Origin of the sequence: Streptomyces gottesmaniae, assembly GCF_031845845.1 — a bacterium.
GTDB lineage: Bacteria > Actinomycetota > Actinomycetes > Streptomycetales > Streptomycetaceae > Streptomyces > Streptomyces akebiae.
Map to the genome: position 1 here is coordinate 57,672 of NZ_JAVRFJ010000010.1, position 174,493 is coordinate 232,164.

Genomic DNA, 174,493 nt, shown 5'->3' on the forward strand with positions numbered 1-174,493 from the left:
CCGCCGACCATGGCGCCCAGGGCCTGGCTGTCGGCGAGCTTGGGGCTGATGATGCGGCCCACGTCGAAGACGCCGAGCATGCGCCGTACCCGCACCAGGCCCAGTCGGGCGTCCACGCCGACCTCGGCGAACACCGCCCCGTAGGCGTACATGGAGGACCGGGACTGCCCCGGGGTCCAGGAGCCCATCGACTCCAGGTGAGCACGGTCGTTGCGGGTGAGCAGCTGCCGGTACGTCTCCCCGCGGGCGGGGTTGTCCCGCACATGCATCCGGCCGCCGCGCACCACCACGCCCTCCGCGTCGACGCCGTACAACGGTGATCGCGAGTCCTGGACGGCGAGTTCGACCGCCTGCCGGCGCAGCTTGTCGCAGCCGTCCTGGACGATGGTTCCCACGCTGGCCATGGTCTGCGAGCCGCCGTGGATCGGGGCCTCGGGCATGGTGGTGTCGCCGAGCCGGACGGTCACGTTGCGGACCGCGAGGCCGAGGGCGTCGGCGGCGACCTGGGTCATGGAGGTGTAGGTGCCGGGGCCCATGTCGCTGGTCGCGGACTCGATCAGGGCGGTGCCGTCGGCGTCCAGCCGCACCCGGGCCTGGCCGGGGGAGCGCAGGGTGTCGTAGAGGGCGGTCGCCATGCCGGTGCCGATCAGCCAGTCGCCGTCGCGGGTCGAGCGGGGCCTGGGGTTGCGACGGCTCCAGTCGAACTCGCGGGCGCCGATGGTGTAGCACTCGCGCAGCCGCCGGGTGGAGAACGGCCGCCCGTTGGACTGGTCGTTGTCGGGTTCGTTGCGCTGCCGCAGCTCGATGGGGTCGATGCCGAGTTCGTGGGCGAGCTCGTCCATGGCGCTCTCGACGGCGAAGGCGGCGGTGGTGTAGCCGGGGCCGCGCATCGGGGTCGGGGTGTTCACGTCCAGCGGCACCGTACGGTGTGTCTGGCTGACGTTGGGCGTGATGTACAGCATCTGGCCCGGAGCGATGACGCCGCGCTCGGCGAACGTCTCGTACCTCGACGTCTCGGCGCGCAGGTCGTGGGTCATGGCGGTGAGCCGGCCTCGGCGGTCGCTGCCGAGGCGCACCGTGTACTCGTACGACGGCCGGTAGCCCACTCCGAAGTAGAGCTGCTTGCGCGTCAGGACTAGCTTGACCGGGCGTCCCGTCTCGCGGGCGGCGAGGGCCGCGATGGTGATGTGCGGCCAGGCCCGCGCGGCGTTGCCGAACGCGCCGCCGACGAAGGGGGAGATGACACGGATGTTCTCCGCCGGAATGCCGAAGTTCGCGGCGAGTTCGTCACGGGGGCTCCGCACCCACTGGGTCTTGTCCCACAGCGTCAGCCGGTCGCCGTCCCAGCGGGCGACGGTGGCGTGGAGCTCCATCGCGTTGTGGTGGTTGCGGGCCGGCCGGTACGTCATCTCCAGCCGTACGGGAGCGGATCGCAGGGCCGCCTCCGCGTCGCCGCGCGCATAGGTCCTGGGCTCGCCTGCCGCCGGTGCTTCGGAGAGGTCGGTGGCGGGCCGCTCGCTGTCGTAGTCGATGCTCACCAGGCTCGCCGCGTGCTGGGCGGTTTCCAAGGTGGCGGCCACGACGACGGCGACCGGCTGGCCGTGGAAGCGGACCTGGTCGTCCTGAAAGACGCGCAGCCGCTCACCCGGAAGGTTCAGCGAGCCCGGATTGGGCCTGTAGGGCAGCTTGGGGGCGTTGCGGTGGTGGATCACCTTCAATACACCCGGCTGGGCCTCGGCGGCGCGGGTGTCGATGCCGGTGATCCGGCCCCGGCCCACGCTGCTGTCGACGACGACGGCGTGCACGACTCCCTCGGGCCCCTCGGGTTCCTGATCGGCGGCGTACTTCGCCTGGCCGGTCACCTTCAGCCGCCCGTCCACGCGGGAGAGCGGCGCGCCGACGGCTGCCTGCGGCTGGGGGCTCATGCGATGTCTCCTACGATGCGCAGCTGGCGTTCGACGGTGCGTTTGAGCAGCTCGACCTTGAAGCGGTTGTGCCGAAGCGGGTGGGCGCCGTCCGCCGCGTGGTCGGCGGCCTCGGCCCAGAGCCGGTCCGAGGGCCGTTCACCGATGACGGCTTGCTCGACGGCGGGCAGCTTCCAGGGCACGGTGCCCACGCCTCCGGCGGCGACCTTCGCCTGGCGGATCACCCCGCGGCGGATGTGCAGTGCGACGGCCGCCGAGGTCAGCGCGAACTCGTAGGACTGCCGGTCCCGGACCTTCAGGTAGCCGGACGCGAGCGGCCGCGCGTGGGCCGGGATCTCGACGGCGGTGATCAACTCGCCTTGTCGCAGCGCTTGTTCGCGGTTCGGGGTGCTGCCCGGCTTGAGCAGGAAGTCGGCGAAGGGGACGGTGCGCTCGCCGTCCGGGCCGAGGAGGTGCACCCGCGCCTCCAGTGCCGCGAAGGCCACGGCGACGTCGGAGGGGTGGGTGGCCACGCAGGAGTCGGACGTGCCGAGGATGGCGTGGGTGCGGTTGAAGCCCTCCAGCGCGGCGCAACCCGAGCCGGGCTCACGCTTGTTGCAGGCGGCCGTGACGTCGCGGAAGTACGTGCACCGGGTGCGCTGCATGATGTTGCCGCCGATCGTCGCCATGTTCCGCAGCTGGGCGGAGGCGCTCAGCTCCAGCGCCTGGCAGACGACGGGGTAGGCGATGCGGACCTTGGGGTGCGTGGCGGCTTCGGCCATCGTCACCAGCGCGCCGATGCGCAGGCCGCCGCGCTCGGTGACTCTCACCTCGTGCAACGGCAGTCCGCCGATGTCGACCAGTGTGCCGGGGTGCTCGACGGTCTCCCGCATGAGGTCGACCAGGGTGGTGCCGCCGGCGATGTAGCGTCCGCCGCGTTGCCCGGCGTCGAGTGCCTCGCGGGTGTCGGTGGCCTTCGTGTACGTGAAGGGATACATGGCGGGTGGCCCCTTACTTCCCATCGGCGGCGGCCTGCTCGACCGCGCGCACGATCTTCACGTAACAGCCGCAGCGGCAGATGTTGCCGCTCATCCACTCCCGGATCTCGTCCTCGGAGCCGGTGTGGCCCTCCTGGATGCAGCCGACGCCGGACATGATCTGGCCCGGGGTGCAGTAGCCGCACTGGAAGGCGTCCTGGTCGATGAACGCCTGCTGGAGCGGGTGCAGTTCGTCGCCGTCGGCCAGGCCCTCGATCGTGGTGACCACGGCACCGTTCAGGCGAATCGCGAGCGTCAGGCAGGAGTTGACCCGGCGTCCGTCGACCAGGACCGTGCAGGCACCGCAGGCACCGGCGTTGCAGCCCTTCTTGGAGCCGGTCAGCCCCAGGTGCTCGCGTAACAGGTCCAGCAGCGAGGTGCGGTTGTCCACCGTGACGGTGTGCCGACGGCCGTTGACGGTCAAGGTGACACGGCTGCCGGGTGGTGCCGAGGCGGCCGCGGCCGCCTCGGCACCGAGCAGCGACGTACCTGCGGCCAGACCGCCCGCCGCGAGGACACCGCCGGCCACGGAGGTCGTCGCGATGAAGGTCCGGCGAGTCGGTGCGGACGGGGGCTGGGTGGGGGGAAACACATCTGATGCGGAGGGCTCGGCAGTCATGCCCACTCTCTCGATGGGGGGAGATTGCGGTCTTGCTGCAGCATGCTGAGCCCGGTGGACATGTGACAGGCCGTGCCATGCCGGGGAGCGGTGAGCCGGGGTGTGACAGAGCCCCTCTCCCATCTGTCCCACGGGGCACGGCACTGTCAGACTGGGTCGTTTGACCCCTGTTCCGGGCGCACGCTCCGGCGCAGTTCCGCGTACCACCAGGTCTCGCAGGCGGCCACTGCGGCCAGCAGCACCACGACGCCGGACAGCCCGGCCAGCGGCGGCAGCACGACCGCCGCCGGGAGCCAGGCGAGCAGCAGGCACACAGCGGCCAGGCGGAACGGGCCCCACACCCCGGCGGAGATACGGCCGAAGAGCAGCAGACCGGCGAGATACGTGGCGGCTCCGCCGCACAGTACGCCGGCGTAGAAGCCGCCCAGTCCCTTGCCGCTGTCGGCGTACGCCACGACGCCCTCGACGCCGAGCGCGGTCAGCACGATGCCCGCCGCGATGGGGAAGTGCGCGTAGCCGTAGGCGTTGACCGCCAGGCTGAGACGGGCCCGCCCCCGTGTCTCGGCCAGCCGGTGCTCCACCAGCAGGCTCACCACGTCGAAGTACAGCCACCACAGGCCCGCTGCCGCCGCCACGCCCAGAACGCCGGCCGCCAGCAGAGGCACGCCGAGCGGACGGTCCGTGGCGCCGGCGGCCATGGCGATGAGTGACTCGCCGATCGCGATGATGACGAACAGCTGATGCCGCTCGGTGAAGTACGGCGCGCTGTGGATGCGCCAACTGCCCCGCCGCGACGTGAGGTAGACGCCGCCCCAGTCCACCACGATTGCCGCGGCATACAGCGCCGTCTGCCATCGGCCGCCGATCGCCGCGCCGACGATGAGAAGGGCGGAGCCGGACAGCACCGGCGGCCACGACACGGCGATCTGCCGCAGCAGCCCCCGGTCGCCGCGCGCCAGGTGCGCGTAGATGACGAGGTGCACGCTGCGCACGAGCAGGTAGGCACAGGGCAGCACCAGCGGCCCGTACAGCCCACCTGGGGAGTCGTCCCACGCCTCCGGGACGGTCAACGCGATCACGAAGACCCCGGCCATGGCGAGTGTCATCCCCAGCCGTACGACGCCGAGGTCGGCCCGGGCCTGGTTGCCCAGCCAGGCGTACGCGGACCACGAGAACCAGACCAGAGCCAGAAGCAGCACGCCGTGGAGCACACCGAGACCGCTGTGCTCCTGGGCCATGTACTGGGTGACGCGGGTGAGGGTGATGACGTACACGAGGTCGAAGAAGAGCTCGAACGTGGTCACCCGACTGCCGACCAGTACGGGGCGCGCCCCGGCCTGTGGAGCGTGCTCCGCAGTGCCTGTGTTCCTCACTGGCCGTGCCCTTTCTCCCATGCCCGTCGCGAGCACAGTCTGATGGATAGCGCAGATGAGCGGCGTGAGGCAGGCCCTGTCACACCCTGGAACGGCGTTCCCCGGCATCACACGGTCTCCCTCGCACCGGTCGCGCACGGCACCGTGGACGCCAAAGGCCCGAGCCCGGCCTTCGACGGGTGAGAGGTACGGACAGTGGCTGTGCATCGCGTCGCCTTCGACGCCATCGGCACCCGGTGGAGCATCGAGACGGACGAGCCCCTTGCCGAGGGCGTGCGCGCGGACGTCCTGGAGCGGATACGCCGGTTCGACGCCACGTACTCCCGATTCCGGCCGGACTCACTGGTCTCCCGGATCGCCGCCGCACCGCACGGCGGCCGGTTCGAGTTCCCGGACGATTCCCTGGCCCTGTTCGACCTGTACGACCGTCTTGCCGCGGCCACTTCGGGCGCCGTCGATCCCCTCGTGGGCCGCGATCTGGAGCTGCTCGGATACGACCCCGCTTACTCGCTCACGCCCGCTCCAGCGGCGATCCGGGCCCAGGAGAGCGCCCGGGGCCGGGTGACCTGGGTCGCCGATGTCGTCCGGGACGGCGCGCTCGTCGTCACCCGGCGTCCGCTCGTGATCGACGTCGGCGCGGCCGGGAAGGGCTACCTCGTCGATCTGGTCGCGGACGTCCTGCGAGGCGCCGGCATTGAGCGGTTCGTCGTGGACGGCGGCGGCGATCTACGGCACGAGGGCGGGCCGACCATCCGGGTCGGTCTTGAGCACCCATTCGATCCGCGGCTCGTCATCGGAGTGGCGGATCTGAAGGGCCGGGCGCTGTGCGCGTCGGCGGTCAACCGGCGCGCCTGGGGCGAAGGGCTGCATCACGTGGTCGATGCCCGCACGGGTCGGCCGGTCAGGGGCGTCGTCGCCACGTGGGCCGTCGCCGACGAGGCCGCGGTCGCCGACGGACTGGCGACCGCGCTGTTCTTCACCGAAGGACCCACGCTCGCCCACGACTTCCCCTTCGCGTACGTGCGGATGCACGCCGACGGGCATGTCGAGGTGTCGCGGGACTTCCCCGGTGAAGTGTTCACGGGCCGCCGGGCGCAGCAGCAGACAGCATGACCAGCGCAATCAAAGGAGCACGACGAGCCATGTCAGCCCTGCACAGGAAGATCGCGACCGCGACGCTGCTCGGAGCCTCCGTCTCCGCGGCCGTCGCCGGCTGCTCCGCCGCGGACGAGGAGCAGGGCGGGGCGGGCACGCGGCGGGCCACGGCCTCCTCGTCCCCGTCGGTGTCCGCCCGGAACTCCGGCTACGCCGACGGCACGTACCGTGCGACGGGGTGGTACGGGGGCCTGCCCTCCAGCATCGACGTGACGGTCACCCTCGACGACGATGTCATCGCCGATGCCGAGGTGACCCCGAACGCCACGATCCCCACCTCGCTCGACTACCAGGAACGTTTCGCCGAGGCCGTCCCGGACGTCGTCATCGGCCGGAACATCGACGAGGTGCGCGTCTCCCGGCTGGCGGGCTCCAGCGGCACGCCGGACGGGTTCAACGACGCCCTCGACCAGATCAGGGCCCAGGCGGCACGGTGACCGGGAGGGTCACTCGGCCGACTGCTGCCGGGACAGGCGTACCTCCTCGATGTCGAGGCGCCGCTGGACCTGGCGCAGCACGGTGTCGTCGATCTCGTGCTCGTCGCGCAGCCGCAGGACGGTGGCGCGTTTGTGGGCGAGGAGTTCGAGGCGCAGCGCGGTGTAGTGCCGGTCGTGGCGCAGCGCCTCCTCGTCGTCGGCCTCTCCGCCGCTCGCTCGCAGAACCTGCAGGTGGGTCTCGTACTCGTGGCGCATGCGCTCCGTGACGGCCGCGTCGGTGCCGAGTTCCTCGGCCACCTGGGGAAGCGACTTGAGGGCCTCCTCCGTAGCGGAGGTCTCCGCGAGGTACAGCTCCTCGTCGACCGAGGTGTCGCGGGGCAGGCGGGCCCAGCGGACCACCACGGGAAGCAGCAGGCCCTGCACCACCAGCGTGGTAACGATGACGCCCGAGGTGACGAAGACGATCGTGTCGCGGTCCGGGAACGGCGCGCCCGAGTCCAGCGCGGTCGGCACCGACAGTGCCACCGCCAGGGACACGGCACCACGGAAACCGGACAGGGAACTGACCACACGGGCGCGATAGTTCATCCGGCGCAGCCGCTGCTGCGGGCGGCGGTCGACCAGGCGGATCAGATGGACCGCCGTGAACAGGAAGGCGAACCGTGCTCCCACGAGTACGGCCGAGACGGCGCCGACCGCGATCAGCGCATGGGTGAGGTCGTTCCCGTGCAGACCGCGCACGGCTGACTGCGCCTCAAGACCGACCAGGACGAACAGGGCGCCGTTGAGGACGAAGGTCGACAGAGTCCAGAACTCCTCGCCCTGGCGACGCGTCGCAGCCCCGACCAGCCGGGGGGACGCCTGACTCATGATCAGCCCGGCCACGACGACGGCGAGGACCCCCGAGGCATGGATCAGCTCGGCCAGGAGGAACGCCGTGAACGGTGTGATGACGACCGCCACGTTGCCCATCAGCGGATCGTGGAAGCGGCGGCGCACCTGGATGCCGAGCCAGGCCGTGAGCGCGCCAGCGGCGGCACCGCCGATGTAGGAGACCAGGAACAGCCACGTGACGTGGGGGAACGTCAGATGTTCCTCGCCGACCGTGATGCCCACCGCGAGGCCGTAGACCACGAGCGCGGTGCCGTCGTTGATCAGGCTCTCGGCACGCAGCAGGGTGACGTTGCGGCGAGGCAGGGACTTGGCGAGGACACCGACGGCGGTGGCGTCAGTAGGGGCGACCGCGGCGCCCAGCACCCAGGCCGGGCCCCAGTCCAACCCCAGCGCATGGGCTACGACAGCGACGGCACCCGCAGTGACGATCACCAGGGTGGTGCCCATCAGGACGATGCCGCGCAGGTCGCTGCGGATCTGGCGGAGCGAGGTCGTCAGGCTCTCCCAGTACAGCAGCGCCGGCAGGAACAGCAGCAGCACGGCCTCAGGCGGCATGTGGACCTCACGCAGTGCCGGGACGAAGCCCAGCAGCGCGCCGATGACGAGCAGCAGCACGGGCGGTGCGATGCGCAGTCGGTGGCCGATGCCTTCCCCGAGCAGGAGGGCAAGGCCCAGGACCACGATGAGTTCGAGGCCAAGCACGGTGTCTCTCCCGTCGGTTCAGGGATGTTCAGGAATCGAGGTCGTCGGCGTAGCGACGGAAGCCGTGGCGGTCGACGTGCAGGGACCACAGCGTGTCCGCCAGCACGGCCGGGTCCTTCCGGTGGTGCCCGGGGATGACCGCACCGGGAATGATCAGCTGGCCGACATGGATGCCCTCGGCGGCGAGCGTGTCGTGCAACAGATGGCCGTAGGCGCTCTCGGCGGCGAACGCGATGGACGTGCCCGCCCGGCCGGGGTGCGGGATCGCCGCTGTGCCGCCGTTGACGAACAGGATCGTGCCGCGGCCGAGGGCGCACATGTCGGGCAGCACCTGCTGTACGGCGGTGACCGGCCCGTAGACGGAGAACTCGACGGGCCCGGTGAGGTCCGCCGCTGTGGTCCGAAGCACCGGGCGCATGAAGTCGGCCCGGGGAACGGGGCTGTACTGCAGGATCTCGATCGGTCCGAGCGTGGTGTGCGCCGCGTCCAGCGCGGCCTGGAGGGACTTGGTGTCGTGCACGTCGGCGGAGAAGCCGCGCGCCGTGACGCCTTCGTCGGCCATGTCGGCGGCGAGGGCGTCGAGCCGGGCCTGGTCGCGGGCGACGAGCGCGACCTCGTGGCCCTCGCGGCCGAAGCGGCGGGCGACGGCGGCGCCGAGGCCGGGTCCGGCTCCGACGATGGCGATGGTGGTCATGGAGTGTCCGTGTCCCTGTCCGTGTCCGGGAGGGGCCCCGTACGGGGCGTCGGGGGAACAGCCCCCGTACGGGGTGCTTTCAGCTGCTGGCCGTGGGTCAGCCCAGCGTCGTGGTGTCGATGACGAAGCGGTACCGCACATCCGAGGCGAGGACGCGGTCGTACGCCTCGTTGATCTGTTCGGCGCCGATGACCTCGACCTCGGCGCCGATGCCGTGCTCGCCGGCGAAGTCGAGCATCTCCTGGGTCTCCGGCAGCCCGCCGATGAGGGAGCCGGCGAAGGTGCGGCCCTTCATCAGCAGGGAGAAGACGTTGACCGACAGCGGCTCGGCCGGTGCGCCGACGTTGACCAGAGCACCGTCGACGGCCAGCAGACCGAGGAAGGCGTCCAGGTCCAGCTTGGCGCTGACCGTGTTGATGATGAGGTCGAACGTGCCGGCCAGCTTCTCGAAGGTCTCCGGGTCGCTCGTGGCGTAGTAGTGGTCGGCGCCGAGCTTCTTGCCGTCATCCTGCTTCTTGAGCGACTGCGAGAGCACGGTGACCTCGGCGCCCAGGGCGTTGGCGAACTTGACGGCCATATGGCCGAGCCCGCCGAAGCCGATGACGGCGACCTTCTTGCCGGGACCGGCGCCGAAGCGCTTGAGCGGCGAGTAGGTGGTGATGCCGGCGCACAGCAGCGGGGCCGCGTTGGCCAGGTCCACGCTGTCGGGCAGCTTCAGGACGAAGTCCTGGTCCACCGTCATGCGCGTGGAGTAGCCGCCCTGCGTGAACTGGCCGTACTTGTCGGTGTCGCCGAAGGTGAGGGTGCCGCCATCCTTGACGCAGAACTGCTCGCGCCCAGCCTGGCAGTAGTCACACTCGCGGCAGGAGTCGACCAGGCAGCCGACGCCGACCTTGTCGCCGACGGCGTACTTGGTGACCTCGGAGCCGATCTCGGCGACCACACCGGCGATCTCGTGGCCGGGCACGACCGGGTAGACCTGCTCGCCCCACTCACTGCGGGCGTGGTGGATGTCGGAGTGGCAGATGCCGCAGTACTTGATGTCGATAAGGACGTCACGCGGGCCGACCTCGCGCCGCTCGATCATCATCGGGGAGAGCGGTTCGGTCGCGGACGTGGCGGCGTACGCGTTTGCGGTAAGCACAGTTCTCCTGTGGGGGTTGGGTTTTCTTGATGACCGGCGGCGCGGCCGGAGCCGGTCGCCGGAGTCTGCGGGAGGCCGTTGATTCAGCGGGGGTCGAGCCGCATGGTCGTGGAGCTCGCCGTGTCGCTGGTGATGGCCTGGATGATGGACGGGGCGTAGTGCCCGTACTTGCGGCGGTAGGCGGCGTCGACGGCTTCGTTGATCTCGTCTGCGTCGGTCTCGTCGGCGAGGTCGAGGAGGGCGACGTCCTTGGTGACACCCCCGGCCGCGATGCAACCCTCGTGGCGGCCACGAGTGCCGCGGTACCAGTCGGAGCCGGGCCCGTAGACGGACCGGACGTAGATCTCGTCGTCGACGCGGACCACCCAGATGGTGCGCCAACTGCTCAGCGTGCCGCTGGAGCGCAGGGACGCGATGTCCAGTTCCTCGGCGTGCTCGATGCGGTCGAGTTCGTCGTCCGTCCAGGTCGTGGTGGTGGTCATGGGTGGTGCTCCTTGCGTGATGTTCAGCGGGTGGTCACCGCTGCGGGGCGGGCCTGAGCAGCAGGCTGGCCGCGGTGGTGAGGAGGACCAGGCCGGCGGCGGTCAGCAGGCTGGTGCGCAGGCCGTGGAAGAAGGTCGCGTGCTGGGCCACCAGGGCGCCGAACACGGCCACGGCCAGGGCGCCGCCGATCTGGCGGGCGGTGTTCAGGACGCCGCTGGCGGTGCCGGCGCGCTCGGCCGGGACGCGGTCGAGGAGAAGTGAGGTCACGGCCGGTACGGCGAGGCCGCCGCCCGTGCCGACCGGGATCATCAGCAGCACCATCAGCCAGGTGGGCGCCGACGCCTGCGGGACACAGAGCAGTACGAGGCCCGCCGTCATGGCGAGCTGCCCGGTGATGATGGGCATGCGCGGGCCGAACTTCCGGGCGCACCAGGCGGCCGTGGGGCTGACGAAGGCGGTCAGCAGGGTCATCGGCAGGAAGGCCAGCCCGGTGGCCAGCGGCGACAGGCCGTGCTCCTGCTGGAGGTACAGGCTGAGCAGGAAGATCATGCCGTAGAAGCCGACGTTGAGAGCGAAGCCGATCGACGCTGAGATCGCCATCGTGCGCTCGCGGAGCAGCGGCAGCGGCACCATCGGGTTCCGGCCACGGGCCTGCGCCATGAGGAAGGCCGCGCCCGCGACCACGGCGACCAGCAATGCCACCAGGACCCGGGGAGCGGTCAGCCCGACCGCGCCGGCCTCGATCGCGGCGTACGTCAGACCGCCCATGGCCGCCACCGCGGTGAGCTGGCCGGTCCAGTCGAACGGGGTGTCCGCGCGGCGCGGAGAGCGGAGAGTGTGGGCCAGCAGAAACAGGGCCAGCACGCCCACCGGCAGGTTGACGAAGAAGATCATCCGCCAGCTGATCTCACTGAGCACGCCGCCCAGTACCGGGCCCGCCGCGGCACCCACCGAGCCGCCCATCGCCCACACCGAGATCGCCCGCGCCCGCTGCGCGGAGTCGGGGAACGCCTCGCGGATCAGCGCCAGCGAGGCCGGCACGATCACCGCGGCGCCCGCACCCTGCACCAGCCGGGCCACGACCAGCACACCCAGGTTCGGTGCGAAGCCGCAGGCCGCCGAGGCGGCGGTGAACACCACGAGCCCCGCCCCGAACGCCTGTCGCGCACCGATCCGGTCGGTCACGGACCCCGCCGACAGGAGCAGTGCGGCGAACATCAGCGTGTAGCCGTCGACCACCCACTGCAGCCCGGTGATGCCGCTGTCGAAGTCTCGGCCGATCTCGGGCAGCGCGACGTTGACGATCAGGGCGTCGAGCGTCATCACGAAGAAGCCGAGCAGCGCGGCCGCCAGCGCCCAGCGGGCACCGGTACCGTCTGCACGGCTGTTCTCGGTGCTGGCCGATGACCGGGTGGACGCGACGGGACTGGACACGGATGTCTCTCCTGTGAGCGAGGTGGACAGATGGTTTTCCCTGGCGGGGTCCAGCCTGCTCGGCCCGCGCGAGCGGCGGCAGGCCGTGTTGTGCCGGGGAGCGGTGTTCCGGGGTGTGACAGGGCCCCCCACGTTCTGCTCGTCCTGGGCACAGACTTGCAACAGGTGGCCTGCCACACTGGGCGCATGGCACGTGAGCAGCAGGGCGGCAGCGACGGCAGTGAACTGGGACGCTTCCTGCGCGCCCACCGCACCCGGGTGACCCCGGAGGAAGCGGGGGTGCCGATCGGGCCCGGCCTGCGCCGCACCCCCGGCCTGCGCCGCGAGGAGCTGGCCACCCTGGCGGGAGTCAGCATCGACTACTACTCGCGCCTGGAACGCGGCAAGGAGACCAACCCCAGCCCTTCCGTCGTCGACGCCCTCGCCCGTGCCCTGCGACTGGACAAGGCCGAGCACGAGCACCTGCGCGACCTCGTCGCCTGCGCCGCGCGCAGCACCGTGGCGGAGCCCCCGGGCGAGGCGGGCCGGTCCGTACGCTCCGGTGTGCACTTGCTCCTGGACAACCTGCGGCCCTGCCCGGCGTACGTGGTCAGCCGGACGATGGACATCATCGCCTGCAACCCGAGCGGGCTGCGGCTGTTCGCGGGCATGGGCGACTGGCCCGAGAGCCAGCGGAATGTGGTGCGCTACGTCTTCCTCCATCCGCAGGCGCAGACACTCTTCAGTGACTGGGACGAGCAGATCCGCGCCTGTGTGGGCCGCCTGCGTGCCCTGGCCGGCGTCGAGCCGGACGCGCCGGACCTGGCCAAGCTGGTCGGTGAACTGCACTCCAAGAGCGAGGAGTTCACCGATCTGTGGGAGCGCTACGACGTGCGCTGGCACACCCACGGCAGCAAGACCTTCCACCACCCCGAAGTCGGTGACATCACGCCCGGCTACCAGTCGATGCAGCTCGAGGGAACGCCCGGCCAGCGGTTCATCGCCTACTTCGCCGAACCGGGCACCCCTGACCACGACAGGCTGGTCCTGCTCGACATGGCCGTGGCCGAGAAGTCGCCGACGTCCTCGTAGCGGGCCCGTGTTCAGCGAGTGCGGCGGCCGAAGGTGTCGAGCCGGATGTTCTCCGGGTCGGGGCCGCTGCGCAGTCCGGTGTCGAGGGCGTCGATCGCGGTGACCTCTTCCGGGGTGAGGGAGAAGTCGAAGACGTCGAAGTTCTCCGCGATGCGGTGGGCCTTGACCGACTTCGGGATCGCACACAGGCCGTGCTCGATGTGCCAGCGCAGCACCACCTGGGCCGCCGTCTTGCCGTACTTGGCGGCGAGATCGGTGACGACCGGCTCCTCCAGGGCGCTTCGGCCGCCGTTCGGGGCGTGTTGCCAGTAGCGGGTGATGCCGCCGATCGGCGACCACGCCTGGGTGGTGATGCCCAGCTTCTCGTGCACCTCGCGCAGTTCGCGCTGGATGAAGTACGGGTGCAGCTCGACCTGGTTGACGGCGGGCACCACCTCGGTGCTGTCCATGAGCGTGCGCAGCAGCCCGGGTGTGTGGTTGGAGACGCCGATCGCTCGCACCCGTCCGTCGGCCAGCAGCTTCTCGGCGGCCTTGTACGCGACCACCCACGGCTCCGGCTCCAGCGGGACCGGCTGGTGCAGAAGGTACAGGTCCAGGTACTCCAGGCCGAGGTTGGCGAGGCTGGTGTCGAAGGCGCGCAGGGCGGAGTCGTAGCCGTAGTCGTCCAGCCACAGCTTGGTGGTGACGAAGACGTCGTCGCGGTCGACGCCGGAGCGGCGGATGCCCTCGCCGACCTCCTTCTCGTTGCCGTAGGCGGCTGCGGTGTCGATCAGGCGGTAGCCGTCCTTGAGGGCGGCCTCGACGGCCGGGACGGTCTGCTCCGGCGGGCTCTGGTAGACGCCGAGGCCGAGGGCGGGCATCTCGACGCCGTTGTTGAGCTTCAGCAGGGGTGCGGGTGTGGTCATGATGTTCCTTCGGTGCGGGTGGTTCACGGCTGGACGAGGACCTTCAGCGCTGTCCGGTCGGCCATCGCGCGGTAGCCGTCGGGGATGCCATCGATGCTGACGGTGTGGTTGAAGACCCGGCCCGGCTCGACCGAGCCGTCGAGGATGTCGGGCAGCAGTTCCTCGATGTAGGCGCGGGCGGGGGCGGCGCCGCCGGTGACGGTGATGTTGCCCATCATGGCGTCGAAGCCCAGCGGGATGGAGGTGTACTGGGCGACGCCGAGGCGGCTGACGACGCCGCCGTGGCGGACGATGCCGAGCGCGTTGGCCATGGTTTGTTCCGTGCCGACAGCCTCGACGACCGCGTGGGTGCCGTCGCCGCCGGTCAGCTCCCTCACGCGCTCGACGCCTTCTTCGCCGCGCTCGGGGACGACATCGGTGGCGCCGAAGTCCCGGCCGAGGTCGGTGCGGTCCTTGTGGCGGCCCATGAGGATGATTTGCTCGGCCCCGAGCCGCTTGGCGGCCAGCACCGCGCACAGTCCGACCGCGCCGTCACCGATCACGGTGACGGACTTGCCGGGGCCGACCCGGGAGGTGACCACACCGTGGTGGCCGGTGCAGTACACGTCGGACAGGGTGAGCAGGGAGGGCAGGAGCGCGGAGTCCTCGCCGACGGGCAGCTTGACCAGCGTGCCGTCGGCCTGCGGGACGCGCATGGCTTCGCCCTGACCGCCGTCCACGCCGTTCATGGCGTAGAAGCCGCCGTTGCGGCAGGAGGTCGGCAGGCCCTCGCGGCAGAAGTCACAGGTGTTGTCCGACCAGACGAAGGGGGCGACCACCAGATCACCGCGCTTGAGGCCGGACACCTCCGAGCCGATGTCCTCGACCACGCCGAGGAACTCGTGGCCCATCCGCGTGCCCTCCTCGGAGGGTTCCATCTGGGCGTACGGCCACAGGTCGCTGCCGCAGACGCAGGAGCGGACGACGCGGACCACGGCGTCGGTCGGGTTCTGGATCTTGGGGTCGGGGACGTTCTCCACGCGGACGTCACCGGCGCCGTACATCACTGCTGCTCGCATGATCTTTCCTCTTTCGATGGCGAGTTGACGGCGTATCAGGTGGATGGGGTCAGAAGTAGCGGCCGCCCGTCGGCACGGGCAGGGCGTCCAGCTCGGCGAGGTCGGCCGCGGTCAGCTCGACGTCCGCCGCGCCGGCGTTGTCGAGCAGGTACTTCGGGGTCTTGGTGCCGGGGATGGGGATGACGTACTCGCCCTGGGCGATCACCCAGGCCAGCGCGACCTGCGCCGGAGTCGCACCGAGGCGCCCGGCGATCTGCTTGACCGTGTCGGCGATGGCGAGGTTCTGATCGAGGGCGTCCTGCTGGAAGCGGGCCAGGTCACGGCGGAAGTCGTCCTTGGGCAGGTCGTCGTACGAGGTGAACCGGCCGGTGAGGAAGCCTTTGCCGAGGGGTGAGTACGGCACGAAGGCGATGTCCTGTTCCTTGCAGTACGGCAGCACCTCCTCCATCCAGTCCCGCGTCCACAGCGACAGCTCGGACTGCACCGCCGTGACCGGGTGGACGGACTGGGCCCGCCTGATCTGCTCGACACTCACCTCGGACAGGCCGATCGCGCGGGCCTTGCCCGCCTCCACCGCCTGCGCCAGCGCGCCGACGCTCTCCTCGATCGGCACCTCGGGGTCGACGCGGTGCAGGTAGTACAGGTCGACGTGGTCGGTGCCCAGGCGGCGCAGGCTGTCGTCGATGGAACGGCGGATGTGGTCGGGGTCGCCGTTCGGCGTCGAACGCGGGGAACCCGCCGTGCCCTGGTGGACCATGCCGACCTTGGTGGCCAGCACCGCCCGCTCACGACGGCCGCCGACCAGGGCGCGGCCGACCAGCTCCTCGTTGGTGTACGGCCCGTACACGTCGGCCGTGTCGAGGAACGTCACCCCGAGATCGAGGGCCTGGTGGATCACCGCGACGGACGCGTCCTCGTCCCGTCCGCTGCTCATGTCGTAGCCGTACGACATGCCCATGCAGCCCAGGCCGACGACACCGACCTCGGGTCCCTTGCTGCCGAGCGTGGTGGTGCGCATGTGTCCTTTCCTCCTGGGGAGATCAGTGGGGAGTTCAGCGGGTGCTGCTGCGCGGCTGGGTGTATTCGGCGTCGCTGACCTTCTCCAGCCAGGTCGTCTCCGGTGTGCCGTCGCCGCGGCCCTCCCACAGCGCGAGGTGTTCCATGAAGGTGTCCGGTGCGGCGCCGTGCCAGTGCTCCTCGCCGGGCGGGGTGTAGACGGTGTCGCCGGGGCGGGCCTCGATGACGGTGCCGTCGCGGGCACCGATCAGGGCGATGCCGGAGACAATGTGCAGGGTCTGGCCGAGGGTGTGGGAGTGCCAGTCGGTACGGGCGCAGGGCGCGAACCGGACCAGGTTGAGCCGGGCCCGGGAGGGCTCCTGGCCGGCGTAGACGACGTCCCACCACACGTCGCCGGTGAACCAGTCGGCCGGGGCCTTGCTGGTGGGCTGTCGCTTGAGGATCTCCACGGTGCTGTTCCTTGCTGCCGTCCGTCAGTCGGTCATTCCGTCAGTCGGTGCCGGGGGTCCGCGTCTCGACGATCTCCTTGAGCTGGGTGATCGCGCTCATGGCGGTGGGCCAGCCGGCGTAGAAGGCGAGGTGGTTGATGGCCTCGACCAGTTCGTCCTTGGTCAGCCCGTTGTCGAGTGCGCGAAGCAGATGGGCGTCGAGCTGTTCCGTGCGGTAGAGCGCCGCGAGCGCGGCGACGGTGACCAGGCTGCGGTCGCGAGGGGAGAGGCCGGGGCGCTCCCAGACGTCCGCGAACAGGACGTCGTCGGTCAGTTCGACGAGCTTCGGCGCGAAGTCGCCGATCAGTTTCTGGGCGGGAGTCGGTTCCTCCGCCATGGGTGGTGCTCCTTTGATGACCGTGCTCTCGGCGGGCCCGGGTCAGTTGTGGTCGATCATGTCCATGTGGTCCTTGCCGAGGCGGTCACCGACGGCCGGGGTGAGCCGGTCGAGCCTGCTCAGCACGGCAGCGGGCAGCTCGATACCGTGGGCCGCGGTGTTCTCCTCGACGTGGGCCACACGCCGGGTGCCGGGGATCGGGACGATGTCGTCGCCCTGGGCGATCAGCCACGCCAGGCACAGCTGCCCCGGCGTGACGCCGACCTCGTCAGCGATCGCCTTGACCTCATCGGCGACGCGCAGGTTCTGCCGGAAGAGCTCGGGGTCGTTGAAGCGGGGCATCGTCGCGCGCAGGTCGATCTCGGGGTCGAACCAGTCGGTCGTACGGAAGCCGCCTGCGAGGAAGCCGTGGCCGAGCGGGGCCCACGGCACGAAGCCGATGCCCAGCTCGCGCGTGACGGGGAAGATCTCCTGCTCCGGCTCGCGGAACCACAGGGAGTACTCGGTCTGCACGGCGGCGAGGGGGTGGGTGGCGTGGGCGCGGCGGATGGTGCCGGGGCCGGCCTCGGACAGGCCGAGCGCACGGACCTTGCCCTCGGTGACCAGTTCGGCCATGGCACCGACGGTCTCCTCGATCGGCACGGTGGGGTCGACGCGGTGCTGGTAGAGCAGGTCGACGTAGTCGGTGCCCAGTCGCTTGAGGGAGCCCTCCACCGCGAGCTTCACGTTCTCCGGGCTGCTGTCGAGACCGGCGTCACGCCCCGTGTGCGAGACGAAACCGAACTTCGTCGCCAGAACGACCTGGTCACGGCGGTCCTTCAGAGCCTTGCCCACCAGCTCCTCGTTGAGGAACGGGCCGTACGCCTCGGCCGTGTCGATGAGGGTGACGCCCAGGTCGAGGGCTCGGTGGATGGCGCGGATGCCTTCCTCGTTGTCCGCGTTGGCGCCCGTGTAGAGGGCGTTGATCGGCATGGCTCCCATGCCGATCCGGGAGACGTCCAGGCTGCCCAGCTTGGTGTGCTTCATGGTGTGCTCCGTGTGGCGGGTGCCCGCCGGGTCGGTCTCGCCGGTACGGGAGATCACAGGAAATGGATCTTCAACTTCCTCCAGAGTGACGGTCACGGGCGCCCGGTGGCAGGCCGCGCTGTGCCGGGGAGTGGCGTTCCGGGGTGTGACAGGGCCCCCCACGCATATGCCATAGCGGCCATGGGGCCAGCAGACTGAACGGTATGAAGAGTGAGCAGCACAACGGCACCGAGCTGGGACGCTTCCTGCGTGCCCACCGGGCCCGGGTGACGCCCGAGGACGTCGGCCTGGCAGCGGGCTCCGGGGTGCGTCGTACGCCTGGGCTGCGCCGTGAGGAGCTGGCCACCCTGGCCGGTATCAGCATCGATTACTACAGCCGTCTGGAGCGCGGCAAGGAAACCCGGCCGAGCCCGTCCGTCGTGGACGCGCTGGCCCGTGCCCTGCAGCTGGGAGAGGAGGAGCACGAGCACCTGCGCAGTCTCGCGACCGTAGCCGCACTCCCCCACTCTCGGCTTCGCTCGAGCGAGGGGGCACCCCCAGCCGCGCCCAGCCGTACAGTGCGGCCCGGCTTGAAGCTCCTGCTGGAGAACCTGCGCCCCGGCCCGGCCTACGTGGTCAGCCGCAGCAACGACATCCTGGCAACCAACCCCGCGGGGCTTCGGCTGCTGGCGGGGATCGAGGAGTGGCCGGCGAAGCAACGCAACATCGCGCGCTACGTCTTCCTGCACCCCGCCGCGCGCGACCTGTTCGAGGACTGGCACCACCAGGTCCGCGGCTGCGTGGCGCGCCTGCGGGCACTGGCCGGCACCGACCCCGACGCCCCCGACCTGGCCCAGCTCGTGGGCGAACTCCTGCTCAAGAGCCCGGACTTCGCGCGCCTGTGGGAGCGCTACGACGTCAAGAGCCGCGCCCAGGGCCGCAAGACCTTCCACCACCCCGAGGTCGGCGACCTCACCCTCGGCTATCAGTCCCTCCTCCTGGAAGGCACACCCGGCCACCGTCTGATCGCCTATTACGCCGAACCCGCCACCCCGGAGCACGACGCCATGGCCCTGTTGGACCTGCTCGGCCAGGAGCCGGCCACCCGCACGGCACCACGCGACACCTCCTCGGACGCCGCCTCCTCTGCGTCCTGAGAGAAACGCTGTGAGGGAGGGCGCCGGCGATCACTGTGGGGGGCCCTGTCGCTCCCCCGAACGGCGCTCCACGGCACAGCGCGGCCTGCCATCTTGGTCCGCCCTTCCGCAGGCTGGACTCAGGTGCCGCAGGAGCGGTTGGCACGGCTCAGAGGTCCTGTCACCACCTGCGTGGCCTGCGGCTTCACCCGGAACGGCGCCAGGCAAGGGTTCCGGCGCCGGTCAGCCGCCATGAAGGCTCAAGGGAAACGTGGAGTCATGAGCAGGAATACGCAAGAAGTAGTCGTCGTCATCGGCTCCGGCAGCATCGGCCTCGCGATCGCACGCCGTGTCGGGCCCGGGCGGACCGTTCTGCTCGCCGACCACAGTGAGCAGGCGGCCACCGCCGCCGCCGAACGACTGAGCGGCGAGGGGTACGACGTGACGACCCGCGTCACCGATGTCTTCGAGCAGGGTGCGGTCGAGGCGCTCGCCGACGCGGCCGCCGCTCTCGGGCCGGTGACCCAGGTGGTGCACACCGCCGGTGTCTCACCCACTCAGGCCACCATCGAGCGGATCCTGCACGTCGACCTGCTGGGCACCGCGTTCGTCCTGGACGCGTTCGCCCGGGTCATCGCTCCCGGCGGCGCCGGCCTCGTGATCGCCAGCATGGCCGGGCACCGGGAGAGCCCCTACGCGCCGGAGATCGAGCACGCGCTGGCCACCACCGAGACCTCACAGCTGCTCGCGCTGCCTTTCCTCCAGCCCGACCAGGTGGGTACCACCGTCCACGCCTACGCGCTCTCCAAGCGGGCCAACTCGCTGCGGGTGCAGACCGCCGCCGTGGCTTGGGGCAAGCGCGGAGCTCGCGTCAACGCCGTCAGCCCCGGCGTCATCATCACGCCACTGGCGCTGGACGAACTGTCCGGACCCCGCGGCGAGTGGTTCGAACAGGTCCGCAAGGTGTCGGCGGCCGGACGCTTCGGCACCCCCGACGAGGTCGCCGACGCAGCCGCCTTCCTCCTCGGCCGCCAGGCCGGCTTCATCACCGGCGCGGACCTCCTCATGGACGGCGGCGTGACCGCCGCACTGCGCGCCGGGGAACTGACGATCCCCTGACCGGAGGACCAGGAGCCCGGAAAGGGCTCCTTCCTCTCACCCATCTCTCCGCGCAGGATGCGGAGGACCCCACACCACACACATCATCAGCTCAGCAGGCGGAGGAATCATGACGACCGCACCCATGACCGTACTGGTGGTCGGCGCGACGGGCAGCATCGGGCGGCTCGTCGTGGCCGAGTCGATCGCCCGCGGGTACACCACCCGCGCACTGGTACGTGACACCGCCAAAGCCGGCCGGCAGCTCCCCGGCGAGGCACAGATCGCCGTCGCCGACGTCACCCGGCCCGAGACTCTGTCCAAGGCCGTCGCCGACGTCGACGCCATCGTGCTGACCCTCGGATCCGACGGCACGGCCCACTCCTCGCCCGAGAGCGTCGACTACGCCGGAGTCCGCAACATCCTGGCGGCTCTGGACGGGCAGCGGCCCCGTATCGCGCTGATGACCTCCATCGGTCTCACCTCACGCAATCCCATCTACGGCCACCTGCTCGACTGGAAGCGCCGCTCCGAGCGCCTGGTCCGCGCCAGCGGCCTCCCGTACACGATCGTGCGGCCGGGCTGGTTCGACATGAACGGCCCCGACCAGCACCGCCCCGTATTCCTCCAGGGGGATGCGCGGCGCTCCAGCAGTCCCGCCGACGGCGTCATCTCCCGCGCGCAGATCGCCCAGGTCCTGGTGGCGGCCCTCACCGCCCCCGAGGCGGAGCGCCGCACCTTCGAACTGGTCGCGGAACAGGGCCCGGCCCCCAGCGACATGGGCCCGCTGTTCGCCGCACTGGACCAGGACGCGCCCGGCACTCTGGACGCCGCCCGGGACGAGGCCAACATGCCGCTGGAGAAGGAGCCGCAGCGAGTCCGCGACGACCTCGAAGCCATCAGGGCACTCGCCAGCGCCTGAGAGCCCGCTGCCGGGCACAGCGAGAACTTCAGCCCCTGGCACCGCCGGGATTCCTCGGTGAGAGAGGCTGTTCGGCGTGCCGGAACGGAGGGCTGACACCGATGTGCCCGCCCTGGTGGGCCGTCAGGACACCCGGAGCAGCAGGATCCGGTCGTCACTGTCCTCCAGCGAGCCCTTGCCGTCCGTGTTGCTGGTGACCAGCCACAGCCTGTCGCCGCCCGCCGCCACGACCGTGCGCAGCCTGCCGTACGAGCCCTCCAGCGCGGCTGACGGCTCGCCCGCGACCCTGGAGCCGTCCAGCGGGATGCGCCACAGGCGCTCGCCCCGCAGGCTCGCCATCCAGATGGCGCCCTCGGCGTAGGCGATGCCGCTGGGTGAGGCCTCGGCGGGAGTCCACTGCGCCACTGGATTGGTGAAGCCCGCCCGGTCGCTCGTGCCCTCGACCTCCGGCCAGCCGTAGTTGCGGCCGGGCCGGATCAGGTTCAGCTCGTCCCAGGTGTCCTGGCCGAACTCCGACGCCCACAGCTGCCCGTCGTCGTCGAAGGCCAGGCCCTGCGGGTTGCGGTGGCCGGAGGAGTACACGAGCGAGTCGGGCTCGGGGTTGCCGCGAGCGGGCCGGCCCTCGGGGGTCATGCGCAGGATCTTGCCCCCGAGCGAGTCCCGGTCCTGGGCGATCGGCTGGTCCCACGTCTCGCCGGTGCCGGCGTAGAGCATGCCGTCCGGGCCGAAGGCGATCCGGCCGCCGTTGTGGTACGTCCCGGTGGGGATTGACTCCAACACCGTCTCCGGACGGCCCAGTTGCTCGCCTTGTGGGCGCGAGGTGTCGTAGCGCATGCGGACGATGCGGTTGTCCGAGGCGGTCGTGAGGTAGGCGTACACCAGGCGGTCGGAGGCGAAGTCCGGGGAGACGGCGAGCCCGAGGAGGCCGCCCTCGCCCGGCAGGTCCTGCGCTCCCTGCACGGTGCCGGCCTCGGTCTTCCGGCCGTTGTCCGCGTCGACACGGGTGATCGTGCCGTCGTCTCGGGAGGAGACCAGCAGGTCGCCGTCCGGCAAGGGGGCCAGGCCCCACGGGGTGTTCAGTTCCTGCGTCACGGTCCGCAGGACTCGCACGCGCGAGGAGCCCGAGCCCGCGTTGTCCGTGCCGGCGGACGAAGCGGGCTCGTCCTCGCCGCCCGAACTCCCCGATGTGCAGCCCGCGAGCATCAGTACGGCGGCGGCGCAGGCCGCGGCCCAGGGCGTTTTCGGAGTGGGACGGGGCACGGCGGGGTTCCTCTCGATGGCGCGGATGGGGGGCGGGGTTCAGGGGTGGTGGGACAGCGGGCTGCCTCCCGACTACGGTTCGGTAGCGCCCAAAGGGGCGCGGGGAACTGCGCGACCGGCCACGACGGCGCCGCAGACGATCGACAGGCCCTCACGCGTTTCCGGCGGAGCCCTTGGCGTCAGCTCTGCGCCCGGCCAACCGGCCACGCCTGCGCGGCCCGCAGCGCCGCGATCACGCCGCCGTCGGCCAGGAGGTCGGACCCGGTGATGAAACCGGCCTGCTGCCCGAGCAGGAAGGCCGCCGCCTCGGCGACGTCGTCGGGGGTGCCGATGCGTCCGGCGGCCGACGTCTCGATCATCTGGCGGTATCCCTCGGCGCCGGGGCCGGACATCTCGTCCTGGGCCAGGGGGGTGGAGATGATGCCGGGGCTGATGCAGTTGATGCGGGCGCCGTGCTTGCCCCACTCGACGGCGGCGGCCTGCACACGCAATGCGTTGCCGCGCTTGGAGAGGGCGTAGGCGACACCGGAGTTGCCCACCTCCTCGGGGGCCAGGAAGGGCAGGGCGAGCAGCTCGGAGACGGGGGTGCTCGCCAGCGCGTGCTCGGTGTCGTACGGGTAGCCGCCCGCCATGTGGCCGGCCATGCTGGAGATGACGACACCGGCGCCGCCGGGCGCGATGACGCGGGCGAACTCGTCGAGGACCAGCGCGGTGCCGAGCAGGTCGACGTGCAGGACCTGCTCTGTGGTGCCCTGTACGGGCGAGACTCCGGCGCTGTGCACGACCTGAGTGACGGGGCCCAGCTCCGCGGCCGTGTCGGCGAGGGCAGCCACCGCGTCGGGCTGGGACACGTCGACGACGTGCGTGGACACGTCGTAGCCCGCGCCGCGAAGCTGCTCAGCGGCGACGCCCAGTGCCTTCTCGCTGTAGTCGGCGAGCAGCACGATGCGGCCGATGCCCACACGACGGGCGATCGCCAGGCCGATGCCGCCCGTACCGATGATGACCGCTACGTCCTTGTCCATCGTCTGTCTCCTGTGATCAAAAAGGGGGGGCAATAAGGGGGCTTTGCCAAGGAAGGGATCTCCTACGAGCATTCAGCCTGCTTCGCGGCGCCGCGATGTGGCAGACCGGGCTGTGCCCTGTAGCGGTGTTCAGTGACCTGCCAGGGCACCTCTCGCGGCAAGGGGCTCGTGGATGGGACCGGTGCCGTGGGAGAGAGGCAGACCGGTGCCGGTGTGGGCATGGGCGATGATCTCCGCGGTGATGGAGACGGCCGTCTCCTCGGGGGTGCGGGCACCGAGGTCCAGGCCGATCGGTGAGTGGAGACGGGCCAGATGCGTCTCCGGTACGCCCACCTCCCGCAGCAGGCCCAGGCGGTGGTCGTGGGTACGCCGCGAGCCCATCGCACCCACATACCCCACGGGCAGGCTCAGGGCCAGGCGCAGGAGCGGTACGTCGAACTTGGCGTCATGGGTGAGCACGCATACGGCGGTACGGGCGTCCACCTCGGTGCCGACCAGGTAGCGGTGCGGCCAGTCGACGACCACCTCGTCGGCGTACGGGAAGCGACCGGGGGTCGCGAAGACGGGACGGGCGTCGCAGACAGTGACCCGGTAGCCGAGGAAGCTCCCGGCCTGGCTGAGCGCGCCCGCGAAGTCGACGGCGCCGAAGATCAGCATGCGGGGGCGGGGCGCGTTGGTGTGAACGAGGAGGGACAGCCGTTCGGGGCAGGTGTCGGCGTCCCCTCCCACCTCGACCAGTCCGGTGCGGCCCGCCCGGAGCAGGGCGCGGGCCTGCGCCGCGACGGCCCTGTCTCGCGCGCCGCCGAGGGTTCCGTCGTACGCGCTGCCGTCGCCGAGAACGCACAGGTTGCGGCCGAGGAGTTCCTCCGGCCCGTCCACCACCTGCGCCACGGCGGCGGGTCGGCCTCGCCGTACCTCGTCGAGGGCGACGGCGAGGTGGGGCTGGTCGACCGGGTCCACCCGCTGCACCAGCACGTCGATCTCGCCACCGCAGGTCAGACCCACGGCGAAGGCGTCGTCGTCGGAGTAGCCGAAGCGGGCCCGTGCGGGGGCGCCGGAGTCGGCCAGGGCCTCGCGGCACAGTTCGTAGACGGCTCCCTCCACGCAGCCTCCGGAGACGCTGCCGACCGCATTGCCGTCCGCGTCCACGGCGAGCGCGGTGCCGGGCGGCAGGGGTGCGCTGCCGCTGACCTGGACGACGGTGGCGAGGGCGAAGGGACGCGTCTCGCGGCACCAGGCGTACAGCGTGTCCGCGATGTTCAGCATGGGGGTCTCCGTGAGGGACGACGGATGGGGGAGGGCCGCCGCCACGCGCCGTGGGGGACGATGATCGCGGCGGCGGCCCTGGTGTCCGGCGGCTGTGCGTGGCAGCCACCGGACGGATCGGGGAGCCCGACGGGGACCCGGCTCACCACTTGGCATTTCCGGCCGCCCGGGGCCTCGTGTCTGAGGTCTCGGCTCAGAGCAACGCCTCCGCGGTGATGGGCAGTTCGCGGATCCGTCGCCCGGTGGCGTGGAACACGGCGTTGGCCACGGCGGGTGCCACGCCGACCTGCACGATCTCACCGAGGCCCTTGACGCCGATGGGGTCGGCTTCGGGGTCCTCGCCGTCGAGGTAGATCGCGCGCAGGTCGGGAACGTCGGCGTTGACCGGGAGGAGGTAGTCGGCCAGGTTGGCGTTCACGATCCGGCCGTCGCGGTGGTCGGTGACCGTGTGCTCCAGGAGAGCCGCGCCGATACCGCCCACCATGGCGCCGAGTGCCTGGCTGTCGGCGAGCTTCGGACTGATGATGCGGCCCGCGTCGTACACGCCGAGCATCCGCCGCACGCGAACCAGCCCCAGCCGGGCGTCGACAGCGACCTCGGCGAACATCGCACCGTAGGCGTACATGGAGAACCGTGCCGGTCCCGATGGCGGGGTGAAGGTCCCGAGCGTCTCCAGGTGGCCGCGGTCATTGCGGGTGAGGAGTTGCTGGTAGGTCTCCCCCTGCGCCGGGTTGTCCTTCATGTGCAGCCGGCCGCCTCGTACGACGACATCGGCGGCGTCGGCACCGTACAGCGGAGAGTCCTCGTCCTCGACGGCGATGCGGATCGCCTGCTGCCGCAGTCTGTCGCAGCCGTCCTGGACGGCGGAGCCGACGCTGGCCATGGTCCGCGAGCCGCCCTGTGCCGGGGCAGGCGGCATGACGGAGTCGCCGAGCCGGAAGGTCACGTTGCGCATCGTCAGGCCGAGGGCGTCCGCGGCGACCTGGGTCATGGAGGTGTACGTGCCGGGGCCCATGTCGCTGGCCGAGCTCTCGATCAGTGCGGTGCCGTTCGCGTCGAGCCGGACCGAAGCCTGGGCGGCGCTGCGTACGACGTCGTAGACGCCGGTGGCCACACCGGTGCCGATCAGCCAGTCGCCGTCGCGGGTGGAGCGGGGCTCGGGGTTGCGGCGGTTCCAGCCGAACTCGCGGACGCCAACGCGGTAGCAGTCGCGCAGGCGTCGGGTGGAGAACGGCAGCCCGCTGGACGGGTCCTCCTCCGGTTCGTTGCGCAGCCTCAACTCAATGGGATCGACGCCCAGTTCGTAGGCGAGTTCGTCCAGCGCCGACTCCATGGGGAAGGCGGCGGTGGCGTAGCCGGGGCCGCGCATCCAGGTGGCCGCGTTCACGTCGAGCGGCACAGAGCGGTGCGTCTGACGGACGTTGGGCGTCGTGTAGAGCATCTGCCCGATGCCCAGGACGGGCTCCATGTGCGTTTCGTAGCGGGAGGTCTCCGACCGCAGTTCGTGGATCACGGCGGTCAGGTGTCCGCGGCGATCACTGCCCAGACGTACCGAGTACTCGTACGCGGGCCGGTAACCCGTGCCGAAGTACTGCTGCCTGCGGGTCAGGACGAGTTTGACCGGGCGGTCCGTCATTCGGGCGGCGAGAGCCGCGATGGTGACGTGCGGCCAGGTCCTCAGCGCGCTGCCGAACGCGCCGCCGACGAACGGCGAGATGACCCGCACCGACTCCCGCGGGATGCCGAAGGCGGCCGCGAGCTGGTTCTGGGTGCCGACCACGTACTGGGTCTTGTCCCACACCGTGAGCTTGTCGCCGTCCCAGCGGGCGACGGTGGCATGGGGCTCCATGGCGTTGTGGTGGTTGCGGGCCAACCGGTAGGTCGTCTCCAGCCGTACGGCGGCGGATCGCAACGCCTCGTCCGCGTCGCCGCGCGCGTAGGTCTCGGGGTCGTCGGCCGGAGGCGCCTCGGTCAGGTCGGTGGAGGGCTGTTCGGCGTCGTAGGTGACCTCGACCAGGCTCGCGGCGTGCTGCGCGGCCTCCAGCGTGGTGGCCACCACGACGGCGACCGGCTGACCGTGGAAGAGGATCCGGTCGTCCTGGAACGCGAGCAGACGCTCGAACGGCGTGTCGAGGTTCGGCAGCTCGGGTGCGTTGAGGTGGCTGATCACCGTCAGTACCGCGGGCTGGGCGAGGGCGGCGCGGGTGTCGATGCCGGTGATCCGCCCGAGGGCAACGGTGCTGTCGACGACGACCGCGTGGACGACGCCCACGGGGTCGTGGTCGGCGGCGTACTTCGCCTGCCCGGTCACCTTCAGCCGTCCGTCCACGCGGGAGAGCGGTGCGCCGACGGCTGCCTGCGGCTGAGGGCTCACTTGGTACCTCCTATGATGCGCAGCTGGTGTTCGACGGTCCGCTGGAGCAACTCGACCTTGGACCGGTTGTGTTGGAGGGGACGGGACCCGTCCGACGCTTCCTCGCCCGCCTCGGCCCACAACGCGTCGGGTCCAGGTGCGGGGAGCCCTCGGGCGGCCGTCCTCACCACGACGCAGGCCGCCCGGGGGCTCGTATCGGGGCTCGGCTCAGAGCAGGGCCTCGGCGGTGATGGGCAGTTCGCGGATCCGGCGCCCGGTGGCGTGGAACACCGCGTTGGCGACGGCCGGTGCCACGCCGACCTGCACGATCTCTCCGAGGCCCTTGACGCCGAGCGGGTCTGCCTCGGTGTCCTCCCCTTCGAGGTAGATCGCCCGCAGGTCGGGGACGTCGGCGTTGACGGGCACGAGATAGTCGGCGAGGTTGGCGTTCACGATCCGGCCGTCGCGGTGGTCGGTGACCGTGTGCTCCAGGAGAGCCGTGCCGATCCCGCCCACCATGGCTCCGAGTGCCTGGCTGTCGGCGAGCTTCGGACTGACGATGCGGCCCGCGTCGTACACGCCGAGCATCCGCCGCACGCGAACCAGACCCAGCCGGGCGTCCACGGCGACCTCGGCGAACGTCGCCGCGTACGCGTGGGTGGAGAACCGTTCCACTTCCTCGCCCGGCGTGTAGGACCCGTTCGCTTCGAGACGGGTGCGGTTGTTGCGGGCCAGGAGCTGACGGTAGGTCTCCCCGCGCGCCGGGTTGTCCTTCACGTGCAGCCGACCGCCGCGTACGACGACATCGTCCGGGTCGGCGCCGTACAGCGGCGATCCCTCGTCCTCGACGGCCAGCTTGATCGCCTGCTGCCGCAGCTTGTCGCAGCCGTCCTGAACGGCGGATCCGACACTGGCCATGGTCTTCGAACCGCCCTGCAGCGGAGCCGGCGGCATGAGGGAATCGCCAAGCCGGAAGGTCACGTTGCGCATGGTCAGGCCGAGGGCGTCGGCGGCAACCTGGGTCATCGAGGTGTACGTACCCGGACCCATGTCACTGGCCGCGGACTGCACCAGCGCGGTGCCGTCGGCGTCCAGCCGGACCGAGGCCTCGGCCGGGTCCCGTCGGGTGTGGTAGGCGCCGGCGGCCATGCCCATGCCGATCAGCAAGTCGCCGTCGCGCGTGGAGCGCGGCCGGGGGTTACGGCGGTTCCAGCCGAACTCGCGGGCGCCGGTGGCGAGGCACTCGCGCAGCCGTCGGGTGGAGAACGGCAGCCCGTCGGACGGGTCCTCCTCCGGTTCGTTGCGCAGGCGCAGCTCGATCGGGTCGACGCCCACCTCGTACGCGAGCTCGTCCATCGCGGACTCGACGGCGTAGGAGGCGGTGGCGTAGCCGGGGCCGCGCATCCACGTCGGGGTGTTCACGTCCAGGGGCACGGACCGGTGCGTCATGCGGACGTTGGGCGTGTTGTAGAGCATCTGCCCGAGCGTCAGGATGGGCTCTCCGTGCGTCTCGTAACGCGAGGTCTCCGACCTCAGGTCATGGATCATCGCGGTCACGCGCCCGCGCCCGTCGCTGCCCACCCGTACCTGGTACTCGTACGTCGGTCGGTAGCCCACGTGGAAGTAGAGCTGCTCACGGGTCAGCGCGAGCTTCACCGGGCGTCCCGTCTCGCGGGCGGCGACGGCCGCGATGGTGGTCTGCGGCCAGACCCGTGACGCGTTGCCGAACGCGCCGCCGACGAACGGCGAGATGACACGCACCGAGTTCTGCGGGATGCCGAACACGGCAGCGAGTTCGTTCCGGGCGCCCTGCACCCACTGGGTCTTGTCCCAGACGGTGAGCCGGTCGCCGTCCCAGCGGGCGACGGTGGCGTGCGGCTCCATCGCGTTGTGGTGATTGCGGGCGAGCCGGTACGTCGCCTCCATGCGTACGGCCGCGGAGTCCAGCGCCGCCTCCGCGTCGCCCCGGGCGTAGTTCAGGGGCTCGCCACCGGCCGGGCTGCCGCTCATGTCGGTCGTGGGCTGCCGCGAGTCGTACTCGACCTCCACCAGGTCCGCGGCGTGCTGCGCGACCTCCAGGGTGGTGGCCACCACCACGGCGACCGGCTGACCGTGGAAGAGGATCCGGTCGTCCTGGAAGGCGCGCAGCCGCCTGCCGGGCGGGTTGTATCCCCCGGGGTTGTCGCGGTACTCAAGCGTGGGTGCGTTGAGGTGGCTGATCACCGTCAGTACGCCGGGCTGGGCGAGGGCGGCACGGGTGTCGATGCCGGTGATCCGTCCCAGGGCGATGGTGCTGTCGACGACGACCGCGTGCACGACGCCCTCGGGGTCGAAGTCGGCGGCGTACTGTGCCTTGCCGGTGACCTTGAGTTGTCCGTCCACCCGGGAGAGCGGGGCGCCGACGGCTGCCTGCGGCTGCGGGCTCATTTGCTCTCTCCTACGATGCGCAGCTGGCGCTCGACTGTTCGCCGGAGCAACTCGACCTTGAACCGGTTGTGTTGGAGGGGCCGGGCCCCGCCCGGCGCCTCCCCGGCCGCCTCGGCCCACAGCGCGTTGGAGGGGCGCTCGCCGATGAGGCGGCGCTCGACGGCGGGCAGCTTCCAGGGCACGGTGCCCACACCACCGGCGGCCACCTTCGCCTCGCGGATCACGCCACCACGGATGTGCAGGGCGACGGCGGCCGAGGTGAGGGCGAACTCGTACGACTGCCGGTCCCGGACCTTCAGGTAACCGGACCTGAGCGGACGCGGAAGGGCCGGTATCTCGACGGCGGTGATCAACTCCCCCTGCCGCAGGGCCTGTTCGCGGTTCGGGGTACTGCCGGGCCGCAGGAGGAAGTCCGCGAAGAGGACAGTGCGCTCGCTTCCGTCCGGACCCAGCAGACGCACGCGCGCCTCCAGCGCGGCAAAGGCCACGGCGACGTCGGAGGGATGCGTTGCCACGCAGTCGTCTGAGGTGCCGAGGATTGCGTGGGTGCGGTTGAAGCCTTCGCGCGCGGCGCAACCAGAGCCAGGGTCGCGCTTGTTGCAGTCGGCGCTCACGTCCCGGAAGTACGTGCACCGGGTGCGCTGCATGATGTTGCCGCCGATGGTGGCCATGGTGCGTAGCTGGGCGGAGGCGCTCAGCTCCAGAGCCTGCGAGATGACCGGGAAGGTGGTGCGCACCTTGGGGTGGGCGGCGGCGTCCGTCATCCGTACGAGAGCGCCGATGCGCAGGCCGCCGCGCTCGGTGACGGTAATGTCCCGCAGCGGCAGGTCGCTGATGTCGACCAAGGTGTCGGGGCGCTCGACGGTCTCACGCATCAGGTCGACCAGGGTGGTGCCGCCGGCGATGTAACGCCCGCCGCGACGCCCGGCGTTGAGTGCCTCACGGGTGTCGGAGGCCTTGGTGTAGGAGAAGGGGTACATGGGGGCCGGGCCTCATTTCCCGTGGGCGACCTGGTCGACCGCCTTGACGATCTTGACGTAACAGCCGCATCGGCAGATGTTGCCGCTCATCCACTCCCGGATCTCCTCGGCGGAGTCCGTGTGGCCTTCTTCGATACAGCCGACGCCGGACATGATCTGGCCGGGGGTGCAGAACCCGCACTGGAAAGCGTCCTGTTCGACGAACGCCGCCTGCAGCGGGTGCAGCCGGTCACCGTTGGCGAGTCCCTCGATCGTGGTGACCTCGGCGCCCTCCAGACGCACCGCCAGCGTCAGACAGGAGTTGACCCGCTGTCCGTCGACCAGGACCGTGCAAGCCCCGCAGGCACCCGCGTTGCAGCCCTTCTTGGAACCGGTCAGCCCGAGGTGCTCACGCAGCAGGTCCAGCAGTGAGGTCCGGTTGTCGATCGTGAGCGTGCGCCGCTCGCCGTTGACGGTCAACGAGAGTCGGCCGCTGGGCGGGGCCTCGGCGGCCGGCGAGTCCTGGTCGGTCAGCGCCGATCCCGCGGCCAGGCCACCCGCCGCGACCACACCACCGACGGCGGCTGTCGTCGCGATGAAGGTGCGCCGGGTGGGCACCGGCGCGGGTCCTTCGGTCAGTTCGGGGGGTGTGTCCGGGAGTTCGGTGGTCATACGCACTCTCTCGCTTTGTGGGGATGCGGCGGAGGATCGGTTGTCTCGGGTTGATACGCCACGACCGTCCGGCGACGCTGTGCGGTATGGGCGCAGGACGCCCGTCCGTCGACACCCGGCGGGCATGGGTCGTCGCCGGAGGCCCTCCGCGAAGGCCCATTGTGGGGAGGGCCCTCGGCGTTCCGACAGTGAGCCGAGATGCGGGACAGGCCGCGGTTACGGCTGTGATCTCGGCGCAGGATCCAGCCTGTGCCGGGTGACGGAGAGCCGCCAGGGAGTACTTTGCGTACGACTCCCGTGCCTATGTCTGGCAGTAGCAGCCAGTTCAAGCCAATGCTTTAGGCGATGGCGTGCTTGATGTTCTGGGTTCGCCCGTTCGCCGGTTCGCTATTGCGCGGACGACGTCGACGGCTTTGAGGCCTTCTCCTGCGCGGCCTTGTCGAGGAGGACCATCGCGTCGTACTCAGGGGTGTCGGGCTCGGCGTAGAAGACGACCAGGTGCTGGCTGTTGGTGCCGTTCAGCGTCAAGCCCTGGTAGCCGAGGGTGAGTTCACCGACGTCGGGATGGTGGTACGTGTGGCGGCCGCTGGTGTTGCCCTTGACGTCGTAGCGGTCCCACATGCGGGCGAACTCCGGGCTCTTGCTCAGGAGTTCGTCGACGATGAGCGCGAGGTCGGGGGCGTCCGGCTCGATGCCGGCCAGCCCGCGCAGCCATGCGACGGCGCTGCGGACCGCGCCGTCCCAGTCGGCGAACAGGCTGCGGGCGGCGGGGTGGAGGAAGACGTAGCGCGCGAGGTTGCGCTGCTCCCCCAGCCAGTCCTCGATCCCGGCGAACAGGTGCAGTCCGCCGGGGTTGGCGGCGAGCAGTTCGAAGGTGCGGCCGACGACGTACGCGGGATTGGGCCGCAGGCTCTCCAGAATCAACCCGGTGCCCGGAGGTACGGACCGGCTCGGCACCGTCGTCGGCGCGGCCACGTTCCCGTCGGCGCTCGCCGCGAGCTCTCGCAGGTGCTTGTGCTCGGCCTCCCCCAGGCGCAGAGCGCGGGCGATGGCGTCGATCACGGACGGGCTGGGACGGGTCTCGGTCCCGCGCTCCAGACGGGCGTAGTAGTCGATGCTGATGCCGGCGAGAGTGGCCAGTTCCTCACGGCGCAGCCCCGGGGTGCGGCGCAATCCGGAGGAGGCCGGCAGGCCGACGTCGCCGGGCGTCACCCGGCTGCGGCGGGCCCGCAGAAAGCGTCCCAGCTCGGTGCCGCCGCTACCGCCACTGTGCTGCTCACGTGCCATGTCTTCCAGTGTGGCAGCCCCGTGACCCGTGTGCCGATGCACACGACGTCGAAGGGTGCCCTGTCACAGCACTGAACACCGCTGCCTGGCACAACCCGGCCTGCCATCTTGCGCGTGCAGGCGGCACGCTGAGGGCACGCGGATGGTCCCAGGTCCGCGGCGTGCGAGCGTGGCCAGTGGCCGACGGGGTGACGATCCCCGAGTACCTGCGCGCCCGCTTGCCGATCGTGACGGCGCTGCTCATCGTGACCTCGGCAGCCGCCCACCTGCGGCGAGGACCACATCCGTACCTACGAAGGAGACCCCGATGGCGACGGCATGGACGAACGACGAACTCGACAGGGTCGGGTCGGCGGAGGAACTGGTGATCGCGTCCGTGCGCCGAGACGGTGTGCTGAGCAAGCCGCGGACCATCTGGGTCGTCCGCGTGGGTGACGGGATCTACGTCCGTTCGGTGTACGGCCCCACCTCCGACTGGTTCCGCACCACGCGTTCGCGTCAGGAGGGTCACATCCGGGCAGGCGGCGTGGACAAGGACGTCTCTTTCCTCGACGCCGACCACGACATCAATGATCAGGTGGACGCCGCCTACCGCAGCAAGTACGGGCACTACGCCGCGGAGATCATCGAGGCCATCACGAGCCCCAAGGCGTCCACCACGACGATGCGGCTCGTGCCGCGCTGAGCCCGGCCTCCGGAACGAGCCGCACCCGACACCCCGACCCGAGAACCGTCCCGCGCACCGCGCCGGGGCTTCCTGCGGCCTCCCGCCGCGCACTCGCACCACCTGTCCAGGAGATGAAACGTGCTCGGTCTCGAACTCGTCGTGGTCCTGTGCGCGACCGTGCTCGTGTGCCAGGTCGCGGGAGACCGGCTCCGTATCGCGCCGCCGGTCCTGCTGCTGGCTGCGGGGGCACTGCTGGGATTCGTCCCGGCACTACGCGAAGTGCACCTGCCGCCGGAGGCGATGCTGCTGCTGTTCCTCCCGGCGCTCCTGTACTGGGAGAGCCTGACCACCTCCCTGCGCGGGATCCGGCAGGACCTGCGCGGCATCATGCTGATGAGTACCGCGCTGGTCATCCTCACCGCCTGGGCCGTAGCAGCGGTCGCGCACGCCCTGGGGCTTCCCTGGGGGCCGGCCTGGGTACTCGGTGCGGCCGTCGCACCCACCGACGCGACGACGGTCGGAGTCCTCGCCCGCATGCTGCCCCGCCGCAGCATCACCCTGCTGCGCGCCGAAAGTCTGATCAACGACGGCACGGCCCTGGTCGTCTACGGACTCGCCGTCGGCATCACCGTCGGCGAGGAGCACTTCAGCGTGCCGCACGTCGGCTGGCTCTTCCTCCTGGCCTACGTCGGCGGGGCCGCGGCCGGAGCCGTGACCGCCTGGCTCGGCATCCAGCTGCGCCGCCGCCTGGACGACCCCCTGCTGGGGAACGTGGTCACGATTGGTACGCCTTTCACCGCGTTCCTCCTCGCCGAGGAGATCGAGGCCTCCGGAGTCCTGGCCGTCGTGGTGGCCGGGCTGATCATGAGCCAGGTCGGCCCGCGCCTGCTCGGGGCGGCGACGCGGCGGCAGGGGCAGGCGTTCTGGTCTCTGTCCACGTTTCTGCTCAACGCCTCCCTGTTCGTGCTCGTCGGCCTGGAGGCACAGTCCGCCGTCCGCGACCTGACCAGCGACGACCTCACCCACGCCCTGATCACTGTCGGGGTCGTGTCGGTGGTGCTCGTCGCCGTCCGCTTCACCTTCCAGTTCGCCGCCGTGTACCTCATCCGCCTACTGGACCGCCGCCCACAACAGCGGCTGCGCCGTATGAGCCACCGGGCCCGGGTGGTCGGCGGAGTCACCGGCTTCCGGGGCGCGGTGTCACTGGCCGTGGCGCTGTCGGTACCGGAGACCCTCGACTCGGGCGCCCCCTTCCCCGACCGCGATGTGATCGTCTTCGTCACCTCCGGGGTCATCATGCTGACCCTGGTGGTGCAGGGCCTGCTCCTGCCGCGCGTCGTCCGCTGGGCCCGACTTCCCCACGACGCCTCGGCCGAGGAGGAGCGTTCCCTCGCCGAGACCACCGCCGCCGAGGAAGCCCTCAAGGCGCTGCCGGAGGTGGCCGCCGGTCTCGGCACCGCCCCTGAGGTCGCCGAATGGACGCGCCACGAGTACGAGACCCACCTGCGCGTCGTACGCGCCGACGACGATGCCGACGACGCCGTGGTCCTGCGCCACAAGGAGGACTACACCGCGCTGAGCCTCGCCCTCCTCGCCCGCAAACGCGCCACCGTCGTCAGACTCCGCGACGAGAACCACATCGACGACACCGTGCTGCGCCAAGTGCAGGCTTACCTCGACATCGAGGAAGTACGCCTGTCCGGGGCCGAGTTGAGCGACTGACGCGCCCCCGACCTTTCCTGTTCCACCCCATGCGCAACCACAGTTGCGCCCTTCAAGAAGAGTGCGATGCACCCCATGGAAACCTCCACAGCAGTCCCCACCGCAACGCTCCTGAACAAGCGGTTCAGACTCGCGGCGGCGATCGCCGCGACGGCGGCGGTTCTTGTCTCGACGCCGTCCGCGTCCGCATCCACGGCGACGGAGACATCCCCGAAGCCGGTCGTCACCGACGTGAAGACCCTCGCCACCTTCGACTTCACGGCCGGCGACTCCCCGGAGAACCTCACCGTCAACCCGGACAACTCACTGACCGTCTCCATGCTGGGCAGCGTGGCGGGCAAGCGTCCGGCGCTGGTGCGGATCGCCCCGTCCGGGCGCAGCCAGGTGATCGTCGCCGGGCAGCCGGGCGACACGTTCACCGGCAACACGCGCGACCGCGGCGGCAACATCTACTACAACGTGGCCTCCTCCGACGCCTCCCGGGCCGGCGTGTGGAAGCTGCCTCCCGGCGGCACCCCGCGCCGTATCGCGGCTCTGCCCACGGACGGGCTGCCCAACGGCCTGGCCCTCGACCCGACCGGACGCACCCTGTACGCGGCGGACAGCAACAAGGGCACCGTCTGGACCGTCCCGTCCTCCGGCGGAAAGGCGACCGCCTGGCTGACCGACCCCACCCTGGAAGGGGACCCGTCCGTACCCCTCGGCGCGAACGGACTCCGCTTCCACAAGGGCGCCGTCTGGGTCTCCAACCTCGCGAAGGGCACCCTGTCGCGCATCCCGGTCACCGCCACCGGCGCCCCCGGCCGGATCCACACCGTGACCAGCAGCCTGACCGGCGTTGACGACTTCACCTTCCTCAACGACCGCTCCGACGTGGTGTTCGCCGCGCAGAACGGCCTCAACCAGGTCGCGCTCGTCCACCCCGACGGGACCACCGAGACCGTCCTGACGTCCAAGGACGGCCTCGCTTCCCCCACCTCCACCGCTGTGCGCGGAAACCGGCTCTACGTCACCAACGCCGGTCTCGCCGAGCCCCACGACGCGAAGGTGCAGCGCGGAACGATCGACCCCACCGCGCTGAACTGCGGCCGGACCTCCTGAACTGGCGAAGCTGGCACCCGCGGCATTACCTGCTGCGGGTGCCGGCAGCCAGATGCGAGCGGCGACGCAGGTCTCCCGGCGCCGATTCAGACGAGGCTTGCGCCTCCGTCGACACTCAGGAACGCGCCAGGAACGAAGGCAGCGTCCTCGGAGGCGAGGTATGCGACGGCTTCGGCGATCTCGCGCGGCAGGCCGAAACGGCGAGCGGGAAGATGGGCAACGGCAGCAGCAAGACCTCGGGCGGCTCGGACTTCAGCGCATCAGCGGGAGCTGAGCGCGGCGAATGCCTGGTCCAGCAGGTCGACGAGGTCGAGACGGCCGTCGGAGGCGGTCCAGTGGTCGAGAGCGATGTTGAGACAGTCCAGCGCGGCGGCGGCCTTCACGGAGATGGCCGGCGTCAGGGGCTGCGGGGAATCGGTGCGCTCGACAAGGGCATTGGCCAGGGCAGGCCACCAGCCTCGCTGCTTCTCCAATTGCCGGGCGCACAGGGCGGGTGTGTCGAGGACGAGCCGGGTCATCGTCAGGGCCCGGGCCGGGTCCTGACGGTAGTGCTCGATGGCGACGTCCAACCCGTGACGCAGCGCCGTCCAGTCGTCTTCGTCGGCCGGGCGGGCGCGTACGGCGTCGGCGACCTGTTCGCCCTGGGCGTCGAAGACGCTGAGAACCGCTTCTTCCTTGCTGCCGAAGTACCGCAGGAAGGTACTGCGGGACACCCCTGCTGCGGCGGCCAGGTCATCCAGCGTGACCTTGTCGAATCCCTCGCGCAGGAACAGACCCAACGCCACCTGGGCCAGTTCGGCCCGTACCGCGGCCCTGGCGATGTCACGGGTCTTCGCGCGCCCGGCTGCCACGTCCACCCGCACCCCCATCCCGTACTCCGACCTCGGTCCCAGCATTGTCCTCGAGATGCCAGTATGACACCCAGTTTCACGAAGCGGATGTGCCTACCCTGGCGCGAATGCGGCGAAGGCCTCGTCGAGCAGGGCGTCGAGTTCGAGGCGGCCGTCGGAGGCGGTCCAGTGGTCGACGGCGACGTTCAAGCAGTCCACCGCGACGGCGGCGCGCACCGACGGAACCAGGAGGTTGGGCCACGAGGGATCGGCGCGCTCGGCGAGGGCCTGGGCGATGGCGGGGCGCCAGCCGTTCTGCTTCTCCAGCGTGCGGGCGCCCAGCGCGGGCGTGCGCATGATCAGCTGGGACATCGCGAGTGTGCCGTCCGGGTCCCGGCGATGGACTTCGGTGACGGTGTCCAGCGCGCGCCGCAGTGCCGTCCAGTCACCCTCGTCGGCAGGCCGGGCGCGTAGAGCATCGGCGACCTGTTCGCCCTGGGCGTCGACGGCGCCGAGGACGGCATCCTCCTTGCTGCCGAAATAGCGCAGGAAGGTACTGCGGGACACTCCCGCAGCCGCGGCCAGGTCGTTGACGGTGACGTTGTCGAAGCCCTCACGGCGGAACAGGTCGAAGGCCACCTGGGCCAGCTCGAACCGGATGGCGGCCCGCGCGATGTCTCTCGTGTTCGTACGTACTGCTCCACTCACTTCTCGATCCTACCTCTCCCTTGACCTCGGCTCGCAACGATGAGCTACAGTTTCCACTGTGAAACCCAGTGTCAGAGTGTAGCGATTGACGCAAGTGTGGCGCTTCAGCTCAGCAAGGGAGAGAGTCATGAGGGGTCTGCAGGGCAAGAGGATCGTCATTGCCGGGGGCGCGACCGGCATCGGCGCGACCACGGCCGAACGGCTCGCCGAGGAGGGGGCCTCGGTCGTCGTCGGCGACATCAATCTCGCTGGAGCCGAAGCCACTGCCAAGGGAATCACCGAGGCGGGTGGCACCGCGATCGCCGTTGAGTTCGACCTCGGTGACGAGGCCACGATTCAAGCGCTGGTCTACCGGTCCGTCGCCGAGTTCGGCGGGGTCGACGGGCTCTTCAACGTCGGCGCCGACCTCTCGCCGGCCACTCTGGGCCGTGACGTCGACCTGCTGGAGATGGACCCGGCCGTGTGGCGCCGCACCCACGACGTGAACCTGCTCGGCTACGCCCTGACCTGCCGGGCGGTCCTCCCGCACCTACTGGGCCAGGGCGGCGGCGTCATCGTCAACACCTCCTCCGGCGCGGCCTGGGGCGGCGAGCCCACGCGACCCTCGTACGCCGCCTCCAAAGCCGGGGTCAATGCGCTGACCCGCCACATCGCCTCCCGCTGGGGCAAGGAGGGCATCCGCTGCAATGTCGTCGCCCCTGGCCTGGTCATGGGCGAGACCCAGCAGGCGCAGGACGACCAGCAGTTGCAGGCCATGGCGTTGGAGTACGCCCGCAGCCCGCGCCTCGGTGAGCCCGCCGACCTGGCCGGCGCCGTCGCCTTCCTCTTCTCCGACGACGCGGCCTGGATCAGCGGCCAGGCCTGGTCGATCGACGGCGGCATGAGCCTGCGCGGCTGAGGACGGGCGCAACTCACAGCACCCGCTCCTCGATTCGAGACCCCTGCACCACCTCTATTTGTCCACTGAACTGGAGACGTGACCCATGACCAAGACCCTCGCACTCATCGGCAGCGGCAACATCGGCAGCGCACTGGCCCGTCTCGCCGTCGGCGCCGGCCTGAACGTCGTGCTGAGCAACTCCCGCGGCCCCGAGACCCTCGCCGACCTCGTCGCCGAACTCGGCGAGCAGGCGCGCGCGGCCACACCCGCTGAGGCAGCGCAGGCCGGTGACCTGGTAGTGGCGACGGTCCCGCTGAGCAAGTACGAGCAGCTTCCGGCCGCCGCCCTGGCGGGCAAGACCGTCATCGACACCATGAACTACTACCCCGAGCGTGACGACCGGATCGCCGAGCTGGACGCGGGCGAGCAGACCTCCAGCGCCCTGGTGCAGCGGCACCTGGCCGACTCCCGGGTGGTCAAGGCGTTCAACAGCATCGACTTCGTGCGCCTGTTCACCGCAGCCCGGCCCGCCGGCTCCGACGACCGCAGTGCCCTGCCCATCTCCGGCGACGATACGGCCGCCAAAGCGCAGGTCGCCGAACTGTTGGACGCGCTGGGCTACGAGGCCGTGGACATCGGCCCCCTCGCCGACAGCTGGCGCAGCGAGCCGGGCACCCCGGTCTACGTCCAGCCCTACCTACCGGCACAGCCCGAAGGACTGACCCAGGAGGAGATGGGGCGCTGGTTCTTCGAAGCCCCGAGCGTCCCGGTGCCTGCCGACAAGGTGAAGGAACTGACCGACACCGCCGTCCGGCGCTCCGCGGCCGACGCCCGCCAGACCCTCAGCCGGGACTGACCCAGGAAGCGCGGAGCAGCGACTGCGGCGGGAGGCCGACATGCGACTGGGCATCAACATCGTGGGATTCGACGAGGCCGCAGGTGACTTGAAGAGGCACGGTGGGCTGGGGCCTGAGTTGGCTGCGGTCGGAGCCGCCGCCGAGGCGGCGGGGGTGGGCCGGCTGTCGGTGATGGACCACTACTTCCAGATGGAGGTACTGGGCGGCGCCGAGAGCGCCATGCTGGAGTGCTACACCACGCTCGGCCACCTCGCCGCGCACACGTCCACCGTGCAACTCGGGGCGCTGGTGACCGGGGTGACGTATCGCCATCCCGGCCTGCTGGCCAAGATCGTCACCACGCTCGACCACCTCTCCGGCGGCCGCGCCACCCTCGGCATCGGCGCGGCCTGGTACGAGCGCGAACACCTCGGCCTCGGCGTGCCCTTCCCTCCGACGGCCGAGCGGTTCGAACGGCTGGAGGAGACCCTGCGGATCTGCCTGCAGATGTGGGACCCGCAGGACGACGGGCCGTTCGAGGGCAGGCACTACCAGCTGGCCGAGACCGTGTGCGTGCCACCGCCGGTGAGTGCTCCGCACCCGGAGATCATGATCGGCGGAGGCGGCGAGAAGAAGACCCTGAGGCTGGTGGCCCAGTACGCGGACGCCTGCAACCTCACCGCCTTCACCAACGCCGAGGTTGCGCACAAGCTGGAGGTGCTGCGCCGCCACTGCGACGATCTGGGCCGGGACTACGGGCGGATCCGCAAGACGGCCATGTACTCCGGGGACGCGCTCCGTGACGGCGACCTCGACGGCTTCGCCAAGGCGATGACCGGCTACGCCGAGCTCGGCATCGAGACCGTGATCGCCTCCGTTCCGCTCGCCGGAGCCGCCCGCTGGATCGAGGAGCGCGCCGCCCCGGCGGCACGACGGCTGGCCGAACTCGGCTGACAAGAGCCGTGTCCGACCGGTCGAGGCCCACCCATGGTCATGGCGAACAAAGCAGCCCGTACCCCATCAGCCTCGCCCGGTGGACAGCGCGCCTGGAAGCCTGCGGGTTCGGTGCCTACGCGCCACACGTCTCACAAGAGGGAGAGAAGTGTCTGATCACCAGCCCGGCTGGAAACCACCTGGGCGCTACCGAGTCGCTCAATGGGCGACCGGTCACACCGGGGCACACGCCCTGCGATGCATCATCGAGCACCCGCGGTACGACCTGGTCGGCGTGTACGTGTACGCCGACGCGAAGGTTGGCCGTGACGCCGGTGAACTGTGCGGCATGGAGCCGACCGGCGTTCGTGCCACCGGCAGCATCGAAGACATTCTCGCCGCCAGTCCCGACTGTGTGTTGTACATGCCGGTACTGAAGGCGGTCAGGATCGACGAGATCTGCCAACTCCTCGAGTCGGGCGCCAACGTCGTCACGAGCGTCACCGACTTCCATTACCCGGCCGGTCTCGACCGCGATGTACGGCAGCGGATCCAGGCCGCGTGCGAGCGCGGCGGTACATCGCTGCACGCCACGGGCTCGAGCCCGGGCTGGATCACCGAGATCTTCCCGCTCGCGGTAACCGCCCTCCAGCGCCGGCTCGATCGCCTGACGATCGAGGAGTTCGCCGACATGACGACGCGCAACTCACCGGAGCTGCTCTCCCAGATGTTCGGCCAAGACCCCGCGGCGATGGACCTCACGCGGGTGGCCGCCGGCCTGGGCGAAGATTTCGGCACCTCGCTGCGCCAACTCGCCGACGGTCTTTCAGTACCTCTCGACGAGGTCACCGCGACAGGAACGGTGGGCACGGCGGCGAAGCCGGTGAAGGTCGGCACGACGACCGTCGAGGCCGGCTCGGTCGCCGCTTGGCGGTTCGAGGTCACCGGCTGGCGAGACGGCAAGCCGTTCATGGTGGTCCGGCCCACCTGGTACCTCACCCAGGATCTCGAAGAGGACTGGAAAGGGCAGGTGCGCGACACCGGCTGGCACGTCGTCGTCGAGGGTGACGCGCCCCTCGACATCGACATCCGTGTCACGTCCGAGAACTACGCCGCCGTCTCACCCGGCTACAGCGCCCACATCGTCGTCAACGCCGTGCCTTTGGTCTGCGAGGCACCGCCCGGCATCAGGACCACCCTCGACCTGCCGCGGATGGTCGCGGACCTGGCCTGAATATCCTCGTGCCGATCAACCCCGCTACGTCGGCAACACAACTACGCCTGCACCGAGGCCAGTTCGACGACGGTGATGTCGGACGGAGCGCCCACGCGCACCGGTGGGCCCCAGGCGCCGGCACCGCGACTCACGTACAGCTGGGTGTCGCCGTAGCGCTCCAGTCCGGCGACCGTGGGGTTGGCCAGTTCGGCGAGGACGTTGCCCGGCCAGAGTTGACCGCCGTGGGTGTGGCCGGAGAGCTGGAGATCGACGCCGTGACGTACGGCGTCGTCGATGACGACGGGTTGGTGGGCGAGGAGGACGGCCGTGCGGGAACGGTCGCGGTCGCCAAGTGCTCTGTCGAAGTCGGGGCCTTGGCCCTCCTCTTCACCGCGGACGTCGTTGACGCCCGCCAGGTCGAAGCCGGGCAGCTCGGTGCGGGCGTTCTCCAGCGGGCGCAGTCCCAGTTCCCGTACCTTCTCCACCCATGGTTCCGCGCCGGAGATGTACTCGTGGTTGCCGGTGACGAAGTAGGCGCCGTGCCGTGCCCGGAGCCCGGCGAGTGGTTCGACGGCAGGAGTGAGGTTCTCGACGCTGCCGTCGACCAGGTCGCCGACGACCGCGATCAGGTCGGGCTGGGTCGCGTTGATGGTGTCGACGACCCGCTGGGCGAAGCCGCGGCCCAGGATGGGACCGACGTGGATGTCGCTGACGACGGCGATCCGGAACCCGTGCGCACTGCGCGGCAGTTTGGCCAGCGGAACCGTGAGGCGCTTCACCTTGGGCCCGCGGAGGACACCGTACGTGCCGTAGCCGACGGTGCCGACGGCTACGGCCGCGGCGGCCCCGCCCACGACGCGGGAGACGAAGAGGCGGCGCGACGGGCCGGTGGGGGCGGTGCTGCCGGCCGACAGCGTCGGCTCCGACACGTGCGGAGGGTCCAGCACGGTGACGGGCGCGGTGCCTCGTGAGGCAGAGGCATCGGAATCGCCACGATGCGCCGTCGCGGTCAACGGCTCGTCGGCCGAAGCCAGTTCCTCGGCATCGGAGTCGGTCGCTTGCACTTCCGCCACTTCCGGGGACTGCGCCGTCGGGCGAATCCGCTGTCGCGCGTCTCCCCCGGCGCCCCGATGCGCGAGCCACCGCCGCAGCACAGGCCGCACGGCCTCACCAAGCAGCAACGCGAGCAGCAGGTACAGGAACAGCGCCAGCCACAGATACCCGGGCCAGGCCAGGATCCGCTGCAGAAGGAAAGGGACACCGTCGCCCTCCGCTGTCATGGCCGCCATCGGCAGCAGGGGCCCGGCCACGAAGACGATGCTTCCGGCTCGTCGGAGGAACGACCCCTTGGGTGTGGTGTCCCGTATGAGGCGGCGCCATACGTACCAGTGGAGTGCGCCGAACAACGCCAGGACGAAGACGGATACGACGATGACCACGACTCTGCGCAGCCCTTCCCTTGTGGTGTCCGGGGAGCGGATGCGTCCCCGGCTGTCTGTGACCAGACCTGTCACATGACCAACGGCCGTCGGTCAGCTGGATGCTTCGGCCTTGATCTGCGCCAGAGCGTCGTTGAAACCCTTTGGGGTACCGCTGTTTCCGGCCACGCGGTCCAGGCGCACGCTGTCGATGTCCTTGCCGACGACGAGTCGTGGGACAGCGGCGGCGAAGCGCTTCTGCAGAGCGAGCGAGGTCTCGTCCGTTGCCCGGGGTGTGACCTTGACGGCGGTGATCCTGTCGTCTGCGAGGGTTACGGTCACTCCGATGCTCGAAGGCAGGTTCCCGTACCGGCCCTCGGCCTCGAACTCACCGTCCTCGTAGGTCGAGGAACTCGGTTCAGCCGCGTTGTCCGAAGCGGACGGTGACCTCGCGTTGTTCGAAGCGGCCGGTGGGCTCGCGTTGTCCGCCTCCGTCGAGGCACATCCCGTAATGGCCGCGGAGAGGGAGATCCCGATCGCGGCCGCCGTCTTCTTGCTCAGGGCTGTCATGTTCCTCCTTGTCGTGCTCTTCTCGTCGTGCTCTTCGGTACGAAGTCCGGTGGCGCCGCTCAGGTGAACAGCCCGCCGTCGAAGTTCCGCGAGATCTCCGCGTGGCCGCTGGCGTACATGCGCACGTGGGCGAAGTCGAAGGTCTGCGCGAGCCGGTGCGCCTCGGTGAAGAACAGCGCCGTCGCCAGTCCATCGGCGAGAGCGGCACTGTCGGCCACGACCCAGGTGGCGGCCACCTTCCTGGCCGGACGACCGGTGCGGGCGTCGAGCAGGTGGTGCAGCCCGTCACCCCAGGCGCGTGTGCGGACCCCGGACGCGCACAGCGCCCGTCCCCGCAGGTGCGCCACGCCGACCGCGAGCTGCGGGTCGAACGGATGCTCCAGGCCGACCCGGATGGCGCGGTCCCCCGCATGGCGCAGATCGCCGCTGGCGTCGATGACGAACCGTGTGATTCCGGCATCCCGAAGGATCGCCGAGACGATGTCCACCAGGTAGCCCTTTCCCACCGCTCCCACGTCGATCACAACCGGGTGATGGGTGACGAGCGTCCTGCCGTCCCGCACGATGTCCGCCGCCCAGGTTGCCCGACCGCGGGCGCGTTCCTGGGCCTGAACCGTCTGCGGAGCGGGCGTGAGGGAGTACGAGGCATCGTATCCGAGGAGTTCGAGCTCACGGCCGACGAGTGGGTCGACGGCACCGCCGGTCGCGGTGGCCAGGCGGTCGTAAAGGTCGAACAGGGCCAGTGAGTCCTCCGGGAACTCGAACCGGCCCCCGGCCGGGGCGGCCGCGATCCGGGACACGAGCGAGTCCGGGCGGAAGCGCGAGTAGTTGGCGTCGAATCGCCGGATGCGGTCCAGGACCCGGCGGCGCAGACTGCCGCTCAGCTGCTCGTCGGTGTCGATCTGCCAGCCGGTGCCGATGGCGTCGAAGGCGAAACGGCAGCCTCCGGCGTCCGGTCTGCCGGCTTCGACTTCCGGTCCGACGGCGGTTGTCGGCCTGGAGCCCTCGCCCGGGTGTCGCGTGATGTGGTGGTGCACGATTGCCGCTCCGTACGGTCGGTTCGGTGGGCGACTGCTGCCAGTGAGCAGGGCCTCGGCGGGCTGTCCGGGCGAGGTGAGCACCCGGACAACCCGCCGAGGCAGCCAGCTGCTGGGGGGCCGCGTCGGCCTGCCCCCGGGTGGGTGTCAGCCCAGCTGAGCGCCGCCGTTGACGGTCCGGTGGCTCTGGGCAAGGCCGAACGGGCCGTAGGGGTAGGGCGTCGGGCTCGGGTCACTGGCCTTGTCGAGGAGGGCCGTGGCGTCCGCGTCGAGGTGCAGGTCGGCGGCGCCGAGGTTGTCGGTCAGCTGCTTCATGTCACGGGCGCCGATGATGACCGAGGTGACACCTGTACGGTCGGCGACCCAGCTGAGCGCCACCTGGGCGGGCGAGGCACCGGTCTCCTTGGCCACCTGGACGACCGCGTCGACCGCGGCCCAGGTCCGGTCGGCGTTGGCGTAGTTGGCCGAGGTGTACTGGTACAGCGGATTGCCTCCCCCGGCCCGGGTGTCGGGCCCTGGCTGGACGCCGCGCGCGTACTTGCCCGTCAGGAATCCGCTCGCCAAGGGTGACCAGGGCAGCACGCCCAGTCCGTTGTGCGCCGCCGCCGGCAGAACCTCCCACTCCACCTCGCGGACGGCCAGGTTGTACTGCTCCTGCAGAGTCACCGGGACCGGCCAGCCACCCGCGCGGGCGGTGGAGACCGCGAGCTGGAGCTGCCAGCCTGTGAAGTTCGACAGGCCCGCGTAGCGGATCTTGCCTGCCCGGACGGCGGAGTCGAAGAACGCCAGAGTTTCCTCGATCGGCGTCAGCGGGTCCCAGGCATGCACCTGGTACAGGTCGACGCTGTCCACGCCCAGTCGGCGAAGCGAACCGTCCAGCGCCCGGGAGAGATGGCGCCGGGACAGACCGATGTCATTGACGTCGTCGGTGAACGGGAACCGGCCCTTGGTGGCGAGCACCACCCGGTCGGTGACGTCGCTCGGACGGCTCGCCAGCCACCGGCCGATGATCTCCTCGGTTACGCCGCGGTTGTAGAGGTCGGCGGTGTCCATGAGGTTTCCGCCCGCTTCCAGGAAGGCGTCCATCTGGACGAACGCCTCCTCCTGCGAGGTCTCGTCGCCGAAGGTCATCGTGCCGAGTGCAAGGTTCGACACGACCGTGCCGGTGTTGCCGAGTCGGCGGTATTCCATCGTGCGTTCTCCTTTGGGGGTCGGAGTGCGATTGAGCAAAGAGGAAAGTGACTCACGGGAGGGCTGGTTCAGGCCCCGGGCATGGGGCTGTCCCGGTGGGGCGGGACGACCCGTTGCGCCCGGGCCGTCAGTGCGCGACGACCGGGATCGCGACCTGCTGCGCGGACTCGCCGGAGGAGCCGGCCCCGCTGCGGCCGCCGCCATTGACGAGGACGAAGGCGATCAGCGCGGCCAGCGCCATGATGGCGGTGCCCCAGCCGAAGGCCACGGCGTAGCCGTGGACGGCGGCCTGCTGGGCGGCCGCCTCGGGGACGGAACCGGGAAACGCGCGTGCGGCGATCCAGCTGCTGGTGGCACTGGCGGCGACCGTGTTCAGCAGCGCGGTGCCGATGGAGCCGCCGACCTGCTGCGAGACGTTGACCATCGCGGAGGCGACACCCGCGTCCTGCGGCCGGACGCGGGAGGTGGCCAGGCTCATGCCGGGCATCGAGGCGGTACCCATGCCCAGGCCGAGCAGGATCTCGGAGGGCAGGACGTGGGTGGCGAAGGAGCTGTCCACCTCGAGCTGTGTCAGGAGCGCCATGCCGATGGCAGCCAGCAGGAAGCCGGGCCCCATCAGGAAGCGGGCCGGGACACGGTTGACCAGACGGGTGCCGATCTGGGTGGACCCGATGACCAGGCAGACGACCAGGGGCAGGAAGGCGATCCCGCACAGGACCGGCGAGTAGCCCTTGTTCAGCTGCAGGAAGTAGGTCAGGAACAGGAACTGGCCGAACATGCCGATCATGGCCAGACCGATGGAGAGGTAGGCGCCGCCACGGTTGCGATCCGTGATCACGCGAAGCGGCAGGAGGGGTGCCTTGACCAGGGTCTCGACCAGGGCGAACGCGGCGAGCAGCGCGACCGCGGCGACGAACATGCCGATGGTGAGGCCGGAGCCCCAGCCGTCCTGCTCCGCCCGGGCGAAGCCGTAGACCAGGGCGACGAGTCCGACGGTGGCCAGCAGAGTGCCCACGACGTCGAGCCGGTCGCGGTTGCGCTCGTCCCCGCGATCGCTGATGTAGACGGTGGCACCGGCCGCGGCCACGACGGCGAAGACGATGTTGACGTACATGCACCAGCGCCAGTTGATGTACTCGGTGAGCACACCGCCCAGGAGCAGGCCGACCGCACCGCCCGCCGCGGCGATGGCGCCGAAGATGCCGAACGCCTTGGCGCGCTCCTTGGCCTCGGTGAACGCAACGGTGAGCAGGGACAGCGCGGCGGGGGCGAGCAGGGCGCCGAACACGCCCTGGAGGGCGCGCGAGGCGAGGAGCATGCCGAGGTTGACGGCCGCGCCGCCGAGCGCGGAGGCCAGGGCAAAGCCGACCAGCCCGACGATAAAGGCCCGCTTGCGGCCCCACAGGTCACCGATCCGTCCGCCCAACAGCAGCAGACCGCCGAAGGCGAGACTGTAGGCGGTGATCACCCACTGCCGGTTGCCGTCGGAGATGTTCAGATCCGCCTGGGCGTGCGGCAGCGCGATGTTCACGACCGTCGCGTCCAGCACGACCATCAGCTGGGCGATCGCGATGACCGTCAGCGCCTTCCAGCGCCGGGGATCGACTGCCGGCGCACCGGCGGAAGTGTGACTTACGGACATGATGAATGGCTCGGTTTCTGTGACGGATGGAACGAAGGGAAGCGCTGGACACCTCAGTGCGGGGACCACACTGTCGGCCGCGCGGGCAAGGCCCTCTTCCACACGCGTCCAGCGTGCGGGCCGGCGGCGACATGTGGCAGGGCGGGTCGTGCCCTGGAGCCGCGTTCGGTGCTGTGGCAGGGCACCCCACACGCCTTCCGCCCAGGTCGTGGCATCCCCACACTTTGAACACATGGATCGTGAGCAGCACAGCGGCGACACCCGAGGTACGGAGCTGGGGCGCTTCCTGCGTGCCTGCCGTGCCCGGCTGACGCCCGAAGAGGTCGGCCTACCGGCCGGCGGCGGGCGGCGCCGTACTCCCGGACTGCGCCGGGAGGAGCTGGCCACCCTCGCCGGCATCAGCATCGACTACTACGCGCGCCTGGAGCGCGGCACGGAGACCCGGCCCAGCCCGTCCGTGATCGACTCCCTCGCCCGCGCACTCAAGCTGGAAGAGGGCGAACGCGATCACCTGCGCGCTCTCGCCGCCCTCGCCGCCCGGTCGGCACCCGAGCCGCCATCGGCGCCCAACCGCACCGTGCGGCCCGGCGTCAAGCTTCTGTTGGAGAGCCTGCGCCCCTACCCCGCGCACGTGTTCAGCCGCACCGGCGACGTACTGGCGTACAACCCGGGCGGGCTGCGGTTGCTCCCCGGCATGCACGACTGGCCGGCCAAGCAGCGCAACATCGCCCGCTACGTCTTCCTGCACCCCGACGCCAGAGGCCTGTTCGACGACTGGCACAACCAGGTCCGCACCTGCGTCAACGGACTGCGCGCCCTGGCCGGCATGGAGCCGGACGCACCCGACCTCACGCAACTGGTCGGCGAACTCCTGCTCAAGAGCCCCGAGTTCGCGCGCATGTGGGAGCGCTACGACGTCAAGGGCCACTCCTACGGGCGCAAGACCTTCCACCATCCCGAGGTCGGCGACCTGACCCTGGGCTACCAGACCATGCAACTGCAGGGCACCCCGGGCCAGTGCATGGTCGTGTACTACGCCGAGGCCGGCACATCCGAACACGACGCGCTGACCCTGCTCGACCTGGCAGCCACCGAGTCCAAGCACGCCCCGAGACTCTCGCCCGACAGCCAACCCATCGAGAACGCGTGACGGAGGGAGCCGCCCACATGCACCCCTGAGGCCGGCCACTGTTCTTCGACAGCGACGAAGCCGTCGTCGACGCGACCGAGGCCATCGCGACGAACAGCGGCGTCCGCCATCTCACCGACGCTGCCACAGCCGTCGGCATCGTCCTCATCGATGACGCGATCCTCTCCCTGGAAAAGCCGTACGTCACGCGCATGCCCACGAACTTCTGACAGCCCGGAACCCGGCCCCCACACGGACCCTCATGCCTTCTCACGTCACGCCCAGAAGCACGCAACCGCCGTCGCGTCCACCGGTAGGGAACAGTTCGGAGCACGGACTGGACCGGCGCGCCGAACTGCGGGAATTCCTCCGATCCCGGCGAGCCCGGCTCAGACCCGAGGACGTGGGGTTGCCGTCATCCGGGCGACGCCGGGTGCCGGGCCTGCGCCGCGAGGAACTCGCGCAGCTGGCAGGGGTGTCCTTCGCGTACTACACCCGCCTGGAACAGGGCCACGGGGCCACCATGTCAGCCGAGGTGCTGGACGCCGTCGCTCGCGCCCTGCGCCTGAGTGGAGACGAGCACGCCCATCTGTTCCGCCTTGCTCGGCCGGAACTTCATGGGAATCACCACACCATGCCCCAGAGGCAGAGGCTGCGGCCAGGCATCCAGCTACTGCTGGACGCGTTCGACGGGGCCCCCGCGTACGTCTACGGTCGGCGCCTGGACGTCCTGGGCTGGAACAGGCTCGCCGCCACCGTGTTCGGTGACTGGTCCCGGCTCCCGCCCCGGGAGCGCAACCTGGCCCGGCTGGTCTTCCTCTCCCCTGCGGCCCGCGACCGTTTCACCGACCTGGAAGCCAAGATGCTGGACATCGTCAGCATCCTGCGCGTGGACGCGGGCACACACCCGGAGGACACGGAACTAGCCGCTCTGATCGGCGAGTTGACGGAGAAGAGCCACGACTTCCGACGACTGTGGGCCCGGCACGACGTGCGCCGCAGGGGCCACGGCGTCCAGCGGCTACGGCACCCGGTGGTGGGCGAACTCACCCTCGCCTTCGAAGCCATGGGGTTGCACGGCGAGGCAGATCAGACCCTCGTCGTCTATCACGCCGAACCCGGCTCGTTGTCCCGGAAAGCCTTGTGGCTACTGACGGGTCTGTCGGCCCTACCCACCGAGTCGGCCTCCTGACAACGGGAGACACGAAGCAACAAGATCCGGCCGACGTGCCGTGGATCCCGACCGACCAGCCGAACAACAGGAGTCACCGTGCAACCGTCCCCCGCCCAGAGCGCCCGCGACGAAGTCACCACGGCCTTCCGCGCCTACCTGCAAGCAATGCTCGACGGCGACACCGACGCCCTGGACCATCTGCTCGCCGAGGGCTGCACCCTCACCCACATCACCGGCTACGTGCAGCCCAAGGACGAGTGGCTGTCGCAGATGCGTGCCGGACAGTTCCTCTACCACGGGATCGAGGAGAAGAGCGTGGCTGTCGAGGTCGAGGGCAGCACAGGCCGCGTCTCCGGCCGCTTCGTCACCGATGCAACGGTGTACGGCACCCGCGCGCACTGGCGGTTGCACATGGCCATGGACTACGCCCGCGAAGGCGACACGTGGTCCGTGATCCGCTCGGCCGCCACGACCTGGTGAGCCACGGAGGTCGAGGTACGTCTTGCCGGCGGCCACGATGCCGATACGGTCCCCGGACGAGCGGGTGACGAAACGGTCGAGCTGGTTGAGCCGGGCGTACTCGAACGCCCTCGACAGGCGCTCGGAGAACATGCTCCGCTCCAGCCGCAGCAGGTTCCTGCCGACCAGCTTGGCGTCGGGGTGAAAGGTTCTCTCGGGCGGGTCACTGTACGTGAGCAGGACGCGCTCGGGGTGAACGGTCGCGGTGCACGAGCCGTCGGCCACCGCGGTGTCAGAAGCTGGTCAACCCCTCCAACTTCTGACGCAGCGATTCCTGCAAGTGACGCTCCATCACGGCATGCGCCTGCGCCGTGTCCTGGCTCCGCATCGCCTCGACCAGCGCACGGTGGTCGGCGAACTCGGCCTGCTCGTGCAAGCGTCGGTCCAGTTGAGGTGCGAGCCGGTACATCCGCCGGGACTCCTCGACGAGCCCCTTCAGCGTCCGCGCCGCCCGCCGGTTGCCCGCGAGCTCGGCGATGCCCAGGTGGAAGGCGGCGGCTGCGTCCAGGGCGGCATCCGAGTCGGTGGCCGCCTCTTGCGCGTCCACCAGGCTGTCCAGGTGGTCGAGCTCCTCGGGCGTCGCCCGCTTCGCCGCCTCCACCACCAGGTACGGCTCGATGAGCTGGCGCATCACGAAGATCTCTCGGACATCTTCGAAGCGCAGCGGTTGGACCATGTAGCCCTTGCGGGGCAGGACCAGCACCCACTCCTCGTGCACGAGGAGGCGTAGCGCCTCCCGGACGGGGGTCTTGGACACCCCGTACTCCGTGGCCAGTTCGTGCTCAAGCAGCAGGCTCTCGGGGCGGCGGCGCGCGGTGAGGATGTCGCGCTTGAGGGCCTCGTAGACGCGCTCCGTCATGGATTGACGTACGCCACCTGCCTGCGGCGGGAGGGCGGACTCGCTCTTCGCCACTGCGCTGCCTTTCACTCACGACGAATTCGGAAGGGCCAGGTTATCGCTCTTGACGCCTGGTGTGACGCTCGGCATAGTTCACGCACATCACCAGAGTATTACAAATATATCTCTGAGTCGGTCCGTGCTCGGAGACGCAGCTCGTCGACAAGGATGCCGACATGCCGAAGACCGCAGCCGACAAGATCTGGGACGCACACGTCGTCAAGACCGACGACGCCGGCCGCGACCTGCTGTACATCGACCTGCATCTGCTCCACGAGGCGAACACTCCGGTCGCGTTCGACAACCTCCGCGCCAAGCAGCGCACCGTCCGCCGCCCCGAACTCACACTGGGGACCGAGGACCACGTCACCCCCACCATCGACACCGGGCAGGACCTGACGGGCACGGTCGCGGAGCCCTTCGTCGCCAACATGCGCCGAAACTGCGAGGAATTCGGGATCGAGTTGTTCAAGCTCGGCCACGCGTCACGGGGCATCGTGCACGTCATCGGTCCCGAACTCGGACTCTCCCAGCCGGGGTCGACGATCGTGTGCTGCGACTCGCACACCACGACGCACGGCGCCATGGGGGCGCTCGCCTTCGGGATCGGCACCAGCCAGGTCGAGCACGTCCTGGCGACGCAGACCCTGCCGATGACCCGGATGAAGAACATGCGCGTCACCGTCGAAGGCGCGCTGCCCGCCGGTGTCTCGGCCAAGGACGTCGCCCTGGCTCTGATCGAGAAGATCGGTACGGCCGGAGGCCAGGGGCACGTCATCGAGTACCAGGGCTCGACGGTCCGGGCCATGTCGATGGAACAGCGGATGACGCTGTGCAACATGAGCATCGAGGCGGGAGCGCGTGCCGGTCTCGTCGCCCCCGACGAGGTCACCTTCGCCTACCTCGCCGGACGCCGGCACGTCCCCACGGGCGAGGCCTTCGAGGCGGAGAAGGAGCACTGGGCGCAGTTCGTCTCCGACCCGGACGCCGTCTTCGACCGCGAGGTCCGTCTCGATGCCACCGCGCTGAGCCCGCGCGTCACCTGGGGCACCAACCCCGGACAGACCGTCCCGCTGAACAGCGTCGTCCCCGCCCCCGACTCCTTCACCGACCCGGTCGAACGGGCAGCGGCCGAGCGGGCCCTGGCCTACATGGATCTCGAACCCGGCACCGCGATGGGCTCGATCCCGGTCGACGCGGTCTTCATCGGGTCCTGTACCAACGGACGGATCGAGGACCTGCGCCAGGTCGCGGAGATCTGGCGCGGTCGCACCGTGTCCTCCGGCCTTCAGGTGCATCTCTCACCGGGGTCGGAAGCAGTACGCCGGCAGGCGATCGACGAAGGCCTCGACAAGGTCTTCGCCGCGGCCGGAGTCCCGCTGCGCGCCCCCGGCTGCTCGATGTGCGTCGCGATCAACGGCGAGGTGCTCGCCCCCGGCATGCGCACCGCCTCCACCAACAACCGCAACTTCGAGGGCCGGCAGGGACCGGGCGTACGCACACACGTCGTCTCCCCCGCCGTCGCGGCCGCCACCGCCGTCGCGGGCCACCTCGCCGCCCCCTGCGACCTGCAGCTTCAAGGATGACCATGACACCGCTGATCACCCACACCGGCATCGCCGTCCCCCTGCGACGAGACAACGTCGACACCGACCAGCTCTATCCCGCCCAGCGCATCCTCAACGCCCCGCAGACCCGGACCGGCCACGCCGACGCGCTGATGGCCGACTGGCGCGAGGACCCCGACTTCGTACTCAACAAGCCCGCGTACGACGGTGCTTCGGTCCTCGTCGCCGGCCGCGACTTCGGCACCGGGTCCTCGCGCGAGTGGGCGGTGTGGGCGCTGGCCGACTACGGCTTCCGGGTCGTCCTCGCGCCACGCTTCGGCGACATCTTCCGGGGCAACACTGCCGAGAACGGCCTCGTCGCCGGCGAGATGAGCGAGGCGGACATCGAGGAGCTGTGGGTCCGGCTCGAGGACGCGCCGGGTTCGCGCATCGAGGTGGACCTGGAACGTCGGACGGTCCGGTGCGGCCAGTCGCGTTACGACTTCGGCTACCCCGAACACTTCCGGCAGCGGGTCATGCGCGGCCTCGACGAGATCGCCCTCACCCTCGAACACGCCGCCGAGATCGAGGACTTCGAGGCGCAGCGGCGGGTCACGATGCCGCGTGTGACGGACAGGGCCGCCCGATGAGCGTCACGACAACCTCCGAATCCGAACGCATCCGGCGTCGGCTCATCGGCCAGGTCGATCCCGAGCGCATCCGTACGACCGAGGTGCCGCGCCACGACCCGGTCCCATTGGAGGCCTGGGCTGCGCTCCCGGGGCTGAGCTCGCTGGTGGCGGACGCGCTGGACGAGATGGGGGCAGGCGCCGTGCTCGGCACCGACGCCGTGGCGCCTCTGACGCTGGGGATGCGGGTGTGCGGACCGGCCGTGACCTTGCGCTATGTCGGCGTGCACGGCGAGCCAGGCACCCACCGTGCAGCGCGCGCCGCCATCCTCGCCGGTGACCGTGACCTGTACGCCGTCGCGCGGCGGGGCGATGTCGCCGTCATGGACTGCGGGGGCGTGACCTCCGCCGTCATGGGCGGGCTGTCCGCACAGTGGGCACTGACCGCAGGTGTCGCCGGATGCCTGGTCGACGGCGCTGTCCGGGACACCACAGCGATCGTCGACTCAGGGCTCCCGGTCTGGAGCCGGCACCGTAACCCCCTGGCGGCTCGGCACCGGGTGGAAGCGGTCGCCGTCAATGACGTCGTGAACATCGCCGGCCGGCCGGTCAGGCCGGGCGACTACATCGTGGGCGACGCGGACGGCATCTGCATCGTCCCCCACGCGCTCGTGCCCGCCGTGGCGGAGCGGTGTCTGGCGGCTCATGCCGCAGAGGAAGAGCTGACCGCGGCCATCGCCACCGCCACCGATCTCGAAGAGCTGGTCCGCGCCCTGCGCACGACCCGCGTCGCGGACTGAACCAGGGAGCACCCATGGACTTCTCACTCGACGACCGCTACACAATCCGCCAGGGCACGGCGTACCTCACCGGCATCCAAGCCCTGGTGCGCATGGTCCGCGACAACGCCCTGTCCGACCGGGAGCGCGGCCTGCGTACGGGCTCGCTCGTCTCCGGTTACGAGGGCTCCCCGCTGGCGGGTTACGACATGGAACTTGCCCGTCGTAAGGCCCTGTTCGAGGGCCTCGACCACGTCCACCTCCCCGGCGTGAACGAAGAGCTGGCGGCCACGTCGGTGATGGGCTCCCAGCTGGCCGACCAGGCCGGCAGCCTGAAGGTCGACGGCGTTACGGGCTACTGGTACGGCAAGTCTCCCGGGCTCGACCGGGCCTCCGACGCGCTGCGGCACGCCAACCTCGTCGGCACCCATCCGCGGGGCGGCGCCGTTGCCCTGGCCGGGGACGACCCGGCCGGCAAGTCCTCCTCGCTGCCGTGCGCCTCCGAGTACACCCTCGCCGACCTGCAGATGCCGACCCTGTACCCGGCCGACGCGCAAGACGTGCTCGAGATGGGCCGGCACGCAGTGGAGATGTCGCGCCACACCGGCCTGTGGTCGGCCATGAAGATCACCACGGCGGTGGCCGACGGCGCCTGCACCGCCACGGTCCACCCGGACCACGCACCCGCACCCGAGCTCCTCCCGGCCGGTGACCACCGCCCCGACGCGATGCTCGCAGGCCCGAACCTGATCAACCTCGAACGCAGCCAGATCTCACAACGGCTGCCGCGCGCACTCGCCTACGCCGCCGCCCACTGCCTCAACCGGGTCCTGACGCGCACGTCCGAGGACCGCATCGGCCTGGTCTGCGCCGGCAAGACCTACCTCGACGTCCGCGACGCGCTCGGCCGACTCGGACTCGGACAGGACGAGCTGGAACGCCGGGGAATCCGGCTGCTCCGCCTCGGCATGATCTGGCCGCTCGACCCCGCCGAGATCCGCGACTTCGCGCACGGGCTGCAAGAGATCATCGTAGTGGAGGAGAAGCGGCCATTCCTGGAAGACGCCCTCCGTAATCACCTCTACGGCCTCCCCAACGCCCCCGTGATCCTGGGCAAGACCGACGACCACGGACACGAACTCATCAGTCCGGTCGGTGAGTTGGATGCTGACCAGGTGGCCAAGGCGCTCGCCCGGCGACTCGGCGACGTCCACGGCATCGAGTCCGTACAGGCCTGGAAGGACCAGCTTCCCCGCACCCGCACCGCGCTGCCGCTGCTCACCCGGACGCCGTACTTCTGCTCCGGCTGTCCGCACAACAGCTCCACCAAGGTCCCCGAGGACTCCATCATCGGCGGCGGCATCGGCTGCCACGGCATGGTGCTTTTCACCGACGACAAGCAGACCGGCAAGGTGCTCGGGCTGACCCAGATGGGCGGCGAGGGCAGCCAGTGGCTGGGCATCGCCCCGTTCGTCGCCGAGAACCACTTCATCCAGAACATCGGCGACGGGACGTTCACCCACTCCGGCAGTCTCGCTCTGCGCGCGGCGGTCGCCTCGGGCGCCAACATCACCTACAAGCTCCTGTACAACTCCACCGTCGCGATGACCGGCGGCCAGGACCCGGTCGGCGCGCTCTCGCTGCCGCGCCTCATCCGGCTGCTCCTCGCCGAGGGCGTCAGCAAGGTCGTGGTCACGTCGGAGGACGTACGACGTACGCGAAGGCAGGGTTTGCCCTCGCAGGTCCAGATCCGCGACCGCGACGAACTCGTCGCCATCCAGAAGGAATTGTCGGCGGTGCCCGGGGTGACGGTGCTCGTCCACGACCAGGAGTGCGCGGCGGAGAAGCGGCGTAAACGTAAGCGCGGAAAGGCCGTGACGCCCCGTACCCGCGTGATGATCAACGAACGGGTCTGTGAAGGCTGCGGCGACTGCGGTGAGAAGTCCAACTGCATGTCGGTACACCCGGTGGAGACAGAGTTCGGCCGCAAGACCCGCATCCATCAGTCCTCGTGCAACCTCGACTACTCCTGTCTGAAGGGCGACTGCCCTTCCTTCGTCACCGTCACCGTGGGCGAGGAGAAACCGCGGCGGGTCCGGGCCGCCGACATCGCGGCCGAGGACATCCCCGTACCCGAACTGTCCGTCCCAGCCGCCGACTTCAGCCTGCGGATCACCGGGATCGGCGGCACCGGTGTCGTCACCGTCGCCCAGATCATCGCCACGGCCGCCGTCATCGACGGACGTTCCGTACGGAGCCTGGACCAGACCGGCCTCGCGCAGAAGGGCGGCGCGGTCGTGTCCGACATCCGGATCACGGACTGCGAGGTCTCCTCGAAAATCCCGGCGTCCGGCTGCGACCTGTACCTGGTCTGCGACGGCCTCGTCGGCACCGACCCGATCCACCTCAAGGTCGCGGACCCGGCGCGTACCACCGTGGTCGCCTCGACCGCCGAGGTGCCCACCGGAAAGATGGTCGTCGACACCGGCATCCGCTTCCCGTCCGCCGGCCAGGTCCGCGACTCCCTCGCGTCGGCCGCCCGCAGGCACCTCGGTGTGGACGCGGCGCAGATGGCCGAACGGCTCTTCGGCCACGAGCAGTACGCCAACATGCTGCTCGTCGGCGTCGCCTGGCAGCTCGGCCAACTCCCGGTCAGCGCAACAGCCCTGGAGCACGCCATCTCGCTCAACGGCGCCGCGGCGAAGACCAACATCCAGGCCTTCCGACGCGGCCGCCAGCTGGTCAGCGACCCCGCCGCGATCGAGAATCTCATCCGTCCCGAACAGCCCCAGGCACCCGCCCCCGTCCTGCCGGACGCAACAGGTGTACGCGAACTGGTCAAAGCCGCCCCCGGCACCGAACTCGCCCGCCTGCTCGACATCCGCGTACCGGACCTCATTGACTACGCCGACACCGAATACGCCCGCCGGTACGCCGAGTTCGTCGAGCAGGTCCGGGTCCGCGAGAGCGCAACCGTCCCGGGACCGACGACCGTGAGCGAGGCGGTGGCGCGCCACCTCTACAAGCTGATGGCCTACAAGGACGAGTACGAGGTCGCGCGCCTCGTACTCCAGGCCGGTCTCGATGAGACGGTCTCGCAGGAGTTCGGCACGGACGCCCGCTACCGCATACAACTCCACCCGCCGATCCTGCGCGCCATGGGCATGAAGAAGAAGATCGGCTTCGGCGCCGCATCCCGCCCGGTCTTCACCGCACTGCGGGCGGCCCGCCGATTGCGCGGCACGAAGCTCGACGTCTTCGGGTGGCATCCGGTACGGCGCATGGAACGCGACCTCATCGCCGAATACCGCACGGCGATCGAGCACGCCCTCCCCCACCTGCGCCCGGACACTCTGGACACGGTCCTCCAGCTGGCCGAACTGCCCGACCAGGTACGCGGTTACGAGCAGATCAAGGTCGCCAACGTCGCCACGTACCGCACCGATCTCACCCAGGCCCAGGCAGACCTCAACCGTCTCTCGAACCTCTCCTCGGTCCCCGCCGAGCCTCGTTGATCCACGCCCCGTCCCCCGTACAGTCTGGCTCCCACCCAGGAGAACCATCATGCTCATCCGCAAACGCGCCCTTGTCGATCAACCACGGCCTGAGAGCAGCGCCCCGGCCGCCGACGGCGACGACGGACCAGGGACTTCACGCACGAGCCGCCTCCGTATAGGCGGGATGCCGGTGTGGGTGTTCGCGGCGATCCTCGCCGCGGTGATCACCGCGATGTTCACGGACAGCCTGCCGCCCGGGATGTTCTCCGGATTCGTGGTGACCATGACGATGGGATGGCTGCTGACCTGGATCGGCGGTCGCGTGCCGGTGCTGCGGGACTTCGGACTGCCCATCCTGCTCTGCGTGTTCGGTCCTGCCCTCCTGGTCTACGCGGGTCTGCTGCCTACCGGAGTCATCGACCTGGTGACCACGTTCGTGGACGACCAGGGGTTCTCCGACTTCGTCCTCATCGCGGTCATCGCCGGCGCCATTCTGGGCATGCCGCGCGCATTGCTGATCAATGCGGGCGTGCGCTTCGCCGTACCGGTCGTCGGCACCATCGCTGTCGTGTTCGTCCTGATCGGCGTGCTCGGCGCGGCGCTGGGTTACGGCTTTGCCGACGCGATGCTGATGATCGCGGCGCCGATCATGGCCGGTGGGCTGCCGCTCGGAGCCCTCCCGATGAGCGAGATGTACGGCGAACGGCTCGGCGTCGAGGCGAGCAGCCTGCTCGGCAGCCTGGTCTCCACCGTCCTCCTCGCCAACATCGTCTGCATCCTCTGCGCCTCCCTCCTCAACGGCCTGGGCAAGCGCAAGGCCCGCCCCTTCGTCGGCTTCAACGGGGATGGCAAGCTCCTCCGTATTCAGAACGGCGCCGAGAAGTTCGCCCCCTCGAAGTCCGTCACCCAGGCGAACCTTCTCGCCCTGGGCCAGGGGCTGCTCATCGCGGGAACTCTACTCGTGGCCGGCACCATGCTCGAGCGCCTCTTCCCCGGCCTGCACGCCTACGCGTGGACGACCCTCCTCGCCATCGCCGTCAAGATCTTCCGCCTACTCCCGGCCGACCTGGAGGACGCGACGTCCGCCTGGGGAAGCCTGGTCACCACCGTGTTCGTTCCGCCCCTGCTGGTCGCGATCTCTATCGCGACCATCGACATCTCCGAGATCCTGACCTCCCTCGGCGACCCCCGGTTCGTCGTCCTCACGGTGGCCACCGTGCTGCTCGCCGGGCTGACGGCGGGTGTACTGGGATGGCTGGTCAAGTTCTACTTCATCGAAGCCGCCATCACTCCCGGCCTGGTCATGGCCGACACCGGCGGATCCGGTGACGTCGCCGTACTCTCCGCCAGCGAACGCATGCACCTGATGCCGTTCGCCACGGTGGCGAACCGCGTCGGAGGCACGCTGGTCCTCTTCGTCACCTCGCTCCTGACCCCGCTGCTCAAATGACGCGCTCCCACTGCAGACAGGCCACCGGCGAGACCGACGTCCATTCGGACCTCGTCGTCGCCCGGTATCCCAGCCGCGACTTGATGCTCGACCTGTATGTTCCGGCCGACACGGCAGGTCCGTGCCCGGTTGTCGTATGGGTCCACGGCGGCGCATTCATCCGCGGCGACCGCAAGAAGATGCCAGAGCAATACGGTGCACTCGCCTCCCAAGGAATTGCGGTGGCCGGCATCGAGTACCGGCTGAGCCACGAGGCGACGTTCCCCGCCCAGCTCTTCGACGTCCGCGCCGCCATCCGGTACCTGCGCTCCCACGCCGCCGCCCTGGGCATCGCCCCCGACGCGCTCGGCCTCTGGGGCGCGTCGGCGGGCGGCCATCTGGCAGCCCTGGCCGGCCTCTTGGGCAACAGGGAGCGACTCCCGGGCGAAGGCGACGTCCACGGCGACGTCTCCGTACGCGCGGTGGCCGAGGCGTACGGGCCCACGGACATGACGGCGTCGGCGCCTCCGCCGAAGTTGGCCACCCTCCCGGGCCTCAGCGGTCCATCTTGGTCGGACCGCTTCCTCGGAGGTGCGCCCGACGAGCTACCGGAGATCGCTGAAGCTGCAAGCCCGCTACATCATGTACGCCCAGACGCCCCACCGTTCCAGATCTGTCATGGCACAACCGATGACCTGGTCTCGTGGCGCCACAGCTGGAACCTGCACACGGCACTCGTCGCTGCGGGCGTGGAAAGCGAGTTGTACCTGCTCGACGGCTACCGCCACGGATTCATCAACGCCGCCCGGCGCGGCGACCTCGAGGCCGACAACCTCCTGGACGGCGGTCGCCTGGCTGCCGAGGGCGCCGCTGCCGCGCGGCGCTACGGGGACGCGACAGGCAATGGCCACGACGCCGATTTCGGATTCGGCGACGTGGCCTCCTTCTTCGCCCGGCACCTCCCCGTGCCCCATATGAAAGGGATCACTTTGGCGAAGGCAAGACCTCCGAGCCACCCGGGCGTTGCTGTCAGTACCTGCAGTCCTGCTGCGCGGGGACACGGCCAAGGACTTCCTTCTTGATCAGCTCACGGTGGGCCCGTTGAAGTCCTCCCAGACGGACCGCATCTGTCGAAGCATCCGTCACCGGTCCTCGCACCCACCACTCCCGGTGTTAAGCGGTGCTGGCTGAGGTGGCCAGGCGGCGAGTGCTGACCCGTCACTCCCGGGCGCGCCTGAACCTTGAGTTGCGATCACGGCGTGAGGTTCTGTGTGCAGACAAATGCCTGCCCGCACACCAGCCAATGTCAGGAGGCAATGGGCTCGGGGCATTGGCTGCCCACCCTCTGGCTGTCCCCTGCCGGCGGCCGGATGATGTTGGATTCCCGCGAGCACTCCGAGGTCAATCTGGCGGCCGTTGGCTTCGATCATGGCGCCGACGTTGGTACGGCTCCAGTCAGCAGGCTGTCTAGCACGGCATGTTCGAAGGCGTCGGCCAGCGCCTTCGGGACACTCCCGACACCGACAGACGGCCCCGGCGGGCTCATCGAGCCCACGGCCGCCCGGTGCCTGGCTCGAAGCCAACCACTATGCACCCCCGGAAGTGGGTCATCAGCCAGTACTCCTCCCGAAGGTCGTCGGCGGGCCGAGGCGGCATCCACCCCAGGAACGAGGGTTGCGTTCTCACTCAGAGACACAAAGCAGGGATGCCAGCCCGTCCGCCACCGCAAGCAGAACGCGGTCCGCATACGGCCGACCGATGATCTGAATGCCAATAGGCAGCCCCTGAGTGGTCGTAGTCACTGGTACGACCAGGCTAGGAAGCCCGATGTGGCTGGTGAGGTTGGCCCAGCCGGTCTGGTCGAAGAAGTTCTGTTCCTGGCCGCCGACCGCGAGGGTGCGACTGCCAGCCGGGATCGCGGCTGTGGGTGCGGCCGGTGTGACCAGGACGTCGTGTTCCGTGAAGAACCGCTGCCAGTCCGATCGGAGTTGGGTGCGTTCTTCGTTCGCGCGCAGCCAGCTGCGGTGGGTTTGGGTCCGGTGGCGGAGGAAGATGGCGCGAGGGCTGGAGTCGTCGTCCTGCAGCTGTCGTGCGGCGGCGAGCTCAGTGTCAGCGGTTTCGTCGCTGGTGGTGGCCGTCGCGGTGGCGTGCAGAAGCTGTTCGAACAGGCGCGTGGAGTCGGCGAAGCCAACAGGTCCGGGTGTGTGTCGGACCAGGGCTCCGGCTGCGATCAGAGCCTTCTCAAGGGTGATGAGGGCCTGTGCGGCCTCATGGTCGACGGGGCAGTTCGGGTCCTCGGCCCAGATCGCAATGCGCAGTTCGTCGATGCCCTTGTTGGCCGTCGGCAGGTCTACGCGCCAGGGTGTCTCCTCGGCCGGTGCCGGTGTGGTGAGCGCGGTGAGGAGCAGGTCGAGGTCTCGGGGGTGGCGGGCCAGGGGGCCCGGAGTGACCATGTCGCTGCTGGTGAGCCAGCCCGGCGGCCGGGGAACATGGCCGCGGGCCGGGACGAGTCCGTGTGTCGGCCGCAGTCCGTACACCCCGCAGTAGTGGGCCGGCAGGCGCAGCGAGCCGGCAAGGTCGCTGCCGAGGTCGGCGGGGGTGAGGTGGCCGGCGACCGCGGCGGCAGGTCCACCGGAGGAGCCGCCGACCGTCCGCGCTGGGTCGTGCGGGTTGAGCGTGGAGCCGAAGAGGACGTTGTCAGTGTGGAGGTCCTGGCAGTAGGCGGGGGTGTTGGTCTTGCCCATGATCACCGCGCCTTGGTGGCGGAGCCTCGCGACAGCGTCGGCGTCCCGGTCGGGAATGTGGTCCGCCAGCTCCTGGGCTCCGCTGGTTGTGCGAAGGCCGGCCGTTTCGAAGCTGTCCTTGATGGTGATCGGAAGGCCGTCGAGGACCCCGCTGGCCTCGCCGCGGGCTCGGCGCTCGTCGGAGGTGTGAGCGGCTTGCCGGGCCGCGTCGTCGTCGCGGGTGATGACGGCATTGAGGGTGCTGGCGTCGGTCCGATCGAGGTGGAGGTCAAGCAGCTCGCGGCTGGAGATCTCGCGGCGTTCCAGGGCGTGCAGTTGGACATGCGCGGGCTGGCGGGTCAGGTCGGTCATGCGAAGGCTCGCTCGGAGTGGGAGGTGCGGGCACGCTGGCGGGGAAGGTGGCGGGCGACGGCGAGGAGGGCATCGATGTCGTCCATCGGCTGGCTGGTCTCGGGGGCGGAATCGGCGAAGTCGGTGAGCCGGTCGGGATGGGGGCGCTCGCCCGTCTTGCGGGCGGTGATGGCGGCGAGTATCTGGTCGGCAGAGACAGCGGCGTTCAGTTCCTCGCCCGAGAGCCCTCGCGCCCTGTGGTGGGCTTCGCTGCTGTCACGGACGCCCGCTTCGAGGTACTGACGGATCACGAAGCGGCCGTCGCGGATCTCGACCGCCCGTCGGTAGAGCTTGAACCCGATACTGCGGAAGCGGCGGCTCTGGGCAGGGTCGCCCCGGTCGACCGGCAGGCGGATCTCGGGCGCTTCGCTGTAGAAAGCCAGCCACAGGCGGCGCAGGCGGTAGTAGCTGAGGTACTGCATGAACCGGTACTGGACGTTCTTGGCCTGGTCGGTGATCGTGGGCACCAGCCACCCGATCAGGGTGAGCATGGCGCCGACGTCGCCGCACGTCCAGGCGAAGTTCTCCCAGCTGGCGAGGGAGATGCCGAAGGCGCCCGCGATGACGTTGCCGGTCCGCACGCCGCTGTATCCGAAGGTGACGATGGCGCCCAGGGCGACGACCCGCAGACCGACGCGGACGGAGGCGCGCTTGCTGCGCCGGGCCAGGCGCCAGCAGCCGCGGGCGAGGAGTACCTCGCCGATCGTGTACGCGGTGACGTAGAGGGTGAGATACGCGGCGTACGTGTTGTCGTGCGCGTAGTACAACGTGAAGTCGATCGGCCTTGGTGCGCTCGGCGTCAGCAGGGCGAAGAGCACCAGCAGCGCCGCGAACACCGCGAGGCTGGCACCGAGCCAGGCCCGCGCTCTCCTGCGGGCGATGTCCGGGGGCGATCCCCAGTAGGTGAGGACCACCTGCTGGCAGGCGATCAGCGCGATCACGCAGCCCTGGGCCAGGGGAACGGCGAGGTTCACGGTGCCCAGGACGCGGTCGAGGTAGTTCCACATCGGGGTGATGGAGAACAGGAACGACAGGCCCGACAGCAGGAAGACGGAGGCCAGGGCCGCGGTGGCGGGATCGCGGCGACGGGCGGGGATATCCCTCAGGAGGCAGAGGAATCCGAGGATGGCGACCACGAGGCTGATCGGGTGGAGCAGGTCCTTCACGGCCGGGCCTCCCGCCTGCGCAGCAGGGTGTGCGCGACGCGGTCCTGGACCTCGTCGCCGGAAGACTCGTCGCTGCGCAGCCACCGGTCGATGATCCGGCGCTGGAGAAGCGAGGCGAGGAGCTCGGTCTCGTGCTCCTCTGCGTCGTCGTACTTGGTCCGCCCCAGCATCATCTGCACGATGGTCGGGTCCATGGTGGTGATGAGCGCCGGCGCCAGGGCGGACAGCGGGCGGGCCTCGTGGTGCCCGAGGAACAGGTGCATGAACTCGTGAGCGATGATCTGATCTTGATGCAGGCAGCTGGTCCGTGGGTCGTAGAACACGTAGATGACGACCTCCAGGACCGCACATGCCCCGCAGACCGACGGCGCCTGCTCCTGGGGTTGCAGGATCACCTCGCGCCCCGTACGACGGGAGACCTCGTCGCGGAGGTCGCGGATGTTCGTGACGTCGGGGAGCTCCAGCGCGGCCAGGGGGTCATCCTGGCGCCACCTACCCGTGGACCACATTGTCATTCCTTGATCATTTTCTGAACCATAGCCAAAACGCGGCTAGTTGGAGGGCGGCAGCCCTTCCATCTTTCGTACGCCGTCCACGAGACCGAGTACCGCTTCCTTTCCGTCCGCCGAGACGTCGGACAGACGAAGGAGCACGTTTTTGACCTTCGAATCGCGGAGCAGTTCCAGCAACTTCAGTTCCTCCGCGGTCTTTTCGGCAACCTCATCGTCGAACCAATAGGCGGCGGGCACGCCGAAAAAGCTTGCCAGGGCTTCAAGATGACGCTTCGTCGGATTGTCCCGACGGCCGGTGCGCAGCATCCAGAGGTAGGTGGACGTCACGGTTTCGAGCCCTCGCTCGGCCATCAGCTCGGCCACTTCAGAGTTGCTGTACGGGCCGCGGCCAGGCGGGTGCACCACTTCAAACAGGCGGTTGAGCCGGTCACTGAGCTTCTTCGCGTGAAGACTCGTCGGCTCCTCTGCTGGCTCTTTCATGATCCTTTCCAAGGCGCGTGACTTAACAGCGGTTCAGCCACTGTACTCCGCGATTAACGTCAGTTGACGCACCGATCTTGCATATGAAAAGTTCTACCTCGCAAACGTCCCCTGCGTTTGCGCGTCCACCCTTCGGGATGGTCTGTCCGTTTCTACCGATAGGTGCGTATGGCATGCGTGACACGCGTCACCCGTACCTAGCGATATTAGTTGCGCCTGTAATTACAGGACGAATTTGATCTTCGAATGGAAGGCGCAGAGGCAACAGTGGGAAGCCTCGATCCCCTTCGCGATGCCCGCGCGAGCATTTCCGTCGGGTCATTCGGGCACTGCCGTGCGCGGCCAGTCCTCGCCATGCTCGTGGACGGATGGCTGACTCTGCGCGGCCGCGCCGGCACCGGAACGGCACAGCCGTCTGCGCCAGCGGTGCGGGTCGCTGCCCTCGCCCACCTCCCCGACACCAGTCGGCGGTACGCCGCCGACTTCCTCGGCATGGCGAGTAGCGTCGAGCGCTCCGTCATGGTCGGCGCCACGGAACCAGCACGGTCCGCCGCTGCCCCGCGTTGTGGCACAAGACACGAGGGGGTGCTGTGAGGGGCATCTCCGAGTGTGTCGGGGCGATCCGCCTGCTGCCCGTATCGCGGCCCGCTGCCTCCACGCGTAGGCACAGGTGCCGCCGCCCTCCGTTGCGTCTTGTAGAGAGTCCTTTAGCAAGGTCTGGATCTTGCTGCAGGTCCTGCATATGTTCGTCGTCCCTCGCCGGGCTCCCTGCCCGGCGGTAGACGACGCTAGGAGCCAGATGCGGAACGCGCGATCCAGCCGGGTGAGATAGCCCCGAACACAGCGACGGCGTCCAAGGAGCGGTAACTCCCGGACGCCGAACGCCAAATGGTACTCCTGCCCCGGCAAGGGCGGAGATTTACCCACCTTCACCGCACCGGCCCTTTCCTACGAGGCACACCGGCACGGGTTTCACTACGGAGGAGAGTCTTACATGCCGCCTGCCCTGCGCAAAGGGCCGGTGCCCCCGGCTCGCGCGGCAGCCGTCCTCGCTTCGCCGCCTGGCTCCCTGGACGCGCACCAGTTGCCCGGCGCCCTCGCGCCGGAGCCGGCCCCCAGCGCCCGGCCCGTTTGGGCGGTGACCCGATGAGCCGGGACACCCGCGAATGGGCGTGGGAGTACAGCGCCAGCCGCGGAAACGCGCGCCTGGTTCTACTGTCGATCGCCGACCGGATCCCCGACGAACAGTGCGTCGCCTGGGCGTCCCTCACCTCGCTGATGAAGCGTACGAACGCGAGCCGCAACGCCGTGCGCGGCGCCCTGGCCGCACTGGCCGAGATCGGCGAGCTGGAGGTGCTCGACGACCTCGACGGCCCGCAGCACAGCACGGTCTATCGGCTCCCGCGCGCCGCTGCATGGCTGGCCAAGGTCGCGGCGGCCCGGGAGGACGACCCCGGCGCGTACGTCGAGCCCCTGACGGACGCCGACCTGGTACCCGAGCTGGACGACGAGCGGCTGCGCAAGCACGGCATCTGGCCGAAGACGGGGTCCGAATCCGACCCCCGTCGTCAGGATCTGACCGGGTCAGAATCTGCGCCCCCTCGTCAGAACCTGACCCCTCCCCGGGTCAGAATCCAACCCCCCTCCGGGTCTGAACCTGACCCCCAGAACCGTAGTGAACCGAAGGTGAACCGTAGGTACAGCAGCAGTGGTGCTGCTGACCTCACCTCCGCCGCGGACTGGCAAGTCGACGACGCGAGCCTGTCCTGGGCTCAGCAGCAGGGGCATCTCGCCCGCCTCGGCGAGCACGGCGTCCAGGCCGCTGACGCAAAGTGGCGCCACCACCGCAGCACCTGGAGCGCTCGCTCCGCCGCCGCCTGGGCTGCCGACTGGCGAGCCTGGCTCGCCCGCGAGCACAGCCCCGCCCCCCAGCGCCCGAGCCTCTACGCACTGCCCGGCGGCACTCCCGCGCCGCAGGCCGGCATGACCCGCGCCGACGCGCACATGGCCGCCCTGCTCGCTGCCGTCGATGAACCGACTGGAACGGAGTAACTACCTTGGACCGCCGCGAAGTTGCTGCCGTGCTCACCTATGTCGGCCGCCTGGACCCGCGCACCATCCGCACCGATGCGGGCGAGGCCCGCGACCAGCTCGCCATGTGGCACGAGTTGCTCGGCGACGTCCCGATGGCCACCGGCCAGGGCTGGGACGTCCGCGAGATCGTCCGCAAGCGCATCGTGAGTTCGCCGTACCCGATCCTGCCGGCCGATGTGGCCCGCGAATGGCAGGCGCACCGCCGCGACCGTCTGGCCCGGCACACCGACCCGACCCCGATGGCCGACCCGGACAATCCGGAAGCCTGGCGGGCGGAGCTGCTGGCGGCGCGAGATGCCGTGGCTGCGGGAGTGGCCGCACCCTCGGCTCACCGCGGGATCACCGCGGGACGACACCGGCCGGGGCTCAAGGACCAGCTGGCCGCTGTCGGCTCCTACATCCCGCTGGCCGTGCGCGCCGAGCTGGCCCCCTACCGCCCGGCCCGCGCCGCCCGCGAAGCCGCCATCGCCGCCGGAGGACCCGACGTCCTGAACGTGCCATGCGGCTGGTGTCACGCCGACAAGGGCGAGCCCTGCCGCCGCCGTCGCATCAGCCTCGACGGAAGTGCCCGGGGCAACGCACCGCGCGTCACGGCCCACCCCGGCCGCGTCGACCGTGCCCTGGCTGCGCAGGCCCAGCAGGCATCCGCCGCCTGACCTCAGCCCTCTTCTCCACCAAAACGTTCCGACTCCGGTACGGCCCCACGCCGTACCCCGAGCCCGCCTCGCAGCGCCCGCCGCACCCCGTCCCGCCACCGGTGCCGAGCGACCCGCACCCACCGAGGCGACTTCCGGAGACCGTCATGCGCCACATCACCACCAACGACACCCCGCCCCCGACGATCCGGGGCATCGCCGACCACAGCTGGCAGGAACGAGGCTTGTGCCACGGCCTGCCGGTCAAGGAGATCGACGAGCTGTTCTTCCACGCGGCCCGCGACCGCGCGGCCATCGACGCGGCCAAGGCGATCTGCGGCAACTGCCCCGTGAAGAAGGCGTGCTTCGACTACGCCCTCGACAACGAGATCCGCCAGGGCATGTGGGGTGGGCTCACCGAGGACGAGCGGCGCCCCTGGCACGCCCGAGTCAACAAGCGCCTGGACTACAGCCGCGTCAAGGCCGCGTTCGAAGGCCGCGACGTCCACCTCAGCGACGCCGAGCGCGACGCCGTCACCCGCCACGCCTACGTACGCGGCTGGAGCCCCGAGCGCCTCGCCTACGCACTGCGGCTCGACCTCGACTGGGCGCGCGACCTGATGCGCAACGCCGCACACGCCGTCGCCGACCGCGACCGCTACTGGGGGCAGGTCGACCAGGCCGAGGCAGCCGCCGACGAGTACGTCGAGGACGAAGCCGCCGAGGACGCCGCCTCAACCGTGCAGGTGCCCCGCCAGGCGCAGACCCACGCCCTGATCGCCGCTCTCCGAAAGGCCGCATGACTCACCTCCTCGCCATGCCCTCCCTCCTCTCTGGCATCGAGCCCGTCCACCTCGTCGCAGCCGTCGGAGTGCTCGCCCTGGTGCTCGGCGGATGGTCGATCCGGCGTAACCGGACCCGGGCGAGCGGCCCGCGCGCCGGCACCCCCGCGGTCTGGGTCGCGGCCCTCGCCGCCCTCAACTGCACCGCCTACAGCGCCGACACCAGCTGGCGGTTCGCCGCCGACTACCTCGACATGGCCGGCGCCGTGGAGCGGGCCATGATGTTCAGCGCGGCCGAGCTGGCGCTGTTCGCGACGGCGCTGATGGCCAGGCAGAACCTGAAGACCCAAGGAGCACCTGGCCTGCCGGGTGGCCTGGTCTGGGTGATCACCGGGGTGCAGGTCATCCCGGCGTACGCCGAGTCAGGCACGGTGGGCGGCACCGTGCGGGCCTTCGTCGGCCCGGTCATGGCGGCCGTGCTCTGGCACCTGGCCATGGGCATCGAGCTGCGACTTCACAAGCCGGACGCCGCCTCCCAAGGGCTGCTGGCCACGCTCGGACGTGAAGTGCGGGAGCGTCTCCTCTCGCGCCTGGGCGTCGCCACCCGCAACCGTGATGCCGCGCAGATCACCAAGGACCGGGCGACTCAACGGGCCGTGGCCCTGGCCTCCCGGCTGGCCGGGATACCAGAGAAGGAACGTGAGAACGGCCGTGGCAGTCGGATCACGCGTCGGCTCCAGTCGGCTCTCGCACGATCCGGTGTCGGCACCGACCCGCAGCAGCGTCGCGCGCTTCTGGAGCAGCTGGCCGCCCGTCGGCACGCCACGGCGCTCGCCACCGTGGTCCTGCCGTCGCCCTGGATTCAGCCCGCGCGGGACCAGGACGCCGATCACGGGGACCGGTCCCTTTTCCCTACGTCGATCGCGACTCCGTCGGCGAATGGGACGCAGGCGAGTGCGTGGGTGAGCTCGGTCCCCGGCGACGGTCCCCGAAGCACCGCATCGAACGGGGACCGTACAGAGGGGGACCGTGCGGAGCCGGGGACGGACCGTGAGCCCGACGGGGACCGTCCCGACACCGTCCCCAACGGCGACGGGGACCGAGCCGCCGAGTCCGGCTCAAGCCTGCTGCGCGCGGGCCAAGAGGCGGCAGTCGGGGACCAAGACACCGTGCCCGTCGGGACCGAGGAGCCCGACGACGGTGCGAGCGGCAGTGCCGAAAATGTGCACGAAGCTGCTGCTCAGGAGGGCACAGGCCCGACCCCGGCGGCAATCGCCATCGGGGACGAGGGCCGGGAGCACCCGGACGCCGAAACGGGGACCGAGCCCAACGGGGACCGTCCCGACACCGTCCCCAACGGCGACGGGGACCGCGAACACCCCGACACCGAAACGGGGACCGAGCCCAACGGGGACCGTCCCCACACCGTCCCCGTACGGCGGACGCCGAAGGCTAGGGCGTCCCGGAACCGGCCGCGCGGCGGTCAATCCCAACGGTCCCGGAAGCAGCCGAAGCTGAGCGTGGAGGAGATGGTCGAGCGGGTCCGTCCCCATGTGCCCGCGCTGCTGGAGCGGGACGGCAACGAGTCGCTGACCCGCGTTCAGCTGCGGGAGATCCTCCGTGCCCAGCAGATCCGGGGAGGGCGGAACGAGCGTCTGACGCCGGTTCTGCAGCGGCTCCGCGACGAGGCGGGCACCACCACGGCACGGAGTACGGCCCGATGAAGACCTGCCAGCGTTTCGCACACATCAAGTCCGGCTTCGAGCAGGACATCCGCTTCCTGCACGCTCACGCCGAGCGTCACCGGGGATCCGCGCCGGCGAAGACCAGCGCGAAGAACGCCATCTCGGTGAAGCGGAACATGGCGCGGGCCTTGAACCGGCACCTCGACCGCTGCCCCGAGTGCGGCTGACGGTCACAGACAAGCAGGTCAGGCGCCTGCTTCCGCCTTTCCGTCCGGTGGCCCGGCCTCGGCCGGGCCACCGCCCCCGCACTGAAGGGATCCGCTATTCCTGCCCGTCACCACCCGCGTATGCACCCACCGTCCACCGCCGAGGCCGCCGCCTGGGCGGAGGTGCTCGTACGCCACCAGCTCCTGTACGCAGCCGTGCTGACCCCGGCCGGCCAGTGGCTCGTCCAGCACCACGCCGAATCCCTTGTCCACGTCCTCCACAGCCCGAGAGCCATGGTCGATCTGGCCGCCGAAATCCAGCACCGCATCCGCACCACGAGGAACCACACCCGATGACGAACCCGACGACAACCCCCACTCCCGCGCCAGGTGAGCCGGAAACCAACTCGACCTCGTCGCGAGCAAGTTGGTGCAAGAGCATTGCTCCCGGTGGGAGCAATGCTCTTGCGTCTCCCGCCCCGGGGGTGGCGGGAGCGGATCGGCACCAGGGGGCACCGATCCGTCAGGATGCGACCGAGGGCGGTTCGCATCCTGACGAAGGGGAGAACCACTCCTGCCACAGCACCGACTGCGCCCACACCATGCCGCCGAAGCCCCACGTTCAGCAGCGTGAGCGCCTGCGCGACGAGAAGAAGCGCATGCACCAGCCGAGCTGCCGCATGAACGACGACGAGTACCAGCTCCTCGTGCGTGCTGCTGCCGCCTGCAATATGAGCATCGCCAGCTACCTTGCCCGCGCCGCGCTCAAAGCCGCCCGCAACCTCGACCTCTCCGCCGCTGAAATCGCCGGCGAGCGCGAGATGCTGAAGGAGCTGTTCGACCTGCGAATCGCACTGAACCGGATCGGCAACAACCTCAACCAGGTTGCGGCAGCACTGAATTCGGACGAGCCCGCGCCGCAGGCCACGGCGGTCCTCTCTGCCGTCGACCGGATCTCCCTGCGTGTGGACGCCTTCCTCCGGCGCTACCTGGACGGCGAGCGTCCGGCTGCATGATCCCCAAAGTCCACGACATGGGCACGGACACCCGCGGCCTGGTGGCCTACCTGTACGGCCCCGGCAAGGCCGAAGAGCACATCGACCCCCACCTCGTCGCGGCGTGGGATCGCCTGGCCCCCGACCCCGGCCGCGACCCCGAGGCGACGTACGGCGACCTGCAGCGTCTGCTCGATCAGCCCGTCATAGCACTGCCCGAAAGCGCCAGGCCCGCCGAGCATGTGTGGCACCTGTCCGTACGCGCCGCCCCCGAAGACCCGATCCTCACGGACGAGCAGTGGGCGGACATCGCCCGCCGCATGGTCGCCGCCACCGGCATCGCCCCTGAAGGCGACGATGCCGCCTGCCGCTGGGCTGCTGTCCGCCACGCCGACGACCACATCCACATCATCGCCACCGTCGTCCGCCATGACGGCCGCCAAGCCCGCATCCGCCAGGATGGCGCCCGCTCCCAGGCGGAAGCACGGAAGATCGAAGTCGACTACGGGCTACGCCGGTTGAACACCGGCGACGGAACCGCCGCCAAACGCCCCACCAGCGCCGAACGCCACAAGGCGAACCGCCAGGGCAAGGAACGAACGCCACGCGAGGAACTGCGAGAGACGGTGCGCCGCGCCGCCGCCGGCGTCGCCAGCGAGCAGGAGTTCTTCGACCGCCTGGCCGCCGCCGGCCTCCTGGTCCGCCAGCGCGTCGCACCCTCCGGCGATCTACTCGGCTACAAGGTCGCGCTGCCCGACGACCGCAACGAGGACCAGGAGCCGATCTACTATTCGGGCTCCACCCTCGCACCCGACCTCTCCCTACCGCGCATCCGCGAGCGGTGGGCCGGCAACGGCTCCGGACCCAGCCCCGAAGCCGCCGCGGACCGCTCCTCCGGCTTGGCGCGTGTCAACCCGTCGACCGCGCGGCGCCAGGCGACGACGGCGGTCTGGCAGGCCGTACTCGTCGTCGACCAGAGCGACGACGGGCAGATCGCCGCGCAGCTCGCCGCGGCCGGCGAGGTCCTCGACGCGCTCGCCAAGACCTCGGCCGCGCACACCCGGCGCGAACTGCGAGACGCCGCCTGGGCGTTCGAGCGGGCCTCCCGCTCCCACATCCGGGCCGAACGGGGCCACGACCGTGGTCTGCGGCAGGCTGCCCGTGACCTCGTCTACGGCGGGCCGGCGCTCGGTCGTGGGGAAGACGGCGCCACCACCGCCATGTTGATCGACATGGTGTTCTTCCTGGTCACCGCCGCCGCCCACTGGCACGGGAAGAAGGAGCACGCCCAGCAGGCCGCTGCTGCCCGCCAGGCCGCCGAGCACCTACGCGCCGCTTACCAGGCCGCCGCGCCGATGTACCTGTCCGTCATGCACCAGCGCGGTCGGCGTCTGTCCCAGCCCCTGCAGCGCAAGCAGGCCGCCTACCTGCGCCAGGCCGTCCCGGAGCTGGCCGAGCAGGTCCTCACCGAGCAGGGCTGGTACGCCCTGGCCGCCACGCTCGCCGATGTCGAGCACGCTGGGCACGACCCGGCCGCGCTTCTAGCCGAGGCCGCCGAGCGACGGGAGTTGGACACCGCCGACTCGATCAGCGACGTGCTCGTGTGGCGGCTGCGGCGCATGGCCGATCTGCCCGCCGACCCTTCCGCCATGCCCGAGCACACGGCCACCGCGCCCGCCGCCGCCCGCGGCGCTGCGCAGGATCCGACGCACCGCACCGACCGTCCCGCCAAGTCCCGCTGAATTCAACAATCTTAGAGTTGCAGCAGGTCAGGGACTTGCGGCACTCTCCTCGTGCAGGCGAGACGACAGAGATGGAGACGGCATGTTCCGACGCAATCGTGCGGACCGAGAGTTCCGTGAAGCCCAGCGTGCCGGCCAATCGGTGCTGGCGATGCACACCGAACTGCCGCTGCCGAACGCACCCGGCCCTGTCGCTGCCTCGGCTGCGCCAGCGGCCACGGTGGTGCCCGACTTCCTGCCGCCGGACTTCCGGGCGCCGTCCCGCCAGGACGTCTCAGGGTTCATGATGCGCTGGGACCTGCCGCTCGTCATCGACGACGAGGTCCACGCGTGCCACTGCGGTGCGTACCGAAACTGGATCGTCTTCAACATGCGCGACGACTCGGTGTGGCTCCGCTGCCCGGCCGGCCACGAGACGGAGGAGACCCGACTGGACACCGCCTGGTACAACCGCAACTCCGGTCCGGTCGACCACTTCCACCCCACCCTCGAAGACGGACTGCACCACCTCGGCCACTGAAGCCCCGAAACCCCTTCCCTCACCCCTGCGTTCGTCGGCACCCGGAGGGCCGACCCGGTCAGACCATCCGTCTCGCATCACCAAGGGGTTTCCGCATGCGCCGTTCCACTACGACCGCCCTCGGCCTCGGCACCGTCTTCACCGTCCTTGCCCTGACCGGCTGCTCCAGCCACACCGAGCCCGCCGACGCCTCGGCCGCATCCGCACCCGCGCACCAGGGCGGCAGCTCGGCATCCGCGCCGCTGTCCTCAATCCAGCTGAACCAGCGGCTGCTGAACGAGAGCGACCTGGGCGAGGGCTACACCCGCAAGCCCGAGCCCGCTCGCAGCAACGACGACGTCACCGTCATCGGCTGCCCGGCGCTCGAGAAGCTCGGCAGCGACGCGGCCACCGGCTCCGGTCTCGACTTCAGCCGCAAGGCGAAGGCGTCCTTCACTTACTCCAGCAGCAGCAGCTCCGAGGTCAGCGAGGAGCTGTACAGCGACAGCGCCGCGAAGCTGTCCAAGGGCATCAGGAAGATCTTCGACGCGATGCTCTCCTGCCCCTCCTACCTGGTGACGTCAGGCAGCACCGTCGTCGACATGGGCACCGAGAAGACGTCCGCGCCAGACCTCGGCGACGAGCAGTGGAGCCAGCTGCTCACCTACTCCGCCAGCGGGCAGCGCAGCGTCGTCAAGCAGACGACGATCCGCACCGGCAACATCCTGGTCGTCGTCTCCGGCTCGCCGGGCCTCGTGGACGCCCACCTGGACAAGGCGCTCGCCAAGGCCCGCACCGCACACTGACCCGCTCCTCCACCTGCCCCGGTGTCCGGGCCTGTCCTCCCGACAGCCCCGGACACCGGGGTGTCGTCGTATCGGGCGATCAGCCGTCGAGGCGGAGTTCGCCTGGCTCGTAGCGGAGTTGGAAGGTCTGCGCGTGCTCCCCGTCCATCCAGTACAGGGTCATGGTCGACAGCATGCCGCGCTTGATATAGCGGGTACGCGAGGGCATTCCTTCATCCTGCTCGACGATCCAGGCTTCCACCCGCTCCGGCAGCCCGAACCTCAACGCGTATGCCTCTGGGTGCTCCGCGGAGCGCAGTTCCCAAACCGGATGTGACGCTGCCTGATTAATGCGGCGCAGGCGCACCGAATGTGTGAGGTGCGCTCTCGCATAGTCCACGAAGCCGTACAGATCATCCGAGGCCAGTCCCAGGACGAACGGTGCTGCAGGAAAGGCCAGGACAAGTCCCAGTTGCGACCGGCTGTGCAGGGCCTGCGCCAGATAATCGAGCGGGCCGCGAATCGCATCGGGTAGGTCCACATCGCCCGCGTCCATGTCCAACAACGGGCCACGAAGATACGTCCGTATCTCGTGTACCTTCGGCCGCTCGGCCGCGGGGGTCACTTCGAGGACTGCGTGAATGGTGTCGGCCGTGGTCTTGACGAGATTCCGCAGTACATAGAAGTCCTGTGCGGAGAGGTCGATCAGGGATATCTGGTGGGCCAGCGCGTAATCCTGCGCCTCCGGGCTGAAGCCGGACGTGGAGAAGATCGCGTAATTGTAGCGGTATCGCGTCCGCGGCCGGCCGGCCCCCGGAGCAGTGAGCGTGGTGGTCTCGCCCTCGTTCACGTCGTGGATCACACCGTGGCCGTTACGGATGGTGGGCAGACCAACGGGAGCTGTAGTCAGGTACTTTGCCTCGACGAACAAGCGGACCGGCAATGAGAACGGCGGGACGTACCGGAACTGTCCGAGCGCGTCGACCTGGTGCCATGCTCCGCGTCCACGGACCAACAGACCGTTCTTGTCCTTCTTCAGCACCTTCCACGGCTCTTTGTCCTTGTCGTCGTCGGCCGTGAGGACTTCGAAGCCACTGGACCGCAACAACCAGGCAAGCACCTCCTCCAGGAGGTAGCCGCGCAAGGGTCCTTTGCCGATCACTTTGCCTGCCACAACGGGAATCCTATGCACGGCCTTGATCTTGGTTCCAGGGTCCCCTCATGCGCGCGGGTACCGGGGTACGGCGAAGGCCCGGCGTTTCCCCTCCCGTGAAGAGAGTGGAACCGCCGGGCCTGGAAAAGGGGCATCACCCTGCCGATCCCCCGCCTCGGTCACCGGCTCTGAGTAGCCCGTCAACCGCGGCGTACGACGGTGAGACGGTTCTTTGCGCCTTCAGGGAGCGTGCGGCGCGGTACCGGGCCGGGTGCGGCAAGCGAGAAGGCGAAGGCCGCGACCAGTTCGTGCGGGGCGCTCGCGCTGAAGCTCGCACACCACAGATACGGGGCCCCCAGCACAGGCTCCGCCCACGCCTGCCAGCCCAACAGGTCATCGCGGGGGTCAGCGTCGTGGATGAGCGGCGGCAGCATCTCCAGCGAGACGTTCGTGGAGAAGCCCGGATCGGTGGCGGTCGTACGCGGGCGGTCCATGTCGCGCAGCCAGCCCCGGGTGCCGAGTGCGGTGAGGACCGACTCGGCGTTCTCGAGCCCGGCGTCGGGGGTCTCGCTGGCGTCGAGCGCGAGCAAGAAATCGGTGAGCGCCTCGTGCGGTACGCCGGCGGTGAAGTACGCGTTCCACTCGGTCAGGACCGAGGCAGGATACGGACGGGCCGACAGCTGCCAGGCCACCGGGAGGCCGCCCAGTTCGAACGGGTAGGCGGCGAGGATCCACTCGGCGCCGCGCAGGCCGTCGGGGCTCACATAGAGCAGGGTGCCGCGGGAGGTCGGCCACATGCGCCAGCCGAGCTCGGTCAGAGTGTCGCCGATTCGCTCGGCGAGGACGCCGTCATCACCGGCCAGGTGGCGCGGGGTGACCCAGTACACCGGGTCCGGAGAGGTGGGGTGGGAGGGATCGATGGGGTGGTGCGGGTGCAGGGGCGCCTCCATGGGTTCGGGGGTGAATCACTGGCCGGCGTTCGGCCCAGTCGCGCCGCGTCGGCGGCGCGGGGGCGCCTCGACTGGGTCCTGCCAGGTCAGAGCGACGGCCACGGCGGGCGGCAGCGGGCCGATCTGCTCGGCCTCCGGGGACTCGGCGATGTAGACCATCGGCCGACCGTGCTCGTCCACGGCCATCTCCACGCAGCCCAGACGGTGGGCCATGGGGAAGAAGGGGTTGATGGCAAGACGGACGGGTGTGTCGCGGTCGCAGGTGGACAGCAGGTCGAGGATGTCGCCGACGGTCATCTCGGGCGAGTGCGGGTCCAAGGCGTTCTCCTAGCAGTAGCGGGCGAAGCCGCGAGAGCAGGGGCAGGGTACGCGTCGCGTATATAGGGAAGAGGATGCGCCCGTCACAGGGGCCGGGATGTTGACAGGATCCGGGCCACGACGCCGGCGATGATCTCCGCCGGCGTGTCCGTACCGAAGGCCATCCGGTAGCCGGGGACCTTGGCGGTACCGGTGACGAAGATGACCCAGCCCTCGCCTGTCACCCAGTCTTCGTCATTGCCGCCGGGCCGGCCGTTCGGGAAGTAGCCGAGGTAGAACCGGCCGTCGCGCGAGCTGACGTGCACGTCGGCCCGGTCGTCGACGATGTGCGTGAAGTCGGCCTCCGAGAACTGGTCGATCACCTCCATCGCCTGGCCGGCACCGAGCTTCCAGGAGCGCAGCCGCAGAGCCGCGACCGTCGTGGCGAATCCAGATTGCGCCGCATCCAATGCCACAGCATCACCTCTCTGACCTGGGACTTTCCGGAAGGTCGTTCAGGTTGACATGCCGTTGCAGCGTCCACCAGTCCTCTGGGCGATCTTCCTTGTCTGCCCCCGGCGAACTGTCCCTTGTCATCCAGGCGAGTCGTTTGACAGCGAACCCAGCCGTTTCAAGCTTCTTTGACAGCGAACCTATGAAGGGTGTTGCACAAGGCTGCGTTTGGGCAGGTCAGGGCCTGCATCCACAGTTTTCTGGTCATGATGTGAGTGCGAGGTTGCGCATGTGGGCGACGGCTTAGACGGCGTGGTGGAGGCCCTCGCCATGCTGTCGGCAGTCGCGGAGGATCTTGTAGTTCTTCATGCGGCCGATCACATGCTCTACCCGGGCACGCACCTTGCGGTGGGCAGCATTGTCCGCTCCGTCGCCCGGCCAGCAGGGGGAGGTTGATCGCGCACAGCAGGCGTTGTCGCGCCAAGAGGAGCATGCTGGCCGAGCTGTCCAGCCAGCGGAACTCCTTTGCCCCGCAGCTCAAGAGTCTCCACTGCTCCGGGCTGTCCGCCGTCGGCGTACCTGGAGCAGGACGCCGCTGGTGTTGAGGCGGAAGCGGGCCATGGGCACGCTGACCCCAGCAGCGGCTGCCAACGCCTGAGCATCGGCTCCCGCGTACGCGTGGCGGAGCAGAAGCTGACGGGGCAGCAACAGGCAGCCGGCCAGCCAGTTGGCTTCTTCCTCCTGCTCGGGGTCGCATGTGAAGAACGCGTGCCCGCCGATCTGCTGCAGCTCGCGCACCTCATGGCCGAGCAGGACGTGAGCCAGCTCATGGGCGATGTCGCTCTTGGTGCGCGCCGGCTCGTTGCAGGGGTTGTAGACAGCGACCGTGCGGCCGTCCGGCAGATGGAAGGTAGCAGCGGAAAACGCGCCGGGCTGCAGGCTCTCCAGCTCTCGCAGGCTGTCCATCCCGACGAGTTCCTGAGCGTCGATCACCTCAACGCGCAGATGCGCAGCAAGCTGGCGGATGTCCGGCGGAACGTCCGAGCGGAGACCGATCTGTGCGCGTACGCGGTCCGCGAGCCGTTCTGCTTCCGACTTGAACCCTCGGCGCACTCCTAGCCCCTTTCCCGGGCAGAGCTGCCCTCGTCGGAGGCCGTCAGCCTGCTCTGCATGGTGGCGAGAAGGTCGGCGAGCGTGCGACTGGCCTGCGGGGTGAAAGTGGATGCCGCGCGCAGGTGTACCTTCACCTCGCTCTCGCGAGCGGCCAGACTCCCGTAGAGCTCCTTGACCAGCCCGGCGATCTTCTCGGCTGCGGCATCCGTGAGGTTGGGGTCGCGTGACAGATGGTAGGCGATGACGTCCGGGGTGCTCTCCGTGCGGAGTCGCGCGGGCTGGAAGAAACGCTCGGGAGGGAGCCCTAGCCAGTCGACGAGCCGGGTGAAGTTGGCGAGGTCCGGCAAATGGCCCTTCTCCACCCGGGCGAGGGTGTTGAAGGGCACGTCGGCCTGCTCCGCCGCCGCCCGCAGGCTCAGTCCCAACTGTGCGCGATGCTGCTGCACAAGCGTCTGCAGCGCCTCGATGTCGATGGGCTCGTCCACTCTCGCCACCTCCTTCCGCCGGGCGTCTTCAACGCACCGTAGCGTGGCGACTCTAGGACGATCACCTGTGGCTGATCATCCCACCCCTCCGTTACGTGTCCCCGAACACGGTTGTACCTCCATCGGTACACGTCGTACAGTGTGAGTCAACGCTGGTCTCTCTGGCTGCATTCCGGACCCCCAGCATCGCTGTGCACTTCTGTTCGCCATGCCTTGTGGATCCGGAAAGGACCGCCTGATGAGCGAAACCGCACGACTGCACACCTTCCCCCGCTCCCTGCCCGATGAGGGGACACAGGGGATCGCGGATGCCCGACTGCTGCCGGACGAGGAGTTCCGGGAAGCCTGGTCGAGCATCGCACTGCCCACTGACATGAGGGAGCGGATGCTCCGCGCCGCGGTGGCCAGCATCCGCCTGCGTCAGGCCGTTCCCTTCGACGCTGTGCCACTGCACGGCATCACCCTGCTCACGGGTGCTCCGGGGGTCGGCAAGACCACCGTGGCCCGGGGACTCGCAGACAAGATCGCCCGTACCCTCGGCTCACCCACCCCCTGGTTGTTCCTCGAGGTCGACCCCCACGCTCTGGCCAGCGCCTCCCTCGGCCGTAGCCAGCGCAGCGTGGAGACCCTGTTCGGCACCGTCATCGAGGAGATGGCGATGGCCGGGCCCCTGGTGGTGCTGGTCGACGAGGTCGAGACCCTCCTGACCGACCGCGCGGCCCTGTCCATGGACGCCAACCCCGTCGACGTACATCGTGCCGTGGACGCGGCCCTCGTCGGACTCGACCGGCTCGCCCGCCGCCACACGGAGGTCTTCGTCCTCGCCACCAGCAACTTTCCCGATGCGATCGACCCGGCTCTCGCCTCCCGCGCGGACAACGTCATCCGGGTGCCGCTCCCCGACCACACGGCCCGGCGCTGGATCCTGGAGCACACCGTCACAGCGATCGCCCGTGCATTCCCCGGAGCCCACGCGCTGACTGCGGCCGAGGCCCTCGATGCAGCCGCCGAGCGAGGCGAGGGCCTGGACGGCCGGCGTCTGCGCAAGGCGGTCGCCGCCGCGTGCGCCTACCGGCCGGAGACTAAGGGCGATCCCAACGGTGTGACCGTTCAGGACCTCCTGGGTGCCCTCGACCACGCTCGGGAGACGGCATGAGTGTCATCGCACGCCGCATCGCCTCGGTGCCCTATCGCACCTCGTCCCAGACCTGGCAGGCGATCGTCGACCTTCTCGCCCCGGATACAGGCCCCGCCCGTACCGCCCTGCTCGCGGTTGCCGGGCCGGGCTCCATGATCATCGCCGAGGAGTACACGAGCAGCGCTGCCATCGTGGTCCTGCCCGCCACGGGCCCGCGCATCAGGATCCGAACGGTGCATGGTAGCGATGCCCTCGACGCCGTGCAGAGCGAGACTCCGCTGACGTCTCGCCCCCTGGACGAGCCAGGCTGGCACCTGTCACTGCCGTGCGCCGAGGACGACCTCGACGAACTGCGCACAGCCCTTGCCGGACACCCGCAGTTCAGCGTCCGCGCCCTCGACGACGACGTACCTGACGACACCCGGGCTCACGCGCGCGCGTCCCGAATCGTCATCAACACCGACGAGTTGGAGCTGTCGTGAGCACTGCCGTCCACGTCAACACCCATGCGCACGCCGTCACCCACGTGTCGACCGGTCTCATCAGGGGCCTCCGGCGGATCGTCAAGGAGAGCGGGCTCGACCCGGCCAAGATGACCAACCAGTGGCCGATCCTGGAGAGCGGGGTCGGGACCTGGCTCACCTCCCGGCACCTGCGTTCCCTGGTGCTGGAGATCTACGACCCGAGCCGCCGCTCCGGTGACGATCTCGTCGGGCGCTTCGATTTCACCATCGACTATGGCTACTACCCGGACGCCGACGGTGAGTTGTGGCTCGACCCGGACACCGTCTACTACGCCGTCCGCAAGGCCGGTGCCGTTCCGTCCCGGTGCGACTACCGCATCGTCGCCGACAACAAGCCCGGTCGTCCGGACGTCGCCGGATGGTCCACGACCAGTCTGCGGTCCACGGCCGGATTCACCCGCCACGAGGTCGGCACCGCCATCGGCGGCGGCAGCCTCGGCACAGGACTCTCCTACTACGCCCGGACGGGATCATGATGAACGTCAGTGAGGCCTTCGAGAAGTTCCGCGGCAACCTGGAGATCACACCGACGGAATCCGCCCAGGCAAGCAACCGTCAGCAGCGCATGCGCGAGCAACTCGACCACAGCACCCTCGACGTCGCCGACACCTTTCTCACAGGCGCCTACCGGCGGGCGACCAAGACCAAGCCGCTGGCAGACGTCGACATCATGGTCGTGCTCAACGACAGGGCCTACCTCGACAAGCACCCGCACGAAATCCTCGAAGCCGTACGCGCGATCCTGGCACCGATCTACGGCGAGGACCGGGTGTGCTGCGACCGGCGGGCCGTACGCGTCGACTTCGGCGTGAAACTGGTCGACGACCTCACCGGCGGCGTGGTTTCCTTCGACGTCGTGCCCGCCTTCATCGAGGACGACCACTACCTGATCCCCGACGACGTACTCGCCGAGTGGATCCCCACCAACCCCAAGATCCATGCGGACCTCGCGACGCAGGCGAACAAGGACTTCGCCGAGCAGTGGAAGCCCCTCGTCAAGATGGTCAAGACCTGGAACCGCGAGCACGGCCACCCCATCGAGGCATCGTTCCTCATCGAGGTCATGGCCCTGGAGCTGATCAAGGGCGACTGGATCGGGCCCTACCCCAGGGAACTGCGCCAGTTCTTCGCCACGGCCGTCAACGCCGTCACGGAGCGCTGGCCGGACCCGGCCCACCTGGGCCCGGACGTCTCCGACATGTTCGTCGGCCAGCCCGAGAAGCTCCAGGCCGCCCAGACAGCCCTGCGAGCTGCGGAAGCCGCGTGCACGGAGGCGCTCCTACTCGAACGCGCGGGCCGTACTGGCGATGCGCTGGCGAAGTGGCAGCTCCTCTTCGGCCCCCTCTTCACCAAGTCATGACCACGAGCCGGCAGCCTCCCGTGCCCCCCGGCACCCCCAGCCGGATCAAGGAACGCCAGGACCAGCCGGAGCACCTCAACAGGCTGCTGGCCTACTCCCACCTGTACAAGACAGCGACACGGTGGCGCCGCATCAGAACCTGGGGCAACGTCCTCCTGGCCATGACCGCGCCCCTCTTTGCGGTCTTCCTCCCGGCGGGCGCGGGCACCCGCGGAGCGATCGCCGCCCTTTGGCTGGTGCTGGGCCGGACCGTGCTCTCAGGCCTGGAGCACAGTGCCTCCCTGCGCGCCGTGACCATCCAGGAGCTGTACGACACGAAGCTCTTCCACCTTCCCTGGAACCAGGCCCTGGTCGGTCGGCAGCCTGTGCCGGACGACGTCTCCTCGGCCGCCCGCCGTATCTCCGACCACGGCCCCTACCTTGACTGGTACAGCGTCGATCTGGGGGACACCCCGTGGCCCGGCGACGTCTTGCTGTGCCAGCGGCAAAGCGCGGTCTGGAGCCGCCGAGACCACCACGCCTACGGCACGTTCCTGGCAGTCAGCGGCAGCATGTGGGCTTTCGCGATCATCGTGTTCGCCCTCGTGCGCGACATGACACTGCTCGACTTCCTCGTGGCGCTGTTCCTGCCCAGCGCAGCAGCGCTCCTCGACACCATCGAACTCGCCCGCAGTCACTGGCAGCAGTCCGTCAAACGGCGACAAGTCGAAGACGACATCCACGATGTATGGAACAAACAGCAGGCCAACGCCGGTGACATCCCAGCCGAGGAATGTCGGCGCCTCCAGGACGCCACCTACCTCCTGCGCCGGGACGGTCCGCCCGTGCCCAACTGGTTCTACAACCGACGCCGCCCCGAAACCACCGCTGTCACAAACGACGGCACCACGACCTTGCGTGACTCATCAGAACCTCACTGAGCGGTGTGTGCGTTAACGCTAATGATCAGCGGTCAGGTGTGAGAGTCCAGCGAACCACTCGCGCTGGTCGTCGGCCGACGACCATGGCGGAGATCAGGTGAAATTTCGTTCAAGGACCTCCTCAGGTTCTGCTCTACCTGCCACGATCCGTTACCGCATGGACGACCGTTCAAGCACCTGCACTGCTGTTTCGCTCCGGGTTCCTGATGAGGGAACAAGCCGGAGCGGCACCCTGCGCCTGCGTGGCCAGTCGAGCAGTAGGGACGGCGGTGCCCACCTCAACAGGCTCAGAACAACGGTTCTTGAGGGAATGCGGATGCCAGACCGTCCGCGATGAACCTCTCCAGCCGCGAACGCGGCAGGCAGCCAGAGAGTTCTCTGTGCTGGATCTCTCTCCACCGCCGCTCATGGCTAATGAGGCTGGCATGGCCGGCGAGGTCCGGAGACAGCGCGGGGAACAGCGCCTCCTTCAGCTGGCCTTACGTAAGCGCCCACGACAAAGCCCCCGGAATCGAGCGATCCGATTTCGGGGGCTTTGTGGAAGAAAGCGGGTGGGGTCAGCTCTCGGTGGAGCCGTCGTCGGTGGAGTTGTCTGTGCGTCGGCGGCGAGCCGCGAAGAGGGCGCCTCCGCCGACAGCGATCAGGACTCCGGCGCCGCCGATCAGCCAGGGGGTGGCCTCGGCGCCAGTGTGCGCGAGCGAGCCCGCGGGGGCGGGGGCCACGGTGTTCGACGCGGTCTCGTCGGAGGTCGATGTGCCCGAGGCGGACGGCGTCGAGGTGTCCTCTTCCTGGCCGGGCTTGTCCGGGGTGGGCCGGTCGCTCGGTTTGTCGGTGGGCTTGTCGGTCGGCTTCTCCGTGGGCAGCGGGGTGGTGGCGCTCTTGGCGTTGGTGACAGTCACGGTCACGGGGGCGCCCGGCTTGGCCTTGAACGCCTTCGAGGGCTTGTAGATCTCGTAACCTTCGGGCGCCTTCACCTGCTTGACCCAGAACTTGCTGCCGGTGCCGGAGTTGACGGGCAGCTTGCCGCTGGCCGTGCCGTCGGAGCCGGTGGTCAGCGTCAGGATGGTCTTGTCGCCGCTGCCGATGTTGACCGTGGATCCGGCCAGCAGCTTGCCGGTCTTGTCGTCCTTGGCCTTCAGCCGAACTGAGGCGGGCTTGAACGGGTCGATGATGGTCAGCGGGGTGTCGGCACCCGGGGTGACGATGACGTCCTGGTCGTCGACGACCTCGTGCAGCGGGCTGCCGCTGGCGACTTCTTTGAGCCGGTAGACACCGGGCGCGATGTCCTGGAAGGCCAGCTGGCCCTCCGCGTTGGTGGTGCCGCTGGCGGCCTGCTTGCCGGTGGAGTCGAGCAGGGTGAACGTGGCTCCGGCGAGAACCTCTCCTCCCGGGTCCTTCTAATGCAGTGCGGAGCGGATGCCTCGGGTCCTTCTGACCGATGAGGTCCGCCTTGAAGACAGGCACCGACTCCGCGGCGGCCTTCGTGGCGGACGGTGGGCGTCGGGATGACTCCGAACCCTCTTCGGCACATAGATGCCTATTGAAAGACTGGCAGCGCCCGACGCTCTCCGGCCGCCACGAACCCGCGCCACACAACTACGCGCAACTCGTTGTTCCTCGTGACGCGAGCCCGCCGCACGGTGACCTCCCCTTCGTCTCCGCGAGCCACGAGCTCTGGGCGAGACCGAGGCCCGCGCGGTGCGCTGGTGCCGCGAACGGCTTGTGAGATGGCGGACCACCGAGTCCTGGCATTAGAGCGTCGCGCGGCCCGCATGTGCTCGCCACCAGCGCGAACGACGAGCGGAGGAAACCCATATGAGCGTGTTCTGCGGCATCGATTGGGCCGAACAACATCACGATGTCGCCCTGGTCGACCCAAACGGAACGCTGATCGCCAAGGCCCGTATCACCGATGATGCTGCCGGCTACCAGCAGCTGCTTGGCCTGCTCGCCGAACACGGCGACACAGAATCCGAGCCGATACCCGTGGCCATCGAGACGTCCCGCGGGCTTCTCGTCGCGATCCTGCGCACAGGAAAGCGGCAGGTGTTCGCCATCAACCCGCTCGCGGCGTCGCGATACCGCGACCGTCACGGAGTCTCGCGCAAGAAGTCCGATCCCGGTGACGCACTCGTCCTGGCGAACATCCTGCGCACCGACATGCACGCCCACCGGCCACTGCCCGCGGACAGCGAACTCGCCCAGTCCATCGCCGTACTGGCCCGCGCTCAACAAGACGCGGTCTGGCACCGCCAGCAGGCCGCCAACCAGCTTCGATCGCTGCTTCGCGAGTTCTATCCGACGGCGCTCAACGCGTTCATCACGGGCCGCAAGGGCGGTCTCGCCCATCCTGAAGCCCGTGCCATTTTGGCGATCGCTCCGACGCCCACGGCCGCAGCGAAACTCACGAAACCCCAGATCCGAGCGGCTCTGAAGCGCGGCGGCCGCCAGCGCTACACGGAAGCCGAGACCAAACGCCTTCAAGAGGCGTTCCGAGCCGAGCACGCCCATCAGCCGCCGCTTGTCGAAGAAGCCATGGGCAAGCAAATGCTTGTCCTGTTGCAGCAGTTGGACGCTGCAGCCCAAGGGGCCGACTCCCTCGCTGAGGCAGTCGAGTCGTCGTTTCGCGAACACCCAGACGCCCAACTGATCACGAGCTTTCCTGGCTTGGGCTGCCTACTCGGCGCCCGGATCCTCGCCGAGATCGGAGACGATCGGGACCGCTTCGCGGACGCTCGAGCGTTGAAGGCATACGCCGGATCAGCCCCTGTCACCCGTGCATCTGGCAAGAAGCGGTACGTCGGACGCCGCTTCGTCAAGAACAACCGGCTCACCCATGCCGGCTACCTGTGGTCCTTCGCCGCCATCACCGTCTCGCCCGGCGCCAACGCTCACTATCGCCGTCGGCGCGACCGCGGTGACTGGCACGCCGCCGCCCAACGCAATCTGTTCAACCGGATGTTGGGAATGCTCCATCACTGCCTGCAACACCAGATTCCCTACGACGAACACCGAGCCTTCGCCCCGCTCCTCGAAGCCACTCCGGCTTGACTCTTAGCGCCGTGAGATGTCTTCAGGATGGTGACGCCGCCGTTCTCGCCCGCGCTCAGCGGAGTGTTGGACGTGGACGGGGTCGGCTCGGGGGTGTTCGCGGAGGCGGCTGGGGCCAACGCCAACGTGCCGGTCACTGTGACGACAGTGACGGCCATGGCGGACAGGCGGCGGGCGGAACGGGTAGGCAAGAAGGAACTCTCCTGGAGGGGACACGGGCAGGGCTGCCCGTCGGTGCAAGCGGGGTAAGGCCGGTCAGCGGGTACGGGCCGGCGACGGCTGGGGCAGCAGGGGCGGACGGGTTTGCCCTGGAAGGTGCGCGGGGGCGTCGATCGTGCTTCCGCGGACGGCGGCCCGGACGAGGTGATGTTGGTCCTCGATGGGCAACGTCGCGATGTGCGATAGTCCCTGCGCGACGGAGGCACCGCGCAGTGTGCCCGCCGGTAGGCCGGCGGCATGCACGATCCGGGCCGCAGCCTCGGCTTCGATCAGGAGGCCGAACGCCGGTGGAATGTCGAGCAGTTGGGCAGCGTGCTCGCGGCTGCCGGTCAGTGCTTGAGTGAGGGGAAGTCCGTCGTCGAGGACGCTGTCGACGATGTCCAGCCAGAGGGGCGTGGCCTGGTGGAGGCGGGTGAGGAAGTCGGCGTCTGTGAGCCAGCATCCCCGGGGCGGCTCAGGATCCGTATCGAGCTGAGCCGGTCGCCGCCGTGCGCTGTCGGCGCTGCTGGGCGGGGACGGTTCGGGCGTCCAGACCTTCAGGTAGTCCTGGATGGCATGGCTCAGGGGCATGACGGCGGCGCCGATCCAGGGTGAGGTGTCGTCGTGGTGCCAGTTCCGTACGACGCCGTAGCCGTCATGTCCGGGCTGTTTGCCGAGGCGGGCGTCCCGGACCGCGAACGTGCTGTGGTCGGCGAAGGACAGGTACGCGTGGTCGAGGGCGCCGCGGTCCGGGTGGAGGATGCTCAGGCGCAGTCCGCCGTACTCACGTTCTCGGATGGTCTGGGCGAACTCAATGCGCAGCCGCAGCGGCGAGTCGGGCGAGACGACGGCGTAGCAGGCGTCGCCGATCACTCGTCGTTCGTGGACGGGCAGGTCGAGCAGGTCGGTGAAGAAGTGCTGGGCGTGCAGGGACAACGGTGGTGGTGCTCCTCGGCAGCGGACGGTTTTGCGGGGCGGTTACCTGGGTCGGCCGGCCGACGGGGCGGGACGGACGGTCGGCGCGGGCCCGGTGCCCGGGGCGCTGACGCCGGCGTGCGCGGACGGCAGGGTCGGCGACGAGGGTGTCGACGCTCGGCTCTGTGCCGGGGCGCCCTGGCGCGCGGCGGCATCGGTCAGAGCGGCGGGGAGGGTGAGATGGAGGCGGGTGTCGGCCGGAATGTTCCACACGGCGCGGGCGAGCGGCACGGGTGAGGCCAGGGAGGAGGCGAACGCCGCGACCAGGGAGGCGGGCACGGCGGAGGAGAACGTGGCCTTCCACAGCGGGTGGTCCGGTGGCCCGCCCCACGCGGACCAGACGGGTGCGGCCACGTTCTTGTGCGCGTAGGCGTGTTGCAGCACGCCGTAGCCGTCCGGGCTGCGGAAGTACTGGACTCCGTCCGTCTTGACCGTGTGGTGCCAGCCGGCGGTGAGCAGCGGCAGGTATACGTCTTGGGGGCGGACGTCGTCTGGGCGCAGCAGGTTGCGTTCGCCCCGTCTGTCCGCCTCGCACAGCGCGAGCACTTCGGCATACAGGTCGCGAACGAGTTCGACGGGGGTGCTGGCGTCGAGCGTGGCCGTCCAGGTGGCCGGCCGGAAGGGGTCCTTGTGTGCGGCGATCAGCCACTCGCCTCCGCGCACGTGGTCCTCGGACGGTACGTGCCCGGCGAGCAGTTGCATGCCGGGACTGATCACGATGGCCGGGCTGTCTCCGGAGTGGTGGAGGGTCCAGCCCTGATCGAATGGGAAGGGCCATACGTCGATGAGGTCGTGGATGCCGGGGCCGGCGAGGTGGCGGGGCAGGACCTCGACCACGTCGTGGTCGTCGAGATCGTCCAGAGGGCTGAGTGCCACAAGGTCCTTTCAGCGGGCGGGAGTTGCTGGTCGTGGGCGGCGGCGGATCAGCGGCGGGCGGCCGTGCGTGGGGCGGCGGGCGCCGGAGGAAGGGTGGCCGTGCTCCAGCGCGGGACGCTGCGGGTGCCGAGTGCCGGCGGTCGGCGGGTGAGGGCGCGCTGGACGTCGAGCGGGGTTGGAACCGGGGGCGCGGGCGGTGTGATGGGAGTGAGCTGTGCGGCCTCGCGCAGCCCAGGGAGCATCGAGTCCCTCCAGCGTGGCAGGGGCGCCGGGTCGGACACGCTCTGGGTGATGGCCTTCACCAGAGCCGTGGGGGTGTTGGTGGTGGCGGTGGCGTACCAGCGGGCATACCCGTTCTTCGGTCCTCCCCACAGGTGCCAGCGGGCCTCCAGGGTGGTGAGTTCCTTCTCCGGGTCGAGGCGGCCGGTGGTGTATTCGCAGGTGGCCATCCCGTCCGGGGACTGCAGTTCCATCACGCCCCAGCGCGGGTGCTGGAACTGCCAGCCGTTTTTGATGAGCGGGACGGCTGCGTCGAAGGCGCCGAGCTCGGGGTCCTTGAGGTCGGGCTCGGCGAGGTAGATGTCGGGGCCGGCGGTGTACGCCTGAGCGAGGGCGGTGGTGAAGGCGGTGACGAACTCCGTGGGTGCGGTGTCGTTGAAACTGACGCCCCACGCGGGCGGGGCGAAGCGGTCGCGGTAGGCGTTGATCCGCCACAGTCCGTCGTCGTCGCCCTCGGGCAGGAATCCGAGTCGGACGCGGTGGTCGGGCGCAGTGACGTAGGTGTTGGCGAGGTTGTCGTGATGGAGGTCGAAGCCAAGCGCGAGGAGCGGCTCCAGCGCGGGGTCTGCATCGCAAGTGCTGCCTGCGAGGTAGCGCGGGGACACGTAGTTGTCGCCGTCGATCTCTTCGGTGTCGGGCACGAAAGTCCTGAGGTTGAGGCTGGGGAGATGAGCACGCGGTTCTGGTCAGGTACGCGTGCTGTTCGCAAGTGCGGGCAGCAGCTGGTGTTCCAGGTCTGCGGGTTGGCCGGCGTAGTGCAGGGCACGCAGGCCCAACTCGGCGGCGGCCCTGCAGTTGTCCTCGCGGTCGTCGACGAACAGCACGCGTCCCGGGTCGGCGACGCCGGTGGCCGCCAGGGCGTGCTCGTACGCGGCCGAATCGGGCTTGCACAGGCCCAAGCGGGCGGAGTACAGGGCGTCACTCATCAGATCGCGCCGCCAGTTGGTGGCGTCCAGGACGTCGCTGAGGTGGGCCGGGGCGTTGGAGAGGAGCACTATGGGCAGCCCCGCGGCCCGGGCGCGGTACAGGATGTTGAGGACTCTGGGGTCGGTGCGGGTCCACATGGCGGTATCGGCGGCCAGCAGCGTACGCAGCCACCGCGCGCCGGGATGGTGCCCGAGCACCTTCGCCCAGTAGGCGAGATCGCTCAGTTCGCCTGCGTCGTACGCGTTCCGGGGGCCCAGAAGGCTTCTTGGAAGGAGGGGAGGTGTCGGTCGGGCCACTCGGCGAGGTCGGCGAGGCGGGTCCACATGCCGGGGCTGGGCTGGAGTCCGAGGACTCCGTTGTAGTCGAGGAGTAGGGCGTCCACGCCGTTCGGGGAGACGGAGGTGTGGGTCAAGGGCTGGGTTTCTCCAGGGCTTTGGGAGCGAGGGCGGCGACGGCGGCAGCGAGGAGGGCGGGCAGCAGCAGCGCGTGCGGCAGGGCGGTGATGGTGGCGAGGGCGCCGATGAGGGCGGGGCCGGCGAGCAGGCCGACGTAGCCGGTGACCGCGACGGTGGCGACCGCGCGGGGGCCGCCGATGCCTGCGGCGGTGATGAGGCTGGGGATGGTGACGGACAACCCCAGGCCGAAGGCCGCCCACCCCAGGAGGGCAAAGGCGATGGTGGAGCCAGCAAGCCCGGTTGCGAGGCCGAGCGCGGCCAGGGCGGCGCCGGCCCGGACAGCAGCGGGAGCGCCGAAGCGGGCGGTGAGCCGGTCTCCGGCGAGGCGACCGGCGGCCATGGCGGCGCTGTAGACGCCGTAAGCCACGGCGCTGGTCGCGGCAGTCGCACCGAGGTCGTGCAGGTGGACGGCAGCCCAGTCGGCAGCGGCCCCCTCGCCCAGCAGGGTTCCGGCCGCCAGTGCGCCCAGCAGCCACAACCGGGGCCGCGACAGACCCCCGCGCTCGTCCAAGCCCGGTTCCACACGGTTGTGGACGGGCTCGAGTCCAGGGCTGGCAAGACAGCGGGTAAGGCGCGTCGCTGCACCTGCCGCCGTGGCGGCGATGGCTGCGACGCCGGCGAACAGGACGGTGTGCGGGGTGTGGGCGGTAGCTGAGGCCAGCACGGCGCCGGTGAGGCCGCCGAGGCTGAAACTCGCGTGCAACCGGCCCATGATCGGGCGGCCGTGAGCGTCCTGGCAGCGGACCGCAGCGGCATTGACTGCGACGTCGAGGACGCCGTGTGCGGCGCCGAAGGCGAACGCCGCTACCAGGAGGCTCTCCAGGCTGCGGCAGGCCGCGAGGACGGCGAGGCAGACAGCGAGAGCGATGGCGCCGCCGGTCAGCAGTGCGGGCAGGCGGGCCGGGTGGGCGAGGCGTCCGCCGGTCTGGAGTCCGGCGACCATGCCGAGGGCGGCGGCCAGCAGGACGAGGGCGAGCCCGGCGGTGCTCGCATCGGCGGTGTTCTGAACGGCCGGCATGCGTGCGCCCCATACGGCCATCACCACGCCCAAGCCGGCGAAGTACCCGGTCAGCAGGCGGCGGCTGCGCGCCGGCTCGGGCCCCGCGGTCTGGTTCACGCGGCGTGCTCCCTGGTGGCCGGGGCCGCCTGCGCGACCGCAGCCACCTGGATGTCGAGGTTGCGGTACGCCTCCTGGGCGCGGGCTTGGGCGATGGTGGCGGTCGGCCCGGTGGTGATCAGGTAGCCGATGCGGGCGGAGAACAGATCGCCGCTGTCCTGCGGCAGCACGAGCGGGTCGCCGGCCTGTCGCTGGAAGCGCACGCGCTCCACTCCCCCGGTGGGTTCAGTGACACAGCGGGCGGTGAGGGTGCCGGAGTAGGCCGGGTAGATGAAGCGGATCGCCGCGGCCTGGTGGCGAGTCGGCGTCAGGTCCGGGGTTCGTCCGCAGGCGATGTCGGCGGCAGCACGGGCGAGGTCGACGCCGGTGGCCAGATGGACGAGGTGGCTGATCATGTCACCGGCAATCCGGGCGTTGACCTCGATGAGGCGGGGGCGGCCGTCGACCACGCGGAGCTCGACGTGGCTGACGCCGTCGGTGACACCGAGGGCGTCGATGGCCGCGACGGCGGCCGGGGCCACAGTGGGAAGGAGCGGGTCGTTCGCGTCGACCATGTGCGCCAGTTCCTCGAAGTGGGGCGGCATGCCGACGGTCTTGCGGGTGACAGCGGCGACAGTGGTCTGTCCCTGGTGGGTGACGCACTCGACACTCACCTCCGGGCCGTCGAGGTATTCCTCGACCAGGACCTGGGTGCTCTCCACTCCGTGGCTGGCGGTCTTGGCGGCGAAGGCGTACGCGGCCTGCAGCTGGTCGGGGGTGTCGACGCGGATGACGCCCATGCTCGCGGCGTGCGCGGCGGGTTTGAGGACGACGGGGAAGCCGATGCGCCGGGCTGCGGCTTCCGCTTCGTGCTCGGTGCGCACGCTGACGGAGGCGGCGGAGGGCACCCCGTGGCGGGCGAACAGGCTGCGGCTCGTGTGCTTGTTGCGGCAGCCCTGGAGGGCCTCCGGAGCGGTGGTGGGCAGGCCGAGCCGGCGGGCCAGGCGGGCGACGGGGATGAGATACCACTCGGTCCACGTCATCACGCCGGCCAGCGCGTGCCGCTCGGCGAGCGCGTGCCCGGCCGCAGTCAGCGCCGCCTGATCGGCGGGGTCGGCGACCTCGTAGTCGAGGAGGAACTCCTTCTCCCAGGTCGGCGCGGCGCCGGAGATCAGGACGACGTCGTAGTGGGCGGCGACGTTCTGAAGGCAGGTGCCGCGATATGCCTGGGCCTCCATGTCGGAGGCGGCAACGACCAGGACGACGGGGCGAGAGGACAACAAGGCTCCAAACAGTGCGGGGAACGGAGAGCTGAGGCAGGGCGCCTGGGTCAGGGGGTGTGGCGGCGTCGCAGCTCGAAGGCAGACGCCCACTGGGGGTGGTCCTCGATCAACTTGCGGGCGTACAGGGCGGTGAAGGAGTTGTTCAGTCCGCGCACGCCCGCGGGCAGCTGCCAGCGCAGGTCCTCGAACAACGTCTTGAGACCGACCCGGTGGCTCGAAGCGACGGGCGAGATACCGGCAGGGCGTAGAGATCGGCATGGGTGCGGGAGGTGGGTATGGCGGCGTCTCCGTGGGGTGTTCCGAGCGGTCAGGTGAGGGAAGTTCGCAGGGCGGGGGTGGCGCGCAGCCGGGCGAAGGCGGCGAAGAGGCCCAGGGCCTGCAGTGCGGCGCAGAGGGTGATCACGTGGCCGAGCTGGGCGGGCGGCACGGTGGCGACGAGGACACCGGCGATGGGGAAAGGCAGCAGGAGCAGCAGGATGGTCAGCGACAGGGTGGCGCCGAACACCGGTTCGGGGATGAGGCGGGAGCGCAGGGTGCGCAGCACGACGGTCATGCCGCCCTCGCCAGCCATGAGGACGGCGATCAGGGTGAGATAGCTGCCGTAGGTGTCGGCGAAGGAGACGGCCAGGCACGCCAAGGCGGCGATCGTGGCGGACACGGCACCGACCGGCCACAGGCCGAAGCGGTCGATCGCCCGGCGACACAGGGCGACCGCGAGGAGAGAGGCGACGGCGGCTGCCGACCAGATGAGCCCGACGTCGGCCATGGAGTGGCCGAACTGTTTGACGATGATCACTGGGGTGGCGGCCTGCAGCAGACCGACAGTCAGGTTGGAGACGGTCAGTCCGGTCACCAGCCAGCCGAGGGCCGGTAGCGCGCGGAGGGTCGACCAGCCGGTGTGCAGCCCCTCAAGGACGGGCTGCGGCGCGGCGGGCTTGCTCCGGTGGCGCGGGCGCGGGACCAAGACGCTGGTGAGCAGCGAGAAGACGGCGATCACGATCAGCATTCCGGTGGCGCCGGCCCGCTGCAGGAGCAGCCCGGCGAGTGCGGGTCCGACCAGCGTGGCGAACTGGTCGATGCCGAGCAGCACCGACTGAACGCGGTGGGCGCGGGAGCCGGCCTTGCGGCCGGCGACTCCGCCCGCGGTCTCGGCCGCGATGTAGGAGCATTCAGTGAGGATCCCGGTGGACGCGGCGAGCAGCATGACGGTGGCCGTCGCGCTGAGGCCCGCCTGCGTTGGCAAGATGAACGCGGTGGCCAGGACAACCACGGCCCGGCCTGCAGAGGCGAAACGGAGCACGGCGGTGGTCCCGTGGCGGTCGACCAGAACCCCTGCGAAGGCGAACGAACCGAGTCTCGGCACCCATTCCAGCGCGAACGCGAGGCCGGTCAGGGTGGCCGAGTTGGTGGTGGCCAGTACCAGCAGCGGGATGCCGTAGGTGGCCATGGCGAACGCGGCAGCGTCCGTGCTGCGCGGCAGGTAGATGTCACGCAGCAGAGTGGGGACCGGCCTGCGGGCATGCCAGGGTCCGACACGGGATCTCACGCAGCGCGCCCCGATTCCTCCGCCGCATAGGAGGAGCGGGCAATGTCCTGGTGCAGGACGCGGGGGTACGCCGTAAGCCACTCGGACAGCGCCGCGCGCGGAGCCGACGGTTCGGTCGCTGCGCGGGAGTGCCCCGGGCCGTCGTCCTGCATCTGGAAGGCGTGCTGGACACGCGCGACGAAGTCACTGGTGCGGCTGGGGAGTTGGTTGGTTCGGGCCCAGCGTGCTGCGGTGTCGTACACCTCGGCCAGGTCCTTGCCGCTCGCGGTGAGCTGGTAGCGGGCCAAGGCGGGTCCGCGGGCGTGGATGAGGCCGAGGTCGCGTGCGGTGTCGATGGCGTGGCGCAGTTGTCCGGTGGTGAGGTCGCCGAGGGCGCCCTGCAGGCTGCCGCGTTGGCGACTGATAGGGCCGTTGTCGTCGATTTCGGTGATCAGGCGTATCAGGCCGGGCAGGGACAGGGTTCGGATCACGCGGCGTTCGCGCAGGACGCTGGCGGGCAGGGCGGCTGTCATCGGCGTGGGCCTCCTGCCGGGGTGATGGGGCGGGCGGGTATCTGGTGGGAGAAGAGGTCGCTGGACTTCCACGCTGGCCCGCCCGGCGGCGGGGTGGTGGCCAGGGCAGGGCCGGCAGACGATGCGGCCGGAATGGCGGGTGCCGGAAGGCGCGTCGGGGTGGTCGCCCACGTGCCGGATCGGGTCTGGGACGGGGCGGTCCCCGGTCGGCGAAGCGGGTCGGCCCCGGCGGACGGGAGGACAGCCCACGTAGCGATGGCCTGGAAGACGGGGGCGAGTGCCTGGCCGCTGGCGGACAGCTGGAAGTCGCCGCTGCCTGTGACCGCGACGAGGCCGTCGGCAACCAAGCGGTCCAGGGGCTTGTAGACAGCAGTCAGCCCGTATCCAGGCATAGCCTCGGTGGCCAGGACCTTCGCGCTCGCACGGCCCCGAGCCTGCAGGGTCATAAGGATCGGGGTGGCGTGCCGCGGGGCGATCAGAGTGATCGTGTCGTCGATGTTCTGGGCCGGGGGGATCCGCTCGGGCTCCAGCTCACCGATGGCCTTGCTGGTGACGAGCTGCTTCTCCAGGTAGGTGTCGCCCCAAGAGGCGATCACGGCCAGGACGGGCAACAGCTCGGCACCGCGGCCAGTGAGGCCGTAAGTGACGTGGCGCGGGGCGTACTCCGTGCGTTCGACCACTTCGGCGTTGGTGAGGTGGCGCAGCCGGGGGTGAAGCTGGCCGTCGGCGAGCCACGGCAGCCGGGGTTTGATCTCGGCGTAGCGCAGCGGCTGGGAGGAGAGGGTCATCAGCACCCACACGCTCCAGCGCGGGGCGAGCAGATCCAGCGTCTTGGTGACGCTGGAGTAGTCGTTCGGGGTTGTAGGCGGCTGAGCGGTGGTGGCCAAGGATGGGGCTCCTCAAGCAGTGCGGGCAGATCAGCGGGTGTGGGAGGCGGCAGTCGCCGGGGCGGCGGGTACGGGCACAGCCGGCGGGGTGTCGGGGGCCGGTGCGCGGCGCAGTCCTGCCAGGACCGCGCCGGTGTTCTTGGCGTAGGCGTCGCGAGCGGCGACGGACTCGGCGATGCGGCGGGCGCAGTCGAGGATGTGACCGGCGGCAAAACGGCCGATCTCCCGCTCAGGGGCGATGAGTTCGCGCAGCCTCTCCAGCTGGAAGGCGATGTTGCGCTCAGCGAGCGCCAGATCGCTGTGACTGCCAGTGAGCGCGGCGAGCAGGGTGGCATCGGAGGTGCTGTCGGCGAGCGCTTCGAGCTCACCGAGCGACTGTCCGAACAGCGCCTCGATGCGCTGGGCGATGATCTCGGAGATGGCGTGGGCGGTGGCGTCGGGCTGGGGCAATCGGCGGGCTTTCAGGGACGGTGGGTCCGCACCGCCCCGGCGCGGCCGGTTGCCGGGGCGGGCGGAGCAGTGACGGTGATCTTCGGTTGGGCGAACTGCACCGGCTGCGCGGGGCGTTGATCGGGAGCGGGCATGGTCCGCAGGAGGTCGTCGAGGGCGGCGACGTAGCCGTCCCGGCCAGCCAAGGCCGCTTCCAGCCACTGGGCGTCCCAGCGCAGGTCTTCGGCGGACAGCTCGCCCAGGTCGCGGTCGCAGGACATCGAGGCGTGGACGCGATCACGTACGCGGACGACCTGTTCCTCGGCGACCGCGAGAAAGCTGCGCAGTTCCAGCGCACGGTGGAGGGCGGCGCAGACCTCAAGATGGGCTGCCTGCGCATACAGCTCGGCGACGGAGGCACCGAACGCCTCCTCCAGCGCGGTGTCGCGGCTGGTGGACTTGTCGATGACGCTCATCGCGTCACCCCGCGCGTCGGGATACCCCGCTCGCCGGGCAGTGCGGGCGCCGCGGTGGGCAGCGCCGGAGCGCGGCGCGCGGCGGGGCCGGCACCACGCCAGGCGCCAGGCCCGCGCTTGCCAGGGGCGAGGGGGTCGAGGAGGTAGTTCACGACCATCACGCGACCGTCACGTGCAGTGACAGCGGCGTTGACCTGGTGCGCCAACTCCATGACAGCGTCGTCGAGTTCGCCCGGGTGCGTCCCGAGCGCCTCGACGAGCGCGTCCTCCGCGGTGTCGAGTGCGTCCTGGGTTTCGGCGAGCAGGCCGTACCAGTGCACGACACTGGTGGCATCGGGATTGGCGTGTGGTGCCGCCTGAACCGCCCGGCGCAGATCGGCGAGAGGCATCTGGAAGCGGTCCTCGATCCGCTCAGTGACGACGCCCATCACGTCCTCGCTGAACTCGGGCACGGAGAGGCTCCATTCATTCACTGTTCGGGGGCGGGAAAAATGCACGGCGAATCCGGTCCGTGTGGGGAGCGGTCCGCGAACTCGGATGCCGGATAGGGGAATTGCGGGCCGGTCTGCTAGTCCAGGCACATGGCGGTGTCGCGGTAGACGTACGTTCCGGACACCCACCCCTTTACGCCGGTGGTCTTGTCCGTGATGTAGCGCCAGTTCCCGCTGCTCTTGTGGACGGTGAACTTGTGGCTGCGGTAGAGCACGCCGAGCGCCGTGGACTTGGAGGACGCCTTGGAGCGGATCGTTACAGCCTTCGTGTGCACCTTGTACGGGAGCGGCTTTGCCGAGCAGCTGCTGACGGTGGTTGCGGCACTGGCGGTGGGGATGGAGACGAGCGGGAGAGCGAGCGCGCCGAGAACGGCGGCGGAGACGGCTATGCGGCTGGTGCGCATGGGGAATTGACCTCCATGAAGATAGGGAAGGGAATGCGGAAACGGGCCCGGGCTGATGCCGTGCGGGCCGAGAACAAGAGTCCGGAGAATCCCCGGTTTCGGTAACCGGGGATTGCGTGCTATGTTCCGCGCCGCCTAGCTCAGGGCAGCCGGCATGTCAGTGGGCGGGGAAGGGGAAAGCCGGTGGGTAGCCGCGAATTCAGCGGCTCGGACCGCGCGGTGGAGCGGGGTGCGCGGGCAGAGCGGGGACGCCCGGAGCGGTGGTGTGGCGGGCTGGCGGTGACGCGGCCGGCAGCGGGATCGCCTCGCCGTTCCAGTGCGCTTCCCACCACTGGGTGGCTGCCTCGAAGGTGGCGAAGGCGCCCTCGCGCAGGGTGTGCGTCCACGCGTCGGTGTCGACCTCTTCGAGCAGGACCCGGAACGGCAGTGGCGCCTTCTCGTCGATGGCGCGCAGCAGCACGGTGGTCTCGATCGGCTCGGCGTCGTGCGTGTAGCTGGTCAGCAGGGCGAAATGGTCGCCGTCACTGCGCAGTCGCTTCTCCAGGGCGCGGGTGGCCTGGTTGGCGGGTGTGGTGCCCGTGCCGTCGGGCAGGAGGATCTTGCCCTCTGGGCAGCCGCGGGCGATCAGCCAGGACTGGGCCATGGACGGCAGCGGCAGTTCCTTGTGCGTGAAGCGGAAGGTGCGCGCCGCCGAGTCGCGCTTGAGGTGCAGGGCGACGATCTGTGGTTCCCCGGGGCTGCCCCAGGTGACGGCGCGGTTGTGCATCACATAGAAGCTGTGCTCGCCGTCCTCGGTGTGGTGCTCGGCCAGCCGGGTGAGCATGTCCTGCTCGATGGTGATGTGCTGCCAGAACTGGTCGGCGACGTGGTCGTTGACGGCCTCATATCCGTCGAGGCGGAAATCCGGTTCGTAGGTGGGCATCGGTGCTTTCGGTGCGACGACGCCATGGGCGCCGTGGGCAGGGCGTGTTGAGCTGTTCAGCGACGCAGGTGTGCGGGAGCGCGTGGCCGGGGCGACGGCGTGGTGCCGGGCGGGGCCTGCGGGGCGCGGGGCTGCAAGGACGGCCCGGCCGGCGTCGGTGAGGGTGACGGGCTGGCCGGCGTGCACTGGGTGGGAGGTGTCGCGGTCTACGAGGCCGCTCGCCTGCAGGCGCTGCAGCTGGGCGTAGGAGATACGGGTGCGGGAGGGGGTGACCACGGCGAGCCGGTGGGTGATGAGGTTCTCGTGGAGTTTGGCGCCCTGGGCGATGGCGAGCAGGGCCGCGAAGTCTTTCGTCGGCACCTGCTGTGGCGCCTGTCGCGGGGCGGCGGCTTCGATCGGCTCCAGCGCCGCGGCGGCCTTGGCCTGCTCGGCGTCGCGCTCGTCGATGGCGTGCGCCAGCTGGTCGACCGTGTGCTCGATCCGGGCGAACAGTGCCTGATCGATGGGGAACTCGCCGGACACCAGGCGGGCGAGACGGGCGCGGTGGAAGGTGACGTCCCGCTCGGCCCGGACGAGGTCGCGGTGGGCGTCCGCCATGGCCGCCTGCGGTGCGTCGAGGAGACCGGCCTCGTGGTGCCGCCGCAGCGTCTCGATGCTGCACCCTGCGGCCGTCTCGATCCGGTGGTCGAGCACGGTGCGTGGGTGGCGGTTGGGCGAGGGGGCGGGCGGTGAGCTCATGTCGGAGCGGTTCTTGTGTGCGGGAGGGCGTCCGAGGCGCACGCGTCCAGGGCGATGCGGACCTCGACGTAGGGGCCGTCGCGGGTGCGCCGGGTGGGCCCCAGATGCTCCAGGAGCCGGAGCATCGGCGCGTTGGACGCCTGCGTGAATGCGGTGAGGGTGTGTGCCCCGCGCGTGCGGGCCATCCGGGCCGCCTGCCGGGCCAGGGCTGTTCCGATGCCGCGGCGGTGGTGGTCGTCGGCGACTTGCAGTCCGAGGTCGACGACGCCCGGCTCCCGGCTGACGGGCCCGAGGCAGACGAGGGCCAGTGGCCGCTCGTCCGCGTCGAGTCCGATCCAGCACTGCGCCTGGGCGAGCAGCCGTGTCAGGTCGCGGGGCGTGAGGCGGGTTCGGCCCCAGCGGCGCAGCAGGTTCTGTTCCGAACACTGCGCGTGGAAGGCGGCGACCAGGTCCCAGTCCGCCTCCGTCACCGGGCGCGTACGCGCGAGGGCGGGGTGGGTCAGCAGGAGCAGTCCGGGCGGGCGGCCTGCAGGTCGCCGCGCCGGTAGGCCCGGTGGCGGCTGCCGTCGACGTTGCGCGGCTTGCGGGACTGGACGCCGTAGGGGCGCAGGAGCAAAGCGAGGCGGACCGGGGTGAGGTCGGCGTAGCGCCAGCGTCCCTCGGCCTCGCCGGGCAGCTCGCGCAGGCGCGTGACCAGCTCCGCGGTGCTCACATACTCCGCTGCACCCAGGACGTCGAAGATGTCAAGGCAGGCGTGGACAATCGTCCTTGGCCGACTCGGACAGGTCAGGAACTCCTCGCACGTGGCCTCGTGGAAGTCATCGAAGCCGTCGAGGTCGTCGGAACCCCCCAGATCCTCGAAGTCGTCGAAGCCCTCGAAGTCGGGATCGAGGTCCGGATCGAAGTCGGGCTCTTCGTCCTCCACCGGCTCGTACTCGCTGGGCGGGTCGGGCTCGTACGCAGCCGCACAGCAGCAGGAGGTGGACAGCAGCGCGCTCAACTCGGCTCCGGCTGCCATGCGTTCGATCAGCAGGTCGGTGAGCGTGTCGAGCTGCTCGGTGGCACTGACGTCGGCGGGACGTTCGGCGCCGGACAGGGCGTCGAGCTGCCGGTCGAGGTCCTGGATCTCGACGAACACATCGACGATGGCGTGGTGGTGCGGGTTCTCGGTGACCTCGGTCGGCGCCAGTACCGCGGCGGCGACCTGGTCGATCAGGATGGGGAGCTGCGTCAATGAACGGGGCCCTTCAGGGTCGGGGGCAGTGCGGGTCGGGGAAGGCCGGGCATCGCGTAGGGCGGTGGTCCTGGCTTGGGGATGGGCTGGCGCGCGCCCAGCTGCGGCGAGCGGGTGCGGGCCGCGTGGGTGCGCTCGCCCAGGGGCCGTCGGGTGATGCCGAGGCGGGCGCGGGCGGTGTCGTACACGTCGTGCGCCTCCCGCGGGCGTACGGCCACGACGTGGATCTCGGTGGTGTGCGTGGAGTTGGCAGGCGCCGGCCGGTGGGCGTAGACGATGCGCCACGCGTTGCGGTGATCGACGTAGACCTTGCGGCATCCGGCGAGATCGCGGGTGAGTTTGGCGCCGAACAGGCGGGCGTTGACGACGTCCTGGAGCTGGGCGAGCGCCAGGTCGCGGATGTCGCTGGGGGCCCGGAGAAGGTCGGTCAGGGCGCGTGGGTCGAAGGAGAGACCGAAGGCGGGCCGGTCGTGGCCGCTCATCCGGCCCCCTGGCCGGGTGCGCCGTTCTCCTCGGACTCTGCGGTTTCGGCGGTGGTCCGGCTGGAGGGCGGCGGGCCGGGCAGCAGGCGGTGGGCGGGCCGGTCCGGATCGGTCATGCACGCGGACAGCGGCCCGCCGGCAGCCCTGACGGTGGCCATGGCGTGGGTGAGGAAGTCCCGGTGCCAGACGAACAGGCCGGACAAACCGGCCTCGGGGTCCTTGTGCTGCTGGTAGGCCAGCCACAGGGCGTGGAGCCAGGCGACGACGTCGGCGTGTTCCTGCCACTGCTCGCACCACGGGGCGGCGGTGGTGACCTCCGCCCCGTAGACCCGGACGAGGAAGTCATCCACCCAGTCCGACAGCGCATCGAGTTCGTCTTCGTACTCCCCGCCCTCCAGCTCCAGGATCGGGCGGGGCTCCGGCGGGGCGGGCTGCGGCGGCAGGGCCGCGAACCCCGGCATGGCGAAGGCGCCGAACGGTGAGTCCGTGGGCGGCGGTGCGGAGGCGAGGCTGTCGAGCTGGCGGGCCTGCTCGGCAGATTGGTCCAACAGTTTGCGGACGCTCGCCTCAATGCTCTCCAGATCGGACTCCGGCAGCCGGACCGGTTCCGTCTCCCCGCCCTCCGGGGGGTCTATGGATTCAGGCACGAAAGGGGCCTCCTTGAGCCGCGGCCGTTGGGCGTGAATTGCGGCTCAAACCATCCGGAGAATCCCCGGTTTCGGTAACCGGGGCTGTGCTGCTATAACGCCCCGCGCGGCACGGCCATGCCATGACGGGCCACGCACCACAGGCCGTACCGCACTGCACAACAGGGATCAGGACGTGAGGGTCAAGTCGTCCTGGGACAAAGTCTGTTGCAGCGTTTCGGTGAGCCGGTCGGCGGCTATCTCGGCGTAGTGCTGGGTCTTCTCGACGCCGATGAAATCGCGGCCCTCCAGAAGGGCCGCGACTCCCGTCGAGCCGGATCCGCAGGTGAAGTCGAGCACCGTGCCGCCGGGCGGGGAGATCTGCACCAGCTCACGCATGACGGAGACAGGCTTCTGCGTGATGTGCTGCCGGCTCTTGCCCGACGGCTGCGAGGCGCTGTACAGGCCGGGCAGGTAGACCGGGTTCCTGGAGGCGTCGATCGGTCCGTTGCTGGCCCAGACGACGAATTCGCAGTTCTGGGTGAAACGTCCCTTCTGGGGGCGGGCCTGCGGCTTGTGCCAGGCGAGCACGCCACGCCAGAGCCAGCCGGCGGCCTGGATGGCATCCGTGGTGATCGGCAGCTGCCGCCAGTCGGTGAACAGCAGCGCAGTGCCGCCGACCTTGGTGAGCCGGTGTGCCTCGGTCATGATCTGGGTCAGCCAGAAGCCGTACGACCGCTGGTCCATGTTCTCGCCGGTGAAGTCCGGCAGTTCGTGACCTGCGTCGGCGGAGGTGTACTTCTGCTTCGCGCTGCGGGAGGTGCGTTCCTTGGCCGTTCGCCCGCCGCTGTTGTACGGCGGGTCGGTGATGACGGAGTCGACGCAGTTGTCCGGCAGTTCGGCGAGGACGCCGAGCGCGTCGCCCTGATGCAGGGAAAAAGGCAAAGAGATACCCCAATTCGGGTCGGGTGAGGTGAGGTGAGGGAGAGACGCTCCGGCCCGCCTGGGTAACCCGCGGGACCGCATTCGGGCAGGAAAGCATTGCGGGCCGCGCAGCGGCGGGGGCGAGGGGAGGAGACAAAACTGTAGGGCACGATCCCCGGTTGAGCGCTATCGCCGCCGAAAACCCCGAAATAGAGCCTTGATCAGAGACGATTTCGGCAACCGGGGATCCGCCCTTAGTGTTTTGGAACTGCCCGGCGGACCACGCCGATGGCGCATCCCCGCCCCTGCCCTCGTGGAGGTATCCCCATGTCCTGGCACACCTGACGCGACGCCCCTGCACCAGCGCGAGCGGCAACTCGCGCACGTGTATCTGGGCCCTCGATTTACCCACCACCCCGGCCGTCGCGCCCTTTCCTCAACGACGCACGCGCCGCCGGGACTTCACCAAGGACCTCGTTGTGACATCGCTCTGCCCTCCCCTGCCCGCGCACCGGTCTCCGGCCCGTGACGGCCGCCCGGGAGGCGTCCCCGATTGAAGGGCGTGGCCGCCGGCATCGGCGTCTTCGTCCTCTCTCCTCTCCTCCTCGCCGGCACGGCCATGCTGATGGCCACCAGCAGCGAGGCCGCCCAGACCACCTACTCGTCCTTCAGCTGCGTGGGCGACGTCGACACCGACACGGTCGTCGAGCAGGTCACCAAGATCCTCAACGGTGCGACTGCCAAGGACGTGCACGTCGAGGGCCTGTCCCTTCCCGAGGAGCAGATCCCCAACGCCCGCACGATCGTGGCGACCGGGCTCGGCCTCCACGTGCCGAAGAAGGGCCAGATCATCGCGCTCGCCACCGCGATGCAGGAATCCCGGCTACGCAACCTGAACTCTGGCGACCGCGACTCGCTGGGTCTGTTCCAGCAGCGGCCGAGCCAGGGATGGGGCACCGCTACGGAGATCCACGACCCCGTCTACGCGAGCGAGCAGTTCTACAAGCACCTGCTCGCGGTGGACGGTTGGCAGCAGCTGACCGTCGCCCAGGCCGCGCAGAAGGTCCAGCGCTCCGGTTACCCCGACGCCTACGCCGACTGGGAGGAGCTGGCGACCGCCCTCCAGAAGGCGATCGCCGCGACGTTCCCCGACGCCGACCAGGACACCAGCGAGACGAACACCACCTCCAGTACCGCGTCCTGTGCGGCGGCCGAGGACGGCTCCGGGTACGGCACCATCCCGGAAGGGTCGGTACCGAAGGGCTACTCGATCCCGAAGGACTCCGATCCGAAGGCGCGCAAGGCGATCGCTTGGGCGATGGCGCAGCTCGGCACGATGTATCAGTGGGGCGGCACCTGCACTGCGCCGCACGGCCCCGACCCGATGGGCCGCTGCGACTGCAGCTCGCTGACCCAGCAGGCGTACAAGCACGCTGGCATCCAGCTCACCCGCACCACGTATACGCAGGTCAACGAGGGCAAGGCTGTGTCCCCCAAGGCGCTCAAGCCCGGTGACCTGATCTTCTCCCGCGGCAGCGCCGCCCGCCCCGAACACGTCGGCATGTACATCGGCTCGGGACTCGCGATCGAGGCCCCCCGCACCGGAAAGCCTGTGCGGATCACGCCGCTCGCGGACTGGGACATCCTCGCCGCCCGCCGCGTCATCTGACCCCCGGTCGGGGCGCGGCAGCCCCGGCACACTCCCTGACCGGGATACCCCCTGTGCCTCTTCCGCACTCGCCTCGGACGGGCCCCGCAGGACCCGCCGTCCTGCCCACCCTCATTCCGCTGACAGCACGGAGCACCTACAACTTACGGAGCCTCATTGCACCTGCTCGAAACCGTGCAGTATCTGGCCTACGACCCCGGCATCACGCCCTCGGGCGGTGGCCTGCCCGGCCTCGCCGTGCTAAAGAACGTCGTCAACTCGATCAACCTGTTCGCGATCGTCGCCGTGGTCGGCGCGCTCGCCGTTTCCCTCGGCGTGTGGGCGTGGGGCCACCACACTGGCGGCCACCAGGCCGAGGCGAACGGCAAGAAGGGCGCGGTCGTCGCGGCGGGCGCCGCCCTTGGTCTCGGCGCCGCGAACGGGGTCGTGGCGTTCTTCTCCGCCCTGGGGTCGCAGGTCCACTGATGCCGAAACGATTCCCCTCCCTGTCCGGCTACGGCCTCGGCTGGTCGACCCGCCAGCGCATCACGGTCCTCGCGACCGGCTTCGCCGTCCTGCTGGCCCTCGCCGTCGTCGTCGCCCTGCTCACCGGCCGCACCACAGCCGGCGACAGCCAGGCCGCCGCTCCGTCCTCCGGGCCGAGCAGCAGTACCTCCGCGTCCGCCGGTCCGACGGCGTCGGCCGGGGCCGGTTCGGTGGCCAAGCCCCCGCAGCTGGCGGACCCGGTCGCCTTCGCGAAGGCCGTCGCGGCAACGCTGTGGTCGTACGACACCCGCACCACCAGCCGTGACCAGCAGCTCGCCGGGATGAGGGCGTGGCTGACGTCGGAGACGAAGTACGCCGACTGGTCTTCGATCGCCGAGCAGGTGCCGGATCCGGTGCTGTGGTCGCGGATGGCCGACGAGGACCAGTACGCCACCGCCACCGTCACGGAGGGCCACTACCCCTCAGCGTTCAAGCAGGCCCTGGCGGATGATCCGTCGGCGATCACGGAGGCGTACGTCTACGCCGTCACCGTCACCGGCACGCAGCAGATCGCCTGGAAGAAGGGCGGGGCCGGCGCCGAGGACCGCTCGGTCACCCTCGCGGTGCAGTGCCGCCCCAACGCGAACTGCTCGCTGGTCTCCATCGCCCCCCGCGTCGTGCCCTGACTCGCCCCCAGCCCACCTGAGAAAGGAGGGGATTCCCCCTTGGGCTTCTGCGACCTCCCTCTCGCGTCCCAGCTCTGTACCGTCGGTGACGCCGTGGATTTCGCCTCCGACCCGGGCACGGCCATCGGGAACTGGATGGCCAAGAGCGCGGGCGAACTCGCTGCAGCCGCAGCTGACTTGGCAGCCGAGGCGGTCAACACCACCACCAAGGTCGACTTGAACGCCGGGTGGTTCCGCGACAACTACGAGATGATCTTGCCGATCGGCTTGGTCGTCCTCGTCGCCACGTTCTGCGCCCAGCTCGTGCGCGCCGCGATCCGCCGCGACGGCCAGGCGCTCACCCAAGCATTCGCCGGCACCGCCACCGGCGTGCTGTTCGCGTTCACCGCGATCGCCTTCACCACCGTCGCCACCGAAGTCGTCGATGCATTGAGCGACGGACTCTTCAAGGCCGCCAACCTGGACATCGCCACGGCAGTGCGGCGGATCGTCAAGGTGGGGCAGATCGCCTCTCTGTCAGGCCTGGGCTGGCTCGTCACGGTCTTCGTCGGCATCGGTGCCGCGATCGGCGCCTTCCTCTATTGGTGCGTGATGATGGTCCGCAAGGTCGGCATCCTCGTCATGGTCACCCTCGCCGTCTTCGCCGGAGCCGGCGGCGGCTGGGAGGTCGCCCGGCGCTGGCGCAAGGGCTGGATCGAAGCCACCGCCACCCTCGTGGTGAGCAAGTTGCTGATGACTGTGATCTTCGTCCTGGGGATCGCCGCGATGGGTAAGACCGAGGCGAAGGACGGCATCGCCGCCCTTGCCGACGTGATGGCCGGCATCGTCATCCTGGCGCTGGTCCTGCTGTGCCCGTATGCCACGTTCAAGTTCGTGCACTGGGCCGCCTCCGAGGGCTCGGACGCCGAGACCCTGCACCGCTCCGGCGGAGCCGGTGCGCAGATGGCCCGTCAGCACGCCGAACGCGCCGGGCGCAAGGCCGCCGCCGCGGTCGCCACTGCCGGAAGTGGCGGTGCCGCGGCCGGAGCGGGCGCCGCTCCCCAGGGCCCGGACTCCGTGCCGGGTGGCTTCCCCGGCGACATCGCCGCGAACCCCACGCCGGACACCGGCAAGGAAGGCGGCAGCTCAAGCACGCCGTCGTCCGGGGATGAGGGGATCACGAGCGGTCTGGAGAAGGCCGTCCGGCCCCCGCCGACCAGCCCCGGTGACGACATCAGTGGTCAGGTCGGCGGTGGCCCCGGACAGGGTGGCGGTTCCGGAGCGCCCCCCAGCGGCGGCGGCGGCTTCATGTCGCAGCCCGGCGCAGGCACCTCAACACCGCCGCCGCAGGGCGCCCCGCCGGCACCGAACTCCGCCGGCACCTCCAGCGGAACCGGGGCACCGCCGCCTCCGCCCACCGGCCTGTGACCTTGCCCGACTCCGGGGCGGCACGCGCTGCGCATTCCTCGCCGCGCGCCGCCCCGGCCACCGCCCCGCGCACCATCGGAACGGCCCTTGTCTGATCTCACCGTCCAACCGCTCACCGTCAAATTCCCCCACCGGTCCAGGCGCGGCATCCTGCTCGGCCTCTCCCTGCCCCAACTCGTCCTCGTCTCCTGCGCGTTGGCTCTGCTGCTGGTCACGGTGATATCCACCGGGCTGCTCGGTGCCCTCGCCCTAACCCCGCTGTGGGCCGCGGTCGCCGCCCTGGTCGTCGTCCGCAGGCACGGCCGCTCGCTGATCGACTGGGCGCCGATCGTCCTGCGCTTCGCCCGGCGGCGGCGTACCGGCCAGAGCCTGTGGCTCGCCCGGCCTGTCACCCGTCCCCGCCAGGACGGCATCCTGCACCTGCCCGGCACCGCCGCCTCACTGCGCGTCGTCACGCCCGGCGATTCCGCCAACCAGGCCGCCGCCGTGCACGACCCTCACGGCCAGACCCTGACCGCCATCGCCCGCGTCTCCAGCAGGGCCTTCGCGCTCCTCGACCCGGCGAGTCAGAACCACAACGTCAGCAGCTGGGGGCGGGTCCTGGCGGGCATCGCCCGCACCGGACACGTCGCCACTGTGCAGGTCCTGGAGCGCACCGTGCCCGACAGCGGCGACACCCTCACCCGCTACTGGGCCCAGCAGGGCCACCCCGAAGCCCCGGTCGCCGGACAGGTCTACAGCGAACTTGTCGCCTCCGCCGGCCCGGCCGCTGCCCCGCACGAGGCGTACCTGGCGATCTCCCTCGACCTCAAGGCCGCCAAGCGCCTCATCAGTCAGGCCGGCGGCGGACTGCCCGGCGCCTTCACTGTGATGGAACAGACCACGTCCGCCATCGCCCAGGCCGCGCGCAGCGCCGGACTGATGGTGACCGGCTGGCTCAGCGCCCGCGAGATCGCCGCCGTCATCCGCACCGCCTACGACCCCAGGGCGCTGTCCGCGCTGCAACAGTGGTCCAACTCCGGCCGGGCCGAAGCCGACCCGGCAGCCGCCGGGCCCGTGGTCCAGGTCGAGGAGTACGACCGGCTCGCCACCGACTCCGCCCGGCACGCCACCTACTGGGTCGAGGACTGGCCCCGCACCGAAACGAGCGCGGGCTTCCTGCACGGCCTGATGTTCACCGCCGGGGTCCGGCGCACCCTCTCCCTGATATACGTGCCGCAGGGACTCGAGTCCGCGATGCGCGACGTGCAGCGCAAGAAGGCGGCGATCATCGCCGACGCCAACGAACGCTCACGTCGCGGGCAGGTCGACTCCGAAGCCGACTCCGTCGAATACGCGGATGTCAAGGTCCGCGAGCGCCAGTTGATCGCCGGACACGCCGACGTGTCGCTGACCGGGCTGCTCACCGTCTCCGCGGAGACCGACGCCCTGCTCGACGCCGCGTGCGCGCAGATCGAGACCGCCGCCGTCACCGCCCAGGTCGATCTGCGACGGCTCAACTTCCAGCAGCCCGACGCCTTCACGCTCGGCGCCCTCCCCCTCGCCCGCACGGCCCTGTAGCCCCACTCCGGCACCAGCCGACGTCCTGCCCCATGGCAGGAAGGAACTCTCCCCCTTTGACCTCTGCCATCCCCGTCGGTGACGCGTACCCGTACCTGCGGGCCGCCAGCGCCGGTATCCGCCACCACGCCCGCGCCCTCACCCCACGCACCCAGCACACCGCTTCACCCGCGGATCGCGTGCACCTCGACGTACTGCACGCCCATCTGACCGCACTGCACCACCTGCTCGACCAGCTCGCCGAATCCACCCGTCCGCCGCATCCCGCCGCCGGCCGCCATCTCGCCACCGCGCACACCCGGCTGTGGCAGTCCGCCGCCGCGGTGCACGACGCCTTCCACCTCCTGCCCGCCGCGGACGAGACCCCGACGGACACGGAATGCCACCCAGAGCGGCTGCCCGAGGGGCCACCCGTCCTGACCATCTGCCAGCGCCACCTCGCCGCAGGTCACGTCGTCCGCCGCAAGACCACACCCAGCGACCTGAACACCCCGCTGCACGGCCACACCACCACCTGCAGTCAGTAACCCCCGCACCCCCGAAAGGCCCTGAATGCGCAACCTGAAGCGCTCCACCTCCGCCGCCGTCGCCCTCGCCGCGCTCGCCGGCACCGCCGCCCTGGCCACGGCCACTCCGGCATCCGCCGCCAGCTACCACTGCAAGACCAGCAGCCACAGCGTCGACGACCCGAGCTATAACGGCCCCGACTCCGACAACTGGGACTTCGACGTGACGCTGTGCGCCATGCGATCCGGCGGCTACATCTACACCACCGCCACCGTGTACTGGGACGGCCCGTACACGGCCAAGAACCGCAGCACCTACACCTTCAACAACGCCAAGTTCCAGCTCCAGACCAAGCGGAGCGTCAGCGGCACGGACCCGGTCGTGAAGTCCGGCGCCTACACCGGCCTGGAGCACGCGCTCGAACACAGCAGCGGCAACGGCAACGGCTCCTACTCGACCGGAACCCTCAAGTCCAAGGCGGGCTCCGGCCGTTACCTCGCCGACGGCTACATCCAAGCTGGACTGGTCGGGCGACGGCAAGAGCTATCGCAGCCCGATTCTGTTCACCGCTTCGCCGGTCGTCTGACCCCGCGCCGCGTCCAGACCGCCGTCACGTGAAAGCCGCCCCGTCATGAGCCACCGGCCTGCGCGCCGCGCCCGCCGCGCCAGCGCCAGCCCCCTGTTCACCCCGCACGGCACCGATCGCGCGTCCCGCAAGGCTGCCCGCCGGCAGCTTGCCGAGGCCGCCGCGAAGGCCCGCCTCGAAGCAGCCGCCCACACCAGCGGCGCTGGCGTAGCAGAACAGGAGATGCCGGCCCCCCTCTTCCCACCCGCCGGGCGACCCGGCCCCGCGTCCTCCCGCAACAACAGGCTCAAGCTGCCCGCCCACCGCATGACCACCGCCACCGCGAGCGGGGCGTACCCGTTTCTCGCCGAAGGCGGCCTCGGCGCCGAGGGCATCTACATCGGCCGCGACGTCCACGCCGAAGCCAGTTTCTGCTTCGACCCGTTCGCGCTGTACGGCAAGGTCGAGGGCTTCACCAACCCCAACGTGCTCCTTGCCGGGGTGATCGGGCAGGGCAAGTCGGCGCTGGCCAAGTCCTTCGCGTTGAGGTCGATCGCCTTCGGGTACCGGGTCTACGTCCCGTGTGATCCGAAGGGGGAATGGACGCCCGTGGCGCAGGCGCTGGGCGGTACCTCCATCGCGCTCGGGCCGGGCCTGCCCGGAAAGCTGAACCCTCTGGACGCGGCACCGCGGCCCAACAGCGTCTCCGAGGCCGACTGGGCGGGCGAGATCCGCAAGCGCCGCCTGCTGCTGCTCGGCTCGCTGGCCCGCACCGTGCTCGGGCGGGACCTGCTGCCGATGGAGCACACCGGCCTCGACGTCGCGCTGGATGCCGTCGTCACCCGCGCCGCCGCCACCGGTCGCACCCCGCTGCTCGGCGACATCGCCGCCACCCTCAACAACCCAGACGAACTCGACGTGGCCGGCGGCATCATGTCCGGCCGCCTCGGCGACGCCTCCCGCGACCTGGCCCACGCCATGCGCAGGCTGGTCCACGGCGACCTCGCCGGGATGTTCGACGCCCCGAGCACGGTGGCCTTCGATCCCAACTCGCCGATGCTCACCATCGACCTGTCCCGCCTGGGCGGATCCGGCGACGACACCGCCTTGGTCTTGGCGATGACCTGCGCGTCCGCGTGGATGGAATCCGCACTGTCCGACCCGAACGGCGGCCGGCGCTGGATCGTCTACGACGAAGCCTGGCGCCTGATGCGCCACCCCGGCCTCCTGCAGCGCATGCAGTCCCAGTGGAAGCTGAGCCGCGGACTCGGCATCGCGAACCTGATGGTGATCCACCGGCTGTCCGACCTGCTCACCGCGGGCGACGCCGGATCCCGCGGCCGAGCCCTGGCCGAAGGTCTGCTCGCCGACTGCTCCACCCGCATCGTCTACCGACAGGAGACCGACCAACTCCATGCCGCAGCAGCCCTGCTGGGCCTGACCTCGGTGGAGACCGACGCGATCTCCCACCTCAACCGGGGCCGCGGCTTGTGGAAGGTCGCGGGGCGCAGCTTCATCGTGCAGCACCTCCTGCACCCCCACGAACTGGCGCTCTTCGACACCGACGCCCGCATGCACTGAGACCCCGCTCACCTCGCGTTTCGACGACCGACAGGAGCCTTCCCATGTCCGCCTTCACCCCACGCCGACGTCACCGGGCCGCGGTTTCCGGCTCCGCCCTCCTGGCAGCCACCGCCCTGGTAGCCGGATGCGGCACCACCACCGAGGCCACTGACACCACCTCCGTCAGCGTCTCCCCGGCACCTCGCACCCCAACGCCGGCCGCCACGCACACGGTTCACGGGCTGGACGGCACGTGGCGGCCGATCAACTCCGACAGCCCCATCGCCTCGCTGACCATTTCCGGAACCGCCGTCACCACGACCGGCACCCTTGCCTGCCCCGGCACTCTCGCCCAGACCCCCACGGAACCACCCGTGCTCACCCTGCACTGCACGACACCGGACTCGGACCGCGCCCGGGGCACACTCAAGCTCAAGCCGGACGGATCCGCGCTGGTCATCAACTGGGACGGCCCCCAGTGGGGCGGCGTACTCGACAGCCTGCGCCGCGTCTGACCACATACCCGCCGCAGAGAACCCTAGGAGCCCATGCCCCCGACTCGCACCGACCTGTCCGCCTTCGCCGCCGCGCTCGCCGAACGCCTGCCCGGCACCTGGACGAGCGAGTACCACCGCCACCCCACCTACCAGGACCAGTTCCCCACCATCGAACGGCTCTGGGACGCCGGCCACGTCGACTACATCGTCAGCCAGTACGTCCTCGGCCATGACGCCGTCCTGAACGGCCCCGATGGAGGGCAGCTCTACGTCACCGACCGGCCCCTGTACCGCCACCAGTTCGTGGTGGCCCCACTGGAGCCCGAGGGCTTCAAGACCCACCAGATTTCCCCGGTACGTGAGCCGAACGGCATCGCCGTCCCCAACGATCCGGCCCGCGCCGCCGCCGCAGTCACCCGACGCCTGCTGCCCCGCTACTGGGCGGCTCTGGACGCGGTCCGGCGCAACGCCTTCGGCCAGCCCGAGCCGCCGCACCGACAGCCCGCGCCCGACGTCGCCCAGACTCTCACGCTGGTCTGGTACCCGGACGGCGTGCTGGGGGCACCGTACGACTCGGTTCCCGAAGAGGCACGCATGACGCTATTCGGCTGCAACTTCCAGTACAGCCCGAATGAGTTCGCCTTCGTGCTGCCGGCCTCCTACGGCCCCAAGGAGCGCGCCCTGCTGGTCCAGCTCGCCGCCCAGCGGCTCACACTCCAGGGCATCGGGGTCAACTTCCGCCGCGCCGCTCCCCTCCCGCCTCCCACTGCGGCATCAGCAGGCGCGAGCAAGATGCTGCCAATGGTGTCCTCCTCCCCGAAATCCACTTCCCGCCGGTAGAACCCGGTCCCCGCATCAAGGAGTTGCCACTGTCCGATCCCGACCAGCGGATGCTGCTGCACGACGTGGCCGACCGGCTCAACACCGTTGCCGACCACCTTCCGCTCCCCGACCAGGTCCGCCCGGATCCGGCACTGAGCGAGATCCTGGACGACGAAGTCCGTCACCTGGCCCGCGTGCTGGGATTCCTGGCCGGCGAGAGCGCCTTCCGCCATCGCGCCGCCGCCCGCTCCCCGGTCCGGCCCACGACCACGGTGCGCCGCACGACCCTCGCGCTCGCGAGCGCCGCCGAACCCACCGGGCTCGCGCTCGCCGCCCTCAGCGCCGCAGTTCATCACCTCGGCCATCTCGCCGACCTCGGTCACCAGGCCCCTGGCCCCGCCCGCGACCGGGCGATCACCACCGAGCACCAACGGCTCGAAGACCGCCTCGGCGACAGCCGCATCTACCTCGCCCGCGCCGCGAAACACCTGCGCGCCGCTGCCGACACCCGCACACCACCGGCCGCGCCCGCCGTACCCACCGCGTCGACCACCACAACCCCATCCCGCTCCCGCTGATCCCCTCCCCGGAGCGCCCTCATCCCCGCACACTGCCGGCCCACGCATGGAGCCAGGTTCGCGGGCAGCTCGGCCTCGCCGTCCTGCCCGCGATCGAAACGTGGCTCGCCGACAGCGAAGCGTTCGAGCGCCAGGCCCGCGCCGCCGTACCGGGCGGGCTGGCCGCGCTGTCCGCGCCCAGCCCGCGACTGCTCACCGCCCGCCCCGCGTCGCTGCCCGCCCCGCGCTCCGCGGCAGCGCACCGCTGACCGCTCAAAGAAGGGATTCGCCTCTGTCTGACCACTTCCGCTTCGGCGCCCATCCCGACCACGGCTTCGTGGCCGCCGCCACCGCGAACATCCCCGCGCACCTGGCCGACTGGTTCCTGGTCCGTGAACAGTTCGAGCCGGTCCCCGAGACCCCGGGCCTGTACCGGCTCACCCACCCCCAGCAGGATGGGGTCCGCCGTACCCGCCAGGCCGTCCTCGACCTTCGCCGACACGGCTACGAGGTGCAGGCCGACTACCCCCTCGACCCCGCCCTCACCGCCGGCCCACCGCAACCGGCCGTGCGCAACAAGCTGATGGAGCGACGCAATCCCATCGCGCAGGCAGCGGCCACCCGCTCCCCGCAAAGGCTCACCGCCCCGACAGCCACCCTCCCTGAGTTTGTGCCGCAGACCGCCGCTGTGCCCGTGGGCGACCGAGCACAGACCGCCCCAAAGGGGCGGAGCCGATGAGCGACGAAGCGATCCACATCACCCGCGGCCTGGGCGGCGAAGTCGAAGTCGATGGCCCGGTCGATGCCTTCGCCGCGCGCGTCCTGGCCCGTGCCGGATTCGACACCTATCCCACGCTGCGCGGCGTGTGGATCCGGTTGCCGTTCGACCTGGGCCACACCTGGGAGAACGAACACGCCACCTGTGCTGCGGAGATGCTCACCGCCGCCCTCTACAGCGTCGACCTCGACCCTGACCTGTGCCCCACTCCGGCCGCAGTCTCCGCACCGCCGACGCTACGCCGCACGAAGACCGCCATGACCGCGCAGCCCTCGCCCGCCGGCACCCCGCAGCGGCCACGACGCTGACCCAGCGTCCCAAAACGAAAGCCCGCTGCCCTGACGCCCTCCGCCGAGATCACCCTGCACCTCGCCGCCTGCAACACGATCGTCGCGCTCCCAGCGGGGAGCGGCACCGGTGGGCCACCACCGCCCTGGAACTGGCGGGGTTCACCCGGCACCAGGACAAGGTCCACCGGCTGGGCCTCGACAACCACTCCCGAGCACACGAGGCGCTCACCCAGCTCCACCACACGGCCCGAGACTGCCAGACCAAGGTCATCACCAGTTACCGAACTCCTCCTGGCCGAACGCCCGTGGGACGGCCAGCACGTGGTCGCCACCCTGCTTCCCTCCGCTGACCACCTCCACGTGATCGGCGCAGGGCCACGCGCTGTCGCCGCCCCCACCGCCCATGCAGTCGCCGCAGAGGTGCGCTCACGCCTCCTGCCGGAATTCGAGCAACTGGTGAACCTCGCGCGGCTGCGCGAAATGCAGGAAGACCTCGACTGGTTGCGGGACGACGTCGAGCCCGGCACCGTGCCTTACCCGTACCCCGCGCCCCTGGACGCCGCGTTGGAGCCTTTCGTCATCCACGCGCCCTACCTGATCCCCGGCAGTCGTCGCGCCGGCGCCAAGCCCCTGGCCGCGCAGGATGCGAAGGTTCTCGACCGCTTCGAGACGCTCCTCGCCTCCCTGACGCAGTCCAGCGACGGCGCCGGAAGCGCGGGCTCGAACCGGGCGGCACCGATGAGGCCATGGCGGTGTGGCTCGAGTCCGGCGAGGCCCTGATCGCGGTGGTCCGCAGCGCCACCGTCGCTTCGTCCCAGGAACCCTCCCGCCCCACCGTCTCGACCAGCACGCCGCCGAAACCGCCGCCACCGGGCGGACCCGCTGACCGTCCACCACTGCCGCCTTGCCGAGGCCACTGCCCGGGGTGCCAGCACCCCGCCCAGGTCGCGCCGAACACCCGGAACACACCGAAACACCCCTGACAATAAGGAGATTCACCCTCATATGGCCGTCCGAACAACGTGGAGCATCGCCCACAGCTGTGGACACGAAATCTCGCATGATCTTTCCAACCGCCCCGCCGACCGGCGGGCCGGATTCGCCCGCTGGCTGGAGGGGCGCGACTGCTCTGTTAACTGCACCATCTTCGCCTCGTTGGTCACGGCATAACAGGCCGCCATCAAGGAGCAAGTGATGGGTGTACGCGATGAGTTGCTGGAGGGCCGCGGGGCCATCCCTCGCCTTGGACGAGTGGTGGAGGTGAACCGGGCACATCCGCCGTACGCGATGCTCGATGCGACGGGGGCCGAGGTCGAGCCGGTCACCGCGTTTCTGCGGGACCTGGCGCTTGGGGATTCCAGCCCGCTGACCTGCCGCAGCTACGGCTACGGGATGCTGCGGTGGTTCCGCCTGCTGTGGTTGCTGGGCACCGGGTGGGAGCGGGCGACGGAGTCGGAGGTCGCGGTGCTGACGGGTTGGCTGCGCTCGGCCGCCAACCCGCAGCGTCAGCGGCACCGGGCCGATGCTCCGGTGGCCGGGACGGTCAATCTCCGCACGGGCAAGGCATCCCTGTGCGCCGGGTACGCGCCGCGCACCATCAACCACGCTCTGACGGTGATCAGTGGGTTCTACGAGTTCCACGCCCATCACGGCCGCGGCCCGGTCGTCAACCCGGTACCGCACTCGGCTCAGCGGCGCCGCGCGCTGGGCCACCGCAGTCCGCTGGAACCTACGCCGGTGGTGGGCCGGGCCCGGCTGCGGCAGCGCGTGTCCGACCGGTCGCCGCGGTCGATTCCCGACCGGCTGTGGGACGAACTGTTCACCGCGATGAACTGCGACCGGGACCGGGCACTGCTGGAGATCTTCGTCTCCAGCGGTGCACGCGCCAAGGAACTCCTCGGCATCACCGTCGGCGACATCGACTGGTCCGGCCAGCGGATCTATGTGATCACCAAGGGCACCCGGGCCAGGGAAGCGGTTCCGGTCTCCCCGCAGGGCCTGTTCCGCCTGGCCCTCTACCTCGACGCGGCCGGCACACCCGCCGATGGCGGACCCCTCTGGAGGGCCCGCCGAGGCCCCGACCGTCCGCTGACCTACTGGGCCATGCGCCGTGTCATGCAGCGGGCGAACACCCTGCTGGGAACGAACTGGTCCCTGCACGATCTACGGCACACCGCCGCCTACCGCATGGCCAATGGCGGGAAACTCACGCTCCCCGAGGTCCAGACGATCATGCGGCACGCCGACATCCAGACCACCAACCGCTATCTGGCCGTCCACATCGAGGAACTCTTCGACAAACTCGCCGAGCACTACGCCACGCCCCGACCGGCCCGGCACTACCCCGCGGGCTACGCCGCAGCGGACATCGAGGCGGTGTTCGGTGCCTGACCTCGCCCGTCCCACCACCGGAGTCAGCCGCCGCCACACCCACACCGGCGACGAGCCGGCCTTCGCCTCCAGCCGGATCGAGGCCCGACCGGCCTCGGCGACCACCGTGCCGCGCCCCTTCGGGGATCTGTCCGCCGCCACGCCGCTGCTCATCGGCCAGCTCGCGCACGACGCCTCGCCGGCAGCCTCCGCTCGGACCGCCGAACAGCACCGGGCCTCCACCCGGCGCGTCCTGGCCTACTTGGGCGGGTTCGGGGGCAGCACCTGGCAACAGCGCTGGGATGCCAGCCCGCTGGGCCGCGGCGAGATCACCGCCGCTGACCTGGGCACCAACCGGACCGGGCAGAAGTACAGCGTCGGCGTCAGGGCTCTGTTCTGCCTCCGCGTCGTCCAGCCGACGCTGTTGGTGATGAAGAAGCACAACTTCAACGGATTCCCCGACCAGTTCATCGCTGCCCAGAACGACGCCCTGCTGGAGAAGTACGCCGCCCAGGTCGCTCACCATGACTTCTCCTGGCCCCACAAACGCGAAGCGCTCTTCGACGTGTGCTGCCTGCTCGCGGTCCAGGACATCGGCTTCGCCGACCTCACGCCGGCGGCCCTGCTCCACCACGCCCACGCCTCACGCACGGCGAAGGCTGCTCTGCGGCCCGGCAAGAAGGATGCCAACGTGTTCGCCGGGCATGCTGCCTGGAACGTCCTGCACGCCATGGGCCACTTCGCACCCAGCACACCCGCCACCCTGCGTCAGGCCCTGCACCGCGGCCAGCTCACGCTCGAGGAACTCGTCGACCGCCACACCATCCGCAACCAGAGCGTCCGCCGGCTCCTGCTCGACTACTTCCACCGCCGCAAGTCCGACACCGACTACGCCTCCCTGGTCCACCTCGTCCGCCACGTCGCCCACCACTTCTGGGCCCGCATCGAAGAGATCAACCCCGGGCAAGCCGATCTGCACATTCCGGCCGACCTCTACAGCGCCTGGCGCCGGCAGATCGGCGTCCGCCACGACGGCAAGCCCCGTATCGGTGTCGACACCATCGTCATCGCCGTCCGCAGCTTCTACTACGACCTGCACACCTGGGCCGCCGACGAACCCGAACGCTGGGCTCCCTGGGTCGCCTCATGCCCTGTCCCGCCCAGCGAACTACGCGGACTGGCCAAGCGCCGCCGCCGGATCAACGAGCGGTCCGCCGACCGAACCCGTCTGCGCCAACCACTCCTACCGCTCCTCGTCCGACACGTCGAGGAGCGCTACGACCACACCCGCACCCTCCTGGAACACGCCTCAACAGCCGCCACCGACACGCCCTTCGCCCACGGAGGCCGCACCTACCGCCGCGTCCTGACCGAGGAAGACCGCACACTCGCCCGCGGCGGCCACCGCACACCCGTCCGCGTCCGGGACGACACCGGGCAGCTGGTGCACATCGAAGCAGAGGAAGAGACAGCCTTCTGGGACTGGGCCACGGTCGAAACCCTGCGTCACTCAGGCGCCCGCATCGAGGAGATGTGCGAGGTCAGTCACCTCAGCATCCGCCACTACCAGCGCAACAACGGCGAGATGGTCGCCCTCCTGGTCATCAGCCCGTCCAAGACCGACCGCGAGCGCGTCATCCCGATGTCCGCCGAACTGTTCCACGTCATCGCGTCCGTCATCCGACGCCACACCCGCGACGGCAGCCCGGTCCCGGTCCTGCGGCGCTTCGACCCTCACGACAAGGTCTGGAGCCCGCCGATGCCGTTCCTGTTCCAGCGCAAGATCGGGTCCACCCGCAGCGTGATCAGTCCCGTGACCGTCATCAACATGCTCGCACGACGCTGCACGGACCTCGCCGAACGCCATCCCGCGTTCCGCTCGGTCAAGTTCACCCCGCACGACTTCCGCCGCATCTTCACCACCGAACTCGTCAACAGCGGACTGCCCATCCACATCGGCGCCATGCTGCTCGGCCACCTCAACATCCAGACCACCCGCGGTTACGTCGCCGTGTTCGACGAAGACGTCATCCGCCATTACCTCGCCCATCTCAACGAACGTCGCCAGCTCCGCCCCGACGACGAATACCGCGACGTCACCAGCGACGAGTGGGACGAGTTCGAAGAGCACTTCGACAAGCGCAAGGTCGAACTCGGCGCATGCGGACGCCCTTACGGCACCCCCTGCCAGCATGAGCACGCGTGCATCCGGTGTCCGATGCTCCAGGTCAGCCCGAAGATGATCAGCCGGCTTGACGACCTGGAAGCCGACCTCATCACCCGCAGAGCCCGCGCCCAAGCCGAGGGCTGGGCCGGTGAGCTCGAAGGACTCGACCTCACCCTCCAGCTCCTCCGCGCCAAGCGCGACGACACTCAACGCCGAACCCAACGCCCCACCGTCGACCTCGGGATCCCCACCCCACGCACCGCAGGAGCCTCATGACCACATCGATGCGATCACACGCGAGGCGGTCCGGCGTCGACGACCGCCATCGACAACTCCAGCGGGTCGAAGTGGATCAGCGACTCCAGCCACCAGGTCATGCCAGCCTGGGCGAGTCCCGTGAGATCAACGTTCTTGTCTTCCTGCCATGCGGGACTTGCGTTGCCGCGCACGGCGATGTCGAACGGCCGGTCGGCCGGCAGCCCGGAGCGCTGCAACTCCTGGCGGATGCCAGCGACTTCCTCGGGGATCAGCTCGTGGTCTTCCGGGTTGGGGAAGATCCCGTCGCAGCTGGCGGCACGGCTGATCACCCGCGGGTTGTTGCTGGAACTGGCCATCCAGACCGGAATGCGGTGCGGCTCCGGCTCCGTGGCCGCCAAGTGCACCTGATAATGCGAGCCGCTGTGCTGGATGGCCTTGCCGGCCCACATCGCCCGCATCAATTCAAGCCCCTCGGTCAGCATCGACGAGCGGGTCGCCAGTTCAGCGGGCTCCCCAAAGCTGCTGAAATCACCGGACTCGTCGACCCCCACTCCGGTGCCGACGACAAGCCGTCCCTGGGAGAGCCTGCTGACCGTGGACGCGTGCCGGGCGACCATCCAGGGCCGACGCCGGGCCAGCGGCGTGACGGTCGGGCCAAGCAGCAGATTCTCCGTGGCCTGCGCGATCGCGGCCAACGTGGTCCAGGGATCAGCAATCGGCATCGCATCGGTGACCACGTGATCCCACAGAAACACACCGTCCCACCCAGCAGCCTCCGCTCGCACCGCCAGTTCGACAAGGACGTTGGGGTCGCCGAACGGGCCGAACGGCGGAAGGTAAATGCCAAAGCGCAAGTTCTCGTTCACGAGGGGCCTTCTCCAGAGCCGAGTACTGGGACCAGGGCGGATCAGATGTCCATCCACCCCGTTCAGTCTGGCGGGCCCATTTCACGGCGTGTGAATTGGGTCACCGGTCAGCGAGACCGGCGTGACGGTGCCGCCTCAACAACGGAGCATGCACTGCGCCGCACACCCCTACCCGCCCATCCGAGTGAAGTGCAGATAAGCACCGACTGCTGGAAGGCCGCCCGCGACGAGGACGGCGCCGGCAAGGAGGAGTGGCTGGCCGCCAGGCGCGCGGAGGAACAGCAGGCCGCCAGCGAGTGGGCCGAGAGGTTCGACATGCCGCCGCTCGAAGGACCCGAGAAGGCTCTCGCCTGGGGTGAGCGCTCCCGCCACCAGCTCGTCACGACTGCGTACAGCGCGCTGGTGACCGAGGGCAGCTGGGACGAGGCCGACTGGGCTGTTCTGGAGGACACGATCCGCACCGTCACCCGCGTTGGGTGGTGGATCGATCAGCGTGACGCAGAGGGCACTGACCTGCCCGAACTCCTGGACGCGGCCACCAGCGACGACACCGGAACCGAGAATCCGTTCCGGTAGACGCAGGGTCTTATACCCGACGATCACCGGTTACCGAACCCGGGGATCGTCCGGATCCTTGTTCCTCCCACCGCCTCCCCTGCGCGTGATTGTGGAAGGAACCCCTGCTGTGCCCGACGCCGTTTTCCGCCAGCCGCATGCCCCAGGTGACGTCGTCACCCCCGAACGGGACATCACCCACCAGCACTTCCGGCCCGGCGACCAGGTCGTCATCCTCAAGGGCACCTCCGGCAGTGAGCTGTGGGGAGACGCCTACAAGGTCGTCACGCCCTCGTGGCACACGCCGACCGACGAGGACGGGTGGCGGCTGTACGACCCGGCCGGCGGCGAGCACACGTACCTCACCGCTCACCCGCGCTACCTCGTCCATCTCTCCAGCCGCTGCCCGGACTGCCTCATCTACCAGCAGGCGCTGCGTACTTACCTCGTCCCACGCCTGGCCGGCGCCGAACAGGACGTCGACTGCGGCTGGTACTCGGTCAACCACCTCAATCAGGTGGTGCACGTCGCCGACGCCCGAGGCGGGCGATGACCCCCAGCCCAGCGTTAACAACGCTCGTGATCAAACACCTAGCCCGCGCGGCTTCGATCGCTATCGAGACGGTTGCCGGTACCCAGTGGCCAATGCGCCTGGCCGAGGCCCTGCGTGATCTGGACGCGACTTGGCAGGAGTCAGCCGAGGTGTGCGCTGACGTCGCCTGGCAGGCCCGCGCCGCCGGGAACAGTGCGCTGGTACTTCTCGACCCCGAGCACGTCACCGACCCCGGCCCCGGCCCGGTCATCTGGCGGACATACCGGCACCTCTACCTGAGCACCCTGCGCTACGACTTCCGGTGCCGCTCCGCCATCTGTGCCTGTCCTGCACCCCCGCCGCGCCTGACCACCAGCCCCGCCGCCGCACCCACCGCAGCAGCCCCGGCACATCGGCGGCGCTGACCCCCGCCCCCTATTCCCTTCGAGGAGACCATGCACGACCCCACCCCCGACACCGGTCTCGGCTCGTTCGCTGCCGTCCTCGCCGGCGAACTGCCCGGCGCCTGGACCAGCACGTACCACCCGGACCGCGGCGGCAACAACGACCACGACGCCCTCACCGACCACGTGTGGGACATGAACGATGTCGCCGACACCCTGGCCAAGCACACCGTGGACCACTGCGCCGTGCTGACCCGCGACGACGGCAGCCGACTGTTCGTCGCGGACCGGCTCGGGCACGGCGAGGGCTACCTGATCGCCGCTATGGCCCCCACCGACGCACCGGCCGAAGCGTTCCGTGGCGTCCGCGAGCCCGACGGAATCGCAGTGGACGCCGATCCGTTCAGCGCCGCCGAGGACATCCATTACGACCTGCTGCCCCGGTACGACAAGGCCCTCGCCCAGGTCCGCACCAACGCCGCCCGCCTCACGACGCCGCCGGCCGCCGAGCCGGAACATGTGGTGATGACCTGGTCCGGCGACGCCCTCGTCGTCGACAAGCCCGACCGCGACGACATCGTCCAGGCCCTGACCGACTACGGCTTCGCCCTCGACGCGGAAACCGACGTCTTCGTCCTATCCGGTGACGACTCCGCGCACCAAGCCGCGTCCGTACGAGCCGCCGGCCACCGCTTGTCCGAGCTGGGCGTCGGCGTCGTCCTACGTAATCCGCCCGCCCGGCCCGCCCTGGGCACCACCGCGGTAGCGCCTCCGAGCCCGCCGGTCGCCTCTCCGCACCGGGGCCGGTGACTCTCGCACACGAGGACGAGCCGACGTTCCTCGTCCTGGATTTCGTGACCATCACCCGGGACCCGAAGACCGCGCTGGTCGTTGCCATCGGGGGCGACCAGCGCGCGGCCGGCCTCCTGCAGACCGCTGGCGGCTTCCGTTCCGCCCCAGGCCCACGCGGCGACTACCACCGCCTGCCGCACGCCCTGCCCGTCGAGGAGCAGCGTCAGGGTGCCACCGCCGCAGCCCATGCCCTGCTTCTGGCTGGGTACAGCGTCCATCTCGACCCCGCACTCAACACCCTGGCCACCCAGGGCAGCGACCGGCAAGCCGCCCACCGCCACCTCGAACAGCTCACCTCACTCGCCAGCGATGCCGACGATGACCGGCAGGTCGCGGCGGTCCTGACCGAGATCGCGGCACCCGACGACGGCCTGCTACCCCGCCTTACGCAGTCGCTGCTTGCGACCTGGGCATCGTGCGGCGCCTCAAGGACACCGGCCGTGACCCGCAGGTGGCGATGCAGCTGGGGGCCATCGTCAACAACCTGTCCACCCTCACCTGGCAGATCGAGCAGGTCCGCAACGACGTCGACCGGACCGGCCCCGCACTACAGACCCACCGCCCAGTGTCCACAGCGCCCTCGCCAATGGCTGCGCCCGCCGTTCGACAGCGCGCTGACCCGATCCCCGAACAGGAGCATGCCGTACGTGGGAAACCGCGCCGACGACGAAGGCACCGACGTCGAGATCTACATCAGACCGCTGACCGACACGGTCCACGCCGACACCCCCACCGATGCGCCCGAGGAACTCCTGGCCCTGCTCGACAGCCTTGGCTTCGAACGCAAGACGACGGCAACGGCCTGGCCCGTCTATGTCTGGCACGAGGTCCCCGACCGCCTCACCGAGGCCGAGAAGAAGAGGCTCACCACCAGCGCCGTTCCCTCGCTGCTCGTGGCCGGATACCTGGTCAACATCACCAACGCCGTCTGGGACGCCGCCGCCTATCAAGAGGCCGCAGAGGCAGTGCGCCACCAGCCCGGCGCCGCAACCACGCCGCGCACCGCGACCGCCTCCGTCATCGGGCCCACGGCAGTCCGGCGACACCTCGTCGGCGGTGAGCCTCGATCGAAAGGAGTCCCGCTCGTGAGCCTGGCGGACGAGCACGAGGTCGACGTTGAGTTCTATCACCGCGACGGAACGATCTACGTCGATAGCCGCACCAGCGCCCCGGAGCAGCTGCTCGTCCTGCTCGACGGCCTCGGGCTCGAACGCCACGGCGGCGAGGGCGAGATCTGGCATCAAGTCCCCGACCAGATGGACGAGATCGCCATGAAGGACATGGCCGATCGGGCTGCGTGGCTGCTGACCCGCCACGGCTTCCAGGTCTCCATCGATGCGGGCCTCTTCGGCGGCACCGCCTACCGCGCCGCCCTCGCCGCATCCCCAGCACACCGGCCGTCATCCGCGCCCGCAGCGCCTGCCCCGAGCGCGTCGCGCCCTCGCCGCACGCGCTGACCACCCACCGCGCCGCCCCGGCACGGGGTCGGCCCAGCCCTCACCTGGAGTACCTGTCACCCGCGAAACCGACCGCACCCCACCGCCCATCACAGCCGACCGCAAGCCGCGCCTGGTCACCGCCCTCTTCCGCCGCTACCTGCGTGGCGTCACCGCCGGCAGCCGCACACGGACCAACCTGCTGGCCGGCGGGCACCCCGAAGCGGCCCTCGACGAAGCCCGCCGCCGGGACATGTTCCTTCTCGTCGACAGCCACCGCACCCGCCACCACAACTAGCCGCCCGACCTTGCCCGTTCAGGAGGCCCATGACCAATACCCCGCCCTTTTACTCCGTACGGCTCGCTGACGACATCGCAGGCCAACTCGGCCTACTGACACAGCTCTTGGGCCATGCTCCGCCGCACGAGGCCGCCCAGATTCTCGGCAAGGTCCTCGACTACGACGAGGGCCTGCTCGGACGAGTCACCGAACTGGTCGCCACCGGATCGCGCTTCGCCCAGGACCACTCCCAGCGCGGCATCCTGCACCCCGAGGTGTGGCTGGCCCTGGGCCGCGCGGCCAACGAACTCGACAGCGTGGGCGAGGATCTCAACGAGCACACCGGCACGATCAAGCAGCTCGCCACGCCCGCCACCCCGTCCACCAGCCCGGCTGCGCGGCCCGCCGGATCGGCGATGGTCGTCAGGCGGCACCGGTGAGACAGAACAAGCAGTGGTCCGGCTGGGGCGCCGCCGGTCAGCAGGCCCAGCAGCACTACCTCGTCGAGCCCCGCTATCTCGCCGGCGGCGGCGACCTGCGCCACGTCACCGAGTACCTGCGCGCCTCCGGGTGGAAGGACAAGTCCAAGAGCGGCGGCCCCATCGTCTTCGACAGCCCGGACAAGTCCGTGCGCATCGGATACGACCCGTTCACCCAGCCCGGCGGCTGGACCATCAGCGGGAAGCAGACCGCGCACCAGGAGGCATGGCACGCCACCTTCGGCCGACAGACGCCCGTCGAAATCGTCGCCGGTATCACCGACGCCCTGTTCACCGAACGCAAGGCGCACGCCCCCGACGTGTGGGAATCCGTGCAGCAACAGGGCTGGGAGACCGAGCGAGGCCAGCACTTCACCGCCCGCAGCCCGGACGGCGATGCCTTCGTCCGCTTCCACCAGTCCGGCCCCGGCCAGGCACACTGGTGGGCCGGTGCTCGCAACGAACACGGCCGTGTGTGGGAGGCGATGTTCACGCCGACCACGCCGATGCATCTGGTGCAAGCATTCAGCACGGCGCTGTCGGAACCTCAGCCCGTGCTGCGGCCGCTCGGCCACGTTCCGCCCTCCCAGCGGATCCGCACCACCTCCGTGTCCGTCCTGCCGTCCCAGCTCAGCGCCTGGCAACAGGCGCGGATCACCGCCGCCAGAGCGGCCACATGGGCCTGCAATTCCTTCGCCACCAACCGGGCCCGCACCCCTCCCGGCGCCCGCCCGTACACCGGGCAGGCGGGCCGGGCCCGGTGAGTCACAAACGCTTCTGCTCCCGCGTCAACGGTCCCACCATCACCAGGTCCACCACACCCGGTGGCTGGACGAGGTCATGCCACGGCACCTGACCGAATACCTGCTCGCCGCCGCCTGGAGCAACCGCTCGGTGCCCGGGTATCCCCACGTCCTGTTGGCGAGCCTCGACCAGCAACGCCATCTCACCCTGGAGCAGCGTCTCGCCGGAGCAGCTCCAGCTGATGCACCGGCAGCGCCTCGATGATGCCCCGCGCACCATGCCGCCTCAGTCGTCCCCGGCCGGCCGATCCTCGTCTTCGGGGCCGGCACATCGAAGAAGCGCCGCCAGTCAGGCAGCGACCCGGCCCAACCACCTCACCACTCGTTTCACGCAAGGACGTTGATGCCCAACCTCTCGCTCTCCAGCTCCGACCAGATCGCGCATGCGACAGCAACCCTGACCCAGCTCAAGGACTACCTGCGCACCAACCCGCCAGTATCCGACGTACTGCCGCTGCTTGCTCGCCTCCTCGACGAGGACACCGGCGTCCCCATCCTGCTCGGCGACGTCCTGCGCAGCGCCGCGCGCCTCGTCTCCCACCAGGCCGCCATCCCCAAGACCGACGAGATCCGCCTGATCATCGACGGGCTCCGGGACGCCGCCCAGGAGGCCACGGACTGGCACATCCTGCACTGGGACATGCAGCGCCTGAGCGGCCACGCGTTCGCGTCGGCAGGTCCGCCGACGACGCCGTGACCCGCCCCTACATCTTCAGCAAGGCCGACGACGCCTGGTCTCGTATCTGGTTCGACACCAGTCCCGGTCATCTCGCCGGGCCAGGCGACCCGCGCCATGTCACCCAGGCGCTGCGGGCCGGTGGCTGGAAGAACTACGCCGACCCTGACTATCCCCATGTCGTCCTGGCCAGCCCCGACTTCCGGCACACGCTCGTGCTCGAGCCCGCTGCGGACACGTACTCCGCCTGGTGGCGGATCTCCTCACAGCGCTGGCACGCGTCGTTCGGCGGCAACATGCCCGCCGAGATCATCGCCGGGTTCACCGACGCCCTCCTGCTCCCCGCGCCGGTCGCGGAGCCGGACGTGTGGCCGACGCTGCAAGCAGCGGGCTGGGCCTACGAGCGCGACGAGCGGGGCAATGAGAGTGCGCGCCATCCGGACGGCATCACCACAATGGAGCGGCGGGCAACGCTGACGAGCGACTACTTCAGCTGGAGCGCCGAAGTCGCGTTCCCCACCGGTCTCGGCGGCCACCAGCGGCTGTGGCACGCGTACTTCGACGACCGCACGCCCCGCCACCTGCTCGCCGCCTTCGCCACCGCCCTCACCGACCCCGCGCCCGTGCCGCGCGGCCACTACGACGTCCCGCACTCCCACCTGGTCACTCAGGTCGAACGCGGCGCCCAGGGCGAGCAACTGGCCGCCGCCCACGACGCGCGCTTGAAAGCCATCCGGGCCATCGCCCGCAAGGCCCGCCGCAGCAGTGCGCCGACCACGCACCCCGCGCCGGCACCCGCCACAGAGACGGCCACTGCTGTGACCCGGGGCCGCTGAACCACGCGGCGCGGCCCCGCCCGCGCCGCACCCCCATTAGAACTGCATGCCCAAAGGCCCCTCTTGACCATTCCACTCGAACCGGCGAGCCCGACACACCGCCTCTATCTGAGCCAACTCGCCATCTACCTGCGGGAAAGCAGGCAGATCCTCGCCGCCTGGGACGCCTACTCCGACCAGCACTCCGACCCCGACACGCACCAGCCCTACGACGAGGACACCTACGGCCTGCGCCAGCGCCAGCGCGACTCCGACACTTGGGTCTCCTTCGGCCGGGTATATGACCACGCCGACGAACTGGTCCACGTCGCCCAACAGCACCTCGCCCAGCTGCCCGCCTCCGCCCGGACCCGGCGCTACGCCTGGCAGGTGCGAGAACTACGCGACAGCGCCACGGGGCTGCACGCCGTCCACGACGACTGGCGCGCCGTGCGCCGCGCACTACCCGCGAGTGCCCGGCCCGGGACCGAGGCGTTCGATGAACCGCTCGCCGAAAGCTACGCGGAAGCCTGGCACTACCTCGACCAGTGGGCGATCCACGGCCAGGCGCTCTTCGCCATCAACGCGCTGGCGCAGAAGCAACCGAAGGCTTCCGCGCCCGCACTGGTCACGGCGCCGCCCGTGCCCAAGGCCGCCGCAGCATCGTCTGCGGCCCGGCGGTGGTGCGCGTGAGCGACACCGTCGAGCAGGCGCTCATCACCCCGCGCTATCTCGCGGGCGGCGGAGACCCGGGGTGGATCACCGTGCCGCTGCATCGCGCCGCCGGCTGGAGCTACGGACACGACCCGCTGATGCCGCGCGTCCTGCTCACCAGCCCGGACCAGCTCATCCAGCTGCGTCTGGGCCCCGACCTGGACGATCCGGGCTGGTGGACCATCCGGCAGGCGCGTACCTCGAATCACCCCGGCTGGGCGGCCACCTTCGAAGCCCGCACCCCCGTCGAGATCATCGCCGCCTTCACCGACGCCCTGACCGATCCATCCGGCCCGCCCACCGCAGCGCCCGATCCCTGCGCCCCGCTGCGGGACGCAGGCTGGCACACGCCGCCCCACCTCGGCAGCCTCGCCTCCCCCGACAACATCGCGCACGTCTGGCGGATCGGCGCCCCCGGTCGGGATCTGTGGAGCATCGAGACCGCGGTGATCCAGGACCCGACGATCTGGCGTGCCGTGTTCACCGGCACCACCCCGCTGCACCTGATCGCCGCCGTGACGCAGTCGCTCGCCGACCGCACCCCCATCCCCCGCGATCCGAGCCGGATCCCGGGCCTGGCCCGCGACCGCATGACCGTGCACACCCATCACCTCCCCGCGCCGGACATCGCCTTCGCCCTGGAGCGACGCGTCAGCGCCCTCGCCGCCCGGCACCGCCCAGCGACCACTGCCCCACCCCCACCACACAGCCCTTCGCCGCGCCGCACCCGCTGACCGGCCCCGCCCGCGTCGCGCTCCCCACCCACGTACCTGGAACAGCCCTTGCCCCAGCCCTCCACCACCTCGTCCACCGACGGCTACGACATAGCCTTCCGCGTCCTGGGCGTCGTCCTCGCCATCGCCGTCCCCCTGACGAACCTGGCGTGGCTGGGCGGCAACCTCACCGCCTGGACCACCGACACCGGCCCCCGCGCGCCCTATCAGCCCGTGCAGGCCCTGCTCCATCCCGACCAGCTGTGGCCCCGCCTCGGCGAAACGTCCCTGCTGCTGGGCACCCGCATCCTGCCCGGCACCGTGCTACTCGCACTCGGGATCACGGCCGCCGTGCTGTACAAGCGGCACACGGATGGCGGCGGACGCAGGAAGCGCGTCGCCGGGATGGCCAAGCAGCGGGACATCGAGCCGCTGATGTCCAAGGCCATCACCGCCAAGGCAAGATCATTGCGCCCGAGTCTGAAGGACGCCAAGCGCCTCACTCCGGCCGACACCGGCATCCTGCTCGGCAACCTCCAGGGCACGAAGCACGAAGTGCGCATGGGGTACGAGGACGTCGCCGTCGCGATCATGGCACCACGCTCCGGCAAGACCACCTCGCTGGCGATCCCCTCCATCCTCAACGCGCCCGGCCCGGTCCTGCTCACTTCCAACAAGGCCGCAGGCGACGCCTACACGACCACGCTCGACGCGCGGGCGGCCGTCGGCCGGACCTGGTCGATGGACCCGCAGCAGATCGCCCACGCCGAACGGGCCATGTGGTGGAACCCCTTGTCCGACGCCAAGACCCTCGACGGCGCCGGCAGGCTCGCCGGCCACTTCCTCGCCGCCAGCGTCGACGCCTCCCAGCAGGGCGACTTCTGGTCCAAGGCGGGATCCAACATCCTCTCGCAACTGTTCCTGGCCGCAGCCCTCGCCGAGCGGCCGATCACCGACGTAATGCAGTGGCTGGCCTTCCCCGCCGACCGGACCCCTCTGGACATTCTGCGCGACCACCAGTTCGCCGCCGTCGCCGCGCAACTGAAGGGCACCGTGGAGGGCCCGCCAGAGACCCGCGACGGAATCTACGAGACCGCCCGCCAGTACGCCGCCGCCCTGCTCAACAGCGAGATCGCAGCATGGGTGACGCCGCAGAAGGACGTGGCGGAGTTCAAGCCGCGCGAGTTCGTCACCTCGAAGGACACGCTCTATCTGCTGTCGAAGGACGGCGGTGGCGGCGCCTCGGCCCTCATCGCCGCGTGCGCGGACTCGGTCATGCGGGCCGCAACCGCCCAGGCCGAACGCGCCGGCGGACGCCTCGACCCGCCGATGTTGGCGATCCTCGACGAGGCCGCAAACGTCTGCAAGATCTCGGACCTGCCAGATCTGTACTCCCACCTCGGCAGCCGCGGGATCATCCCCATCACGATCCTGCAGAGCTACCGCCAAGGCCAGAAAGTCTGGGGCGACGCCGGCATGGACGCCATGTGGAGCGCCTCCACGATCAAGGTCATCGGGTCCGGAATCGACGACCCGGACTTCGCCGACAAGCTCAGCCGTCTGATCGGCGATCACGACGTCGAGACCACCTCCACCTCGACCTCCGAGTCCGGCAAGTCCACGTCCGTCAGCATGCGACAGGAACGCATCCTGGCCGCCGACGCCATCCGCGCCCTGCCCAAGGGCACCGCGCTCGCGTTCGCCACCGGCATGCGCGCCGCCATGCTCGACCTGCGCCCCTGGTATCTCGAGCCCGGCGCCCGCGAACTTTCCGCCGCCTCCGCCCGCGCGTCCAAGGGCATCACCGATCGCGCCGTCGCCAAGGCCGCCCCGAAGCAGACCGACTTCGGCACCGCCGCATAGTCCGCGCGCCTCTCCTCCCACTCAACTCGCCCACGGAGGCGCCCATTGCGGGCCCTGGAGTCGAAGGGCCTTGCCGAACGGACCCCGAACTCGGCTCTCGGTGCCTACATCGGCGGCCCGCCACAGGACCGCGTGCGCCTCACCCAGCAGGCATCACGGCCCTCGCCTCCGTCATCGGGCTACCCCCGACAGGGCCAGGCACCGCCGCCCTCGGCACGACGCCCCGTCCGATCCCCACCGCCACGCAGGCAACCACCCGAAGCCGCTGAATCGCCGTCCCCAGGAGCCATCCCATCTCCACGCCCCCGCTCGACCTGAATGAACAAGTCCGCCAGCTCCGTCAACTGGCCCGAGACTTCGAAGTCCTCCGCGCACGCCTACGCGACGTCTCCTACACCCCCGGCACGGACGCGCTGCACCGCATCAGCCCTCTCCTGCTCAAGGCACAGAACCTCACGGCCACCGCCCTGCTGCGCCTGACTGCCCTCGACAACAGCACGTACACCAATACCGCCGGCAGCCGCGCCGGCCTGGAGCTGCTGGCCTCGGTCGTGTCCGCTTCTTCGCTCGCCGGCAACGACATCGCCAACGCGCTGTTCGCCAACCCGTACGAGGGCGCGCAGTTCTCTGGCTACGTGGCCGACGACGAGGCGGTGCGCACCGCACGGCACGCCGAGGCCATTCCGCGTATGACCGGGCACCTCGACGATGCCGCCCACCAGCTCGACCTGAGCGCGACTGGATGCCACTACCTCGCCCACGGCATCACCGAAGACCTGGCATCCATGCAAGATCACACGGCAGCATCCGCACAGCAGACGACCGGCCTTGCACTCACCGCCGCCCAGTACGACGCCCTCAAGTCCCTCCTGGGAGGCGGACGGCTGTATGAGAGTTCACAACGCGGGCTGGGCGTCACCCGCGTCGCCACCGACGGCAGCACCCGCGTCTCCATCGCCACCTACCGGGCTCTGGCCAAACGCGGACTCGTCACCGCCGACACCAGCACCTCGCTGTACCACGGCCAGAAGATCACCGTCACCGAGGACGGGCACCGGGCCCTGACGCAGCCGCGTCACCGAGCCGCGCTGACGACCGCAGCGGCCACTGCGCCCAAGGCCGCCGTGGCGCAGGGAGCACGCCGATGACGCCTTACGACGCCCCTGAACGCCTGCTGGCCCTCGGCACCGCATACACCCGCCACCACGACGCACTCTCCAGCCTGCTGCACAGCGGCAACCGGGCCGTCGCGGTCCAGGAGATGGAGTACGGCGTGGTCGACACCTGTTCGCCCTGGACCTGCCGGGGTGAAGTCGAGCCGGTGCAGGACGACTTCGGGATGGCTTCTTGAAGCGGATCATCCTCGACCTGTTCGCCGGCCCCGGCGGCTGGAGCCACGCCCTCACCGTCCTCGGCGCCCGAGACATCGGCCTGGAATGGGACGAGTGGGCCTGCAAAACCCGCGCGCATGCCGGGCAGTTGACGATCCGGACCGATGTGGCCCGCTATCCGGCGTGGATCTTCTCCGGCCGGATCCTCGGGCTGATCGCCTCCCCTCCCTGTCAGGCATGGAGCATGGCGGGCAAGCGCCTCGGTCTTGTCGACCAGCCGCTCGTCCACCAGGCCGTCTCCGACCTCGCCGCCGGCCGCGACACCCGTGAGCAGCTGCTCGGCGCGTGCGCGGACGAACGGTCTCTCCTCACGGCCGAACCCATGCGCTATCTGCACGCCCTCAACAGCGCGGGCGAGCCCGAGTGGGTGGTCATGGAGGAAGTCCCCGACGTCCTGCCGCTGTGGCGGCAGTACGCGGCCATCCTGCGGACCTGGGGATTCTCCGTCTGGACTGGCATCCTCAATGCCGCCGACTACGGCGTCCCGCAAACCCGGAAGCGAGCGATCTTGCTCGCCTCCCGCGTACGCACCGCCCAACCCCCGCCGCCCACCCACGCGACGGCCGCCGAGCCGGAGTCGCTGTTCGGACCCGGCCGTGACCAGTGGGTCTCCATGGCCGAGGCCCTGGGCTGGGGCGCCACTGACCGGCCCGTGCCCACCGTTTGCGCCGGCGGCGGACCGGGAGGCGGCCCCGAGCCCTTCCCCTCCGGCTCACGTAAGACCCTGACCGACGCCCGCGCCCGCGGCGCCTGGACACCACATCCCGACTCCGAGATCGTCCTGGCCTCCCGCCGGGAGGGCTCCGGCTGGGCCGCCCGGCACGGTGCCCGCGAGAACCGCCCCGCAGATGCTCCGGCCCCCACGTTCACCGCCGAGGCGCACCACTGGTCATGGTCACTGCGCAGCAACAACCAGTCCAACGCGACCGTGCGCCGCGCCGACGAGCCCGCGGGCACGCTGTTCTTCGGCCACCGGGCCAACGAGTGCACCTGGGTCGCCGACACCGCCTCCGACATGCCGGACGGCGAGCACCGACCGGTGCCAGCCCCGATCAAGATCACCGCACAGGAAGCGGGCGTGCTCCAGAGCTTCCCCGCCGACTATCCGTGGCAGGGCAACAAAGGCCAAACGTTCTCGCAGATCGGCAACGCTGTCCCCCCGCGCTTGGCAGCACACCTACTCGCCCCGAACCTCAACAAGCCCTTCAACCCCGACGACTTCACCCTCGCCGCCTGATGACCCACACCCCCGAACCCGACGAGGACAACGACCTCGCGCCGGCGCCGAGGCCGGTCCACTATGCCGAGCAGGCCCTGCTCGGCGCCCTTCTCCTCGAACCTGCCCGTCTGGCCGACACCGAGCCTCTGATCGCCCACCACTTCGACAGCCACACCCATGCCGCGCTGTTCACCGCGATCCGCACCCTCCCGCCGCCCGACCCCGCCGACCACGCAAAGGACACTGCCTGGCTCAACGCCGTGCTGGAGCACGCGCGTCCGCACGCTCCCGGCCTGAGCGCCTCCTACATTCACAGCCTGATCCAGTTCTGCCCGCAGCCGAAGCACGCTGCGGCGTACGCCAGGATGATCCGCGCCGACAACGCCCGCCGGGTCCTGCGCGGGCACGCCGAGCGCCTCGCGTCCACCGCTACCGACCCGGGCCTGCCCAACCCGGCCGCCGCGACACTCGGCATGGCTGACGACATCTGCCGCGTCCTGGACGCCCTTGCCGAACAGTTCGCCCCGCACCCCGGCTCCTTCCCCCGCACAGCACTCCCCGCGGATGTCCCGCGGCAGGCCGGCGAGGAGGACCTCGACGAAGAGCGCCTCCTGTTGGCGACCGCCACCGCCTATCCGGCAGAGGTCCAGCAGATGCGGTGGCTGACCGAGGCGGACTTCCTGCTGCCGCTACACGCCGCGCTCTGGCAGTCCATCACGGCGCTGGTCCACCGCGGCGACATGGTCGACCCGGTCACCGTCCTCGGTGAGGCCCAGCACCGCGGTCTTCTCACCGGCTCCCTCGCCCCCAAGGACGTGATGGTGCTGGTCTCCACGCCCGCTGGCTCCCCCGAGTACTGGGGCGAGAAGATCGTCAAACGCGCCCTTCTCGCCCGCGCCCAGACAGTCGCCGCACGGATCACCGCCTACACCGACGACCCCGCCAACACCCCCCATCAGCTCATCACCGGCAGCCGTCGCGCCCTCGCCGACCTCAACGCCCTGCGCACCCGCTGGATGCGCGCCACCGCGACCCCGCCCGCTCCCGCGGGAAGCATGCCGGCACTCCGCGGGCAACCGCCCCGCGCGACCGGGCCACCGCCCCAGCCCGCCCTACCCAGCCCGCGCGCCCACCGATGACCCTCCGCCGTCGGGCCCGGCCGTCCCTCGGCCGGGCCCGGACCAGAAACGAGCCCGCCTTTTATGCCCGGTATTCCTCCCGACGCCCCCGTCCGCCTCGACGCCCGGGTCTTCCTCGACGTCCCTCCCGCCCACCCAACCGCCCGCACGCCTGACCGGCAGTCGCTACCGCACCGCCCAGGCCCTCCTGACCGCGCACGGCTTCGACTCCCCCGACGAGCGCACCATGGTCCCGGCCCGGATCGACCGCGAGGAGCCGCACTGGCCCACAAGGCCACCCATGCCCTGCACGCCGAGGGCATCACCGCCGAGATCCCCCCGGCCTGCAGGAAGCCATCGACGAGGAAAGGAAGATCGCCCGCAAGGGGGGCGGGATGGTGCTGCTGGGCGGCACGCTGATCCGGACCGCCGGCGCTCCGGCAAAGAGAACCGGAAAAACTACTCCGGCAAGAGCAAATGCCATGGCCCGCTCTTGATCGGGCTCACGGACGATCGCGGCCGACTGCTCTGGGGCTCGGCGGCCCGGCCCGGACAGACCTCGGAGATCATCGCCTGTCGACACGACCAGCTCACCGTCAAGCTGTGGGCGGCCAGTCTCGGGGCGATCGCCAACCTGGGCTTCGTCGGGCTCGACGACAGCGGCCCCGACACCGGCCCCGTAGTGATCACCGGTTACAAGGCCGCCCGCAACCGGCCCCTGACACGAGGACAGAAGCTGTCGAACACCGCACTGGCCGTGGGGCGGGCACCGCTTGGCTTCGCCCACCTCAAGAACTGGCGCGTGCTCGGCAAAGTCCGCACCGACGCCATCTTGGCGACCGCCCTGGTCAGGGCCCTGCTCCCCCTCACGAACCGCGAAGTGTCCCGGTGACCGACGATCTTCACCGAAGTCATCCACCCACGACCAGCACGAACAACACGAAGCCCGCGCACACCAGACCCGTGACCAGCAACTTCACGATGCACAGTGCTCTATGGGAGACCCGTGCGTATGGTTCGCGGCCCACGCTCGGTGAGGTGGAGGCGGTGGAGGTCTTCGTGGAGCCAGGCGTAGGCGTAGTCGGTCGCGGGGGCGTCGCCGAAGATCTCCGGTTCGCTCAGGACCGGCGTACTCGGGCGCGCCCAGGGGGACCTCGTCGGACGGGATCCGCGTGCGGTTGCAGGCACGGGTTCGTACAGGGCGTCCTTTGACGGGACGAGCCGGACGGTGACCGAGCTGCTGGGTGAGGGGTAGAGGGAAAGCCTCAAGCCGGGCGGCTCGTACGCGTCTTTGCCGCCGGGCGGAGCCGTGTACAGGTCGCCGATCAGTGCGGTGGGGACGGCGCTGGCCAGGCCGAGGACGGGCTTGAGGTGAGGGAACCACGTGTCGACGAGTGCAGTGTAGATCTCTACTGCGGCGGTGAGGACTTGCTCGGTGCGCAGCCTGAGCTGCTCTGGGCTGTAAGCGTCCCAGACCCAGTACCTCGGGCGGATGAGTTCTTGGTCGGGAACGGCATACGGGGAGTGCAGCAGGCCGTCGGCGTCAGCCCAGCGGCCCCTGGCGAGTTCCTCCTCAATGCGCAGCAGCTCCGCCTGATAACCGGTGAACCGTGTGCCGAAGCCGCTCCTCACCGGCAGACTCCCCGGCTCGCCGTAGAGGTGATGGTGCAGTAGCTGGTGTACGTCTTCAGCGCGCAGCGGGGTGAAACGACGAGAGGGTAGTCTCATGAGATCCGCGGCCGCCAGCCACAGGCGCTCCTTGGTGTAGGCGTCGCAGTCGGCCAGGTCGAAGTCCTTGCGTGCACACATGGTGTGCAGGCGTGAGGCAACCAGCTTCAGCGTCTTCTGCCAGGGCCAGGCGGCATACTCCACGGCGGCGGCTCCGAATAGCGCCGTCACGGGGCGCACACCCCGCGGTTCTGTCCACCGGTGGGCAGCGGGGATTGCGAGCCCTGGGGTGTGGTCACCGTCGCGCCGCAGGATGTGCAGGCCCAGCCTATTTCCCTCAAGGAACGCATCGACGGTGACCGGGCCGTTCCTCCCCATGGAGAAAAAGATGCGGTCCCCTGCTGGGCTGAGCGCTGCCTGCCAGGCATCGAGGGTCTCTTGTAGGCGCTGGCTTACCACGTCCGCCGGCAGATCCGGCCAAGGACCCTCCTCCTCGAACTCAGCCTGCGGGATGGCCTCGTGGACCGCCCAGGCCACGACGCCGGGATGGGCACGCAGCAGCGGATCCAGCACTGTACGGGCTGACTCCCAGCCAGAGGAGGCAATTGCCATCGCCAGCCCGTAGCGCCAGCGGTCCAGCAGCTCCACGCTCTGCACCACGTCCGTCAGCACTCCGTTGGCCAGCAATGCCTGACCGGCGAAGTACTGTTCGAGCACGGGCAGAGCGAAGGCCAGATGACGGTCTCCGCGGCGCACCACCAGCCGGGTCTCCAGCAGCACTTGTACTTCGCCGGGGCTGCCCACATCCGCAGTCGCCCCAACTCCTCCCGCGCTGACACACACCGCGGCGAGTCGCCGCAGCAGCCGCTCGGCGCGTTCTTCCTTGACGCTTTCGACATCGCGCAGAGCCCGGGTGACCAACGCGTCCAGGAAGGCCACCGGGCTGTTCGGCAGACGCTCATGATCACGCTGGATCTGGGCGGCGATGATGACGAACAACGGCTGGCGCAGCACGCTGCGCACCATGCCGGATTGGCTGTGGACCGCAGTGCCGTTACCGCCGAGCCGGTCCATCAGCGCGGCCGCTTCGTCTGCCGACAACTCCGGCATCGGCCTGCGCAGCTTCTCGTCCACCTCCAGACCGGGACGGGCCGTGGCCAGGATGTGCCACCGCGCACCTGCAGGGGAAAGCGTCCAACTGCATGCCTGGTCCAGCAGTTCCTTGCCGCGGATCGGCCCGGGCTCTTCCAGCCCGTCCACGATCAGCCGTACCCCACGCACGGCGGGATCCCCGAGGACGGCTGCGGCGCGGGTGGCCGCGTCGATCAGGCTGCCCTGGACGTCTTGCGCGGCAAGACGGACAGGAATGGGGGCTTGCGCGTCAGCGCGTGCGGCAGCGATGTCACGCTGGTGCTGGCGTTCAGCGGCGAGCGACTTGCCCGCCCCGAACGCGCCCTCCAGGACCACCACTCCGTGTTCCGGCAATGCAGTCACCGCATCCAGCAAGGCTCCCACCTGAGGAGTGTCGGCGAGTTCGGCCGCGACCGCGGCCGATACGCCAGCCGCGTGCCAGCGTTCCACCATGCGGATCCTGCAGCTGGCGTCAAGGTCGTCCAAGGAGGCCGCGCCCACGACTCGTTCACCGGTCCCGGCCTGGAGCACGACAACGGTGTTGCCGTGGCCACCTACGACGGTTTCGGCGGAGCCGCCGATGGCAATCGCTCCGTCACCCGGAGCCGACACCATGCCGGGCACAACGGGCCTTGCGCGGTGAGGCGCTTTGTTGTGCCGCCTGATGCTGAGGCGCTGCCACCAGGCGACAGTCATGTGCTGTTGCCGTCGCCCGTGACTGCCTCTCCGATGGAGCCTCCCGCGGCCACCGACTTGGTACCGGATGCTTCCGCCCGGCCACCCGGTGCTGGCGATCCAGGCGCAGGAGTTGGGATACCCCCGGTGCGCTGATTGTTGCTGCCCGTCACGGCCCTGCCGATACTGCCGCCGGCGGCGATGGACCCCGCTCCCGACGCGGTGGCCTGGCTGGTGGTTTGGGCGGATTGGAGCACCAGAGCGCGCACGGCGAACACCGTCATGACAAGTGTGACGGTATCGGCGGCCAGGCCCGCCGCGATGCCCGCCGTGCTGAGATCCTTCAACCACAGCAACAGCGTCACTCCTGCACAAGTGAGGCCGGCTGCTGCTGCCACTGCCCACACCACGCCCCTGCGCCAGCCGGTCATCACGACAACCCCTCCTGCTCGTCCTTGTCTTGCGGCACCCTAACCGAAGGACGGTGAAGTACGGGGCGCGTGCGTTTTCAGTCTGCTGCGGATGCCGCGGCGCCCAGTGCACCACGTGCCCAGAAGCCCAGCGGGCTCGCCCCGGCTACGGACTGGGAGAACGGAATCCAGCGCTGGCCACTCCCGCAGTGGTCTTCGTAGATCTCGGCGTCATAGGCCTCGTTCGTCACCAGAGCCACCACACCGACAGCATCTCCCGCATACGCATCGTGCAGGGCTGTTGTCTCGGCATGAGCTCGGATGGTTTTCACGAAGGACGGACTGGAGATGCGGGAGCCGTCGTATTCACCGAATCCTGCATGCAGGACAAGCCGCAACTGCGGCAGGAGATAGCCAGCCTTGCGCGTGGCGTTGGCCCAGTCCGCAGCCATCATGCGATCCAGTTCGGACAGCAGGAAGGCTCCCACCGTGCGCATGTCCGCTGCCCCGGTGAACAAAAGCAGGTTCTCGCCGCTGTCCTGTTCCTCTCCGTAGGCCACCAGCCCCTGAGCATCAACCTGGTGCAGTGCCTGTTCCACGTAGGACTGCACAAGGCGCCGACCGGGATGCACCGAGACAGCCTGCCCAACCCAGTTGACCAGGCCGACCAGCACAGGGACTACGACCTTCACCTTGGCGGCGGGAACGCCCCGGGTCTCCTCGTCCGTAGGCATCGAACCCGCCGGGCCGCCTCCACCACCGAAAATCAGATAGTGATGGATGATGTTGTTATCGCCAGTCACGGCAATCTCTACGTCACCGCCGACTGCGATTGCCCGCTCGCCCGACGCCCCAACCGAAGGGGGTACCGCCGGGACAGAGTTCGACTCCGACACGACCACATCTCTCCCTATCTGTTGTACGGCCCCCGTACGCCGGTAGCAAAAAGGCTGACTGTGCGTACGCTCGGCCAGCGTAGGGCCTGCGCCGTGAGCGGCTTCCAGTCTCGATCAACTCATGTGCGTGGTCGAAGGCCAGCAGGTCACACCTGCCATCGTGGTGCGGTCTCAGCCGGTCCATCTCATCGGTGTGGATTGGTCATTGAAGCGTCGAGCGCTCGGTGTGGGCCCGCTCTGCGATGCTGGGTGCTCCCTCTCTTGTAGCAGCGGCCCCAGTACGGCTGGCAGAGCCTGGGACACTGTCCGGCGGACCCCCTCCAAACAGGTGCTCCACGGGGCAAGACTCAGTGCTTCGACTGCGGCTTCACGGCCTGCGGGGCAGTCCCCCCATCCTTCGGCCGCGGCGGCCCGAAGTCGGCCTCGCTGGCGTTCCGTCCAGTCTTCCGTCAACTCCAAAGTGGCTGTCAGCAAGGCACCAGCCTCGTTGGTGAACTCGTCGGCGCGGTGTTGGGCGCCGTGTCCATGGGCGGTCGCCCCGATGGCGCACAGTGCGCGCACCTGGTCCGCGGGGTCCCAGAGGGCGCGGGCGGCAAGAGCGGCTTCAGCGTACTGTCGCTTCGCCGCCGCGAGGTCCACGACGTTGAGCAGAGGGAACTTGCGCTGCTCAACGGGGTGTTCCCCGGCGCACAGGTCGATGGCCATGAGGAAGTCTCCGCGCCGAGCGGCCCAGCAGGCGACTTCATCAAGCACCCGCTCGCGCTGGAGCCCTTGCGGCAGGCTCCATGCCAGTTCGCGACCTACCGCGTAATGCCCAAAAGCCGCAAGAGCCTCGGCCAACGCGGCAGCGGCCTCATCCCTGCTGGGACTGTCATCCGGCAGCGCGCTGAGCAGAGACCAGGCCCGGTCGTGCTGGTCAGTCCAGGCCAAAGCAGCCACAACGGAGGCGAGGTCCTGCCAGTGATCTTGCTCATTCGTGCTCTGCTCTGCAAGGAAAGCCGCCTCAGCGGTCATGTCCTCGTCGTCCGGGGTGTTGCCGGAATCCGCCGTCAATCCAGCGGCACTGCCACACAAAGCGCCACGCTCCGAACGTCGCCCAGGGTCTGCGATGTGCTGGCTAAGGGCAGCGGCGAGACCGGTGTGGCCATGGCGGAGCAGCAGTCCCACCTGTTCCAACAGCGCGTGGTCGGTCCAATCCGGGCTGATCAGAACGTCGGCCAAGGCGTGGGCATGACGGGCCAGGACCGCGTTCCGTACGATGCCGTCCGCCCTAGCCAGGGACTTCGCGGTCAACGCCAGTGCCTCCGCCTGGTCAGCCGCCCGTGGCAGGAGATCAAGGGCAGCCAGTGCGCGGGAAGTTGATCCGGCTTTCGCCCATACGGTGGCGATCGGCGCGGCAAGGCGCGCAGCACGTGGAAACGTCGCCAAGTGGCCCACAAGAGAGAGTGCTTTGTCATCCTCCCCACGCTCGGCGAGACCTCCCGCGATGGCCGCGAGGACCTCCGCCCGGGTCCAGTTCTGCTCAACGGTGTCGGCCACGGCGTCCGCCGCGTCGTCCTGCCCGTCCTTGGCGAAAGCCTTGGCAAGTGCGGCAAGGGCCGCTACGCGGTGATCGCTTGACACGAGGCTCACTGGCGGTAGACCGCTCTCGATCTCTCGCATCTCCTGGATCAGGCTGGCCGCCACGCCCATGGAACCACCCCGGGCCGCCGCCGCTGCCACCCAGCCGAGCGCTTGTGCCCGGCGCCAGGGATCCTCGATCGCGCGGGCGATGTCCGCGCCCTGGTCAGGCTTGTCGGAAACTGCCGCGCCGACGGCCGCTTTCCTGAGAGCCATGGCCTGCCCGTCCGGCTCGTCAATCTTCCGGGCGGCCTCAACGGCAAGGCCGGGAGCGCCCGCCCGGGCAAGGACCACGGCCAGTTCGGCGACGTGATGGACGTCGCCCCATCCGGTGTTCCCCCGGGTCGCGTCCGAGGCTTCCTGCGACAGGACCTGTGCCCGCGCACGGTCTCCGGCCGCGAGGTGGGCGGCCGCCAGGTACGCCAACGCCCGGCTCCGGCTGCGGGGAGAGCTCAAGCTGTGGGCCAGTTCAGTGGCCCACTCGAGATCGTCCGACATCTCTGCCAGTCCCCTCACCATGTCCGCCGCAGCCTCTTCCCGTGCCGCTGTCGCCGTAAGGGGAGCCAGCAATTCGACAGCCGACTTGTACTGTTGGGCCAGAGCCAGAGCGAGTGCGGCCATCGTGAGACCGTCGGCGCGCTGGTTGTCCGCGGTCACCTCATCCGCGAGGGCTGCGGCCTCGTGGGCCAGGTCCGCTGCTTCGCCGACCTCGCCGGAGGTGACCAGCAACGCTGCGACGCGAGCCAGGGATGTCATTCGCTTGTACGGGTCGGACAGCGATCGGCAGATCTCGCCTGCCCGACTCGGTTCACCGGCGTAAGCGAGGGCGAGAGCAGCTGGGACCAGGGCACGCTCTCCTCCCTCCGCGAGGGCTTCGGCGAGGGCTTCCTCGGCCACGACGGGCGCATCGGTATGCCCGTCCTCGACCATCGCCGAGGCGGCGTTTGCCAGCAACTCAGCCCGCAGGCCGCGGTTACCTACCGTCCGGATGACCGCCACAGCCTGCGGACAGTCGCTGTCCAGCATCATGGCCTGCGCCGCTATGACCGGCACTGCGTCGGGAAGCGAGGCGGCGGCCGAACGAGCGAGTATCTCCGCCGTACCGCGCTGCCCCGCGTACAGGGCGGCTGTGGCCGCTGACGCCAGCACCTCGTTCTGCCCTTGCTGGGGCACCTGCGCACACGCCATGTTGTACGCCCGGTTCGTGGAACCGACTACGGCCAGCATGACCACCGCATACGTCGCGGCTTCCGTACGCCCCTGTCCGACTACAGCATCGGCCAGTTGGGCTGCCTCGTCGGCCACTTCCGTCGCACGCTGCAGCTCACCGTTCGCGACCAGCACCCGGACTACTTCCACGAGGGCTCTCAGACAGGCCACTTCACTCTGCCGGGCTCGAGCCAGGCTGATAGCGCGCCGGACCCGCCCCAGGCCCGCCCACACCGCGATCAAGGCGTCCGGGAGACTCTCGCTGCGCGAAAGCAGGGCGTCGCGCCTCACGGCGAGCACGAATGCATCAGCAACATCGGCAGGATCCCCGCCGCCCCCGGCGACAAGGGCCTCGAACGCCGCGGACAGCTCGGCCAGCCCATCCAGATCGGAACCGGACCGCTGCCACAGCCGCGTGTGACGGTGAGCGTCACCGGCCAGTCGAACAAGACGTCGCGTATCACCCTGTGCGCGCAGCAGTTGGCCGTAGCCGCGGAGTAGATACTCCGGTGTGTGGGGCGGCCAGCGCCGCGCTTGGAAGTTGTCCGCCCACTCATGCAGACGCTCGCGGTTCGCCGCCAGCTCCTCTTCGGTGAGCAGTTCGACCGCGCTGCGCCGGATCTCCTCATGGGCCAGTACGTAGACACCGGAAGCGGACGCACCGGCGTCCTGGGAGGACCAGTGCGGCGTGCGGACGCGGAAGACCCGCCCGGTAACGGTGCTCAATTCCCTTTCAACCAACCGGGGACGAGTGTCTGCCCAGGCGGGCGAGGTCCGCCGCCGTCAGGCCGCCACCGGCCGCCGTCACCAGCCCCAGCAGTTGCCGTGCGAGACCGCCGGCCTGCAGCATCCGCATGAGACTGTCCTCCGCCTCCCATCGCACGACTTCCGCATACGGCGACGGTCCCAGCCATCGGTCGATGGCAGCACTTCTCAGCGGGTGCGCGGGGTGCACATCGTCCGGGATGGGAGGATGCGGCCGCCCGGCTACCATCACCCGCATTCCGTGCCTGGGCGAGCGCGGCAGTAGCGCGGCGACGCTGTGGCTTCCGGGGCCCGCCAGCACCCCGCAGTCCTCGTCCAGACCGTCGACGATGAGCACCAGTCGTCTGCCGCGGCTCTCACACAGGGCTGCCGCCCGGTCCATCGCGGAGAGCAGGCTCTCCTCGCGCGTGTGCTCGGTGACCGCTGGTTCCTCCTCACCCAGCAGTGCGTAGAACTGCCGGTGGACCACCTCGCAGTAGGCGTCACGGTCGTTTTGCCGGTTCAAGCGCGATGTGATGAAGAAGGACACGACGTCGACCCCGGTAGGGGGCTCCATTACGAACTGGGCCATGAGAGCCGTCTTTCCGGCCCATGCGGGGGCGAGCCACCTCCAGTACGCACCCTCGGCGCTATCGGCATCTTCCCGCGTGGTGCAGAACTCCGCCATCAGTGCCAGTTCTTGAGACCGTCCGCGAAACTCGGCGGCGGCCAGGGACTCCACTTGGTAGCGGTAGTTGGACGTCGCGACTCGCTGTGGGGAGGCGACGAGCTGGAACTGATTGCCGTCGCCCGTGACGACCAGACCGATGTCCCCCGCCGCCACCACAGATCGGGCACCGGTCGCCATAGGCATGCCCTCTAGGGGCAGCGACTGCTGTCGCCGTGGACGGCCCCACCGCTTACCCAACGTGCCGGGCCTCCCCCACATCCCTCGGAGCTCCGTGCCCACGCGTCAATGGATCCCGCACAGAAGATCCTGATACATCGTCTCGACGAGTCTAAAACGTGTTGCAGAAGGTCGTGTTCGGGCAGGTCAAGCCGGGGCTTCTGCTGCTGTGATCATGCTGTCAAGGCGAGGTTGTGCATGTGGGCGACGGCTTGGACCGCATGGTGGAGGCCGTCGCCGCGCTGGCGGCAGTCACGCAGGATCTTGTAGTTCTTCATCCGGGCGAAGGCATGCTCGACGCGGGCACGGACCCGACGATGCTCGGCGTTGTCTTCCTCCTCACCCGCGAGGAGTGGCCGGCCGGGCCGTTTTCGGTGCGGGACGACCAGGCCTGTGTTGATGTAGGCGCCGTCGCCCAGCACCGTGACGCCGTCGCAGTGCCGGGCAAGACCGGAGTTCCGCCAGACCTGGGCATCGGCCCGGTTGCCCGGGGCCGGCCGGGCGGTGGCCACGACCAGCCTGGTGTCGGCATCGATGATGACCTGCACATTTGCCGAGAACCGGTAGTTGCGGCTCGAGGCGCCGATCTTCCGGTCGCGGACCGGAATCAAGGTGCCGTCCACGATCCACAGCCGGTCCGTAGGGTCGGCGGGCCGGGAAATCGGCTCAAGGGCGAGGAGCGGCCGCAGCCGCTGGATGACCCGGCACACCGTCGCCGGCGAGACGGCGAACAGCGGCGCGAGCTGTCGCATGGTCAGGTTGGTGCGGTAGTAGACCGCCACCAGCAGAACCCGGTCTGCCAACGGCAGGCACCACGGCCGCCCGCCGCCAGGACCGTTGCCGCCCCGCTCCCGCACCACCCGTAACAAGCCTTCGAACTGCCGCATCCGCAGGCCCGTGAACGTCTCGACCCACAACGGATCGACCCTCAACACCCCAGCCATACAAGGGAAATGCCCTGATCACGGCCTTTTGGAACACGCTTTAGGCCCATGCGGTTCAGGCAGGCGGCTACGTAGTTGGAGGTTGCGTCAATGGGGTGGTGCCGCAACAGGCAGAGACAGCTCTGCAGGCCCTACTCCAACTCTAGACTCAGTGAGGTCTTTCAGCGTGGCCGCGCGGGAGACGGGACAGCCCGCGACGCGGTGCAGGAGCCGGATCGGACGACTCGAAGCGTCGACGGTTGGCTACTCGACCGATGTCGCCCGCTCGTTGTGCCGTATCGTCTCCAGATAGAGGGAGGATTCGGTATCGGCTTGCTCCACCCTTTCGAGGCACTTCTTCTTCATTTCTTCGGCTCTGGCATCACGTGGTGCTCCCGCCAGGTGCGCCAAGCGCGCAACGAGCTTCTCGATAAGCCGATCATCTCCGTTGAAGGCCCCCTCGAGTATGCTCTTCACGTTCTCTTCTGTCAGCTCGCTACCCTGCTCCGCTACGTCGGAAAGTTCAGGATAACGAGCGTATTCGAACAGACTCTGCATTGCAGCCGTGAGTCTCGCCTTGGCGATCCACATTCGTTCACGTACGGGCTCGACGTCATAAACGGTCCGATAGATCCGGTTGATCAATTCTCCGCGTGACATGGGTTCTTCCGGGGAGCTTCCAGAAGCCTCCACCCCGACGGCACCGTCTTCGCTCCTCCGCGCGTTCCACGGGGAAGTTGGCTCCGACTGCACGAGCGCCATTTCGACTTCGCTCCGTCGCCTGAGCCAGTGATCGACGTTTCCACCCCAGAGCTCCACCACTGATATGAGGGCGTCCCGGCCGGGCAGTTGACGACCACGAAGCCATGCGTAATACGTGGTCCGGTTGATCCCACAGGTGTCACATGTTGGCTTGCGCGTGCCTACCACCCCTGCATGGTCTCGCAACCGTCGCAGTTCGAGCGCGAAGGCATGCAGGGGGTTCTGAGGATCAAGAGGTGTCAGTCGTCTCCCCATGCTGCCCCCAAGTCCTGAATAAGCTTGAGTAGTTTCGAGCTAGTCGCGAATCCTAGCTGCCCCGCCGCCCGGATCAGATCCTGAAGTCACGTCGAGTCAGAACAACTACGGGCCTGGACGGCACTGAGCCGGCCACAGTCAGCCCGTCCCGAGGGAAGGTCAGGACCGGTGGACGGCACCGCCATCATCATCATTCTCGCCATCGCTGGCGTACTGTCCGTGCTGCTCCTCGCAGTGCGGGGGCTTCTGGATCAGGTCCCGGACGTGATCGAGTCCGCCACCCGGGTACGCCACGCCTGGCGTGGCTTCCGCAATTCCGATGGACTGCCCCCTGGTCACCAGGACGAAGAGCCACCCTCCGCCCCATAGGACATAAAACGAACAACCCCATCATGTGCGGCACGTGGGGCGACGAGGGCGTCGTTGAAGTGCCATCCGATGTGCGCGGCGCTCCACGTCGCTGAAGACCAGGGGCACAGCAAGCATGATCGTCGGCCAGTCGTGCCTCACCCCGTAACGGCACCGCTGAAGAAGCTCAGTGAACAGCGGGGTTGTAGCTTCCCCACCGAATGTTCGACCAGCCGTTCAAGCCACCACGAAAGTGAGAGTAAATGTGCTGATTGAACGGGACGCGTTCTAGAGGGACGCCGGCGTAGCCACCCCACTCAACGAGGTCAGCCTCGTCAGCATGATGGATGCAATACAGGTATCGGTCATACAGTGGCGCATCGTTGAAGAGGAACCAGAAGTACGGATAGTCCACGGAGACTGCCCGAATTAGCGACCACAAGTCGGCCGTTCCGGAATCTGTGTAGTACTTAGCGGGAGCTCGGTCAACAACCCCAGCCACTTCTCCTAGCAGGCTAGCCACGCAGAAACAGATATAGAGAGCCGCGAGGAGCTTCGCCGCGTCTGTGTACGGCTGGCCAATGCCAACCCCAGTTTGACCGTTATGCCAGTTGCTGCGCTCATGGAGGTCTCTAACTGCGCCATGAGTGGGATGCAGGAACTTACCGAGGAATGTGTAATGAGCCTCAATCCGGTAAATCACGGCCGGGTCAGCCAGGTCATTGAGCTCAAGGCACTGTAGCAAGGCGTCGTACGACAGGTAATGCTTGTATCGCCAGGCAGCTTCATCTTGCTGACCTCGTATCGCCTGCTTGGTCTCAGTCTCCGGCTCGTAGTACTGGAAGTAGTTCTCCTCCTTGAGGCGCATCACTTCGGGGCGAAACTCCTGGAACTGGAAGAAGTGAATAGGAATCATGAAGTCCGGGTCGTCTCGGTCCTTCAGACCTTCGTAGACATACATGATTCTATGCTTCGCCCGTCGGTACTTCCTGACCTCAAGGCAGCTTGACTTCCCTTCCGCCCGAAGCCGCGCAAGTTCTTCTTGCTCCTCACGCAGCCGTGCCTTGAACTGCCCTTCAGTCAAGCGCTCACTCGAAAGGTCGGCCAGTTGGAAGTACCTGTTACCGCGACACATCAGGAGAAAGAGAAGGTAGTGCTCAAGGAGAGAGCGACTAAGTCCGAGGGAGTCGGCAATCTTGTCGTTCTCAATGAGAAGGAGGCAACTTTCGGCCGTCTCTATGCGCAGGTTGACGAACTCAAACATATCGCCATACATGGACGAAGCTGTTTCGCCGCTAACTCGCTTACTATCCCATGCACAGTATTCTGAAATCATCGCCCGGCACGCCGCGATCACGCGCTCCGTCTCATGCTCCAACGCATCACTGCGCACAGCGCTACCCCCTCAACGTGCTCAAAAGCTGCTCGGCCTGAGAAAGCAACTGGTCGTAGGTCATGACGCTGATGCCGTGCAGGCGTGCGTTGAGTCCATGCAGCGCTTTAACTTGCTCTGCCGGCCAGTCGTGAGAGCGGCCAATGATCAAGATGGCGCGTGGATGGTAGGCGACCACTTCAGGATGGTCACGCAGACCCCTGGCGGCTGCTTCATGCAGCGCATCAAGGTAGCGGTGGCACTGCCCAATCGCCATTGAGACGTCACGGCTCCAGAACCAGCACTTGTGCGTGTTGTCGTAGGAGATCACCGGCATGTCCGGGCGCTTGAGCTCGAAGATGTCTCGCAGTCCGTTGGCAGTCTGCGCCAGCAAGCCGTCTACGGAGTCGCCCAGCGCGATGGTCCGCACCTCATCACGCATGGTGTATGCGTTGCCAAAGACCCAGCCATGGCGCTCACACCACTCCTGGTACGTCTGTTCCTTCTTCTCGCCGCTCTCCAGGTTGGTCCGCAACTGATCGATGGCTAGCGACAGTTCCGTCAGACGCACACTGGACTGCACACCCTTGAGGAGCTCCGCCCCATCCTCGGTACCTGCCAGGGAACGCAGAACGTCCTCGTCAGCCACAAGCGGGGCGATGGCCTTACCAACAGCTATCGGGTCCCGGCCCGAGAGACCGGTACCAGTACCATCGAGACGGAGGACCAGAAAGTCACCATCTTGACGCCCCTCAGCAACTGCCAAGCTCTCTTCTAGCACCCGCTTGAGCTCTTTGACTTCCTCGTGGTTCAGGGTGAACTCCACAGGGAAGAGACCGAAAATCCGCCCCTCGCGCTTCTTATGATAGAGAAGCTTCGCCGCCACCTTGTCGCCATCCGTGCGCTTGATGTACTGCGGCAGCACTTCGAAGCGGCGCTGCGGAGTATTGGCAATCACGATCGGGTCAGTGAAAGAAACGCGCTGCGACTGTGCTTGCCGGCGCGAAACCTGGCGCTCGTCGGTCATTAGCTATCTCCTGTTGATCTTTGACGGAGATTATGAACTTTTCAGGATGAAAGAGCAACCCTTGGCCATAGCTGAACGTTGCCCGAGAATGGATTAACTGATAGCTCTGACATGCTTTGCACCTTTTCCGACGGTGCGGCATCTACTGCGCACGAAGTGCACGGCCAGGGCCGGTGGCTACCGTCTTGCCGCCAACCGCCGCGCGCGAGCACCGCGACAGCACCTAGCCTCGCCATGACTCTGGTTGCACTCTGTTCACGACCTGGGACTTTAAGTAAACTTAGATCATGCAACTAAGTGACTTTTTCGACCTTGAAGAGAACGCGTTTTGGGATGGAGCAGACCCATGGAACGAGTCAGCGCGGATGAGTGAGGTTTTTCGCTCAGACCTCGTGGAACAACTCCGGCAAGGCCCTGTCAACGACGTCGATGACCTTGAGGCCGCCTATGCACTAACCCAACTAGCACACGATGAGTTTGAGAAGTACGGAACTCGAAGCAGTGACGCCAAGCTCGATGACAAACAGAGCGGAACCGTCATTCGTACGCTGCGCGCGCTCTTGAAGCGTCTGGGCATAGATTTCACTCCCCCGTTTCGCAACTTCACCGGCTTTAGAGGGTACTGGGGAGAAAACGACATGGGTGGCTCATGGGCTGCCCGTCGGGGCTACGTGAACGCGCTTTTTACGCCCGTCCTCGAAAGACTGGAAGAGATGGAGGACGAACGCGCGCAGACTGCATCCATCAGGGGTGTGGATGGTGAGCTCAAGAACTTAATCTTTGCATCTACCGGGCCAAAGCCGCGCGTAGTTCTCAGAGACTCGATCAACAACGTCATCGAGGTTACGGAGAACGGCGAATATTGCCTGTTCTACAACCATCCCCTTGATCGAGCCGGCCTCTCTTGGGGAGCCCTTGTCAGTTGGTGGCGGGATAAAGGCGGGCTTGCAGACGCGGACGATGCTGAGGTCGCACGTGACCTGTACGGGAGGCTGAGCGAGTCCCTAGGTGACAACCACGTGGAACGGCTGCTGTTCAGAACCTACTGCGAACGGTACGCCTCTGATGAGGCCAACTCGCACCCTGCTCTCATCCCGCAGGTGTACTTGCACTATGACCCGCTCACGCACAAGCAACGCGGTGGTCGCTCCAGCGTCTTGTCCCGAGAGCGTATGGACTTCCTGCTGCTGCTTCCCAACGGAGCGCGCATCGTCCTGGAGGTGGACGGCAAGCAGCACTACGCCGAGGGTGACAAGACATCCCACGCGGATAAGAGTCAAGCCGCAGAGGCGGAACGATCGTCCGGAGGGATCGGAAATGCCTTGAGCTCGTCGTAGAGCTGGCCGTGCTGGAGGCAGTAGAAGAGCATGCCCATGAAGCGATTGAAGAGATTGCGTTGTGCCGCGACGTGGCGGTCGCCGGCTTCCCTGCGGCGGTCGTAATGGGCCCTAGCACCTGCTGACTTGGTAAGCGATACGAAGGCCCACACGTAGCCAGCGGCCGCCAGCCTCTAATTCTTGATCCTCCGGCTCATGACCGTGCGGCTCTTACCACTTGCCCGAGTAACTGGGGCACTTCCGGCGTATGCCTTGAGCGAGTCGGCGCTCGCAAATCGGGTCCGGTCATCACCGATCTCCGCCAGGACGCGGGCGCCGGTTAAGGAGCCGAGACCTGGAAAGCTGCGGATGACCGGTGCATCAGGGTGTTCTCCGAATGCGGCAGCCGTAGATTCCTCGAGCTGATCCGCATTGAGGCAGGCGGTGTTGAGCTGTCTGAGCAGAGCAGTTGTCTGCTGGCCAAATGCCGCTTCCACCTGCGGAAGCTGGTGGAGATAGTCGCGCTGGAACACTTCATGGAGCCGGTCGGCTTCAGCCTCGATGCCGCGTACTCGGCCGGCCTTCATGAGTAGAGACTGCAACCGACGCCGCGTGAGCGTTGCGGCGATGGTCGGTGTCGGTGCCGCGGCGAGGATGGTCCGGGCTTCTCGTGCGCACAGGCCGTGCTTGTGTGCAGCGAACGCGTCCAGGATGGCCGGGTAGAACTGGTGCAGTTGGGAGCGGAGCTTGTTGCTGGCCTGACCGCGCTCCCAGACGGCATCCTGTTGTGCTCGGGCAAGCACCGCGATGGCCTGCACGAGCTCGGAGTCCGCAGGCAACGCCCGGTGAGCGGCCATGTCGGTCCGCAGGATGTTCGCCAACACCGCAGCGTCGATGGCATCGGATTTCCTCCGGGCCACGGAATGGCGATCCCGGTAGCGGGCAACCGCCAGCGGGTTGATCGCATAAACGGGGCGGCCGGTGGCCCGCAGACACGCGACGAGAAGTCCACGGGACGTCTCGATCGCAACGGGAATCATGGCGTCAGCGCGGTCGCCGTGCTCGCCCAGCAGGGCGATCAACTGAGCAAATCCCTCTGCATCATTATTGATCCGCTGCTTGGCGAGCGGCTTCCCACCGGCATCGACCAGCGCAATGTCGTGGTGATCTTCTGCCCAATCCACCCCGCAGAACACGGGCGCCGGTAATGCGGTGACCTCCATGTGATCCTCCTCTGCCGGGGCTCTTTGCCGGTTCCGAGCCTGTGCAGGGTGCGCGTGCTCCCTAATGGAAGTGCTCAAGGCACGTCATCCCACCAGCCGTTCGCAACCCCAGCAAGCCGTGCGGCCCTCGGTCTGCTTCAGAACTGAGACTCAGGCATTGGAGAGAGGTGATCCACGCGGCCAGCTCGGACTGCGAACAGCGAATCGCGTTGCCGGTGGGCCAGGAGTGCGGTGACGGAACGTGCTTTGAACCGTCACCAGAGATACCGCTCGGGAACGATTGTCGATACTCCTCTGCCTCACCTTGAACGAACGCCGATGGGCGCGGTAGCGGCTTCGTCTTGTCAATAGGACTCGAAGGTCCGGGCATACTCAAAGGCTCGCTCCGCGCCCCGAAGGACGGCGAGGCCATCGCCCAAGAACGGGGCTCAGTACCGACCTTCGGGTCCCATTAGGCATCTCCCAAGCTCTACTCAGAAATGGTGGCCGAGGACCGAAGGCTGCGGCTCAAGGGTTACGAGGTGTACCGGTTCGGCGGCTACGAGCTGGGCCGTAAAGGTGCGGCCGACATGCTCCGCCAGTTCTTCAACCAGCTCCTCGCCAGACACCAGTGACGGCTACTATGAGCGGCGACCGAGCTCATGTGCCGAGCCGGCGCTCGATCTTGTCAAGCATCCGCATCAGCAGACTCGCGGTCATGACTGCCTCAGCGGCTTCGGTCACGTCGTCGAACGACACTTCCCGGTGCCCGGACGGGTTACGTAGCACTGCGTACGCGCCACGGAAGAGCATCATCGTGCCGTCAACCTCACCAGAGGGGGTCGCAGGATCGGCAAGCGGTCCGCCAGGCTTGAATGCCTTAATCATGAGGTCGCTACCGATCACCTCATCTCCGAAGCCGGCCAGCTGGCGTACGCGCACCTCGATGGCTTTCATGGAAACGAAGATTGCGTTCTCGTACTCACCAAGGAGGAACTGACGACGAGCTTTGGCCTCGATCAACGGGTGCAGATCTCCTTGGAGCCTGTTCACGCTGCGCACGGTGGAAATACCCTGCTTGATTGCCTCATGCCCTCGACGCGTCACAAATATGGCATGTGCGCTACTGTTGCCGGGCTCACTCGCGAGCATCCCCTGCGCCGACAACCATTGCACAGCTTCAGCAATCGCCTTGGCACCCTGGCCGCTGTAGCTCGCGTCGGAGTTGTACTGCAAGCTGTAGTTGTACGAGTTCCACATATTGCTCTGCACCATGTCTTCAAGGACATGAAGTGCTAGTTCATCCACGGGGAGTTCGAGGGCGGCTTGCGCGGTCAGCGAGATCATGCCACAACTTATACTCTGGTTCACGCATGTCGTCAAAGGGTTTTAACAAATGAAAAACGGGCGCACTCTCGCCCGTGTCAGGTCTCTCTCAAGGCGATTTCTTACCCTTTGAGCTGGGCCATCAACTTCTTACGATCCCGAACCGCACTAGCCGTGATACCAGCGGCAACGATCACGAGGCCGATGGCCGCTCCACCCTGGTCGTGGCCAAAGTCGTAAATGGCGACTGCAATAAGCCACAAGGCTGACACCGACCTCTGCAAGGGAGAACTGCGGGCTGGTGTCTGTCCCGCCGACCGGCATCGGGAACGAGACATGGCGCCGTCGCCAGTTACTTACCGCCGCTCGACCAACGCCCGCGATGCGCGCGATTCCCGCCAAAGTGACGGGCGCATCGTTGGTTTCTGACATGTGGTTCTCCGAACAGGAAGGCGACTTTCGGACGGGTCTGACACAACTCGGTCGACGTGGCGGCCGGCGATGGCGGGATGCCGACACCGTAGCTCAGCCACCCCTACCAGCAGCAGGTCAGCCCGCGTCGGCAGCAATCTGCCCATCGGCTTCCAAACCATACTTGCGCAAGCGATCGCCTTCGTCATGACGCCCTAATTCCTTCAACAGATCCACCATCTCGGCGATAGCGAACGGTTCTCCCGCCAAGATTGCCTTCCTGTACCATGAAATCGCCTCCTCGCCGTTGGCTTGTCGCGACGTGAGGAATGCCGTGAGGTGGAGCGCCGAGGTTTGGCCTTGTTCGGCGAGTTTCTTCGCGCGCGACACTGCCTCGTCAACTCGCCCGAGTTGTTCAGAAAGCCCTGCCATGCGCCAGAGGGCGAAGACATGTCCTTGCTCAGCCAGGGAGCCCAGCCAACGTAGCGCCTCGTCCTCGCGCCCCGACGCGACCAGCAGCTCGGCGGCCGTGTGAAGCACCGCCAGGTCCACGCGCCTCTCGGGCTCAAGACACCAGCGCAGCGCGTCGTCATAACGTTCTGCCGCGATGAGGATGTCAAGGTATGCGGCCGAGGCGAACGGCCGGCCAACCGTCGCGAACGGCTCCAACCACGTTGAGGCTTGCTCGAGTCCTTCACATTTCACGGCCAGTTCAGCTCCGACGCGGAAGGCCATGTCATGGCCGGCGTCTGCCGCACGCTTGAAGGACGAGAGCGCCTCGTCCGAACGACCAGCCTGAGCAAGTGTGTTGGCCGTGACCATCAGGTCGGTGGCGCCTTCTTGAGCCAGTTCGTTCAGCCAAGCAAGAGCCTTGTCAGGACCATCGGTGTTCCACAACATGCCTACGGATTGCCGGATCGCGAGTGCGTCGCCAGAAAGCGCTGCTCGCCGGTAGAACTCAAGTGCCTCTGCCAGGCGGCCGTTCTGCTGAAGCTTCTCACCGGCTTCGCGGGCGGCAGCGGCGTCACCGCGGTCGGCGAGTCCGCCGAGCCAGGAGATGGTCTCATCCGTACCGCGCGAGTTCGCAGTCAGCTCGACGACCCAGGAGAGCGCGAGCTCATCTTTGGCTTCGGCCAGTCGTGTCAGCTGGTCGACTACTTCATCCTTCTGGCCGAAAGCCTCTGACAGCTCGACCAGGTTCGCATAGGCGTCCTCCTCACCAGCCTCGACTGCGGCCTGATACCAGCGCAAGGCTTCCTGGTGCTGGTCGGCTCGTTCCATCAGATCGCCCGCGAGCCAGGCAGTGCCTTCGATGCCCGCGGCGTGGGCACGCAGATGGAGCTGGAACGAGTATCGAAAGAGACCGCGGTTTCGGGCTTCCCAGGCCAGCTCGACAAGATCATCCACCTCTGCATGTTCGGGAAGCGCACTCCAGAGCGAAGCCGCAGCCGGCCCGGTCGCCCGACTCGACCGTCCGTGGTGATCGAGATAGTCAGCAAGACGAAAATGGGGTTCCCCGTGAGCGGCCTGACCGGGACGGGGGCGCACCAGGCTGAGAGGACTGGTCGCACCGCGGCAGGGCTGTTGCAGCGCAGAGAGAGTTTGGTCGAACCAACCCTCACTCAGGGCAGACCATTCGTCATCGGTGAGATAGCCGACGGCAGCCAGTTCCAACAGCGTACGAGAGAGTGCTCCACTGCATCCGATCCGGCGGGCATCCATTGCTGCATGGATCACGGCCTGCACGCGGGCCGGGGCAGTGGTATAGCGCTCCATGAGAGCGAAAGCGGCAGAGAGGTACTGGACAATCCGTCCGTCGCTGGCTTGGTGAAGTGCCTCTGCCAACCGCCGGTCCCCGTGTGCTGCTCTGCGTGCTTCCAACAGAGCTGGCTCATCGAACGAACGGGGGACGAGGATACTGTGGCCGGCAAGCAGCAGGCGGGCCTCTCGGTGCCGATCCGGTGCTCCTGAAGCGGGGGGCAGGGTTAGCCGTTCCCAGTGCTCCGGCCAGGCTGTTCCCAAGACCACGACCGGGCCCCGGGTGGGATCTTTGAGTAGCTCCCGCAGCGCCGCGGCCGCCTGCTCGCCCAGCTGAGGCGACGCCAGGTAGGGCTCGATTTCGTCGAGCCAGACCACCGTCCGCGGCCCGACGGACGGCATGCCATTGAGGAGTGCTTCTGCTGGGCTTGGAGCAATCGGAAACCAGAGTCGCCAGTCGCCCGGTAGCGCCTGGATAGCCTCCCAGCATGCTCGTGTCTTGCCGGTGGAAGAGTCGCCAACAAGTACGGCCAGAGCGCTCTGTTCGGCGGTTGCCCGTGCGACGAGCTGGCCCACCCGCATGTCGTGTTCCCGGCTGATGTAGGCCGGCAGCGGGGGCAGCCGGTCACCGGGATCCCTCTCTTCGGCCTCGATGACACGGTGCACCTCCAGAGCGAACGGATCGGTGAAGTCCCGGATCGGCGAGCCCACCACGGTATGGGGCTGCCTGGCGGGATCCGGACCGTCTGCGCAGAACCCGTCTGCCGTCGCCCGCCCGAAGAAGCGGTCAACCAAGGCACGTTGTGGGAAGAGCAGGTCCGAGAGCTGCTGCCGGCCCCAGAGTTCAATGTCGAGGGGGTGATAGTCCTTACGCAGTTGATGGAGCCGATCCTCCACCGCAGTGTCACCGGTATAGGCAGTGGTGACCAGCACGAAGCGCGTGGCGTCGAAGGGGCGGGTTCCTTCGACATACATCCGAACCGCATCCGAGAGGGCATCGGCGGTGAAACTCTGCCGGCGCTTAGCCTGATAGACGGTCAGGCTGCCATCGTCGAAGTACCCCACGACATCGATGCCGTGCTGCTTCTGCCCGTTCCTGCCGTACAACCTGGACCGGACTGCACCCTCAACCTCACGAGCCAACGCCACAACCAGATGCTCGAGGCTCTCCCAGGACAACTGCTCTACCTGAAGGTGCAGCGGGGCTGTCACCGTGAGCGGCGGAGGAAGATCTGGAGGTGGAGCCACGAGCCTGTGACCAGCATCGATCTCTTCCCAGAGTTGTTCCAGGTCCTCTCCCCCCGAGGCGGCTGCGGGAATCGGCTCGGGGGGATCGTGCTGCGGCTTCGTCGTCATGCGGCCATCATGCATTCAGCCGCTGACAATGGGCCCAGCTCCACGATTGGACTGGCCGATAGCCCTCGTCTACACGCCAGTTGAACACCCCCGCTGGGTACACCCGCCGAACCGGATGCCCGCACGATCGCACCCGAGGCCATCCAGGTCGACGGTCGGCACCCAGGGCCGGGGCGGCCACGTACTCGGCATGGGCTCCGGCCCCAACCCAAAAATTGATCCTGGTCGATCACAACAGCACACGGAGACAAGCGGCGCGTTCACGGGGCGGGGTCGCTCGTCGGCCGAGGCGCCGCCTCCGACCAGCACCACGACGGGTAACGAACTCCGTTGTCAGTGGCAGGACTTACTCTCAAAACATGACCCACAACGTGCTGCATCGCGGTTACGGGATCACTATCGACTTGAGTGCATCAGACCTGGGCCACCCGGACCGCCCCGGACTCCTGCAGGAGATTCACCGCAACTACAAGCCCGACCTTCTCTACTGCCTCGGGGCCCATGAATACGGCACCGTCTGCCCCGGGTTCATGACCATCGTCGAGAAGAACGGCCGCTACCACGCCCGGCACGTGACCAAGGGCGAAGTGCCCGAAACGGCGGGCGAGAGCGAACTGCACAAGGCGCTCAAGAGCCACACCGCCGAAACAGCCAGCCGAGACGGCTTCGGCGTCACCGTCGAAGACCGAGCCGTACATGGTCGCCGTCGTACTGACGTAACGGTCGCCGGGGCCAGCGGAAAGAAGATCGGCTACGAGATCCAGATCTCACCGATCGCGAGCGGGTCTGTGGACAGCAGGACGCGCACCGCGGTGAACGACGGCCTCACACCGCTGTGGCTCGTGACGAACGAAAACTCGCTCGCCATCGATCGAGCGCCCTGGGCCAGGCTGAACGTCCAGCGATGGCAGGACGTGGGCAGCCGAGACGCCTTGCGCGTACGAGGAGGCGTGAAGGCGTTGCGCATGGTCCGCTGCGACTGGACCACCCAACGCGAATGCCCCAAGACTGGTACGCGCTGTGGCGGTTGGCACGCCACATGGGAATCAACCCAGGCGCACTACGACGACATAGTACGCATGACGGCCACGGGAGAGCTCGTGACGCTGTTCATGCAAGCGCGCACCGGGCGACGGCGCGGCTGGCACATGTGGGTGAAGCCATCGGACAAGGCCGAGTTCCTCCAGGGGCGTCCGGAACCGAATCCCTATCTGCTGGCATCGGCTGCCGACTCGACCGCCGCATTCCTCCCCGCCGAGCCGCTCCCACCCGACCCGCACTGCCACTATGGCGAGGACACCGGGATCCGCGCGGAACTCGCACGGCCCCGTGACAGTGGCGATCCCATCGATGCCTCCGACTGGCTGTCGAGGGAGCCGCCGCCGGAGTACAGGTCCACGTGGAACGTGGACGGCTGGGAGATTCCCGGCGATGTAGTGGCGGCGAGGCTGACGTTGGACTCCGCCCTTCAGCGCCTGAATGCACTCGCCGACACCCTCCCGGCGGGAGCGGACCTCGCGGCGGGGCGAATCGAGATCACGCACGCAGAACGAGAGCAGTGGCTCGCAGCCCAGGAAGAGTGCAGGCGACTGGCCGCCGCCCTGGCGACCCACCCATGGCTGCCCGCCACCCACGACCCGTTCAGTGCCCGAAGGGCCGTCTTCGCCGCCGCGCGCAAGGCTCAAGCCGGAGCATGAGGACATGAATACTGCCCTCACAAGCCTCGTCGCCGTCTTCGCGACACTGGCCGGGTCCACCCTCACCTTCCTCTTTCAACGACATATCACCCGGCAGGCGGAACGATTTACCCGAGACCAACAGCTCTGGCACGAACGAGTTGCCGCCTACAGCGCCTTCGCAGCGTCCCTCACCGACTTCCGCCGTAGTCAGAACGACCGTTGGCACCTGGAGCAGGCTGACCCGAATAGCCCTCAATTCATCAGCGCTCGTGAAGAGTCCTATCAGCGGCGGGCGGACGCGACAGCAGCGCTATGCCGTGTCCGCCTCATCTGCGGCGATTCCGTCTTGAGTCAGCTGGCCCAGGAAGCTCTTGATGCCACGACCGAAATTCATGTGGCGCAGGACGAGCGGGACCGCGCGAGGCGGGGGAGAAGGCCCGTCTGGTACTCGATAGGTTTCTCTCCGACGCTTCGCCGCATGTACGTACCACCACGATTGACTAGGGACGGTCATGCCGGCCACCGGCAGGAGGAAGCGGCAGGGCCGCCTCGCGTGGTTCAGAGAAGCAGGCGTGCTCGTGCGCGCAGGGCGTGCCGTAGGGGCGTCCGCAGGAGCCGAGTTCGACCTTGCGTTTGTCGAAGTGCTCATGGACCGACAGGGCCCGCGGAGTCCCGCTTTGCGGTGTTGGGGCATCATCCCAGGACCGAAGTGATGGTGACCTTCGAGCCCGCCTTCCCCACACGGTTCACCGAGAACCACGACGGCCACCGCCAACTCGGCGACGCAGCCTTCGGCAGTCAGCAGTGGCAAGCCGTATTCCAGCAGCCTTCCTCGCACAAGTTCACGTTCCTACGCGAGTAATACCGAGCGACGCTACGCCAGGCCGGCTTCACACACACGCTGTACTTCGAAATGATCAACGAGGGCAACAGGAAGCTCTACCTGATCTTCGGCGCCCAGCACGAACTGGGACTGGAGAAGATGAAGGACGCCATGTGGAAGGTGGGCCCTTCCTACGGCGTCCTCTACCGCGACCCCAGAGACACCCAACGGCAGATGCTGGATTTCGTATTCGAACCCGATACGGCTCCGCTGCGACGCATCTTGCGCGACTTCATCTCCGCAGCTCCCGACGGGCGAACCATCCCAGAGCTCAACCGATACGCCCTCTTGGACACCGTCTACCGGCCCGCCCAAGTGATCGACGCCGTCCGACAGCTACGCAACGCGGACGCCTTGACGACGGAACCTCGCGCCATAAACAACAAGACGCGAGTGCACCTGCCGCGACACCTCAGACCCTCAAGCCGTCAGCCGAGCAGGACGCCCTGTGGTGAGCAGACCCCGAAGGTGCACCCGGAACGTATGAGCCAGGAGATGGCATCGATCGGCATGAACTCCGAAGCGGAGCATTTCCAGGACGGCCTTAACAAGTGCACGACGGGCCTCGCCGGAGTAAGCCGACGAGGCCCGTCGTATCAGGTCCCCGTCTGCACCTGAATCCTCCGTCGAACCAGACCGCCAGAGGTGCCTCACGTGTCACGCTCGTGTCACCAACCCCGTAGACGCTCCCGGACCTCAGGGAATCCGCCTACGCAAACTGCATCGTTTCGGACCACGTGGACGCCCAAAGACGGTCTCTACAACCTGTGCCATGTCGTACCGCAGTACTCGCACGCCAACACCACAGCCCGCGTACCAAGATCCGGACCAGGTGCGGACCAGCTCAGCCCTGCGGTAGACGGTTCCACCTCTTGTCGCAGGTCAGGGGCGACGGTGGGCGTGTACCACCATGAGACCAAGAACCTCCTGGTGTCGTACTCTCCGAAGAAGCTGGGCTTCTTCTAAGCGCAGAGAGGGCGCCTGGCCAGGGCAGATGCCGGCCAGGTGCCCATGTGCGGGTGCGCCTGGACCACATGCCGTCGGCGCGCCCGATCGCAGCGACCGTCCGCTGACGCGCACGACAGCGAGCCGCTGGACGCGCCAGTGATCACGGTGAGCCTCAGATGGCTCCGCCATTGCCCCGGACGACCTGGCCGTTGATCCAGCGGTCCTCTCGCCATCCAATGGACAGCGCGCCGCCTTACGGCCGATGCCACGAGAGCCGCCGGTCACGACGGCGGCTCGGGGGGTACTCCCACTCGCGGGTTGCTCCTTTGAACGGTCCGCCGTCCACGATGGGCCCCCGGCTACCAGGGGTCGCTCATCCAGGGGTCGGCAACCCCTGGAACGCCGGGTGCGTTCAGGTCAGGGTGGTGGTGTGAATCTTTCGGAATTGGGCGGCTTCTTGAGGTCACGCCGTGATCGCATCCGCCCCGCGGATGTCGGCTTGCCGACCGGGCCGCGCCGCCGTGTACCGGGTCTTCGCCGTGAAGAGGTCGCTCAGCTGGCCGGTGTCTCGGTCGACTACTACATCGAGCTGGAGCGCGGGGCGGGTGTCCAACCCTCGGAGCAGATGCTCGCCGCGCTCGCCCGGGCACTCCGACTGAGCCGGGACGAGCGCGACTACCTCTTCGCCCTGGCAGGCCGTCCCCTGCCCCCGTCCGGCAGTCCGGCCGACCACGTCCACCCGGGGATGCTGGACTTGATGCATCGCCTGGGGGACACACCGGCCCAGGTGGTCACCGATCTGCGCGTCATGCTCGTACAGAACCCGGCGGCCCGTGCGCTGCTCGGTCCACCGCCGTCCACGACCGGATGGACCGCGAGCTTCCTGTACCGGTGGTTCACCGACCCGGAAGCACGGGCGCTCTACCCGCCCGAGGACCATGCCGAGCACACCCGCTCCTTCGTGGCCGACCTGCGTGCGGCCTCGGCCCGGCGCGGCAGTGACCCTGATGTCCGTTCGATGGTCACGGCACTAAGCGCGCGCAGTCCCGAGTTCTCCGAACACTGGGCCCAGCACGATGTTTCGTTCCGACGCCACGACAGAAAACGTCTGATACATCCAGAGCTCGGACTGCTTGAGGTCAATTGTCTGAACCTGTTCAGCGAGGACGGACGTCAGCGACTGCTCTGGTTCACCCCCGCTGTCGGAACCGACTCGGTCGCCAAACTGGAACTGCTCACCGTGCTCGGCACACAGATCTTCGACCAGCAGAAGTCCTGATGGGACGCGCTGTGAGTCGTCGGCGCCGTTGGCGAGGTACCACTCCTTCGGCACATGACGAGCGGCCGCAGTGCCTTCACGCCAGGCTGAGGGGTTCGCTCGCATGTTGTGCCGGAAACAGGCTTCGAATTCTCCGGCGCGGGGCCGCCGGCACAGACAGTCGGTTCGTAGCGATGAACATGTACCCCACGCTTCGGGCAGGGCGCGTCACGTGACGACCTCGCCGTGACGGGCGTTCAACTCCCTTTTCTCCAGCCGCAGACAAACACCAGTGAGCGCACTGGTTTCCGCGCGCTGCTCGCCCCTCGGTCAGAGGGGTTCGCCCGACAAGGGATCCATCAGACCGGCAATCCTTCCTGCCTCCGTCATGTGCGCTTTGACAAGGTTGTTTTCCCACGCGGAAAAGCCCGAACCGTTCCCGTCGGGCACCAATGGCGGGGGTTCTCGTCCCCTGGTTGTGCCGACCCGGCACGCGTAATGATGGTCCGTAGATGAACCACTGCTCTTTTCAATATTCGCGGTTCGAGGGAGTGCCAAGACATGTCTGTTTCGGGAAATCATGGCCTGTCCTATGCGGTAACCGTCTCCCGGCAGCTCGTCCACCGCGCCGCTATCTGCGAGGTGTTTCTGACCGACACTCAGCGCCGCCCCGACAACGAATTCCTCGTCGCGGCGCAGCTGCCACGTGTCCACAGCTACTACAGCGACCACCTGGTGACTCCGGTCGCCTACGACCCGCTTCTGTTGCTCGAAGTGTTCCGACAGACCTCCATCCTGATCGCCCACGAACACTGCGCCGTCCCGCTGGACCGCAAGTTCAGCTTCAACTCCGGCGAGTTGGCCGTCCTCGACACCGAAGCTCTGGAGATCGGGCGGCTGCCTGGACGGGGGCTGCTGACCGTCACCATCACGGGTGAGAAGCACCGCGGCGCTGAGCTCGTCGGCGTCACCCTGGAGATGCGGCTGTCTGTCGACGGCCACGACGCCGCATCCATGACCATGACCATCCAGTGGATGCCCGGCGATGCGTGGGACGAGCTGCGTGAACGCGGCCGTGCTGCCCTCGATCTGGTGACTCCGCGCCCGCGCTCCGTCGTCCGCCGGCTCAGCCCTGCCGCGGTCGGGCGGAGCTCGCCCGACAACGTCGTCCTGGCGGAGGCGGAGGCCGTCGGCCGCCAGGTCGTGGCTCAGGTCATCGTCGACCAGACGCATCCGGCTCTGTTCGACCACCCACTCGACCACATCCCCGGTGCGCTGTTCTTCGAGGCGTACCGGCAGACCGCCCTGTACGCGGCCCACGAACTGCTGGGCCTGTCGCCCCGGCGGTTGACCTTGACGAACTGCGCAGCCGCCTTCACACGGTTCGGTGAGTTCGAACTCCCCACGGTGTGCCAAGCCGAACTGGTCGAGGACCGGGCGACGCCGGGCGCGGCCGTCTTCCGTATGGAGATGCTCCAGGAGACGGCCGTGATCTCCACAGCCGAGGTCGCCCTGCGGTGCACCAGCCCCATCGGCCAGTTCCTCATCCCTGCCCCGGCCCAGGCTCGGCACCCCATGCCTGCTGAACCCTCCGCCTGACACGGCAGGCCTGTCGTGCCGCACGACCTCGTGGCCGGCTCAGCCCATACCGCTCTGACAGGAGGACCCTCTGTATGCCCCTGCCCATGATCTGGTTCGACTTCGGCGGCGTACTCTCGCCACCTCTGGACGAGTTGTACGACGCCTACCATCGCAGGACCGGCATCCTGCCCGCGCACCTTCAGGCCGCCATGAAGGAGGTCGGGGACGAGATGGGCATGCCGACCCTGGCGCCCGTCGAGATCGCCGCCCTCACCGAGGCCGAGTGGGGGAGTCGCCTCCGCCGTGCCCTGACGAGCCGTCACCCGGAGCTGGATCTGAGCCGCGCCCGCCTGGAGGGCTTCGGCGAGCAGTGGTTCGACGGCGTCACGGCCAACCCGGTGATGGTGGGCGCCCTGCGCAACGCCCGCGACAACGGGTTCCGGGTGGGCATCCTGTCGAACAACGTCGTCGAGTGGGAGCCGTACTGGAGGGCGATCGTCGCCCCGGCCGGCGAGGTCGACTGTCTCATCGACTCGTGCAAGGTGGGCCTCCGCAAACCCGACCCGAAGATCTTCGATCTGGCGGCCAGGACGGCCGGTGTCACCCCTGAGGAGTGCGTGCTCGTCGACGATCTCCCGGGCAACTGTGCCGCGGCCCGACGGCAGGGCTGGCGAGCCGTCCACTTCCGTGGGAACCGCCAAGTCCTCGGCGAACTGCGGCATCTGACAGGTCTGCCCAGCATCCTCTGACGCTCGCGGCAACCACACACCGACGCCCTCCCCCGGCGTGGTCGAGCAGCATGGTCCGCCGCTTCAGGGGCTGTACCGACGACACACGTCACGTGGCCCGGTCACGCATCGGACCGCGCGGCCACCGCGAGGGCAGGGCGGCGTCGGCCCGTCGCAGGCTACCGGTCCGGCGGTGCGCGGCTCAGTTCATGTAGCGACTCACTGTCTCCGGATGGATGACGATACGGACCTGGTCCGTGGCCGACATCGCGGCGAGCGCGTCGGCGCGGGCCGGGTCGTCGAGGTCCCAGTAGCGAGCGGCCAGGCGGGCGCAGAGGTCGTGTGCTCCGTCGGGTTCCACGGTGGTGCGGCCGGTGACCGACAGCCAGCGCTCGCGTTCGCCCACTGGGGCGGCGACGACGAGCGAGGCGCGGGGGTCGCGGCTCAGGCGTCGCACTTTGGGCGAGTCGGGGGCCGTGAACAGTTGGATCGTGCCGTCGGCAGTGGCCTCGAACCACACCGGTCGGGGCTGTGGCGGGAGTGGTCCCCCGGCCACGGACAGGAACCCGTACAGGGGGCGTCGAAGGAAGGCGAGGTCCTCGGGGGTCAGGGTGTCGTTGCTCATCACGGTCTTTCTGGTACGCGAGGGGAAGGTCCGTCCGGCGTGCCGCCGGTTTCGGTCAGGATCGTGGCCGCGGTGTCGGCGAGATCGATCGACGTTCAGCGGTCGCAGGGCGGCTCGTTCCAGCGCCGAGGACGAGGGCGGTGCCGTTGCTCATGCTGCTGATTGAACACGGTCGACTCGGACGAGCCCATGGGTGGGAAGCCGAATTGCCTGTGTATTCGTCTAACCTCGCTGAGGTGGACGTGTTCAGCGATCTGATCCGTGGGGTGCGAGCTCATGGCTCGTTGTTCGGCAGTTCGACCCTGTCGCCGCCCTGGGCGCTTCATTTCGTGGACGGTGCGCCGCTGACCCTGTGCACCGTCCTCACCGGGGCGGGCTGGATCGTGCCGGAGGGTCATCGGCCCGAGCCGTTGCGGGCCCGCGAGACGATCGTCGTGCGCGGCCCGGTGACGTTCGCCTTCGTCGACGAGGTCGGCACCCGGGCCGAACCGATCGCGTGCGGCGAACACTGCGCGGCCCCCGAACGGGGCGGGACGCGGCACCGGCGCGGCTGGAGCGACCACGGTGGGGACACCGCTGACGGCCGCGGTACGACGACCCTGATCGTCGGCGCCTATCCGCTGCACGGCGAGATCAGTCACCGATTGCTGGACGCACTGCCCGTCGTGCTGCGGGTGGACGCCGGGGGGACGGCTGACGCCGTGCTGGACCACCTCGCCGCCGAGGTCGCCGTCGACGCGCCGGGCCAGCAGGCGGTGCTCGACCGGCTGCTGGACTGGATGCTGGTGTGCACGCTGCGCGAGTGGTTCGACCGGCCGGGCGGCGAGCCTCCGGCCTGGTGGGCCGCCCAGCGGGACCCGGTGGTCGGCGACGCGCTGCGCCTGTTGCACGCCGAACCGGCGGCACCGTGGACGGTCGCCGCGCTGGCCGAGCGCACCGGGGTGTCGCGTTCGACGCTGGCCAAGCGGTTCGCCGACCTGGTCGGCGAACCGCCGCTGACCTACCTCACCCGCTGGCGCATGACGCTCGCGGCAGACCTGCTGGTCGCGCAGGAGTCCGCGACGGTCGCGGACATCGCCCGCGCGGTGGGTTACTCCGACCCGTTCGGGTTCAGCGCGGCGTTCAAACGGGTCCGGGGCCTCAACCCGAGCGAGTTCCGCCGCACCGCGACCATGGTCTCCCCGGCGGCTGGGCGGTCCGCCCCAACGGGCTCCTGCCGAGCAGTGGTTGACGGGAAGGCGAGCAAGTTGGTCGAGGCGTCACGGTGACGCTGCCGAGCATGCCGGCGCACGTCTCTGAGCGCGAACGTTCCTTCCGTGCGCCGGACCGCCATGGCGCCGCCGGGTCTGGCTGAACGGTGACCAGCCACTACTCCTTCGTGGTGTCCAGCGTCATGGCCGTGAGAAGCGGTGACAGGTCCGCCAGCTGCTCGACGTTCCATATGAGGGAGAGAATGTCCTCGCGCCGGCTGTCGGAGACCAGCGGTCGTAGCAGGCCGTGGAATTTCTCCTCGAACTGCTGGTCGGTCATCGTGACGCGCGCGCCACCGGGGGCGTCGCGAACCTCCTCTGTCACCACCTCACCCGAAGTGAGCGTGACGGTGACGCGGTTGGGAATGTACTCCGGGAAGATCGCGGTCAGCGCCGGGTCCTCCCGCACCGAGATGCGCTTCATCAGGTCGAGAGCCACCGGATCCGCGATGGCCTCATCGCTGTACGACGCGGTGGTGATCTCGCCGTCGAGCAACGCCCGCGCCACCGTGTAGGGAAGACTGTGGTCGGCCGTTTCCCGTGTGGTGGGGCGCCATTTGTCGGGATCCTTGCCGAGGAAGGCGTAGCCGACACGGGTGGTGTCGACCTGGACCGACGCGATCTCCTCGGTGTCCGGGATCCTGTCCCGCACGGCCAGCGCGGCCCAGACCGCCGTCTGCATCTCGCCGTTCGTCGGCAGCATCTTCGTCAGAGTGCGGGAAACGGCATACGACTGGTTGTCTCGGTTGCCGAACTCACCGACGTCGAGGGAGAAGACACCGGTGATCTGGTTCATGAACCCCATCTCGCCCTCGAAGATGGGCGACGGTCCGGTGAAGCCGTGCCGGGCGAGCTGCGCGGCGACGACTGCGTTCCGCGCCGCGTTCGGGGCCGAGCAGCCTTTCCACTGGGAGAGGGACCCGGCACGCACCTGCCGCAACGCGATGTGGCCGTTCACCGCGATGTTGATCGCCTCGGTCAGTTGTCGTTGCGAGAGCCCCATCAGGCGGCCCGCGGCGACGACCGATGACACCAGCACGTAGTTGACGTGGTCCCACCCTCTTGTGTGCAGGGCGGCCGCGTCCTGGAAAGCGCACTGGATCTCGTAGGCCAGCACGATGGCGAGGACGAGGTCCTCTCCGGACGCCTTCTGCGACTCGGCGACCGCGAGGCATGCCGCGATGTTGTCGCTGGGGTGCCCCACTTCCTTGCCGATGTATCCGTCGTTGAAGTCGAAGTACCGGATCATCGTGCCGTTCACGAAGGCGGCGACGTCCGGGGTGGTGGTCTGTGTCGTTCCCAGAACGGTGGCCGCCGTGGAGGGGTGGGCCGCGGCGAACGCTCGGCCGTTGCGTGCGGGGAGGGCGTCGAAGGCGCCGAGTCCGCATCCGATGCTGTCGACGAGGCGCTGCTTGACCGTGTGGATGGCGGCGGCGCTGAGATCGGAGTGGCGCAGGGACACGGCGTACGAACTGAGGTCGTCGGCCAGGGGCATGGGACTCTCCTGAGTCGTCGGGAGCACCAGCCGGATCACCGACATCGTCGTCGTCGGTGAGGCGGTGGTGTCGGAGCGAGGGGTTCGGGACCCGCCGAGCGGCTTCAGGGGGCGATGCCCACGCCCTCGATGCGGCTCCACGCCTGTTCCTGCGCGGCGGACATGGCGGGCCAGTGGAGGCCGCCGGGCCGGGGGCGGACCTGGGTGGCGAAGGGGGCGGGGCGGAACGCCGGATCGTAGAAGCAGCCACCACCGTAGGTGGCGTCGAACGCGCCGCACGAACGCGCGATCGAGGTGGGGGTGGGCTTCCGGCCGGTGCGTGCCCAGGTGTCCAGTGCCGCCAGGGAGTTGGCGTACTCGGCGGTGCTGAGCGCGCTGTGATCGCTCTCCCTGGTGAACGTCTGGACGAGGTTCTCGCTTCGGTCGGCGGCCTGGACCGCGGCGCGATAGGCCGCCTCGTGCTCGACGAAGACCTGGGGGTCGTCGATCGCGTGCAGGGTGAGGACGGGGAGTGCGATCCGTCCGGTGAGGTCGCTGTCGTAGGAGAGGTCGCGGCGGGCGGTGGGGTCGGCCGAGAAGCGCGCCACGCCGGCGTTGAGCGCCTTGTCGTCGTGCGAACCGTCGTAGTGGATCCCGCGGTTGCTGAACGGGTTACGGCCGTCGAGCCGGTGGGACACGATGTCCCGGACGAGGAAGGCCGCGTACTGCATGTTCGTGGCCAGGGAGCGTTCCGGTATGCGGGTGACGGCCAGGATGTCGTCGAGGTCGCGCTGCTGCTCGGCGGTCCGGTCGGCCGGGTCGGAGTCGATGCCGGTGCACTCCTGGAGTCGGCCGTGGACCTCGTCGGGTGTCATCGGGGAGTCCGCGGGCAGTCCTTGCCACAGCGGGTACTGCGGTTCGGTGGGCCGAGGCAGGTTGCGGCAGTAGTACTGGTAGACCGTCCGCAGGTCCACGCGTGTGTCGTAGCCACGTGAGCCGCCGGCCAGGAAGCCGTTGGTCAGCAGGACTCCGTCGTAGGCGCCGCGCTTCTGGCCGTAGGTCTCGGTGACCTTGGCGGCGACGTTGCCGCCCCAGGACTGGCCGTGCAGGTAGGTGCGGTCGGGGCGGCCGAAGTGGTCGACGAACAGGCGGCGTGCGTTCTCCGTGTCGGCGGCGGCCATCCTGACTCCGTAACCGCCGCGCCGGTAGGAGGAGCCCGCCCAGGCATAGCCCTCGTCAACCATCACCGCCCAGCGTTCCAGGTCCTCGGTGGTGGTGGACTCGTCGTAGGAGAAGTCGGGACCGCCGTGGGCGTGGACGACGAGGGAGCCGTTCCAGTGCTTGGGGACGGCCATCGTGTAGTACGCGCCGTCGGTGTCCCGGCCGGTGTAGCAGTCCGCCTTCTCCTCCAGGTGGCCCGGGCAGGCGGCGGGGGTGGGGCGCGTCGTGTCGGCCGGGGCGGCGGGTGCGCTGCCGAGCGTGCCCACGACCGCGGCCGCGACCAGTGCCGTCAGCATGGCCGAACGGCGGCCGCGGGCCCGACGAGGGGTACCGGGTTCGGGCACGGCGGGTGTGTTCAAGGAACTGCTCCTTCAGGTGCTGGTGGGGGGTGGACCGGTCAAGGGCGGGTGTCAGGTGGCGGGTACGGGCAGGAGCGCCAGCGGCACGTGGTGCTGACCGGAGTGGACGTCACGGTCGCGCAGCGACGCCTGGCTGACGGGACGCGGGAAGGAGATCTTGACGACGTTCAGCGACGGGATGCGGAACATCCGCACGTCGGCCTCGTCGAGGCCGTAGAGCCGGGCGACCGTGCCTTCGTTGAGGAACGTCTCGTCGGCGGCGATGCGATAGCCGTCCGCGTCACGCATGAACAGCTCCATCGTGACCCAGAACGGCCCGGCGTTCTTGGACCGGACCTCGTGCGCCAGGTCGCCCAGGGTGGTGGGGGCGGTCTCAGCCATGGGGGGAGGTCTCCTCGAACTCGGTGCGGAACATTTCGGTGGGGGTGAGGGTGTCGACGACGTGGTGGAGCACGAACTCGTACGCCGGGCCGCGCTCGACCTCGGCCGGTGAGGTGGCGAACGCCAGGCTCGGCAGGTAGTCCATGTCGGCTGTCGGGAGATGGAGCATCAGGGGGTTGGCGATCTTCGCGACGGCGGTGGCGGTGCTCTGGTCCGGTGCGTTGACGAGGAGCATGACTCCCACCTCGCGAGGCGGGCCCACTGCCGGTTCCAGATCCCCGAGGATGGCGTTGTGCCCGTAGAGGCGCAGGTCGAAGGCGTACTTGTCGTCGCCGATGCCGAGCGTCTGCTCCACCCGCTGCCTGATCATCGTGCGCATGAGATCGGCCCAGCCGTCGATGTTCGCCAGGATGTGCGGATCCCGGATCGCGCTGAACGACATCGTCTCGTAGCCGGTGATCCGGGCGCCTTCGAGCTTGATGGTGTGCTGGTCGGCGACATGGAACCGCGAACCCTCGACCCGCACGGTGCGGTCGTCCAGGGCGGTGTAGACGGCTTCACGGACGTCCAGGGTGCCGTCCGGTTCGCGCATCAGGAACGGGTCCACCGTCTCGTAGAGCATGTGGGCGGCGACCAGGATCGGTGTGCAGGCGACCGTCGGATCGAGCGGCTCGATGGTGAAGCCGTCGGCGTCGACGGTGGCCAGCACCCCACCGGCGCGCGGATCGCTGGTGCACTGCCCACCGCACTCGATGATCTTGGCGGCGTGCCAGGTCGGCCCGGCCGGCATCCCCTTCATCAGCGGGTAGGCGGCGGCGATGGCGGTGTCCGTGGCGCGGCCGGCGAGCACGACCTGCGCACCGGCCTCGAGCGCGGCGACGATGGGCTCGTGCCCCATGGCGCCGACGATGTGTGTGCAGCTCCGCAGCGTCTGCGGGTCCAGCTCGCCCAGCGGAGGCAGGGCATGGATCCGGCCCTCGTCCAGGCACTTCAGGAGCGCGCCGGTCGCCTGCTCGCTGTAGACGCGCGCCACCTTCAGCCGGAGTCCCTCGGCCGCCAGGATGTCGGCGACGATGCCGGCGACCCAGTCGACGCCGGAGTCGGTTCCGCTGGTGCCGCACGAACCCACGATCAGGGGGATACCGGCGCCTGCCGCCGCCTTGAGCAGGACCCGCAGGTCACGGGCGACCGCGGCACGGGTGGTCTTGGGCTGCGACGCGCCGAGGTAGTAGGGACCGGAGTCGGTGCTGCCCCCGTCGACGGAGATGACATCGGCGCCGAGCGCCAGACCGCGCTCGATCGTGGCCTCGGGAAAGCCGGCTCCGAGCATGCCGGTCGGTGCCAGGACCTTGACCTGGTCGACCCGTTCGTTGTCCATGTTCCTCTTTCTTGTCGGTACCGGGCACGTGGCGGGCGGGTGTCACCCGTCGCGCCGGGCAGGGGGAGCGTGGGGCAGCAGGTGGGCGTTCACCGCGAACCGGGGGCGGCCCGCGAGGGCGGCCACCACCTCGGCCGCGCCCTCGAGGCCGGCGGCGGCGCGGGCTTGGGCGGTCTGCCCAGCGAGGTGGGAGAAGACGACGATTCCCTCGACGTCCCGCAGCGGGCTGTCGGCCGGGAGCGGCTCCTCGCTCACCACGTCGAGGGCCGCCGCGGCGATCTCGCCGGTGCGCACGGCGTCGGCGAGGGCCTGTTCGTCGACGACGGCCCCCCGCGCGGTGTTGACCAGCACCGCTGTCGGCTTCATCCGCCGGAAGGCGGAGGCGTCCAGGAGACCGCGTGTGCGGTCCGTCAGCGCGGTGTGCACCGAGACGTAGTCGGAGGCCGCCAGCAGTTCGGGGAGCGCGACGAAACGCACCGACGGGTCGGACCGCTCGTCCTGCGGCACGCCGGTCGTGCAGAGCACCTCCATGCCGAAGGCCCGCGCCAGCGGCACCACGGCGCGCGCTGCCGCCCCGTATCCGATGAGGCCGAGCGTCGCCCCACGCAGCTCGTGACCGTCCTGTCTCGGCCACCGGCCGGCGGCGACGCCGGTCGCGCTCTGCACCAGGCGCCGCGCGGCCGCCAGCAGCAGACCGAGGGTGTACTCGGCCACGGCGTTGGCGTTGATTCCCGGCAGGTTGCTCACCGTGATGCCGAGCTGGGCCGCGGCGACGACGTCGATGGAGTCGTGGCCGACGCCGGTGCGCACGATGGCGCGCAGGCGGGGAACCTCGGAGAGGACCTGGGCGGTCAGGGGATCGTGGCCGACCAGCGCCGCGTCGATCCCGTCGAGGGCGGCGACGAGTTGCTCGTGACCGCGGGTGCCGACCAGCGGGGCGTGCACCGTCGTGTGGCCGTGCGCCCGGAGATGGTGATCGGCCTCGTCGCCGGGTCGTAGGTAGTCCGTGGTGATCAGGATGCGGGGCACGGTTCCTCGTCTCTGGCTGCGTCCGGCGTCGGCCTCGCGCCGCGCCGCGGGGGTGGACTGGTCATTGGGCGAGGGCCAGGGCGGTGCGCCGCCGAAGCACGCCGATCCTGGCCACGACGATGATCGACAGCGAGGCGACCAGGGCGATGTCGATGAGCATCAGGGGCCATCCGGTGATGTCGACCATCCCGCCGACCAGCGCCGGGCCCAGGAAGCCGCCGCCGGCCCAGCCGACGGTGTACATGCCGGCGTAGGTCCCGTAGACCCGTGCCGAGGGCGCGAGGTTCCACAGGACGACCACCGCGTTGACCAGGAAGCAGGTCCCGCCCGTCGCCGCGAGGCACAGGGCCACGGTGGCCCCCGTCGGCGTCGGGACGATCGTCCCCAGCACCATGGCGCCGGTGAAGACCGACATGCCCACGGCCATGACCCGGAGCCGTCCGTATCGCTCGGCGAGCACGGCTGCCGGGTAGGCCGCCACGATGAAGGCGATGCCGCTGGGCAGGGAGAGACCGCCTGCGGCTCCTCGTGACATGTCCAGGGCTTCCATGCCGTACGGCGTCATCAACGACCGGGACGCGGCCCACGCGCTGCCGAAGAGGAGGATCGCGAGGAGCAGCAGGAGCCGGCTGCGATCGGTGTCCTTGAGGATCTCGGTCAAGGTGTCGCGGACGCGTGGCTCGGTGCGCTCGGCGCTGTGCGCCGCTTCGCTCTCGGCCACCGCTGCCCGGTAGGCCGGGGACCGGTTGTCGCGCACGGTGGCCGCGAGCACCCCGATCGAGATCAGCATGATGATCGCGGGGATCGCGAACGCGAGGCTCAGATGGTTGTCGACCAGGAAGATGCTGAGGAGCGCGGCGACGATGGCCGTGACACTCGAGGCGATCTTGACTGCGGCGTTGGCCCGGCTTCGGCGCTCGGGTGCGATGAAGTCCGGTACGAGTGCCTCGGCGATCGGCTTGAAGGTGTTGGCGACGAGGGCGTACGAGAACAGCACCACGATCAGCAGCGGCAAGGACGCCGCGCTGTACGGGATGAGGATGAACAGCGCGGCGGCGATCGGCATCCCGACCACCAGGTAGGGCATCCGTCGGCCCCAGGAGGTCCTCGTTCGGTCGGACCGGTTGCCGATCCACGGCTGGATGAAGATGCCGAGCAGGTTGTCCATGCCCATCAGCAGGCCTACGACGGCCGCGCTGGTGAGGTGCTCGCGCACGAGCGGCGGGACCTGGGATTCGTAGAAGTTCCAGGTCGACTCCTGGGCGAAGACCGCCAGGGCGACCAGCAGTGTGATGCGCCGGGTAGGTGTGCGCCGGCCTGCTGACACCGTCGTCATACGGTCGTCCCTTCGCGCCGCCACCGTACTGGGCAGCTGCTGGGTAGGTCGTCGGTGGTGGCGTGGGGGGTTGGAGACATCTGCCCTCTTCGGGGACGAGCGGGGAGGCCGGGTTCAGAGACCGGGTTCAGGACCGGTCGATCTCGGCCACGAGGGTCAGGTCGTCGGTGACCCGGATCCGGCAGTCCGGCCCGAAGGAGCAGGACGATTCGCGTTCCTCGAAGATCGCCGGACCTGCCAGCTCGGTCCCCGGGGTGAGGTCGTAGCGGTTCCATACGGTGGCTTCGAGCAGCCCGTGTCCCGGGAAGCGCACGGGCCGGACACCGCGGTTCGCCTCGCCTCCTCGCGCAGGGCCGGCTCCCGTCGACACCTCATGACCGGGCAGTCGCATGGAGAGCCGCCAGTTCACGACTTCCACGGCCCCGTCGAGGGAACGACCGAACACGGCACGGTACGTGGACTCGAAGGCGGTCCGGATGCGTCCGAGACCGGCTGGGCCGAGGTCCTGCTCGGGCAGGCCGACCTCGATCTCGGAGCCCTGGCCGAGGTAACGCATGTCGGCCGAACGACGGACCCGCACGAGCTCCGGGTCTGCCGGCTGGAGCGTTTCGGTGGCGCGGGCCGTCATCTCGTCGTACAGCGCGGCCACTTGGTCCCAGTCGACGTCGGCGAGGGGCGACGGCAGGCTGCGGACCTCGTCGACCGTGGGCGCGGCGGCAAGGAGCCCGCAGGCGGACATCACTCCGGCCCGCATCGGCACGATCACCCGGGGGATCTTCAGCGACTTCGCCAGCCCGTAGGCATGGGCGGGTCCGGCTCCGCCGAAGGCCAGCAGCGCGAAGTCGGCGGGGTTCGCGCCCTGTTCGGACAGGTGCGTGCGGGCGGCGGCGGCCATGCTTTCGGTGACCACCTCGACGATCCCGGCGGCGGCGTCGGCGGTGTCGAGTCCCAGCGGGCCCGCCACCTCACGGGTCAGGGCCTTGTGGGCCTCGCGGGTGCGCAGCCTCATCTCGCCGCCGAGGAAGTTCTCCGCGTCGAGATGGCCGAGCAGGAGGTCGGCGTCCGTCACGGTGGGTCGCTCGCCGCCCCGTCCGTAGGCGACGGGGCCGGGCACCGAACCGGCGCTGCGCGGTCCCACCTTGAGCAGCCCGAGTGCGTCGGGTGCCGCGATCGAGCCGCCTCCCGAACCGATCTCGATCATGTCGACGACGGTCAGGCGCACCGGCAGCCCCGAGCCGGGCTTGAACGTGTCGACCCGGCCCGCCTCGAAGTCGTGCTTGAGCCTGGGCCTGCCTCCCTGGACGACAGCGATCTTCGCCGTCGTCCCGCCCATGTCGAAGGAGACGACGTCCTGCTCCCCCAGTGTCCGGGCGACGGCGGCGGCTGCTATGACCCCGGCCGCGGGGCCCGACTCGAGCAGCCGTACGGGGAACCGCTTGGCGTCGTCAAGGGTCGTGACACCACCGCCGGAGAGCATGATGCGAAGGGGCGCGTCGATGCCCATGGCGGTCAGGTCGTCCCGCAGGTCGTCGAGGTAGCGCGCCATCAGGGGCCGCACATACGCGTTGAGGCAGGCGGTGCCGGCCCGCTCGTACTCGCCGATGACCGGGGCCACGGCGCTGGAGAGCGTGACGGGGAGGTCGGGGTGGGCCCGCGCGACCAGGTCCCGCACCCGGTGCTCGTGCCCGGCGTCGCGGTAGGAGTGCATCAGGGCCACGGCCAGTGCCTCGACGCCCTGGTCCACCAGATCCCGCACCGCCGCGAGGACGGCACGCCCGTCGAGCGGTTCGAGTTCACTGCCGTCCGCGGTGATCCTCCCGGGTATCCCGCGGCGCAGATGGCGCGGCACCAGCGGCTGAGCCGGCCGGGCGAGCAGGTCGGTGGTGTCGAACCTCGTCTCCCGTCCCATTTCGAGGGAGTCGCTGAACCCGCTGGTGGTCAGCAGGCCGACGACCGCTCCGGTGCGTTCCAGCAGGGTGTTCGTCACCAACGTGGTGCCGTGCACGATGCCCGCGACGTCTGCCGGGGCCGTGGACGTCTCCTCCAGCAGGCGGGCGATCCCGGCGGTGATGGCCTCGTTCGGAGCGTGGGGTGTGGTGGGCAGCTTCCCGGGCCGGACCAGTCCCCGGCGCGGGTCGTGCAGCAGCAGATCGGTGAAGGTTCCGCCGACGTCGACGCCGATCCGGACCGTGCGGCTCATCGGCCCGCCTCCTCATGTGTGCTTCCGGCCGCCGTCCGGGCTGTTCGCGGGTTCCGCCGGCCGGCTGGGACGGTGTAGCCGGCGATCTCGTCGGCGATCTGGAGCTCGGGCTCGCGCTCCTCGGGGCGGCCGAACCCGCCGCCGCCGGGGAAGGAGATCACCACCGATGAGCCGGGGGCCAGCTGTGAGACCGACTTCAGTGGGACGCGCTCGCCGGAGTCCAGGACGACCTGTGCGGTGGCGCCGGGTTCACCGCCGGCCAGGCCGAGCGCCGGATGCCGCTCGCGGTCTCCGAGCAGCACCATCTGCACCGGTCGCCTCGTCGGGTTGCGGACCTCGATGTCCTGGCCCAGTCCTCCGCGGCGTCGCCCCCGTCCGCCCGATCCGGCACGTAACTCCTTGCGGAGGAAGTGCAGCGGAGACGCGGCCTCCAGGGCCTCGATGCCGCCGCCGCCGGAGTTGGTCGGGAAGGCGGTGGTGGACAGCCCGTCCGACTCCTTGGACGCGCCCATGCCCGCGTTGGCGAAGAGCATGAGGCTGAACGGCCGGCCGGAGTCGTCGACCCCCGCGAAGCGGACCCGCAGGGCGGGGGCACCGCCGCTGTCGGCGATGACACGGTCGGGCAGCACCGGAGCCAGTGCCCGGTACACCGCGCAGGACAGGAGGTGGCCGGTGAGGTGCCGTGCCACGACGGGCGCGGGAAAGGTCGGGTTGACGATCGTGCCCTCCGGTGCGGTGACCCGGATGGCGCGGTAGGAGCCCCAGTTGGTCCGTGTGGACGGATCCAGCAGGATCTTCAGCGGATACATGGAGTAGGCGCGGGTGTAGTTCAGCGTCGAGTTCGTCGCGAACGGCACTTGGGGGGAGCTGCCGGTGTAGTCGATCTCGACCTCCTCGCCGCGCACGGTCACCGCGCACTCGATGTGCGTGGGGTGGCCTTCGACGCCGTCCGCGTCCAGGGCGGCGCGGTGGACGCCGTCGGGCAGGTCGCGGACGCCCGCCCGCATCGCGGCGTCGGTCACCGCGTGGACCTGGTCCGCGAACGCCTCGAAGTCCGGCTCGGAGAAGTCGGTGAGGAACTCCTGGGCGCGTCGGCGGCACACGGCGTGTGCCGCGGCCTGCGCCTCCAGGTCACCCCACACCTGGTCCGCCAGTCGTACGTTCGCCAGCAGCAGGTCCTTGACACCCCGCTCGACCCGCCCGGCCCGGGACAGGCGCAGCGGAGGAATCAGGAGGCCCTCGGAGAGCAGCTCGGTGGCGCTCAGCGAGGGTGTGCCACCGATGTCCGGTGAGTGCGCCACGGTGCCCGCGAACGCGACGAGCCGTCCTCGGTGGAAGACCGGGGAGATCATGGCGATGTCGGGCAGGTGCCCGGTGGCGATCCACGGGTCGTTCGTGATGACGCTGTCGCCGTCCTGCCACTCGTCCGCCGGGAACCGTTCGAGGACCAGCGCGGTCAGCGAACTCATCAGGGCGGCGAAGGCGGGGATGCCGGCGCGTGACTCGGCCATGGTGCGGCCCGCGCGGTCCATCAGGACGACGGTGTAGTCGTTCGACTCCCGGATGATGGTGGAGTAGGCCGTGCGCAGCATGGTGGAGGCCGCCTCGTCGGTGGCGGCGGTGAGCCGGTCCCAGCGCACTTCGAGGCCGACCGGGTCGCGGACAGGTCGGTTCATGAGGCCGCGGCGCCTTCTTCGACCGCACGGCCGGCCGAGCCGTCGGCCACCGCTCCCCCGCCGTGGCCGACGAGTGACCTCGCGGTGATCCGGGCCGCGATGGCCTTGCCCAGGCCCACCGTGGTCCCCGTGCCCCCGAGGTCGGGGGTGACCACGTCGGGCTGCTCGTCCAGAACGCTCTCGATCGCGGCCACGACGTGCGCGGCAGCCTCGTGCTCGCCGAGGTGCGCGAGCATCATGGCGCCGCTCCAGATCTGGCCGACTGGGTTGGCGACGCCCAGACCGGCGATGTCCGGCGCCGATCCGTGCACCGGCTCGAAGAGGCTGGGGAAGGTGCGGTCGGGGTTGATGTTGGCGCTGGGGGCGATGCCGATGGTTCCGGTGCAGGCCGGGCCGAGGTCCGAGAGGATGTCACCGAAGAGGTTGCTGGCGACGACCACGTCGTACCGGTCGGGCTGGAGGACGAACTTCGCGGTCAGGATGTCGATGTGGTCCTTGTCTGCGGTCACGTCGGGGTATCGGGCGGCCATCTGGGTCGCGCGCTCGTCCCAGTACGGCATGGTGATCGAGATCCCGTTGCTCTTCGTCGCCCAGGTCAGGTGTTTCTTCGGGCGGGACGAGGCGAGTTCGAAGGCGTAGCGCAGGACGCGGTCGACCCCGGTCCGTGTCATGACCGTCTCCTGGACCACCGTCTCGCGATCGGTGCCCTCGAAGATCCGGCCGCCGATGCTGGAGTACTCGCCCTCGGTGTTCTCCCGCACGACATAGAAGTCGATGTCGCCCGGCTGGTGGTCACGCAGCGGACCGCGTACGCCGCGCAACAGCCGGACGGGGCGCAGATTGACGTACTGGTCGAAGCCCCGCCGCAGCTGGAGCAGACTTCCCCACAGCGAGACATGGTCCGGGACCACCTCCGGCCATCCGACCGCGCCGAAGAAGATCGCGTCGAAGTCGCCGAGTACGTCCCGCCAGTTCTCGGGCAGCATCGTGCCGTGGTTCAGCCAGTAGTCGGCGCTGGCGAAGTCGAACTCGGTGACGTCGAGTTCGAACCCGTGCACCTCCGCGGCGGCCCGCAGGCACCTCAGCCCCTCCGGGACGACCTCACGGCCGATCCCGTCGCCCGGAATCGTTGCGATGCGATGACTCTGCGGCACGAATGCACTCCCAGTCCACGTGATCGATGCGCGAGTCCGGTGGCGAGCACTCTGTCCAGAGGCGTTCCGGTGACGGCGCGACTGGTTCCTACCTTGGCCAGCGGCGACAGCCGTTACAAGCCCGTAATCGGCAAGGTACGTTTTCCCCCATGGAAAGCTCTCGGCGTTCTGGTCGCCCCTGGTCCAAGAGCCGTTCAGCCGTGGACGACCTGCAGTTCTTCCACGTGGTCGCGTCGAGCGAGACGCTGACGGCCGCGTCGCGAGAACTCGGCTGCTCTCTGCCCGTCGTCAGCAAGCGCCTCAGCGCGCTGGAGCGCCGCCTGGATGTCCGGCTCGTTCAACGCGGCGCCCGCCGACTCGTGCTGACTTCGGAAGGCGAGCTGTACGCGGCGCGCGTCGAGGGGATCCTCGACCAGATACGCGAGTTGGAGGACACGATCACCGACACGGCCGGGGGGTTGCGCGGGTCCCTGGTCGTCGAAGCCACCCTCGGTCTGGGCCGCACGCATATCGCGCCTCTGCTCGGCGAGTTCGCCGCGGCCCATCCCGAACTGCACGTCCGGATGCAGACGTCGGCGCTTCCGCTGCGGCCCCACCAGCGTGAGTTCGACGTGGCCGTCCACGTAGGCATGCCGCCCGATTCCTCGCTGCGCATGCGGCGTCTGGCCAAGAACCGGCGCGTGCCGTGCGCGGCGCCGTCCTACCAC

Annotated in this window: 166 protein-coding genes and 9 pseudogenes (1 of these 175 running past the window's edge); 86 read left to right on the forward strand and 89 right to left on the reverse strand. The window is 69.2% G+C overall.

Annotated features, from left to right (window positions below):
- The 4 genes from RM704_RS13540 to RM704_RS13555 form a co-directional block, all read right to left on the reverse strand.
- Positions 1-1,925 carry the 5' portion of a xanthine dehydrogenase family protein molybdopterin-binding subunit gene (locus RM704_RS13540; protein WP_033531051.1) on the reverse strand. The gene continues 280 nt to the left of window position 1, outside the view, so the window shows 1,925 of its 2,205 coding nt (coding positions 1-1,925); the start codon lies at positions 1,923-1,925; its stop codon lies off the left edge, out of view.
- Positions 1,922-2,902, reverse strand: coding sequence for an FAD binding domain-containing protein (locus RM704_RS13545; protein ID WP_033531050.1), 981 nt, complete (start codon positions 2,900-2,902; stop codon positions 1,922-1,924). The genes RM704_RS13540 and RM704_RS13545 overlap by 4 nt, the downstream gene beginning before the upstream one ends.
- A 13-nt stretch (positions 2,903-2,915) precedes the next feature.
- Complete coding sequence (locus RM704_RS13550; protein ID WP_033531049.1) at positions 2,916-3,560, reverse strand: (2Fe-2S)-binding protein; 645 nt, start codon at positions 3,558-3,560, stop codon at positions 2,916-2,918.
- A gap of 146 nt (positions 3,561-3,706) precedes the next feature.
- Positions 3,707-4,864, reverse strand: coding sequence for a low temperature requirement protein A (locus RM704_RS13555; RefSeq protein ID WP_311590574.1), 1,158 nt, complete (start codon positions 4,862-4,864; stop codon positions 3,707-3,709).
- A 264-nt stretch (positions 4,865-5,128) separates the two neighbouring features.
- Here RM704_RS13555 and RM704_RS13560 point away from each other — a divergent pair, with 264 nt between their 5' ends.
- The gene (locus RM704_RS13560; protein ID WP_202808158.1) at positions 5,129-6,046 is read left to right on the forward strand and encodes an FAD:protein FMN transferase; all 918 of its coding nucleotides are present in this window, start codon (positions 5,129-5,131) and stop codon (positions 6,044-6,046) included.
- A gap of 29 nt (positions 6,047-6,075) precedes the next feature.
- Complete coding sequence (locus RM704_RS13565; RefSeq protein WP_311590575.1) at positions 6,076-6,525, forward strand: hypothetical protein; 450 nt, start codon at positions 6,076-6,078, stop codon at positions 6,523-6,525.
- Positions 6,526-6,534: 9 nt separating this feature from the next.
- Here RM704_RS13565 and RM704_RS13570 read toward each other — a convergent pair whose 3' ends face one another.
- The 5 genes from RM704_RS13570 to RM704_RS13590 form a co-directional block, all read right to left on the reverse strand.
- Positions 6,535-8,121, reverse strand: a complete 1,587-nt coding sequence (locus tag RM704_RS13570) for a Na+/H+ antiporter (protein ID WP_033531047.1) — start codon at positions 8,119-8,121, stop codon at positions 6,535-6,537.
- A 28-nt stretch (positions 8,122-8,149) separates the two neighbouring features.
- Positions 8,150-8,815 carry an SDR family NAD(P)-dependent oxidoreductase gene (locus RM704_RS13575; RefSeq protein WP_033531046.1) on the reverse strand — a complete coding sequence of 222 codons (666 nt, stop codon included), beginning with the start codon at positions 8,813-8,815 and terminating at the stop codon, positions 8,150-8,152.
- Positions 8,816-8,912: 97 nt separating this feature from the next.
- Positions 8,913-9,959 (reverse strand): NAD(P)-dependent alcohol dehydrogenase, encoded by a 1,047-nt coding sequence (locus tag RM704_RS13580; RefSeq protein WP_033531045.1) that lies wholly within the window; start codon positions 9,957-9,959, stop codon positions 8,913-8,915.
- Positions 9,960-10,042: 83 nt separating this feature from the next.
- The gene (locus RM704_RS13585; RefSeq protein ID WP_033531044.1) at positions 10,043-10,441 is read right to left on the reverse strand and encodes a DUF2255 family protein; all 399 of its coding nucleotides are present in this window, start codon (positions 10,439-10,441) and stop codon (positions 10,043-10,045) included.
- A 34-nt stretch (positions 10,442-10,475) separates the two neighbouring features.
- Positions 10,476-11,876, reverse strand: a complete 1,401-nt coding sequence (locus RM704_RS13590) for an MFS transporter (protein WP_033531043.1) — start codon at positions 11,874-11,876, stop codon at positions 10,476-10,478.
- A 186-nt stretch (positions 11,877-12,062) separates the two neighbouring features.
- Between RM704_RS13590 and RM704_RS13595 the strand changes: the two genes are divergently transcribed.
- Positions 12,063-12,947, forward strand: coding sequence for a helix-turn-helix transcriptional regulator (locus RM704_RS13595; protein ID WP_033531042.1), 885 nt, complete (start codon positions 12,063-12,065; stop codon positions 12,945-12,947).
- Between the two features lie 11 nt (positions 12,948-12,958).
- Here RM704_RS13595 and RM704_RS13600 read toward each other — a convergent pair whose 3' ends face one another.
- Genes RM704_RS13600 through RM704_RS13625 form a run of 6 tightly spaced genes read right to left on the reverse strand, consistent with a single transcriptional unit; the run spans position 12,959 to position 17,778 of the window.
- Positions 12,959-13,852, reverse strand: a complete 894-nt coding sequence (locus RM704_RS13600; RefSeq protein ID WP_033531041.1) for an aldo/keto reductase — start codon at positions 13,850-13,852, stop codon at positions 12,959-12,961.
- Between the two features lie 23 nt (positions 13,853-13,875).
- On the reverse strand, positions 13,876-14,910 hold the full coding sequence (locus tag RM704_RS13605) for a zinc-binding dehydrogenase (RefSeq protein ID WP_033531040.1): 1,035 nt from the start codon (positions 14,908-14,910) through the stop codon (positions 13,876-13,878).
- A gap of 49 nt (positions 14,911-14,959) precedes the next feature.
- On the reverse strand, positions 14,960-15,928 hold the full coding sequence (locus RM704_RS13610) for an aldo/keto reductase (RefSeq protein ID WP_033531039.1): 969 nt from the start codon (positions 15,926-15,928) through the stop codon (positions 14,960-14,962).
- Between the two features lie 34 nt (positions 15,929-15,962).
- Positions 15,963-16,376: a (R)-mandelonitrile lyase gene (locus RM704_RS13615; RefSeq protein ID WP_033531038.1), complete on the reverse strand. Its 414-nt coding sequence runs from the start codon at positions 16,374-16,376 to the stop codon at positions 15,963-15,965.
- A 40-nt stretch (positions 16,377-16,416) separates the two neighbouring features.
- Positions 16,417-16,752, reverse strand: a complete 336-nt coding sequence (locus RM704_RS13620; RefSeq protein ID WP_033531037.1) for a carboxymuconolactone decarboxylase family protein — start codon at positions 16,750-16,752, stop codon at positions 16,417-16,419.
- A 42-nt stretch (positions 16,753-16,794) separates the two neighbouring features.
- The gene (locus RM704_RS13625; RefSeq protein WP_033531136.1) at positions 16,795-17,778 is read right to left on the reverse strand and encodes an aldo/keto reductase; all 984 of its coding nucleotides are present in this window, start codon (positions 17,776-17,778) and stop codon (positions 16,795-16,797) included.
- A 203-nt stretch (positions 17,779-17,981) separates the two neighbouring features.
- Between RM704_RS13625 and RM704_RS13630 the strand changes: the two genes are divergently transcribed.
- The 3 genes from RM704_RS13630 (at position 17,982) to RM704_RS13640 (ending at position 20,913) form a co-directional block, all read left to right on the forward strand.
- The gene (locus RM704_RS13630; protein ID WP_033531036.1) at positions 17,982-18,914 is read left to right on the forward strand and encodes a helix-turn-helix transcriptional regulator; all 933 of its coding nucleotides are present in this window, start codon (positions 17,982-17,984) and stop codon (positions 18,912-18,914) included.
- Between the two features lie 258 nt (positions 18,915-19,172).
- On the forward strand, positions 19,173-20,012 hold the full coding sequence (locus RM704_RS13635; RefSeq protein ID WP_033531035.1) for an SDR family oxidoreductase: 840 nt from the start codon (positions 19,173-19,175) through the stop codon (positions 20,010-20,012).
- 109 nt (positions 20,013-20,121) lie between these two features.
- Positions 20,122-20,913 carry an SDR family oxidoreductase gene (locus RM704_RS13640; RefSeq protein ID WP_033531034.1) on the forward strand — a complete coding sequence of 264 codons (792 nt, stop codon included), beginning with the start codon at positions 20,122-20,124 and terminating at the stop codon, positions 20,911-20,913.
- 123 nt (positions 20,914-21,036) lie between these two features.
- Here RM704_RS13640 and RM704_RS13645 read toward each other — a convergent pair whose 3' ends face one another.
- The 9 genes and pseudogenes from RM704_RS13645 to RM704_RS13685 all read right to left on the reverse strand — a co-directional run bounded on the left by RM704_RS13645 (position 21,037) and on the right by RM704_RS13685 (position 32,162).
- Positions 21,037-22,116 carry a PQQ-dependent sugar dehydrogenase gene (locus RM704_RS13645; protein WP_033531135.1) on the reverse strand — a complete coding sequence of 360 codons (1,080 nt, stop codon included), beginning with the start codon at positions 22,114-22,116 and terminating at the stop codon, positions 21,037-21,039.
- Positions 22,117-22,352: 236 nt separating this feature from the next.
- Positions 22,353-23,198: an SDR family oxidoreductase gene (locus RM704_RS13650; protein WP_033531033.1), complete on the reverse strand. Its 846-nt coding sequence runs from the start codon at positions 23,196-23,198 to the stop codon at positions 22,353-22,355.
- A gap of 129 nt (positions 23,199-23,327) precedes the next feature.
- Positions 23,328-24,464, reverse strand: coding sequence for an XdhC family protein (locus RM704_RS13655; protein ID WP_033531032.1), 1,137 nt, complete (start codon positions 24,462-24,464; stop codon positions 23,328-23,330).
- 193 nt (positions 24,465-24,657) lie between these two features.
- A complete protein-coding gene (locus tag RM704_RS13660) occupies positions 24,658-26,838 on the reverse strand; it encodes a xanthine dehydrogenase family protein molybdopterin-binding subunit (RefSeq protein WP_033531031.1) in 2,181 nt (726 codons plus the stop codon).
- Positions 26,835-26,966, reverse strand: a pseudogene (locus RM704_RS13665) (FAD binding domain-containing protein); the annotation flags it as partial. The gene RM704_RS13660 and the pseudogene RM704_RS13665, both read right to left, overlap by 4 nt.
- Before the next feature lie 79 nt (positions 26,967-27,045).
- A complete protein-coding gene (locus RM704_RS13670) occupies positions 27,046-29,244 on the reverse strand; it encodes a xanthine dehydrogenase family protein molybdopterin-binding subunit (RefSeq protein WP_033531030.1) in 2,199 nt (732 codons plus the stop codon).
- The gene (locus RM704_RS13675; RefSeq protein WP_033531029.1) at positions 29,241-30,224 is read right to left on the reverse strand and encodes an FAD binding domain-containing protein; all 984 of its coding nucleotides are present in this window, start codon (positions 30,222-30,224) and stop codon (positions 29,241-29,243) included. Before RM704_RS13675 ends, RM704_RS13670 begins: the two co-directional genes overlap by 4 nt.
- Before the next feature lie 12 nt (positions 30,225-30,236).
- Positions 30,237-30,875 (reverse strand): (2Fe-2S)-binding protein, encoded by a 639-nt coding sequence (locus tag RM704_RS13680; protein WP_033531028.1) that lies wholly within the window; start codon positions 30,873-30,875, stop codon positions 30,237-30,239.
- A 387-nt stretch (positions 30,876-31,262) separates the two neighbouring features.
- Positions 31,263-32,162, reverse strand: coding sequence for a helix-turn-helix transcriptional regulator (locus RM704_RS13685; protein WP_033531027.1), 900 nt, complete (start codon positions 32,160-32,162; stop codon positions 31,263-31,265).
- Between the two features lie 307 nt (positions 32,163-32,469).
- Between RM704_RS13685 and RM704_RS13690 the strand changes: the two genes are divergently transcribed.
- From RM704_RS13690 to RM704_RS13700, 3 genes are all read left to right on the forward strand, one after another.
- Positions 32,470-32,847: a DUF2255 family protein gene (locus RM704_RS13690; RefSeq protein ID WP_033531026.1), complete on the forward strand. Its 378-nt coding sequence runs from the start codon at positions 32,470-32,472 to the stop codon at positions 32,845-32,847.
- Between the two features lie 120 nt (positions 32,848-32,967).
- Positions 32,968-34,551 (forward strand): Na+/H+ antiporter, encoded by a 1,584-nt coding sequence (locus tag RM704_RS13695; RefSeq protein ID WP_033531025.1) that lies wholly within the window; start codon positions 32,968-32,970, stop codon positions 34,549-34,551.
- A gap of 66 nt (positions 34,552-34,617) precedes the next feature.
- Positions 34,618-35,652 (forward strand): SMP-30/gluconolactonase/LRE family protein, encoded by a 1,035-nt coding sequence (locus tag RM704_RS13700; protein ID WP_311590576.1) that lies wholly within the window; start codon positions 34,618-34,620, stop codon positions 35,650-35,652.
- Between the two features lie 86 nt (positions 35,653-35,738).
- On the opposite strand, the pseudogene RM704_RS13705 reads toward RM704_RS13700, so the two are convergent.
- The 3 genes and pseudogenes from RM704_RS13705 to RM704_RS13715 all read right to left on the reverse strand — a co-directional run.
- Positions 35,739-35,876 (reverse strand): annotated as a pseudogene (locus tag RM704_RS13705) (SDR family oxidoreductase); the annotation flags it as partial.
- 36 nt (positions 35,877-35,912) lie between these two features.
- Positions 35,913-36,548: a TetR family transcriptional regulator gene (locus tag RM704_RS13710; RefSeq protein WP_311590577.1), complete on the reverse strand. Its 636-nt coding sequence runs from the start codon at positions 36,546-36,548 to the stop codon at positions 35,913-35,915.
- Positions 36,549-36,596: 48 nt separating this feature from the next.
- Entirely contained in the window at positions 36,597-37,190 is a 594-nt protein-coding gene (locus tag RM704_RS13715; RefSeq protein ID WP_033531024.1) for a TetR family transcriptional regulator, read from the reverse strand.
- A 127-nt stretch (positions 37,191-37,317) separates the two neighbouring features.
- Between RM704_RS13715 and RM704_RS13720 the strand changes: the two genes are divergently transcribed.
- The 4 genes from RM704_RS13720 (at position 37,318) to RM704_RS13735 (ending at position 41,073) form a co-directional block, all read left to right on the forward strand.
- Positions 37,318-38,088, forward strand: a complete 771-nt coding sequence (locus RM704_RS13720; RefSeq protein WP_033531023.1) for an SDR family NAD(P)-dependent oxidoreductase — start codon at positions 37,318-37,320, stop codon at positions 38,086-38,088.
- 85 nt (positions 38,089-38,173) lie between these two features.
- Positions 38,174-38,926: an NADPH-dependent F420 reductase gene (locus RM704_RS13725; protein ID WP_033531022.1), complete on the forward strand. Its 753-nt coding sequence runs from the start codon at positions 38,174-38,176 to the stop codon at positions 38,924-38,926.
- A gap of 40 nt (positions 38,927-38,966) precedes the next feature.
- Positions 38,967-39,860, forward strand: a complete 894-nt coding sequence (locus RM704_RS13730; RefSeq protein ID WP_033531021.1) for an LLM class F420-dependent oxidoreductase — start codon at positions 38,967-38,969, stop codon at positions 39,858-39,860.
- Positions 39,861-40,008: 148 nt separating this feature from the next.
- Positions 40,009-41,073, forward strand: a complete 1,065-nt coding sequence (locus tag RM704_RS13735) for an NAD(P)H-dependent amine dehydrogenase family protein (RefSeq protein ID WP_033531020.1) — start codon at positions 40,009-40,011, stop codon at positions 41,071-41,073.
- A 41-nt stretch (positions 41,074-41,114) separates the two neighbouring features.
- Here RM704_RS13735 and RM704_RS13740 read toward each other — a convergent pair whose 3' ends face one another.
- The 5 genes from RM704_RS13740 to RM704_RS13760 all read right to left on the reverse strand — a co-directional run bounded on the left by RM704_RS13740 (position 41,115) and on the right by RM704_RS13760 (position 46,913).
- Complete coding sequence (locus tag RM704_RS13740) at positions 41,115-42,494, reverse strand: metallophosphoesterase (RefSeq protein WP_311590578.1); 1,380 nt, start codon at positions 42,492-42,494, stop codon at positions 41,115-41,117.
- A gap of 93 nt (positions 42,495-42,587) precedes the next feature.
- The gene (locus RM704_RS13745) at positions 42,588-43,043 is read right to left on the reverse strand and encodes a hypothetical protein (protein ID WP_033531019.1); all 456 of its coding nucleotides are present in this window, start codon (positions 43,041-43,043) and stop codon (positions 42,588-42,590) included.
- 59 nt (positions 43,044-43,102) lie between these two features.
- Positions 43,103-44,080 (reverse strand): FAD:protein FMN transferase, encoded by a 978-nt coding sequence (locus RM704_RS13750; protein WP_311590579.1) that lies wholly within the window; start codon positions 44,078-44,080, stop codon positions 43,103-43,105.
- Between the two features lie 147 nt (positions 44,081-44,227).
- Positions 44,228-45,271: an aldo/keto reductase gene (locus tag RM704_RS13755; RefSeq protein WP_033531018.1), complete on the reverse strand. Its 1,044-nt coding sequence runs from the start codon at positions 45,269-45,271 to the stop codon at positions 44,228-44,230.
- A 127-nt stretch (positions 45,272-45,398) separates the two neighbouring features.
- Positions 45,399-46,913: an MFS transporter gene (locus RM704_RS13760; RefSeq protein ID WP_033531017.1), complete on the reverse strand. Its 1,515-nt coding sequence runs from the start codon at positions 46,911-46,913 to the stop codon at positions 45,399-45,401.
- Between the two features lie 232 nt (positions 46,914-47,145).
- On the opposite strand from RM704_RS13760, the gene RM704_RS13765 reads away from it, so the two are divergent.
- The 4 genes and pseudogenes from RM704_RS13765 to RM704_RS13775 all read left to right on the forward strand — a co-directional run bounded on the left by RM704_RS13765 (position 47,146) and on the right by RM704_RS13775 (position 49,696).
- Positions 47,146-48,063, forward strand: coding sequence for a helix-turn-helix transcriptional regulator (locus tag RM704_RS13765; protein ID WP_033531016.1), 918 nt, complete (start codon positions 47,146-47,148; stop codon positions 48,061-48,063).
- A gap of 241 nt (positions 48,064-48,304) precedes the next feature.
- A pseudogene (locus RM704_RS45550) lies at positions 48,305-48,574 on the forward strand (hypothetical protein); the annotation flags it as partial.
- 102 nt (positions 48,575-48,676) lie between these two features.
- Complete coding sequence (locus tag RM704_RS45555; RefSeq protein ID WP_438828915.1) at positions 48,677-49,234, forward strand: MmyB family transcriptional regulator; 558 nt, start codon at positions 48,677-48,679, stop codon at positions 49,232-49,234.
- 78 nt (positions 49,235-49,312) lie between these two features.
- A complete protein-coding gene (locus RM704_RS13775) occupies positions 49,313-49,696 on the forward strand; it encodes a nuclear transport factor 2 family protein (RefSeq protein WP_052146415.1) in 384 nt (127 codons plus the stop codon).
- A gap of 271 nt (positions 49,697-49,967) precedes the next feature.
- Here the strand turns inward: RM704_RS13775 and RM704_RS13780 are convergent, their stop codons facing one another.
- Positions 49,968-50,594, reverse strand: coding sequence for a GntR family transcriptional regulator (locus RM704_RS13780; RefSeq protein WP_052146414.1), 627 nt, complete (start codon positions 50,592-50,594; stop codon positions 49,968-49,970).
- A 215-nt stretch (positions 50,595-50,809) separates the two neighbouring features.
- On the opposite strand from RM704_RS13780, the gene leuC reads away from it, so the two are divergent.
- Genes leuC through RM704_RS13810 form a run of 6 tightly spaced genes read left to right on the forward strand, consistent with a single transcriptional unit; the run spans position 50,810 to position 59,596 of the window.
- Complete coding sequence (gene leuC, locus RM704_RS13785) at positions 50,810-52,219, forward strand: 3-isopropylmalate dehydratase large subunit (protein ID WP_033531015.1); 1,410 nt, start codon at positions 50,810-50,812, stop codon at positions 52,217-52,219.
- A gap of 2 nt (positions 52,220-52,221) precedes the next feature.
- Positions 52,222-52,830 (forward strand): 3-isopropylmalate dehydratase small subunit, encoded by a 609-nt coding sequence (gene leuD / locus RM704_RS13790; RefSeq protein ID WP_033531014.1) that lies wholly within the window; start codon positions 52,222-52,224, stop codon positions 52,828-52,830.
- Positions 52,827-53,609 (forward strand): RraA family protein, encoded by a 783-nt coding sequence (locus RM704_RS13795; RefSeq protein WP_033531013.1) that lies wholly within the window; start codon positions 52,827-52,829, stop codon positions 53,607-53,609. Before leuD ends, RM704_RS13795 begins: the two co-directional genes overlap by 4 nt.
- Positions 53,610-53,623: 14 nt before the next feature.
- Positions 53,624-57,103, forward strand: a complete 3,480-nt coding sequence (locus RM704_RS13800) for an indolepyruvate ferredoxin oxidoreductase family protein (protein ID WP_033531012.1) — start codon at positions 53,624-53,626, stop codon at positions 57,101-57,103.
- Positions 57,104-57,152: 49 nt separating this feature from the next.
- Positions 57,153-58,535 (forward strand): 2-hydroxycarboxylate transporter family protein, encoded by a 1,383-nt coding sequence (locus RM704_RS13805; protein WP_078937400.1) that lies wholly within the window; start codon positions 57,153-57,155, stop codon positions 58,533-58,535.
- Positions 58,532-59,596: an alpha/beta hydrolase gene (locus tag RM704_RS13810; protein ID WP_052146412.1), complete on the forward strand. Its 1,065-nt coding sequence runs from the start codon at positions 58,532-58,534 to the stop codon at positions 59,594-59,596. Before RM704_RS13805 ends, RM704_RS13810 begins: the two co-directional genes overlap by 4 nt.
- Before the next feature lie 600 nt (positions 59,597-60,196).
- Here RM704_RS13810 and RM704_RS13815 read toward each other — a convergent pair.
- From RM704_RS13815 to RM704_RS13830, 4 genes are read right to left on the reverse strand one after another with little or no spacing between them, the layout of a single operon-like run.
- Positions 60,197-61,609, reverse strand: a complete 1,413-nt coding sequence (locus RM704_RS13815; protein WP_033531011.1) for an amidase family protein — start codon at positions 61,607-61,609, stop codon at positions 60,197-60,199.
- Complete coding sequence (locus RM704_RS13820; protein ID WP_033531010.1) at positions 61,606-62,814, reverse strand: MAB_1171c family putative transporter; 1,209 nt, start codon at positions 62,812-62,814, stop codon at positions 61,606-61,608. The genes RM704_RS13815 and RM704_RS13820 overlap by 4 nt, the downstream gene beginning before the upstream one ends.
- Entirely contained in the window at positions 62,811-63,329 is a 519-nt protein-coding gene (locus RM704_RS13825) for a hypothetical protein (RefSeq protein WP_311590580.1), read from the reverse strand. Before RM704_RS13825 ends, RM704_RS13820 begins: the two co-directional genes overlap by 4 nt.
- Before the next feature lie 36 nt (positions 63,330-63,365).
- Complete coding sequence (locus RM704_RS13830; protein ID WP_052146411.1) at positions 63,366-63,806, reverse strand: hypothetical protein; 441 nt, start codon at positions 63,804-63,806, stop codon at positions 63,366-63,368.
- Between the two features lie 1,146 nt (positions 63,807-64,952).
- On the opposite strand from RM704_RS13830, the gene RM704_RS13835 reads away from it, so the two are divergent.
- The 10 genes from RM704_RS13835 (at position 64,953) to RM704_RS13880 (ending at position 73,250) form a co-directional block, all read left to right on the forward strand.
- Entirely contained in the window at positions 64,953-65,858 is a 906-nt protein-coding gene (locus RM704_RS13835; RefSeq protein ID WP_033531008.1) for a DNA-binding protein, read from the forward strand.
- A 5-nt stretch (positions 65,859-65,863) separates the two neighbouring features.
- Positions 65,864-66,556 (forward strand): zinc finger domain-containing protein, encoded by a 693-nt coding sequence (locus RM704_RS13840; protein WP_033531007.1) that lies wholly within the window; start codon positions 65,864-65,866, stop codon positions 66,554-66,556.
- Positions 66,557-66,702: 146 nt separating this feature from the next.
- The gene (locus RM704_RS13845) at positions 66,703-67,338 is read left to right on the forward strand and encodes a WhiB family transcriptional regulator (RefSeq protein WP_033531006.1); all 636 of its coding nucleotides are present in this window, start codon (positions 66,703-66,705) and stop codon (positions 67,336-67,338) included.
- Positions 67,335-69,041: an ICP22 family protein gene (locus tag RM704_RS13850; protein ID WP_033531005.1), complete on the forward strand. Its 1,707-nt coding sequence runs from the start codon at positions 67,335-67,337 to the stop codon at positions 69,039-69,041. The genes RM704_RS13845 and RM704_RS13850 overlap by 4 nt, the downstream gene beginning before the upstream one ends.
- A complete protein-coding gene (locus RM704_RS13855) occupies positions 69,038-69,229 on the forward strand; it encodes a hypothetical protein (RefSeq protein WP_033531004.1) in 192 nt (63 codons plus the stop codon). The genes RM704_RS13850 and RM704_RS13855 overlap by 4 nt, the downstream gene beginning before the upstream one ends.
- Positions 69,230-69,349: 120 nt before the next feature.
- Entirely contained in the window at positions 69,350-69,565 is a 216-nt protein-coding gene (locus tag RM704_RS13860; RefSeq protein ID WP_033531003.1) for a hypothetical protein, read from the forward strand.
- Between the two features lie 245 nt (positions 69,566-69,810).
- Entirely contained in the window at positions 69,811-70,224 is a 414-nt protein-coding gene (locus RM704_RS13865; protein ID WP_078937399.1) for a plasmid mobilization protein, read from the forward strand.
- Positions 70,221-71,945 carry a relaxase/mobilization nuclease domain-containing protein gene (locus RM704_RS13870; protein WP_033531001.1) on the forward strand — a complete coding sequence of 575 codons (1,725 nt, stop codon included), beginning with the start codon at positions 70,221-70,223 and terminating at the stop codon, positions 71,943-71,945. The genes RM704_RS13865 and RM704_RS13870 overlap by 4 nt, the downstream gene beginning before the upstream one ends.
- An 82-nt stretch (positions 71,946-72,027) precedes the next feature.
- Positions 72,028-72,465, forward strand: coding sequence for a hypothetical protein (locus RM704_RS13875; RefSeq protein ID WP_033531000.1), 438 nt, complete (start codon positions 72,028-72,030; stop codon positions 72,463-72,465).
- A 95-nt stretch (positions 72,466-72,560) separates the two neighbouring features.
- The gene (locus RM704_RS13880; protein ID WP_033530999.1) at positions 72,561-73,250 is read left to right on the forward strand and encodes a hypothetical protein; all 690 of its coding nucleotides are present in this window, start codon (positions 72,561-72,563) and stop codon (positions 73,248-73,250) included.
- 79 nt (positions 73,251-73,329) lie between these two features.
- Here RM704_RS13880 and RM704_RS13885 read toward each other — a convergent pair whose 3' ends face one another.
- The 7 genes and pseudogenes from RM704_RS13885 to RM704_RS13915 all read right to left on the reverse strand — a co-directional run bounded on the left by RM704_RS13885 (position 73,330) and on the right by RM704_RS13915 (position 77,680).
- Positions 73,330-74,403, reverse strand: a complete 1,074-nt coding sequence (locus RM704_RS13885; protein ID WP_192829810.1) for a PDDEXK family nuclease — start codon at positions 74,401-74,403, stop codon at positions 73,330-73,332.
- Between the two features lie 179 nt (positions 74,404-74,582).
- The gene (locus RM704_RS13890; RefSeq protein ID WP_033530998.1) at positions 74,583-75,332 is read right to left on the reverse strand and encodes an SPDY domain-containing protein; all 750 of its coding nucleotides are present in this window, start codon (positions 75,330-75,332) and stop codon (positions 74,583-74,585) included.
- A 15-nt stretch (positions 75,333-75,347) separates the two neighbouring features.
- Entirely contained in the window at positions 75,348-75,629 is a 282-nt protein-coding gene (locus RM704_RS13895; RefSeq protein ID WP_033531122.1) for a hypothetical protein, read from the reverse strand.
- A gap of 104 nt (positions 75,630-75,733) precedes the next feature.
- The gene (locus RM704_RS13900; protein WP_033530997.1) at positions 75,734-76,105 is read right to left on the reverse strand and encodes an SPDY domain-containing protein; all 372 of its coding nucleotides are present in this window, start codon (positions 76,103-76,105) and stop codon (positions 75,734-75,736) included.
- Positions 76,106-76,385: 280 nt separating this feature from the next.
- Positions 76,386-76,517, reverse strand: a pseudogene (locus RM704_RS13905) (IS5/IS1182 family transposase); the annotation flags it as partial.
- A 102-nt stretch (positions 76,518-76,619) separates the two neighbouring features.
- Positions 76,620-77,195 (reverse strand): ImmA/IrrE family metallo-endopeptidase, encoded by a 576-nt coding sequence (locus RM704_RS13910; RefSeq protein ID WP_033530996.1) that lies wholly within the window; start codon positions 77,193-77,195, stop codon positions 76,620-76,622.
- A 2-nt stretch (positions 77,196-77,197) separates the two neighbouring features.
- Positions 77,198-77,680: a helix-turn-helix domain-containing protein gene (locus tag RM704_RS13915; protein WP_052146410.1), complete on the reverse strand. Its 483-nt coding sequence runs from the start codon at positions 77,678-77,680 to the stop codon at positions 77,198-77,200.
- Between the two features lie 238 nt (positions 77,681-77,918).
- Between RM704_RS13915 and RM704_RS13920 the strand changes: the two genes are divergently transcribed.
- Genes RM704_RS13920 through RM704_RS13940 form a run of 5 tightly spaced genes read left to right on the forward strand, consistent with a single transcriptional unit; the run spans position 77,919 to position 81,622 of the window.
- Positions 77,919-78,836: an AAA family ATPase gene (locus RM704_RS13920; protein ID WP_033530995.1), complete on the forward strand. Its 918-nt coding sequence runs from the start codon at positions 77,919-77,921 to the stop codon at positions 78,834-78,836.
- Positions 78,833-79,300, forward strand: coding sequence for a CBASS system Cap8 protein (locus RM704_RS13925; protein ID WP_033530994.1), 468 nt, complete (start codon positions 78,833-78,835; stop codon positions 79,298-79,300). Before RM704_RS13920 ends, RM704_RS13925 begins: the two co-directional genes overlap by 4 nt.
- The gene (locus tag RM704_RS13930) at positions 79,297-79,818 is read left to right on the forward strand and encodes a hypothetical protein (RefSeq protein ID WP_033530993.1); all 522 of its coding nucleotides are present in this window, start codon (positions 79,297-79,299) and stop codon (positions 79,816-79,818) included. The genes RM704_RS13925 and RM704_RS13930 overlap by 4 nt, the downstream gene beginning before the upstream one ends.
- Positions 79,815-80,702 carry a CBASS oligonucleotide cyclase gene (locus RM704_RS13935; protein WP_033530992.1) on the forward strand — a complete coding sequence of 296 codons (888 nt, stop codon included), beginning with the start codon at positions 79,815-79,817 and terminating at the stop codon, positions 80,700-80,702. The genes RM704_RS13930 and RM704_RS13935 overlap by 4 nt, the downstream gene beginning before the upstream one ends.
- On the forward strand, positions 80,699-81,622 hold the full coding sequence (locus tag RM704_RS13940; RefSeq protein WP_157856793.1) for an S-4TM family putative pore-forming effector: 924 nt from the start codon (positions 80,699-80,701) through the stop codon (positions 81,620-81,622). Before RM704_RS13935 ends, RM704_RS13940 begins: the two co-directional genes overlap by 4 nt.
- Before the next feature lie 557 nt (positions 81,623-82,179).
- On the opposite strand, the gene RM704_RS13945 is transcribed toward RM704_RS13940, so the two are convergent.
- Positions 82,180-82,596, reverse strand: a complete 417-nt coding sequence (locus RM704_RS13945) for an LAETG motif-containing sortase-dependent surface protein (RefSeq protein ID WP_311590581.1) — start codon at positions 82,594-82,596, stop codon at positions 82,180-82,182.
- A 4-nt stretch (positions 82,597-82,600) separates the two neighbouring features.
- On the opposite strand from RM704_RS13945, the gene RM704_RS13950 reads away from it, so the two are divergent.
- Positions 82,601-82,891 (forward strand): hypothetical protein, encoded by a 291-nt coding sequence (locus tag RM704_RS13950; protein WP_311590582.1) that lies wholly within the window; start codon positions 82,601-82,603, stop codon positions 82,889-82,891.
- Positions 82,892-82,929: 38 nt separating this feature from the next.
- Here the strand turns inward: RM704_RS13950 and RM704_RS13955 are convergent.
- Positions 82,930-82,977: pseudogene (locus tag RM704_RS13955) on the reverse strand (hypothetical protein); the annotation flags it as partial.
- Positions 82,978-83,437: 460 nt separating this feature from the next.
- Here RM704_RS13955 and RM704_RS13960 point away from each other — a divergent pair.
- The gene (locus tag RM704_RS13960; RefSeq protein WP_033530990.1) at positions 83,438-84,673 is read left to right on the forward strand and encodes an IS110 family RNA-guided transposase; all 1,236 of its coding nucleotides are present in this window, start codon (positions 83,438-83,440) and stop codon (positions 84,671-84,673) included.
- 255 nt (positions 84,674-84,928) lie between these two features.
- Here RM704_RS13960 and RM704_RS13965 read toward each other — a convergent pair whose 3' ends face one another.
- The 20 genes and pseudogenes from RM704_RS13965 to RM704_RS14060 form a co-directional block, all read right to left on the reverse strand.
- Complete coding sequence (locus tag RM704_RS13965; protein WP_063774522.1) at positions 84,929-85,807, reverse strand: hypothetical protein; 879 nt, start codon at positions 85,805-85,807, stop codon at positions 84,929-84,931.
- Between the two features lie 42 nt (positions 85,808-85,849).
- Entirely contained in the window at positions 85,850-86,722 is an 873-nt protein-coding gene (locus RM704_RS13970; protein WP_052146408.1) for an SPDY domain-containing protein, read from the reverse strand.
- Between the two features lie 47 nt (positions 86,723-86,769).
- Positions 86,770-87,642: an SPDY domain-containing protein gene (locus tag RM704_RS13975; protein WP_033530988.1), complete on the reverse strand. Its 873-nt coding sequence runs from the start codon at positions 87,640-87,642 to the stop codon at positions 86,770-86,772.
- Between the two features lie 45 nt (positions 87,643-87,687).
- Positions 87,688-88,340, reverse strand: a pseudogene (locus RM704_RS13980) (HAD family hydrolase).
- Positions 88,337-89,500, reverse strand: coding sequence for an MFS transporter (locus RM704_RS13985; protein WP_033530987.1), 1,164 nt, complete (start codon positions 89,498-89,500; stop codon positions 88,337-88,339). Before RM704_RS13985 ends, RM704_RS13980 begins: the two are co-directional and overlap by 4 nt.
- Positions 89,497-90,717, reverse strand: a complete 1,221-nt coding sequence (locus tag RM704_RS13990; RefSeq protein WP_033530986.1) for an ATP-grasp domain-containing protein — start codon at positions 90,715-90,717, stop codon at positions 89,497-89,499. Before RM704_RS13990 ends, RM704_RS13985 begins: the two co-directional genes overlap by 4 nt.
- A 92-nt stretch (positions 90,718-90,809) precedes the next feature.
- The gene (locus RM704_RS45560; protein ID WP_052146428.1) at positions 90,810-91,073 is read right to left on the reverse strand and encodes a hypothetical protein; all 264 of its coding nucleotides are present in this window, start codon (positions 91,071-91,073) and stop codon (positions 90,810-90,812) included.
- Positions 91,070-92,308, reverse strand: coding sequence for an MFS transporter (locus RM704_RS14000; RefSeq protein WP_033530985.1), 1,239 nt, complete (start codon positions 92,306-92,308; stop codon positions 91,070-91,072). The genes RM704_RS45560 and RM704_RS14000 overlap by 4 nt, the downstream gene beginning before the upstream one ends.
- A complete protein-coding gene (locus RM704_RS14005) occupies positions 92,305-92,820 on the reverse strand; it encodes a hypothetical protein (RefSeq protein ID WP_033530984.1) in 516 nt (171 codons plus the stop codon). Before RM704_RS14005 ends, RM704_RS14000 begins: the two co-directional genes overlap by 4 nt.
- On the reverse strand, positions 92,817-93,707 hold the full coding sequence (locus RM704_RS14010; RefSeq protein WP_033530983.1) for a winged helix-turn-helix transcriptional regulator: 891 nt from the start codon (positions 93,705-93,707) through the stop codon (positions 92,817-92,819). The genes RM704_RS14005 and RM704_RS14010 overlap by 4 nt, the downstream gene beginning before the upstream one ends.
- 30 nt (positions 93,708-93,737) lie before the next feature.
- Positions 93,738-94,157 carry a hypothetical protein gene (locus RM704_RS14015; protein ID WP_052146407.1) on the reverse strand — a complete coding sequence of 140 codons (420 nt, stop codon included), beginning with the start codon at positions 94,155-94,157 and terminating at the stop codon, positions 93,738-93,740.
- Between the two features lie 11 nt (positions 94,158-94,168).
- On the reverse strand, positions 94,169-94,612 hold the full coding sequence (locus RM704_RS14020) for a hypothetical protein (RefSeq protein ID WP_033530982.1): 444 nt from the start codon (positions 94,610-94,612) through the stop codon (positions 94,169-94,171).
- On the reverse strand, positions 94,609-95,064 hold the full coding sequence (locus RM704_RS14025; RefSeq protein WP_033530981.1) for a hypothetical protein: 456 nt from the start codon (positions 95,062-95,064) through the stop codon (positions 94,609-94,611). The genes RM704_RS14020 and RM704_RS14025 overlap by 4 nt, the downstream gene beginning before the upstream one ends.
- 116 nt (positions 95,065-95,180) lie before the next feature.
- Positions 95,181-95,507 carry an SH3 domain-containing protein gene (locus RM704_RS14030; RefSeq protein ID WP_033530980.1) on the reverse strand — a complete coding sequence of 109 codons (327 nt, stop codon included), beginning with the start codon at positions 95,505-95,507 and terminating at the stop codon, positions 95,181-95,183.
- Positions 95,508-95,706: 199 nt separating this feature from the next.
- Positions 95,707-97,167 carry a hypothetical protein gene (locus tag RM704_RS14035; protein ID WP_311590584.1) on the reverse strand — a complete coding sequence of 487 codons (1,461 nt, stop codon included), beginning with the start codon at positions 97,165-97,167 and terminating at the stop codon, positions 95,707-95,709.
- Positions 97,164-97,637 carry a GNAT family N-acetyltransferase gene (locus RM704_RS14040; protein ID WP_033530978.1) on the reverse strand — a complete coding sequence of 158 codons (474 nt, stop codon included), beginning with the start codon at positions 97,635-97,637 and terminating at the stop codon, positions 97,164-97,166. Before RM704_RS14040 ends, RM704_RS14035 begins: the two co-directional genes overlap by 4 nt.
- Before the next feature lie 29 nt (positions 97,638-97,666).
- Entirely contained in the window at positions 97,667-98,401 is a 735-nt protein-coding gene (locus RM704_RS14045; RefSeq protein WP_033530977.1) for a DUF3631 domain-containing protein, read from the reverse strand.
- Positions 98,398-98,883 (reverse strand): hypothetical protein, encoded by a 486-nt coding sequence (locus tag RM704_RS14050; RefSeq protein ID WP_033530976.1) that lies wholly within the window; start codon positions 98,881-98,883, stop codon positions 98,398-98,400. Before RM704_RS14050 ends, RM704_RS14045 begins: the two co-directional genes overlap by 4 nt.
- Complete coding sequence (locus RM704_RS14055) at positions 98,880-99,530, reverse strand: DUF4913 domain-containing protein (RefSeq protein WP_033530975.1); 651 nt, start codon at positions 99,528-99,530, stop codon at positions 98,880-98,882. The genes RM704_RS14050 and RM704_RS14055 overlap by 4 nt, the downstream gene beginning before the upstream one ends.
- A gap of 168 nt (positions 99,531-99,698) precedes the next feature.
- Positions 99,699-100,454, reverse strand: coding sequence for a DNA-methyltransferase (locus RM704_RS14060; protein ID WP_033530974.1), 756 nt, complete (start codon positions 100,452-100,454; stop codon positions 99,699-99,701).
- 532 nt (positions 100,455-100,986) lie between these two features.
- On the opposite strand from RM704_RS14060, the gene RM704_RS14065 reads away from it, so the two are divergent.
- The 16 genes and pseudogenes from RM704_RS14065 (at position 100,987) to RM704_RS14140 (ending at position 116,612) form a co-directional block, all read left to right on the forward strand.
- Complete coding sequence (locus RM704_RS14065) at positions 100,987-102,102, forward strand: C40 family peptidase (protein ID WP_033530973.1); 1,116 nt, start codon at positions 100,987-100,989, stop codon at positions 102,100-102,102.
- A 156-nt stretch (positions 102,103-102,258) separates the two neighbouring features.
- Positions 102,259-102,567: a DUF6112 family protein gene (locus RM704_RS14070; protein ID WP_033530972.1), complete on the forward strand. Its 309-nt coding sequence runs from the start codon at positions 102,259-102,261 to the stop codon at positions 102,565-102,567.
- A complete protein-coding gene (locus tag RM704_RS14075; protein WP_033530971.1) occupies positions 102,567-103,253 on the forward strand; it encodes a hypothetical protein in 687 nt (228 codons plus the stop codon). The genes RM704_RS14070 and RM704_RS14075 overlap by 1 nt, the downstream gene beginning before the upstream one ends.
- A gap of 39 nt (positions 103,254-103,292) precedes the next feature.
- The gene (locus RM704_RS14080) at positions 103,293-104,660 is read left to right on the forward strand and encodes an SCO6881 family protein (RefSeq protein WP_033530970.1); all 1,368 of its coding nucleotides are present in this window, start codon (positions 103,293-103,295) and stop codon (positions 104,658-104,660) included.
- Positions 104,661-104,747: 87 nt separating this feature from the next.
- Positions 104,748-106,220 (forward strand): SCO6880 family protein, encoded by a 1,473-nt coding sequence (locus RM704_RS14085; protein WP_033530969.1) that lies wholly within the window; start codon positions 104,748-104,750, stop codon positions 106,218-106,220.
- A gap of 56 nt (positions 106,221-106,276) precedes the next feature.
- Positions 106,277-106,747: a DUF6238 family protein gene (locus RM704_RS14090; protein ID WP_033530968.1), complete on the forward strand. Its 471-nt coding sequence runs from the start codon at positions 106,277-106,279 to the stop codon at positions 106,745-106,747.
- 25 nt (positions 106,748-106,772) lie between these two features.
- Positions 106,773-107,313 (forward strand): annotated as a pseudogene (locus tag RM704_RS14095) (hypothetical protein).
- A gap of 45 nt (positions 107,314-107,358) precedes the next feature.
- Positions 107,359-108,873: a putative type IV secretion/conjugal transfer ATPase gene (locus RM704_RS14100; RefSeq protein WP_033530967.1), complete on the forward strand. Its 1,515-nt coding sequence runs from the start codon at positions 107,359-107,361 to the stop codon at positions 108,871-108,873.
- 44 nt (positions 108,874-108,917) lie between these two features.
- Complete coding sequence (locus tag RM704_RS14105; protein ID WP_033530966.1) at positions 108,918-109,370, forward strand: hypothetical protein; 453 nt, start codon at positions 108,918-108,920, stop codon at positions 109,368-109,370.
- A gap of 33 nt (positions 109,371-109,403) precedes the next feature.
- Entirely contained in the window at positions 109,404-110,192 is a 789-nt protein-coding gene (locus tag RM704_RS14110; RefSeq protein WP_033530965.1) for a hypothetical protein, read from the forward strand.
- A gap of 23 nt (positions 110,193-110,215) precedes the next feature.
- Entirely contained in the window at positions 110,216-110,752 is a 537-nt protein-coding gene (locus RM704_RS14115; RefSeq protein ID WP_311590585.1) for a hypothetical protein, read from the forward strand.
- A gap of 316 nt (positions 110,753-111,068) precedes the next feature.
- Positions 111,069-111,470, forward strand: coding sequence for a hypothetical protein (locus tag RM704_RS14120; RefSeq protein WP_052146405.1), 402 nt, complete (start codon positions 111,069-111,071; stop codon positions 111,468-111,470).
- Positions 111,467-111,817 carry a hypothetical protein gene (locus RM704_RS14125; RefSeq protein ID WP_033530963.1) on the forward strand — a complete coding sequence of 117 codons (351 nt, stop codon included), beginning with the start codon at positions 111,467-111,469 and terminating at the stop codon, positions 111,815-111,817. The genes RM704_RS14120 and RM704_RS14125 overlap by 4 nt, the downstream gene beginning before the upstream one ends.
- A 303-nt stretch (positions 111,818-112,120) precedes the next feature.
- The gene (locus RM704_RS14130) at positions 112,121-112,579 is read left to right on the forward strand and encodes a hypothetical protein (protein WP_157856792.1); all 459 of its coding nucleotides are present in this window, start codon (positions 112,121-112,123) and stop codon (positions 112,577-112,579) included.
- Positions 112,580-112,993: 414 nt separating this feature from the next.
- A complete protein-coding gene (locus RM704_RS14135) occupies positions 112,994-114,190 on the forward strand; it encodes a tyrosine-type recombinase/integrase (RefSeq protein WP_052146404.1) in 1,197 nt (398 codons plus the stop codon).
- Positions 114,183-116,612 (forward strand): tyrosine-type recombinase/integrase, encoded by a 2,430-nt coding sequence (locus tag RM704_RS14140; RefSeq protein ID WP_033530960.1) that lies wholly within the window; start codon positions 114,183-114,185, stop codon positions 116,610-116,612. The genes RM704_RS14135 and RM704_RS14140 overlap by 8 nt, the downstream gene beginning before the upstream one ends.
- A gap of 14 nt (positions 116,613-116,626) precedes the next feature.
- On the opposite strand, the gene RM704_RS14145 is transcribed toward RM704_RS14140, so the two are convergent.
- Positions 116,627-117,460 (reverse strand): LLM class flavin-dependent oxidoreductase, encoded by an 834-nt coding sequence (locus tag RM704_RS14145; protein WP_033530959.1) that lies wholly within the window; start codon positions 117,458-117,460, stop codon positions 116,627-116,629.
- A gap of 189 nt (positions 117,461-117,649) precedes the next feature.
- Between RM704_RS14145 and RM704_RS14150 the strand changes: the two genes are divergently transcribed.
- The 18 genes from RM704_RS14150 (at position 117,650) to RM704_RS14235 (ending at position 132,202) form a co-directional block, all read left to right on the forward strand.
- Positions 117,650-118,036, forward strand: a complete 387-nt coding sequence (locus RM704_RS14150; RefSeq protein WP_311590586.1) for a hypothetical protein — start codon at positions 117,650-117,652, stop codon at positions 118,034-118,036.
- A gap of 109 nt (positions 118,037-118,145) precedes the next feature.
- A complete protein-coding gene (locus RM704_RS14155; protein WP_033530958.1) occupies positions 118,146-118,568 on the forward strand; it encodes a hypothetical protein in 423 nt (140 codons plus the stop codon).
- A gap of 92 nt (positions 118,569-118,660) precedes the next feature.
- Complete coding sequence (locus RM704_RS14160) at positions 118,661-118,972, forward strand: hypothetical protein (protein WP_311590587.1); 312 nt, start codon at positions 118,661-118,663, stop codon at positions 118,970-118,972.
- A gap of 30 nt (positions 118,973-119,002) precedes the next feature.
- Positions 119,003-119,761 (forward strand): hypothetical protein, encoded by a 759-nt coding sequence (locus tag RM704_RS14165; RefSeq protein ID WP_033530957.1) that lies wholly within the window; start codon positions 119,003-119,005, stop codon positions 119,759-119,761.
- A gap of 44 nt (positions 119,762-119,805) precedes the next feature.
- Positions 119,806-121,260, forward strand: a complete 1,455-nt coding sequence (locus RM704_RS14170; protein ID WP_311590588.1) for a hypothetical protein — start codon at positions 119,806-119,808, stop codon at positions 121,258-121,260.
- 306 nt (positions 121,261-121,566) lie between these two features.
- On the forward strand, positions 121,567-121,959 hold the full coding sequence (locus tag RM704_RS14175) for a hypothetical protein (protein ID WP_033530955.1): 393 nt from the start codon (positions 121,567-121,569) through the stop codon (positions 121,957-121,959).
- On the forward strand, positions 121,956-122,762 hold the full coding sequence (locus RM704_RS14180; RefSeq protein ID WP_033530954.1) for an SPDY domain-containing protein: 807 nt from the start codon (positions 121,956-121,958) through the stop codon (positions 122,760-122,762). Before RM704_RS14175 ends, RM704_RS14180 begins: the two co-directional genes overlap by 4 nt.
- A gap of 76 nt (positions 122,763-122,838) precedes the next feature.
- Entirely contained in the window at positions 122,839-123,006 is a 168-nt protein-coding gene (locus RM704_RS14185) for a hypothetical protein (RefSeq protein WP_157856791.1), read from the forward strand.
- Between the two features lie 138 nt (positions 123,007-123,144).
- Entirely contained in the window at positions 123,145-123,498 is a 354-nt protein-coding gene (locus RM704_RS14190; protein WP_033530952.1) for a hypothetical protein, read from the forward strand.
- The gene (locus RM704_RS14195) at positions 123,495-124,313 is read left to right on the forward strand and encodes an SPDY domain-containing protein (RefSeq protein WP_052146403.1); all 819 of its coding nucleotides are present in this window, start codon (positions 123,495-123,497) and stop codon (positions 124,311-124,313) included. The genes RM704_RS14190 and RM704_RS14195 overlap by 4 nt, the downstream gene beginning before the upstream one ends.
- A 63-nt stretch (positions 124,314-124,376) precedes the next feature.
- A complete protein-coding gene (locus RM704_RS14200) occupies positions 124,377-124,985 on the forward strand; it encodes a hypothetical protein (protein ID WP_311590591.1) in 609 nt (202 codons plus the stop codon).
- The gene (locus RM704_RS14205) at positions 124,982-125,740 is read left to right on the forward strand and encodes an SPDY domain-containing protein (RefSeq protein ID WP_311590592.1); all 759 of its coding nucleotides are present in this window, start codon (positions 124,982-124,984) and stop codon (positions 125,738-125,740) included. The genes RM704_RS14200 and RM704_RS14205 overlap by 4 nt, the downstream gene beginning before the upstream one ends.
- A gap of 48 nt (positions 125,741-125,788) precedes the next feature.
- Positions 125,789-127,582, forward strand: a complete 1,794-nt coding sequence (locus RM704_RS14210; RefSeq protein WP_033530951.1) for a type IV secretory system conjugative DNA transfer family protein — start codon at positions 125,789-125,791, stop codon at positions 127,580-127,582.
- 551 nt (positions 127,583-128,133) lie between these two features.
- Positions 128,134-128,730: a hypothetical protein gene (locus RM704_RS14215; protein WP_311590594.1), complete on the forward strand. Its 597-nt coding sequence runs from the start codon at positions 128,134-128,136 to the stop codon at positions 128,728-128,730.
- Entirely contained in the window at positions 128,727-128,933 is a 207-nt protein-coding gene (locus tag RM704_RS14220; RefSeq protein WP_033530949.1) for a hypothetical protein, read from the forward strand. Before RM704_RS14215 ends, RM704_RS14220 begins: the two co-directional genes overlap by 4 nt.
- A 5-nt stretch (positions 128,934-128,938) precedes the next feature.
- The gene (locus tag RM704_RS14225) at positions 128,939-130,210 is read left to right on the forward strand and encodes a DNA cytosine methyltransferase (RefSeq protein ID WP_033531108.1); all 1,272 of its coding nucleotides are present in this window, start codon (positions 128,939-128,941) and stop codon (positions 130,208-130,210) included.
- A complete protein-coding gene (locus tag RM704_RS14230) occupies positions 130,210-131,331 on the forward strand; it encodes a DnaB-like helicase N-terminal domain-containing protein (protein ID WP_033530948.1) in 1,122 nt (373 codons plus the stop codon). The genes RM704_RS14225 and RM704_RS14230 overlap by 1 nt, the downstream gene beginning before the upstream one ends.
- A 472-nt stretch (positions 131,332-131,803) precedes the next feature.
- A complete protein-coding gene (locus tag RM704_RS14235; protein ID WP_078937398.1) occupies positions 131,804-132,202 on the forward strand; it encodes a hypothetical protein in 399 nt (132 codons plus the stop codon).
- 101 nt (positions 132,203-132,303) lie between these two features.
- On the opposite strand, the gene RM704_RS14240 is transcribed toward RM704_RS14235, so the two are convergent.
- The 7 genes from RM704_RS14240 to RM704_RS14270 all read right to left on the reverse strand — a co-directional run bounded on the left by RM704_RS14240 (position 132,304) and on the right by RM704_RS14270 (position 142,255).
- On the reverse strand, positions 132,304-134,805 hold the full coding sequence (locus tag RM704_RS14240; protein ID WP_157856790.1) for an NACHT domain-containing protein: 2,502 nt from the start codon (positions 134,803-134,805) through the stop codon (positions 132,304-132,306).
- Complete coding sequence (locus tag RM704_RS14245; RefSeq protein WP_157856789.1) at positions 134,802-135,218, reverse strand: hypothetical protein; 417 nt, start codon at positions 135,216-135,218, stop codon at positions 134,802-134,804. Before RM704_RS14245 ends, RM704_RS14240 begins: the two co-directional genes overlap by 4 nt.
- 74 nt (positions 135,219-135,292) lie before the next feature.
- A complete protein-coding gene (locus RM704_RS14250; RefSeq protein WP_157856788.1) occupies positions 135,293-136,090 on the reverse strand; it encodes a hypothetical protein in 798 nt (265 codons plus the stop codon).
- 171 nt (positions 136,091-136,261) lie between these two features.
- Entirely contained in the window at positions 136,262-139,645 is a 3,384-nt protein-coding gene (locus tag RM704_RS14255) for a hypothetical protein (protein WP_033530945.1), read from the reverse strand.
- A gap of 7 nt (positions 139,646-139,652) precedes the next feature.
- Positions 139,653-140,531 (reverse strand): P-loop NTPase family protein, encoded by an 879-nt coding sequence (locus RM704_RS14260; RefSeq protein ID WP_157856787.1) that lies wholly within the window; start codon positions 140,529-140,531, stop codon positions 139,653-139,655.
- 212 nt (positions 140,532-140,743) lie between these two features.
- Entirely contained in the window at positions 140,744-141,514 is a 771-nt protein-coding gene (locus tag RM704_RS14265) for an IS5/IS1182 family transposase (protein ID WP_033530943.1), read from the reverse strand.
- 243 nt (positions 141,515-141,757) lie between these two features.
- Positions 141,758-142,255 (reverse strand): hypothetical protein, encoded by a 498-nt coding sequence (locus RM704_RS14270; RefSeq protein ID WP_157856786.1) that lies wholly within the window; start codon positions 142,253-142,255, stop codon positions 141,758-141,760.
- Positions 142,256-142,678: 423 nt separating this feature from the next.
- Between RM704_RS14270 and RM704_RS14275 the strand changes: the two genes are divergently transcribed.
- Positions 142,679-142,879 (forward strand): hypothetical protein, encoded by a 201-nt coding sequence (locus RM704_RS14275; RefSeq protein WP_033530941.1) that lies wholly within the window; start codon positions 142,679-142,681, stop codon positions 142,877-142,879.
- Between the two features lie 166 nt (positions 142,880-143,045).
- Here RM704_RS14275 and RM704_RS14280 read toward each other — a convergent pair whose 3' ends face one another.
- Complete coding sequence (locus RM704_RS14280; RefSeq protein ID WP_157856785.1) at positions 143,046-144,251, reverse strand: hypothetical protein; 1,206 nt, start codon at positions 144,249-144,251, stop codon at positions 143,046-143,048.
- 4 nt (positions 144,252-144,255) lie between these two features.
- Complete coding sequence (locus tag RM704_RS14285; RefSeq protein WP_033530939.1) at positions 144,256-145,257, reverse strand: Shedu anti-phage system protein SduA domain-containing protein; 1,002 nt, start codon at positions 145,255-145,257, stop codon at positions 144,256-144,258.
- A gap of 287 nt (positions 145,258-145,544) precedes the next feature.
- On the opposite strand from RM704_RS14285, the gene RM704_RS14290 reads away from it, so the two are divergent.
- Positions 145,545-146,594, forward strand: coding sequence for a hypothetical protein (locus RM704_RS14290; RefSeq protein ID WP_157856784.1), 1,050 nt, complete (start codon positions 145,545-145,547; stop codon positions 146,592-146,594).
- Here RM704_RS14290 and RM704_RS14295 read toward each other — a convergent pair.
- Positions 146,534-147,796 (reverse strand): annotated as a pseudogene (locus tag RM704_RS14295) (IS110 family RNA-guided transposase). The gene RM704_RS14290 and the pseudogene RM704_RS14295 sit on opposite strands and share 61 nt — an antisense overlap.
- Before the next feature lie 479 nt (positions 147,797-148,275).
- On the opposite strand from RM704_RS14295, the gene RM704_RS14300 reads away from it, so the two are divergent.
- A complete protein-coding gene (locus RM704_RS14300) occupies positions 148,276-148,410 on the forward strand; it encodes a hypothetical protein (RefSeq protein ID WP_311590598.1) in 135 nt (44 codons plus the stop codon).
- Positions 148,411-148,435: 25 nt separating this feature from the next.
- Here RM704_RS14300 and RM704_RS14305 read toward each other — a convergent pair whose 3' ends face one another.
- The gene (locus RM704_RS14305; RefSeq protein WP_052146401.1) at positions 148,436-149,122 is read right to left on the reverse strand and encodes a TIGR02391 family protein; all 687 of its coding nucleotides are present in this window, start codon (positions 149,120-149,122) and stop codon (positions 148,436-148,438) included.
- Positions 149,123-149,650: 528 nt separating this feature from the next.
- Entirely contained in the window at positions 149,651-152,626 is a 2,976-nt protein-coding gene (locus RM704_RS14310) for a restriction endonuclease (RefSeq protein WP_052146400.1), read from the reverse strand.
- A 359-nt stretch (positions 152,627-152,985) separates the two neighbouring features.
- On the opposite strand from RM704_RS14310, the gene RM704_RS14315 reads away from it, so the two are divergent.
- The 7 genes and pseudogenes from RM704_RS14315 to RM704_RS14340 all read left to right on the forward strand — a co-directional run bounded on the left by RM704_RS14315 (position 152,986) and on the right by RM704_RS14340 (position 159,724).
- Positions 152,986-154,323: a competence protein CoiA family protein gene (locus RM704_RS14315; RefSeq protein ID WP_033530938.1), complete on the forward strand. Its 1,338-nt coding sequence runs from the start codon at positions 152,986-152,988 to the stop codon at positions 154,321-154,323.
- A 4-nt stretch (positions 154,324-154,327) separates the two neighbouring features.
- Positions 154,328-154,729: pseudogene (gene kilB, locus RM704_RS45695) on the forward strand (plasmid transfer protein KilB); the annotation flags it as partial.
- Between the two features lie 288 nt (positions 154,730-155,017).
- Entirely contained in the window at positions 155,018-155,167 is a 150-nt protein-coding gene (locus tag RM704_RS14320; protein WP_311590599.1) for a hypothetical protein, read from the forward strand.
- A 51-nt stretch (positions 155,168-155,218) separates the two neighbouring features.
- Entirely contained in the window at positions 155,219-155,806 is a 588-nt protein-coding gene (locus tag RM704_RS14325; RefSeq protein ID WP_311590601.1) for a hypothetical protein, read from the forward strand.
- Between the two features lie 760 nt (positions 155,807-156,566).
- Positions 156,567-157,415: a helix-turn-helix transcriptional regulator gene (locus RM704_RS14330; RefSeq protein ID WP_033530937.1), complete on the forward strand. Its 849-nt coding sequence runs from the start codon at positions 156,567-156,569 to the stop codon at positions 157,413-157,415.
- A gap of 540 nt (positions 157,416-157,955) precedes the next feature.
- On the forward strand, positions 157,956-158,993 hold the full coding sequence (locus RM704_RS14335; protein WP_078937394.1) for a ScbA/BarX family gamma-butyrolactone biosynthesis protein: 1,038 nt from the start codon (positions 157,956-157,958) through the stop codon (positions 158,991-158,993).
- Positions 158,994-159,067: 74 nt separating this feature from the next.
- On the forward strand, positions 159,068-159,724 hold the full coding sequence (locus tag RM704_RS14340; RefSeq protein ID WP_033530936.1) for an HAD family hydrolase: 657 nt from the start codon (positions 159,068-159,070) through the stop codon (positions 159,722-159,724).
- A 181-nt stretch (positions 159,725-159,905) separates the two neighbouring features.
- Here RM704_RS14340 and RM704_RS14345 read toward each other — a convergent pair whose 3' ends face one another.
- Positions 159,906-160,328: a pyridoxamine 5'-phosphate oxidase family protein gene (locus tag RM704_RS14345; protein WP_033530935.1), complete on the reverse strand. Its 423-nt coding sequence runs from the start codon at positions 160,326-160,328 to the stop codon at positions 159,906-159,908.
- Between the two features lie 236 nt (positions 160,329-160,564).
- Here RM704_RS14345 and RM704_RS14350 point away from each other — a divergent pair, with 236 nt between their 5' ends.
- A complete protein-coding gene (locus RM704_RS14350) occupies positions 160,565-161,596 on the forward strand; it encodes an AraC family transcriptional regulator (protein WP_052146398.1) in 1,032 nt (343 codons plus the stop codon).
- Between the two features lie 100 nt (positions 161,597-161,696).
- On the opposite strand, the gene RM704_RS14355 is transcribed toward RM704_RS14350, so the two are convergent.
- From RM704_RS14355 to RM704_RS14395, 9 genes are all read right to left on the reverse strand, one after another.
- A complete protein-coding gene (locus tag RM704_RS14355; RefSeq protein WP_033530934.1) occupies positions 161,697-163,073 on the reverse strand; it encodes an MmgE/PrpD family protein in 1,377 nt (458 codons plus the stop codon).
- Positions 163,074-163,177: 104 nt separating this feature from the next.
- Positions 163,178-164,632: a DUF6351 family protein gene (locus RM704_RS14360; RefSeq protein ID WP_033530933.1), complete on the reverse strand. Its 1,455-nt coding sequence runs from the start codon at positions 164,630-164,632 to the stop codon at positions 163,178-163,180.
- Between the two features lie 51 nt (positions 164,633-164,683).
- The gene (locus RM704_RS14365; protein ID WP_033530932.1) at positions 164,684-165,013 is read right to left on the reverse strand and encodes a DUF4387 domain-containing protein; all 330 of its coding nucleotides are present in this window, start codon (positions 165,011-165,013) and stop codon (positions 164,684-164,686) included.
- Positions 165,006-166,391 carry an acyclic terpene utilization AtuA family protein gene (locus RM704_RS14370; protein ID WP_033530931.1) on the reverse strand — a complete coding sequence of 462 codons (1,386 nt, stop codon included), beginning with the start codon at positions 166,389-166,391 and terminating at the stop codon, positions 165,006-165,008. The genes RM704_RS14365 and RM704_RS14370 overlap by 8 nt, the downstream gene beginning before the upstream one ends.
- A 42-nt stretch (positions 166,392-166,433) precedes the next feature.
- Positions 166,434-167,420 (reverse strand): phosphoglycerate dehydrogenase, encoded by a 987-nt coding sequence (locus RM704_RS14375; RefSeq protein ID WP_033530930.1) that lies wholly within the window; start codon positions 167,418-167,420, stop codon positions 166,434-166,436.
- Positions 167,421-167,481: 61 nt separating this feature from the next.
- Complete coding sequence (locus RM704_RS14380; RefSeq protein WP_033530929.1) at positions 167,482-168,756, reverse strand: MFS transporter; 1,275 nt, start codon at positions 168,754-168,756, stop codon at positions 167,482-167,484.
- A 127-nt stretch (positions 168,757-168,883) separates the two neighbouring features.
- Complete coding sequence (locus RM704_RS14385; protein ID WP_033530928.1) at positions 168,884-170,956, reverse strand: hydantoinase/oxoprolinase family protein; 2,073 nt, start codon at positions 170,954-170,956, stop codon at positions 168,884-168,886.
- On the reverse strand, positions 170,953-172,632 hold the full coding sequence (locus tag RM704_RS14390; protein ID WP_078937393.1) for a hydantoinase B/oxoprolinase family protein: 1,680 nt from the start codon (positions 172,630-172,632) through the stop codon (positions 170,953-170,955). Before RM704_RS14390 ends, RM704_RS14385 begins: the two co-directional genes overlap by 4 nt.
- On the reverse strand, positions 172,629-173,786 hold the full coding sequence (locus tag RM704_RS14395; protein WP_078937392.1) for a tartrate dehydrogenase: 1,158 nt from the start codon (positions 173,784-173,786) through the stop codon (positions 172,629-172,631). Before RM704_RS14395 ends, RM704_RS14390 begins: the two co-directional genes overlap by 4 nt.
- A 200-nt stretch (positions 173,787-173,986) precedes the next feature.
- On the opposite strand from RM704_RS14395, the gene RM704_RS14400 reads away from it, so the two are divergent.
- Positions 173,987-174,493, forward strand: a 507-nt coding sequence (locus tag RM704_RS14400) for a LysR family transcriptional regulator (protein ID WP_311590604.1), incomplete at its 3' end; no start/stop codon positions are given.

What these genes read in the sequence shown, in the direction of transcription:
- RM704_RS13545 (WP_033531050.1), bottom strand. Translation starts at nt 2,902, where the DNA reads ATGTATCCCTTCACGTACACGAAGGCCACCGACACCCGCGAGGCACTC.
- RM704_RS13550 (WP_033531049.1), bottom strand. Translation starts at nt 3,560, where the DNA reads ATGACTGCCGAGCCCTCCGCATCAGATGTGTTTCCCCCCACCCAGCCC.
- RM704_RS13565 (WP_311590575.1), top strand. Translation starts at nt 6,076, where the DNA reads ATGTCAGCCCTGCACAGGAAGATCGCGACCGCGACGCTGCTCGGAGCC.
- RM704_RS13575 (WP_033531046.1), bottom strand. Translation starts at nt 8,815, where the DNA reads ATGACCACCATCGCCATCGTCGGAGCCGGACCCGGCCTCGGCGCCGCC.
- RM704_RS13585 (WP_033531044.1), bottom strand. Translation starts at nt 10,441, where the DNA reads ATGACCACCACCACGACCTGGACGGACGACGAACTCGACCGCATCGAG.
- RM704_RS13595 (WP_033531042.1), top strand. Translation starts at nt 12,063, where the DNA reads ATGGCACGTGAGCAGCAGGGCGGCAGCGACGGCAGTGAACTGGGACGC.
- RM704_RS13600 (WP_033531041.1), bottom strand. Translation starts at nt 13,852, where the DNA reads ATGACCACACCCGCACCCCTGCTGAAGCTCAACAACGGCGTCGAGATG.
- RM704_RS13605 (WP_033531040.1), bottom strand. Translation starts at nt 14,910, where the DNA reads ATGCGAGCAGCAGTGATGTACGGCGCCGGTGACGTCCGCGTGGAGAAC.
- RM704_RS13610 (WP_033531039.1), bottom strand. Translation starts at nt 15,928, where the DNA reads ATGCGCACCACCACGCTCGGCAGCAAGGGACCCGAGGTCGGTGTCGTC.
- RM704_RS13620 (WP_033531037.1), bottom strand. Translation starts at nt 16,752, where the DNA reads ATGGCGGAGGAACCGACTCCCGCCCAGAAACTGATCGGCGACTTCGCG.
- RM704_RS13625 (WP_033531136.1), bottom strand. Translation starts at nt 17,778, where the DNA reads ATGAAGCACACCAAGCTGGGCAGCCTGGACGTCTCCCGGATCGGCATG.
- RM704_RS13630 (WP_033531036.1), top strand. Translation starts at nt 17,982, where the DNA reads ATGAAGAGTGAGCAGCACAACGGCACCGAGCTGGGACGCTTCCTGCGT.
- RM704_RS13635 (WP_033531035.1), top strand. Translation starts at nt 19,173, where the DNA reads ATGAGCAGGAATACGCAAGAAGTAGTCGTCGTCATCGGCTCCGGCAGC.
- RM704_RS13640 (WP_033531034.1), top strand. Translation starts at nt 20,122, where the DNA reads ATGACGACCGCACCCATGACCGTACTGGTGGTCGGCGCGACGGGCAGC.
- RM704_RS13645 (WP_033531135.1), bottom strand. Translation starts at nt 22,116, where the DNA reads ATGCTCGCGGGCTGCACATCGGGGAGTTCGGGCGGCGAGGACGAGCCC.
- RM704_RS13650 (WP_033531033.1), bottom strand. Translation starts at nt 23,198, where the DNA reads ATGGACAAGGACGTAGCGGTCATCATCGGTACGGGCGGCATCGGCCTG.
- RM704_RS13655 (WP_033531032.1), bottom strand. Translation starts at nt 24,464, where the DNA reads ATGCTGAACATCGCGGACACGCTGTACGCCTGGTGCCGCGAGACGCGT.
- RM704_RS13670 (WP_033531030.1), bottom strand. Translation starts at nt 29,244, where the DNA reads ATGAGCCCGCAGCCGCAGGCAGCCGTCGGCGCCCCGCTCTCCCGGGTG.
- RM704_RS13675 (WP_033531029.1), bottom strand. Translation starts at nt 30,224, where the DNA reads ATGTACCCCTTCTCCTACACCAAGGCCTCCGACACCCGTGAGGCACTC.
- RM704_RS13680 (WP_033531028.1), bottom strand. Translation starts at nt 30,875, where the DNA reads ATGACCACCGAACTCCCGGACACACCCCCCGAACTGACCGAAGGACCC.
- RM704_RS13685 (WP_033531027.1), bottom strand. Translation starts at nt 32,162, where the DNA reads ATGGCACGTGAGCAGCACAGTGGCGGTAGCGGCGGCACCGAGCTGGGA.
- RM704_RS13690 (WP_033531026.1), top strand. Translation starts at nt 32,470, where the DNA reads ATGGCGACGGCATGGACGAACGACGAACTCGACAGGGTCGGGTCGGCG.
- RM704_RS13700 (WP_311590576.1), top strand. Translation starts at nt 34,618, where the DNA reads ATGCACCCCATGGAAACCTCCACAGCAGTCCCCACCGCAACGCTCCTG.
- RM704_RS13710 (WP_311590577.1), bottom strand. Translation starts at nt 36,548, where the DNA reads ATGCTGGGACCGAGGTCGGAGTACGGGATGGGGGTGCGGGTGGACGTG.
- RM704_RS13720 (WP_033531023.1), top strand. Translation starts at nt 37,318, where the DNA reads ATGAGGGGTCTGCAGGGCAAGAGGATCGTCATTGCCGGGGGCGCGACC.
- RM704_RS13725 (WP_033531022.1), top strand. Translation starts at nt 38,174, where the DNA reads ATGACCAAGACCCTCGCACTCATCGGCAGCGGCAACATCGGCAGCGCA.
- RM704_RS13730 (WP_033531021.1), top strand. Translation starts at nt 38,967, where the DNA reads ATGCGACTGGGCATCAACATCGTGGGATTCGACGAGGCCGCAGGTGAC.
- RM704_RS13745 (WP_033531019.1), bottom strand. Translation starts at nt 43,043, where the DNA reads ATGACAGCCCTGAGCAAGAAGACGGCGGCCGCGATCGGGATCTCCCTC.
- RM704_RS13755 (WP_033531018.1), bottom strand. Translation starts at nt 45,271, where the DNA reads ATGGAATACCGCCGACTCGGCAACACCGGCACGGTCGTGTCGAACCTT.
- RM704_RS13760 (WP_033531017.1), bottom strand. Translation starts at nt 46,913, where the DNA reads ATGTCCGTAAGTCACACTTCCGCCGGTGCGCCGGCAGTCGATCCCCGG.
- RM704_RS13765 (WP_033531016.1), top strand. Translation starts at nt 47,146, where the DNA reads ATGGATCGTGAGCAGCACAGCGGCGACACCCGAGGTACGGAGCTGGGG.
- RM704_RS45555 (WP_438828915.1), top strand. Translation starts at nt 48,677, where the DNA reads ATGCCCCAGAGGCAGAGGCTGCGGCCAGGCATCCAGCTACTGCTGGAC.
- RM704_RS13780 (WP_052146414.1), bottom strand. Translation starts at nt 50,594, where the DNA reads ATGACGGAGCGCGTCTACGAGGCCCTCAAGCGCGACATCCTCACCGCG.
- leuC (WP_033531015.1), top strand. Translation starts at nt 50,810, where the DNA reads ATGCCGAAGACCGCAGCCGACAAGATCTGGGACGCACACGTCGTCAAG.
- leuD (WP_033531014.1), top strand. Translation starts at nt 52,222, where the DNA reads ATGACACCGCTGATCACCCACACCGGCATCGCCGTCCCCCTGCGACGA.
- RM704_RS13795 (WP_033531013.1), top strand. Translation starts at nt 52,827, where the DNA reads ATGAGCGTCACGACAACCTCCGAATCCGAACGCATCCGGCGTCGGCTC.
- RM704_RS13800 (WP_033531012.1), top strand. Translation starts at nt 53,624, where the DNA reads ATGGACTTCTCACTCGACGACCGCTACACAATCCGCCAGGGCACGGCG.
- RM704_RS13805 (WP_078937400.1), top strand. Translation starts at nt 57,153, where the DNA reads ATGCTCATCCGCAAACGCGCCCTTGTCGATCAACCACGGCCTGAGAGC.
- RM704_RS13810 (WP_052146412.1), top strand. Translation starts at nt 58,532, where the DNA reads ATGACGCGCTCCCACTGCAGACAGGCCACCGGCGAGACCGACGTCCAT.
- RM704_RS13815 (WP_033531011.1), bottom strand. Translation starts at nt 61,609, where the DNA reads ATGACCGACCTGACCCGCCAGCCCGCGCATGTCCAACTGCACGCCCTG.
- RM704_RS13825 (WP_311590580.1), bottom strand. Translation starts at nt 63,329, where the DNA reads ATGACAATGTGGTCCACGGGTAGGTGGCGCCAGGATGACCCCCTGGCC.
- RM704_RS13830 (WP_052146411.1), bottom strand. Translation starts at nt 63,806, where the DNA reads ATGAAAGAGCCAGCAGAGGAGCCGACGAGTCTTCACGCGAAGAAGCTC.
- RM704_RS13835 (WP_033531008.1), top strand. Translation starts at nt 64,953, where the DNA reads ATGAGCCGGGACACCCGCGAATGGGCGTGGGAGTACAGCGCCAGCCGC.
- RM704_RS13845 (WP_033531006.1), top strand. Translation starts at nt 66,703, where the DNA reads ATGCGCCACATCACCACCAACGACACCCCGCCCCCGACGATCCGGGGC.
- RM704_RS13850 (WP_033531005.1), top strand. Translation starts at nt 67,335, where the DNA reads ATGACTCACCTCCTCGCCATGCCCTCCCTCCTCTCTGGCATCGAGCCC.
- RM704_RS13855 (WP_033531004.1), top strand. Translation starts at nt 69,038, where the DNA reads ATGAAGACCTGCCAGCGTTTCGCACACATCAAGTCCGGCTTCGAGCAG.
- RM704_RS13860 (WP_033531003.1), top strand. Translation starts at nt 69,350, where the DNA reads ATGCACCCACCGTCCACCGCCGAGGCCGCCGCCTGGGCGGAGGTGCTC.
- RM704_RS13865 (WP_078937399.1), top strand. Translation starts at nt 69,811, where the DNA reads ATGCCGCCGAAGCCCCACGTTCAGCAGCGTGAGCGCCTGCGCGACGAG.
- RM704_RS13870 (WP_033531001.1), top strand. Translation starts at nt 70,221, where the DNA reads ATGATCCCCAAAGTCCACGACATGGGCACGGACACCCGCGGCCTGGTG.
- RM704_RS13875 (WP_033531000.1), top strand. Translation starts at nt 72,028, where the DNA reads ATGTTCCGACGCAATCGTGCGGACCGAGAGTTCCGTGAAGCCCAGCGT.
- RM704_RS13880 (WP_033530999.1), top strand. Translation starts at nt 72,561, where the DNA reads ATGCGCCGTTCCACTACGACCGCCCTCGGCCTCGGCACCGTCTTCACC.
- RM704_RS13890 (WP_033530998.1), bottom strand. Translation starts at nt 75,332, where the DNA reads ATGGAGGCGCCCCTGCACCCGCACCACCCCATCGATCCCTCCCACCCC.
- RM704_RS13895 (WP_033531122.1), bottom strand. Translation starts at nt 75,629, where the DNA reads ATGACCGTCGGCGACATCCTCGACCTGCTGTCCACCTGCGACCGCGAC.
- RM704_RS13920 (WP_033530995.1), top strand. Translation starts at nt 77,919, where the DNA reads ATGAGCGAAACCGCACGACTGCACACCTTCCCCCGCTCCCTGCCCGAT.
- RM704_RS13925 (WP_033530994.1), top strand. Translation starts at nt 78,833, where the DNA reads ATGAGTGTCATCGCACGCCGCATCGCCTCGGTGCCCTATCGCACCTCG.
- RM704_RS13935 (WP_033530992.1), top strand. Translation starts at nt 79,815, where the DNA reads ATGATGAACGTCAGTGAGGCCTTCGAGAAGTTCCGCGGCAACCTGGAG.
- RM704_RS13940 (WP_157856793.1), top strand. Translation starts at nt 80,699, where the DNA reads ATGACCACGAGCCGGCAGCCTCCCGTGCCCCCCGGCACCCCCAGCCGG.
- RM704_RS13960 (WP_033530990.1), top strand. Translation starts at nt 83,438, where the DNA reads ATGAGCGTGTTCTGCGGCATCGATTGGGCCGAACAACATCACGATGTC.
- RM704_RS13990 (WP_033530986.1), bottom strand. Translation starts at nt 90,717, where the DNA reads ATGGAGGCCCAGGCATATCGCGGCACCTGCCTTCAGAACGTCGCCGCC.
- RM704_RS14005 (WP_033530984.1), bottom strand. Translation starts at nt 92,820, where the DNA reads ATGACAGCCGCCCTGCCCGCCAGCGTCCTGCGCGAACGCCGCGTGATC.
- RM704_RS14020 (WP_033530982.1), bottom strand. Translation starts at nt 94,612, where the DNA reads ATGAGCGTCATCGACAAGTCCACCAGCCGCGACACCGCGCTGGAGGAG.
- RM704_RS14030 (WP_033530980.1), bottom strand. Translation starts at nt 95,507, where the DNA reads ATGCGCACCAGCCGCATAGCCGTCTCCGCCGCCGTTCTCGGCGCGCTC.
- RM704_RS14035 (WP_311590584.1), bottom strand. Translation starts at nt 97,167, where the DNA reads ATGAGCTCACCGCCCGCCCCCTCGCCCAACCGCCACCCACGCACCGTG.
- RM704_RS14050 (WP_033530976.1), bottom strand. Translation starts at nt 98,883, where the DNA reads ATGAGCGGCCACGACCGGCCCGCCTTCGGTCTCTCCTTCGACCCACGC.
- RM704_RS14075 (WP_033530971.1), top strand. Translation starts at nt 102,567, where the DNA reads ATGCCGAAACGATTCCCCTCCCTGTCCGGCTACGGCCTCGGCTGGTCG.
- RM704_RS14100 (WP_033530967.1), top strand. Translation starts at nt 107,359, where the DNA reads ATGAGCCACCGGCCTGCGCGCCGCGCCCGCCGCGCCAGCGCCAGCCCC.
- RM704_RS14105 (WP_033530966.1), top strand. Translation starts at nt 108,918, where the DNA reads ATGTCCGCCTTCACCCCACGCCGACGTCACCGGGCCGCGGTTTCCGGC.
- RM704_RS14110 (WP_033530965.1), top strand. Translation starts at nt 109,404, where the DNA reads ATGCCCCCGACTCGCACCGACCTGTCCGCCTTCGCCGCCGCGCTCGCC.
- RM704_RS14125 (WP_033530963.1), top strand. Translation starts at nt 111,467, where the DNA reads ATGAGCGACGAAGCGATCCACATCACCCGCGGCCTGGGCGGCGAAGTC.
- RM704_RS14135 (WP_052146404.1), top strand. Translation starts at nt 112,994, where the DNA reads ATGGGTGTACGCGATGAGTTGCTGGAGGGCCGCGGGGCCATCCCTCGC.
- RM704_RS14160 (WP_311590587.1), top strand. Translation starts at nt 118,661, where the DNA reads ATGCGCCTGGCCGAGGCCCTGCGTGATCTGGACGCGACTTGGCAGGAG.
- RM704_RS14165 (WP_033530957.1), top strand. Translation starts at nt 119,003, where the DNA reads ATGCACGACCCCACCCCCGACACCGGTCTCGGCTCGTTCGCTGCCGTC.
- RM704_RS14175 (WP_033530955.1), top strand. Translation starts at nt 121,567, where the DNA reads ATGACCAATACCCCGCCCTTTTACTCCGTACGGCTCGCTGACGACATC.
- RM704_RS14185 (WP_157856791.1), top strand. Translation starts at nt 122,839, where the DNA reads ATGCCACGGCACCTGACCGAATACCTGCTCGCCGCCGCCTGGAGCAAC.
- RM704_RS14190 (WP_033530952.1), top strand. Translation starts at nt 123,145, where the DNA reads ATGCCCAACCTCTCGCTCTCCAGCTCCGACCAGATCGCGCATGCGACA.
- RM704_RS14220 (WP_033530949.1), top strand. Translation starts at nt 128,727, where the DNA reads ATGACGCCTTACGACGCCCCTGAACGCCTGCTGGCCCTCGGCACCGCA.
- RM704_RS14230 (WP_033530948.1), top strand. Translation starts at nt 130,210, where the DNA reads ATGACCCACACCCCCGAACCCGACGAGGACAACGACCTCGCGCCGGCG.
- RM704_RS14240 (WP_157856790.1), bottom strand. Translation starts at nt 134,805, where the DNA reads ATGACTGTCGCCTGGTGGCAGCGCCTCAGCATCAGGCGGCACAACAAA.
- RM704_RS14260 (WP_157856787.1), bottom strand. Translation starts at nt 140,531, where the DNA reads ATGGCGACCGGTGCCCGATCTGTGGTGGCGGCGGGGGACATCGGTCTG.
- RM704_RS14265 (WP_033530943.1), bottom strand. Translation starts at nt 141,514, where the DNA reads ATGGCTGGGGTGTTGAGGGTCGATCCGTTGTGGGTCGAGACGTTCACG.
- RM704_RS14270 (WP_157856786.1), bottom strand. Translation starts at nt 142,255, where the DNA reads ATGGCGCTCGTGCAGTCGGAGCCAACTTCCCCGTGGAACGCGCGGAGG.
- RM704_RS14285 (WP_033530939.1), bottom strand. Translation starts at nt 145,257, where the DNA reads ATGACCGACGAGCGCCAGGTTTCGCGCCGGCAAGCACAGTCGCAGCGC.
- RM704_RS14290 (WP_157856784.1), top strand. Translation starts at nt 145,545, where the DNA reads ATGCAACTAAGTGACTTTTTCGACCTTGAAGAGAACGCGTTTTGGGAT.
- RM704_RS14300 (WP_311590598.1), top strand. Translation starts at nt 148,276, where the DNA reads ATGGTGGCCGAGGACCGAAGGCTGCGGCTCAAGGGTTACGAGGTGTAC.
- RM704_RS14305 (WP_052146401.1), bottom strand. Translation starts at nt 149,122, where the DNA reads ATGATCTCGCTGACCGCGCAAGCCGCCCTCGAACTCCCCGTGGATGAA.
- RM704_RS14310 (WP_052146400.1), bottom strand. Translation starts at nt 152,626, where the DNA reads ATGACGACGAAGCCGCAGCACGATCCCCCCGAGCCGATTCCCGCAGCC.
- RM704_RS14315 (WP_033530938.1), top strand. Translation starts at nt 152,986, where the DNA reads ATGACCCACAACGTGCTGCATCGCGGTTACGGGATCACTATCGACTTG.
- RM704_RS14320 (WP_311590599.1), top strand. Translation starts at nt 155,018, where the DNA reads ATGGTGACCTTCGAGCCCGCCTTCCCCACACGGTTCACCGAGAACCAC.
- RM704_RS14325 (WP_311590601.1), top strand. Translation starts at nt 155,219, where the DNA reads ATGATCAACGAGGGCAACAGGAAGCTCTACCTGATCTTCGGCGCCCAG.
- RM704_RS14335 (WP_078937394.1), top strand. Translation starts at nt 157,956, where the DNA reads ATGTCTGTTTCGGGAAATCATGGCCTGTCCTATGCGGTAACCGTCTCC.
- RM704_RS14340 (WP_033530936.1), top strand. Translation starts at nt 159,068, where the DNA reads ATGCCCCTGCCCATGATCTGGTTCGACTTCGGCGGCGTACTCTCGCCA.
- RM704_RS14345 (WP_033530935.1), bottom strand. Translation starts at nt 160,328, where the DNA reads ATGAGCAACGACACCCTGACCCCCGAGGACCTCGCCTTCCTTCGACGC.
- RM704_RS14355 (WP_033530934.1), bottom strand. Translation starts at nt 163,073, where the DNA reads ATGCCCCTGGCCGACGACCTCAGTTCGTACGCCGTGTCCCTGCGCCAC.
- RM704_RS14365 (WP_033530932.1), bottom strand. Translation starts at nt 165,013, where the DNA reads ATGGCTGAGACCGCCCCCACCACCCTGGGCGACCTGGCGCACGAGGTC.
- RM704_RS14370 (WP_033530931.1), bottom strand. Translation starts at nt 166,391, where the DNA reads ATGGACAACGAACGGGTCGACCAGGTCAAGGTCCTGGCACCGACCGGC.
- RM704_RS14380 (WP_033530929.1), bottom strand. Translation starts at nt 168,756, where the DNA reads ATGACGACGGTGTCAGCAGGCCGGCGCACACCTACCCGGCGCATCACA.
- RM704_RS14385 (WP_033530928.1), bottom strand. Translation starts at nt 170,956, where the DNA reads ATGAGCCGCACGGTCCGGATCGGCGTCGACGTCGGCGGAACCTTCACC.
- RM704_RS14390 (WP_078937393.1), bottom strand. Translation starts at nt 172,632, where the DNA reads ATGAACCGACCTGTCCGCGACCCGGTCGGCCTCGAAGTGCGCTGGGAC.